Source organism: Nocardiopsis coralli (genome assembly GCF_014892575.1).
GTDB lineage: Bacteria > Actinomycetota > Actinomycetes > Streptosporangiales > Streptosporangiaceae > Nocardiopsis > Nocardiopsis coralli.
In genome coordinates, this window is the sequence record NZ_JADBGI010000003.1 from 57,672 (window position 1) to 287,691 (window position 230,020).

Consider the following 230,020-nt stretch of genomic DNA (forward strand, 5'->3'; position numbering starts at 1 on the left):
TTTTGACACGTCCGTTTTCAGAGTAGAGCGGAGTTCCCGTCGGCGAAAGACCGTTTTTACGTCCACCCGCGCACCAGAGGCCCACGATGTTTAACGCTGGGTATAAATGGCCGAACTCGTTCAGAGAAGTCCGGCTCGTGCCAACACGTACTCCCGCAGGGGCGCGTAGTCCTCGGTCAGATATCCGTCGTCCAGAGGCACGGTGACCAGTAGTTTTCCTTCGTGCTCGCCCAGGAACAGGGCCGGGTCGTTGGAGTCGGCGAAGCCCAGTGTCGGCACTCCGGCCTCACCCGCCGCACCCGCGAAACCGTGATCGGCGATGACCAACTGCGGCCACGCCTCACCCCGCCGCGTGAGGGTCTCGAGGACGGCCCGCATCGCGAACGGATGGTGGCTGTGCCGCGGGAGGTGGCCGTCGGTGACGATGCCGATCCCCTCGTCCCACTCGATGGTGCGCCTCGTCGGCGGGCGCTCGGTGGTCACCTCGTAGGAGTAGCCCCCTGCCGCTGTCACCACCGCACACCCGCGTTCGGCGAGCGCGTCCTTCCAGGCCCGGTAGGTCTCCCGGAGTTTGTTGGGGTGCCCCGTCGCGAACATGACCGACTCCTGCCGCTCGGCCGCCAGGGCCAGGCGGTCGGCGAAGGCCTCGAGGGCGTCCACGGTCAGGTCGGGGTCGATGGTGTCGATGCCCCACGTGTAGTCCGCGTCGCCCACCACCCCGCAGTGCTTGTTCATGAGCGCGAGGACCTCGTCGAAGGTCCACTCGTGCCCGAAGGTCAGCCCGAACTGGTGGTAGGGGTCCTTGTCGACGAGCCGCCGGTAGTGCTTCAGGTTGTTCTGGCGAGGCGTGTCCACGTGACCGGCGATCCCGGTCCTCACCAGGTAGGTGATGAGTTCAGCTCGTGTCGGCGGCGTCACCTGCGTCCCCTTCCGTCGTCTGCGCGGGAGACGTGTGGTTACCGCACGGACACCACCGCGTCGACTCCCGTTCGCCCGTACTCAAACGTCTTCCTACCCGCTTCACGCGCCCGACGCGCGGCCGGGGCGGATTCGCGACGTGTTCCGGGTGAGGGCGACGTCGCGGTCACCTCCACCCTTCACGCCGTGGAACACGTTCTCGTCACAGGGTCGGGTCGATCCCGTGGCTGGGAAAGACCGCCGTGCGGGTGGCGTGGATGGCCCGGTCGATCGGGTTGCCGGGGTCGTAGCCCTCCTCGAAGGGCGTGAACGACACCTCGCGGCCGTCGGTCATGTAGAGCGGCGCGAGGTCGCCGGTGCGCTTGCGGACGAAGTCGCGCCAGCCCTGCGGGGTCTCGGCGTCGGGGTCGACCGGTACGCCCGCGGCCTCGGCGAGCAGGTGGCTCCAGGCGCGGGGCACGACCTGCACGAGGCCGTACCCGCCGCCGCCGAAGAGCAGCCAGCGGCCGCCGGCGGTCTTCTGCGCGAGCTGGTGCAGTTCCTGGTAGGCGCGGCGCTGGCCGTCCACGCTCAGCGTGAGGTTCGCGAGCGGGTCGAGGGCGTGGGTGTCGCAGCCCTGCTGGGTCACGAGGATCTCGGGCTGGAACTCGTGCAGCAGCGGCGGGACCACCGCCTGGAACGCGCGGTGCCACCCGTTGTCGCCGGTGCCGGCGGGCAGCGGCACGTTGACGGCGTAGCCCTCGGCGCCGGGGCCCCCGGTCTCGCTGGACAGCCCGGTGCCGGGGAAGAGCGTGGTCGGCGACTCGTGGAGGCTGATCGTCAGCACCCGCGGGTCGTCGTAGAAGGCGTTCTGGACCCCGTCGCCGTGGTGGACGTCGACGTCGACGTAGGCGATGCGCTTGGCGCCCTGTTCCAGGAGCCAGGCGATGGCCAGGGCGGGGTCGTTGTAGACGCAGAAACCCCAGGCGTGGCCGCGCATCGCGTGGTGGAGCCCCCCGGCGACGTTGGCGGCGTGTGCGCTCTGCCCCGTCCAGACGGCCTCGGCCGCGGCCACGGACGCCCCGGAGATGAGCGCGGCGGCGTCGTGCATGTCGGGGAAGACGGGGTTGTCGGCGGTGCCGAGCATGTGCTCGTCGTTGGGCTCCAGGGTGCGCCCGGCCTCCTTGACCGCCTCGATGTAGGAGCGCGAGTGCACGAGGGAGAGGAGCTCGTCGGAGGCGGGCTCGACGTCCAGGAGCTCCACGCCGGGTGCGTCGAGGACGCCGAGCTCACGGGTGAGCGCCATGGTCAGCTCGACCCGGATCGGCGCCATCGGGTGCTGGGGCCCGAAGTCGTAGGTCGTCAGTCCTTCGTCCCATGCCACCCGAAGCGAGCAGGACGTGCGCCCTCCCATGTGGTGACCCCCGTTTCAGGTGTGCGTGCTCCGAAGCACACAGTACGCAAGCGGGGAGGTCTCGCCGAACCCCGGGGTGGTGGCCGGGCACGCACACGGGCGGCCCCGCCGTGCGGAGCCGCCCGTGCCGTGGGGCTTCGCGCGGGCCGGGCCCTCCCTCCGGAGACCTCGGCCACACGCGCCCCGGTCAGCCGCTGACCAGGAAGAAGCAGTCCTCGTAGGACTCGCCGGCCTCGAACTCCATCGCCTCGCCGTGGAGCACGCCGCCCTCGCCGGGGAACCCGACCACGATGCGGTACTCCCCCGGCTTCAGCTCGGCCTCCAGGGTGTCGATGCCGCTGGTGCAGTCGCCCTCCGGCGGCTCGTCGTAGACCTCGCAGTCCTCGCACGCGTCGGCGGTGACCTCGCCGTGCACGCCGTCGGCGCCGACGTAGAGGAGCTTCATCTCGTGCGGGGAGTCGTTGCCGAAGGCCAGCGTCGCGTTGTCGCCGCCGCCCTCGTCGGTGACCTCCAGTTCGAGGGTCTCCTCCCCGACCGCGATGAGCTCGTCCATCTCCTGTTCGACGTAGCCCGCCCCGACGTGCTGTTCGAGGTCCTCGACGTCGTCGGTGCGGTGGTCGGGGTACTCCTCGGCCAGCACCGTGTGCATGTCGTCGGCGGTGTCGGGGTCGCCGGCCTCGAGGCTGTACCAGCCGCAGCCCAGGGCGGCGTCGGGGCGTTCGGAGTCGATCGCGGTCTCCACGCTCGGAGCCGCGTCCCAGTCGAGCCCGGCGAAGAGGTCGATCTCCTCGAAGGCCATGCACTCGTCGGCGGTCCCGTACGAGGAGGTGCCGTCGCGGTAGAGCTCCATCAGGGCGCCGGGGGCCGCATCGGCGGCGTCGGTGCCCTCGTAGTCCTGCGGGATGATCGCGTAGATCTCCTGCGCGCCCTCGTAGTCCTCGTTCTCCGCGAGGTTCTCCGCGTAGTCGAGGTGGATGTCGGCGATCTCTCCGTCGGTGTCCTCCCAGACCGAGCGGGGCATCTCGAAGTAGGAGGCGTAGTCGTCCAGGCCCTCCTCGAACGCCCCTGCCTCGATGCCCTCCTCGGCGCGCTGGAGCTGGGCGCAGGCCTCCGCCCCCTCGCGGGCACGGTCCATGAGCGAGGACGAGAAGGAGATCTGGAAACCGTTCTCGATCCGTTCGTAGGACTCGACGGCGTCGGTGCACCGGCCCTCGCGGTGGAGGTCGTCGGCGCTGCGCAGCTGCCATTCGCCGGTCTGCCACACACCGGTCAGGGACGCGGTCACGGCCAGGACCAGGCCGACGGCGAGCATCAGGGGGCCGCGGGTGCGCTGGAGGGGTTCGCCCCGAATCAGGGCGCGCCGGTCGCGGTCGCGGCCCACGACGAGCCCGTGCACGGCCGAGGCGGTGAGCCAGGCCAGGAAGATCGGCACCCAGATGAGCAGGCTGTCGGCGGCGCCCATGATCCCGGCGGTGATGAGCAGACCGACGGTGATGATGAGCGCGGCGACGAAGAACGGCCACTGCTTGAGGTAGGCGTAACCGGCGCCCAGGCCGGACGCGTTGAGCAGGGCCGTGCGGCACGCGCTGGGCGAGGAGAACAGGCCGAGCTGCGGCGGTCCCGCACCGCCGGGGCCCTGGGGGCCGCCGGGCCCTGCCGGGCCGCCCGGGCCCATGGGGGCTCCGGGGCCCGTGGGACCACCGGGTGCGCCCGGGCCCGGGGGACCGCCCGGGCCTGTGGGACCGCCCGGGCCGCCGTACGGGGGTGTTCCACCGGGCGGCGGGGTGTTCGGGCCCGAGGGTCCGCCCGGGGGCCGGCTCCAGTGCGGAGGAACCGGGCCACCGGGACCGTGCGGCGGCGGGGTGTTCGGACCCGAGGGCCCGTGGGCGTTGTGCGGGTCCCCTCCCGACGACCAGAACGGTCCGGAAGGGGGATGCTCTTGTGTCATGGGGAGCCTGGGGGTGAAGGAGGGATGGGCACGGGGGCTGACCTGCCCCGCGCTCAAGAATAGCGACGGGGGCGACAAAATGGACGTCCAGTACCCGGTTCTGGCCGTTTGCGGCCCCCGCGGCCCCCTCCTGCCCTCCGGCTCAGCTCTGTGACAGCGCGTTGCTCCGGTCGCGTGCGGCCTCGATCGCGTCGGTGAACGCCGTGCGCACCCCGTGCCGTTCGAGCTCGCGCAGCGCCGCGGCGGTGGTGCCACCGGGCGAGGTGACGTTCTCCCGCAGCACGACGGGGTGCTCGCCGGTCTCGTCGAGCATCGCGGCCGCCCCGCTGATGGTGCGGCCCACCAGGCGCTGGGCGGTCGCGCGCGGCATGCCCATGGCCACGCCCGCCTCGATCATGGTCTCGGCGATGAAGTAGAAGTAGGCCGGTCCGCTGCCGGAGATCGCCGTCACGGTGTCCATGTGGCGTTCCTCGATGCGCAGTACCTCCCCGACCGTGCCCAGCAGCTCCTCGGCGCGGTCCAGGTGCTCCGGGCCGGTGTGGCTGCCGCCGGCGACCGCGGTCATGCCCTCACCGACCAGAGCGGGGGTGTTCGGCATGGCGCGCACGACCGGGACGGAGACCGGAAGGTGGCTCTCCAGCGCCTCGGTGGTCAGCCCGGCGGCGACGGAGACCACGAGCGTGTCCGCGGAGAGGTGGTGCCCGATCTGCTGCAGCAGTGCCGGCATGTCGTGGGGCTTGAGCGCCAGCAGCAGGGTGTCCGCCCGCTTGGCGGCCTCCTCGGCCGGGACGGTATCGACCCCGTAGCGGGAACGCAGCTCCGCGGCGTGCTCCTCGCGGGGCTCGGTCACGAGGACGTCGTGGGGCGCGTGGTCCTTGGCCAGCATGCCGGCGAGGAGCGCTTCGCCCATCTTGCCCGCACCGATGATCGCGATCATGAAGAGTCCTTCCTGCTCTCCCTCCACGCTAGAGGGCACCGCGCACCGGCGTGAACGCCGCGTCCCGATCTGTGGACAACGGTGGGGCGAGCCCGGTCACCCGCGGCCGTCGGTGCCGTCCTCGTCGACGGTCCCGGTGGGGTCGACGGAGAAATGGCGCGGCGGCCCGCTGCGCTTGCGGCGCAGCAGGGTGATGCGCTCGCGGCGGTCGGACGGGGGCGCCGCGGCCTGCGGCGAGGGTGAGAAGTGCAGCCGGGTGAAGGCCAGCGCCTCGGCGAGCTCGCGCATGCGCGCCTGGCGGTCGGGGGCCTTGCGCGTGCTGACCTCGAGCACCAGCTGGCCGCCGTACCCGCCGTTGGCCAGGTGTTCGAGCAGCTCGGCGACGGGTTGGCGCCCGCGGCCGGGGATCAGGTGCTCGTCGATGTTCTGTCCGCCGAAGCCGTCGGCGACGTGGACGTGGGAGAGGCGGTCGCCCAGCTGCCGGGCCATGTCCATCGCGTCGGAGCCGGACATCGCGGTGTGCGAGAGGTCGAGCGTGACGTCGGGGTAGTCGCGGTCGAGCGGGTTCCAGCTGGGTGCGTAGGGCACGACCTCGCGCTCGCGCACACGGACCGGGTACATGTTCTCGACCGAGAAGACCACGTCGGTCTCGTCCTGCATGCGTGCGATGCCGCGTTCGAAGTCGCGGGCGTACTCGCGCTGCCACCGGAAGGCGGGGTGCACGACGATGGTGCTCGCCCCGAGGGCCTCGGCCATCTCCTTGGACCGCACGAGCTTGCCCCAGGGGTCCTTGCCCCACACCCGCTGGGTGAGGACGAGGCAGGGCGAGTGCACGGCGGTCACGGGCATGTGGTGGTAGTCCGACAGACGCCGCAGCAGGTCGATGTCCTGGCTCGCCGGGTCGGAGGAGACGAGGACCTCCACGCCGTCGAACCCCAGCATCGCCGCGATCTCGAAGGCGGCCGGGGTCTTCTCCGGGTAGACCGACGCCGACGACAGGACGACGGGCGCGTCTGGGACCTGGATAGGGCTCACCCGACCCAGACTATGCGCTCCCGGCGGGTCCGCGCTTCCGGAGCTCGGCGTGGCGGTGGGGACACGGGCAGCGCCCCGGCCCGGGCATCGGTGCGGTGATGCTCGTGCCGGGGCGCCGGTCTGCGGGGATCATCGGGGCGGTCTCCGGGCTCAGCCGAGGCGGGCAGCCCCGACGAGGTTGGTGTGGTGGACGTCCCGCTCGCCGACGTCTCCCCCGGAGCTGGGCGCGTCGATCATGCGCCCGCCGCCGAGGTAGATGGCGACGTGGTAGGCGGTGCCCCCGTCGGCCCAGTAGAGGAGGTCGCCCCTCTGCGCGTTGCCGTAGGAGACCTTCTGGCCCTGGTCGACCTGGTCCTGGGCGATACGGGGCAGGTCCACACCGGCCTCGCCGAAGGCCCACTGGACGAGCCCGGAGCAGTCGAAGGAGTCGGGGCCGGTGCCACCCCAGGCGTACGGGGTTCCGGCCTGGCTCTCCGCGGCGCTGATGGCCTGCTCGACGGTGTCGGCGGGGAGGGCCTGGTGCACGCGCTCGGCGGAGGGTGTCGGTGGGGAGGAGGGGGTCTGTGCGGTGTGGGCGGCTGCGGGGGCCGCCCCGGAGGCGAGGGCCGCCGCGGCCACTGCCGCCGCGGTGAGTGCGCGTACCCCGCGCGTGGGGTTCCGGTCGGGACGGGCCTGTCGTTCCGGGGAGCGGCGTCGACAGACCCCGGTTTGCTCGTGATGGCGGCGTTCACACATGACTGGCCTCCAGCAGTGACACGGCGGCCCGCGCCCTCATGACGCAGATCTCTGAACCGCGTGCCCCCTATTCGTCACACACAGAGACGTTGATGTCACGGACAGTAGCCATTCTGTGGCCGGAAGTAGGCAAAGCCTGATTGACCTCGGGGCCCCGAAACGCCCACCCGGGCACAAAAACGGCCGCGCCCTGTTCGGAGCACGGCCGAGTCGTGTTACGGGAACGGATCAGGGCACGGGGACACCGAGGGCGTCACTGACGAACGCGGTCGTGGCCTCCATCCCGGCCCGGTTCGGGTGGACCGGTGCGGCGGCGTTCTCGGGGATCACGCCCTCCACCCAGCGCACGTCGGAGGGCTGGCAGGAGTCGTACCCCCGCTCGAAGACGTCGACGAAGGTCGCCCCGTGTGCCGCGGACTCCTCCTCGAGCATCGCGTTGAGGTCGATCTGTGCCTGGTCCAGGTAGGGGACGTCCCCGCTGGAGATCGGGACGGTGGGCCAGCAGCCGTCACTCTCGGGCAGGATCTGCAGGTACCCCACGAACATCACGGTGGCGTCGGGGCTGCGCTCGGCCACGTCCTCGAAGACACCGGCGATGTCGCCGCGCAGCTCCTCGATGCGCTCGTCGAGCTCGTCGCCGTAGTGGTCGGCGCACGGGCTGCCGTTCGGGCTCGTGATGCTGCGGGTGGCGCACTCGATCATCACGTCGGCGAACCCGAAGTCGTTCCCGCCGATGCCGATGGTGACCAGGTCGGTGTCGGCGGTGAGGGCGTCCAGTTGGGGCGGCTGGTCGTCGAACTGGGCCTCGTAGAGGTCCTCGACGACCGCACCGGAACAGCTCACGTCGACGAGCTCGGTGATGCCGAGCTGCTCGGCGAGCATCTTGGGGTAGTTGGCGTCGGACTGCATGCAGCCCAGCAGCGGGGCCTTCTGCTGGACCACGAGGGGCCCGGCGGTGAAGGAGTCGCCGATCGCCACGTACTCCTCGAACGCCGCGGCCTCGGGGATCTCCTCGGCGGCCTCGGCGGTCTCGGCGGCGACGGGGGAGCCGGCCAGGGACAGGCCCAGGAGCGCGACGGCGGGAAGGGCCGCGCGGGCGGCCCATCTGCGCAGGCGCCCCGGGGTGGGGACGGGGGTGTGGACCGGCGTGTCGTCAGTACGGAACACCGGGTCTCCTCTCCTGTGAGCGGGGGTTGATGGAGCGGGGACACGTGGATCTCACGCGACCCCGAAGGACCCTTGTGATGTCTCTAACATGATTGACATTTCCGGTCCCCTGACTCGTAGGTAACTTTCATGTGTCCCGGGGACCCCGACCGTCTTCCTGTGGACGGCGACCGGAGTGTCCCCGGGGGCCGATACCGTGTCGGCCATGGCCAAAGCAGCGAAGTCGACGTTCCGGTGCACCGAGTGCGGATGGTCCACGCTCAAATGGGTCGGCCGCTGCGGCGAGTGCCAGGCCTGGGGAACCGTCGAGGAGGCCGGGGCGCCCGCACCCGGATCCGTCGCCCCCGCCCCCGTGAGCTCCCGCGCCCGGCCCATCACCGAGATCGGTGTGGAGACCGCCGAGGCCGTGCCCACCGGCGTCGACGAGCTCGACCGTGTGCTGGGCGGCGGCGCCGTACCCGGCGGGGTCGTGCTGCTGGCGGGCGAACCCGGCGTCGGCAAGTCCACGCTCCTGCTCGAGGTCGCCGCCATGCGTGCGCGCCAGGGCCCCGTCCTCTACGTCACCGGCGAGGAGTCGGCCGGGCAGGTGCGCCTGCGCGCCGAACGCCTGGACGCGCTCTCCGACCAGCTCTTCCTCGCCGCGGAGACCTCCATCGCCTCCCTGATCAGCCACGTCGACGCGGTCCAGCCGCGCCTGCTCGTGGTCGACTCGGTGCAGACGATGGTCTCCCCCGAGGTCAGCGGGGTTCCGGGCGGCGTGACCCAGGTCCGCCAGGTCACCGGCGCCCTCATCCAGATCGCGAAGGAGCGCGGCATCGCGACCGTGCTCGTCGGCCACGTCACCAAGGACGGCTCCATCGCCGGCCCGCGCCTGCTGGAGCACCTGGTCGACGTCGTCCTGCAGTTCGAGGGCGAGCGCCACTCACAGCTACGGCTGCTGCGCGCGGTCAAGAACCGGTACGGGCCCACCGACGAGATCGGCTGCTTCGAGCTCACCGAAGGCGGCATCGAGGGCCTGCCGGACCCGAGCGGGCTGTTCCTGACCGAGCGCACCGACCCGGTCTCGGGCACGTGCGTGACCGTGACCCTGGAAGGCCAGCGGCCCCTCATCACCGAGATCCAGGCCCTGGTCGCACCCACCCCGCTGCCGGCCCCGCGCAGGGCCACCTCGGGACTGGACACCGCGCGGGTGAACATGATCCTCGCCGTCCTGGAGAAGCGCACCGGCATGAAGCTGGCCAACATGGACGTGTTCACCTCGACGGTGGGCGGCATGCGGCTGGCCGAACCGGCCGTCGACCTCGCGACGGCGATCGCGGCGGGCAGTTCCTTCAACGGCAAGGTCCTGCCCCCGGGGTTCATCGCCATCGGCGAGGTCGGACTGGCCGGGGACGTGCGAGCGGTGACCGGCGTGCGCCGCCGGGTCGCCGAGGCCCAGCGCCTGGGCTTCACCCTTGCGGTCGTGCCCAAGGGCTTCGGCGAGTCGATCCCCGGCATCCAGGTGCACGAGGTCGAGGAGCTCAGCGAGGCCCTCGACCACGTGGCCAAGTACCCCAAGCCGCGCCTGGTCAAGAAGTGACCGCTGGGCGCGCCCGCCCCCCTAGAAGTCGAAGACCGCGCCCTTGGCCAGCCCGAGCAGGCAGGGGTTGCTGAAGGTCTCCTCGTACTCCTCCCACCCCATGGAGGACGCCCGGACGGGGTTGTACTCCATCGTGCACTGGCCGTCCTCCGCCGGGACGGCCTCGATGGAACCGTGCTCCTCGATCAGGTCGCAGGCCTCCTGGGCCCTGGGGTGGGTGCCCTCCGCAGGGAGGCAGTCGAGGCTGACCTGGCGGTACTCACCGGAGTTCTCGAACTCCACCGACAGGACGTAGTCGGCGTCGGTACGCGCGGCCGAGGCCGGGTTGGTGAGGCCGACCGCGAGGGCGGCGGCTGCGGCACAGGCGAGAGCGGGACCGAGGATGGTGCGCTGCACGATGGCTCCAGTGGCTGTGGGATCAGTAGACAGCACACATGGTAACCAGTGCAGCACTCGGTGTACGTGAATTCGGCACAAGAAAGACCCGGCCCGAACATCGGACCGGGTCGGGGTCGGAGGGGATCAGCCGACGCGGAAGCGCAGGTCGTCGGCGCCTTCGCTGTAGGTCCCGCGGAGTTCGGCGTGGTACCAGCCGCTGCCGGCGGCGGAGGTCTCGTCCCGGCAGTCGGAGAAGGAGCGCTCACGGTCCCAGTCGATGGTGTACCGGTGCGTGCGCCCCTGGTCGAGCTGGCGTTCGTCGGACGTGTCGCCCTCACGGCAGTGCGCCGTGGAGTAGACCGAGTCGTCGCCGGAGGTCACGACCATCTCCAGCTCCTCGGGGCCCACGTCGACGGTGCAGGTCTGCTCGCCGGTGTTGACGACCTCGACGATGAACGAGGGGTCGACACCGGACGGGTACTGCTGCTCCTCGCCCTTCTTGTCCTCGAAGTCGAAGGTGATCACCACGTCCTGGGGGCGGCAGGGGTCCTCGGCGCGTTCAGGGGCAGCGATCTCGGCCTCGTCGTCGGAGCCCTCGTCCCCGTCCGAGCCCTCGTCATCACCGCCCTCGGCGCCCTCGTCGTCCCCGCCCTCCGAGGGGTCCTCGCTCGGGGAGGGCTCCTCGGTGGGTTCGGCGTCGTCCTCTTCGCCGTTCCCGTCCTCCTCGGGCTCCTCCGGTGGGACACTGGGTGAGGCCTCGGTGTCATCACCCCCGGCGCCGGCCTGGTTCTGCTGCCCCTCCTCGCCCGCCGAGGGTGAGCAGGCATAGGCCACGATGGCGACCACCACGAGGAAGGCCGCCAACACGAGGGCGCGCCGCTTCCAGTAGGTCTCGCGACTGACAGCTCCTGGGTGTCCGGTACTTGACGCCATGGGCCGTAGTATTGCGTTTTTGCGCGTCACTCACCTACTCAACCCGCCGAATTCCCATAAAAGATGAGCGACAACCCTTACAGCACAGCGGTTCTGGCGTGGTACGAGACCAACGCCCGAGATCTGCCCTGGCGTTCCATTGACGCTTCTCCCTGGTCGGTCCTGGTCAGCGAGATCATGCTCCAGCAGACACCGGTGGTACGTGTCCTCCCGGCCTGGCAGGCGTGGATGGAACGGTGGCCCACCCCGGCCGACCTGGCGAAAGAGCCCTCGGGTGAGGCCGTGCGCATGTGGAACCGGCTCGGTTACCCGCGGCGCGCGCTGCGCCTGCACGCCTGCGCGGTGGCCATCACCGAGGAGCACGGCGGGGAGGTCCCCAGCGACCACGCGACCCTGCTCTCGCTGCCGGGCGTGGGTTCCTACACCGCGGCGGCCGTGGCGAGCTTCGCTTTCGGACAGCGCCACGCGGTTCTGGACACCAACGTGCGACGGGTCCTCGCCCGTGCCGAAACCGGGATCGAGTATCCGCCGAAAACCCAGACCAAGGGCGAGGTCGCCCTGGCCGAGTCCCTGGTGCCCGAACTGCCGTCGGTGGCGGCGCGCTGGGCCGTGGCGGTCATGGAGCTCGGCGCCCTGGTGTGCACGGCACGTTCGCCCAAGTGCGCGGACTGCCCCATCGCCAACCAGTGCGCGTGGCGCCTGGCGGGCAAGCCGGCCCACGACGGCCCGCCGCGCCGGGGCCAGACCTACGCCGGCACCGACCGCCAGGTGCGGGGGCGGTTGCTGGCGGTGCTGCGCGAGGCCGAGCACCCGGTGCCCAAGGACGCTCTGGACGCCGTGTGGGACGAGAGCATCCAGCGCGAGCGCGCCCTGGACGGCCTGGTCTCGGACGGCCTCGTGGACCCGCTGGACGACGGGCGCTACGCCCTGCCCGGCTGAGCCCGGGCGGCCCCAGGGCACGGCGCGGCCTCAGGGCATGGCCCCCTGCGCGCCCTCGTCCTCCTCGCGCTCGACGCCGAGGTCGGCAGGGGTCTGCTCGGCGTCGAAGTCCTCCTCGGTCCCGTCGAACATCCCGCTGCACGGGGCACCGGGTTCGGGCACGTCGCGGGACTGCACGTACTGGCGCAGGAACGGGCCCAGCCGGGGGTCGTCGGCGTCGTCGAGCCGGATCTGCGTCTCCCAGCCGGAGGCCACCACCGGTGCGGGCAGGCCTTCCATGGGACTGACGATGATGTACTCGCCCGGGGTGTAGAGGTCGTGCAGCTGCTGGACCTGGTCGCGGTCCAGGTGCGGGTCGTGGGTGATCCACACGGCGCCGTGCTCCTGGGAGTGCACCGCGAACTCGGTGCGCAGCGGTTCGTCGTACACGCCGCAGTTCTGCCACGCGTCGTAGTGCTCACCGCCGGCCGGCGGGTACATCTCGTAGTCCGCCCGGGTGTCCATCGGCACGTGGGCCTTGGACAGCCCCTCCCACTCCTGGACACCCTCGACCGCCGAACCACGGGCCCGGTCCCCGGCGCCGAACATCGTGTAGGCGACCACTCCCCCGGCCAACACCAGGGCCAGGGCGAAGAAGGCCCCCACCGCGTACGGGGACGCCGGATCCTGGGTGGGCGGCCCGGCGGCAGGGGCCGAGGGGGCGGATGCGGGCTGCTGGGGTTCGGGCGCGTCAGTCACTCTCCGCAGCCTAGTGGCACCCCTGGGTCCCTGTGGGCCGGTCGGGAAGATCCCCGCCCGGGGTCCGGCCGCGGTTCAGCCGTGCTCCTCCACCAGGTCCTCGATCAGATCCCCGTCCTCCTCGAACTCGGCCTCGGTTCCGGAGTACGCCCCGCTGCAGGGGCCGCCGTGCTCGGGCGTGGTGACGGCGCGGTCGAACTCGCGCAGGAACTCCTCCAGCTCCGGGGCCTCGGGGTCCTCCACGACCACCTGTGCGCCCCAGGCCGAGGCGACCACGGGCGCGGGCAGGTTCTCCATCGGGCTGACCAGGACGAAGTCGCCGGGCCGGTACAGGTCGGCCAGCGTCTCGATCTCGCCGGGTTCCAGGGCGTCCTCGTCGTAGGTGATCCAGACGGCGCCGTGCTCCTGGGAGTGCACACCCAGCTCCGTGCGGATGGGCTCGTCGTAGACGCCGCAGTCCTGCCAGATGACGTAGTGGTCGCCGCCCACGGGCGGGTGCACGCCGTACTCCACTGCGGTGCCGACCTCCACGTGCGAGGCGGTGGGGACACCGAAGTTCTGCACGGTCCCGATCTCGTCGGGGTCCGCGGGCTCGGCCGAACGGCTCACGTCCGCGATGTCGGTGCCGCTGCCGGGCCCCTCGCCCGACGAGCCGAGCAGGACGTTGCATCCGGCCGCTCCCCCGCCGACCACCAGGCCGGTGACGAGGAGGCCGACGGCAAAACCCCACCCGCTGCCGGAGGCCGGCCGGGGCGGGGTGCTTCGGGGGGTGCTGTGTCTTCGCTCCGGAGGACCGGAGGCGTGGGGGGTGGGATCGTCAGTCACGCTCGCACCTTAGCCCGCGCCCGCCCCCTCCACCAGGGCAGTGCACCCCGCACACACGCCGCGGGGGCGCCCCCGTCCAGGGACGCCCCCGCGTCGATACCGGTCGAACCGGTGCGAGCCCTACTCGCCGGTGCCGGCGGCCGATTCCTCGACCTCCGGGGTGTCCGGCACGTTGGACGGCTTCGGAACACCCTTGAAGGTGAACTTGGAGTCGGTGCCCTCGCCCTCGGCGTCGATCACGACGATCTGGCCGGCCTTGATGTCGCCGAAGAGGATCTTCTCGGAGAGCTGGTCCTCGATCTCCCGCTGGATCGTGCGGCGCAGCGGCCGCGCGCCCAGGACGGGGTCGAACCCGCGCTCGGCGAGGATCTTCTTCGCCTTCGGCTTGAGCTCGATCCCCATGTCCTTCTCCTTGAGGCGGGAATCGAGGCCCGTGACCATCAGGTCGACGATCTCGAAGATCTCCTTCTCGGTCAGCTGGTGGAAGACGATGACGTCGTCCACACGGTTGAGGAACTCCGGACGGAAGTTGTTCTTGAGCTCCTCGTTGACCTTGGACTTCATCCGCTCGTAGTTGGTACCGGCGTCGTCCTCCTTGGCGAAGCCCATGGCCACACCCTTGGAGATGTCCCGCGTACCCAGGTTGGTCGTCATGATGATGACCGTGTTCTTGAAGTCGACGTTGCGACCCTGGGCGTCGGTGAGACGACCCTCCTCCAGCACCTGGAGCAGAGAGTTGAAGATGTCGCTGTGGGCCTTCTCGATCTCGTCGAAGAGGACCACGGAGAACGGCTTGCGGCGCACCTTCTCGGTGAGCTGGCCGCCCTCCTCGTAGCCGACGTAGCCGGGCGGGGAACCGAACAGCCGCGAGACCGTGTGCTTCTCCATGAACTCGGACATGTCGAGCTGGATCAGCGATTCCTCGTCCCCGAACAGGAACTCGGCGAGGGTCTTGGACAGCTCGGTCTTACCGACACCGGACGGGCCGGCGAAGATGAACGAACCACCCGGGCGCTTGGGGTCCTTCAGACCGGCGCGGGTACGGCGGATCGCCTGGGAGAGCGCCTTGATGGCGTCCTCCTGGCCGATGACCCGCTTGTGCAGCTCGTCCTCCATGCGCAGCAGCCGGGAGCTCTCCTCCTCGGTGAGCTTGAAGACCGGGATGCCGGTGGAAGCGGCCAGGACCTCGGCGATGAGCTCCTCGTCGACCTCGGCGACGACGTCCATGTCGCCGGCCTTCCACTCCTTCTCCCGCTGAGCCTTCTTGTTCAGCAGCTGCTTCTCGTCGTCACGCAGCGAGGCGGCCTTCTCGAAGTCCTGCGCGTCGATCGCCGACTCCTTGTCGCGGCGCACGTCCGCGATCTTGTCGTCGAACTCGCGCAGGTCCGGCGGAGCGGTCATCCGGCGGATGCGCATCCGCGAACCGGCCTCGTCGATGAGGTCGATGGCCTTGTCCGGCAGGTAGCGGTCGCTGATGTAGCGGTCCGCCATCTGCGCCGCGGCCACCAGGGCCTGGTCGGTGATGGAGACCCGGTGGTGGGCCTCGTACCGGTCGCGCAGACCCTTGAGGATCTCGACGGCGTGCTTGGTGGAGGGCTCGTCCACCTGGATCGGCTGGAAGCGCCGCTCCAGGGCCGCGTCCTTCTCCAGGTACTTGCGGTACTCGTCGAGCGTGGTCGCACCGATGGTCTGCAGCTCACCCCGGGCCAGCATGGGCTTCAGGATGGAGGCGGCGTCTATGGCACCTTCCGCCGCCCCGGCGCCGACCAGCGTGTGCAGCTCGTCGATGAAGAGGATGATGTCGCCGCGCGTGCGGATCTCCTTGAGGACCTTCTTGAGGCGTTCCTCGAAGTCACCGCGGTAGCGGCTGCCCGCGACGAGAGCGCCCAGGTCAAGCGTGTACAGCTGCTTGTCCTTGAGCGTCTCGGGGATCTCACCCTTGGTGATCTTCTGTGCGAGGCCCTCGACGACGGCGGTCTTACCGACACCGGGCTCACCGATGAGCACCGGGTTGTTCTTGGTCCGCCGCGACAGGACCTGCATGACCCGCTCGATCTCCTGGTCCCGACCGATGACCGGGTCGAGCTTGCTCTCCCGGGCGGCCTGGGTCAGGTTGCGACCGAACTGGTCGAGAACGAGGGAGGTGGAAGGGGTGGACTCGGAGGATGCGCCGGTGGCCTGGGCCTCCTTGCCCTGGTACCCGTGCAGGAGCTGGATGACCTGCTGGCGGACGCGGTTGAGGTCCGCGCCGAGCTTGACCAGCACCTGGGCGGCCACGCCCTCGCCCTCACGGATCAGACCCAGCAGTATGTGCTCGGTCCCGATGTAGTTGTGGCCCAGCTGGAGCGCCTCGCGCAGCGACAGCTCCAGGACCTTCTTGGCGCGCGGTGTGAAGGGGATGTGACCCGACGGCGCCTGCTGGCCCTGGCCGATGATCTCCTCGACCTGCTGCCGAACCGCTTCGAGGCTGATGCCGAGGCTCTCCAGGGCCTTGGCGGCGACGCCCTCACCCTCGTGGATGAGGCCGAGCAGGATGTGCTCCGTACCGATGTAGTTGTGGTTGAGCATCCTGGCCTCTTCTTGGGCCAGAACCACCACTCGCCGCGCGCGGTCGGTAAACCTCTCGAACATGTCTCGTCGCTCCTCTACAGAGCGGTCAGGCAGGGACGGTGTTTGCCGACCCAACTCTTCCGCATATCGGCCCCACAGGGATAACCGCCCCGGGGAGCTCTGCCGCACCCGTCCGTGGCCGGACGGCAGGCCCGCCGACCAGACGGACGCCTCCGCAAGGCCGGCCGCAGCCGCCCGTGCCAGAGACTTTCCCCGACGATAGGGCGTTCACCCAACATCCAACTACGAATTGCGCCGCCAGATTTCGGTGTACGCCGAAGGCGAACGGCCCGGGGACTCCCAACCTTCACGGAGTCCCCGGGCCGCACGTGTGCACGCCGAATTCATATGCTGAGAGCGAACAGGCCGAGCTGCTCGAAGACGATAGGAGCCTGACCGGAATCCGGTGGTACCGGCATCCGCAAGCCCCGGGGAGGGCCCGGTGCCCGCGGGAGGCCCGCCGGTCCCGTCATGTCTCGGCACTCGCGTGCCGCGGCGCCTCACTCGCGCCGTGCTCCGCCGCGGAACTCCGGTCGGGGGCCGTGTCACCCCCGCCGCCCGCGGCCCACGAGATATCCCCTGCACCCCCGTGCCACGGGACCGATCGTTCACGGTCCCGGGATGTCCGCGCCCCGCGTCGCCCCTGTGCCCGCCGGAGCCATTCCATCAAGAAGTGACAACATTTCGGCGAACCGGGGCCGTGGGCAAAGCTATCCCTTGACCGCCTCGTATTCGGCGACGATGGCGGCGGGGATACGGCCACGCTCATTCACGGGCTTCCCGGCGGCCTTGGCCCACGCGCGAATCTCGGCGCTGCGCTCACGGCTGGGCGTATTGCGGGTGCCCTTCTTCGGGCCGCGGCCGGGCTTGCTCGGAGCCTTGCGGGCGGCCTCGACGAAGGGACCGAGAGCTTCGCGAAGCTTGGCGGCATTACCCGCACTGAGGTCGATTTCGTACATCGAGCCGTCGAGCCCGAACGTCACCGTCTCCTCGGCCTCGCCGCCGTCGAGGTCGTCGACCAGGAAAACCTGGACCTTCTGTGCCATGGAATCAAACCTTTCAGAAGCGCGGTGTCTCCACACCTGAATATAAAGCTATCTCGGGAGAACGCAGAAGACAATTCCCGGCGTGCCAGAAATCACCGGGATCCGGCCCCGGGTTTCGGTTGAGCACCTGATCGCCGCGCTGCGGAGCCCTCCGGCACAGGTCACCTGTACTCCGGGGCGACCGGGCGGAGTCGACCGGTTACCGTATCAACGCCCGTCGGATTCCGCGCGTTCCCCGTCATCAGCATTCGCTGCCCCGTTCGCCGCGGAGGTCTCTTCCGCACCGGAGGCGCTGTCGCCGCTGCCCGCGGTCTCATCGGATCCCTTGCCGACCAGGCTTCCGTCGGTCCTCCGCGGAGCCATCTCGTTCCGCAGGATCTTGATGATGAAGAAGCAGAAGGTACCACCGACGACCGCCGGCGGGAGCAGCGCCGACAATACATCGATGAGACCAGGCGGAAGCAGTGATGACAAAAAATCACCCATCGAAGCGGCCCACCCTTCCCGGTTGTCACTTATCGCAGCAAATACCCGACCGAGGGTCGGGACACTCCTGGGGGGATGGCGCCCGACGGACCGGGTAAACCGTGGCCCGATGCGCGTGATCCGGGCGTCCCCCGGTTTGTCGGCGGACGTACCGGACTCCACCCCGGGCGAACCCGATCACCGCCAATGTCCGGTCGTGTGGCGCCCGTCCGTTTGGCGGGCGGGGGCGGCCCCGTGATCGGCGTGCCGTGAATACACGGTTCGGCCCTCGGCGGTGAACTCGGGTGCCTGTCGGCCCACCGGCGAACGCAGGTCCACATTACCCGCCCTCTTCCACTCCGATACCACCCGGTGGTGATTGATCGTCCCACCGGAGGATGAGCGGAGTTCGACCGGGGCCCGGACGGTATCGGGAACACGTGCCCCACCCAGTGCCGGAAAACCTTTAGGCACCGACGGTTCCGTACGGCTCGTCGAGGTGTACCAGCATCCGGGTGTTCCCGAGGGTGTTGGGTTTGACTCGCTCGAGGTCGAGGAATTCGGCCACGCCCTCGTCATAGGAACGCAGGAGTTCCTCGTAGACCCGGGCCGGCACAGGGGTACCCCGGATCGGGGAGAACCCGTGTTTGGCGAAGAATCCGGTCTCGAATGTCAGGCAGAACACACGGCGGACACCGAGTTCGCGTGCGGTGTCCAGAAGAGCGGAGACGAGGCGGTGGCCCACGCCGAAACCGCGCAGGGAGGGGTCGACGGCGACGGTGCGGACCTCGGCGAGGTCCTCCCACAGGACGTGGAGGGCGCCGCAGCCGACGACGCGGCGCTCGCCCTCACCACCCGGCACCTCGGGTTCGTCCTCGGCCTCGGCGACCCAGAACTCCTGGATGTCCTCGTAGAGGTTGACGGTGCTCTTGGAGAGCACACGGCGGTCGACGGTGTAGGTGTCGACGAGCCTGCGGACGTGGACCACATCGGCCGTGCGCGCGCGGCGCACCTGAACATGACGAACGGGCATAGCCGGACCAGCCTAAGGGTGGTTCCGGATATGCCCGTGATCGGACCCGGCCGGGGCCGGGTGCCCGTCAGATCAACTGACGCCGTGCGGCCCACACGACCGCTTCGATGGGCGTGTTCACGCCGAGCACGTCGCAGATGTTGCGGATGCGGCGGCGCAGCGTTCGGGCGCTCAGCTCCAGGTGCCGGGCGGCGACCTCGGTGGTCACCCCCGTGGCGATCTCGGCCAGCAGCTCCAGTTCCTCGCGGTTCAGTTCGACCGGGGTGTAGGTGCTGCTCAGCGCGGTCTCGCTCGAGCGGGCCTGGAGGGGCACCACGTTCTCCGGGTGCTCCCGGGTCCGGGGAGCGTTCTGGTCCTCTGCGGCACGTCGTACGAGTGTGGCCTGTTCCACTCCGTCCTCCCTCATCCATGTGAGTGCGGAACAACAACTCGTCACCTGTGTGGATGCCGACGGGCTCGACCCGGTTCTGTGCACCGGGGCCATGATCGCCGGCTCGCTCCCGGGGGCGCCTTCCCTCTGGCACAGGGCAGGCGTTCGGAGGCGGGCACAGCGGAGCCCGCACGCCCCGGATCCGTGAGCTGGGACGGTCAGCTCACCTTCGGGGCGTTCGGCGTGTACGAGTCCGGAAGGGCCTGGGCCCGGCCCGGTGCTCGCCCACCGTCGATCTGTTTCCACTTAGGCAATCGGACGGACCTGAGTCCGCCAATCAGCACGCTAAGCCGCGGAGTTCCGACCGTCAAGGCCCGATAAATGACCATGTGTGATCGCGCAAAGCCAAGGGGTGACCAGGCGCTCGGAGAAAACGATCGGGTCCGACCGTGACCTGCGTAAACAATCTTCATCGACCCAGGCGCCCCGAGTACAGCCCGTGACCGGGAAAAATGTCGACCTGTCCCGGCGGCGACCCTGCCGTGACCAGGGGGCGAGACGATCTGACCGAACGGTGAGACGCCTCCGGGTGGGACCGGACACGTTCACGCGGGGTCACCTCCGAGCACGCACGGAACCCCGGACCACACGGTGCGCCCGTGGTGGCCCGGGGTTCCTCTCGCGGCCGTGTCCCCGGCTCAGTCCCCGGAGGGCTTGACGATCGGGAAGAGCACGGTCTCGCGGATGCCCTTGCCGGTGAAGGCCATGAGCAGGCGGTCGATGCCGACGCCCACACCGCCCGAGGGCGGCATGCCGTACTCCAGGGCCCGCAGGAAGTCCTCGTCCAGCTGCATCGCCTCGGGGTCGCCCTCCGCGGCCATGAGGGACTGCTCGGTGAGGCGGCGGCGCTGCTCGACCGGGTCGACCAGCTCGGAGTAGCCGGTGCCCATCTCCATGCCGAAGCCGATGAGGTCCCACTTCTCGGTGAGCAGCGGGTCCTCGCGGTGCTGGCGGGTGAGCGGGCTGGTCTCGACCGGGAAGTCCCGCACGAACGTGGGCTGCATGATCGTGTGCTCGACCAGCTCCTCGAAGACGTGCTCGACGAGCTTGCCCTGGCCCCAGGCGTGGTCGAACTCCACACCCTTGGCCTCGGCCAGCCGGCGGACCTCCTCGACCGGGGTACGCGGGTCGACGTCGGCGCCCAGCGCCTCGGAGACCGCCCCGTACAGGGTGACCTCCGGCCACTCCCCGCCCAGGTCGTAGGTGACGCCGTCGCGCTCGATCACGGTCGAACCGAAGACGGCGCGTGCCGCCTCCTGGACGATCTCCCGGGTCACGTCCGCCATGACGTTGTAGTCGGCGTAGGCCTGGTAGAACTCCAGCATCGTGAACTCGGGGTTGTGCGTGGAGTCCGCACCCTCGTTCCGGAAGTTCCGGTTGATCTCGTAGACCTTCTCCAGGCCGCCCACGACCAGGCGCTTGAGGGACAGCTCCGGCGCGATGCGCAGGTAGAGGTCCATGTCGTAGGCGTTGATGTGCGTGGTGAACGGGCGCGCCGTGGCGCCGCCGTGCACCCGCATGAGCATGGGGGTCTCGACCTCGATGAAGTCGCGGGTGTTGAGCCCCTCCCGGATCGCGCGGATGGCGGCCGAGCGGCTGCGCACCATCTCCTGCGACTCGGGGTTGACGATGAGGTCGACGTAGCGCTGGCGCACCCGGGCCTCGGGGTCGGTCAGGCCCTTGTGCTTCTCCGGGAGCGGGCGCAGGCACTTGGCCGTGAGCGTCCAGCTGTCGACCATGATGGACAGCTCGCCGCGGCGGGAGGTGATGACCTCGCCCTCCACACCGACGTGGTCGCCCAGGTCGACGTCGGCCTTCCAGGCGTCCAGGCGCTCCTTGCCGACCTTGTCCAGGGACAGCATGACCTGGAGGTCGCCGGTCTCGTCGCGCAGGGTGGCGAAGCAGAGCTTGCCGCCGGCGCGGTAGAGCATGACGCGGCCCGCGATCGCGACACGGTCACCGGTGCCCGTGTCGGGCTCCAGACCCTGGTGTTTGTCACGCACGGTGCCGATCGACGTGTCGCGAGGGAAGGTCACGGGGAAGGGGTCGATGCCCTCCTCCCGCAGACGGTCCAGCTTCTGCCGCCGGACGCGCATCTGTTCGGGCAGGTCGTCGTAGGTGTCGTCGTGCGCGTGATTCACGCGGACGATCCTACCGGCGCCGGGGGCCCCGACTGACCGGGGCCGCACCACACGGTCCCGGCTCAGGCGGCGTTGCGGGCGAAGACCAGCCGCAGCCCGGTGAGCGTCAGCCAGGGTTCGTGCACGTCGACGGTCTCGCACTCGCCCACGACGGTTCCGGCGAGGCCCCCGGTGGCCACGACCGTCACGTCGTCGGGGCTGTCGGTGAGCTCGGCGACCATCCGGTCGACGATCCCGTCCACCTGGCCGGCGAACCCGAAGACGATGCCCGAACGGAGCGCCTCGGTGGTGTTCTTGGCGATCGCGGCACGCGGGCGCACGACCTCGACCATGTGGAGCTGGGCGCCGCGCTGCGACAGTGCGTCGACCGAGATGTCGATGCCCGGGGCGATGGCGCCGCCGACGTACTCGCCCTTGGCGCTCACCGCGTCGAAGGTCGTGGCGGTGCCGAAGTCCACGACCACGGTGGGACCGCCGTAGAGGTGGCTCGCGGCGAGCGCGTTGACGATGCGGTCGCTGCCGACCTCTTTGGGGTTGTCCATCCTGATCGGCACACCGGTGCGCACGCCCGGTTCGACGATGACGGCGGGGACGTCGCCGTAGCTGCGCCGGAACATCTCCCGCATCTCGTGCTGGACGGAGGGCACCGAGCAGCACAGGGCGATGCCGTCGACCCCGTCCGGCCCGGCCACGGCGCTGCCGGACACGAGCCCGTTGAGCACCACGGCCCACTCGTCGGCGGTACGGCGGGTGTCGGTACCCACTCTCCAGTGTTCGACGAGCTCTTCGCCGTCGAAGAGGCCGAGCACCGTCTCGGAATTGCCGACGTCGATCGCGAGCAGCATTCTGTGGACCCTCATCCGTGGTCGAAGTGGCGTGTCATCCAGGAATCCTCTGCCGGCGCGGGCGCTCAGGCCAGGTCGAGGGCGAGGTCAAGGGCGGGGCTGGAGTGGGTGAGGCCGCCGACGGCGAGCAGGTCCACACCCGTGGCGGCGACCTCGGCGGCCGTGTCCAGGGTGAGGCCGCCGGAGGACTCGAGGAGCGCGCGGCCGTCGACCAGTTCCACGGCCTTGCGCAGGTCGGCTGGGACGAAGTTGTCCAGGAGGATCTCCTCGGCCCCGGCCTCCAGGGCCTCCTCGACCTGATCGAGCCGGTCGACCTCGACCTCCAGGGGCAGCTCGGGGAAGCGCTCGCGGATCGCGCGCACGGCGGCGCCGACCCCGCCCGCGGCGACGACGTGGTTGTCCTTGATCAGGCCGGCGTCGCTGAGGCAGTAGCGGTGGTTGGTGCCCCCGCCGCAGCGCACGGCGTACTTGTCCAGGGCGCGCAGGCCGGGGCGGGTCTTGCGGCTGTCGCGCACGCGCGCGCCGGTGCCGGCCACGGCGTCGACCCAGGTGCGGGTGGCGGTGGCGATCCCGGACATGTGGGTGAGGAAGTTGAGGGCGGTGCGCTCGGCGGTGAGGAGGTCGCGGGTGCGGGCGGTGACGGTCATGAGGACGTCGCCGCGGCGGACCCGGTCGCCGTCGGCGGCGCTGCGCTCCACCTCGACGGCGCCCTCGGCCACGAGCCAGAAGACCAGTTCGGCGAGGGCCAGGCCGCTGATGGTGCCGTCGGCGCGGGCGGCCACGTGTGCGGTACGGACCTGGTCGGCGGGGATCGTGGCCACGGTCGTGACGTCGATGCCGGGGCCCGCGGTGAGGTCCTCGCCCAGGGCACGGCGGACCGTGTCCACGTGGGACCGGTGGGGCGCGGTCCAGGGCAGCGTGAACTCGGCGCGGGCGTCCGGGTCGCGTTCGCCCTCGGGGGCGGCCAGGGGGAAGGAGATGCCGTCCAGCTCGGCGCGCAGGGCGGGCGGCAGGGGCGGGACGGTGTCCTCGAGTGCGGTCACGGGGGTGTCGCCTTCCTGTCGGACGATGACGGCGGTGGAGCGCAGGCCGGGGCGGGGGTCGGGGTGGTCGGCACGCTGGTGGGAGCCGCGGCTCTCCGTGCGGCTCAGGGCCGCCGAGGCCACCAGGCGGGCCACGGTCAGCAGGTTGGCCGCCTCCCAGGAGGACGTGCCGGGTGTGGGCGCCCCGTGGGCCGCGAGGGTGCCGAGCTCCCGGGTCAGGGCGGTGAGGCCCTCCCCGGTGCGCAGGACCCCGGCGTGCTGCGACATCAGGGACCGCAGGCGGGGGACGAGGGCGGGGTCGACGGGCGGCAGGGCGGTGGCGGCCGGTTCGAGCGTAGCCGGGTCCGCGGCGGTGCTGGGGCGTTCGGCGGCCAGGCGGACGGCGCTCCGCTCGGCCTGCACGAGGCCCTCCAGCAGCGAGTTGGAGGCCAGCCGGTTGGCGCCGTGCACACCGGTGCGGGAGACCTCGCCGACCGCCCAGAGACCCGGGACCGAGGTGCGCCCGTCCACGTCGACCTCCACCCCGCCGGAGGCGTAGTGGGCGGCGGGCGCGACCGGAAGCGGCTGTTCCAGCGGGTCGATTCCGTGCTCGCGGCAGGAGGCCAGGATCGTGGGGAAGCGGCGTTCCCAGGTCCGGCGGCCGAAGTGGCGGGTCTCCAGGTACACGTGGTCGGTGCCCTGCTCGGCCATGACCCGGGCGATGGTGCGGGCCACGACGTCGCGTGGGGCCAGGTCGGCGAGCTCGTGCACCCCGTCCATGATCCCGCGGCCCCCGGCGTCGACGAGGTGGGCGCCTTCACCGCGCAGCGCCTCCGAGACGAGGGGTTGGCGGCCGCGCGCGTCCGGGCCGAGCCACAGGACGGTGGGGTGGAACTGGACGAACTCCAGGTCGCGCAGGCGGGCACCCGCACGGGCGGCCAGGGCGAGGCCGTCGCCGGTGGACACGGGCGGGTTGGTCGTGGACGCGAAGACCTGTCCCAGGCCGCCGCTGGCCAGCACCACCGCCGGGGCGTGCACCGCGCCCACGCCGTCGCGTTCGCCCTCGCCCATGACGTGCAGGGTCACACCGCCCACGGCCTGCGTCGCGGGGTCGCGCAGGACGTCGAGGGCCACGGCGTGCTCGATGGTCTCGATGCGTTCCTCCGCCCGGACCGCCTCGACGAGGGCGCGCTGGATCTCGGCCCCGGTCGCGTCTCCCCCGGCGTGGGCGATGCGGTCGGCACGGTGGCCGCCCTCCCGGGTCAGGGCCAGGTCACCGGTGCTCGAACGGTCGAACTCGGCGCCCAGGGCGATGAGCCGGCGCAGCGCCTCCGGGCCCTCGGTGGCGAGCACGTGCACCGCGAGCGGGTCGCACAGTCCGGCGCCGGCGAGGTGGGTGTCGACCATGTGCGCGACGGGGCGGTCGCCCGGGTCCATCGCGGCGGCGATCCCGCCCTGTGCGTAGGCCGTGGACCCGTGGGAGAGCAGCTCCTTGGTCACGAGCACGACCCGGCCGCCGGGGCGGTGCCGGGTGTGGGCCAGGGCTGTGCTCAGCCCCGCGATGCCCGAACCGACCACGACGGTGTCGGCACCGACGGACCACCCGGGGGCGGGGGCGTCGAGCCGGGTGGGGCGGGGCGGCGTCGGTGCGCTCATCTGTCTCTCTCGGGAAGGGGGGGCCTGCGGTGCGTTCAGAGGGGCACCGAGGTGTTGTCGATGAGTCTGGTCGTGCCCACGCGGGCGGCTACGGCCAGGACGGCGGTGCCGGTGTGGTCGGCCGGCGCCTCCTCGAAGGTGGCCGGGTCGACCAGGGCGAGGTAGTCGAGCTGGACCGGCGGGGTCGCGTCGGCGGCCTCGTCCAGGACCTTGCGGGCGGCCGCGCGCACGGCGTCGGCGCCCCCTGGCGCGGCCTCGCGTCCGGCCTGCAGGGCACGCGGGAGGGACAGGGCGCTCGTGCGTTCGGCCTCCGACAGGTAGCCGTTGCGGCTGGAGGAGGCCAGGCCGTCGGCGTCGCGCTGCAGGGGCGCCCCGACGATCTCCACGGGCAGGTCGAGGTCGGCGACCATACGGCGCACGAGGGCGATCTGCTGGGCGTCCTTCTCCCCGAAGACGGCGAGGTCGGGGCGCACGAGGTGGAAGAGCTTGGCCACGACGGTGAGCACCCCGGTGAAGTGGCCCGGGCGGGAGGCGCCCTCCAGGCGTTCGCCCATGGTTCCGGCGTCGACCGTGACCATCTGCGGGGCCGGGTACATGGTCTCCGTCGCGGGCGCGAAGACCACGTCGGCCTTCTCCTCGGCCAGCACCCGGACGTCGGCGTCCAGGTCGCGGGGGTAACGCCCGTAGTCCTCGTCGGGGCCGAACTGGAGCGGGTTGACGAAGACGCTCACGACCACCGTGTCTGCGTGCTCGCGGGCCAGGCGCACGAGGCTGCGGTGCCCGCCGTGCAGGGCACCCATCGTGGGGACCAGCCCGACGCGGCCGGCGCCGGCGAGGGCGGAACGCAGTTCCCCGGGGGTGCGGGCGACGACGGGGCCGTGCGGGGCGGATGCGGTCATGGGCGCTTCCTCGGTCGTGCCCGGGCGGGGGTGGGTCCCGGTCCCGGGCTGGGGCGGTGGTCGGGTCAGCGGCGCAGCACGTCGAGGAGGCGTTCGGCGTCCTCGGGTTTGAGCATGCCCGCCGTGATGGCGCGGTCGGCGGTGAGACGGGCGAGCTCGATGTAGCTGGCCACGCTCTCGGGGGCGTTCTCCCGGAGCTGTTCGATGTGGCCAGCCACGGTGCCGGAGTCACCGCGCAGGACCGGTCCGCTGAGGCCGTGGATGCCCAGGCGCAGGGCGTTGTCGAGGGACGCGCTGAGCATGGGAGCGAGCAGGCGGCCGGGGTCGGGCACCCCCGCCGACTCCAGGAGCCCGGCGCTCTCGGCGACCAGGGTGACCAGGTGGTTCGCGCCGCCGGCCAGGGCCGCGTGGTAGAGCGTGCGCTTGTCCTCGGCGATCCACACCGGTTCCGCGCCCATCTCGACGACGAGGGCCTCGGCGATGGGGCGGAGCTGGTCGGGTGCGGTGACGCCGAACGCGCAGTCGGCCAGGCGTGCGATGTCCTCGTCGCGGCCGGTGAAGGTCATGGCGGGGTGCAGCGCCAGCGGCAGTGCTCCGACGACGGTGGCGGGGGCGAGCACCCCGTACCCGTGGGCTCCGCTGGCGTGCACGAGGATGGTTCCGCGCAGGTCGGCCCCGGTGCCCGCGAGCCCTTCGGCCACGTCGGCGAGAGCGTCGTCGGGGACGGTGAGCAGGACGAGGTCGCCGGCGGCGACGACGTCGGCGGGTTCCATGATGCGGGCGCCCGGCAGCCGCTCCTCCACGTACCCGCGGGAGCGTTCGGAGACCGCCGCGGCCGCGACGACCTCGTGCCCGGCCCGGCCGAGCGCCTGGGCGAGGACCGATCCGACCCGGCCGGGACCGATGACCCCGACCCGCAGCCGTGCGGGACGCCCCTGCGTCGACTCCATCGTGCGTGCCCCCTCGGTGATCAGGTGTGTCCGGCCCGTTCTCCGGTCCGTGACGCCTGAGCACACGATAGCGGCCCCGCGGACACGTGCGGGGGCGGGCACCGCGGCGCCCGCCCCCTGTATGTTCCTGCCGGTCCCCGCCCGGTCAGTCCTGGATGATCACGCCCGTGTTGAAGCACGAGGACTGCGTCTGGCCGAGCACGGCGTTGCCGTTGCCGCAGCCTTCGTTCTCGTTCTCGACCCCGTTGATGTAGGCGAGGTTGCCGCTCACGTCGGAGCCGTGGGGGTGCGTCCAGGCACCGGCGTGCGCGGCGGCCGGTGCGGCGAGGAGGACCCCGGCGGAGGCCAGGGCGACGGCACCGGTGGCAAGCGTCTTCTTGAGCACTAGGCGTTCTCCTTCTGGGTCCGGTCGGGGGGACCGCCGGACCGCGTGTGTTTCCCGAGGGCACCTTCTGGGGGGCGCCGACTGGGAACCTACCGACAGCACGCCCCGCAGTAACCCCCTTGAGCTGGGATGATCACGAAAGAGTCGGTGGGCCTGACTTTGTGTAGCGGCAGGGCGGGGTGCCGATCGGGATGTAGGTGCATACGTCCGCCGATGTTCTGTGGCGCTGCGTGACCGGCCCGGAGGATTCTCGCCGGACCCGAACGGGGGTAACGGTCCGGCCGGGCGGGTCGGGCTGAGCGGGGCACGGACACACGGAAGGGGTGCCGCCCCTGGGAGGGACGGCACCCCGTGGCTGTACCCGGCTCGGGGCCCTACGGTGGCGCCCCCGTACGGCCCGGCCGGAAGCGCCTACTTGACGGTGGCGCCGGACCCGGCGCAGTTGGCGCTGGAGATGCCCAGGAGGCCGATGGAGTTGCCGCAGGCGTTGACCGGCACGTCGAGGTCGGCGACGAGCTGGTTGCCCGAGACGATGCCGCCGTTGCCGGAGGTCGCGACGTCGCCGGCCATGGCGGGGGCGCCGGTGAACAGCACACCCCCGGCAGCGGCAGCGATGGCACTGGCGGCGAGAGCCTTCTTCAGCATGTGTCTCTCCTGATGGCCCGGCCCGTGTGGGGCGGAACCGAGCTTTGACTGTCAGTGGAAAATCGAGCACTCACGGTGCTCATGTGCCATTCAGTCACAGGTACCGACTGTTCGTGATCGGAACCGTTGAATGTAACTCGGCTGTGACCTGTGAAAATGACGAAGAGTGTCGTTTCGTGCCGTATTTGTCAGCACATGGTGGCTGGGGTTTCGGCCTCCGCGAGGTTGGCCTTCGAGTCGACCGAAGCACCCCCGGACACAGCAGAGGCGCCACCCCACGACACGGGATGGCGCCCACACACTCACGCTCGCCGACCGGACGCCCGTCAGGGCCCCTCGGGGCGGGCCGGTCAGGCAGGAGCGCGTTCACTCACGGAACTACCAGTTCTTGACGGTGGAGCCGGAGTCGATGCAGTTGGCGCCGGAGACACCCAGGATCGCGATGGAGTTGCCGCAGACGTTGACGGGCACGTCGGCGTCCACCACGGCCTGGTTGCCGGAGAGGACGCCGCCGTTGCCGGAGGTGGCAACGTCGCTGTTGGCCATGGCGGGGGCACCGGTGAACAGCACACCGCCGGCGGCGGCGACGATGGCACTGGCGGCGAAAGCCTTCTTCAGCATGTTTTCTCCTATGGACCGGCTCCCGTGGGGGAACCAACCGTCCGGAAGTCGACGATTTGTATGACTGCGAACACTCCCCGTGTTCAGGAACCATTGAGCCACATCCACCGCCGCTGTGGGCCCGGATTCCGCGAATTTTTTCCGGCTGTGACCTGGCGTTATGACCCGAAGTGACGTCGCATGTCGGACATGGAGTCGCCGACGGGCAGAAAATCAGTCCCCATATGTGTCATAGCTCACATGCCCCGCAGGCCACACATGCGACCCACACACGACGAAGCGCCGCCCCGCCGAAAACGGGACGGCGCCTGGCGCAGCTACCTGGCGAGCGGTGCCCTAGTGCTTGACCGACGCACCGGAGTCGGTGCAGTTGGCGCCGGAGACACCGAGCACGGCGACCGAGTTGCCGCAGACGTTGATCGGGACGTCGAGGTCGGCGACGAGCTGGTTGCCGGAGAGGACGCTGCCGTTGCCGGAGGTCACGACGTCGTCGGCGGCCATGGCGGGGGCGCCGGTGAACAGCACGCCACCGGCGGCGGCAACGATCCCACTGGCGGCGAGAACCTTCTTCAGCATGTCTTTCTCCTGAATGTCGGAGCTGAGGCGCCGACGGTTGCTTACCTTTTGCAGTAATGCGAACACTCTTTGTGTTCGCTGTTATTCAGCCACACCACGGAGCAGGTGTGGCGATCACCGTCGGCGTGTCGCGGGACCGTGTCCGAAAACCCTCAGGGACTGCGGGGATCGTGCCGACCGCGGGTCAGCGTCGCGCGGGTCGCCCAGCGTTCCGTGCCCGCGTCGGGGTTCCGCGCCCGGCGCCCGTGTGCGACGAGGGCGTCCAGGACGGACCGCGCGTGGCCGGACTCCAGCCCGTACGCGCGGCCGTCCGCGGGCCCGGGCGGGGTGTCCGCGCCCACGGTCAGGCGCCCCGTGAACCGGGTCAGCGGGCCCTCGGCCAGGCGCAGGGCCTGCACACGTTCCACCGGGACCACGTCCGTCACGCGGCAGAAGAGCCCATGGGTGGTGACGAAGAGGTGCTCGTCGGCGCCGGCGTCGCTGTGGTGCAGGCCGCCACCCGACGCCAACGGCACGGACACCGCGTCGCTGTCCGGGAAGACCTCGTTGACCAGGGCGAACGCGCGGCTGCGGGGCGCCACCGGGAGCAGGGTCGCCGAGTCGCCCTGGCGTGCGCCCGCGTAACCGGCGACGTTGGCCTCCACACGAGCGACACCGAGGGCCCGCCACAGGAGCGGTTCCACGACCCTCACGGCCTGGACGCGGCCGGGCGGCACCGTCTGCATCCGGCGCTGGAACATGCCGTAGCGCAGCCGGAGCCCGTCGCCGGACGTCGAGGCGTAGAAGTCGGTGTAGCGGGTGAGCGGGCCCCAGAAGTGGCCGAGCAGGCCGAGTACGAGCGGGACGACCGCGCCGAAGACCCCCGGTTCCCCGAAGACCACACCGGCGGTCAGCAGCATCAACAGCGCCACGAACGCCAGCAGGACCGGGACGCGGAAGAGCAGCGCGCCCAACAGCAGCGGGAACGGCAGGCGGTAGAACGGCCACTCGGGGGCCTCGGGGGCACGCCCCGGCAGGCCCGCGGCGTGTGCCAGGACCGCGACGCGCAGGCGTTCGGCGAGGTCGTGGCGGAGACAGCGCAGACGGACGACGCTGCCGTCGCCCCCGGCCAGTTCCACACGGAGTTCGGCCAGCCCGAAGACCTGCATGAGCAGCGGCCGCACCACGTCGACGGCCTGGAGCCGGCTGAGCGGTATCTCCCGGGATCCGCGCAGGACGAGGCCGCTGTGCACCACGAGGTGGTCGCCGCGCAGCCCGAACGTGGCGTACCACCAGGCGGGCAGGCAGTAGGCGAGCGATCCGAAGACGACCCCGACCGTCATCATGAGGACCCAGTCGAACCCGAACAGGCCCAGGATCGGCCCGGCGAGCGCGGCGAACACGATGGTGACCGCGATGACCTGGAACGGGACGACGAACCAGTGGGCGCGGAAGACACCCGTGGTGACGTCCTGGAGCGTGCGGGGCATCGGTGCGGCGTGCCACTGACCCTGGGGCGCGGGTGGCGCGGTGGGCGGCGGGGCCCACTGTGCGGCGTGCGGTCCGTGCGCGGAGGTGGGCCCGTGCGGGTACTGCGGCGGCCCCTGCCCCGGCGGCGGTGGCGGCGGCCCCTGGGGCGGGTACGCCCATCCGCCGGGCGGCGGTCCTGGCGGTGGCGGCGGGGGCGGCGGAGGCCCGGGCGGCGGCCCTTGGGGCGGGCCGGGCGGTGGGCCTCCTCCGGGTACGGCCCATCCCCCGCCGGGCCGGGGCGTCCCCCCGTGCCCGCGGTCGGCGTCCCCGTGTTCCGGCTGTGCTGGTCCGTGCACCTACAACCCCGTCGAGAAGCTCTCGCTGCGCGCCGCGAGGCGGCCCCGCAGCTGGACGGCCTGCTCCAGCGGCAGGCCCAGGACCCTTGTGTCGGCGGTGCTGGCCGCCGTGCGGATGCGGACCGTGGCGATGCCGAGCGCCTGTTCCAGGATGTCGGCGGTCATGTCGACGACCTGCATGCGCCCGTACGGGACCACGACGAGCTGGCGGAGCAGGACCCCGTAGGTCAGGTACAGCTCCGACGGTCCTTCCACGAACCCCCAGGAACGCCGGAACGACCCCGCCACGAACCAGCTGACGACGAACGCGGCCACGACGGCCGCGCCCCAGCCCAGTGCCCAGGCCCAACCGGCCCAGACCAGGGCCATGACGCCGCCCAGGACACCTACCAGCAGGCAGACCCCCGCGGCGACCACGCGGCGGTACCACGCCAAGGCCCCGGGTACCCGGTTCCACTCTGTGCCCTCGGGCGGGTCGAAGGGCCCCGGGGGCCGCGCGGGCCCGGGGGTCACGTCCGGCGGGGTCGGCTCGCTGCTCTCCACGAGGCCAGTCAACCATCCGTACGCAAGCCCCCGGAGGACCCTCCCGGGCCGCGTGCCCGAGCAGCCCCGTCAGGCGGCCGCGTCGTCGTCGCGTTCGTCGTCGGGAACCCGGCAGGACTGTTCCAGGTACAGCGCGGCGCCCAGCAGCAGCGCGGCGGAGGCCGAGGTGCCGAGGGCGTTGAGGAAGACCTCGCGGTGCACGGGCAGCGCGAGGGTCTCCACCAGCGGCAGGGCCAGCCCGACGAAGAAACCCGCGACGAGCGCGGCGAGCACCGCACTGGCCTTGGCCAGCGCCAACAGGCGTGCGGCGCTCAGCGGCTCCATGGGTTCGGTGCCCGGTGCACGGCGGATGCGGCGCCGGGTCCGGGACGCCGTGAACAGCTCGGCCAGTGCCAGGAGGAGCAGGGTCGGGATCGCCGACCACGGCACCATCGGGGTCCCCGCGACGAGCTGGTTGGCCAGGAGCCCCACCAGCACCCCGCACACCGCGAGCAGCGCCGGCAGGCGCCACCCCGTGGGAGCGAGCCGGTTCTGCGGGTCCTGGTCCTCGTCGGCCATCACGTCCCCCGCGGCAGGGACAGCGCCAGGTCGTCCCGGCGCTCCAGTTCCTGGTCCTCGCCCAGGCCACCGAGCAGGTCGGCGACGCTCCCCCGGCCGGGCAGCTCGGCCACGGGGTCGGCCTCCAACCACGGGCGCAGAACAAAGGCCCGCTCGTGCGCGCGCGGGTGGGGCAGGGTCAGCACCGGGTCGTCGGAACGTGTCTCACCGAAGGCGATGACGTCCACGTCCAGCGTGCGCGGGCCCCAGCGCACCTCGCGGACCCGGTCGAATTCCTGCTCCACGGCCTGGGCCCGGGCCAGCAGCGCGCGGGGGTCCTCGCCGGCCTCCACGACCAGCACCGCGTTGAGGAACGCGCCCTGCTCGGGCCCGCCCACCGGCGCGGTCTCGAACACCGGCGACAGGGCCACCGCACGCGGCGCGTCCGGGCCCGAGAGCAGCGCGTCGACCGCGCCCTGAAGCGTCGCCCACCGGTCGCCCAGGTTGGAACCCAGGGACAGTACCGCCGTGGTCACCGTTCCTCCTCGCGCCGCCGGTCGACGGTCACCGCCACGTCCGCAAACTCGTGCTCGATCGGTGCGGACGGTTTGTGCACGGTCAGCTCCACGCGTTCCACGAGCGGTTCGGCAAGGCACACCCGGGCAAGGCGTTCGGCGAGCGTCTCGATGAGGTCGACGGGTTCGCCCGTGACGACCTCCACGAGGCGGTCGGCGAGCACCCCGTAGTGCACGGTGTCCTCGACGTCGTCGGAGGCCGCGGCCGGGGCGGCGTCCACGTGCAGGACCGCGTCCACGACGAACTCCTGGCCCTGGCGGCGTTCGAAGTCGAACACCCCGTGGTGGCCGACCGCCCGCAGCCCGCGCAGGGTGATGCGGTCACGCATCCGGGGTGCCCTCCCCCTCCTCGTCCTCCTCCATGAGGACCGGCGACGCGTGGTGCGACCACAGACGCCACCCCTGCTCGGTGTCGACGAACAGGTTGGTGGTGACCACCTGGCCGCCGGCGACGAACCCGGGGCTGTCGTCCTCGGCCGTGAGCACGTTCTCCTCGCAGGTGACCATCGCGATGTCGCCGGCCACGCCGATGTGCGTCTCGGTGAGCACGTACTGGATGTAGGTCACGTTGGCCATGATCAGCGACCACGCCCGCATGATCTCGGTGCGCCCGCGCAACAGGGGCCAGCCGGGGTTGACGCACACCACGTCCGGGGCGTCGTGTTCCTCGGCCCAGACCGCCTGCATCAGGTCGATGTCGCCGTTCTCGATGGCGCTGTAGAACTGCGCGTTGGCGTCGGCAACGCGCTCCATGACCTCCTGCCGCGAATTCACAGGCCGCCCCGGGCGGTGGGGCTCTCGCGGCCCTCGGTCAGGCGGGCACCGCCGTCGGACCAGGCGGAGGCCACCCGGACGGCGTCGGCGTTGGGGCGCACGTCGTGCACCCGCACCGCCCAGGCACCCCGGTCGGCCGACAGGGTCGTGACGGCGGCGGTCGCGGCGTCGCACTCGGTGAAGGGCCGGTCCTCGCCCTTGGGGGCACCGAGGAGCCGGCTCAGGAAACGTTTGCGGGACCCGGCCACCAGTACGGGGCGGCCGAGTTCGTGGAACCGTTCGAGCTGGTGGAGCAGCGCCCAGTTGTGCGCCGGCTCGGGGCGTTTGGAAAAGCCCAGTCCCGGGTCCAGAACGATCTGGTCGGGAGCGACACCTGCAGCGATCATGGCCTCCATACGGTCACGGAGCTCATCGAGGACCTCCTGCACGACATCCGTGTACACGGCACGGCTCTGCATGTCATGACTATGCCCACGCCAGTGCATCAACACGTACGCCACACCGGAAGAGGCGACCAGACGTGCCATGTCGGGGTCGGCCAGCCCGCCGCTCACGTCGTTGACCAGTACGGCGCCGGCCTCGACGGAACGCTCCGCGACCCGGGCCCGCATGGTGTCGACGCTGACGGCCACGCCGCTCGCGGAGAGCTCGCGGACCACCGGGACGACCCGGCGCAGTTCCTCCTCGGCCGACACCCGTTGGGCGCCGGGCCGGGTGGACTCACCGCCCACGTCGATGATGTCGGCGCCCTCCTCGACGAGGCGCAGACCGTGGTCGACCGCACGGCCGTGGTCGAACCACGCTCCGCCGTCGGAGAAGGAATCGGGGGTCACGTTGACGACCCCCATGACCTGGCACCGCCCCTGTTCGGGCAGGCCCGGAACTGTGTAATTCGGCCCCATGGGGATCACCCTACGCGCATGCGGAGGGGCCGGGAGCAGCTGCCCCCGGCCCCTCCGGTCGTACGTTCGCGGCGGCTCAGCGCCGGTCCAGGATGAGGCTCATCGCCTCGGCCCGCGTGCGGTCGCTGGCGCGGAACGCACCCCGGACCGCGGAGGTCACCGTCTTGGCCCCGGGCTTGCGGATGCCGCGCATCGACATGCACAGGTGCTCGGCCTCGACGACCACGATCACACCGCGGGGGTCGAGGGAGTCCATGATGGCGTCGGCGACCTGCCCGGTGAGGCGCTCCTGCACCTGGGGGCGGCGAGCGTAGACGTCCACGAGGCGGGCCAGCTTGCTCAGTCCGGTGATGCGCCCGTCGGCGCCGGGGATGTACCCCACGTGCGCGACCCCGTAGAAGGGCACGAGGTGGTGCTCGCAGGTGGAGTAGAGCTCGATGTCCTTGACCAGGACCATCTCTTCGTGGTCGGCCTCGAAGGACGTGGTGAGCACGTCCCCGGGCTTCTGGTCCAGGCCGGCGAACTGCTCCTCGTAGGCCCGGGCGACCCGCGCCGGGGTCTGCTGGAGCCCGTCGCGGTCGGGGTCCTCGCCGATCGCGAGCAGGATCTCGCGGACGGCCTTCTCGATACGGGCGTGGTCGACGGATCTGGGAGGAATGTCCTCGATCTCGCTCACGTGTCCCCTCCCTCGGTCTCTGCGGACGAGCCGGTGAGCTGTCCGTTGGGCGACGTTCCCTGGACCTCGGTGCCGTTGAGGCGCGCGAGCTCCTTGTCCGACCGCACGGGCGGCCGGTCCGACGGCTGGCGCTTCCCGTACCCGGTGAAGGAGCCGCGCGAGGGGCGCTTCTCCACGGTGGCGAAGACCTCCAGCACCTGCGACTTGGTGAGCGTCTCCTTCTCGAGGAGCTGCAGCACGAGCTCGTCGAGCACGTCGCGGTACTCCACGAGCACCTCGTAGGCCTCGTCGTGCGCGGACTCGATGAGGCGGCGGACCTCCTCGTCGATGACCGAGGCGATCTCGTCGGAGTACTCGGGGGCGTGCGACATCTCCCGGCCCAGGAACGGTTCGGAGCCGGAGGTGCCGAACTTGCGCGCACCCAGCCGCTCGCTCATGCCGTACTCGGTGACCATGTTGCGGGCCAGGCTCGTGGCCTTGTCGATGTCGTTGTTGGCGCCCGTCGTGGGCTCGTGGAAGACGAGCTCCTCGGACGCGCGCCCGCCCAGCATCATCGCGAGCTGGTCCATCATCTGCGAACGCGTGGTGAGGAACTTGTCCTCGGTCGGCAGCGACATGGTGTAACCGAGGGCGCTGCCGCGCGGCAGGATCGTGATCTTGTGGACCGGGTCGGAGTTGGGCAGCGCGTGGCCGACGAGCGCGTGGCCGCCCTCGTGGTAGGCGATGACCTTCTTCTCGTGGTCCGACATCACCCGGGTCTTGCGTTCGGGGCCGGCCATCACCCGTTCGATGGCCTCTTCCAGGACGGAGTGGGTGATGACGTCCTCGCCGCCGCGGGCCGACAGCAGGGCGCCCTCGTTGATGACGTTGGACAGGTCCGCACCGGTCATGCCGGCGGTCTGGCGCGCGATGACGTCGAAGTCGACGTCCTCGGCCATCGGCTTGCCCTGCGAGTGCACCTTGAGGATGTCGCGGCGGCCGTCCATGTCGGGGCGGTCCACGACGACCTGGCGGTCGAAGCGGCCCGGGCGCAGCAGCGCGGGGTCGAGGATGTCGGGACGGTTGGTGGCGGCGATGAGGATGACGCCGCCCTTGACGTCGAAACCGTCCATCTCGACGAGCATCTGGTTCAGCGTCTGCTCGCGCTCGTCGTGGCCGCCGCCCATGCCGGCGCCGCGGTGGCGCCCGACGGCGTCGATCTCGTCGATGAAGATGATCGCGGGGGCGTTGGCCTTGGCCTGCTCGAACAGGTCGCGCACGCGCGAGGCGCCCACACCGACGAACATCTCCACGAAGTCCGAACCGGAGATGGAGTAGAACGGCACCCCGGCCTCACCCGCGACGGCGCGCGCCAGCAGGGTCTTACCGGTGCCGGGCGGACCCATGAGCAGCACGCCCTTGGGGATCTTGGCGCCCATGGACTGGAACTTCTCGGGGCTCTGCAGGAACTCCTTGATCTCGTGGAGCTCCTCGATCGCCTCGTCCGCGCCGGCGACGTCGGAGAAGGTGTTCTTCGGGGTGTCCTTGGTGATGAGCTTGGCCTTGGACTTGCCGAAGTTCATCACGCGGGAGCCGCCGCCCTGCATCTGACTGAAGATGAACCAGAAGATCAGGATGAGGATGACCAGGGGCAGGAGGCTGAACAGCGCGGTCGTCCACACGGGGGTCGTGGCCACCGACACCTGGTAGGAGTCGACGTTGCCGTCCTCGCTGTCGGCCGACGCCTGGAGCATCTCCGCGAGCTGAATGCCCTGGTTCTCGACCCAGTAGGCCTCGAGAACCTCGTCGTCCGTGGTCGTGAGCACGATGCGCTGGTCCCGGTCGACGATCTCGGCACTGACCACGTCGTTGTTCTCGACGAGCTGGTAGATCTCCGAGATGTCGGCCTCGCGCGTCTCGGGCCCGCCGCCGATGTCGAACACGCGGAAGCCGATGACGAGGACGACGAGTACGGCCAGGATCCAGATCCACGGGCCGCGGAAAATACGCTTCAGATTCATGTGAGCGGTCCCCTGACGGGTCCGTCCCTTCTGACCAGGCAGCAGCCCGCACCGGAGGAGTTTCCGAAGCAGGACCTATCGGACACGTGCTCCCCGCGAAGTCGCCGGGATCATCGACGGTACACCTCACGTCGCCGGGCAGGCACACCACTCTTGGGCAGCGGTGTCCCGCGCGGTCGAGGGGCGTGGGGCCGTCGAATGAACCAACGACGGCACCCCGCCGAGTTGTTCCCCGGACGGGCGCAGGGACCGGGGTGAGAAGCGCTACGCGGCCGCCCGCGCCGCCTAGGCGTCGTCCTCGTAGACGTGCGGCGCCAGCGTGCCGATGAAGGGCAGGTTGCGGTAGCGCTCGGCGTAGTCGAGGCCGTAACCGACGATGAACTCGTTGGGCAGGTCGAAGCCGACGTAGCGCACGTCGAGGTCGACGTCGAAGGCCATCGGCTTGCGGACCATCGTGCAGATCTCCACCGACTTGGGACCGCGCGACTTGAGGTTGCCGACCAGCCAGGACAGCGTGAGCCCGGAGTCGATGACGTCCTCGACGATGAGGACGTCGCGGTCCTTGATGTCGGTCTCGAGGTCCTTGAGGATGCGCACCACCCCGGAGGAGCTGGTGCCCGCCCCGTAGGAGGAGACGGCCATCCAGTCCATCGCGGCCGGCGAGTGCAGGGCCCGTGCGAGGTCGGCCATGACCATGACGGCTCCCTTGAGCACGCCCACGATCAAGAGGTCACGGCCCGCGTAGTCCGCGTCGATCTGCGCGCCCATCTCCTGCAGGCGCGTGGTGATCTGCTCTTCTGTGACCAGGACCTTCTCGAGGTCCTGACCCATGTCCTTGGCGTCCACGCTCGTGTTCCTCGCTGCTGGGTTCCCCGTGTGCGGCACCAAGGATAAACGCGGAGCGAACCGGCACCGTGCGCCGGTCACCTCCCGATGGTGATCCGGCCGTCGCGGCGGCGCCCACGCAGGCCGCCGGGCAGGTCGATGTGGGACTGGCCACGCCATTCGGTCACCAGGCGGTCGAGTTCGCGCACGTGTCGGGCGTTGAGGTCCCCGGCGGGGCATCCGGCGTCGAGGGCGGCGCGGTGGAGGACCCGGGTCCGCAGGGCGGACGGGGCGGCCTCGAGTTCGGCGACGGAGAGCCCCTCGGCGGGGTCGTCGCCGGCGCGGCAACGCAGGTCGGCCGCGAGACCGTCGAGGGTGTCGGCGTCCGAGCGCAGCATCCCGGCGGTGCGGGCGAGCGCCCGTGCGATCCCCGGGCCGAGGGTCTTCTCCAGGGCGGGGAGGGCGTCGTGGCGGACCCGGGAACGTGCGAAACGCGGGTCGTGGTTGTGCGGGTCCTCCCACGGCGACAGGTCCATGCACAGGCAGGCGCGGCGCACGGTCTCGCGGTCCAGGTCGAGGAAGGGACGCAGGTAGGCGCCGGCACGCGGCGGCATCCCGGCGAGCGAGCGCGCGCCCGAGCCGCGGGCCAGCCCGAGCAGCACCGTCTCGGCCTGGTCGTCGAGGGTGTGGCCGAGCAGCACCGCGGCAGGGGCGTGGTCGGAGACGACGGTGTCGAGCGCGGTGTACCGGGCGGTGCGGGCGGCCGCCTCGGGACCGCCCCGGCCGGCCACCCGGACGGTGCGGACCAGCGCGGGGTCCAGGCCCAGGTCCGCCATGACCCCGGCGACAGCGCGGGCCCGTTCGGCCGAGCCGTCCTGCAGCCCGTGGTCGACGGTCACGCCCCCGGCACGGCGGCCGCGGCGGGGCGCCTCGAAGGCCAGGGCCCCGGCCAGCGCCAGGGAGTCGGGGCCACCGCTGCACGCCGCGAACACGGTGGTGTCCCGGGGCAGGGCGAGCAGAACCCGCCGCACCGCCGAACGTACGGCGGCCACGGCGGGGTCGGGACCGGTCATTCCGCGATGGCGGCGGGGCGCACCACGCGGTCGATCCACGCGTTCGGGTCGCGGATCTCCGCCATCGTCGGCAGGGTCTCGCGGGAGGTCCACACCTTGTTGAACTCGGCCATGCCCACCTGGGCGACGACGGTGCGCACGAAGGCGGCGCCCTCCTCGTACTGCTTCATCTTCATGTCCATGCCGAGGAGCTGGCGCATGATGCGGTCGAGCGGGTTGGCGGCCGCCCGGCGCTTCTGGAACCGGGCGCGGATGCGCTCCACGCTCGGCACGACCTCGGGCCCGACGGCGTCCATGACGTAGTCGCCGTGCCCCTCGGCCAGGCTCATGACCGCGCTGACACGGTCCATGATCTCCTGCTGCTCCTGGCTCTGGAAGGCGGTGAGCAGCCCGCCTGCCTCACCGTCGCCGCGGACCGCCCCGGCCACGGCCTCGCCCGCAGCGCGCAGGCGGTCGGCGAAGACGGCGGCGTCCAGCTCCGAGGACAGCAGGAGTTCCTGCATGAGGTCCTGGACGTACCCGCGCAGCCACGGCGTGGACGTGAACTGCATCCGGTGGGTCTCCTCGTGCAGGCAGACCCAGAGGCGGAAGTCGTGCGGGTCGACGTCCATCTCACGTTCGGTGTTGACGATGTTGGGCGCGACCAGGGTCAGGCGCCCGGTCGGCATGTTCCCGTCGGGGTCGGGCGGGAGGAAGAGTTCGTACTGGCCCAGGACCTTCCCGGCCAGGTAGGAGAGCACCGCGCCGAGCTGCATCCCGGTCACACGGGACCCGACGGCGCCCGCCAGGTTCGCGCCGGGGGTCTCGGAGCGTTCGCTGCTCATCTGTTCGAGGGCGGGTTCGAGCACGACCCGGAACCCGTCGACGTTGGCGCGGATCCAGCCGGGGCGGTCGACGATCGCCGCGGGGCCGGTCGGTACGAGAGGGTTCAAGCCGGTGAAGTCGCGCACGTGTCCGGCGGCCTCGGTGGAGAGTTCGCGCAACTGCGCGACGGCCTGCCGCGCGTCGGACAGTTCCACCTGCGGCCCCGGGCGCACGAGGCGGACACCGGTGCTGACGGCTACGTCCCAGTCGATCACAGTCACATCCGTCAGCCTACCCACGGGTCAGGCGCGGGCACCGGGATCGGAGTGGGAAATCAGGGCCCTGCGGGGGGTTCCCCCGATACCGGCGACCGGGCCGGGCGGCGTCGTTCCCGGTCAGGAACAGCCGCAGGCACTGAGCGCCGCGGCGATGGTGTCCAGCTGCGGCCCAGTGGCGCCGTCGACGTTGGCCACGAAGGCGTAGACGAAGACGTTGCCCTCCTGGTCGTGCACGGTCCCGGCCAGTGAGCTCACGCCGTCCAGGGTTCCGGTCTTGCCGCGCACCAGGCCCGCACCGTCGTGGGAGTCGGAGTGTTCGGAGTAGCGGCCGGACAGGGTCCCGGTGGCGTTGGCGGTGGGCAGCCCGGTCACGGTCGCGTCGAGGTCCGGGTGCTCGGGGTCCCCGGCGATCTGCACCATCTCCACGAGCGCGCGGGGTGTGATGCTGTTCTCCGGGCTCAGGCCGCTGTTGTCGGACAGCTCCACACCCTCGATGCCGAGGTCGTCCAGGACGCTGTGGGTGGCCGCGGCGGCTCCGTCGAAGTCCGGCTCCTCCCCCAGTTCGAGGGCGGCGACCCGGCCCAGTGACTCGGCCATGTTGTTGTCGCTGGCCAGCATCATGAACTCGACCAGGTCGGAGACGGGGCCCGACTCGACCTCGGCCAGGACCTCGCCGGAGGCCTCTTCCTCGGACGGGTCGCCGTCGACCTCGATGCCGGCGTCCTCCAGCTGTGTGGCGAAGGCGTCGGCGGCGGCGCGCGGCGGGTCGTCCTCGCGGGTGGAAACGTCCGGTTCGACCCGGCCGCCGTCGAGCAGGAGGGCATGGACGGCGGCGGTGCTGCCCTCGGTGATGTAGTTGGGTTTCCACCCGGGGCCGGTGTCGGAGCCGGTGAAGTGCGAGTCGTCGTAGCCGAGCGAGACCGAGGACACACCCTGCTCCTCGAGGGCCTCGGCGGTGCTCTCGGCCAGCTCCTCCAAGGTCGCCGCCTGCGGGTAAGCTGCCGTGTCGGCCGTCGCGGTCAAGGTCGCGTCGCCCGTCCCGCGCAGCACCAGGCTGTCGTCGTCCGGGTCCAGGTGGACCTCGGTGGTGAGCCTGTGGTCGGGGCCGGCGGCGGACAGCACCGCGATGGCCGTCGCGATCTTCGTGGTCGAGGCGGGTACCGCAGAGGTGTCGGCGTCGTGCTCGAAGAGTGTCTCGCCGGAGACGCCGTCCACGACGAAACCGGAGAGGCCCTCCTCGAGCCCGGAAGCCGACATGGGATCATCGAGAACGTCCGCGATCCGTTCCGGGTCGGCCGGAGTCGAGGCCGCGGGATCCACCGACGCCGCGCCCTCGGCGTCCGTGACCGGGTTGGGTGCCGCCGGGAGCGGTCTGGCCTCGATCATGTCGAGGGTGACGAAACCGGCGATCAGCACGAATATGTTGAGAAGGGCCAGCGTGACGAACGCTTCGCCTCGTACCCGTCGCACCCGGGGCACCTGCCCTTCCTTCGGTGTCGCGGCCTGACGTTGTAGTTATACGGCGACATTAGTCGCATTGGGAGCCGAGATCAGCATGGAATTCGACGTTACGATCGAGATCCCCAAGGGGGAGCGCAACAAGTACGAGGTGGACCACGAGACCGGCCGCATCCGTCTCGACCGCATGCTGTTCACCTCCACCACCTACCCCGCCGACTACGGCTTCGTCGAGGGGACGCTCGGCGAGGACGGCGACCCCTTGGACGCGCTGGTCCTGCTCAAGGCCCCGACGTTCCCCGGCTGCCTCATCCGCGCCCGTGCGATCGGTATGTTCCGCATGCGCGACGAGGCCGGCGGCGACGACAAGCTGCTGTGCGTCCCGTCGACCGACCCGCGCCAGGAACACCTGCGTGACATTCACCACGTGAACGAGTTCGAGCGCCTCGAGATCGAGCACTTCTTCCGCGTGTACAAGGACCTCGAGCCCGGCAAGTCCACCGAGGGCTCGACCTGGGTCGGCCGCCATGAGGCCGAGCAGGAGATCCTGGCGTCGATCAAGCGCGCCGAGGAGCACGGTTCCCACGGCGACGCGTCGCACATCACCACGGGTGACGAGTAGACGGTTCCCGTACCCGGGCCCCGTCACCGCTGGCTCTGCGGCGTGACGGTGCCCGGGACCGGCCCGAACGCGGTGTCGTTGGAGAGCACGACACCTGCGAGGGTCAACAGCAGCAGGGCGCCCAGCAGCGCCAACCCCACCGGCAGCAGCGGGAACAGCCCCCGCAGAGGCGCCGGTTCCCCCGGACGGCGCGGAAAGCCGTCCCTGCGGAAGTCGTCGGTACGCGCGGCCACGTGCGCGCGGTACCCGTCCAGCTCCGGGCCCGTGGCCGCGTTGAGCACACGGCGGCGCACCATCCCCGTGCACTCCGGCAGGCCCGCCGGAAGGGCCTCACCCGTGGCCGCCCGGTGCCGGGCGCACTCCGCCTCCGCCATCGCACGCAACCAGTCCCCGAGGTCGTCGGGGTCGCGCACCTTGTCGATGTGTGCGCGGGCGGCGATGAGCACGTCCCTCAGCACGACGTGGGCCGCGTCGCGGTCGGCCAGCTCGAGGATGCAGCACCGGTAGAGCTCGTCGCCGTAGGTGTCGAGGAGTTCGGTGTAGGCCTCGTGCGGAGGGATGCGACTGGAGCTCAGGGTCAGGAGCAGGTCCCGGTCGGTCATAGACCAAGAATCTACGCCGGGTACGGCGCCCGCCCCCGCCATTCAGCGAAAGTCGGTCGGGTCGGGGGCCTCCCCGGCGTCCTCCCCGTGGCCAGGGAGGAAGGGCCACGCTCCCCCGACGAAGCGGGAGCGCAGCCACAACAGCACGTAGGTGAGCACGGTCAGCGCCGCCACCAGCACCGCCGCCCCCGCGCCGAGGAAACCCAGGGCCATGACCCCGGCGGCCGCGACGACGAGTGCACGCACGAGCAGGCGCGCCCACAGGCCCTGTGCCTGGGGCGTCAAGTGGGCCCACCGAGGGATGCCATCTCGGCCACTCCTGTCACTACCGCGGGGGATGCTGCCCGTGTCGGCGGTGGGGCCGCCGTCGGGGTGCACATGTCACCACCACGGGACTCCCGCCGCAACACACCCGGGGCAGGCACCGGACGCACGTGTGTCCCGGACCGGCTTGACTACCCCCGTCGATGCTGGTGTCCTTGCAACCATGGATCCGCACACCCGCACCGCCGTCCCGGCTCGCACGGCCCCTTGGGCCCCCTGCCGCCTGGCCTGTGCGGCGTGTCCGTGTTGTCGTCCCTGAGCCACCGCCACGGCCGCTGTCACTGACCGGCCCGGTGTCTCCCACCGTCCGAACGCGCACTCGCGACGACGGTGGCCTGCTCTTTCCACCGCGGGAGACCTGTGTCCGCGGCGCCGTTCGGCGCCCGCCGCTCCCCGGTTTCCTCGGACGACCCACGCGCCCCGCCATGGTGCCGGGCGCGCACACGTGAAGGATAGTGCCCCGATGTCCCGTCAGGTCTCGCCCACCGCCCCTGCCGCGCCCGAAGCCGGACCCTCCCGTGTCTCGTTGGAGGGGATCGGCGACGTCGTCGACGCCGGAGCGAGGTCCGGTTACGCCCACCTCGGTGAGCGCCGCGCCCCGACCCTGGGCCAGCTGTGCTCGGCCGCCCGGGAGGCCGCCGCGGCGCTGGTCCGGCCGTCGCTGTGGCCCGTGCGCCGCGGCCGTTGGCAGCCCGCGCCCCGCAGCGCCCGGCGCCACGCGGTCGGAAGGCTGCGGGTGAGCGTGGTGGCGCTGGAGCCGAACAGTTTTGTCGCGGGCCCGCAGTCGCCGGCGCACCGCCGCAGCCCCATGGAGGTCCTGCACCTGGTGGGTGGGCGCGCGCACCTCATCGACTCCGGCGCGGACGGGTGGATGCGGTCGGCGGCCGAGCTGGCACCGGGCCGCAGCAGGGTCGTGGGGACCCCGGCCGCGGGTGGTCCGCGCGGGCACCAGTTCCTCGTCAACACCGGCGACGAGGTGGCGGTCGTGCTGCGGGTGACCGCCTGAGCGGGGAGGCTCAGGTGTCATCGGCCCGCCCGGCGGCGGCCTCGCGCAGGGCCGCGTCGACCGCCTCGATCGAACGCAGCAGTGCCGCCGTGCGCTGCCCCTCGGCCAGGTAGGCGTTCATGACCTGGTCCAGCGCGTGCGGCGGCAGGTGGTCGCGCAGGTCGACGCGTGCGGTGCGGTAGCCCTCCCGCGCGGCCTCCAGTGCGGCGGTGACGTACTGGAGGGCCAGGCGGGACAGGGCGACGGGATGGCGGCGCAGGACACCGTGCAGGCGGTAGTCGGCGGGCACGTGGTCGAACAGCCACACCAGGGCCGTCTGCTCGAAGGAGTCCGACCCGGGTGGGTGCACACTCGCGGGCCAGTCGGGTGTCAGCGACTGATCGGGCATGACCCCAGCATACCCCGGCCTTCGTAAACCTGTTCGATCGGCGTTCGATCAGCTCTCGGTTCCACCCCCGGAGGTGGTTCCGGAACCGCCCTCGGCCTCGGCGGCCCGTTTCTCCAGTTCCACGTTGAGGGCGTGCTCGGCGGCGTCGATCGCGGCGCGTGCGGTGATGGCGTTCGTGTGCGCCCGATCGACCTCGTCCAGGAGGATGCAGTCGAAGGAGACCCTGGCGTCGTGGATCGCGGCTTCCAACTGGCGTGATGCCTCTTGCAGACTCATGCCCCTCCCTTCCCCGCAAAAGTGGCACCGCACACACGTTCCCGGGGCCCCTCCCGCCCCAGGAGGCCCGCGCCCACGGGAGAATCGTTGCGGCCGTGCACCGGCGACCCCGGGCACGGCAGAGGCCCCGCACTCCCGGCGGGGCCGACGACGTCCGAAGGGGAGACCATGCTCCGTATCGTCCTGGTGCTGCTCGCGATCTGGCTCGTCCTGGGGATCCTGGGTGCGGTCCTGCGGGGCCTGTTCTGGCTCACGGCGATCGCGGCCGTGCTGTTCGTGGCGACCGCCGCCTGGGGGTGGTTCACCGGCTCGAAGAAGAGCTGACCCCGGGGCCGCGGGCCCGCCCCTAACCGGAGGCGGGGTCGCCGGCGGCCCCGGGCTCACCGAGGTCTGCCACGATGCGGCGGGCGCGTGCGTGGTCGGCGCGCAGGCGGTCGGCGACCATACGCACGGCCTCCTCGCGGCGCCCGTCGGCGATCAGGGCCAGCGCCCGGTGGCGCACGGTGTCCGGCAGCTGGTCGTGCGAGCGTGCCGCGGGGACGTACCCGCCCACCTGCGCCTCGGCCGGGCGGCCGGCGGTCCGGGGCGGGCGGGGCCCCTGCTCGAGCCGCGCCACGACCCGGCGCAGGGCGTAGGAGCCGCCGCCCAGGACCACGACCGCCCCCAGCAGCGCGATCATCATCAGCATCAGACTCATGGCGCGAGCCTACACAGTGTCATGACAAGAACACGCAAAGCTGACAAAAGGTTTGGCAGTGGAGGTCGCGGGCGATCACGGGGCGACCAGGACACCGCCCGGCTCGGGCCCCTCCGAGGGGCCGTCGGCGAGCTCGCAGTCCTCGGCCTTGACCACGGCCCCGGGAAGCTCGGCGACCGCCACTCCCCCGTTGCCGGTGACCGTGCAGCCGCGCATCGACAGCCTCGCGCCGTCGCCCAGGGCGATGCCGGCGAGCCCGTTGCCGCACACGGCGGTGTCGGTCATCTCGACCGTGCCGCCGTCCGGCACCGACAGCCCCTCACCGGCGTTGCCGCACAGCGAGCCCGACCGGAGCACGAGCGCGCCGTCCTCCACGAGCACACCCCCGGTGGCGTCGCCGCACCGCAGACCGGAGACCTCCGCCTCGGCTCCGTCCTCCAGAACCAGGCCCCGTTCGCCGGTGCCGTGCAGGGTCAGCCCGGAGGCGTAGAGGCGTGCGCCGCGCACGGTGAGACCGCCGCGGCCCCCGGTGTCGACGATCCACAGGTCGCTCAGGACCGGCGCGGTCCCCCTCCGTGAACCGGTGACCATGACGGCGATCCGGTCCTGGGCGCCCCGGCCGGTGATGCGGCAGTCGCGCACGTGCGGTGCGGCGTCCTCGATCCAGAGCAGCGGGCCCGGGCCGGGGACGGGGCCGCTGCTGTCCACGCGCAGACCCTCGACCTCGACGTGGCCGCGGCCCGAGACGCGGAGCGCGCCCTCCTCGACACGGCAGCCGCGCACGTGTCCGTTCGAGCCGTCGAGCCGGAGCCCGCCGCCGCGGAACACGCAGTCCTCGACCGCGACGTCGGCCTCCTCCACGAAGACCCGGGACGGGCTCAGGAACGTGCATCCCCGGGCGGTGAACCGGGTGCCCTCCTGCAGCAGGACGGGCGGGCAGTCGTCGGCGGTGTTGTGGACCGTGACCCCGTGGAGCTCCAGGTGCCCGTGGCGCACCGCGAACACGTTGCCCCCGCCGCCCTCCAGGGCGACGGTCCCGGGGCCCTGGGTGGGGACCACGGCCACGTCCCCGTCGATCTCCTGGGACACCGTGTAGACGCCCGGGTCGACGAGGAGGCGCACGGGGTGCCCGTCGCCGCCCGCGTGCGCGAGGGCCTCGCGGATGCCGGGGTGTGCGGAGCGGTCGGCCCAGGAGACCCGGAGCTCCCGCGGCTCCCGGGGCAGGGGTTCGGGCTCCTCGGGGGTGGCGGGCTCGGCAGTGGCGGCCGGCTCATCGGGCTCGGGCTGCTCGGACCCGGGCGCTTCGGAACCGTGGCCGGTCGGCTCGGCGGGGGCGTCGGCGTCCTCTCCGGGGAGATCGACGGCCTCGACCACCACCGTCGACCCGGGGTGCTCGACGATCCGGCCGCCGGTGTTCCCCTCGACCGTGCCGCCCCGCACGGCCAGGAACGCGTTCGGGGCCACGTCGATCCCGGCCCCGCCGTTGCCCGTCACGACGGTGTCGATGAGGTCGACGGTGCTGCCCCGCCCCACGTCCGCGCCCGCGCCCGCGTTGCCCTCCAGCAGGCCCGCCGTGGCCACGAAGGAACCGCCCCGCACGTGCACACCGTGTTCGGGCAGGTTGACGGCCTCGAACCGCTCCGCCCACACCTCGGCGCCGCCCGTCACGGACAGGCCCGCGCGGTCGCCCTGCTCCGTGTCGGCCACGGCCGCCGCCAACCCGGTCACGCGCACCTCCCGCAGCGTCGCCCGGGCCCCCTCGCCGGCGCGGATGCCCGCCGGACCCCCGGAGACGGTGGCGCCGATCAACGTCGCGTGGGTGTCCACGAGGGACACCGCGGTTCCCGGCGAGCCCTCGACCGCGAGCCCGCGCACGCGCAAGGTGGAACGGACCGCCTCCAGGGCGCCCACCCCGTCGGCGATCCCCCACTGCGCCGCACGGGAGACCTCCGGGACGTCGATCAGTTCCGAGTCGGCGAGGTCGAGCGTGCTGTCCAGACACACCACCGCCCAGCCGGCGTAGGCCAGGCAGCGCAGGCGTTCGAGCGTGACCGTCGCGCCCTCGCGAACGGACATCCCGCGGTCGCCCGCGCCGCGCAGGGTCAGCCCGGCGGCCTCGACCGTGCCGCCCTCCACCAGGATCCCGTCGGACCCGCGGGTGTCGACCACCGTGCTGTCGCGGATCACCGCGTCGGCCGACCCGACGAAGCCGACCTCGCCACCGTGCGAACCCCTGCCGCCCTCGACGTGCAGGCGCGTGAACTCGCTGCGGGTGTTGCCCCTGCACCAGAGCGCGGGGCCGTCGCTGCCCAGCACCGACAGGTCGGTGAAGACGGGCGCCGCGTGGCCCCGCTCCCCGACGACCCGCACCGCGGCGGTGCCCTGCTGGTGGCCGCCGCCGACGACACGGCAGTCGCTCACCCGGGGCGAGGCGCCGTCGATCTCCAGGTTGGCGAACCCGGCGGCCGCCCCGTCGAACCGGAGCCCGTGGAGTTCGAGGTCGCCGCCGGTGCTCTCCCCCACGGCCGCGAGCATCGCGGCGCTGAAGGTGCACCCCCGGACGTACCCCCGGCTCTCGCCCAGGGCGAGGCCCCCGGCGTCGAACCGGCAGTCGTCGATCTCCACCAGGGCACCCTCGGCACACACGGGCACGGCGGACTCGACGGTGCAGTTCCGCGCGGTCACCCGGCTGCCCGGGGCCGCGTACAGCGGCGGGTACTCGGTGCAGGTGGAGCGGACCGTGATCCCGCGCAGGTCGACGAGGTGGCCGCGCGCGTTGAACACGTTGTCCTCGTCGCTCTCGAACACGACCGTGCCCGGTCCCTCCGCAGCGACGACGCGCACGGGGCCGTCGCTCGGCAGAGGGGTGCCGCCGATCGCATAGGTGCCCGGTGCGACCACGAGGGAGACGCCGTGCCCCTCGGCCTCCGGGGCCATGAGCGCCTCACGCGGGCCGGGCCAGGCGTCGGGGTCGGACCGTGACACGTGCAGGGTCACCGTGCCGAGGTCGGGGTCGAGCTCGTTGTCGGCGATCGTGCAGTCCTCGACCGTCACCGACGCCTCGGGGTCCTCCTCGAACGCCCGCCCCTGGTGCCCGGTCAGAGTGCACCGGCGCAGGACCGCCTCGGCCCCGTGTTCGGCGACGACCGCGTGGCCGCCGCCGTCCTGGAGCACGGTGTCCTCGGCCGCCACGGATCCGCCGGTACCGACGAGGAAGCCCGTTCCGGTCAGCCCGCGGAACCGGCTCGAGCGCACCCGGATGTGTCCGCCCGCAGCCTGGCACCCCGTGCCTTCGACACCCTCGGCCAGCACGTTCTCGGCCGCGATCTCACTGTTCTTCTCGGCACGCAGGAGGAACGGCAGGGCCTGTGGTGTCTCCTCCACGGGAAGGGTGATCCGCCTGAACGCGGCCCCGACCAGATCCACGTGCGCACCCTGGTGCGCATACACACCGCGGGTGGCACCGGAGACGGCCAGCCCGTGCACGCTCACGCGGGAGTCCTCGGCCTCCACGGCGTGGTCGGGCGAGCCTTCGACGGTCAGGGACCGGGCCGTCAACGCCGAGTTCAGGGCGATCACGGAGCCCCTGCCCCGTTGCCCGTCCCGCGTCGGCCCCTGCCCGCGCACCAGGAGGGTGTCGGTGAGGTCGGCCTCGGCGGCATGGAGCAGGACCCCGTTCAAGCGGTAGTCGCGGCAGCGCAGGCCCTCGCTGTGAACCTGGGCACCGTCCTCTGCGATCACCCCGGTGTCACCGGCGCGCTCCACGGTCAGGCCGTTCAGGAGCAGTGTGCCGCCCTTGGCCCAGAGCCCGCAGACGCCCTCGGCGCCGAGGATCTCCCCGTCCCGGATCACGGTGTCGGCTTCCACGAGGGCCACGACCCCGTTCGCGAGCCCGTCCCCGCCGCGCACCGACAGAGCGGAGAACTCGGCCCGCGAGCCCTCGCGACAGAGGATCGCCTGTGCCCGGCTGTCGACGACCGACAACCCGGTGAAGACGGGGGCGGCCCTCCCGACCACGACCACGGCCGCCGTCCCGTCGTCATCACCGCCGCCCGTGACGGTGCAGTCGGTGACACGGGGCGAAGCGGCACTGATCCGGATACTGGGGCCGCCCAGGTGGTCGGCCCCCTCGAAACGCAGCCCTTCGAGGTCGGGGCCGTCGCCCCCGAGGACGAAGGCACTGGCGTACTCGAAGGAGCACCCGCGCACGGCCCCGGACGCGGAAGCGAGCCTCAGCCCTCCGCCCCGGAAGAGGCAGTCCTCGAGGTCGGCATCGGCCCGGTCGACGACCACCCTGGTGTTGGAGACGAACACGCTGTCCCTGGCCCACCAATGCGTGCCGACACCCACCCGGACCGGTGCGTGTTCCCGGCCCCGGTTGCGCACGGTGATCCCGCGCATCCCGAGCCGGCCGGCGCCCGCGACATCGAACACCACGCTCTGCCCGGTCGCGAAGGTGACCGTGCCCGGGCCCTCCGCGGCGGTGAGCTCGACGGTCCGCTGGACCGCGATCGGCTCGTGGACCGGATAGGTGCCCGGGTCGACCGCGACGAGGAGGTCCCCGCCCCCGAGCCCGGTGTCCTCCAGCAGTGCGCGCAGGTTCGTGTAGGCGTCGGGGTCGGTCTGCGAGAGGCGCACGTGCACCGGTTCCGGCCCCACGGCGGGCGCCTGCGGCTCGGGCGGCGGTGCGTCCGGGTCGGCCGCGTCTCCGGGTCCCTGCTCCGGTTCCCCGTTGTCGGCGACCTCGCAGTCCTTCACGGAGATCGCGGTGTCGGGGTGCTCGACCAGGCCCGGCCCCGCATGGCCGGTGACGGTGCACCGGTGCAGGACCACGTCGCTCTCGGGCTCGGCGATCACCACCCCGGAGGAGGCCCCGTCCGCGAACACGGTGTCCTCGGCCTCGACCGTGCCGCCGCCCAGCGCGTGCACCCCGTGACCGGCCAGGCGCTCGAACCGGCTCGACCGGAGCACGACCGCTCCCCCTTCGACCCGGACGCCACACGCCTGCGCGCCGCGTGCCTCGACCCGGTCCGCGGTGATCCGGCCGCCCTCCACCCCCAGGAGCAGGGGGCCGGGGGTGCCGTCCCCGCCCCGTTCGGGTGAGCGCACGTCCGCACCGAAGCGCACCCCGTCGACGATCGCGTGGCCGGAGCCCGCGGCGCGCACGCCCGCACTCTCACCGGAGACGTCCAGGCCGCTCACCCGGGCCTCGCCCTCACCCACGAGCAGGGCCGGCCCCGGGACGCCGCCGACCACGACCCCGCGGGCCTCCAGGGCCGCACCGACGACGGCCACGGCCCCGGCGCGCTCGGGCCTGCCCTCGTCACGAGAGAGCTCCGGGACATCGCTCAGCTCGGCGTCGGAGAGCCTCACGTCGGCGCCTTCCTGCAGCCGGATCCCCCACTGGCCGAACCCGGTGCACCGCACACCGTCGATCTCGGCCTCACCCTTGCCGTACACGAAGAGGGAGTTCTGGCCGGCCCGGTCCAGCACGAGACCGGAGGCGCGCAGCACGCCGCCGTTGACCAGGATCCCGGACAGGCCGCGGATGTCGCGGAACTCCCCCTCCCGGATCCGTACCGATCCGAGCAGGTACGCCGCGCTTCCCTCGGGCGCGCCCCCGCCCCTGACCAGCAGGCGGGTGAACTCCGCGGCGCTCCCTCGCGTGCAGGAGAGCGCGGAGGTGACGCTGTCGACCACCTCCAGCCCGGTGATGCGGGGCGCCGTCTCGGCCGTGCCCTTGCTGTGCACGAGCACGGCGGACTTCTTCTCCGACCCGGCCGCCTCGACCCGGCAGTCGCCGATGCGGGGTGAGGCGTCGATGACCACCAGGGCCGGACCCTGGATCCCCGGGCCCGCGAACCGGAGCCCGTCGAGCGCGGCCTCGCCCCCGTCGCAGAGCCACAGGTCGGAGCGCTCGAAGGAGCACCGCCGCACACGCGCCTGCACCCCGACCATCAGCAGGTGTGCGTCCTGGAACCCGCAGTTCTCGATGTCGGCGTGCGAGCCCGATGCCATCCCGATCGCGCCGGAGGCCAGGGTGCTGTCGCGCGCGGTGAGAGCCGCCCCGTCCCGCACGACCACGGTCTGGGACTCGGGGTCGGGTCCGCGCAGGGTGACCCCGTGCAGTTCGAGGCGCCCGGCGGCCACGTCGAAGATCCGCCCACCGGGCGACTGGAGGAACACGGTCCCGGGCCCGTGGGTGGGCACGACCATGATGTGCCGGCCCACCGTCACGTGCTCGGGGAACACGTAGGTGCCGGGCTCGACGTGGAAGTAGACGTCCTGTCCGGTGATCCGCGGGTCCGCCAGGGCATGGTCGATCCCGGAGAAGAGGCGGGGATCGGACTGCGAGATACGGACCGTGAACATACGTCGGCTCCCGGGGGACACGAGGGGCGTACGGGGGTGGGGATGCCACGTACGGTATCGGCCCCCGCCGACAAGCCCGGTGTCAGGGGAACGACGAAGGCCCGCCCGGGTGGACCGGACGGGCCTTCGATGTGTCGGAGCCGCCTATCGGAATCGAACCGATGACCTATTCATTACGAGTGAATCGCTCTGCCGACTGAGCTAAGGCGGCACCGCGCCGCACGTTCCGTGCGGCGAAGCAGGCACCAGTCTAGCGCCTTCCCGGAGTGCTGGGTACACCGTTTCCGGTGCGGTCAGGCACACGCCTCGCCGTCCTCGGGCACGTCGAGATCCACGAGGTAGTCGTCGACGACGGCGTCGATGCACTCGTCACCCATGCGGTAACCGGTGTGGCCGTCGCCGTCGCGGGTGAGCAGGAACCCGGGGTCGAGCTGCTCGGCCAGCGCCTTCGACCACGCGTAGGGCGTCGCGGAGTCACGGGTGGTCCCGAGCACCATGATCGGGTCGGCGCCCTCGGCGGTGAGCACGCCCCCGTCGGCGACGGCTTCCTCCGGCCAGTACGCGCAGGTCAGTGCACCCCAGGCGAGGCCGGGACCGAAGAGCGGCGACTCCTCGCCCGCCGCCTGCGCGGCCTGCTCGTAGGCGTCGACCTCGCGCGGCCCGGGGGCATCGGTGCAGTTCACGGCGGTCAGCATCGCCGTGGAGTTCTCGTAGGCGGCCGGGTCGCCGCGGCTGTACAGGTCGTCGCCGAGCTGCACGAGCACGGTCCCGTCGCCGTCCTCCATGCCGTCGGTCAGGCCCTGGCGCACCCGTTCCCAGAGCTCCTCGCTGTAGAGGGCGGACATCACACCGAGTTCGGCGCGGGCCCGGTTGACCTCACGTCCGTCCTCGGTGTTGTCGAGGGGCTGCTCGGCGGTGCCCTCCAGGAACTCGGTGAGGGTCTGAACGCCGTCCTCGACGTCGTCTCCGGCCTCTCCCAGCGGGCAGCCCCCGCGGCCCAGGCAGTCCTCGACGAAGGCACGCAGCGCGGTCTCGAACCCGGTCGCCTGCGCCACGCTCGCCTCGAGCGGCGCCTGGCTCGGGTCGACCGCGCCGTCGAGCAGGAGCGCGCGCACCCGGTCGGGGAACTGGTCGGCGTATTGGGCGCCGATGTGGGTCCCGTAGGAGGCGCCCATGTAGGTGAGCCGGTCGTCGCCGAGCAGGGCGCGGAGCACGTCCATGTCGCGGGCCACGTCCGCGGTGCCCACGTTCCGCATGAGGTCGGGGTCCTCCTGCTCGCAGGCCTCCACGAACTCGCGGCTGCTCTGCTCGATCTCCTGCACACCCTGTTCGGTGAGGTCGGCGGGGTCGCCGCTGCCGTCGGCGGTGTCGTACTCCGCACCGAGGAACTCGTCGACGCCTTCGGAGTCCAGGCAGGTCAACGGGGTGCTGCGGCCGACACCGCGCGGGTCGAACCCGACCACGTCGAAGTTCGCGCGCACCTCGTCGCTGGTGACGAAGGGGGCCGCGTCGGCGAAGTCGTACCCGGAGCCGCCCGGCCCGCCGGGGTTGACCACGAGGGACCCGGCGGGGTCACCGGACTCCGACGGGAAACGCTTCACGGCGATCTCGATGCGCTCGCCCTCGGGTTCGTCGTAGTCCAGCGGCACCTCGAACGTGGCGCACTCGGTTCCGGAGGCGCCCTCCTCACAGGCGCCCCAGTCGAGGCCCTGCTCGGTGAACTCCTCGGGCGCGGCCTCGGAGGTGGCCGGGCCGTCCTCGGACCCGTCGGTCTCCTGGCCCGTGCACCCGGTGACGGCCAGCACCGCCCCGGCGACCAGGCCGGCCACCGCGTTCCTCACCCTCGTGCTCACCCGTCACCCTCCCGTCACGGCCGCACCGCGGGGGTCGCGGCGCCCGCCCATTGTGCCCGACGGCCCGGGAAGCGGGGTCAGCCGGCCAGGAGGGCCGAGGTCATGGCCTCCATGGCGATCTGCGGGTGCACGTTGGCGGCGATGCGTTCGCGGCACGACATGATCGCGTCGATGCGGCGCAGGGTGTTCTCGGGCGACCCGGACCGGGCCAGGCGCTGCAGGTCACCGGAACGCTCGGCCGTGGAGAGCTCGACCTGCGCGCCGAGCTGCAGGGTGAGCACGTCGCGGTAGAAGGCGGCCAGGTCGAGCAGGGCTCGGTCGTAGGAGTCGCGTTTGATGCGGGTGGCGCGGCGCTTCTGGCGTTCCTCGAGCTCCTTGAGGGCGCCCGCACCGCCCCGGATCGCCTTGGCCACGCCCTTGCCCTTGGACCCCTCGCCGAAGGCGGCCTTGAGCTCCTCGCGCTCCTTCTCGTCGAGCGCTCCGGTGAGCGCCTTGGCCTCCTGCTCGGCGATCTCGTAGAGGCGGGAGGCCGCGGTCACGCACGCGCCCAGGCCGTCGAGGCGCGCGGGGATGGACAGGACCTCCTCGCGGCGGCCGCGGGCCTCGGCGTCAGTGGCCAGCTGGCGGGCACGGTCGATGCGCCCGGCCGAGGCGCGGGCGGCCTGTTCGGCGGTGGAGCGGTCGATGCCGTCGCGTTCGGTGAGAGCGGTGACGAGCTCGGAGGTGGCGGGGCTGGTGAGTGTGACGAGCCGGCAGCGCGAGCGGATGGTGACGAGCAGGTCCTCGGGGGTGGGCGTGCACAGCAGCCACACGGTGCGCGGGGAGGGCTCCTCCACGGCCTTGAGGAGCGCGTTGGAAGCGGCCTCGGTGGCGCGGTCGGCGTCCTCGAACAGCACGATGCGGAACCGGCCGCCGGAGGGCTTGGACCCGGCGCGCAGGACGAGGTCGCGGGTGGCGGCCACACCGAAGCTGAGGCCGCTCGGGCGCACGTAGAGCACGTCGGGGTGGGTTCCGGACAGCGTCTGGTGGCAGGCGTCGCAGTGCCCGCAGCCGCCGTCGGAGCACTGCAGGGCGGCCGCGAAGGCGCGGGCGGCCTCCTCGCGGCCGGACCCGGGGGGACCGGTGAAGAGCCAGGCGTGGGTCATGCCGGTGCCCGGGCCGCCGGAGACCAGGTCGTCGGCCCCGGTGACGGCACGGCCGAGCTGGGCGACGGCCGTCCGCTGGCCGACGAGGTCGTCGAAGACCGTCACGCGTACCCCCGGGGAGAGTGTGCCTTGCAGGTGCGCTCCCCAGGATAGGAGCGCCCGGCGACGTTCGGGCCGGTCCCGGTAACGTTGGCCCGTTCGGCGGACGTCCTTCCCGTCCGCGGCGCCCCGAAGAGATCCCGGAGCCACCGCATGCAGAATCCCCCGCCCCATGACCCCAACGGCGTCCCCCACCCCGGCGGGAACCCGACGGGAGGCCAGGGGCCGTACCCGCAAGGGCCGCCTCCCCAGGGTCCGCCGCAGGGCCACCCGGCCGGCCCGTACCAGCCGGGACCGCCGCCCCCTCCGCCCGGGCAGCCCCCGTACGGGCACCCGCAGGGCGGCCACCCCTACGGTCCCGGTTTCCCGCCGCACGGCCAGGGACAGCCGCCGTACGGGCCCGGGCAGCCTCCCTACGGTCCGGGGCAGCCCCCGTACGGCCCGGTACCGCCCCAGGGCGCCGGCGGCGGGATGTCGAAGGGCGCCAAGATCGCCCTCGTCGGCGGCGCCGGGGTGCTGGTCCTCGTGCTGGTCGCCGGCACCGTCGTCGCTCTCTCCCTGGGACAGGGCAGCGACGAGACCGTCGCGTCGGCCGCCGACGACGAGGACCGGGACGAGGACGACGCACAGGGGGACGACGACGCCGGCGGCGAGAACGACGGCGCCCCTTCCGCCCCCTCCGACGGCGAGAGCGAGGTGTTCGAGGGCAGCGGGGACGAACTCGTCGAACTCGACCCACCGCACGCCGACCCCCAGATCCTCACCGTCGAGGGCAACGGCGACGGCATGGTCTCGGTCACCGTGGTCTCCGAGGACGGCGACGAGGTGGGCCACGCCAGCAGCCTGCGCGGGGAGGAAGGCGGCACCCGCACCATCTACAACCACCGCGGGTACGACCACGAGATCACCGGACTCGACGTGCGCACCAGCAACGACTCCTGGACCCTCACCATCGAGCCCCTCGACTCCCTCGACCCCTGGACCGACCCGGACGAACCCCTGGAGGGCAGCGGCCGCGACGTCGTGCTCATCGACTGGGACACCTCCGGCGTCGAACTGGAGATGGAGCACGACGGGACGTCCAACTTCATCGTCTGGGGCGGGAACCCCGACGACGGGGTGACCGACCTGCTCGCCAACGAGATCGGCGAGGTCGACATGGGAGAACAGCTCTCCGACGGCACGACCCTGCTCGAGATCGACGCCGACGGGGACTGGACCCTCACCCCCGCCTAGGCCCCTCGGGGATCTTGCTACTGGAGCCGGTTTCAGCGCTGACATTTACTCCAGTAGCAAGATCCCCGCCGAACAGGTCGTGGACCCGCACACACAGGAGGCCCCGGCACGCGCGTGCCGGGGCCTCCTCGTGGTTCCGGGGGTCAGTCCTCGTCGCGGATGATCGGGATCATGCCGGTGACCGCCTCGGAGCTGCTCGGCACCGGGTCCGGGAGCAGGCTGCGCACCCGCTTCTGGATCTGCCGGGTGATCTTCTCCCGCGGCTCGCTCGCGTCCACGACCAGGTAACGGTCGGGGTCGGCGTCGGCCAGGGTCCGGAACTCGCGCCGCACCCGCTCGTGGAAGTCCACCGACTCCGACTCGATGCGGTCGGCGGGCCCGCCCAGGCGGCCCAGGCCGTCCTGGGGCCGCACGTCCAGCAGCACCGTCAGGTCGGGGACGAGGTTCTGCGTGGCCCAGCGGTTGACCTCGCGCAGGTCGTCGATCTCCAGCTCACGGCCGGCCCCTTGGTAGGCGAGGGTGGAGTCGACGTAGCGGTCGCTGATGACCACGGCGCCGCGGCGCAGTGCGGGCAGGATCTCCTGCTCCACGTGGTCGGCCTTGTCCGCGGCGTAGAGCATCGCCTCTGCGCGCGGGGTGATGTGCGAGTTCTCCCGGTCCAGCAGGATCCCGCGCAGGCGCATGCCGAGCTTGGTCGCGCCCGGCTGGCGGGTCCCGACGACCTCGAAGCCCTGGTCGCGCAGCCACACGGTGAGCTCGCGGACCTGCGTGGACTTGCCGGCGCCCTCGCCGCCCTCGACGACCACGAACGCGCCGGGGGTGCGCACCTCGCCGTCGCCGTCGTCGGCGTTGGGGTCGATGCCGCGCAGGGCGGCGAACAGCTCCGGCAGCAGGCCCGGACCGGCCTCCGGGTCGTCCCGGTTGACCAGGCGGTGCGCCACCGCGCTGAGTACGAGCGCGACCAGGCCGACCGCGGTGAGCACGATGCCGGTGCCCCACAGGTCGTACTCCAGCTGCGCGCCGATCGGCACGGTGTGGTCACCCGCCAGCCCGGCGAGCACCGGGGCGAGCACGGCCGCGACCAGGAAGGTCAGGCGTGCGGCACCGTGCACGAACGCGAACGCGCGCTCGCGGTGGACCGACTCCTCGGACGTGGTGCCGGCGGTCGAGGCGGCGGCGGTACCCAGCAGGCGCAGACCGGTTCCGGCGGCCACACCCGAACCGAACCCGAGCACCAGCACGAGCACGGCCGAGAGCACCATGTCCCAGACCAGGCCGGTGAACAGCAGCGCGATCGAGGCGAGCACGAGCACGAGCCCGAACAGGCGACGGCGGCTGAACTTCTTGAGCAGGCGCGGACCGGAGACCATGCCCAGGGCGACGCCGCCGAAGACCGCGGCGAAGAGCACACCGAACCCGCCGTTGCCGGCCCCGAGCGCCTCCACGTGGGCGCGGCCCACACCGATGACGGCGGCACCCGCGGCGACCGCGGTGAGCAGACCGACGACCAGGCCGCGGCCAAGCGCGGTGGCGCCGACGTGGCGGGGACCGGTCAGTACCGAGGAGAGGACGGCACCGTCCCGGTTGGGGCTCGCCGCGGAGAGGCCGGGGTTGTGCTTGGGGATCGGCAGCGTCGCCACGACGATCGCGGCGACGAAGAACGTGAGGCCGTTGAGGTAGAGCGCGATGTCGGCCTCGGGGTTGGCCAACGACGGAACGAGCGCGCCCAGGATGTTGCTGATCGAGGCCAGGGCGGCGAAGAGGAGCGCGGCCACCGGCGCGGTCATGTACGCGGCCAGCAGGGTGAGGCGGTTGGCCTCGGCGAGTTGGCGGCGCGGCACGAGGCTGGGGACGGTGGAGTCCTTGGCCGGGGTCCACAGCAGGGCGACGACCTCGGCGAGCAGGCTCGCGATGAACAGCCACTGCAGCGCGAACGCCGGCCACAGCAGGCCCACGACCGGGATGGACACGTAGAGCAGGCCGCGCACGACGTCGGCGCCGACCATGGTCCAGCGGCGGTCGAGCTTCTCGGCCAGTGCACCGGCCAGCGGGCTGAACAGGATCGACGGTGCGAGCTTGATGGCCACGACCGCGGCCACGGCGAGGTGGCCCGCAAGTGGCGCGGCGTCGGCGGTGAAGATCACCGCGAGCGACATCAGCGCCAGGAGGCTCAGCCAGTCACCCAGGCTGGAGAGGGAAAGCGAGATCCACAGCCTCCGGAAGGATGTGATCGCCAGGACGTTGCGCGCCTCGGACGGCGCTCCCAAGGGTGCAGATCTGCTCATAGCGCTCACGATTATCGATGAGGGGAGAGGGAAGTGCGGGCCGATCGACCCGCACGAAGTATTTCGGTGGGCGTTGACAGGGTTCGCTTACGTTTCAGCTTCCCCGTCCGCCTCACCCAGACTAGTACGGCGCGGCAACACGGCACAGTTCACGATCGTCACGAGGGGATCTCGGACACGGCACGGCCCGCCCCCGTGGAGGGCGGACCGTGCATGTGCGTACCGGTGACCGGGTCAGGCCTCGTCGGACCCCGTCGAGGTGCTCTTGGGCTCCCCGGTCTTCTTCGCGGCCGGCTTCTTGGCCGTCGACTTCTTGGTGGTCGAGGCCTTCTTGGTGGTGGTGCTCTTCTTCGCCGCGGTCTTCTTGGCCGGCGCCTTCTTCTTGGCGGGGGCCTTCGCGCGGCGCTCGGCGAGCAGTTCGGCGGCGCGCAGGTCGCTCAGGGACTCGACCTCGTCGCCCTTGCGCAGGGAGGCGTTGATCTCCCCGTCGGTGACGTAGGGCCCGAACCGGCCGTCCTTGACGACCATCTTCACGCCGGAGGCCGGGTCCTCGCCCAGCTCGCGCAGCGGCGGGGCGGCGGCGCGGCGTCCGCGCTGCTTGGGCTTGTCGAAGAGCTCCTTGGCCTGCTCCGGGGTGACCGTGAAGATCTGGTCCTCGGTCTCCAGGGAACGGCTGTCGGTGCCCTTCTTCAGGTAGGGACCGAAGCGGCCGTTCTGCGCGGTGACCTCCTCGCCGTCGACCTCGCCGACCAGGCGGGGCAGCGACAGCAGGCGCAGCGCGTCCTCGAGGGTGACGGTGTCCAGGTCCATGCCCTTGAACAGGGAGCTCGTGCGCGGCTTGACCTTGGCCTTGCTCTTGGGCTTGCTCTCGCCCTCGGCCGGCTCCTCCAGCACCTCGGTGACGTAGGGGCCGAAGCGGCCGGTCTTGGCCAGGATCGCGCGCCCGGTCTCGGGGTCGGTGCCGAGCTCGCGGTCGCCGCTGGGCTGGGCGAACAGCTCCTCGGCCTTCTCCTGGGTGAGCTCGTCGGGCGCCAGGTCCTCGGGCACGTTGACGCGCTCGCCGTCGCGGTCCAGGTAGGGCCCGTAACGCCCGACCCGCAGGAGGATGTCGGTGCCCGGAACGGGCACGGAGCTGATCTCCTTGGGGTCGATGTCGGCGAGCTGGTCCCCCACGAGGTCCTTCAGCCCGACCTCGGACTCGCCCTCGGGGGTCTCGCCGCCGAAGTAGAAACGGCGCAGCCACGGAAGGCTCTGAGCGTCACCCCGGGCGATGTCGTCGAGCACGTCCTCCAGGCGGGCGGTGAACTCGTAGTCCACCAGGTTGCCGAAGTGGCGCTCCAGCAGCTGCACGACGGCGAAGGCCAGGAAGGACGGCACCAGGGCCGTGCCCTTCTTGAACACGTACCCGCGGTCGAGGATCGTGCCGATGATCGAGGCGTAGGTGGAGGGGCGGCCGATCTCCCGCTCCTCCAGCTCCTTGACCAGGGTCGCCTCGGTGTAGCGCGCCGGCGGGCGGGTGGAGTGGCCCTCCGCCTCCAGGCTCTCGGCCTTGAGCGGGGCGCCCTCCTCCATCGAGGGCAGGCGGCGCTCGCGGTCGTCGAGGTCTGCGGCCGGGTCGTCGGAGCCCTCCACGTAGGCCTTGAGGAAGCCGTGGAAGGTGATGACCTTGCCCGTCGCGGTGAACTCGGCGGTCTCACCGGCGCTGGAGGTGCCCTCGATGCGGACGGTGACGGACTCACCGACGGCGTCCTTCATCTGGGAGGCGACGGTGCGCTTCCAGATGAGCTCGTACAGGCGCCCTTCGGGGCCGTTGAGGCCGACCTCGGCGGGCGTACGGAACGTGTCGCCGGCCGGGCGGATGGCCTCGTGCGCCTCCTGGGCGTTCTTGACCTTCTTCGCGTACACCCGGGGCTTGTCCGGCAGGTAGTCGCCGCCGTAGAGGCGCCGCACCTGGTCGCGGGCGGCCTTGACGGCGCTCTCCGACAGCGTGGTGCTGTCGGTACGCATGTAGGTGATGTAACCGTTCTCGTACAGGCGCTGCGCGACCTGCATCGTCTGTTTGGAGGACAGCCCGAGCTTGCGGGAGGCCTCCTGCTGCAGCGTCGTGGTGCGGAACGGCGCGTAGGGCGAGCGGCGGTAGGGCTTGCGCTCGACCGAACTGACCGCGAACCCGGCCCCGTCCAGTCGGGACGCGAGCCCGCGGGCGGCCTGCTCGTCCAGGTGGTGCACGTCGCGGTCGGAGCGCAGGGCACCCTGCGGGCTGAAGTCGCGGCCCACGGCCACTCGGCGGCCGTCCACCGACATCAGGGTGGCGGGGAAGGTCGCGGGGCCGTCGGAGGCGCCGGAACCGGTGGCGTCGAAGACCGCCTTGAGGTCCCAGTACTCAGCGGAGGTGAAGGCGATGCGCTCGCGCTCGCGCTCGACCACCAGGCGGGTGGCCACCGACTGCACACGGCCCGCCGAGAGCTTCGGCATGACCTTCTTCCACAGCACCGGCGAGACCTCGTAGCCGTAGAGGCGGTCGAGGATGCGCCGGGTCTCCTGTGCGCTGACCAGGCGGGTGTTGAGCTCGCGGGTGTTGTCGGCGGCGCGCTGGATCGCGTCCTTGGTGATCTCGTTGAAGACCATGCGGCGGACGGGGATCTTCGGCTTGAGTTCCTCGCGCAGGTGCCAGGCGATCGCCTCGCCCTCGCGGTCCTCATCTGTCGCGAGCAGGAGCTCGTCGGCGTCGGCCATGAGCTCCTTGAGCTTCTTGACGTGCGCCTTCTTGTCGGTGTTGACGACGTAGAGCGGCTCGAAGTCGCCGTCGACGTCCACGCCGAGGCGCGCCCAGGCCTGGCCCTTGTACTTGGCCGGGATCTCTGCGGCCTTGGTCGGCAGGTCACGGATGTGACCGATGCTGGACTCCACGACGTAGCCGCGCCCCAGATAGCCGGCGATGGTCTTCGCCTTGGCGGGGGACTCGACGATGACGAGCGCGGTGCCCTCGCCCTGACGTCCGCTGTCCTTGGAGCCGTTCTTGCCGGCGCTGCCCTTCGTGGCTGGCACGCTGTTCCCCTACGTCTAGCCTTACCTGATCTGTTCGGCTGTGGTCCGTCGGTGTTCCGTGGGAACCGACAGTAACCGAATACCGGGCCCTCCCCCGTCGGTGGGACTCCGGGGCGTGCCCTGTGCGCACGGGAGACGTGTCACCACTGCCGCCCGGACCCCACCGGCACCCGCAGAATAAGCGTTCGAGGCACCGGTACCGGCCCGTAACCCCGAACAGCGCGGACGGCGGCGAGGGCCTCAGCCCTTCCACCGCCTCTGTCGAGCACCCGGAACGCCACATCAGGGTGACTTCGATCACACTTGTCGGCGCTCGCTCTGCCCGCTACCGAAATGCGGCGAGTCCTCCCGGAAATTCCCGGGAGGACTCGACTGTGTTCCACGCCTGTTCTCGAGTGGAGGTCACCCCGCTCCCCCGCGGTCCACCGCGACATCTGCGAGCAGGGGTGCGGAGGCGACCACCCTCGGTGGGGCCGTTCCCGTGGTGGGGCGCCTCAGGTCTCCCGCGGTCCACCGCGACCTCTGCGACCAACAGAGGCGGGACACCTTCGGCTCCCCTGGCCCCGGCCTGCACGCCGGGACCCGCCACGCTCACGGCCCCGAGTGGGGCGCGTTCGGCTCGGGCCTTACAGGCCCAGGCCCGCGGCGCCCAGCAGGGCGTCGACCGGGTTCCCCTGGTCGCCCATCGGGGCCTCGGGCAGCTCGGCACCCTCGAGAGCCTCGGGGGCCTCCTCCAGCGGCGCCTCCTCGACGGGCGCCTCCTCGACCGGAGCCTCCTCGGCGGGCGCCTCCTCGACGGGGGCTTCCTCGACCGGAGCCTCCTCGGCGGGGGCCTCCTCCAGCGGGGCCTCCTCCGCGGGGGCCTCCTCGGCCGCCGGCTCCTGCGTCTCCTGCAGGTCGTAGTCGACCGGCAGCTGCTCGGAGACCGGGACCTCGGGCAGCTGGTCCACGACCGGCAGGCCCTCCAGCGCGGACTGCTCCTCGGTCGCGCTCTGGTGCTCGACCTCGGCCTCGGTGTCGGGCGCGTTCGCGCCGGCCACACCCAGGACGCCGATGCCGTTGCCCGCGGCGTTCACCGGAACGTCCAGGTCGCCCACCAGCTGGTTGCCGCCCAGCACCGAACCGTTGCCGGAGGAGCGCACGTCCTGGTGCTGCCCCTCGACCTCGGCCTCGGTGTCGGTCGCGTTCGCGCCGGCCACACCCAGGACGCCGATGCCGTTGCCCGTGGCGTTCACCGGAACGTCCAGGTCGCCCACCAGCTGGTTGCCGCCCAGCACCGAACCGTTGCCGGAGGAGCGCACGTCCTGGTGCTGCCCCTCGACCTCGGCCTCGGTGTCCGTGGCGTTCGCGCCGGAGACACCCAGGGCGCTGCTCGCGTTGCCGGACAGGGTCACCGGGACGTCGCCGTCGACGACGGCCTGGTTGCCGCCCAGGAGCGAACCGTTGCCGGAGGCGCGCACGTCCTGGTGCTGCTCCTCGACCTCGGCCTCGGTGTCCGTGGCGTTCGCGCCGGAGACACCCAGGGCGCTGATCGCGTTGCCGGACAGGTTCACCGGGACGTCGCCGTCGACCACGGCCTGGTTGCCGCCCAGGAGCGAACCGTTCCCGGACGTGGCGATCGAGTCGTCGTCGTGCTTGATCGGCGCGGCCTGCTGGAGCACGCCGGCGTCCACCCCGGAGGTGTCCGCGGCGGGCAGCAGCTGCGCGTTCTCGGCGGCCTCACCGAGCACGTCCGTGGCGGAGACGTCGCTCGGCGCGGACTGGTGCTCGACCTCGGCCTCGGTGTCCGTGGCGTTGGCGCCCGCGACGCCGCCCAGGGCACCGACCGCGTTGCCGGTCGCGTTCACCGGCACGTCGGCGTCGACGCCCAGCTGGTTGCCGCCCAGCACCGAACCGTTGCCGGAGGAGTGGGTGTCGTGGTGGCCGTGGTCCTCGACCTCGGCGCTGGTGTCGGGCGCGTTGGCACCGGCGATCCCGCCGACCGCGCCGACCGCGTTGCCGGTCGCGTTCACCGGCACGTCGGCGTCGACGCCCAGCTGGTTGCCGCCCAGCACCGAACCGTTGCCGGAGGAGTGGATGTCGTGGTCGCCGTGGTCCTCGACCTCGGCGCTGGTGTCGGTCGCGTTGGCACCGGCGATCCCGCCGACCGCGCCGACCGCGTTGCCGGACAGGTTCACCGGGACGTCGCCGTTGACGACGGCCTGGTTGCCGCCCAGGAGCGAACCGTTCCCCGAGGTCGCGGCGCCGGTGTCGGCGAAGGCGACCCCGCTGCCCAGGGCGACGAAGCCCGCCGCCAGGAGCAGGGACTTGGCGGATGTGCTGGCCCACTGACGCATGTGGGACTTCCTTTCGAGAGTTCGGGAAAAGCGTTCTGCTGTTGCTGAGAAGGTTGTGCCGCCGGATCCGGGCCGTCCGTTGCCCCTGGCTGGGGAACGGCGCCCCGGTCCGACCGGGGAGCATCCGGTCGGCCGCGCACCTGGACGGTGCGTGTCTGCCGGGTCGAGGAGCGCGCCGCCACCGGTGACCACTGGAGGTGGCCCGGCGCCCGCGCCCTGTCCGATCAACCCCGCCCCTTCCGGGACGGCGGCTGACGTGAACCCCGCGAACATGGCCTCTGACCCGTGCTGCGGGACTCGCGTCAACCCCCGGGCCGCACGGCGGCGGCCCGGGAGGCCGATCAGGCTCCTGCGCGGCGGCGCAGCCCGAAGACCAGGCCGGCGCCGACGGCCACAGCGCCCACGGCGGCGGCGATCAGACCGACCAGCGGGCCGCGCTCGGTGCCGGTGTCGGCGAGCTCCGCACTGGCCGGGGAGGCGTCGGTGACCGGGTCGGCCTCACGCAGCTCCTCGGTCGCGGGGGCCTGCTGCTCCTCGGTGGTCTCACCGGGGACGCGCATCTGGTCCTCGGTCTCGGCGGGCTCCTCACCGGTGTCGGTGCCGCCCTCGCCCGGGTTCTCACCGCCGTCGCCGGGGTCGCCGGGCGTCTCGCCCTCATCGTCCGGGCCGGGGTCGACGCCCGGGTCCTCCTCGCCCGGCTCGGGCTCCTCGGGCGGCTGCGGGGCGTCGGTGCTGGAGGCGTCCTCGTCCTCCTCGCGGTCGTCCGTCCCTTCGTCCTCGGAGCCGTCCTCGACGGAGGCCTCGGAGTCGGTGCAGTTCGCGCCGGCCACACCGAGCAGGCCGACCGCGTTGCCGCAGAGGTTGACGGGGGCGTCGACGTCGGCGCCCACCTGGTTGCCGCCACCGATCGATCCGTTTCCGCTGGTGGCGGTGTCGGCGAACGCGGCACCCCCGGAGGTCATCAGGAAGCCGGCGGCCACCAGGGCGGCGATGCGGGCGTGGGTTTCGTGGGTCATCGCATGTCCTTCGGTCAGCGAGAGAAGAGTTGACTGGAGCCACTCGTTCGACCGCGGACGGGCGTGACCCGGGCGCTGGGGCCGGGACTGGGGGCGCTACCCGCCGGAGAGGGCGGGGCGACTGTGCGCAGGCGCACTGACCGGCCGCGGTCGAGGAAGAACGCGGCTAGTCAGGGGAGTACGACGGGTCGTCGGCAGCGTCGCGGACCACGATGTCGGGGTCCCCGGGCATGACGACCCGCAGCGCCCGGGGAGCCAGGTGATCGGCCCGGGCGGTGAGGAACCCGGCGGCGCCGGGCGCGGGGAAGCTCGGCGCGGAGGCGCCGGTGGAGTCCGTCCCCGCAGAATGCTGGCCACCACCAGCGATGAGGCGGATGCGCTCCGCCTCGTCGTCCTCGTCGGAGGAGGCGTGGTCGGCGGCCTCTGCGGCCGCGGCCCGCCACGCGGGGTCCTCGGTGGTGGTGATGGCCGACGCGGCGTTCTCCGACGCGGGGGCCTTCTCGTCCCGGTCGTCGTCGCCGCGCCCGTTGCTCTCGGGTCCCGTGGAGAGTTCGCCGTCGTCGTCGGTGGTGCGTGCCTCGTCGGCGGTGATGTCACTGCCGTCGACGGACACACCGACGGAGCGGGCCGACTCGGTCAGCCCCTCGGTGACGGTGTCGACCAGGGCGGTCTCGCCCCGCAGAGAGCTGTCGGTGGAGTCCACGACGCCCTGTCCGGTGCGGGCCAGTCCGGTGACCAGCTCACCCGCGCCGCGGGCGGTGCCGTCGACGGCCTGGGAGGTCTCGTCGACGACCCGGCCGGCCTCGGCGTTGGTGTCCTCGAGGGTTCCCGAGACGCTGGAGCCCTCCAGGGACCCGGCCACCTCCGCGGTGCCCTCGAGGGACTCGGCGACGCCGGTCTCCTCCAGGGTGTCCGCAGGAAGGGAGACCGCCCGGGAGGCGGTCTCCTCGGTGACCTGACCGGTGGTCTCGGCGACCTGGCCGGTGGTCTCGGCGACCTGGCCGGTGGTCTCCGCGGCCTGCGAGGCCGTGTCGGAGATCCGGGAGTCCCGGACCTCGCCCTCGGCCTCCTGCCCTGCCTGCTCGGCGGTGTCGTCGAGCTCCAGGACGTTGTCGACGAGCCCTTCGGACTCGGAGGCGGTGTCACTGTGGGCGACACCGATGCCCCCGGCCAGCCACGCGACGGCGACGATGCCGGACAGGAGCAGCAGCCGGGCCAGGGCGTGGGAGCTGTGGGCAGCGCGACCGGTCGTGACCGGCCACCCCCGACCCACGAGCACCATGGATGCCCCTTTCCTCGCTGCTGCTGGACGGTCCCGCGCGGCGGCACCGACGCGGTCGCACGGCGGGGTCGGGCCGTCCGCACACACCTGTTCCGGTGGTGAGGAGGAGCTCCAACCCCTCGAACTCGATGCAACCGTAGCATCACGTTCCGTGACTACGCACGGGATTACCAGGCCGGACCGAGAAGATCTCGGCCCGGCCGGAGGGCGTCTCGGGGCAAGCCCTCCCGAGGCGGACGACTCAGCTCATGCCGACGAATCGGTCGAGTACACGCACACCGAACTGGAGACCGTCCACGGGCACCCGCTCGTCGACGCCGTGGAACATCCCGGCGAAGTCGAGCTCGGGTGGGAGCTTCAGCGGGGAGAAGCCGTAGTTGCGGATCCCCAGGCGGTGGAAGCTCTTGGAGTCGGTGCCGCCCGAGAGGCAGTACGGCACGGCCTTGGCTCCCGGGTCCTCGGCGAGCAGCGACTCCGACATCGCGTTGACCAGGCCGCCGTCGAAGGAGGTCTCCACGGCGGGCAGGTGCTGGATGAACTCGCGGCTCACCTTCGGGCCGAGGAGCTCGTCGATCTTGGCGAAGTACTGCTCCTCGGTGCCCGGCAGGAACCGGCCGTCCAACTGGGCGGTCGCCTCACCCGGGATGACGTTGGCCTTGTAACCGCCGCCCAGAACCGTCGGGTTGATCGTGTTGCGCAGCGTCGCGCCGATCATCTTCGCGATCGGACCCAGGCGCGCGACCGTGCCCTCGACGTCGCGCTCGTCGAAGGGGATGCCGAACTCCTCGCACACCTCCTCCAGGAACGTGCGCACGGTCGGCGTCAGGTGCACCGGGAACTCGTGCTCGCCCAGCCGCGCGACCGCCGCCGCGAGCTCGGTCACCGCGTTGTCCTTGTTGGTCATCGACCCGTGGCCCGCCGTGCCGCGCGCGGTGAGCTTCATCCACGCGATGCCCTTCTCGGCGGTCTCCACCAGGTACAGGCGGCGGTTCTCCTCCATCGTCACGGAGAACCCGCCGACCTCGCTGATGGCGGAGTCGCAGTCGGCGAAGAGTTCCGGGTGCTCGTTGACCAGGTACTGGGCGCCCCAGGTGCCGCCGGCCTCCTCGTCGGCCACGAACGCGAGCACGATGTCGCGCGGGGGACGGCGGCCCTCGCGCAGGCGCTGGCGCAGCGTCGCCAGGACCATCGCGTTCATGTTCTTCATGTCGACCGCGCCGCGGCCCCACACGCACCCGTCGGCGACCTCGCCGGCGAAGGGGTGGTGGGTCCAGTCGTCGGCGGCCGCAGGGACCACGTCGAGGTGGCCCTGGATCAGCAGCGGCGGACGGCTGGGGTCCTCACCCGTGATGCGTGCCACGAGGTTGCTGCGCCCGGGGTGCTTCTCGTAGATCTGCGACTCCACGCCGACCTCGTCGAGACGGCCCGCGACGTACTCGGCGGCCTTGCGCTCGCCGGGCCCCGAATGGTCGCCGTAGTTGGAGGTGTCGATCTCGATGAGCTCCCGGCAGAGGTCGGTGACCTCGGCCTCCGCCGCGCTCAGGTCCTTGCCGGGTTCGGCCATCTCTGCACTCCGTCCGTCCGCACCTTGTGCCCTGCTTTCCCACAGAACACTGCCACGCGGACCCCCGCCCGGAAAACATGGTTCGGGCACCCTCACGGCTTTGCTATGGTTGAGGTGTCCGGAGCGAGAGCCCCGGAACAACCCACGTCCGGGTGGCGGAATAGGTAGACGCGCTAGCTTGAGGTGCTAGTGCCCGTTAAGGGCATGGGGGTTCAAGTCCCCCCTCGGACACAGCGAAGGAAGGCCCCGCACAGCGGGGCCTTTTTTGTGCGCGGGCACCTGCCGCTGGGCACCGGTTCAGGCAGGTGTCCTCGCGCGCAGCGGGACGCCCGCCCGGTGCATGTGCGTGAGGGCCTCGACATACGAACGCACGAAACCCGTCTCGTGGTACGCCACCCCGATCTCCGCGCAGTGGTCGCGCACGGTCGGTTGCGCCTTCGCCAGGTGCGGGCTGGTCACGAGCGGCCACCCGGTCCCGCCGGTGGCCCCCTCCGGAATCGAACGGTGGACGTACGAGACGGCGTCGTTGCCCGAGGCGGACGACGGCGGCCCGCTCCGCATCGTCGCGGGCGACTTCAACGCCACCCTCGACCACGCCGCCCTCCGCGACCTCCTCGCGTCCGGCTACGTCGACGCCGCCGCCGAGACCGGCAACGGCCTCGAACCCACCTGGCCGAACGGCCGCCCCTCCCCGCCCCTGACCATCGACCACGTCCTGGTCGACGGAACCGCGAGCGTCGATGCCACGAGCGTGCACGACGCCCCCGGTTCCGACCACCGCGCGGTCCTCGCCACGCTGACCCTGCCCGCCGGGTGACGGCCCGGGGGCCGGGCCCTTCGCAGGGAGGGTCTCAGGGCCCGGGAACGTGGCGGCCGAGGGCGAACCACAGCCGCATGCGCTGTTCGGCATCGGACAGGTCCACGTCCAGGTCCCGCTCGATCCGGCCGATCCGGTAGCGGACGCTGTTGCGGTGGATCCCCAGGTCGGCCGCGGCGCGGTCCCAGTTTCCGTGGCGGGCGAGCCACGTGCGCAGGGTCTCCCGCAGGGTCCGGGCCGCCTCCGTGGGTTCGGCCAGCCGGCCCAGGAGCTCGCGGCTGAGCTCGGCCGCGACGTCGGGGCCCATCATGGTCTCGAACGGGTCGGTGCCCTCCGCCCAGAGCAGCGGGGTCTCCGCCGCCCGGGCGCGCTGCAACAGGGTGGCCGCCTTACGGTCGGCCCCCGGAAGACCGTCCGGGGCGGCGGGCGGGCTGAGCGCGGCGATCCAACCGTGGGAGCGCAGCAGGTCGAGGTGCTCCCGGTGGGCGCTCTCGCCCCGGTCGGCGAGGATCGCACGCACGTGCGGCCCACGTCCCCCTCCGGTCTCCGGGCCGCGGTCCACCAGGTGGGTCTCGAGCGGCAGACCGCCCGGTGCGGTGTGCGGACCGCGCGGGAGCGGTTCGGCCCGCAGGACCCGGTAGGCCGCGCCCGCGTCGGCCGCCGGCCCACCGGTCGCGCGGCGGGCGGCGTCGGACCGTGTGTCGGTGAGTTCGGCGAGCCCGGCCGCCCCCTCTGTGCCGAGGCCGCCGTCCAGGAGCAGCCCGGTCAGGACCAGCCCCGGAACGGGCGGCTCGTCACCGGACGAACGTGACAGCAGGTCGAGCAGGGCGGTGGCGGTGCGCAGGACCGCCCGGTCGGTGATGGCCAGCGGTTCGGGCCGCCCGACCAGCACCACACCCCGTGCCTCCGGCGGGGTGCCCACCGTGTGCAGGAAGACCTCGCCCGACCCGCCGGCCGCCTTGGCGCTGTGGGGCCCCGAGGGCGCGGTGAGCTTGGCGCACAGGGAACGCAGCTCCGGGTCGAGGGAGGCCGGGGCACCCGGCGTGCTGTGCGCCGGCAGGGCGGGGTCGGCCGGGGCGAGCACGGCCCACCCGCCCAGCGCGTCTGCCAGCACCGACAGCAACCGTTCCACCGGCGCGGGTGCGCTCACCGCACGGGCCAGTTCCTGGTGGGCCTCCCCGAGACGGCGCACGTCCCGCAGATGGCGTTCCTCCAGCTCTTCCCCGACCGCGCGGCTGACCGCGGCGAAGGGTGTGGACGCGGGCACCTCCAGCAGGGGCAGCCCCTGCGCGTGGCACTGCTCGACCAGGCGTGCGGGCACCGACCGGTGGACCGGCGCGACCCCGAAACCGACGGCACCCACCCCCACCTGCACCAGCGAGGCCACGTAATCGCGCACGCGGGCGGTGGTCCCCGGCAGGTTGACCCCGGCGGTGAGCAGGAGTTCGCCGCCGCGCAGGTAGGCGGCGGGTTCGACCAGCTCACTGGCGACCGCCCAGGTGATGGAGGGTTCACCCGCGTCGACGACGGTGTTGAGGCCGAGGTCGCGGCGGGCCGCGATCACACGCAGGGGGACGTCGTGGCTCTCGGCCGGTGCCCTGTGGTCGGCCATGGTTCCCCCGTCCTCGCCCGCCGCAGCCCGGGTTCCGGTCCCGGCGCCCCGGTGCGGCCGTGTATCTCCAGGACGTTGCCTACACGATCCCGTCACCCACACGAGGTGGATGGTTCATCCAAAGTCTGCCCCGGATTCGTCCGGTTCGGCCACTGGAACGGGGGCCGACCGCTTCTTACGCTGACCGGAACATTGTGACCTGCGTCAAACGCGCCGCGGCCTCTGTGCTTTCTGTCCCCTTCTCCGAGGAGCATCGTGACCATCGACCTGGCGGTGATCGCCGCTTACCTCCTGGGCATGGTCGGCCTGGGCTGGTGGGGCATGCGCCGCGCCAAGAGCCGTTCCGACTACCTCGTGGCCGGCCGCAGCCTGGGCCCCGTCATGTACTCCGGCACCATGGCCGCCATCGTGCTCGGCGGTGCCTCCACCGTCGGGGGCATCGGCCTGGGCTACAGCCACGGCATCTCCGGCGCCTGGCTGGTCGTGGCGATCGGCGTGGGCATCCTGACCCTCCACGTCTTCTTCGCCGAACGCATCTCCCGGCTGCGTGTCTACAGCGTCGCCGAGATGATCGACCTGCGCTACGGCGGCAACTCCCGGGTGGTGTCCGGCCTGGTCATGTGGGGTTACACCTTCATGCTCACGGTGCCGTCCACCCTGGCCTTCTCCACCATCTTCAGCGGCATGTTCGAGCTGCCCCGCGCGGCCGCGATCGTGCTCGGCGGCTCCATCGTGGTGCTCTACTCGACCATGGGCGGGATGTGGTCGGTGACCATGACCGACATGGCCCAGTTCGTCATCAAGACGTTCGGCCTCCTGCTCGTCCTCACCCCGATCGCCGTATGGAGCGCCGGCGGGTTCTCCGGGATGCGCGAGTCCCTGGACCCCTCCTACTTCGACCCCACCGCCATCGGCGGGCAGACGATCCTGACCTACTTCGTCGTCTACTCCCTGGGCCTGCTCATCGGCCAGGACATCTGGCAACGCGTCTTCACCGGGCGCAGCGCCCGCGTCGCTCGGGCCGGAGGCATCGGCGCGGGTGTGTACTGCCTGATCTACGGCGTGTGCGGCGCCCTCATCGGGACCGCTGCGGCCGTGCTCTTCCCGAACCTGGCCAACCCCGACGACTCCTTCACCCGCATGGTCGACGCGACCCTGCCGGTCGGTATCGCCGGGCTCGTGATCGCCGCCGCCCTCTCCGCGGTGATGTCGACCGCGAGCGGCGCGCTCATCGCCTGCTCCACGGTGACCTCCAACGACCTGTGGCCCGAGGTCAAGAAGGTCTTCGGCCGCGGATCCGGCCCCGGGGAAGGCGCCACGGAGCGCGACGAGGTCTCCGCCAACCGCATCTTCACGCTCGTGCTGGGCGTGGCCACCATCGCCGTGGCGCTGGCCGTGGACGACGTCGTCGCGGCGCTGACCGTCGCCTACAACATCCTGGTCGGCGGCCTGCTCGTGGCGATCCTCGGCGGGCTGGTGTGGAAGCGCGGAACCCGTGCGGGCGCGCTCTCCTCGATGTTCGCCGGCGCGATCGCGGTCGTGGTCACCATGATCGTGACCGACCTGATGGCCAACGAACCCATCTACGTGGGCCTGGGTACCGCCCTGGTGGTCTACGTCGTGGTGAGCCTGCTGACCCCGCCGACCGACCCCGCCGTCCTGGACGTCTGGCGGCGCCGCCTGCGCGGGGAGGACACCGACGGAACTGCGGCGACCGCGGGGAGCGCCGGCGGGCCGTCCGCCCCGGAGACCGGGCCCCGCCCGTCCACGTCCGACTGACCGAACCGACCAACGACCGACCACGCCGACACACGACAGGAGGACCGACCACATGAGCACACCGATCGGCCCCACGGACTCCAGCATCGTCCCGCGCTTCGCAGGTCCGGCGACCTTCGCCAGGCTGCCCCGCATCGACCAGGTGGACCGCGCCGACCTCGCCGTCGTCGGTGTCCCCTTCGACACGGGGGTCTCCTACCGGCCGGGCGCCCGCTTCGGCCCGTCCGCGATCCGCGAGGCCAGCCGCCTGCTGCGCCCGTACCACCCGGCGCTGGACGTGTCCCCGTTCGAGCAGTTCCAGGTGGTCGACGGCGGTGACATCCCGGTCAACCCCTACTCCGTGGGGGACGCGGTCGAAACGCTGGACCAGGGCGCCTCGGAGTTCGTCGACGCCGGGACCCGCCTGGTGACGCTGGGCGGCGACCACACCATCGCCCTTCCGCTGCTGCGCTCGCTGTACCGCAAGCACGGCCCGATCGCGCTGCTGCACTTCGACGCCCACCTGGACACCTGGGACACCTACTTCGGCGAGGCCTACACCCACGGCACCCCGTTCCGGCGGGCCGTGCAGGAGGGCATCCTCGACACCGAGGCCATCGCCCACGTGGGCACGCGCGGCCCGCTGTACGGCAAGCGCGACCTGGAGGACGACCGCCGCTTCGGGTTCGGCATCGTCACCGCCGCCGACGTCCTGCGCAAGGGCGTGGACGAGGTCTCCGACGCCCTGCGTCAGCGCATCGGGAACCGGCCGCTGTACGTGTCGGTCGACATCGACGTCCTCGACCCGGCACACGCGCCGGGCACCGGGACCCCGGAGGCCGGGGGGCTGACCAGCCGGGAGCTCCTGGAGATCCTGCGCGGGCTGGCCGACCTGAACCTGGTGGGCGCCGACGTCGTCGAGGTCGCCCCCGCCTACGACCACGCGCAGATCACCTCCACGGCCGCCTCGCACGTGGCTTACGACCTGGTCGGCCTGCTGGCCCTGAACCACCGGACGAGGACGGGGAACTGAAGACATGAGTGGGAGTGCACCGCGCAACGGCGGCGACCTGGTGACCGAGACGCTGACCGCGTTGGGGGCCGGGGTCGTGTTCGGTATCCCCGGCCAGCACGCGCTCGGGCTGTTCGACGCGCTGCGCCGGGCGCCGCAGCTGCGGTTCGTGTCGAGCCGGGTGGAGAACAACGCGGCCTTCGCGGCGGACGGCCGGGCCCGCCTGACCGGGGAGGTCACCCCGCTCCTGGTCTCCACGGGCCCCGGTGCGCTGCTCACCCTGGCCTCGTTGCAGGAGTCCAAGGCGGCCAGTGCCCCGGTGCTGGTGATCAGCAGCCAGGTCCCGCGCGCGGGGCTCGGCGGGGGCCGCCGCGGTTTCCTGCACGAGCTGCCGGAGCAGTCCACGAGTTTCGCCAACGTCACGAAGTCGGCGTACACGGTGCGGCACGCGTCGCAGATCCCGTCGGCGCTCACCGAGGCGTGGCGGACCGCCGCGTCGGCGCCGTCGGGTCCGGTCCTGGTCGAGATCCCGCAGGACGTTCTGCTGGAGGCGACCGTCGTGCCGCCGGTCGTGGACGTGGACCCCGAACCCGAGCCGTTGGCCCCGAGGGCGGAGGTCGTGGCCGAGGCCGCCCGCCTCCTGGACGGGGCGCGGCGCCCGGCGGTGTTGGCCGGGGGCGGGGTGAGCCGTGCGGGCGGCCAGGCGGCGTTGCTGGAGCTTGCCGAGGCGCTCCGGGCCCCGGTGGCCACGACCTTCGGCGGCAAGGACGCCTTCCCGTGGGAGCACCCGCTCTCGCTCCGGTCGTGGATCGAGGACCGCCACAACACCGACCACTTGGAGCGCGCCGACGTGCTCCTGGTCGTCGGCTCGGGCCTGGGTGAGCTGTCCAGCAATTACCACACGCTCGAACCGTCGGGGCGTGTGGTGCAGATCGAGGCCGACCTCGGCAAGCTGGAGTCCAACCTCCCGGGCTTGGGGGTGCACGGCGACGCCGCGCTGACCCTGGAGGCGCTCGCCCGGCAGGTGGAACGCCGCCCCGAGGACCCCGCCGTGGTGGCCGAGGTCGCCGGGGTGCGGGCCAGGATCGCCGACCGGATCGCCGCGCAGGACCTGGAGACCGAACAGGGGGTCCTCGCCTCGGTGCGCGAGGCCCTGCCGGACGGCGCCGCGAGCTTCTGGGACATGACGGTGCTGGCCTACTGGGCGTGGTCGGCGTGGGACCCGCGCGAGGGCCAGGCGCACTCGGCGCAGGGGTCCGGGGGCCTGGGTTACGGCTTCCCGGCGGCGTTGGGCGCGGCCACGACCGGCCGGGGTCCGGTGCTCGCGGTCTCCGGCGACGGCGGTGCGATGTACTCGATCGCCGAGCTGGCCACGGCGCACCAGCACGGCGCGGACGTGACATGGCTGATCGTCGACGACGGCGGTTACGGGATCCTGCGCGAGTACATGGAGGGCGCGTTCGGCGAGGCCACCCACACCGAGCTCTCCCGCCCGGACTTCGTGGCGCTGGCCGAGTCCTTCGGGGTCCCGGCGGTGGCCACCACCGTCGACCGGGTGGGCGAGGACCTGGCCGCCGAACTGGCACGGCCGGGGCCGAGCGTGGTCGTGCTGCCGATGCACGTGAACCTGTTCGCGCCCACGCACCTGGACGGCTGAGGGGCGAGGGTGGTCCAGCGGGACCGGCGGGACCTGTCGCTGACAGGAACCGCCGGTCCTGAACCTTGGGCGCGGCAAGGCCCGGGAAGCGAGGGATCGCTACCAGGGCACGGAACGCTACGAGGCCCCTCGGGAGGGGCCTCGATCCAGCGGTGCGACCAGTCGACGACCGTCGCGTTGAAGTTCTACACCCAGGACGGGGACTTCGACATCGTCGGCAACAACACTCCGGTGTTCTTCGTACGGGACCCCATGAAGTTCCCGGACTTCATCCACTCCCAGAAGCGCCTCCCTGATTCCGGGTTGCGCGACAACACGATGCAGTGGGACTTCTGGACGCTGTCCCCCGAGGGCGCCCACCAGGTCGCCTACCTCATGGGTGACCGCGGACTTCCCAAGTCGTGGTCACCGGCTCTTTCTCTGCGCCGGCCCGGTGGTCAGGAGGGAACGGCCGAGAGCGCCACCGGCGGCCCGAGACCGTTCCCGCGCCGGCTCGATTCTTCGAGGAGCCGGGCCAGGGCGCGCAGGGCCGGGGTGGTGCGGTCCGTGCGCCAGAAGAGCCCGAGTCGGCTGGAGGCTTCGAGACCGCGCACCGGAAGGTAGCGCAGGTCGGTACGCGAGTTGTGCTCCGCCAGCGGGCGGCAGGCGAGCATGGCGTGACGGCCCGACGCCACCAGGGACAGCCCCTCCTGGATGGTGGTGATGCCGGCGGTGGACACGATCGGCTCACCGGAGGGCGTGACCGGCGGGGTGCGTGCGGCCATCCAGTAGTCGGGGGCGTCGCCGACGCGGTGCACCAGGTCGAGTCCGGCCAGGTCCTCCTGGTCGACGGCCTCCCGGTCGGCCAGGGGGTGTCCGCTGCCGACGGCGACGAACTGGTCCTGGGCCGGGAACCGGAGACCGACGGTGAGCTCCGGTTCGTGGACCGGAAGTTCGGCGATGGCCGCGTCGACCTCGCCGTCGAGCACCGCGGCGAAGGGTGACCCGAGCGGCAGGTCGTGGGTGTGCACAGCCACCCCGTGTCCGTCGTGGAGGGCCCGGAAGGTGGCCGTGACCTCCTCGTAGACCATCCCGGTGAAACCGATGCGCAGCTCCTCCACGGATCCGCGCATCGCCCGCTCCCTGGCCCGGTCGAAGGTCCGCAGGAGGGCGCGGTGGGCGGGGCGGACCTCCTGGACGAACTGTTCGCCGACCCGCGTCAGGGCGACCCGGCGGCTGGTACGGGCGACCAGCCGCGCCCCGACCCCGGATTCCAGGGCGGCGACGAGCTGGCTGACCCTCGACTGCGAACAGCCCAGGCGTTCGGCCGTGCGGCCGAAGTGCAGCTCCTCGGCGAGCGTCAGCAGGCAGTCGATCTGCTGCAGGTGCGCCTGGTGCATCGTGGCGAGGCCGTTGCTCATGGAACCGAAGCTAGCAGGCGATCGATGAGCCCCGCTGATCGATCGATGAGAAGATCGGCGTTGTTCCCGGGCCCTCCCGGCGATGGACTGGCGGACATGAGATCTTCCGTCCCGCGCTCCGACGCGGTCCCCGACCAGCGCACGGCCCTGCCCCGGTGGGTCGCCGTCGGTGTGCTCACACTGGCGACGTTCCTCGTGGTGACCTCCGAGATGCTGCCGGTGGGCGTACTCACCCCCATGGCCGACAGCCTGTCCATCTCACCGGGGGCCGCCGGGGCGAGTCTGACGATCACCGGCCTCGTCTCAGCGGTCACGGCCCCCGTGGTGCCCCGCCTGTTGGGGGACCTGGACCGGCGCGTGGTTCTGGCCGCGGCCATGGTGGTGCTGGCGGTCGGCAACGCACTGACCACGGTCTCGGACGGGTTCGGGACCCTCGCCGTCTCCCGTGTCGTCCTCGGCATCGGCATGGGAACCGTGTGGGGCATGGCCGCGGCGGTCGCGACCCGGCTGGTCGCACCCCGCGACGTCGCCCTGGCGGTGTCCTTCGCCGTGAGCGGCGTGGCCTCGGCCTCCGTGCTCGGGGTGCCCCTGGGGACGTTGGTGGGCAACGCGTTCGGCTGGCGGGCCGCGTTCGGTTCCCTGTCGGTGATCGCGGTGGCGGTCGCCCTGGCGCTGCTGTTCGCGCTGCCGACCCTTCGGAGCCCGGAGACGGCCGGACCCGAGGGGGACGACGGCGGGCGCCGCTCCCTCGTGCGCCCGACCGTCGTCACCGGGCTCCTCGTGATGGTCCTGCTGGTGACCGCGCACTTCGCGGCCTACACGTACGTGCGCCCGGCGCTCGAGGAGCTCCCGCGACTGTCCGCCGACACGATCGCACTGCTGTTGCTGCTCTACGGGGTCTTCGGCCTGGTCGGGAACTTCGCCGCCGGGGCCGCCGCCGGACGCCGCCCCCGCCCGACCGTCCTGCTCCTGGCCGCGGGAATCTCTGTCGCCATCGCCGTCCTCGCCGGGTTCGGGGACCTCGCACCCGCCGCCATGGCGGCGATCGCCCTGTGGGGCCTGGCCTACGGCGGGCTGTCCGTCGGCGGGCAACTGTGGATGACCAGCGCGGCCCCGGACCGCGTGGAGCACGTCACCGGCCTCTACGTCGGGGTGTTCACCGCCTCCATCGCCCTCGGCGCTCTTGTCGGCGGCCTGGTCGTCGAAGGCACGGGGATCCTGCCGCTGCTGTGGAGCACGGCTGCCCTGGCCGCCGTCTCCCTGGCCGTCGGGCTCCTCGGCCCGAGGCGGTCACGAGACCGGGAGCCGTGAGGAACGGCGGAGACCCGCGTCCGCGCCGGGCCCACCACCGGACGTCAGTGCTGCGTTCTCCCTGTGCCGGAGACGGACTGCACACGTACCAGCACCCGCCACGTGCGCGCCTCCCCCGGTTCGCCTGCAGCACTCCGGTCGATCGCGCGCTGCACTGCGCGCTGGATCTCCTCGACGATCACACGAACGGGCGCGCCCGGTCCCAGCCCCACCTCGGCCGTGACGGTCCGGGACTCCGGGTCGATCACGACGCCGTAGCGGGCGCGCCCCCGCTCACCGCGCAGGCGCGCGTCGAGGGTGCGCAGGGACGAGGCGATGCCCGCCTCGATCCCGCGCACACCCGGCACCGCGCACACCACCTCGACCAGGTCGGCTGCTGAGGTCTCAGTCGTCATGAAGGTCCTCGATGTGGATGTCGACACGGAGATCGGTCAGAGCCAGGTGCTCCCTCAACTCAGCGAGCACGGCGGCACGGACGGCGTCGGCGACCCCCGTCAAGTGACGGGCGTCCACTGATACGGAGATCCGGCAACGGACCCGATGAGGCACACCGCGCACGCGGTGGCCGCCCTCCGGAAGGCCGTGGTCGAAGGCGGTGCGTAGGGCGATCACCCCGGGCACCGAGTCCACGGCGTCGCGGACGACCGTGCGCAGTGCCATCTCGGAGAGCGTGTACGGGCCCGCCGCCGTGGGAGGCATCTCGACATGCGCCCCGTGGCGGAAATCGGCCCGGACGGCCTCCTTGATGGTGGACAGCGCGGTCGCGGACAGCTGCACCGAGCTGTCCCCCTCGGCCTCGAGCGTCGTCCACTCGTCATGGACCGACCGGATCAGGTCGAGGTAGCGCTGCGTGGCCTCGTCGTCCGGCTCACGGTCCGGGGGTTCCGGAACATGCTCCCCCTCGCCGGTGCCTCGGCGGTCGTGCTCGTCAGGGTGCTCCACGTCGATCACCTCCAATCCTTCATTCGGTCGAGGATCTGACTGCGGGCGCGTGCGATCCGGCCCCGCACCGTGGACTCGCTCGCGCCCACCAGCTGCGCGATCTCGCGGTAGCTCATGCCGTCGATCTCGCGCAGCACCCAGCACGTGCGCTGTTTCTCCTCGGTGGACTGGAGGATGGCGGCGAGCGCCTCCATCTGGGCACCAGCGACGGCAGCGTGCTCCGGCTGCCCGTCGTTGCGTCCGGTGGCACCTCCCAGAACTGCTTCGGGACCGGCGTCCTCGAGCGCCTTGTGGTCGACGCCCTCCGTGCTGCGGCGCGCCGCCTTACGCACCACATCGGTGGCGGCACGGCTCACGATCTGGGCCACCCAGGCGCGGAAGGCGCTGGGCTCCTCGAGCAGATGCAGCCGCTTCCAGGACGACACGAGCGCTTCCTGGACCACGTCCTCGGCGTCCATGCGATTGTGCAGTACCAGATACGCGATGCGGAACAGTCGCCCTTGGTGCAGATCGACGAGCACTTCGAAAGCGGCAACGTCACCGTCCTGGGCACGCAGTACGAGCGCGCGTTCGTCCGTCGTGGTCAGGTCGGGCATTACGCGGTCGCCGCCTCGGTGGTGCGCGCGTCGGACCCACGCAGCTGCGCGGTGTGCGGGGCCCGCACGGAACGCAACCGGAGGAGGAGGTCCACACGGACCGGCGCCGTGCCCAGGACCACGGAGACGTCGTCGATCAGGCGCTCGCGCACCGATTCGGCGACCCAACCGGCCTCCGCCTCCTGCGCGACGGTGACCGTGGCCCGGATCCAGGGCGCGCCGACACCGCCCCCCAGACGGACGGACGCATCGGTGACACCGGAGACGCTCTTCATCGCGTCGACCAGGGCCCGCTCGAGCACCCCCGGGTTCACCGACCCCAGGACCCGGTCATCACCGCCGGTGATTCTGAGGGGGTTGCGCTGCGGAGCCCTGGGCAACTGCGCGGCCAGCAGGAGGAAGCCGGCCACGGTGACCACCACCGCCACAGCAGCAGCGGCCGGCAGGAGCAGGTCTCCCTGGGCGGCGAGCGCCTCACCCAGGAGGGAGTCTCCGTGAGGGAGGTGCGGAGCGGCCTCGGGCCATCGGTCCACCAGGGGTGTGGCCGCGGACGCGATCCAGAGGGCGGCGACGAGCATCGACCCCCCGCCCAGGATCAGGGCAGTGCGGTTTCGGCGCCCGGAGACGGTACGCATGACGTGGTCCTCTCAGCTCGACGCGTCGGATCAACGGGTGCGTGCGACACGCACCCGGGGCCGCAGTGGCGTGACGGGGCGCAGCTGCTCGACGGCCGTCTCCACGGAGGCGCGGCTGCGCCGCAGTACGGCCCCGGTGTCCTCCACGGGGGTGCGCACCACCACGTCCACGCGCTTGCGCCGAACCGACACACGGGCACCCTGGACCCCGTCGACGTGTTCGACACTGCGGCGGACCCGCAGGGCCAGGTCGCGGCGTGACACCGCGGCCTGCCCCGGCGTTCCGTCGGCCAGGATCTCCCGGAGAACCGGGTCACCGGGCACGATCGCGCAGATCACCAGGGCGAGGCCGAACAGACCGAGGGCGCCGGCTCCGATGAGTATCGGCAGCGCGTCCAGGCGCATCCCGGCCAGCGCGGAGACGAGGCCGGCAACCGGGGCAGGCCACGCGGCGTCGATGGCGTAGGCCCCGAGCAGCCAGGCGGCCGCAGCCCCGGCGGTGATCGCCGTGACCGCCAACAGCAAGGCGGGCAAGGAGCGGGCAGGGCGGCGGGTCAGCGGGCCGGGGTTCGCGCTCACAGCAGCACCCTCACTCCGGCCCCGGCGGCGTGGAGCCACGACACCTCGACGTCCATGCGGCCCACCGACAGCCCCGTAAGATGCTGGACACGGTGCGTGACATGCGCGCGGAGCTGTTCGAGGACCGGGGCGATGGCAACGGGGAAGGCGACCCCCACGTTCAGGCGCAGTACAGCGGTGGCGCCGTAGAGGTCGGCCTCCACCGAGGGGCGGGCCCCGAAGTCGCGCCGTGCCCCGAAACCGAGCAGCCCGCCCGCATCCGAGCCGACGCCGTGCACCTCGGTCGCCGCCTGCTCGGCGACGCGGGCGACCACCTTCGCCGGGAACGACGTGGTTCCGCGCTCCTCCGCCGGGGCGGTGGGAGCGCCGCGGGCAAGCGGCACCGGGGTCTGTTCCGGGGATGCGGCAGACATGCTCAATTCCTCCAGCGGTCGGTCAGGCCACGGACCTCGATGCGGCCCTCGAGGGTCAGGCCCACGCCCCATCCCAGAGCCCCGAACACCAGGACCAGGAAGAACTGGCTGAAGGTACCGAAAGCGGCGACCGTTCCCAGGAGCAGTCCGACCAGCAGAGCGACGTGCGATGTCTTCATCATGAGAACCCCTCTGTCGGCGGTCCAGGGCGGCGGCGGACGCGTGTCCCGCCCCGGACCGTTCGGTCACTGAAGGTCGATCTCGCGCTTGGGCTGCGAAGGGTTCTCGTCCTCCTGGGGGAGATGGACGTCCACGACGTTGACGTTGACCTCGATGACCTCGAGACCTGTGGTGCCTTCGACCTGATCGATGATGTTGCGGCGAATCGCGTTGCCGACGTCGACGATCGAGGCGCCGTACTCCACGACCACCGTCACGTCGATCGCGGTCTGGACCTCGCCCTTCTCGACGCTGATGCCCCCGGCGACGTTGGTCTGCGAATTCGGGATCCGGTCGGTGACCGCCGAGAAAGCGCGGCGCGCGGCGTTGCCCATGTCGTGGACCCCGGGCACGTCGCGTGCGGCCACACCCGCGATCTTGGCGACCACGGTGTCCTCGAGCGTGGTGATGCCCTGCTCGGTCTGCAGGGGGCCGCGCAGCACGCGTTGCTCGTGCTCGTTCTGCGGGTTCTCCTCGCGGCTCTTCTTCGGGGCGGTCTGGGGATTCGAAGCGTTGGACATGCACAACCCCTTCTGCGGTGCGCCGATCGCGTCGGCGCCGTCTTCTGCGGACACCAGGAGGACGTCATGACCCCGCGCTCCCTCACGCCCACCATCGAGTGACCTGGATCACCGTAGCTTGCGAGGGTGCCGTGCATCCCTCGAACACGAAGAAGAAGGCCCCGCACAGCGGAGCCTTCTTCGTGCACGGATCCGGATCACTCCTGGTGTGCGCTCCACTCGTCCTGGAGCCCGCGCAGGAACTCCTCCTCGCCCGTCGTGCCGGCGAGCACGCCCTGCACGCCCGGGACCAGTTCGTCGGCCATGCCCGGGGAGGCCCAGTCCGGGAACGGCAGCAGCCCTTCGGCGTCGATGACCTGGGTGAACTCGTCGTTGACCTCGCCGAGCACACCCTCCCCCTCGGTGGGCGCGTCCGGGTCCGCGGGCAGGAAGCCGGTCTCCAACTGGATCTGTGCCGCCTCGGGAGAGCGCAGGTAGTCGAGGAAGGCCGCCGCCACGTCCGGGTGCTCGCTCTGCGAGGAGACGGCGAAGGAGACGCTCGCCCCGGAGGCCACCGGCGGCTTGCCCTCCGTTGCGCCCGGCGCCAGGAAGAACCCGACGTCGTCGCCCATCTCCTCCGACAGCTCGGCCGCGGCCCAGTTCCCGGAGACGAGGAAGGCGCTCTCTCCCCCGGCGAAGGCGACCTGCGCGTCGTTGTCGGAGGTGGCGTTGGCGCCCTCGGGCAGGTACCCGGCCTCGGCCCACTCCTGCACGGTCCGCGTGGCCTCCGCGGCGTGATCGGTCTCGATGGAGGATCCGGGAGAACCGTAGACCCAGTCGCGGTAGGCCTCGTCGTCCCAGGTCCCGTTGAGCACGGCGTTCCAGAGGTGGACCCCGCCGGTCTCCAGCCCGCCGACGCTCAGGGGCATGGTGCCGTCGTCCTGCACCTGCGCCAGGGCGTCCTCGAACTCGTCCAGGGTCTCGGGCGGCCCGTCGACGCCGGCGTCGGCCAGGAGCTCCTTGTTGTAGAAGACCCCGAGGATGGAGAGCGCACCCGGGACGGCGTAGAGGTTGCCGGTCGCGAACTCCGTGGCGTCCTGGTTGGTGCGCAGCGACTCCAGGCTCGTCGGCGCGAAGGTGTCCTCCCACCCGTAGGCGCTGCTGTGCTCCTCCAGGTCGAGGATCTGCCCGGCGGGGATGAGGGAGCCCATCGCCCCGGGGTTGTACTGGGCGATGTCGGGCGGGTTCTCGGAGGACATCGAGAGCCGGATGGTCATCACGTAGTCGGTGAACTCGGTCTGCCGGGGTTCGATGGTGACGTTGGGGTACTGCTCGTGGAACCCCTCCACCAACGCCTCCGTCGGGGGATCGTCGGTGTAGGCGAGGGTGAGCGTGACGGGCTCGTCGGTGATGTCGGTGGAAACGCCGTCGGGGGTGTCGTCCTCGCGGATGCTCGTGGACAGGACGGCGCACGAGGCGAGGACGAGCACCGGCGCCGTGCCCGCGGCGGCCACGGCGATCGGGCGCCACGTGCCTCTTCTGGTGGACATGGGTCCTCCCTGAGCCGGGGCTGACAGGCTACGTCTCGAATTCGTTCCCAACGGGAAGGAAGGCAGCCACAAGAGCGAGGTGATCCACCATGAGGCCGACACTGTCAGCAGATCTGCACACCCCCTACCACCTGCCGCCGACGGCCGTCGAGGACTTCCGCCGGGACGGTTTCGTCAGAGTCCCGCGTGCCCTCGAACCCGCCGACCTGGAGGGCCTGGAACCCGACATCACCGACAAGGTCCGCAGGTACGACACCACCTCGGACGTGCCCTTCGAGGAGCGCGACACCCTGCAGAAGGCTTTCCTCCAGGTAGGAAACCTGTGGCGGGGAAGTCAGGGTGCCCGCGACATCGTCTTCTCGCAGCGGCTGGCACGCATCGCGGCCGAACTGCTCGGCGCCGACAGCGTGCGCCTCTTCGCCGACCAGGCCCTGTACAAGGAACCCGGCGGTGCGATCACCCCCTGGCACGCCGACCAGTACTACTGGCCGCTGGACACCGACCGGGTGTGCACGGTGTGGGTCCCGTTGCAGGAGACACCCCTGGAGATGGGGCCGCTGTCCTTCGCGCGCGGCAGCCACCGGTACGAGTTCGGCCGGGACCTCCCCATCAGCGAGGAGTCCGAGGGCCTCCTCCGCGAAGAGCTCGACCGGATGCAGTTCGAGACCGTGCAGGAACCCTTCGCGCTCGGCGACGTCAGCTTCCACCTGGGATGGACGTTCCACCGCGCGGGCCAGAACCAGAGCGACATCCCCCGACGGGTCATGACGGTGGTCTACATGGACTCCGAGACCCGCGTGACACCGCAGATCGCCGAGCACGAACAGGCGCAGCTGGACATCCTCATGCCCGGGACCCGGCCGGGCGAGCGGCCGGACGGCCCGGCCAACCCGCTCCTGCACCCTCTGTGAAAGCACTGATCGTCACGGTGATCGCACTCACAGTGCTATTGTCACGGGCCCGGCTCCCCTCGAGCCGACCGGTCCGTGACCCCAGACGGAGGAGTGCGAACACATGCCCACCTCGGAATTCGACTCCCGCAGCTACTGGGACAAACGCCTCAAACGCAACTGGACCCTGCACGGCGTGGGGATGCTCCGCCTCGCGCACAACTACAACATCTGGCTGTACCACGTCCGGAACCGCGTGTTCCGCCGCACCGTGCGCGCCGCCCGCATCGACGTGCCCCGCGCCGACGTCCTCGACATCGGCCCCGGCACCGGTTTCTACGTCGAGCGCTGGCGATCCCTCGGCGCGCGCAGTGTGAGCGGTGTCGACATCGCAGACAGCGCGGTCGCCCAGCTCCGCGAGAAGTTCCCCGACGTCACCTTCGAGCGCGCCGACATCTCCGACGGCACACCCTTCGCCGACGGCACGTTCGGTGCGGTGTCCGCGTTCGACGTGCTCTTCCACATCGTCGACGACGACCGTTACGAGGCCGCCCTGGCCGAGGTCGCACGCGTGCTCGCGCCCGACGGCCGTTTCGTGTTCTCGGAGAACTTCGCGCCGAAGCGCCGCGAGGGACGCAAGCACTACGTCAGCCGCTCCCGCGAGGAGATCGAGGAACTGCTGCACAGCGCCGGCCTGGAGATCGTGCGCCGCAAGCCGATGTTCGTGCTGATGTCGCCGCCGGTCGCGTCCAACAGCAAGATCCTGTGGACCCTGTGGTCCAAGGTCGTCGCGCCGCAGGCCCAGCGGGAGCTGCGCGGCAAGTGGGTGGGCGCGGCCCAGTACCCGTTCGAGGTCGTGCTCACCAAGATCCTGCGCAAGAGCCCCGTCATGGAGATCCTCGTGTGCCGTAAGCGCGCCGACGCCTGACCCGATGCAGGTCGGCGGGGTATGGGGGTGGGATGGGCCGACGCAGTGAACACCACCGGGAACCCGACGCCGTCCAGGTGCGCGGCGCACGCGTGCACAACCTGAAGGACGTCGACGTCGACGTGCCCCTGCGCGAGCTGGTCGCCGTCGCCGGTGTCTCCGGTTCCGGCAAGTCCTCGCTCGCCATGGGGGTGCTCTACGGGGAGGGCGCCCGGCGGTACATCGAGGCGCTCTCCACCTACACCCGCCGGCGCATGACACAGGCCGCGCGGGCCGACGCCGACCGGGTCAGCCACGTGCCGGCCGCGCTCGCGCTGCGCCAGCGGCCGGGTGTGCCCGGGGTCAGGTCGACCTTCGGCACGTCGACGGAGCTGCTCAACGTGGTCCGGCTGATGTTCTCCCGGCTGGGCCGCCACCTGTGCCCCAACGGCCACCGGCAGGAACCGTCCCTGCACGTGGCCGCCGAGGAACCCATGGTGTGCCCGGTGTGCGGCGCCGAGGTGCATCCGCCCGGGGCGGAGGCGCTGGCGTTCAACTCCGAGGGCGCCTGCCCCACCTGCCAGGGGATCGGGACCGTGCGCGAGGTCGACGACAGCACGCTGATCAAGGACCCCTCGCTGAGCATCGACGACGGCACGGTGATCCCCTGGCAGGTGTACGGGTTCAAGGTCCAGCCGCAGATCGTGCGCGAGTTCGGTGTGCGCACCGACGTTCCCTGGCGGGACCTCACCGAGTGGGAGCGCGGCATCGTGCTCGACGGTCCCGAGGAGAAGAAACACATCACCGTCACCACGCAGAACGGGGTCCACGAGCTGGACTTCACGTTCCGCAACGCACGCCTGACGGTGACCGCGGAGCTCAGGCGCGCGGAGGACGAGAAGCGGCTGGCGCGGGTGGGACGGTTCCTGGTCGAGCGCACGTGCCCCACGTGTCACGGGACCCGGCTCTCCGAGGCCGCGCGCACGCCGTTGATCGGTGAACAGAACCTGGCCGACGTCACCGCGCTCACCCTTGAGGACGTGCTCGAGTGGGCCCCGGGTGTGGTCGAAACGGTTCCCGGCGAGATGCGGCCGATGGCCCGCGGCCTGGTCGACACCCTGCTCGGGATGGCACGCCGGCTGGTGGAGCTCGGGCTGAGCTACCTCTCGCTGGACCGCCCCGGGTCGACCCTGTCCACCGGGGAACGCCAGCGTGTGCAGCTGGCCCGCGCCGTGCGCAACGAGACCACCGGCGTGCTCTACGTGCTGGACGAACCGTCGATCGGTCTGCACCCCTCGAACGTGCACGGGTTGCAGGGCGTGGTGGACGACCTGCTGGACGCGGGCAACTCGGTGGTGATGGTCGACCACGACGTGCAGGTGCTGCGCGAGGCCGGCCACCTGATCGAGATCGGCCCGGGATCCGGGCACCGAGGTGGCACGGTCATCGCCGAGGGTTCGGTGTCGGAGGTGGGGCGGAACCCGGACTCGCTGATCGGCGGGTTCCTGACCGGGCGCGAACGGGTGGTCGTGCGCGAACGGGCGGCCGCGGACCGGGTGTTCGAGCTCGGCACGCTGGGCCTGCGCACGGGGCCTGTGCACACGGTCCACGCGCTCGACGTGGAGATCCCCCTCGGCCGGCTGACCGGGATCACGGGGGTGTCCGGCTCCGGCAAGACCACCCTGGTGTTGGAGAGCCTCGTGCCGGCACTGCGGGCGCTGCGCCCCGGGAGCCGGGAGCGGCGGCCCGAGCACGTGGAGGGTCTGGAGCCCGGCGGGATCGAGAAGGTCAACATGGTGGACGCGACCCCGATCGGGGTGAACGTGCGCTCCACGGTGTCCACCTACGTCGGGGTGCTGGACGACCTGCGGCGGGCGTACGCGCGGCTGGACTCCGCCCGCGCCGACGGGCTCGGGGCGGGCGACTTCTCGTACAACACCGGATCGCTGCGGTGCCCGCGGTGCGAGGGGACCGGGGAGATCTCCCTGGACGTGCAGTTCCTGCCGGACGTGGACATCGTCTGCCCCCTGTGCGAGGGGTGCCGCTACGCCGCGGACGCCGAGCGCTACACCCGGGGTCCGGACGCGCTGTCGCTGCCGGCGCTGTTGTCGATGACCGCGGCGGAGGCGGTCGAGCACGTGCACGGGTTGAAGAAGGCCCGCACGCGGCTCGAGGCGCTCATCGACGTCGGGCTCGGATACCTGACGCTCAACGAGGCCACCCCGGCGCTGTCCGGGGGTGAGGCGCAGCGGTTGAAGCTGGTGTCGGAGCTCGACCGGCGGCAGGGGCGGACACTGTTCGTCTTCGACGAGCCGACCGTGGGGCTGCACCCGCTGGACGTGCGGGTGCTGATCGACGTGCTGCAGCGGCTGGTCGACCAGGGCGGGACGGTGATCGTGATCGAGCACGACCTCGACCTGATAGCCAACGCCGACCACATCATCGACATGGGGCCGGGCGGCGGCACCTACGGCGGGCGGATCGTGGCGACCGGGTCCCCCGACGAGGTGGCGGGGGACCCGGAGAGCGTCACCGGCCGGTACCTGCGCGATCACCTGAAGGGGCGCTGAACGGCGGGTTCTCCGGGGGCTCGGGAGACGGGAGGGGCGCGTGTTGCGGAGGAGGTCCACCCGGCGGAACCGGCGGGCTCGGGCGCGGCTCCCCCGGCGGATTTCCCGGCGCTTCCCCGTGGTGTTCCTCCGTCCCCCGGGAGATGCTCGGGTTCCGAGGACGGATCTCACGGGCGGAGGATGCCATGGCACGTCGGGTGATGCGCTGGGCCGGAGCGGTCGCGGCCGCGGTGGTGGTGGGGCCCGCGGTGAGCGCGGTGCCTGCTTCGGGTTCCGGTGCCGGGCGGGACGGCGGGGCCGGGGACGGCGCGATGGGCTCCGGTTGGCAGCTGGTGCACGAAGAGGGCTTCGAGCGGGTCGCGCCGGCCTCGGACACGGGATGGTTCCCCGACCGGGACGGGCCGGGCAGCCCCTACGACGTCGACGGTTACGACAACGACGGCGAGTACTTCAGCACCATCGGCGGGCCGGACTTCGACGAACACCTGGACGGCATCGACCTGTTCCGGCGCTCGTTCTCCTTCGGTGACCAGGGCTGGCTGACCGCCGAGCTCGCCCAGCGCGGTGCCCCGGACGGTGACGGGCCCGCGTTCACCAGCGACGAGGTCCCCGGTTCCGGGCCGGCCGGGCTGTTCGAGAGCCCCTCGCACGACGGGGGTGTGATCCTGCGTTCCACCGACGAGCTCCCCGAGGAGTACCGGGTCGAGGTCACACTGCGCACGATCGACTTCGGCGGGCAGCGGGACGGAGAGTGGGACTACGACGGCAAGGTCAACGGCTACGAACCGTCCGACTGCAAGACCAACTTCCCGTGGGGCGCGACGGGCGACTTCAGCCTGCCCGAGTGCGAGTGGCACGACGTGACGACCGACGCCAACGGTTTCTACTTCCTGTCGATCGTCGACCACGAGCGGCCGGCGCCGCGCAACAACGTCTTCATCCACAACCACCGGAAGGTCGTCATGGACGGCTACAACCGGTACGAGCTCACCGGCGACGGGCTGCGCTACTGCGACGCGGACTCGGGTGAGCTGGAGCCCTACGAGTGGGGCAGCGGCAACGGCGTGAACATGCTCTTCATGACCGACGAGCGGCGGTACGACGACCAGCCCGGAACCGAGTACGTCATGGACAGCGAGTGCGGCACCGAGGTCGGCGGCGGCATCGTCAGCCAGGCCGACCTGGTGCCCGAGGCGATGCCCGAGCGGGACTACGTCTTCGCCGTGGAGCGCCGTGACGGGCACTACGCGATGGAGGTGTCCGGGGAGTTCCGGCACATCGGCGAGCGCACCCTGCGCTACGAGCGCCCCTTCGACGACGGCGAGCACCCGATCTGGCACTACAACCGGACACCGGAGGAGTACGGCGGCGAGCACAACGCCGACTGGTCCTACCCCTCCCCCAACGGCACCTACGTCGACGAGGACGTCTGGCCGGAGGGGTCGGCCTACCCGGACCACTTCCTCATCGGCCAGCCGCACATGAACTTCTACGAGGGCAGCGCGCACATCGACGACCTGCGACTGTACGTGCCCGAGGCCTGATCGGGGGTCAGGCCTCGCAGTGGAGCGGGCCGCCGGCGTAGGCGAGGGTGTCGGCGAAGGCATCGGCCATGTCCATCGGGACACCCTCGTGGTCGGCGCGCACGCGGTGGAGGTTGAGCACGATGCGTTCGGCGTCGGGGCGGTTAGCGTAACGGCCCAGGTCGCAGGTGCGGGCCGCCTCCAGGGGCGAGAGGCCGTGCGCGCGTGCGTGCGCGTCGACCTCCTCGACCAGGGCGAAGTAACCGTCGAGGTCGTCCAGGCAGGCCCGGATCTCGTCGGCCCCGGACAGCAGGGCGCCGTGGCCGGGTACGAGGTGCTCGGCGCCGAACTCGGCGAGCCACGCGAGGCTGCGCCGGGATCCCGCGAGGTCGCCCATGAAGATGAGGGGCGCCCCCTGGTTGAAGACGAGGTCGCCGGCGAAAAGGACCCGTTCCTCGGGCAACCACGCGACGGCGTCGCCTGCGGTGTGCGCGGCCTCGCCCGGGTGGTGGAGCTCGACCCGGCGTCCGCCCAGGTGCACCACGGCGCGGTCGCCGAAGGTCACCTCGGGAACCCGCAGGACGGCGTCGCTCCAGTCCGGCATCGGCTCCCAGATGCGGGGCGGTTCGGTGAAGATCGTGTCGGCGAGAATCCCGTCGCGCGCCCGCTCCTGCGACAGGATCACGGTGGTCTCGGGGAGCAGGTGGTTGCCGTAGGTGTGGTCGCCGTGCTGGTGGGTGTTGAGGGCCATGCGCACCCGTGCGCCGCCCGTGGCCCGGTCGGCCTCGTCGAGGAAGCGCCAGGTGCGCTCGGAGGAGACGCAGGTGTCGATCACCATCGCCTCGCGCGAGTCCTCGTCGGTGACGAACCCGGCGTTGTTGACCCACCATCCGCCCTCGGGCTGCATCCAGGCGTACACACCGGGGACGATCTCCTGCAACGACGCGTCTTCGACCTGCACGGCGGTCCTCTCTTCCGTGGTGTTCGGGGGGCGGGGGTTCCGGGGCCGGGGGCCGGGGGCCGGGGGGTTTCCCGCCCCTGGAACCACTGTCGCCCAAGGGGTTCCGGAACGCGACCCCTTCCGCAAGATCTGTGGAGGGGAGGGTGCGCCCGTACGGACGGACACGGGGGACATGGCCTGGGTGTCCGAGTTGAGGATCGTGTGTTCCGGAACAGGGTGAGGTTGTCGGGGTTGAGAGGGAGGTTGCCGGAACGGGGTGAGGATTGTGGGTTCCGGGTGTGGGGTGTTCTGTGGTGTTGCCTCGGGGGTGGTGGTTCGTCGGGGCCGGGATCATAGCCCGGCCGGGCCCTCACGCAACCCTCATCGGCGCCACCCCCTGACCCTTTCTCTGGGCGGTGATGGTGGCGGGTGGGGTGGTGGGTTGGCCGCGGCGCCTCGGGGTGTGCGTTCCGGCCCTGTTCGCCGGGCTGACCCGACCCGCATCGACGAACCACCCGCTCCCCCGAGGACCCGCCCGCAGCCAAAAGAACGGTGGTCACTGCTATCCCCCTTGGGTGTTTCATTGCGACCAACGCTTCCGGCGTGGGCATGGTGGCTCGCTCCTGCGGAAGCACAAGCCGCCCCGCGCACTCCCGGCCGAGCATTGAGTCTCAGGGGTGGCACGTGTGCGGGTGGGCTCCTGGGCCCCGCGCGCTCCCGGCAGGGCATTGAGTGTCGGGGGTGGCCCGTGTGTGGGTGGGCCCGGGCGGGCCTGTTCTGGGCGGTCCACCCCTGGTTGCTGGTGGCGCTGGTGGGTCCGGTGGGGCAGGTGTTCGGTTCTGTGTCGTTGATAGTGCTCGAAAAAGCACGGACAACGTTTTCAGGTGCTCATAAGAGCACTATCAACCGCTGGGAACGGCCGCTCGGGCCAGGAGCAGGCCCACGTGCGATCGGGTCCGGTGGAGCCAGAGCTGGCCATGGGTGGGCCTGCGCTGGCATGCGGTCTGAGGTGTGGTCGCGTGCGAGGGGTATGCGGTGGGGATTCCGTGGAGATTCTCCAGAGGGCTGAAGCCTGGGGCCTGGGACCTGGGCTTGGTGGGCGGTGGGCCTCGACGTGGCCAGTTGCGGCAGCCACCGGCCCAGCGTGCACCACTGCACCACTGGACCCGGGTCTGGGGATGCTTCGTTGGCCCCGGTGGGGCGCGGTGGGGCCCGGTTGGGATCGGCCCACAACAAGCCCACGGAGGGGCCCTGCTGGTCTAGCCGGTGCTGACGTTGTCGTTGTCGGGTTCGGGTTCGGTGGCCTCGGTACCCGAGCCGCCGTGGGCGCCGCCTTCGGCACCGCCGGTGGGGTTCTTGCCGTTCGAGCGGCGGTACTTGGCGCGGTTGTGCGTGGAGCACAGCGGCTGCAGGTTGGTGGCCTTGGTTTCGCCGCCGTGGGAGAACTCGGTGATGTGGTCGGCCTCGCACTGCGAGACCGGCACGTCGCACCCACCGGACCAGGCGCAGGTGGTGTGCCCGGCGAAGGCGGCGGTGCGCAGGTAACCGGGGGCCAGGCGGTGGGCGCGGCCCAGGTCCAGGGGCAGGCCGGTGCGGTCGTCGAAGATCAACCGGCGGATCTGGGCGGTGGACGCCATCGCGCGCACCGCGGACAGGGCCAGGACGTTGCCGTCCTCGGTCACCGCCACACCGGCAGGGCCCGGGAAGCCGGGCACGGTAGAGGGCGGGCCGGTGTTGGTGTTGGTGGTGGTGCCACCTGCGGTGGCGGTGGTGGTACCGCTACCGGTGCCGCCGCCGGGGTCGGGGCCCGGTTCGGCGCCCGGCTCGGGGCCGGGGGCGGCACTCGCCCCGGTGTTCCCGGTTGCCCCGGTGGTGTNCCACCTGCGGTGTCGGTGGCGGTGTTGGTGACGCCGCCACCGGTGCCGCCGCCGGGGTCGGGGCCCGCCCCGGAACCAGAGCCGGGGCCCGATTCGGGCTCGGGGCCCGGAGTAGAGGCGGGCGCGGTGATTGCCCCCGTCTGCCCGGCCGCTGCGGTAGCAGCGCCTGCGGTGCCCGTGCCGCCGGTGCCGTTGGCGCCGTCGGAGTTGTTGGTGTCGGTCTCGTTCTGGTCCTTGAAGGCGAAGCCGAAGNGCGCGGCCCCGGCGGCGCCGGGGTAGGCGACGCCGTTGGCGTCGTTGCCGTTGTCGGTCTCGTTCTGGTCCTTGAAGGCGAAGCCGAAGCCGAGCAGTGCCGACAGGGGCACGGTGATGTTGATGACGGCCTTGGTGCCGGGCGGCTGCGAGCAGCCACCACCGGCGGTGGCGCCAGTGGCAGTGGCAGAGCCGCCAGGGCCAGAGCCGCCGGAGCCAGCCCCGNTACCGGGCGGCTGCGAGCAACCACCACCGGCGGTGGCGCCACCAGTGACAGCGGCAGCGGGGCCATCGGCAGAGCCGCCAGGGCCAGAGCCGCCGGAGCCAGCCCCGGCGCCAGCGCCGTCGGCGTGGCCGACGGGGCCGGTGCCAGCGTCGGCGGCACCTGCGGTGCCGTTGCCGTTGGTGGTGTCGCCAGCGGCGCCACCCGCGTTGGCGTTGGCGTTGGTGTCGGTGGTGGTAGCGCCGTGGCCGTGGTGGCCGTGTGCGAACCCGGCCGCGGAGATCAGGGCGTCGTAGGTGCGCGCGTAGCGCGAGGTCACCGACTCACCCGCAGGGATCAGGCCGAGGTCGGCCCCGTTGGTGCCGGTGCCGCCCGAGGCGGCGGCGCCCTCGGCGCCACCAGCGTCGGTGCCCACGCCGTTGGTGTCGGTGGTCTTGTCGGTGGTGCCGTAGGGGGCGGTGAACGAGGCCAGTGCGGCCTTGAGGCGCTCACCGTCGGAAGCAGGGCCCCAGGCCTGGAACGTGAAACCGGCGAACGAGGTCTGCAGGCGCGCCCCGCGCTCAGCGAAAGCGGCCTCTTCGTTCTTCTCCGCCCGGTTGGGGTTGTAGGTCAGCCCCAGGGCGTGGGCGGTGCGGTCCAGGGTCTGCACCGAGGTGGCCGGCTTGACCCGCTTGAGGTTGGCCAACCCGTGGTCGAGCTTGGCCCGGTACAGCTCCTCATCCGGGTTCTCACCCACATCGCGGTTTTCGACCTGGCGCTTGACCCCCGAAGCGATCGAGGCCGCCTCGCCCACGGTCAGAGCGCCGTCCNGTTCTTCTCCGCCCGGTTGGGGTTGTAGGTCAGCCCCAGGGCGTGGGCGGTGCGGTCCAGGGTCTGCACCGAGGTGGCCGGCCGCACCCGCTTGAGGTTGGCCAACCCGTGGTCGAGCTTGGCCCGGTACAGCTCCTCATCCGGGTTCTCACCCACATCGCGGTTTTCGACCTGGCGCTTGACCCCCGAAGCGATCGAGGCCGCCTCGCCCACGGTCAGAGCGCCGTCCCCGATCGCGGAGGCGGTCTCGGGCAGGCTCTCGTTGTGCAGGCTCTGCGCCAATTCCATCAACCGCTTCGCCTCGTTGGAGCCAATCCCCCAGGCGTGGGTCAGGTAGGCCTTCAACGACTTCTGCCCACCCGCCTCCAGCAATTCGCCCGAGGCCTCCATCTGCGCGAGCGGGACCAGCATCGCGAAAGTGAGCTGGTCCATCTGCTCGCGCACGGCCTTGATGCGCTCCAGCGCCGTTTCGGCGGCGCCGAAAGGCACGCCACCGGCCAAAGTCGCGATGAAGGTCTGCACCGCTGCCACCAGCGCGGCCACGGCCGGATCCGGGGCGGTGCCCGGGCCCGTGTTCGCGTGGTCAGCGGTGTTGTTCTCCATGATTCAACAATACGCACCAGGCCCAGAAATGGGTAGTCACCCAAAGGGAACAGAACCCTTACCCATTACGGTCGTCCGACCACCGTTCACCCCCATTTACGGGCACCCCTATTCACTCACAAAATAGTCCTGTGGATAACTCCACGAGCACCCTTTTCTCGGATATCCTGGAGCGGGGGAAGGAGCGCTTGAAAACCCGGACGGCCCTCGGAGGACCTCCAACCCGGCCACCGCACACGTGTTACCCCTGACACTCAATGCTCGGCCGGGAGCGCGCGGGGCCGGGAGGACACCCGCACACGTGTCACCCCTGACACTCAATGCCCTGCCGGGAGTGCGCGGGGCCCAGGAGGCCACCCGCACACCCGCCACTCCCCGACACTCAATGCTTCGCTGGGAGTGCGCGGGGCCTGCCTGTGCCGTTGCCGTTGCCGTTGCTTGTGCCGTCGCAGGAGCGAGCCACCGCCCCCACACCTGAACCGTTGGTCGCAATGAAACACCCAAGGGGGATAGCAGTGACCACCGTTCTTTTGGCTGCTGGCGGGGGCCTCGGGGGTGAGGGTGGTTCCTCGATGCGGGTCGGGTCAGCCCGGCGAACAGGGCCGGAACGCACACCCCGAGGCGCCGCGACCAACCACGCAGCACGCCGACGCATCCGCGCCAAGTTCAGGGATCGGGGGTGGCGCCGATGAGGGTTGCGTGAGGGCCCGGCCGGGCTACGATCCCGACCCCGACGAACCACCACCCCCGAGGCAACACCACAGAACACCCCACCCCTACAACACCCGCCATCGCTCCACATGGTGTCTTCCGGATCCGAACGCCTTCCGGATCGGAGCAGGGATTCCGAGCCCCTCCCGCTCCCCACGCCCCGCTCTCACCCCCCGCTCTCCCCGCCGGAGCGTAGAGACCGACACGGCGCTGTAAGGTCCGCTTCGACAGCACCTCACCCCGACCCTCCGCCCGATTCGCCTCCCGGCCACGGACACGGAACACGCTGGTGTGTATGGTCAAGCTCCCCTTCCGCGTCGCTACCCTCACCGCGGCGCTCACCTTTCCCCTCGCCGCCCTCCACGCCCCCACCCATGCGGACACGGGCCCCGACGAGGACCGCGACTTCGACCTCCAGGCCCACCGCGGCGGCATGGGGCTCGTCGTCGAGAGCACGCTCCCGGCGTTCGAGAACGCGCTCCAGCTGGGCGTCAGCACCCTCGAACTCGACATCCAGATCACCCGGGACGGCGAGGCGGTCGTCACCCACGACCGCCAGGTCGGCGACCACAACTGCCAGGACACCGGACCCGCGTTCCCCGGCGACCCGCAGTACCCGTACGTCGGCTCCTACATCAAGGACCTCGACCTGGAACAGGTGCGCACCCTGGACTGCGGCTCCCTGCAGCACCCCGACTTCCCCGAACAGCAGGTCGTGCCGGGCGAGCCGATGGCGCTGCTCAGCGAGGCCTTCGACCTGGTCCACCGGTACGGCGCCCACGACGTCGCCCTGAACATCGAGACCAAGGTCGAGGCGGGCGCCCCGGAGGAGACCGCACCGAGGGAAGAGTTCGTCGACGTCCTGCTCGAGGAGATCGACCGGGCGCACATACTCCCCCAGGTCACGGTCCAGAGCTTCGACTGGGGCTCGCTGATGCTCGTGCGCGAACGTGAGCCGCGCCTGCCGATCGTGGCGCTGGACAACCACGAGTTCCTGGAGATCGGCGAACCCGGCGCCTCACCGTGGCTGGGCGGGATCGACATCGACGACTTCGACGGAGACCCGGTGCTCGCGGTCGACTCGTTCGGCGCCGACGCCTTCTCCCCGGTGCACGGTTTCCCGCAGGACGGTGAGGTCGGGGACCCCGACTACGAGCCCTACGTCACCGAGGACATGGTGGACCGGGCGCACGACCTTGGCATCGGCGTGATCCCGTGGACGGTCGACGACACCGTGACGATGCAGTCCCTCATCGACACGGGCATCGACGGGCTGATCACCGACCGCCCGGACCGGCTGCGGGAGGTCATGGCCGACAACGGGTTCCGGCTCCCCGAGCGCTACCCGGAGCCCGGAACCGGCTGAGCCCCGGGGCCGGCTCGTGCGTCCGGCCCCTGGGCCCTGGGCTCACACCGTGGCCGAGCGGTCGCGGGCGGCGCGCGCGGCGAGGTCGCGCCCGACCTGGTAGCCGAAGACCATGGCCGGACCGATGTTGGCGCCGTAACCCGGGTACCCGCCGCCGAACACGCTCACCGCGGCGGTCCCCACGGCGTACAGCCCTTTGACCGGTGTGCCGTCGGCGGTGAGCACCTCGCTGTCGGTGTTGACGGACAGCCCCGCGTAGGTGCCCAGGTCACCCATCTGGATCCGCACGGCGTAGAAGGGGCCGCGCTCGAGCGGGGCGAGGTTCGGGTTGGGCCGATGTTCCATGTCGCCCTTGAAGTGGTGGAACCAGTTGGATCCGCGGTCGAACCGGGTGTCCACACCCTTCTCCGCGTCGGCGTTGAACTCGTCGAGGGTCGCGCGCAGGGCCTCCGCGGGCACCCCGATGCGGGCGGCCAGGTCCTCGGGGGTGCGGCCGCGCACGAGGAAACCGATGCGCCGGTAGTACCAGGTCGGCAGCGGCCACGGCTTCGCGTAACCGATCCCGTACCGGCGCACGGCGCGGCTGTCGGCGATGATCCACCCGAAGGTGTCCTTCTCGCCCCGGTTGTCCTCCAGCATCTCGACGCCGAAGTCGTGGTAGGAGTACGACTCGTTCGCGAAGCGCCGTCCGTGCCGGTTGACGGCGAGCAGACCCGGGAGCCCGAAGGCGCGCAGGTGCGGGAAGACCCGGTCCTGGCCGCGCAGGTTCCGCCACACGGTGACCGGCCCCCAGGCGGCGGGCTGGTGCGGCCGCGTGTCGAGGACCCCGCCGTGGTCGCGGGCGAGCCGGTATCCGTCGCCCTGGTGTCCGACGGTCGGGGTGACGTGGTTGCCGCCGCCGCGGTCGTGCTCGAAGACCTGCGAGCGCAGTTCCGCGTCACCGGAGAACCCGCCCGCCGCGATGACGACCCCGTAGCGGGCGCGGACGGTTCCGGTGTGCTCGCCGGACAGTTCCACGCCGTCGGCGGTGCCCTCGCCGTTCTTCAGGATCCGGGTGACCCGGGTCCCCGTCCACATCGGGACGCCGAGGTCTCCGGCGGTGGCGATGAGCCGCGTCATGAGGGCGTTGCCGTTGGTGCGGGTGAACGCGCGCCGGCGCAGCAGCCCCTGGGCCCAGGTGCGCAGCATGATGCCGCCGACCTGGGCGAAGGCGCGCACGGAGGTGTTGACCTTGAGGAAGGTCGCGATCTCCTTGCCGATCTCCGGCATGTACCCGAACACCGTGTAGGTGTACAGGTAGGGCTGCACCCTCAGCCGGTCGCGGCCGAGCATGCGGCCGTCGGCCCGTTTGACGGTGAGGGCGCGGCCGGAGCGGCGGGCGCCGGGGGTGTCCATCTGGTAGTCGGGGGCGGTCTCCGGGTACTGGAACTCGATCCGGGTGTCCTTCTCGAAGAAGTCCAGCGCCTCGGGCACCAGGTCGAGGAAGGTGCGGACGGCCTCCGGGTCGTGCGAGTCGCCGGCCAGGGCGCGGATGTAGGTCTCGGCCTCCTCGCGGGTGTCACCCTCGGCCACGCCCTGCTTGTTGCCGGGGACCCACAGCCATCCGCCGGAGATCGCGGTGGTGCCGCCCAGGTGCTTCTCCTTGTCGACGACCAGGACGTCGAGCCCCTGCCTCTTGGCCTTGACCGCCGCGGAGATGCCCGCGGCCCCGGATCCGATGACGACGACGTCGTAGGTGCTGCTGTCACTCATGTGTGCTCCCAACTGGGTGCGTTCGCAGGTCAGGTGCGGTGTATCCGCCATCGGCTCAGTGCGCGGTGTAGCCGCCGTCGACCACCAGCTCGGTGCCGGTGGTGAAGGAGGACTCGTCCGAGGCCAGGTACAGGACGGCGTGGGCGATCTCGTCGGGTTCGCCCTGCCTGGCGAGCGGGTTTCCGGACACGAGCTGCCGGTAGTACTCCTGCGGCCCGAGCGGGCTGCGTTCGGCGGCGGAGCGGCTCATCGCGGTGCGCATGGAACCGGGGTGGACCGAGTTCACCCTGATCCCGTGCGGTCCGTAGACGTTGGCGTCGGACTTGCTCATGAGCCGCACCGCGCCCTTGGTGGCGTGGTACAGCGGCACGTTCGCCCCGCCGGTGAGGCCGTGGATCGAGGAGAAGTTGACGATGCTGCCGCGGCCGAGCGCGATCATGTGCGGAACGGTGTACTTGGTGGCCAGCCAGGTTCCCTTGACGTTGACGCCGAAGAGCGCGTCGAACTCGTCCTCGGTGGCCTCGTGGGCGGGGGCGGGCCGGCCGATGATGCCGGCGGCGTTGACGAGCACGTCGGGTGCGCCGTGGTGTGCGACGACGCGGGCGACGGTGCTCTCGACGTCGGCCGCGTCGGTCAGGTCCACGGTCCAGTCGCTGACCGCGGCACGGCCCCACGGCCTGTGCGGTGCGACGCGGTCGAGGTTGGCGACGGCGGCCCCGTGGTCGGCGAGCATGCGGACCACGGCGGCCCCGAGGTCGCCGCTGCCGCCGGTGACCAGGGCGGTCTTGCCGGCGACGCGTCCGTTCCCGGGGGCAGGGGGCACGGTCGGTGCTTCGGTGCTGGAGGGTGGTGCGTTCATGGGCCTCAGCCTGCGAGCCGCCGGGGCCGAGCCACCAGAACGCTTCCATTCAATGGGAAGGTTTTGCGCCCCGGGTGCGGATCGTGTTGCCGCCCGGGACCCGCGCCCCCATGGCGCGGGAGACGCCGCGGGAGGCGGCGACCAGGGCGGGTGCGTGCATGTGCGGGCTGCCGCGGCCGTCGGCGGGGACGACCACGGACAGGGCGGCGACCACCCGGTTGTCCCGGTCGCGCACGGGTGCGGCGAGGCCGACCGCACCGAGGGTGATCATCTGGGGAGCGATCACGTACCCGTCGGCACGCACGGCGGCGAGCCGGCGCCGGAGCTGTCCGGGGTCGGTGACGGTGTGTGCGGTGTAGCGGCGCAGCGGTTGTTGCAGGACCTCCTCCTGGAACTCGGGTGAGCTGTGCGCGAGGAGCACCAGCCCGCTGGAGGTGGCGTGGATCGGCAGGCGTCCTGCGATCTCGGCGACGTTGCGTCCCGCGCCGCGGTCGGAGAGGCGTTCGAGGTAGAGCACGTCGGTGCCTTCGAGGACACCGATCTGGGTGTGTTCGCGCACGACCGCCTGGAGGTCCTCCATGTAGGGCAGGGCGGTGCGGCTGAGGTCGCGGGCGGGTGAGGAGCGCGAGGCGGTCTCCCACAGCTGGTAGCCGATGCGCACACGTTTGTCGGACTCGCGTTCCAGGGCTCCGAGGTCGACGAGTTCGCCGACGAGGCGGTGTGCGGTGGCGATCGGGAGATCGGCCCGGCGGGCGATCTCGGAGACGGAGAGGGTGGTGGGGGTGGTGTTGAAGGTGCGGAGGATTCTCATGGTGCGGGTGAGCACGGATTCCCCCGAGGTCGACCTGGCCATGTCCGAACCTTCCCGGGCGCGGTGCGGTCGTTCGCATGACGCCCATGTGTCCTTGATCTGAACATCGCTGCCGAGAAGTTTTCCATTGGGCGGAGTGCGCGTATCGGCCGGGGTGTGACTCGGAACACGATCGTTGCGCCGGGGTCCGCACGGGACGCGCCCCGACCTCGGCAGCGACCCCTCGGAGGAACCATGGCCCTGGACGCCCGCTCGGATCCGGCGCCGCCACCGCGCCCCGAACGCACACCGCCCGGCAACAACAACGGCAGGAAGGCCGCGGCGGCGGCGTTCCTCGGCAGCACGCTCGAGTACTACGACTTCTTCATCTACGGCACGGCCGCAGCGCTCGTGTTCCCGCTGCTCTTCTTCCCGCAGGGGGACCCGCTGGTCGGCACGATCTCGGCGCTCGCCACCTTCGGCGTGGCCTACGTGGCCCGCCCCCTCGGCGGGCTGCTCCTCGGCCACTTCGGCGACCGGGTCGGACGCAAGAAGGTCATGGTCTTCACCCTCCTGCTCATGGGTGTCTCCAGCACCGCGGTCGGGCTGCTGCCCACGTACGCGCAGATCGGGGCGCTCGCGCCGGCGCTGCTCGTGCTGTGCCGACTGGGCCAGGGCATCTCCGCCGGCGGCGAGGTCGCCGGGGCCAGCACCCTCACACTCGAACACGCACCCGCCGGCCGCCGCGGGTTCTTCACCAGCTTCACCATGTCCGGGTGCATGGCCGGCATCGTGCTCGCGAACCTGGTCTTCATCCCGGTGGCCGCCCTGCCCGAGGAGCAGCTCCTGACCTGGGGATGGCGGGTCCCGTTCCTGGTCAGTGTGGTGATCTTCGTGCTCGCCCACCTGGTGCGCACCCGCCTGGACGAGCCCGAGCCGCTGGCCAAGGAGAAGGCCGAGCAGAACGAGGCCCGCCTCCCGGTCGCCGAGCTGCTGCGCACCCAGCCCGCGGACGTGCTGCGCATCGCCGGGGCGTCGCTGTTCGCGATGTTCCAGACGATCTTCATGGTCTTCGGGCTGAGCTACGCGACCTCCGACGCCGTGGGGATCCCCGAGTCCACGATGCTGTGGGTGTCGGTGACGGCGAACCTGGTCGCGATCGGGTTCGTCCCGCTGGCCGCACGGATCTCGGATGCGGTGGGCCGCCGCCCGGTCTGGATCGCCTCGGCGGCCGGGTCGTCGGTGCTGGCGTGGGCGTACTTCTGGGCGATCTCGACGGGCGACGTCCCACTGGTCTTCGCGGTGGGAATCCTGTTCGGCGGCGTGGCCTACTCGGGTGTGAACGGCCTGTGGCCCGCGTTCTTCTCCGAGACCTTCGCGACGCGGGTGCGCTACACGGGGTTCGCCGTCTCCAGCCAGGTCGGGTTCCTGCTCGCGGGGTTCGCCCCCGCCATCGGGTTCGCGATCATGGGCGAAGGAACCAACGGGTGGATCCCGGTCGCCGTCTTCTCCGCCGCGTGCGGCCTGGTCTCGGCGCTGGCTGTGCTCAGCGCCCGGGAGACCCACGACGTACCCCTGGACCGGCTCGGGCGGCCCCGGTCGGCGGACCGGGATGGCGGAACGGCGGTCTACGCGGTGCTGTACACCTACGCCCCCGACAGCTCCGCGGCACGCGACCTGCACCGCCCCGCGCACAAGCGCTACCTGGACGGCCTGGCGGCGGAGGGCGTGAACCTGTGCTCGGGACCCTTCGGACCGCAGGAGACACCCGGTGCCCTGTTGCTCCTGCGCGCCCGCTCGGCCGAGGAGGCGGTGGCCCGCACCGACGGCGATCCGTTCCGCACCGAAGGGCTGGTCTCGGAGGTCTCCGCGCGGGAGTGGACCCCCGTGCTGGGCCGTCTTGCCCGCCGCATGTGAGCGCCCGGGCACACCGGGCGCAGCAGAGACCCGGCGGGCGGCCGTGACGGCCGGCCCGCCGGGCCCGGGTACGGGGTCACTCGCAGTTGGACGGTGCGTCCTTGCCGTCGAAGCGGTCCTGGACCCATTGCATGGCGTCCGAGGACGCGGCGTCCATCATCCCGTCGTGGTCGCCGGGGTACTCCTGGTACTGGACGGCGGTGTCGTGGGAGCACTGTTCCTGGGCCGCCTCCTCGATGAGGCGGGCCGGAACGGCGGTGTCCTCCGAACCGGTCGCGGCGAACAGCGGGGCACCCAGCTGCTGGTCGCTGTAGATGTTGTCCTCCTGGAAGCGCTGGACCACCGGGTTCTCGTCCCAGCCGTCCCGGAAGTACTCGCTGGGTGTGGCCTCGCCGGAGATCTCGACCGCGAGCGCCAAGCAGGCCTCCTGGGTGATCTCGTCGTAGTGCTCGAGTGCGGCGTCGCTGAGCACGTCGCCCGGCTCGATCTCGTCCGGGTACTGCAGGTTCAGTGAGTAGGCGACGTAGGGCGCGTAGGCGCCGGACCCGGGTGCGTCGTCGACCTCCCGGATGCTGTCGATGATGGGGGCGGCGGGTGCGTAGGCCACCGCGCCGACCATCTCCCCCACCGGATCGTCGGCCTGCTGGCGGGCCGCGCCCCAGGCGGCCTGGCCGCCCTGGGAGTGGCCCATGGAGACCCAGCGTTCACTCAGGCCGTCCACGGCCTCACGCGCCGCCGACACCGAGTACCGGACGTCGTTGGCGTTGGGTGTCATGGTGTCGTACTCGTGGGCCTCACCCGCGCCGAGGCCGGAGTAGTCGGTGGCCACGACCGCGTAGTTGCGGTCGACGAGGGCCTGCACGAGGTCCCCGTAGTAGAGGTCCTTCATGAGGCTGGGCGCGCAGTCGGGCGAGACCCCGCTGGTGCCGTGCGCCCACGCCACGACCGGCCATCCGCCCTCGGGCGGCGTGCCGTCCGGGGTGACCACGGCGGCCGAGGCCACGGACGGTTCCCCGTTGGAGTCGAGCGACCGGTACACCATGCGGTTGCCGACGGCGTTGTCGCCCAGGGCCTCCCAACCGTCGAAGGCCTCGGAGCGCGCGAGGGTCCCGGGGTCCCCGGCCTCGACGTCGCCGGTGTAGAACTCGTCCCGCGGGAGGGCGTTGGCCTCCTGTGCCTCGCGGGCCTCCTGCACGGCGTCCTCGTTCTGCGCCGGTGCGGCGCCGGTTCCCATGTTCGCCCCCTGCACACCCGCGCACGCGGGGATCGTCACGAGCAGGCCCGACAGGACCGCTGCGCTCGTGATGGTCCGGCGTCGGCGATGACCCTTGCGCCAGCCCATACGACCTCTCCTTCCGCTGGGTTCCCACCCTGTGGTCGGATTCCTCCACAAGGACACACGAAAAGCGGTAAATAGTGACAAACCGGTCTGGAAGTTCCCGGTAAGGATCGGGTGCCACGACCGCCGGCCCTCCCGGTGGACGGGACCGGAGCCGCGCCCGCCGTCGGCGGCGGCATACGTTCGCGCCGGACGAGCACCGCTCCGGCGAGAGGACCCCCATGGCCGAGTTCCCCACCGACCTGCACGACCGCACCGTCCTGATCACCGGAGCAGCCCGCGGGCAGGGCGCCGAGCACGCACGGCTCGCATCCGCGGCAGGCGCCCGGGTGGTCCTGGCCGACCTGGAGGAGACCGAGGTGCGGCCCGTCGCCGAGAGCCTGGACGGCCCCGCACTCCCGGTGGGGCTGGACGTGCGCTCGGGTTCCTCCTGGGACGCCGCCCTGGCCCGGACGGAGGAGTCGTTCGGCGGCCTCGACGGGCTGGTCAACAACGCCGGCGTCTACGTGCGCACCGACCTGGCCGAGACCGGCGAGCAGACCGTGCGCGACATCGTCGACGTCAACCTCGTCGGAGCGGTGCTGGGGATGCAGCGGGCCCTGCCACTGTTGCGCGCCCGCGGCGGCGCGGTCGTCAACATCGCCTCCACCGCGGGCATACGGGGGTTCCCCGGCATGGTCGCCTACAGCGCGTCCAAGTGGGGCGTGCGAGGGGCGACCCGGTCGGCCGCGCGGGAGTTCGGGCCGGCCTGCGTGCGGGTCAACTGCGTGTGCCCGGGCGCGATCGACACCCGGATGGTGCCGGAGGAACTGCGTGCCGGCGGCGGGCCGATCGCCGACCTCCCGGTGCCCCGGGTGGGGCGCCCGGACGAGGTCTCACCGCTGGTGGTGTTCCTGCTCGGCCCCGGCGCCTCCTACATCACGGGGCAGGAGTTCGTCGTCGACGGTGGACAGACCGCCTGACGCCCGGGCCCCTGCCCCGCGACACACCCGCCGCCCACCGCCCCGGTCATCCCGCGCGCGAGGTCAGCACCAGACCCGGATACCCCTCGTCGCGTACCTGGTCGCAGACCCGGGTGTAGGTTCCCAGTCCGCCGGCGTACAGCATGAACGTGCGCTTCTTGCCCTCCACGTTCGCGCCGACGTACCAGGAATCGGCCTGCGGGAAGAGGGTCCGGTCGGCCAGCTCCGCGACGTGCTCGTTCCACGCGCGCGCCGCGTCCGCCCGCGCCTCCACCTGCGTGGCCCCGCGCTCGCGCACGCCCGCGACGAGGTCGACGACCCAGTCCACCTGCTGCTCCGAGGTCAGGACCATGTTGGCCAGCACCGCCGGCGACCCGGGGCCGTTGAGCAGGAACAGGTTCGGCAGCCCCGGCACGTGCATGCCCAGGTAGGTCAGCGGGCCGTCGGACCACGCATCGGCGAGCGTGGCGCCGCCCGGACCACGCACGTCCATACGGCCCAGGGTTCCGGTGAGGGCGTCGAACCCGGTCGCGAACACCAGCACGTCCAGGTCGTAGTGCGCGCGGTCGGTGGCGACACCGTCGGGGGTGACACGCGTGAGGGGTTCCCTGCGCAGGTTCACCAGGTGCACGTGGTCCCGGTTGAAGGCGGCGTAGTACCCGGAGTCGGTGCAGATGCGTTTGGCACCGATGGGGTGGTCCTTCGGGGTGAGGTCGTCGAGGGTCCGCGGGTCCTCGACGACCCCGGCGAGCTTGGCCTCGAAGAACCGGCGCGCGTACCCGTTGGCCTCCAGGTCGCTCATCTGGTCGGGGAAGGTCTTGCTGAACAGGACCCCGCCGGTGCGCCAGGTGCGTTCGAAGGCCTCCTGCCGCTCGGCCTCGGAGACCTCCGCGGTACGCCGCGGGTGTGCCTCGTGGGGGGATCCTCCGCCGCTGCGGCGCGCGACGGCCCGGCGTTCGGGGTACTCGGCCCGGATGCGTTCCTGGTCCTCGGCGGTCAGGGGCCGGTTGAACGCCGGGACGCTGTAGTTGGCGGTGCGCTGGAACACGGTGAGCTCAGCGGCGCGCTCGGCCAGTTCGGGCACGGCCTGGATGCCCGAGGACCCGGTGCCGATGACGCCGATGCGCTTGCCGTGCAGGTCGGGCTCCTCTGCCGGCCACTGCGCGGTGTGCAGCACGGTCCCGGCGAAGTCGTGCACGCCGGGCAGGTCGGGTGTGACGGGGTCGGACAGCGCCCCGGTGGCGAGGACGACGTACTGGGCGCGGTGCGCCTCACCCCCGGAGGTGCGCACGGTCCACTCGGAGGCGGCCTCGTCGAAGCGGGCGGACTCGACCCGGGTGCCGAGCTCGATGTCGCGGTGCAGGTCGAAGCGGTCGGCGACGTGCTCGATGTAGGCGAGGATCTCGGGCTGGGTCGCGTAGCGCTCGCTCCACTCCCACTCGTCCTGCAGGCCGGGGTCGAAGGAGTAGGAGTAGTCGATGCTCTCCACGTCGCAGCGGCAGCCCGGGTAGCGGTTGTGGTACCAGGTTCCGCCGATACCGTCGGCCGCCTCCAGGCAGCGCACGCTCAACCCGGCGGTGCGTGCGGCGTGCAGGGCGTACAGGCCGGCGAATCCGGCGCCGACCACGAGGAGGTCCACACCAGGTCGGGGGGTCATGCTCGGGCCTTCCCTTCGTCGGAGGAGATGGAGGGGTCGGGGGCGAGGCGTTCGCCCAGGTCGTGCCAGAGGAGCGCACGCGCCGAGGCGGCCGCGCCGAGCGGGGCGATGGTGGCGAACCCGTGGAACAGGCCGGGGTAGCGCCGGTGCACGACGGGCACCCCGGCCCCGGCCAGCGCCGACGCGTACGCCCCGCCCTCGTCGCTGAGGGGGTCGCGGTCGGCCGTGACCACGACGGCCGGGGGCAGGCCGCGCAGGGACGGCGCACGCAACGGTGCGGTGTGGTGCGCGGGGATCGCTGGGTCACCCCCGTCGTCCGCTCCCCCGTGCAGGTACTGGCGCCAGTACCACCGCATCGCCGCGCGGGTGTTGAAGTGCCCGGTCGCGTACCGGTGGTGGCTGGGGGTGTCGCACGCCGGGTCGATCACCGGGTAGAGCAGCGCCTGCGCCGCCACCCGGGGACCGCTGCGTTCCCGAGCCAGGAGGCAGGCGACCGCGGCGAGGTTGCCGCCGGCGCTGTCCCCGGCCACGGCCACACGTGCGGGGTCCGCGTGCAGCTCACGCGCGTGCTCGACGGCCCAGCACAGCGCGGCGTAGAAGTCCTCGGCCGCCGCCGGCGCGGGGTGTTCCGGGGCGAGCCGGTATCCCACCGAGACCACGACGGCCCCGGTGCTCGCCGCGGCCTCACGGCAGAACCCGTCGTGGCTGTCGACGGAGCAGAAGACGAACCCGCCCCCGTGCGCGAACACCATCAGCGGACGGGGATCGCCGCCCGGCGCGTCACCGTGCGGGGTGTACACACGCACGGGCAGGTCGCCGCCGGGGCCGGCGATGGTGCGGTCCTGCGCCGCGTGCACCTCCCCGTGGTCGGCCGGGGGCGCCTGCCGGGCGTCGACGGCCGCCCTCGCCTCCGGCCCGGTCATCTCGTGCACCGCCGGGAACCCCGCGTCCAGGGTCTTTAGCAAGGTCCTGACCTCGTGGTCGATCACCGTCGGCCTCCGTTCTGTGGTCGGTCCCGGCTCACATGCTGTCCGGGAGGAACGTCGCGATCTCTGGGAAGAGGATGAGCAGCACGCACACCAGCACCACGGTCGGCAGGAACAGTGCGACCCCGCGGAAGGTGTCGCCGAGGCGGATGTCCCGGCCGAGGCCGACCTCCGGGCGCTCGACGATGTTCTGCACGATGAAGGTCAGTACGCCCACCGGCGGGGTGACGATCGCGAGCTCGGCCAGGACCACCACGAACACGCCGAACCACAGCGGGGAGATCCCGAGCTCCCCGAGGGCGGGCACGAGCAGCGGGACGGTCACGAGCATCATCGACAGCGGGTCCATGAACATGCCCATGACCAGGAACGCCGCCATCACCAGCAACAGGAACCCGACGCGTCCCAGCCCCATGCCGGTGACCCACGCGCTGAACCCGGGGCCGATACCGGAGACCGCGAGCACCTGGGCCATCGCCATCGCGCCCACGAACAGGAAGAAGATCGTGCCCATGGCCTTGAGCGCGTCCACGGCAGCGAGGCCCACGGTGGCCAGTGGGCGGTCGCCCCGTTTGCACCACAGGGCGATGAGCACCGCCCCGAGCGCCCCGACCGCGCCGGCCTCGGTCACCGTGACCACACCCGTGTACATGGAGCCGAGCACGACCCCGATGAGCAGCGGGAGCGGCCACAGCAGGCGGAGCGCTGCGCGGGTGGCGGGCGCGAAGACATCGCCCGGCCTTCCGCGGCGCCCGCCCATCGAGGGACGCACCGTGCACAGCACCACGACGGTCCCGGCCATGCACAGCGCGAGCAGCACACCGGGGGCGATACCGGCGATGAGCTGCGGCCCGACCGGGACCTGCGCGAGACCTGCGTAGATGACGAGGAAGATGCTCGGCGGGATGACCTGGCCGGGGAGCCCCGCGGCCACCACCGATCCGACCGCGAGCCGTTTGTCGTACCCGGCGCGCAGCATCTCGGGCACGCCGATGCGGGCGAGGGCGTGCACGGTGCCGACGGTGGAACCGCTGACGGAGGCGAGCCCGGCGCCGGCGGCGTTGGTGACGACCGCGAGGCCGCCCGGCATCCACCCGACGAGGCCGCGCAGGGCGGTGTAGAGCTGTTCGGTGACCCCGGCCTTCCACAGCAGCAGCCCCATGAACACGAACATGGGGATGACGCTGAACTCCCAACTCGCGACCGTGTCGAACGGCAGCCGGGCCAGGACGTTGACCACCGCGGGGGCGCCGTAGAGGCCGTAGAGGCCGGCGATCCCGGGCACCGCGAGGGCCGCGCCGAGGGGGACCTTGGCCAGCACCAGCACGAGCATGAGCGCGACCGAGGCACCGCCGACGGTTCCGGGCGTGAAGGGGCCCAGGATCAGGACTGCGCACACCGCGATCGCGGCGAGGGGCACGACGCGGGCGGGCCAACGGCGGCGGGCGGTCCCGGTCGGGGCGGTCGGCGTTCCAGGGGCTCGGGTGTCCGCCGGTTCACTGCGCGGCATCGGCACGCCCCCGTTCCCCGGTCCGGTCGGGGGTGCGGTCAGGGCGGGGGTCCCCGTCGCGAGCGCGGCGCACCGCCAGGGCGGCCTCGGTCACCGTCTGGAGCGCGAGCACCGCGTAGGCGGCGGGCACGGCGAAGGTCACCGGCCACATGGTCACCTCGGTGACGCCGCCGGTGAGCCGCAGATCGAAGTTGCGCAGGGCCTCCAGCAACCCGAACCACGCAAAACCCGCGCACAGCAGTCCGGTCAGGGCCAGACCCGCGACGTGGAGCTCGACCCGGTTGGCGCGGGGCAACCGGTCGAAGGCCACCCGGGCCTCGGTGTGCCCACCGTCGTGCTGGGCGGCCACGAACCCGAACAGCGCGACCAGCGGCATGTACCAGTAGGTGACGATCTCGTTGGTCCCGGTCAGGGGCGACCCTGCGAAAGCGCGCAGTCCGGCGTTCACGCAGATGTGCGCCATCATCGCGACGATGCCGAGTGCGCCCGCGGCGAGCAGGACGCGGTTGGCGGTGGGGAGGACCCCGCGGCTGCGGCGGCGTTCCATGGCTGGTCCGTTCTCTCGCGGCCTACTCCGGACGATGGCGGTCGAGGACCTCGGCGACGAGGCGGTCGACGAAGGGATCGGTGTCCACCTGGGCTCCCTGCTGCTCGTACCAGTCGGGGAACTCGTCCTCGGCGACCTCGGCGTAACCCAGCTCGTCGACGACGATGCCGCGCCAGCGGTCCAGGGCTGCTTCGACCTCCTCGGTGAGGGCGGCGTCGACCCCGCTCTCGGCGCGGGCCTCCTCCCGCAGTTGTGCGTTGATCTCCTCGAGGGCCTCCCGGGCGTCGGGGGCGAGCTCGGCGACCTCTCCCCCGGTCCCGGGTTCCTGTTCGGCGGCCAGGGCCATGCCGCCCCAGATGGCCTGCTCGTACATCTCGCCGATGTAGACGTCGAGACGGTCGTACACCAGCTGCTGGGCGACCAGGGGAAGCTCCTCCCACTGGGCGAGACCGAACCCGACGCCGTAGTGGAGGCGGGCGAACCCGGTGTCGGCGTGCACGGTGTAGTTGGGCGCGAGCGGCACGAGCCCGAGGGAGACCGCGGCCCAGCGGGACTGCAGGACGCAGTCGAGGGTTCCGCGCTGCAGGCCCTGGTAGATCTCGGAGTAGGGCATGGACACCGGGGTCATGCCCAGCGCCTCGGCCTGGCGGGCGAAGGCACTGCCGCCCACACGGACCTGGGCCCCTCGGAGGTCGTCGAGGCCGGTGAGGGGACGGTTGCACAGCAGGCCGCTGCTGCTGGCGGGTGCCCAGGGAAGAAGGAGCTTATAACCCTCCTCCTCGGTCTCCGTCATGAACTCGGTGTCGTCCATGAGGACCTCGAGGTAACCGCCCGCGGCCTGGAGGCTGCCGGCGACCGGGTCCTGTTGCCCGAGGAACCCGGTGGCCGCCAGGGCCGCACCGTTGGCGGGGTAACGCGAGGGTTCGTAGACGGGGTAGACCATGTCGAGGTCCAGACGCCCGTCGGAGAGCGCGAGCGGGGCGTCGTCGGGGTCGGCGACGGCGTTGCCCCAGGCGATGTCGAGCGTGATGGTGCCGCCGGACCACTCGTGCAGGGCCTCGGCGTACTCGACGAGGTGGAGGGTGTTGAGGTCCCCCGGGCTGGAGGGGATCTGGGTGGTCAGGTGGATGGGGGCGACGTCCTCGAACGCGTCGATGTATTCGGCCTTGGACGCACCCGCCGGGACACCCGGGCCTCCCCCGCCGGGGATACCGTCGTCGGGGGGACGCTCGGCCAGGCAGCCGGTCACCGCCAGGAGGGAGGCCGCCGCCATGAGGGCGCCCGACCGTGTGCGGCGCGTGCTGTGCATGGCGTCCCCTCCGTCTCGTGCGAACGTGGGTCGACCCTGCGGCCCGCGCGGGGGCCGGTCAACGGAAGGTCCCGGTCTCCGGGACAAAAAAACCTCACGTGGCCACGACAGAAACCCCGAAGACGCACAGCCAGTATTTATCAGCCACAAAAATTGAAACCGCATACCCCTTTGACATGCAGTTTCACGGTGCTAGTGTTGCTGACAGTTGCAGTTGTGGTTTCCCAAGACTTCGGCGCACTCAGGGGCTTACCCCCGGGTGCGCTTCGTGCGATTCGGTATTTCCGGACGGGCAATCATTGCGGCAGCGCCGAGGACGCGAAGTGTGACCTCGGTTACCGCCCCGAAGGAGATGTATTTTGACGACTGGCACCGTGAAGTGGTTCAACTCGGAAAAGGGTTTCGGCTTCATCGAGCAGGAGGACGGCGGCGCTGACGTGTTCGCCCACTACTCGAACATCGCCGGCTCCGGTTTCCGTGAGCTGCTCGAAGGCCAGAAGGTGAGCTTCGACGTCACGCAGGGCCAGAAGGGCCTGCAGGCGGAGAACATCGTCGCCCAGTAGGGCAGACGACCCCACGCAGAGCTGTGGCCCGCGCCCCCGGGTGCGGGCCACAGTTTTTTGTGTGCCCACCATCTCCCATCTCCCCAGCCCGTTACGAGAAAGGCCGTACATGAACCGAACCACGTCCGACCGGAAGAACCGGAACCCCCGCTCGTCGACCGGACGACGCAACCGCGGACACAACGAGCGGCGCCCGCGCCCTGCGGCGCAGAGCTCGGAGTTCGCCCTCCCCGAAACCATCACCCCGCCTCTGCCGGCCGTCGACACCTTCGCCGACATGGACCTCGCAGGCGGGCTGAACGGCAAACTCGCCGAACTCGGGATGGAGTCCCCCTTCCCGATCCAGGCGGCGACGCTCCCCAACTCCCTCGCCGGACGCGACGTGCTGGGGCGCGGGCGTACCGGATCGGGCAAGACGCTGGCCTTCGGGCTGGCCGTGCTCTCCCGCCTGTCCGGCAGGACCGCCGCACCGCACCGGCCCCTGGCCGTGGTGCTGGTCCCCACCCGTGAACTCGCGCAGCAGGTCACCGGGGCGCTCACCCCCTACGCCCGCGCGGCGCGCCTGCGGATCTCCACGGTGGTCGGCGGGATGCCCATCGGCCGCCAGGCCGGGGCCCTTCGACGCGGCACCGAGGTCGTCGTCGCCACACCCGGCCGCCTCACCGACCTGCTCGAACGCGGCGACTGCCACCTGGACCAGGTCGAGATCTCCGTCCTCGACGAGGCCGACCAGATGACCGACATGGGGTTCATGCCGCAGGTGACCCACCTGCTCGACCGGACCCTCCCGCACGGACAGCGGATGCTGTTCTCCGCGACGCTGGACCGCAACGTCGACCGCCTGGTGCGGCGTTACCTCCATGACCCCGTGGTGCACTCGGTCGACCCCTCCGCCGGGGCCGTGACGACGATGGAACACCACGTCCTCCACATCGGTGAGGACGACAAGCGCGCGACCGCGACCAGGATCGCCGCCCGTGAGGACCGGGTCATCATGTTCCTCGACACCAAACGTGCGGTCGACAAGCTGGTCTCGCACCTGCTCGCCAACGGGGTTCCGGCCGGCGGACTGCACGGCGGGAAGTCCCAGGGGCAGCGCAACCGGACCCTGGAGCAGTTCAAGGACGGCCGGGTCACCACGCTGGTCGCCACCAACGTTGCCGCCCGGGGCATCGACATCGCCGACCTCGACCTCGTGGTCAACGTCGACCCGCCCCAGGACCACAAGGACTACCTGCACCGCGGCGGGCGCACCGCCCGCGCGGGGGCGACGGGCAGCGTGGTGAGCCTGATCCTGCCGCGCCAACGGCGTTCGATGTCACGCCTGCTGAGCACGGCGGGGATCGACGCGAACACCCAGAGCGTGCACTCCGAGGGGGCGGAGCTCGTCCAGGTGACCGGCGCGAGGACACCGTCCGGGGTCCCCGTCACGATCCCGGAACCCGTGGGTCGCCGGACCGGGGGTGCACGGAACGGCGGTGCCCGGAACGGACGGCGCCGACGCCCGGGCAACCGGGGGAACGCTCAGCGCAGGGCGGCCTGAACGCCGCCCGTTACGCGTCGTTCTCGGCCCGGATCTCGGCGTTGATGCGCTGGGCCTCCTCGAGCTGGTCCTCGAGGATGATGATCCGGCAGGCTGCGTCCAGGGACGTGCCGTCGTCGACCAGCTCTCGGACGCGGGCCGCGATGCGCAGCTGGTATCGGGAGTAACGGCGGTGCCCTCCCGATGACCGCAGGGGCGTGATGACCTCCGTGCGGTCCAGGCTCCTCAGGAACCCGGGCGTCGTGCCCAGCATCTCGGCAGCCCGTCCCATGCTGTAGGCCGGGTAGTCCTCGTCATCGAACTTGCTGTCGAGGTCTTGCGCTTCGGGGCTCTCTGGACTCACTGCATCCTCTACGGTTCGAGGCTCTCGACACGGAGATCCGGGGGACCCGCGGGGCGGACCGCCTCCCGTGTCACCCCGGCACCTCACATCTGCCGTGTCCCCAGAATACTCAACGGCCCTGGCGGACGCCGTCCCCTCCTGCTCGTGCGGGACAGGGGGCCGGACGGCCCGTGCGCTGTGCCGCGCCGTCCCGTCGTGGTGCTTCGGTGCGCGGCGCCCCCGGTGTGGACTTGGGGCGTCAGGCACGAGGGGTTCGGGAGGTCCCATGATCCGTGGGGCGAGGATGGCCGGCCGTTTCGCGGGCGAGGAGGCCCGGGACGACTGCGACTGACCGCCGCACGCCCGCAGGACACGCGCAGCGCGTGTGGGGCGGGTTCCGGGCCAGGCGTGACGAGGCGCAGAGCGCCACGCCTGCTCCGCACGCATGCGGGGCCAGTGAACAACTGACGCCCGGGGCCGAGGCCGGGTGTGCTCCGCACGCACATGGGCCCACGCCCCAGGCACGCGCGGGGCGCGGGACGGCTGCCGGCCACGCCGATCGGGGTACCGACGTGCTCCGCACGGCTGTGCTCAATGCACATCGCACGTGATGGTCCGGGTGCCTGGGGATCAGACCTGGTGCGGGTTCCAGGCGCGGCGGATCTCGGCGAGCACCGCCTCCACCTCGGGGCCCCGGTGGCGCCGCGGGTGGCTCAGGATCCGCACGTCGCAGGCGGGCAGATCCGGGCCGTCCAGGACCGCCAGGTCACCGGCGTCCCCCTCGCCCCCGACCGTGAGCGCGGGCAGCACCGTCCATCCCAGGCCGACCGCGACACAGCGCTTGATCGCCTCGACACTGCCGAACCGGGAACGCCGTCCGGCGGTCTCGTCCGTCGCGGCCAGGCGCAATACGACGTCGTCGCTGTAGCTGCACCCCTCCTCCACGAGCAGGGCGTCGCGCCGGGCCAGGTCCGCCCAGGTCGCGGCAGGTCCGGGGGATTCGGCGTTGTCGAGCACGACCAGGGGTTCGCGCCCGAGGTGTTCCTGGGCCAGGTCGGTCACGGGTTCCCGAGACTCCATGACCAGAGCGAGGTCGGCGGTCCCGCGCCGCACGGCCTCGAGCCCCGTGCGGACCCCGCCGGGGGTGATCCACACGCGCACCCCCGGCTCGGCCGCCTGCACCGCACGCACGATCCCCGGCAGGCGGTAGGTGCACAGCGACTCCGGCGCCGTCACCCGGACGGTCCCCGAGGGGCGGGACGCACCGCCGCGCAGGGAGCCGTGGAGGCGGTCCTCGGCGGCCAGCACCTGCTCGGCGTGCGGCACGAGGCGGGAACCGGCCTCGGTGGCCACCACACCGCTCGGCAACCGGTCGAGCAGACGGGTTCCGAGCTGCCGCTCGAGTTTCTGCACGTGGCCGGTGACCGTCGACTGCGTGAACCCGAGTTCGTCGGCGGCGCCGGTGAAGCTCTGCCGCTGCGCCACCGTGAGGAAGCTGCGCAGGAGTCCGGTGTCCATGGCGTTCCTATCGAGGTTCGTGATGACTTGTATCAGAGATCATCGTTGGACAGAATACCCCGCCCCGCGTGAGCCTGAAAGAGGCCGGAACACACAGTCGGGAACGGGGGTGCCGGACATGGCGCCGTGCAGGGAGGGCGTCCAGGGAACGGGGACGCCGGTGCAGGCCGCGCGCGGGATGCCGGTGCTGCTGACCGTCACGTTCCTGGCGTTCGCGAACTACGCCGCGCTGCTCTCCGTCGTGCCCCTGTGGGCTGCCGCGGGCGGGGCCGGCGGGATCGGCGTGGGCGCCACGACCGGGACCATGATGGCCGCCACCGTCGCGGCCGAGCTCGCGATGCCGTGGCTGTTCCGGGTCATGGACCTGCGCACCATGATGGCGCTGGGCGCACTGCTGCTCGGCGCCCCGACCCCGCTGTACGTGCTGTCCTCCGACCTCACCGCGGTCCTGCTGGTCACGGTGGTGCGCGGCACCGGTTTTGCGCTCCTGGTCACCTCGGGGGCCACGCTCGTCGCCGACCTGGCCCGCTCGGGGCGCCTGGCGCGGTCGGCGTCGCTGTACGGGGCGGCCGCGGCGCTGCCCAACCTCGGCGCGTTGGCCGGGGGTGTGTGGGCCGCGCAGGTGTGGGGGTTCGACGCGGTGTTCTGGATCGGAGGTGCGGCCTCGGTGGCGGCTGCCCTGCTGGCCCTGGCACTGCCTCGCGGCCACCGGGGCACGTTCTCGCTGGGCCGCCCCGGCGACCTGCGGGCGATCGCCGGCCCGGTCTCGCTGTTCCTGCTGACCGCGGGGGCCTTCGGCGCTCTGACCTCGTTCCTTCCGGTGGCCGGGCCCTCCGCCGGTGAGGCCGCCCTGGCCCTGTTCGCGGCGTCCGTCGCACTGGTGGCGGCCCGCCTGGGCGCGGGTTCGTTCGCCGACCGGCACGGTTTCGGACGGCTGCTGTTCTGGGCGGTGCTCGCGTGCGCGTCCGGGTTCGGGCTCCTCGCGCTCGCCCTGACCGGGCCGCCGTGGCTGCTCGTCGCCGGTGCGGCGCTGCTCGGCGGCGGGTTCGGCGCGGCGCAGAACGACTCCTTCGTCATGACCGTGCAGCGTCTGGGCACCGAGCGCGCCGGGACCGCCGGGACCCTGTGGAACATCGTCTACGACGGCGGCCTGGGCGTCGGCGCGGTCGCGTTGGGGCTGGTCGTGGGGCCCGCCGGGTACGCGGGTGCGTTCCTCGCCGCAGGCGCCGCCGTCGCCGCCGCCGGTACCGCGCTCGCCCTGGTGTCCCGCCCCGGGGCCGACCGTGCCGGGCTCGCGCACTGAGCCGGCGCCGCCGGTCCGCACCCGTTCCCCCGGGGGACACGAACGGTGAGCGGGGCCGCGCGACTCCCCTTGGCCGGGGTGTGACGGCCGTGTTCCTATGGTGACCGGGGTCACCCACGAACCCAGGGAGGCATGATGCGTGCCGTACGCGTGCACCAGTACGACAGCCCGCCCACGATCGACGAGGTCCCGGACCCGCGGGTCGAGGGGCCGCTGGACGTCCTGGTGGAGGTCAACGCGGCCGGGGTGTGCCGCACCGACCTGCACATCGTCGAGGGCCAGTGGGCCGACAAGAGCGGGGTCCGGCTCCCGTACACCATCGGGCACGAGAACGCCGGAACGGTCGTGGAGACCGGATCGGCGGTGACCAACGTGCGCGCCGGCGACCGGGTGATCCTGCACCCGCTGGTCACGTGCGGGCTCTGCCGGGCCTGCCGCGCCGGCGACGACGTGCACTGCGAGAACTCGGCCTTCCCCGGGATCGACACCGACGGCGGCATGGCCTCGTTCCTGCGCACCAACGCCCGTGCCTGCGTGGTGCTCGACGAGGGCCTCGTGCCGTCCGAGGTCGCGGCGATGGCGGACGCGGGCCTGACCGCCTACCACGCCGTGCGCAAGGCGGTCCCGCTCCTGCACCCGGGCGCGCACGTCGTGATCATCGGCGCCGGCGGGCTCGGCCACATCGGGATCCAGTGCATGCTCGCGATGAGCCCGGCCGACCTCACCGTGGTCGACCGGTCAGAGGAAGCGCTCGCGGTCGCCGCGGGGCTCGGTGCGCGCGACACGGTCCTGGCCGACGGCGACCATGTGGAACGGGTCCTCGACCTCACCGGCGGGCAGGGCGCCCACGTGGTACTCGACTTCGTCGGCGAGGGCGGCACCGAGCAGGAGGGCATCGCGATGACCCGCGACGCCGGGAGCTACTTCGTCATCGGCTACGGCGGAGCCCTCGGCGTGGCCACCATCGACGTGATCTCGCGGGAGATCAACGTGGTCGGCAACCTGGTCGGCACCTACAACGACCTGCAGGACCTCATGGCGCTGGCCGCACGCGGCAGGGTGCGCCAACGCACGCGCACGTACCCGTTCGACCGGGCGCTGGAGGCCCTGGAGGACCTGGAGCACGGGCGCCTGCCGGGCATGCGCGCGGTGCTCGAACCCGTCCCGCTCTGACCCCGGGCCGCGCCCGGTACGCCGCCGCGTTCACCCGGGTTCCGGTGCTGGCCCTGCTACGCGGCCGCGTTCACCCCGGTTCCCGCACCGAGCGCAGCAGCCGTTCGCCGAAGGCCCGCACCCGGTCGCGCAGTTCGGGGGGTTCGACGACCTCGAAGTCGAACCCCTCCGGGATCCAGCTCAGCCCGTAGAACAGCTGCTGCACGTGGTCGGCGCTGACCGGCCACAGCGTCGTGGTCGCCGACTCCTCCCAGGCCTCGTGCGCCCACGGACCGGCGGCCTCCCGCAGCTCGGCCAGCGGCGCGTGCACCCGCAGCAGGCCGACGTGGCTGCGGCCGAACGTCGTCGCCTCGGCGTAGGCGATCTCCTCGGCGCGTTCGGCCTCGGCCTCCTCCGGGGTGAAGCGGGACCCGGTCGCGGTGAAGGAGTCCATCCGGGCGACCCGGAACGCCGTCCACCCGTTGGGCCCTCCGGGTGCGTGCGCGACCAGGTACCACCCCTCGTCGGCGGAGACCAGACGGTGCGGCTCGACCAGGTAGCGGTTCCAGGTTCCGTCCGCGCCCGTGTAACCGAACCGCACCCGCTCGCCGTCGCTGCAGGCCAGGGCCAGGCGTGCCACGAGACCGGTGACGGGGGCGGAGGCTTCGCCCGGCCCGTGGGGCACGGTGTGGGACTGCAGGGCCAGGACCCGCCTGCGCAGGTGCGAGGGGATGACACGCTCCAGCTTGGCCAGCGCCGACACCGCGGTCTCACCGGTGTCCTCGACGCCGCCGACCGTGACCGCGCGAAGGCCGACGGCGAGCACCACCAGTTCGTCGTCGTCGAGCACCAGGGGCGGCAGGGTACTTCCGGGCTCGAGCGTGTACCCGCCCTCGGGCCCGCGTTCGGCGCTGACCCCGTAACCCAGCTCGCGGAGGCGGTCGACGTCGCGTCGCAGGGTCCGGGCGCTCACCCCGAGGCGGTCGGCGAGCTCACCGCCCGACCAGAACCGGCGCGCCTGCAACAGCGCCAGCAGCCGCAGCACCCGGGTGACCGTGTCCGTACCCGTGCTCATCGTGTGCCCCTCCCCGTCGCCGACAGGCATGCGTGCAGTCAAGGACGAACCGCCCCAGAGGAAAATTGTGACTCAAGCCATGCACTGACCAAATGATTATTTTGTTCAGTTTGTTCTACGGTGGGGGCACGACTTCCACACCGAAGGGACTCACGTGATGACGAACACGACACACACCCCGCGTGCTCTGGTGGTGGGGCTGGGGATCGCCGGTGCCGCTACCGCACTGCGGCTGCGCCAGGTGGGTTGGGAACCGGTTGTCGTCGAACGCGCCCCGGGACGCCGGCTGGGCGGCTATTTCGTCGGGGTCTTCGGAACCGGCCAAGCTTCTGCCAGTCGACTCGGGGTCATGGAGGACATCCCGGACCGGAGCCCGGCAGGTGCTTCGGCCTTCGAGGTCACCCGTGGAGGCAAGCGTTGGAAGGGCATGGGCTACAACGAACTTCCCGGCCACCCGCTCTCGGCCCTGCGGGGCGACATCGAGGCCGCTCTGTTCGACAACCTGCCCGAAGGTCTGGAGATCCGCTACAGCACGGTACCGACCTCCATCGACCAGAGCCACGGGCACCCGCGTGTGACGCTGCGCAATACTACGACCAACACCGAGACAGTGGAGGGGTTCGACCTGGTGGTGGGCGCCGACGGGCTGCGTTCGACGGTGCGGCGCCTCGTGTTCGGCCCCGATGCCAACCACATGCACTCGCTGGACTACATGATCGCGGTGTGCCTCATGGACGAGCCGGTACAGGGATTCGACCCCTCCCAGACGGTCATCCTTGCCGAGCCGGGCCGCTCGGCATGGGCGTTCTCCTTCAAGGACCGCAATCCCTCGGTGATGTTCTCCTGGGCCAGCAGCGACATCGATGCCGAGTTCACCCGAACCCCGATCGAGTCGGTGCGCCGCGCCTTCGGCCCGGAATCACCTGGACCGGTGTTGAGGCAACTGCAGGACCAGTTCGAACGGGCCGGGGACTTCCTGTTCGACTCGGTGCACCAGGTACGAATGAAGCAGTGGCACCACAACCGGGTCGCCCTCGTGGGGGACGCAGCCTGGTGCATGTCGCTTTACTCGGGCATGGGCGCCTCGATGGGCATGGCTGGGGCCGAGCTTCTGGGTACGATGCTCCAGCGCCATGGCAACGATGTGGACCACGCGCTTCATGCCTGGCAGAAGCAGTTGGGACCTTTCATCGAGAAGCAGCAGGAGGCTGCGGTGGAGGCGCGAACGTTCTTCACCCCTCAGACCCGTGCTCAGCAGATGCAGCGCGTGGCGATGCTGCGGCTGCAGAAGGCACCCGTGGTGGGGCCATTTTTGCAAAAACAAATGCAGAAAAACCCGGTTTTCGCGATGAAATCGTTCGATATTGCTGTCCCGCCAGCGGCCTGAGGGGCTGAGGCGCGTGGAGAGGAAACAGGCTATGGTGAGCCCGATACAGGCAAACGAACCGACCAAGGCCAGGCGGATCTTGGATGCCACCCGCGAGCTGGTGCTCGAGCACGGCATCCGCAAAGTCACCATTGCCGACATCGCTCGTCAGGCCGGAGTGGGCAAGGGCACCCTGTATCTGTACTGGTCCAACAAGGAAGAGCTCCTGCTCGGGCTCTTCGGGCGCGAGCTGATCGCCGAACTGGGCCGGGTGGCCAAGGCGCTCGACGCCGAGCCCGACTTGGTGCGTCCGCGCCGCCTGGCGCCGCTGATGATACGCACCGCCATCGACCGGCCACTGCCGCGCCATCTTCATGCCGGGGACGTGGACACGTTGCGACTCCTGGCCCACAACGGCGCCACCAGCGAGGTCTTCGCCCGGGCCGCCCCCAGCGCGTTGGCCGCTGCGGTGTTGGGCGTACTGCGCCGACACGGGTTGGTGCGTACCGATCGGCCTGAAGCCGATCAGGCCTTGGCCCTGCATGCGCTGCTCATCGGGTTTCTGGACACCCGAACCGACGCCCGGGCGGCGTTTGCCATCGCCAGCGATATCGACCCCGAAGAGGTGATGGCCGATGCGGTCGGGCTGCTGTTGGAACCCGCCCGGCCCGCCACCGAAGCCTCAGTTCACACGGCGGCTGCCGAAGTCCTCTCAACCTTCGACCAGGTCCGCGCCAACATCGCCGAACACCTGGCCTCGTTGGAGAACGCACCGGTCGACCCCTGAACAGATTCATGGTGGCGGATACGTCCACCAACCCGCCCCCGCGGGGGGGGGGAGGGAGGACCCGAACCCGGGCGCGGACGGGTTCGGGAGACGGTGGAAGGTGAGGCTCTCGTGGTCGGCGAGCTCACCGCCCGACCAGAACCGGCGCGCCTGCAGCAGTGCCAGCAGCCGCAGCACCCGGGTGACCGTGTCCGTGCCCGTGCTCATCGTGTGCCCCTCCCCCGTCGCCGGCGTTCATCATGCCGGTGGATGCGGACAGGATCCGACCTCTTCCTTCCTTAACGTTCCCCACCATGAACACACGAGCGATCGACGCGCGGGGGCTGGCCAGGACCTTCACCCCGCGCACCGGAGAGGTCAGGGCGGTGCGCGGCCTCGATCTGACCGTCGAGGACGGCGAACTCGTCGCGTTCCTCGGCCCCAACGGCGCGGGCAAGAGCACGAGCATGCGCCTGCTGACCACCCTGCTGGAACCCACCGGCGGCACGGCGACGGTCTGCGGGCACGACATCCGCACCGCGTCCGCGGCCGTGCGCCGCAGCATCGGCTACGTCGGGCAGGGCGCCAGCGCCGGGCACCACCAGCGGGTCCGGGACGAGCTGGTCGTCCAGGCGCGCTTCCACGGGGTACCCCGGCGGGAGGCGGCCGACCGGGCCGAACGCCTGCTGGCCGACTTCGCGCTGGAAGGCTGTGCCGGACGCACCGTCTCCACACTCAGCGGGGGCCAGCGGCGGCGGCTGGACGTGGCGATGGGGATGGTGCACGGGCCCCGGCTGCTGTTCCTCGACGAGCCGTCCACCGGCCTGGACCCGCAGAGCCGGGCCGACCTGTGGCAGCACGTGCTGAGGATGCGGCGTGAGCACGGCACCACGGTGTTCGCGTCCACGCACTACCTGGAGGAGGCCGACGTCTTCGCCGAGCGGGTCCTGGTCATGGACCACGGCCGGGTCATCGCCGACGACACCCCCGCCGGGCTCAAGGCGGGCCTCGCCGGGGAGAACGGCGGTTCCGGCCCGCCGCCGACCCTCGACGACGTCTTCCTCCACCTGACCGGGCGGTCGCTGCGGGAGAGCACCGTCGCCGCCCCCGAGCCCACGACCGAAGGGACCCTCCCGTGACGACGGCGACCGACCTCAGTACACCGGCGTCCCGCGGGGCCGACCGGTATCCGAACGGACCCCTGGCGGACGTGTGGCTGGTGTGCCTGCGCGAGCTCCGCCCGGTGCTGCGCGACCCGGCCTCGATCGTGTTCGGCCTGGTACAGCCGCTGGTCTTCGTGGCGCTGTTCGTGCCGCTGCTGGACGGCATGAGCGGGGGCGCGCTCGACCTCCAGTGGTTCGTGCCCGGGGTCCTGGTGATGGTGGCGCTGTTCTCGACGGCGGCGACCGGGTCCAACCTCCAGTTCGAGATGCACACGGGCGCGCACGAACGCACGCTGGTGGCCCCGGTCCGGCGGTGGGCCCTGGTCGTGGGGCGGGCGTTGAAGGAGATGGTGCCGCTGACCGTGCAGGCGTGTGTGCTGGTGGCGGTCTCGCTCCCGTTCGGGTTCGTGCCCCATCTGCTGGGTGCGGTGGCCGGCCTCGGCGTGCTGGCGGTCTTCGGCGTCGGGTTCGGGGCGTTGAGTTACGCGCTGGCCTTGGCGGTACGTGAGCAGGACTGGCTGTTCTGGACGATCCAGCAGGCGGTGGTCTTCCCGCTGATGATCCTGTCCGGGATGCTGCTCCCCCTGGACGAGGGGCCCGGGTGGATGCAGGCCCTGGGTGCGGCCAACCCGCTCAGCCACGTGGTCGACGCGCAGCGCGCCCTGTTCTCCGGGGTCTTCGACGGCGACGCGGTGCGCGGGCTGCTGGCCGCGTCGGCGGTGGCCGTGGTGGGTCTGGCGGTGGCGGTGCGGGCGATGCGCCGGGGGTGACGGGCCCTCGAACCCGCCCGAACCCCTCCGACGTTGAACGGGGCCGGCCGCGGCACCATCGGCGCGGCCGGCCCCGGGTCGGGGGTGCACCCCGGTCAGGGGGACAGCTCCTCCAGGGACCGGTTGTTGGTCTCGACGGCGAACACGGCGGCCGCTGCGCCGGTCAGACCGACGATGCCGAGCACGGCGAAGACGGTGCCCATGCTCGCGCCGGCGCCGACGAGGCCGCCGACCACGAGCGGGCCGATGATGACACCGATCCGGTTCCAGGCCCCGCCGAGCGCGGTGCCCATGGCGCGGTTGCGGGTGGGGAACAGCTCGGGGGTGTACAGGTACAGGCTCATGTTGCACAGGAACACGAACATCGTCGCGAGCGTGGCCAGCACCATCACCTGGCCGGTGGTCCCGGCGCCCAGCCACCCGAGCAGGAGCAGGGTGCTGCCGCTGAGCAGCAGCCCACCGCCCAGGCAGAGCTTGCGTCCGATCCGGTCGATGAGCAGGGCCGCGCCCAGGCATCCGACGAAACCGGCGACGTTGCTCAGCAGGCTCAGCTGCAGCGAGCGGTCCAGCGGGATGCCGTACACGGACGTGTAGATGGTGGGCAACCACGAAGTCAGTGCGTAGTTGATGAAGTACCCGGTGAACCACAGGATCGAGATGACGATGGTCCTGCGCAGGTAGATGCCGGTGACGAGCTCGCGCGGGGAGGGCCGCGCGGTCGCGTTCACGCTCACCTGGAGCGGTTGCGGTTCGGGGAGTTCCTCACCCTTGCGGGCCTTGCGGACCTCGGCCTCGATGCGGGTCATCTGCCTGTCGGCCTCGTCGGAGCGCCCGCGTGAGGCCAGCCAGCGGGGCGATTCGGGCACGTGCCGCAGGATGAACGGGATGAGCACCAGCGGCAGGGCGCCGATGACGAAGAGCCAGCGCCAGCCCATGTGCGGCACGACCCACGCGGAGACCACCGCGGCGGCCATGAGGCCCGCGGGGAAGACGAGCTCGTACAGCAGCACGAACCGCCCGCGCTTGTGGCTCTTGGCGATCTCCCCGATGTAGGTGGCCGCGATGGGCACCTCACCGCCGATGCCGAGCCCCTGGATGAACCGGAGCGCGATGAAGACCTCCGGGCCGGGCGCGACGGCCAGGGCGAGGCTGGCCGTGGCGGTGATGAACACACACAGGCAGACCATGCGCACCCGGCCGATGCGGTCCGAGAGCCACCCGGAGACCAGGGCGCCGGCGAGCATGCCGACCGACCCTCCGGTGATGAGCATGGTGGTCTGCCCGGGGGTGAGCGCCCACTCCTCGGTCAGGACCGGGAGTGTGTAGGCCACGAGCATCTGGTCGAAACCCTCGAAGAAGGTGACGATGCCGATGAGGATGCGCACCTTGAGGTGCCAGAGGCTGGTGGGGAGCCGTTCGAGGCGGGAGGCGATGCCTTCGGCCGAGGACCGGTCGGGTGGTGCTGGTGCTGCCATGGGTGGGTGTGCCCTTCGGGGTGCTGCCGACCGCGCGGGGGTGGGGCTCGTCGCGGTTCCGGGGGTACGGGTTCCCCGGACCGGGGGAAGGGCGTCGGAGCGGGAGCGGGTCGGCGTTCGTGCGGCTGTCGGGAAGGAACGGGGCTGCGGGGCGGGGCAGGGGTTCGGGGGTCGCGGTCGTGGTGCGGGCGCAGGGTGACGGAGGCTGCGGGGGTTCGGAACGTCGCGCGGGCTCGGCCGGGCTCGGGTCAGCCGGGCAGGAACTCCATGGACGAGGGCGGGGCCCCGGCGACCTGCGCCTCGGTGAAGGCCTCCGCCAGCGACCAGGCGCGGCGTTCGGCCTCGGGGTCGTGGCGCTCGCGGCCCAGGCGGTAGAACCCGTGCGCGACGGGGCCGACCGACTCGGTCTGTGCCAACGGAACCCCGGTCACCGCCTCGTCCAGCGCCGGATCGCCGTCGGGGGCGATGCCGAGCCAAGGGGTCAGGCGCTGCGCGACCAGCTCCGACAGCCGCGGGAGCCCTGGCCAGGGGGCCTGCTCGACACCGCCCGGGGAGACGGCGACGGCGGCGCCCAGAGCGTGCCGGCCCGCGGCCCAGGTGGCCAGGTATCCGCCCATGCTGAACCCGGTGGCGGTGCAGCGCGCGGCGTCGAGGCCGCAGCGGCGCACGAGGTGGTCGACGGCGCCGTCGATGTCGGCACCCAGGTCGTCGGGGGCCAGGCTCTCCATCGCGGCGCGGGCGGTGGAGAGCTGTTCGGGGCGGAAGTCGCGGCCGCCGTACTCGTAGTACAGGTACGGGGCCACGGCCAGCCACCCCTCGGCGGCCAGGCGCCGGCAGTACTCCTCGACGTAGTCGCTGACCCCGAACACGTCGTGCAGGACGATCGCGCCGCCGCGCGGGGGACCGTCCGGTTCGCGCACGAACAGCGGTGCCGCAGTCTTGAGGACACGGCGGCCGCGGTTGGCGGGGCCGTGTGCGTGGGTGTGGCTGTGCTCGTGCTCAGACATAGCGGGCGATCCCTCCCCCGACGTCGACGGTGGCGCCGGTGACGTAGGAGGCGCGCGGGGACAGCAGGGACACCACGGGGTGGGCGACCTCCTCGGCGGTGCCCAGGCGGCCCAGCGGGATGCCGCGGTCGGCGGCCAGGTCCGCGCACCAGTCCTCGTAACTGAGTTCCGTGCCGGAGTCCTCGTACCGGCGGCGCCACTGCCCGGTGTCGACCAGGCCCAGCGCCACGGAGTTCACGCGCACGCCGCGCGGCCCGTAGTCGGTGGCCATGGTGCGGGTGAGGTTGAGCAGGGCGGCGCGGGCGGCGGAGGTGGCGGCGAGGCGGCTCTCCGGTTGGCGGGCCAGGATCGCGTTGACGACCACGATCGAGGCGCCGGTCGAGAGTTCCAGCCACTCGAGGGCGGGCCGGACGGTGTTGAGCACGCCGAACAGCTTGAGGTCGAACTCCTCGCGGAGCTGGTCGTCGCCGGTCTCGTCGAGGGCTGCCATGAGCGAGCGCCCGGCGTTGGCCACGACCCCGTCGAGGCGGCCGAAGGCGCGGGCGGCGCCGTCGGTGAAGGCACGCATCTGCTCGGCGTCGCGCACGTCGGCGGAGGCCAGGAACATGCGCTCCTCCGGCGCCGCGTCGGCGAGGCGTTCGCGCAGGCGCTCGGGGTCGCGGGCACAGGCGGCCACCGATGCGCCCTCGGCCAGGAGGGCGCGGGCGGTGGCCAGCCCCACCCCGGAGCTGGCGCCGGTGACGAGGTAACCCCGGCCGGCCAGGTGCAGGTCCACGGTCGTTCGTTCCTTTCTCGCTGCTGGTACTGGGTACCCGCTCAGTTCATGACGAAGCCGCCGTCGACGGCGAGGGTCTGGCCGGTGACGTAGGAGGCCGCGCCGGAGAGCAGGAACACCACCGCACCGCTGACGTCCTCGGGTGTCTGGTCGCGTTCGAGGGCGCGGTGCGTGCGGTAGAGCTCGTAACGCTCCTCGGGGACCCCCTGGGTGGCCTCGACCTCGGTGAGGCCGGGGGCGACGGCGTTGACGGTGATGCCGTGGCGTCCGGCGTCGCGGGCCATGGCGCGGGTCAGGGCGATGACCGCGCCCTTGGAGGCGACGTAGTGGGCCAGGCGCGGCGACCCGTACAGAGCGGCGTCGGAGGCGAGGTTGACCACGGCGCCCCTCCCCTCCTCGGCCAGGAGCGGGTAGAGCGCCCGGGTGACCAGCCAGGTGCCGCGCAGGTTGACGTCCATGAGGCCGTCCCACTCCTCGACGCCGATCTCGTCGAAGTAGCGGCCGCCCACCCCGTCGGCGCGGGCGGCGTTGTTGACCAGGCCGCGCAGGGGGCCGTGTTCGGCGCGCAGGGCCCGGACCCGCTCGGCGAGGGCTGCCGCGGAGTCCGGGTCGGACACGTCGGTGTCGACGCGCGTGACCGAGGCGCCCTGTTCCTTCAGGTGGCGCACACCTTCCGCGGCACGCGCCGGGTCGGCCTCGGCCACGACGACGTGCGCGCCCGTGGCGGCGACGGCCCCGGCGATGGTCCGGCCCAGGCCGCGCCCGGACCCGGTCACCACGACCACGCCGTGCTCTGTTCCGGTCATGGTGTGCCTCCCGTGGGATGGTCGTCTGCCAGGAAACGGGTGACCTCGGCGTCGAAGGCGTCGGGGCGTTCCTGGTTGGCGGCGTGCCCGGCGCCGGCCAGTTCGGTGTAGCGGGCCCCGGGCACGTGTTCGGCCAGGACCTTCGACTCGGCCGGCCCGGTGACGGTGTCCTCGGCGCCCACGAGCACGAGCGTGCGCGCGCGGACCCGCGCTAGGTCGTGCTCGGTGTGCCGGGTGGTGGCCATCGCCTCGGCCGCAGCGGCGTAGCCGTCCGGGCGGAGCGAGGAGGCCATGCGCTCGGTGATCTCGGCGTGCAGGGCGGGGTCGGCCCCGGGGGCGAGCAGGCGCCCGGCCCGGTCGGCGGCGAACGCGGCGGCCCCGTCCCGGCGCAGGGAGGCCGCGCGGCCGCGCATCGCCTCCGCCTTGCCGGGCACACCCGAACCCCGGGTGGAGCCGGCCAGGATCAGCGAACGCACCCGGCCCGGGGCGGTCAGGGCCATGCGCGTGGCGGTGACCCCGCCCCACGAGACCCCGAGCACGTGCGCGGAGCCCGCACCCAGGTGGTCGAGCACGGCGACCGCCTCGGCCGTGAACGTGTCGGTTCCGGGATCGCCGTGCAGGTCGCGGGAGCCCCCATAACCCGGCGCGTCCCAGGCGACCACCCGGTGGGGACCGGCCAGTGAACGCAACTGTGGCAGGAAGGACCGTGCGTCCCCGCCGATGCCGTGCAGGCACAGGAGGGTCCCGCCGGGCGCGTCCTCCGGCCCGGCGGCGAGCAGGCGCACACCGCCGGCGTCGAGCACGTGCACACCCTCGGGCAGGGCGGCGGGGGCGGCGCTCACACGAACACCCCCGTCGCTCCGGTGCGGCCGGCGACGGCGCGCAGGACGGCGTGCGGCACGACCCCGCTGGTCGTGGGCGTCAGCTCCGAGGGGTGGTTGCGGATCTCGAAGCGGTACTCCCCCGCGGCGCCGCGCGCGGTGATCACGTGCGAGGTCAGACCGGCTTCCGGGTCGGCGACCACCGCGGCGCTCACCACGTCCCAGTCGCCGGCAGCGAGCGCCACGGACGCCGCCACGTTCGCCGACTTCGGGAACGACGACGCGACCTTCCGGGCCGGGCCGTTCATGAGCTCGCGGCGCTGCTCTGTGGTGCGCAGCTCGGCCGCCTCGTCCTCGCCCATCCAGTCCTGGACCAGGGAGGACGCGCGCTTGGTCGTCTCGATGTGCACGTGCTCCAGGGGCCCCATCGCTGCGGCCGCGCGCAGCAGGTCGAGGCCGCCGACCGCGCCGGTGCACAGCAGCAGCCTTCCGGGGCCGCCGTCGAGGGAGTCCCACAGGCCCGGATCGGTGAGCGCTCCGACCGAGGCCACCAGCAGGTCGCGCCCGCGTGCGACCACCTTCGGGCCCAGCACGGCCAGGGCGCGCTGGCCGGCGCACTCCACGACGAGCTCGGCCCGCTCGATCGCCTCGTCGGCGCCGAGCACGGGCAGTCCGGGCGGGTCCTCCGGGTCGGCGTGCACCACACCGACCAGCCGGGCCCCGGGCACCTCACCCGCGTGCAGGGCCCGGGCCACGACACCGCCGATCGCACCCGCGCCGAGCACGGCGACGGGAACCGGATCGGGAGCGGCGCTCATACGCTCACCCGTCCCGGGGCCTTGCGTCCGCGCCCCTTCTCGGCCGGGCGCGTGCGCTCGGCGGCCTCCGCGATCTGGCGCTCGGCCTCGCCGCGCAGCATGCGGCGCAGCCGGACCAGCGCGAGGTCATGCTGGTACAGGCCCTCACCCTGGTGGGCGTCCTCGGGCATGTCCTCGAGCATCACGCGGTCCTGCTCCAGCACCTGCCAGTGGCGGGCCTCCAGGCGGGTCCGGTACAGGAACCGCCACGTGTCACGCTCCCACCCCGACACCTTGCGGCAGCGCCAGAAGAACGCCGCGTGCCGGTCGGCGGAGATGGGCGTGACGGTGCAGGCGATCGTGAACGGCCCGCCCGGGCCCGCGGTGGGCGGGTACGGGATCTCCAGGCCGACCCACGGGAACCCGGTGTCGACCCACTCCGACCAGTCGAAGTTGACGCCCTTCTGGTCGGTCTTCTCGAACAGGAACCCGCGGTCGGTCTCGCGCACCTGGAAGGCGGCCTCGCGCTTGCCCTCCGCCATGCTGTGCGAGGCCCGGTGCAGGAACGCGCCGTGCATCGGGTCCATGAGGTTGTCGAGCGAGTACGCGTAGGGGGCGTCCCACTCGACGTAACAGAGGAAGGACTCCCACTCCTCGCCGGTGATGGGCTCCGGCGTGGTCAGCGGTGCGGGCTCGGCCTCGGGGTCCGCCCCGAACCAGGCCACGATCGCGCCGCCGAACTCCTCCGCGGGGTAGGTGCGCAGGGCACGTCGGCCCTCGAGCGCGCACCCGGGGCTGCCGGGCACGGACACGACCACACCCTCGGGGTCGACCTGGACACCGTGGTAGTTGCAGGCCACACGGTCACCCATGTGCACGCCCTGGCTCAGGGGCGCGGAACGGTGGGGGCAGCGGTCGTCCTGCACGTGGATGCGGCCGTCGCCGTCGCGCCACAGCAGCAGGCGCTCGCCGGCGCGGTCGAGGCGCACCAGCTCGCCCGGGCTGACCTGCGAGGAGGGGCACAGGGCGTACCAGCGGTCGCGGACGCCGACCCGGAGGAGCTCGTCGGCGGTCATCGTCTCCGGCCGGATCATCGCGGGCCGTCCTCTCCGAGCGCGCCCAGGCGCGCCATCTCCGTGGTGAAGGTGTCCTCGGTCCAGTCGCCCCCGTGTGCGGGGCGCACGCCGGTCTCGTTGAGCGCGGCCACGACCCCGGGCAGGTCGTGGGTGCCGCGCCCGAAGACGCGCTCCAGCTCGTCGGAGAGGGCGTTCTCGTAGCTGGTGGGGGCACGGCCGGCGCTCTGCAGCGCCCCCGTCCTCGGCTCGCTCATGGCGGCCGCCTCCTCGTTCTCTCTCAGGTGGGGATCCGGGTCCGGCCGGTGCGGGCCGGCCGGTGGTTCGGTTCGGGGTCAGAGGTCCAGGACGAGCTCGCCGCCGCTGCTGCGCGAGACGCACACGAGCATGCGGTCGGCGCGTTCGCCGTCGGACAGAAGGAAGTCGCGGTGGTCGACCTCGCCGGAGACCACACGGGTCTCGCAGGTGCCGCAGATGCCCTCCTGGCAGGAGCTGGGCACGTCGAGGCCCGCGTCGCCGAGCGCCTCCAGCACCGACTCGTCGGGGCCGACGTCGACGCGGGTCCCGCTGCGGTCACAGATGACGGCGAAACCCTCGGCGGGGGTGCTGCTCGCCGGGGCCTCGGGGGCGCGGAAGCGTTCGACGCGCACCCGGTCGGGGTCGGCGGCACCGTCCTGGACGGCGTCGATGAGGGGCGCGGGGCCGCAGCAGTAGACCAGGCCGTCGGTGCCGAAGCCCTTGAGCACGCCGGGGATGTCGGGCAGCTGCCCCTCCTCGTCGTCGGCGTGCACGGTGAGCCGGTCGCCGAGCAGTTCCGCGAGATCGTCGAGGAAGGCCATGGACGCGCGCGAGCGGCCGCAGTACAGGAGCCGGACGTCGGCGCCGGTGCGGTCGAGCTCGGCGGCCATGGCACGGATCGGGGTGATGCCGATGCCGCCGGCGACGAGCAGGTACTCGGGCGCCGGTTCCAGGGCGAAGTTGCTGCGCGGACCGGAGACCTCGAACCGGGTGCCGACGGGGAGACCGCGGTGCACGTGGCTGCTGCCGCCGCGGGAGGACGGTTCGTCCAGAACCGCGACGCTGTACGTGTGGCGGTCGCGGGGGTCGCCGCAGAGGGAGTACTCGCGGTCGAGCCCGTTGGGCAGGTGCAGGAGCAGGTGGTCCCCGGGGCTCCACTCGGGGAGCTCCGCCCCGGCGGGGTCGGTCAGGTCGAGCTGAACGACCCCCTCGGCCCGCCACGTGGACCGGTGGAGCCGGAGAGTGCGGGTCATGTCGTCCACCCACCTTTATCTTTTCGCTAAGATTCTTTGCTCTAGCTTTTTAACAGCGTGAGAGGCATCGCACAAGGGGTCGGCCCCCAAATCTGCGAACTGGCCTAAGATGAGCGGGCGAAGCTGCCTGTGACGCCGGGGCATGACCCGGAAGGAAGCGCACAGGGAACCGCAAACCCCCCAGGATTGGTTCAGCGCTCATATACCTGACCGGCCGGGACACCCCAGAGAGGATCACGTCACGATGAGCAGACGCTCGTTCACCCAGCCCGACGCCGTGGAGCTGGTGCAGCGGCAGTGGCGCCGCGAACGGCCGGACATGGACACCTCCGCCATGGACGTCTTCGGACGCCTGCACCGGTGCTTCGTGCAGTACCAGAGCGAGATCTCGTCGATCTTCGAGGCGCACGGGATCAACACCTCCTCCTTCGACGTGCTCGCGGCGCTGCGGCGCAGCGGCGAACCGTTCCAGCTCACCGCCGGGGAACTGGCCACGACCACCCTCGTGACCTCCGGCGGGATCACCCTGCGCATCGACAAGTGCGTCAAGGCGGGGCTCGTCGAACGGATCCGCGACACCGAGGACCGGCGTGTGGTCTACGCGCGGCTGACCGACGAGGGCCTCGCGCTGGTGGACGAGGTCAGCTCGGTGCACTTCGAGAACGAGAAGGACATGCTCGGCGGTCTGACGTCGGGCGAGCGGAAGCAGCTCGGGAAGCTGTTGCACCTGTTGGAGCGGTCGTTGGACCAGCACACGACGGCGTCGAGGGTGGCGGCGGAGGATTCCTGAGGGTCCGAGGGCGGTGGTTCACGCAGGTGGGCCCGGGCCTCGGACACCGCACCGGCTCTACGGGTTCGTCGGTCCAGGTCCCCTACGCGCACGGCGGCAGTCCCCCACCGGAGACCAGGTACAACGCCTGTGCTCTGTCTTGGGGGACCGCCGCCGTGCGTTCCTTGGGCGCAGGCCTTCTTGAAGTGGCGCCGGCGCGCATGGGTGCCAAGCCCATCCCACGTGTGTTTTCGGGTTGCCGAGCCCGATCCACCTGACGCGTGAGGGGCCAGGCCCGAGCCAGGTGGGCCCGGGTTCCCGAGCCCGATCCACCTGACGCGTGAGGTGCCGAGCCCGGCCCAGGTGGGCCCGGGATGCCAAACCTGACCCACACGACGCGTGGGGCGCCGACCCCAGGTCACATGTGTTTTCGGTTGCCGAACCAGAACCACGCGGGTACGGGGCGCCGGCCCGGGTTCCGGCCACGGGCGCTCCACGCACGGATGGGGCCGGGCCCAGCGGGTAGGTGCCGGGCCCGGGCTCCCGCGCGGGTGCGCGTCAGGTGAGGGCGTCGCCGGCCCAGGGCAGCGGGTTCTCGTCCAGCCCCAGGTAGACCGACTTCTGGCGGGTGTAAGCCAGCAGACCCGAGCGGCCCTTCTCCCGGCCGAGACCGCTCAGCTTCGTCCCGCCGAACGGCGTCGAGACGCTCAGCTGCTTGTAGGTGTTCACCCAGACCGTTCCGGCGTGGATACGGCGCGCGACCCGCCACGCACGCCGGTAGTCCGCGGTCCACAGCCCGCACGCGAGCCCGTAGACGCTGTCGTTGGCCTGCTCCACCAGGTCCTTCTCCGACCCGAACGGGAGCACCACGGCGACGGGGCCGAAGATCTCCTCCTGGCAGATCCGGGCGCTGTTGGCCACCCCGTCGATCACGGTCGGCGGGTAGTAGGCGCCCTGGGCGAGCGGACCCTCGGCCGGCACCGCTCCCCCGGTCCGCACCCGCGCGCCCTCGGCGACCGCGGCGTCGACCATGGACGCCACGTGGTCGCGGTGGGCGAAGCTCACCATCGGGGCGACCTGGGTGGCGGGGTCCGACCCGGGGCCGATGCGCAGCCGCTCGGCCGCCGCGCACAGGCGCTCCACGAACGTGTCGTGGATGCTCTCGTGCACGAACACACGGGACCCGGCCACGCAGCTCTGCCCCGACGAGGAGAAGACCCCGTACAGCACCCCCGCGAGCGCCTGTTCGATGTCGGCGTCCTCGAAGACGACCGTGGGCGACTTGCCGCCGAGCTCCATCGAGACCGGCATGACCTTCTGCGCGGCGACCTCACCGATGCGCTGCCCGGTCGTGGTGCCCCCGGTCAGGGCGACCTTGCCGACGAGGGGGTGCCGCACCAGGGCGTCGCCGACCACCGATCCGCTCCCGGGCACCACCGAGACCAGTTCCGGCGGCACCCCGGCGTCGTTCACGGCCCGGGCGAGCTCGAGCGCGGTCAGGGGCGCGACCTCGGCGGGTTTGAGCACCACGGCGTTGCCCGCGGCCAGGGCGGGCGCCACCTTCTGCGCGTCACTGGCGATCGGCGAGTTCCAGGGCGTGATCGCACCGACGACGCCGATCGGTTCGTGCACGCTCATCGACAGGTACGGCCCGCGCGCGGGGGTGAGCAGGCCTTCTTCGGTCTCCAGCACCGCGGCGAAGTAACGGAAGGTCCCGGCGGCGCTGGCCACCAGGGCGCGGCTCTCGCCGAGGGTCTTGCCGGTGTCGGAGCTCTGGAGCGCGGCGATGGTCTCGGCGCGCTCCTCCAGCAGGTCGGCGACGCGGGACAGGTGGCGTGCGCGCTGGTGCGGGAGCAGGTCCCGCCACCCGGGGTCCTCGACGCGTTCGAGCCCGGCGCGCACCGACCGGTCGACCTGCTCGACCGACGCGGAGTGGAACTCGGCCACCGTGCTGCCGTCCGAGGGGTCGACCGACCGGATGAGCCGGCCCTCGCCCCGCTCCCATCCGCCGGCCACGGGGATGAGGCCGTCCTCGCCCGCCCGACCTTTCGGGGTGATGTCGTTCATGCCCGTACCTCCAGGGGATCGTGGAGCCACCGACTTTATCTTAGAACCAAGATATTATTAAGTAAGTCTTCGACCCCACGTGAGAGATGGTTCGGGCGAGCGAGGAACGTCGCTGCTCAGAGACTCAGCAGCGCATGGATCTCCGTCCTGTTCAGGACGCTGCCGGGGTGAAGCGCACCGGCACCGACGCCGGACCGCGGGTGAACAGCCCCTCCTCCGAGGTGTCGGCACCCTCGTCGAAGCGCAGGTCGGGCATCGAGTCCAGCAGTTGGTCCACCGCGACCTCCACCTCGGTACGGGCCAGCAGCGCACCCACGCAGAAGTGCCGCCCCAGGGCGAAGGACAGGTGGCGCGCCGCCGCCGAGAACGCCGTGTCCGTGGGCAGGTCGGGGCGGTCGATGTCGAAGGTGTGCGGGTCGGAGAACCGGCGCGGGTCCCGGTTGGCCGCCCCGATCAGGGCCGTGACCGTGGACCCGGCCGGCACCGTGCCCGTCGACAGTTCCACGTCCTCCTGCGGCTGGCGCATGATCATGTGCACCGGCGGCGAGAACCGGAGCGTCTCGGCGAAGGCGCGGTCCACGAGCGAACGGTCCGCGCGCACGCGGGCGAGTTGGTCGGGGTTCTCGATCAGGTTGGTGAACAGCGCCGCGAGCGCCTTGTCGGTGGTCTCCCCGCCGGCGGCCAGCAGCAGGCTCACGAACGCCTTGATGTCCTGGTCGCTCAGGGTGGTCCCGTCGACCTCGGCGGTGCACAGCTCCGAGAGCAGGTCCGTGCCCGGGTCCGCCCGGCGTTCGCGGATGATCGGGATCATGTACTCCTCGAGCTCGTCGCGCGTACGCAGCCCGTCCTCGGCGACCTGCGGGTCCTGCGAGAGGTTGCCAAGGAACCCGATGATCGAGGTGTACCAGCGCTGGAACCGTTCGTGGTCGCCCCGGTCCAGCCCGAGCATGTCGACGATGACGTTGACCGGGAACCGCCGCGCGAAGTCGTGCGCGAGGTCGGCTCGCCCGGTGTGGCGGAACCCGTCGATGAGCTCGCGGGCGTTGCGTTCGATGACGGGGCGGAAGCGTTCCTGCAGTTCCTTGCCGCGGAACGCCGGGGCCACCAGCGCCCGCATGGTCGAGTGCTCGCGCCCGCTCATCTGCAGGATCGTGCGGCCGTGCACCGGTTCGAGCTGCCAGGCATAGTTCTCGGTAGTGAAAATGGGTTCCTTGAACACCCGCGCGACGTCGTCGTAGCGGGAGACGACGTAGCTGCCGGTCGCCTCGTGCCACAGCAGCGGCGCCTCTTCGAGCATGGCCCGGTAGGCGGAGTAGGGATCTGCGGCGAACTCCGGCGACAGCAGGTCGGGGAACCCCTGTGCGGTGGACATACGACTCCTCCGGATCGTGGGGGCAGTGACGCGCACGATTCTGGACCTGCGCGTATCAATCGCCCGTTAGGACCGGGGATCGGTGCCGATGCCCCCGCCGGCGCCGGGGGCGAGCGCGCCCAGGAGGAAGTGCACGGTCCTCTCCCGCACGGACGCCAGCGCGGCAGGGTCGGCGGCGACCTCGTGCACGGCGGCGGCCAGGGTTCCGGAGACCAGGCGGGTGGTCAGCCCCGGGTCCCCGCCGACGCCGAAGTGGCCGTGCTGCGTTCCGTCCTCGACGATCGCGGTGAGATCGGCGAAGACGCTCGCGAACGGGGCCCCGGCCCGGCGTCCGACGTCGTGGGGCAGGGCACCGGTGAGGCTCTGCAGGAGCAGGTGCCGGTGGGTGCCGGAGACGAAGAGGGACAGCAGGGCGTCCACCGTCGCCGAGAGCCGCTCGGGCGCCGTCCCCGGCCCGCGGGCGATCCCGGAGATCCGCGGGGCGAGGTCGTTCCCGGCCCGTTCCGCGGCGGCCGCGAGCAGGTCCTGCTTGTCGCGTGCGTAGTTGTAGATGGTGTTGCGGGCGATCCCGGCCTCGGCCGCGACCCGGGCCAGGGTGAAGGAGTCGGGCCCCTCGGCCGCGAGCAGGCGGTCCAACGCATCGAGCAGGGACGTCCAGACCAGGTCGTGGTGTTCGGACAGACTGCCCGCCTGAATCCTCGGCATTCCCCCAGTATCGCGCCTTGCGGCAGGGAGGTTCACGGCACGTCCGATTTTCACGACCCGACGTCGCGAAACCCGGGTACGGTTTTTCACGACGCCCGTTCGCAAACCTGAAACGACAGCCCGAGGAGCCCCACGTGAGCACCGACGCCCCACTGACCGCCAACAGCACCATCGGCACCTGGCTCGACGACCCGCAGGGATACCGCGCCCTCGAAGGGATCCTGTCCGCGGCCGGGGTCGAGCCGGACCGCCTCGCGCCCGTGCGCTCCATGCCGCTCGCCCAGCTGGTCGACCTCAGCCAGGGTGCGCTGACCCGCGAGACCGTCGACGAACTGGTGCGCTCGGTCAACGGGGGCGAGATCCCCGACGACGAGCCCAGTTCGGTCTGGCGCGAGCGTGTGGTCCCCGGCCGCTTCGAGGGCCGCACCGTCGTCGTCACCGGCGCCGCCTCCGGTATCGGGCGCGCCACCGCCTCGCGCATCGCACGCGAGAGAGGCCGTGTCATCGCCGTCGACCTGGCCGCCCAGGGTCTCGAGCAGCTCGCGAACGGTCTGCCCGACGCCGACATCGTGCCCGTGACCGCCGACCTCACCCGCCCCGAGTCGATCGACGGGGTACTCGAGGCCGCCGGTCCGCGTGTCGACGCGCTCGCCAACGTCGCCGGGATCGTCGACGACTTCTCGCCGCTGCACGAGGTCACCGACGAGGCCTGGGCGAAGATCTTCGCGATCAACGTCGACGGGCTCTTCCGCCTGAGCCGCGCGGTGATCCCGCTGATGCTGGAGGCCGGCCGCGGGTCGATCGTCAACGTCGCCTCGGAGGCCGCGCTCAAGGCCTCCACCTCGGGCACCGCCTACACCGCGACCAAGCACGCCGTCGTCGGCATCACGCAGAGCAGCGCGTTCATGTACGGGCCGCAGGGTCTGCGCGTCAACGCGGTCGCGCCCGGCCCGGTGGCCACGGGGATCTCCGGCGGGATGAGCATGTCCGAGTTCGGCCGCGAACGCACCGGCGGGTTCCTGCAGCTCATGCCGCCGGTCTCGACCCCCGAGCAGCTGGCCGCCTCGATCACGTTCCTGCTCAGCGACGACGGCGTCAACGTCAACGGCGCGGTCCTGCCGTCGGACGGCGGGTGGGCTGTGCAGTAATGACCGCCCCCTGACGGTCCCGCCCCGGGGCACAGGGCCTGCGGTGGCCCCGGGGCGTGCCTATCCTGTGCTGCATGGCCCACTCACGCCGTCGGCCGCCGTTGAGCAGCGATCTCGCCCAGCGTGTGGTCGACCTGATCGCACCGACGATCAGCCACAACATCAACGTGATGGACGAGCACGGCACGATCATCGCGTGCCTGGACCCGGAGCGGCTCGGCTCGCTGCACCGGGGCGCCCAGCGGGTGATGGCCGAAGGACGCACGATCCGCGTCGAGGCGCCCGAACCGGGGATCTCCGACCGGCCCGGGGTGAACGAACCGCTCGTCGTCGACGGCGAACTGCGCGGTGTCGTCGGTGTGACCGGCGCCCCGCACGAGGTCGCGGCCCTGGCCCGGGTCGTGGCCCTGACCGTGCAGCTGCTCATCGCCCAGGAACACGAGCAGGACGCGGCGACCCGGCGCCACACCGACGCACGCGACCTCATCGCCGCCCTGAGCTCGGGCACCACCCGGCCCGACGCCGCACGGGTACGGCTGGCCGCCACCGGGCTGTCCCCTCCGTGGTCCATCGCCCTGTGGACCGCCGACCGGCCCCGTGAGGACGCCGCCGCGGCACCGCCGGCCTCCGCCGCGACCGCCGTCACCCGCATCAACACCGACTCCGGGCGCCGTGCCGCCGTCCTGCACGGCGCGCTCTGGCTGGTGAGCTCCGGGCCTCCGCCCAGACCCGACGCGGTCGGGCTCCCCGGCAGCAGCCGGCACACCCGCACCGAACCCACCGACGACGTCGAGGTCCTGCTCGCGCACGCCGAGGAGTCCCGGGCGCTGTGCCGTTACGGGGCCCTGATCCCGCCGATCGGCTGCGGACAGCCGTGGTCGCGGGAGATGGCGGTCGCCGTCGCCCACCTGCCCCGCCGCACCCTGGAGCGCATGGCCCTGCGCGCGTCCTCCCTCAGCCCCGCCCACCGCGCGACCGTCACCGCGGTCGGGTCGACGATCTCCATGCAGGCCGCGGCCGACTCCATGTACGTGCACCGCAACACGCTCCTGCAGCGTGTGGAGCGCATCCGTTCCCTCACCGGACTGGACATCCGGCGGGGCGACGACCGGTCCTCGCTCGACCTCGCCCTCTACGCACTGACCGCCCTGGGCGAATCGCACATACGCCCCACGTGAACGTGCAGGAACCCTGGGCGCTACAACGTCGAACCGCACTGTGCGTGTGCTTAGACTTTCCGACATGTCAAAAGTGGTTCACACGCGTGACGAGGACTCCCCCGTCCGTGTCGCCGTCCTCCCCGACTCCTTCAAGGGGAGCGCCCACGCCACCGACGTGGCCGGGGCGATGGCGCACGGTGCCGAACGCGCCCTGAGCGGCCGACCGGGCGGTGTGCACATCGACACCCTGCCCTTCGCCGACGGGGGCGAAGGCACCCTCGACGCCCTCCTCGGCGCCTGGGGGACCCCCGTCCTGACCGTGGAGACCACCGACGCCATCGGGCGCCCGGTCACCGCCCGCTACGGCCTCTCCCCCGACCGCACCCGCGGCGTCGTGGAGGCCGCCGAGGCCAACGGGCTGCCGACCGTCTCCGACGTGCCCCTGCGCCCGCGCACCGCCACCACCCGCGGCATCGGACCGCTCGTGGAGGCCCTGCTCGACGCCGGGGTCGAGGAGATCCTGCTGTGCATCGGCGGTTCGGCGACCACCGACGGAGGCACCGGACTACTCACCGCCCTGGGCGCCCGCTTCCTCGACGCCGACGGGGCCGAACTCCCCGACGGCGGCGGCAGCCTCACAGATCTGCACAGCATCGACCTGGACGGGCTGGACCCGCGCGCCCGCTCCGTCCGGTGGCGCATCGCCTGCGACGTCACCAACCCGCTCGTGGGCGAACGCGGCGCCGCTGCGGTCTTCGGACCGCAGAAGGGCGCGGGCGACGAGGACGTGCGCGTGCTCGACGCCGGCCTGGACCGGCTCGCCGACGTGCTCCGCCACACCACCGGGACCGACGTCCGGGGCCACGAGGGCATGGGGGCGGCCGGGGGCCTGCCCGCACCGCTGACCGCGGTTCTGGACGCCGAACTCGTCCCCGGGTCCCGCCTGGTCGCCGAGACCCTGGACGCCGAACGGCTGTTGGCCGAGGCCGACCTCGTCATCACCGGCGAGGGCCGCTTCGACCACCAGTCGCTCGACGGGAAGGTCGTGGACGCGGTCCGGCGCATGACGCCCGACCACGTGCCCGTCCTCGTGGTCGCGGGCAGCGTGGCCGTCGGTCCCGAGGAGCTCGAAAGCTCCGGGGTCACCGCGGCGCTGTCCATCGCGGAGGGACCCAGCACCCTCGAGGGGTTGCAGGGGGACGCGCTCCCCGCCATCATCCGGACCACCTACAACGGCTGCCGTCTCCTCGACCACAGCCTCGCACCGTCCCGTTCGAAGGAACCAAGCCCGTGACCGCGCTCCTCGTACTCATCGTCCTCGTGGCGGGCATCGTGCTCGTCACCGCCCGCTGGAAGGTCAGCCCCTTCCTCGCGCTCATGGGCGCGGCCCTCCTCGGGGGTTTCGCCTTCGGCCTGCCTGCGACGGAGATCGTCGAGACCGTCACCGAGGCCTTCGGCAGCACCCTCGGCAACATCGGTCTGGTCATCCTGTTCGGCACCATGATCGGCGTGATCCTGGAGCGCTCCGGGGCCGCGATCGCCATGGCCGAGGCGCTCATCCGGGTGCTCGGGACCCGGTTCCCGAACCTGACGATGTCGCTGATCGGCTACATCGTCTCCATCCCGGTCTTCTGCGACTCCGGGTACGTCATCCTCAACTCGCTGCGCAAGGCCATCACCCTGCGCACGGGGGTGTCGGCGCTGGCGACGTCCATGGCCCTGATGACGGGTCTGTACGCCACGCACACGCTCGTGCCGCCCACGCCGGGCCCGCTCGCCGCCGCCGAGAACATCGGCATCACCCACAACCTCGGGCTGATCATCGCGATCGGCGTGCCCGTGGCGCTCGTCGCAGCGCTGGCCGGCCTGGCCTACGCGAGCTCCTTCAGCCGCAAGGAGTTCACGCCGCTGCCCGCCGAGGACGGCGACGACCTGGCCGTGGAACAGTCCTGGGACGAACTGCGCGAGAGCTACGGCAGGCTCCCCAACGCGTTCCTGGCCTTCTTCCCGATCCTGCTGCCGCTGGTGCTGATCTGCATCGGTTCGGTGGCCGAGCTGCCCAGCGCCCCGTTCGGCGAGGGCACGCTCTTCGGTGCGGTGGCCTTCCTCGGGACCCCGGTGATCGCGCTGATCCTGGGCCTGGGCGCGGCGACCCTGCTGCTGCGCGGGCACGGCAAGCTCGCCCGCTTCAACGAGCAGATGGCGGACTCGGTGCGCGTGGCCGCCCCGATCCTGCTCATCACCGGTGCCGGTGCCGCCTTCGGTGCGGTGCTCGAGGCCTCCCCGATCACCGGCTTCCTCGAGGACAACCTCAGCGACCTGGGTCTGGGCCTGGCGGTTCCGTTCCTGATCGCCGCCGCGCTCAAGACCGCACAGGGTTCGTCGACCGTGGCCCTGGTGAGCACCTCGGCGCTGGTCGCGCCGATGCTGCCCGCGCTCGGTCTGGGTTCGCCCGAGGGGATGGCGCTGAGTGTGCTCGCGGTCGGCGCCGGCGCCATGGTCGTCTCGCACGCGAACGACTCCTACTTCTGGGTCGTCTCGCAGCTGAGCCGGATCCCGGTCGGTACCGCCTACCGCACCCTGAGCGTGGCCACCGCGATCGAGGGCACCGCGGCCTTCGCCACGATCTGGATCATCGGGCAGTTCCTGCTGTGACGCACTGACCGCGCACACGACGGCGCCCCGGGCGAGGGATCGATCCCGCCCGGGGCGCCGTCATCGTTCGTGGCTCGGGGTCAGCCCATGAGGGTGCGCAGCAGCGCCGCGAAGTCCTCGTCGGAGGTGTACAGGCCGACCTCGCCGCTGTTGTCGTCGACCTCGACGGCGACCTGCGCCAGGCGCGGCGGGGCGCCCTCCTCGGCGGCCGGGCGCCACCAGTACAGGTTCTCGGTGATCGGCTTGTCGGCGTCGGCGTAGAACCGGGCGCCGAGCTGCTGGAGCGTGCGCATCGCCGCGATGGGGTCGCTCTCGCCGAGCACGTGCGCCATGACCACCGGCGGGGACGGGAACAGCACGAGCGCGCCGTGCGGGGCGTCGCCGAGGTGGCGGCCGAGGTCGTGCAGCTGCGCGCCCGTGTAGGTGTGCTCGCCGCCGATGTGGACGACGGTGGTGCCCAGGGCGTCCATGCTGTCGGACTGCACGGATTCCTCGAGGGACCCGGCGACCGCGTTTGTGAAGGCCTGCTGCTCGGTCAGCCCGAAACCGTCGAGCTGGTTGCGGGGCAGCGGCTGGATGCGGTCGGGGAAGTCCAGCACGACGACCTCGTGGACCCCGTCGACGAAGGGCCGCGCCACGAGCAGCTCCAGGGCGCCCTCGGGGAGCGCGGAGTCGGCGTAGAGGCGCACCCGCAGCTGCCCCTGGGCGCTGCCGGCCGGCTGGTGCTGGGCGAGGTCTGCGGCGGCCTCGGCGGCGAACGCGCGGGCGCGGTCCATTGCCTGTTCCTCGTCCAGCCCGTCGAGGGAGGACAGCAGCTCGGTGGGGTCGGTGCGCATGAGGCGACCGTCCTCCAGCGGCAGCAGGAGGCTGTCGGGGAAGTCGAAGCGGGCGTTGATGCCGCGCTCGTCGAAGGCGCTCAGCACCACGTAGCGCGCCTGGTCGTCGGACCGCGGCGGGTAGTGCGTGCCGAAGGCGATGCCGCGCTCGCGCATCTGCCGCATCATGCCCAGGGCGAGCTGCTCGGCGAGCTCGGGGTGGGCCTCGGGCGGAAAGTCGGCGGCCTGGTCGGCGGCGTCGGCGAAGTCGCTGGTGAAGCCCTCGTGTTCGGGGACCTCGATGCGCACACTGGTCGGCGCGACGAACTCGGCCTCGATCCCGAACTTGCGGAAGGCCGGGACGAGGATCTCGACGAAGGCGCGCCGGCGATCGGTGTCGGTCATACTCTCGCGGGTCCCATCCGGTGGGGGCTGGTGCTCACTGTGACGAGCGGGGTCGGCCCCACGGTACCGGCGACGTGCGACATCAGGACCGCCGCCTGCGGCCCGCGGCCGCCGGGACGACCACGATCGCCGCCGCGGAGAAGACCGCCGCCACCCCGAACACCGCGGGCAGCCCCGCGACGGTGATGACCGCGGCCATCAGGACCGGGGTGAGGGTGGTGCTGATCGCCTGCAGCCAGTTCTGCACGGCCAGGGCACGGCCGGCCCAGGAGGTTCCGGCGAGTTCGGCCACGGAGGTGAAGGTCAGCCCGTTGTGCCACATGGTCAGCACCAGGCAGAGCAGCACCAGGGGGACGGCCGCGGTGGACCACAGGCCCGGCAGCAGGGTCAGCAGCACCAGGAAGACACCCGACACGGCCGCGAGCCACCGCACCGGGCGCAGGCGGTCGCCGGTGCGGTCCGACCACACCCCGAGGAGGAGGCGGCCCACCGCGCCCGGAACCTGGGCGAGGGCGACGACCACGCCCGCGGCCGGGGCCGACCACCCCTGCTCCTGCACGAGGTAGACCAGCGCGTAGGTCATCATCGCGACCTGGGGGACGCCCAGCAGCATGCTCACGCCGTGCACGCGCCACAGGGTCCAGGTGCGGTAGGGCGACCCGGTGGGCCCGGACGCGGCGCGCGCGTCGGTGTCCGGACGCTCGGAACGGTCTCGGCCACCGGCCGCCCCGGTCGCGGGCTCGGGCGGCGCGGAGGCCACGGTGAGCACCAGCGGGGCGGCCACCAGCGCGAGCACGGCGGGGAGGCTCATCGCCGCCGCGAACCCCCACGCGTCGGCCGCGCCGGGCAGCACGAGGGAGGACACACCCACGCCCAGCGGCAGGGCCGACTGGCGGATCCCCATCGCGAGTCCGCGCTCGGACGGAGCGAACCACACCAGGATCAGGCGCCCGCTGGCCGCGTTCACGGGGCCGCCGACCGCGCCGACCAGGAGGAGGACGGCCGCCGCGGTCCACAGTTCCGAGACCGTCCACAGGAGCCCGAGGGCGGAGGCGGTGAGGACCATGCTCAGCGTCATGGTGACGCGCTCGCCGGCCCGGTCGATGACCACGCCCCACAGGAGCAGGGTCAGGAGCAGGCCGAAGGACGGCAGCCCGGTGAGCATGCCCGCCTGCGCGGTCGTGACCCCGAACGCCTCCCGGAGCTGGGGGAGGACGAAGGGGACACCGAACATGGCCGACACACTGGCGACCTGGGCCACCATGCTGACGGTCAGGACCGACCACCGGTTGCGCACGAGCATCCGACCACCCTAGGGACCGGCCGGAACGCCGTTCACGACGGCCCTGCTCCAGGGCCGGGTGCAGGGCGGAGCCCTGCGGGGCACACACGATCGCCCTCGCCCGAGCCGGCGGTTCGGGCCGGGGAACCACGGCCGGCTCCGACAAAGAACCGGATGTGCACACTGCAGCCGCACGCGTGCGCGGGCACTGGGCCATCCACGTCCCCGGGGCCGGTGCGTCAGACGGCGCCTGCGGCGCTCGGCCCGCGGGAGGTCCGCGGCGACGCGGTGTCCCCGTCCGCGGGCGTGAGCTCCAGGCCGATCCCGCGTGCCCACAGCACCGTCGCGGTCTCCAGGGCGTTGTCGGCGTCGTGCTCCTGACCGTGCAGGAACCACACGCGTGCGAAGTGCTCCACCATCCCGCCGAGCATGCTCGCCGCGGTGTCGGCGTCCAGTGCGGGGTCGGCCGCGCCCTCCTTCTGCAGCCGGCGGATGCCCGAGGCGATGCGGTCCACGAACAGGCCCCGGATCTCCAGGTAGACGTGGGCGAACCGGGGGTTGCGCGGCGAGACCTGTTCGATCACGTGCATCATGCGGGCGTTGTCGCGGTACACCCGCAGGAACCGTTCGGTGGAGGCCCGGATCCGGTCGACGGGGCCGGCGTCGGCCGGTTCGCCGGAGCGGGACGCCTCGAACATCTCCGCGGTGAGGCCCTTGGCGACCTCGTGCAGCACGTCGTCCTTGGAGTCGAAGTAGGTGTAGAAGGTGCCGTGGGCCAGGCGGGCCCGGGCCGCGACCTCGGCGACCCGGGTCTCCTCGAACCCCTTCTCCTCGAAGACCTCGCGCGCGGCCTCCACGAGCGCGTTGCGGGTGCGGCGCCCGCGGGTGGTGAGCGGTCGCTCGCCGAGCCGGCGTTCCCTCATGTTGTCGGCCTCCTCGGGTGGCGCGCGGGCGCGGGGGATGCGCCCGGGGTCAGCGCAGGGGCAGGAACTTGGTGATGACCTCGTTCATGATCTCGTACGTTCCGCCACCGATGCTGAAGATCCGGGCGTCGCGGTAATGCCGCTCGACCTCGCTGTCGCGTACGAACCCGGCCCCGCCGTGGATCTGGACGGCGTTGTCGACGACGTGGTCGAGGGCCTCGGTGGCGGTGTTCTTGGCGATCGCGACCTCGGGGATGAGCTCCTCGCCGTCCTGGAGGCGTTCGGCGACGTGGCGGACGTAGGTCCGGGCGACCACGGTGCGCCGGTGCATCTCGGCGAGGCGGTGGCGCAGGACCTGGCGTTTGGCGAGCGGTCCACCGAAGGCCTCGCGTTCGCGCAGGTAACGCGCGGACAGGTCGACGCAGCGCTGGGCGATGGCCACGGCCTGCACCGAGAGCCCGATCCGTTCGCCGGCGAACTGCCGCATGATCTGCAGGAAACCCTGGTCGACCTCGCCGACGAGGTTGGCGGCCGGCACCCGCACGCCGTCGAAGGACAGCTCGGCGGTGTCGGAGGACAGCCAGCCCATCTTGTCGAGCTTGCGGGAGACCGTGAACCCCGGGGTACCGGCGTCGACCACGAACAGGGAGATGCCCTCGTGTCCGGTGCCGGAGGTGCGGGCGGCGACGGTGACGAAGTCGGCGCGGTGGCCGGAGGTGATGAACATCTTCGACCCGTCGATGACCCACTCGTCGCCGTCGCGGACCGCGCGGGTGCGCAGGTGGGCGACGTCGGAGCCGCCGTCGGGTTCGGTGATGGCGAGGGAGCACACCCGTTCGCCGGCGAGGGTGGGCCGGACGTAGTCGCGGGCCAGGTCCTCGCGTTCGCTCGCCACGAGCGCGGGCAGGGCGATGGAGTGGGTGAACAGCGAGGCCAGGACCCCGCTGGGCACACCCGCGTGCAGGAGCTCCTCGGAGACCACGAGCTGGTCGATCATCTCGCCGTCGCCGCCCACCCGTTCGGGCAGGCCGAGACCGAGGAGGCCCAGGTCGGCGGCGGCCCGGTGCAGGGAGCGGGGGAGCTCGCCCTCGCGCTCCCAGCGGTCGGCGTTGGGGAGGATCTCCTTCTCGGCGAAGGAGCGCACGGTGGCGCGGAGCTCCGTGCGTTCGGGGGTGTTCCAGGGGTCCGTCCGGGGGGTGGCGCTCATCGGTTCACGCTCGCATCCGTCGTCGCTGTGGGTGTCGCCGACCGGCCCACCGGCCGCGCCCACCCGTGTGAGGCCGATCACTCATGCGCTATTGTTCGCCGAACATGACAAGTCCGTCAACATCGGACGGTGCCGCCCCACCCCCTGGGAGGAACGATCCCCGTGGTCGACGCACACGCCCTGATCGACGACCTGCGAGCCGAACAGGAAGAGCTCGCCGGCCTGCTGACCGGCCTGGAGCCCGCCGCCTGGTCCCGCGCCACCCCCGCGCCCGGGTGGACCGTCGCCGACCAGATCGCCCACCTGGCCTACTTCGACCGGGCCGCGCACACCGCACTCACCGACCCGGTGGGTTTCGACGCGCTGCTGCACAAGGCCATGGAGGACCCGGAGGGGTTCACCAAGCCCGCCCCCGTCCCGCCCGAGGAACTGCTCCCGGAGTGGCGGGAGGCCGCCGGGGAACTGCGGGCCGCGCTGGTCGAGGCGCCGCCCGGGACCCGCGTCCCCTGGTTCGGGCCGCCGATGAGCGTGCCCTCGAAGACGACCGCACGCCTGATGGAGACGTGGGCGCACGGCCAGGACGTGGTCGACGCCCTGGGTGTGCGCCGCCGCCCGACCGCGCGGCTGCGGCACGTCGCACACCTCGCGGTGCGCGCCCGGCCGTTCAGTTACCTGACCCGTGAACTGCCGGTGCCCGAGGAACCGGTGCGGGTGGAGCTGGAGGCGCCCGACGGTTCCACGTGGCTCCTGGGCCCGGACGAGGCCGCACAGAAGGTGACCGGGAACGCCGAGGAGTTCTGCCTCGTCCTCACCCGCCGGCGCCACGCCGACGACACCTCCCTGCGGGCGCACGGCGCGCTCGCACAGGAATGGCTCGAGATCGGGCAGGCCTTCGCCGGGCCGCCCGGGGATGGCCGGCGGCCCGGGCAGTTCGACGACCGGAGTTGACGAGTCGGTCAACTCTGTCCCGTGCCCGGGCCCCGGAGGTCAGCCGAACGAACCCTCGACGTTCTTGACCCGGCCGTGCTCGTCGAAGGAGACCGTGAGCGCCAGGCCCTCCGCGGACAGGGTCAACCGGGCGCCGTCGTCGACGAACGCGGGGTTCAGGCCGCGCAGGTGGCCGTAGGTGTAGACCGCGCGCCGGTGGTCGGTGAGCGGCAGCCCGGAGACCGCCTGTTGCAGCAGGCCCACGGTCTGCACGGGGTCGGGGGCGGGGAGCCGGAACGAGGGGTGCTCAACCAGGAACGAGGCGCGGGTGCCGCCGCCGACCTCGCCGTTGTAGGAGGTCCACCGGCCGGTGAGCACCTTGGCCGCCTCGGTGAGCGGTCCGACGACCTTGTGCGGCGATTCCGGTGCGCCGGGCAGGTCGGTGAACGGCACCTCCGCGGAGGTGAGCTCGGCGACCCCGTGGCGCTCGCCGAGGTCGCGCACGGAACCGGCCAGGGCGGTCAGCTCCGGCGGGAACCCGGAGGGGTTGGCCCACGACCACATCCAGGAGCCCGGGCCGGGTGCTGCACTGCCCAGGAAGTGGAAGTTCTCGCAGACCAGGCTCTCGCCCGAGGGGAACGTGAACTCGAAGACAGGGGCGTTCATGTCGACCCGCCAGTTGTGCTCACCGAGCACGTCCTGCAGGTGGAACTGGTGTTCCAGCGACAGGATCGCGGCGTCGTCCATGAGGGTGCTGAGGGGAAGTTGTGCATTCACGTTCCGCACTCTAGACACCTTCCGCGACATTTCGGGGAAGAACACTGCAATTCCACCCTCGGGCCATCCCCGGGGGCGGTCCGGGCACCGTCGGTGCCGGGAGCATACTGGGAGCCCCGTCCCCCGACGCTGGGAGCACCATGCCCGGTATCAGCCGCCGCACGCTCGTCCGCGGAGGCGGGGCCCTGCTCGGCGGCGGGGTCCTGCTGTCCGCCGCGGGGTGCTCGGGGTTCGGCACCCCGGACTGGGACGTCGCCGTCATCGGTGCGGGGATCACGGGACTGTCCGCAGCGCGCAACCTCGTCGACCACGGGATGTCCGCAGTGGTCCTGGAGGCCCGCGGCCGCATCGGCGGCCAGGTGCACACCGACCACTCCTTCACCTCCGTCCCCGTGGAACTGGGCGCCGGCCTGATCCACGGCAGCGACGCCTACACCTGGGAGCTCGTGGACGAGAGCGGCGCCGACACCGTGCGGGTGCGCGGCGGTTCCGGCGGAGGCTCCCCCATCGAGACCGACAGCGCTCCCCTCGACACCGAGGACGCCGCCTCCTACCTGCGGCGCATGGACGTGCCCGAGTCCGACTGGCCGCCGGTCTCCATCGACAACGAACCCCTTGACCGGTGGAGCGCGACCTGGATGCACCGGTACGACCTGTTCGACTGGTGGTCGGCCTCACGCGAGAACCACCGTGTGGTCGACGGTTACGACCGGGTCCTGGAACCCCTCGCCGACGGGCTCGACGTGCGCCTGTCCACCCCGGTACGGGAGGTCCGCCGGATCCGCTCCGGGGTGGAGCTGGCCGCCGGGCCCGACGGGGAACAGATCTTCCGCGCCGCCCGCTGCATCATCGCCCTGCCCTTGGGGGTGCTCCAGACCGGCGACGTGCGCTTCGATCCGCCGCTGCCCACCTCGCACCTGGACGCGGTCCGGTCCCTGGACACCACCGACGCCCTCAAGCTGGTCTACGAGTTCGACCGTCCGGTCTTCCCCGAGGAACCCGACGCCCTCGGCTGGGAGCAGGGCGCCGACTTCGTGTTCTGGCGCATCTCCACGGGCGACGCCGATTCCGGGTCCCCCGAGGTGGTCGCGGCCTGGGCGGCCGGCGCCGGCGCCCGCGATCTGCTCGCGATGGACGAGGACGCACGCTTCGACGCGGGGCTCGCCGCCCTCGCCGACGTGCTCGGCGAGGAGCTACCCGCCCCCGTCGCCCGCACCACACACGACTGGGCCGCGGACCGCTACAGCCGCGGCGCGTACCTGTACGTGCCGCCGGGCGCGCACGACGCCCCCGCGGCCCTGGCCGAGCCCGTCGACGGGGTGCTGCACTTCGCCGGTGAGCCCACGACCGGCGAGAACACCGTCGAGGGCGGCTACGTCAACGGCTACGACGTCACCGACCAGCTCATCGCCGGGCTCTGACCACGCGTCAGCCGTCCGTGAGCACCCTCCTGACCCCGTAGGCACCCCAGTACCCTTCGGTGTACTCGGTGATCTCGACGTCCTTACCTGTCTGCGGCGCGTGGACCACCTTCCCGTCACCGATGTACATCCCGACGTGCCCGTCGTGGGGGAAGACCAGGTCTCCGGGCTGCACATCACCGGGGGAAACACCTTGGCCCACGTTGATCTGGTCGAAGGTCACCCTGGGGAGTTCCACCCCGATCTTCGCGTAGGCCTGCTGCATGAGACTCGAACAGTCGCACTGGTTGCGCATGTCGTCACCGGTCCATCCACCTTCGGGGCTCCCCTGCGTCTCCTGTTGGGGATTCATGCAGGACCCCCCGTAGACGTACGGGGTCCCCTCCTGTGCGACGGCCCACTGGATCGCCCCTGCCACGTCACCGTCGGCGTCGATCTCGACGCCAGGGTCCGCGAGGCCCTCACCGCTCGTGTCGGTGAACTCCTCGGACTTGTCCATGATGATCTCGACGTAGTTCTGGGTCTCCTCGTACGGAGGGATCCCGCCGTGCTGTTCCACGGCTCCCCAACCGGCGTTGTAACCGGCCAGGGCCAGTGATACAGCGTCATCGTCGTAACCGCTGTCCGCAGCCTGCCCCATGAGGCTGCACATGAAGTCGCCCTGGGCCATGATGGCGTCGGGTGCATCGAAGGGGGAGGCCTCGCCGTTGTCGTCGGCGTCCACCGCCCAGGTCGGCCAGGTGTAGGACATGAACTGGGCGATGCCCTGCGCATGGTGGACCCCCGCCCGTTCCGGGACCTCCACCGGCGGCCCCACGGCATCAGGGTCGAAGCGGCTCTCCTGGTAGAGCTGAGCCGCCAACACGGGCGCCGACAAGGCTTCGTGTTCACACTCCTCGGCTGCCTTCTCGATCCAGGGTGCGAACTCCTCGGGAACGGCATCGGCGTCCAAGGACCCCCCGGTCGTCTCCCAATCGGCGTCGGTGTCGACAGTGACGACCATCAGGATGAGGACGAGCAGGCAGAACATCGCCAACACGGGGCCCACCAGGCAACCGCACGCGAGCAGCTTGCCTCCGGATCCACCTTCCATGGAGTATCTCCAGTCGCGTTCGGTCGGCTACTGCTGGACGAAGCGGTCGACACGCCAGTCGGCGTCGGCCTCACCGGTGTTGCTCAGGAGCATGGTGCGGAACGACTCACGTGAGTCGACCTCCTCGCCCCCGTCGGCATCGGTCAGGTGCCCCTCGACGGTCATCACGACCTGCTGGTCGCTCTCCTGGGCCTGCTGCGGGACCTCGACACTCTCGACCTCCGCTGTGCGCAGCCGTCCGCTGTCACGGAAGGCCGTCAGGTTCTGTGGCGGGACGGGGATGCCCTCGGCCTCGTGCGCGTCGAGGAAGCCGTCGGTGACGAACGGCCGATAGCGGTCGACATAGCTCTCGTCCGTGTCGGCCTCACCGTCGTAGGACTCCCACGCGACCCAGAAGGAGGCTGCCACCGACTCCGCGTCGGCGAAGTCGGCCTCGGGCACCTCGACCCGCGATTCGTCCGACACCGGCGGCGCAGCCGTTTCCAGGGGGTTCGGCGACTCCTCCCCCGGACCCGGGTCCGGCCCTTCCCCCTGGGTCCCGCAACCTGCGAGTGCGAGTGAAGCCGCGAGTGTCCCGGCGATCATCCGACGCCACGTGTGTGCGACCGCTGCTGTGTTCCTGTGCACCCCGTGCTCCTGCTCAGATCCGTGCTCGTGGGGGATGGTCATCGCCGGGCACCTGCCGCTCTCCGTGATGCCTCAGCTTCGGGGCGGTGGGCCCTCTGTCGTGCCGCGTAGGCACGGACGCCGTTGCCCTCCGTTGCTCGGGGTACCGCGCCGGCCTCACCCCGCACGCTCCGCAGCTGCGCGGGTGCGAGGTGGGAAGGGGCCTCTCGTTCACGATCCGTGTGGGGGGCCTCGACCCCCTCGGGTCCGTACGACCGCTCCGCGGGGTCGTCGGCTCTCGGAGGCCGTTGTTCCTCGGCGATGCGCTCTTCGGGGTCGGGCGCCGATCCGTCGGAGAGGTCCGCGCTCTCGCCCCGCCCGGGCTCGTAGGGGGAACCGTCCCAACGCTGCTCTTCCAGGGAACGGTCGCCGTCCGGGGCCACTGAGCGGGCGTCCGTACGCTCTCGGTCTGCGCGCTCGCGTTGCACCCGTTCGCGCTCCGCCTCTTCGTGCCGCACACGGTCGCCCGCGACCCGCTCTCTCTCGTCACGGTCCCAGTCGGTGCGGCGCCGTTCCTCCTCCACTCGTGTCCGATCGATGTCCTCCTCGACCCGTTCAGGGGCGCCACGTCCGGTCCGGGACGCCACTCTCGCGTACTCCAACCACCCGGGGTCCCCGTGGGAACGTTCGTGCGGCGCTCGCGATGCCGGTGCCGGTCTCATGCCTGTTGTCCTCCGTCCTCGGGCCTGGATGGGTCAGGCATCTGGCCGCCGTGGTGTTCCTCCTCGTGGGTTCTCCGGCCCTCAGCAACCTCGAGAAGCCAGCGCCCCGCGTCGACCGTTCGTGTCACCTGCTCCTCCAGTGCAGTCCGAAGTGCGCGGACACCGCTGTCACCGATCTCGGGACCCGCGGCTTCAGAGGCCGTGTCGGTCAACAGTCCGAGGAAGGCGTCATCACGGCGCTCGTTCTCCTCGCACTGGCGCAGTTCATGGTGTGTGATCACCGCGGCGTCGGCTCGCCGCGCGTACTCCTCGAACCTCCGGATGCGTTCCTCCACTGCTTCTCTCGCGGTCCTGAGGGCTCGGCGCTGTGGTTCGAGCGCTCGCGCGACCCGTTCGGAGACGGCCTCCCCGGACCTGTCGCGGAGGTCGAGGTCGAGGTCACTGCAACGGGCCAGGGAACGGGCGACCGACCACTCCTGTTCGGCCAGCCAGCGCTCTTCGCGACCAGGGCCGACATCCTCGCCGAGAACTGCAGCGGACCTCCGCACCCGGTCGATCGCCCCCTGGAGCCGCCGGAGCAGCTCCGCATCGGCCGTCTCGAAGTCCTCGGAGAGCAAGTAGGAGCCGTGGTGGCGGACCCCCGCCGAAGGTGTCACCTTGGTTGCGAGGGCCAGCGCGGCCACCGGCCCCGCAGCCCAGAAAAAAGCAGCTCCGCCGGTCAATGCCGTGCCTGGAGCAGCGCCCCAGACGAGGAAGAGCGGCCCCCACGTCAGTAGGAGTGCCAACACCGCACCGATACGGCCCGCCTGACGTGCACCCCACACGACGAGGGCCGCCAGCCCCAGAGTGCTGAGGACCCGGACGACCAGGTCGGTGATGTCCGGTGCCTCGGTCGCGAGGTGGGCCGCGGCCCATGAGGCCGCGACCAACCCGGCCGAAGCGAGGTAGCCGGCGTTCCGTCTCCGCCGGATCCGACGGCCGGGCGGCCTTCTCATCGGGTGCAGCTCGGCCGTGCGGCTGCGCAACCGCCTCAAGGTCCGCGTGGACAGGTCGGGATCGAAGACCGCTCTCGGACGGCCGGGGGGTGTTCCGTCGGCCTGCACGAGGCCTCCTCCTGCTCGTGGTGGACAGCCTCTAGTTCTCGGGACCGCGCCGTGAGAAGAAGCGGCGCCGGCGTGCGGGCCGGTCGTCGGAGCCGTTGCTGTGCTGGGGGTTCACGGTGGCCACCGCCCGTGCCCCGACGGAACGGTTGTGCTCGTCGATGGCTTCGCCCCACCACTGGGCCGCTCGCGCCCTGGCATCGTCAGTCGCTGCCGCGGGGGTCGGAACGTGCCCGCCGCCACCTGCGAACCGCTGCTGACCGGGCTGACCGGGGGGCGTGTGCTGTACCGATCGGTCCGGGGGCAGCACAGGCTGGGCCGTGTCTTCAGGCGATCGGAGGGCGGGAGCACTGCCCGGTACAGCCTCGTGTGGGAGGAAACGGGGATCCTCCGCGGCGCCGCTCGGCGCTTCGGGCACCGCGGGTGCCGGCCGGGGCTCGGGCTCCACGGGCACCGGACCGGGCTCGGCCGCTTCGGGCCCCGTTTCGGCCTCCGGCTCGGGCGCCGCAACCGGCTCCGGCACGGTCGCGAGATCAGGCACCGCCTCTGGCTCGGACACCACCTCCGGCTCGGGCACCGCCACCTCGGGGGCGACGGGCTCGGCGACCCGGCCGTTCGTACTTTCGGTAGTACCGGGGCCACCACTCGGGTCGGCGCCCGCCCTGGGCTTGCGGCTCTTGGCCTTGCGCCCCTTCTTCGGCGCGGGAGCGGAGGAATCCTCCTCGACCGTGCCGTCGGGGTGGACGACGAGGGGCCACTCCCCGTCGACGCCGGATGTGGCGACCTTGACCGGACGCCCGAGTTTGCCTGCGACGTCGGTGATGATCTCGGTGACGCGGGTTCTGACCTCGGGCGCGGTTTCGGCCGAGACCGTCTGCGCACGCCCGTTGATCGACACGTCACCGGTGCCGTCGCTGTGGGTGGTCACGGTGATCCTCGGGAACACCGGAACTTCGTCATGCTCCATGGCTGCCCGACCTCGTCTCTGACGACCGTCGCGAGCAGCGCCTTCCCCGGGGTGGAGCGAACGACGGACCCCCAATCGTACACCCACCTTTCCCTTTTCGACAGCTCTGCCCCACGCACTACATGGAACCCAGTCCCGTTCCAAAAAAACTTCAGAAGCATGTGAACCAGCGCCCGAGATGCCGCATCAGAGCCGATGCGTCCGAAAGAAGAAGGTCCGGATAAGCCAGGAGCAAACAATGCGAGTGCCCTTCCCCGGGGTGACGTCGGAACCGAGACCCACCTTTCTTCTCGCGTACGCGGAAATGCAGAAACACCAACACGAGAAACAGCAGACGAACGGGCAGGACCGGTGATGGGCGAGAGCGTGAACCCCTGGGTCACGAGGTCTCCGATCGAGGAGAGCCCGGGCCAGAACCCGACCGTCGAGGACGACACCCCGACAACCACGGGCCCCCAGTCCCCCCAGGGGGGAATCCCCCTTCCGAGCGACGCAGACCGCCTTCCACGGCGCCGGGTCTCCGTGACCTCAGGCATCTGGTTCCTCGGCGTGCACGGCGGAGCGGGTGAGACCACGCTCTCCGGGCTGGTGCCCGGAACCAGGCCGGCGGGCCACGCATGGCCGGAGACGGCCGGCTCCCCCGGGCACGCCCCCGCCAGGGTCGTACTGGTCGCCCGTACCCATGCATCCGGGCTGCGTTCGGCCCAGCTCGCGGCCACAGAATGGGCATCAGGATCGGTCACTGGGATCGAATTGATCGGTCTTGCACTCGTGGCCGACGCGCCAGGAAAACTCCCCCGTCAACTGAAAGACACGGCCAAGGTCATCAAAGGCGGGGTCCCTCGCTCATGGGATGTCCCGTGGATCGAGGCGTGGCGCTTGAACGAACACGTGGACGTGCAGAGATGCCCCAAGCCAGTGCGGTCCATGATCGCCGATCTGGGCGCACTCTCACACTGAGAAACCTCCTTGTTCCGAGTTCACAGAAAGGACATCTATGTTCCTCGAAACGGCATCAGAGTTCGCCGTCCACCTGGCCGCAGTTCCCGACCCCGGATCCGGGGAAGCGCCCCCCGGTGCTGAGGGATTCGTATCGATCCTCGGCTGGGCCAAGTGGGTTGCCCTGGGCGTCTGCGTCCTCGGCCTCATCATCGCCGGAGCGACCATGGCGATCCAGTCCCGCCGAGGCGAGGGCGGAGAGCACATGGGCAAGATCGGGATGGTTCTCGCGGGGGTCATCATCATCTCCGCCGCCACGTCACTCGTCGGATTCCTCGTATAGAGAACGATCGAGGGTTGCACCGCCATGACCAACTTCGGTGAGCAGGTGGACGAGTCACCTTTCGCGGCCCGAGGGTTCCTCCTCTCCGCGATGTTCCTCGGCGTGATCGCGCTCGTCGGCCTTCTTGTGATCACGATCAGTTTTATCGGCGGGGACGACGAGGACGAGGAGGCCTCGGCCCCCGTTGCCCCCACGGCGTCCCCCACGGACGAGGATTCACCCGCGGACGGCGAGTCCAGCGTGTGCGGGCTGACCGAGGTCGAATTGGCGGGCGGTTTGGACGAGCCGCCCGGGGGTGCCGAGTGGGAGCTCGTCGGCACGATCGCCGCACCGGAGGTCGAGGGCCACGGTCCGGGCCGGATCGATGACGACGGATACCGCTCCTGCTTCGCACGTACGCCCCTGGGCGCCGTCCTCGCCGCGGCCAACTGGTCCGCCATGGGGTCCGACCCGGAGCTCGCGGAGATGTTCATGGAGCAGGCCCTCGCCGAGGGTCCCGGGCGGGAAGCAGCCCTGGAGAACGCAGGATCCTCCGCGGCACAGGACGACGACGGAGCCAGCATCCAGATCGCCGCCTTCAGGGTCGTCTCCTACGACGGAGAGGAGGCCGCGGTCCAGATCGTCTACACCTCGTCCTACGGGCTGGACATGGTCTTCCCGTTCGACCTCCGCTGGGAGGACGGCGACTGGAAGTACGTCGTGGCCGACGACGGCGAGCCGGTCAATCCTCCCTACCCGGTGGAGAGCCTCTCCTCTTTCGTCCGGTGGCAGGGCGCCTGACCAGCACTGCCATCGATGGACGCCCCCAGAAGCGAACGGTGAATCACCCACGACCGCTAGGCGAGTACCCCCATGTGCGACTTGACCGACATCGGCTGTCACTTCAGAGAAGGTGCGGCGGCCTTCGCGGAAACAGCCTTCGACACCATCCTCGAGTGGATGTCCGACGCCGTCGTCGATGCACTCGGCCAGATCATCGAGTCCCTGGGCACCTTGTGGGTGCATGTGAGCCCTCCCCCGCTGACCGGAGCCACCGGTGATTCCGCCTCGGTCAGTGCCGGAGAGACCGGGGACGAATCCGAAAGCATCACGACACTGCTCGAGTACGGGGTGTGGATCGCCCTCGGGATCTGTGTCCTGTCCCTGATGGCTCTCGGTGCCCGCATGGCCATCGCGCGCCGACAGGGCGAAGGGGGTGAACACCTGGGCAAGGTCGGCATGGTGCTCGCCGCCGTGGTGCTCATCTCCGCCGCTTCCGGAATCGTCCTGGCCCTCATGCCCTCGGGCGCCGCTCCGAGCGGTTCGGGCCCGACGGTCTACCTCCAGAACAGCCTGTGGTGGTACACGTGCGCCGCAGCGGTGATGTCGGTCGTGGTCGCCGGCATGAAGATGGCCTGGGAACAGAGGGCCGAACCCGGCAAGGACCTCATCAAGTCCCTGATCACCCTCGTCATCGTGTCCGCCGGCGGCGTGACCATGGCCAATCTGGCCATCACGGCCTCGGAGGAGTTCTCCACATGGATCCTCCAGAACGCGACCGACGAGACCGACTTCGCCGAGAACGTCGCCGTCATGCTCGTGATGTCCCAGGCCGCCGGGGTGATCTCACCGATCATTCCTCTCACGGTGATCCTGCTCGGCCTCTTCGCGATCATCGCGACCATGATGCAGATCGTCCTCATGGTCGTCCGCATCGGGATGCTCGTGATCCTGGCCGGGGTCCTGCCTCTCGCAGCGTCGTTCACGAACACGGAGATGGGCAAGTCCTGGTTCAAGAAGCTCATCGGTTGGCTCGTCGCTTTCATCCTCTACAAGCCTGCGGCGGCGATCATCTACGCCGCAGCGTTCCAGCTGGTGGGCGCTGACATGTTCGAGGACGAGCACGGCCTCCTCCAGGTCCTTTCGGGTCTGACGCTCATGGTCGTGGCTCTGATCGCCATGCCTGCCCTCATCCGCTTCGCAGTCCCCATGGTCGGCGGGATGGCCGGAGGAGCAGCGGCGGGGGCAGCGGTCAGCGGGGCTGTGGCCGATCTGCCCTCCGGCGCTGCCAAGACCGCCAATGACGCCGGTGGCGGCGGCGGTGGTGGCGGAGGAGGCGGCGGTGGCGGTGGCAGCCCCACCGGCTCCGCCAACACCAGCGGCGCCGCACAAGGCGGCGCTGCGCAGGGCGGCGGCCAGATGGCCGGAGGCGCAGCCAAGGGCGGAGCAGCCGCAGGCGCGGGTGCGGCCACCGCAGGGGTCGCCACCGCTGCCATGGCCGCTGCCGATGCCGCCAAGAAGGTCGGCGACACCGTCGCACAGACCGCCAAGGATGCAACTGAGGGCAGCGAGTCCGGAGAGGGGGGCGGCCCCAGTGGCAGCCGCTGACACCGAGGTCCGTGGGCCTCGCACCTACGGGAACTGGCGCAAACCGGCAACCGCAGGGCTCATGGGGCTGGGTTCCCTGGGCACAGGTCTCCTGCTCGGCGGCCTCATCTTCGTGGTCTTCCTCGTGATGATCGGCGGGATGCTCGCCGGTTTCGTCGGAGGGCTCCTCGTCGGCGCAACCCTGCTGGCGGTACTCAGCAAGGACAAACACGACCGCAACCTGATCACAAGGATGACCGTACGCATGGCCTGGTGGAACACACGCTCGAAGAAGGCCCACCTGTACCGCTCCGGCCCGTTGGGCCGGACCCCGTGGGGCACGTTCCAGCTGCCCGGGCTGGCGGCACCCTCGCGCCTGTCCGAGCACACCGACTCCTATGGCCGCCCCTTCGCCCTGCTCTACGTGCCGGCCACCGGTCACTACACGGTCGTGATCGGGACCGAGCCCGACGGTGCCGCACTGGTGGACGAGGACCAGGTGGACGTGTGGGTTGCCGGTTGGGGTCACTGGCTGGCCAACCTCGGCGACGAACCCGGGATCGAAGCGGCCTCGGTGACGATCGAGACCGCCCCGGACACGGGAACGAGGCTGCGCCGGGAGGTCATGAGCAGCATCGATCCGGACTCACCCGAGTTCGCGCGAGCCATGCTCCACGAGGCCGTCGAGCGGTATCCGACCGGTTCATCCGTGGTGAAGGCCTACGTCGCCGTGACCTTCTCTGCCGCGTCCCGGGCCGGTGGCAAGAAACGCAAGCCGGACGAAATGGGTCCCGAATTGGCCGCGCGGGTCCCCAACCTGACCCAGCAGCTGAGCGCGACCGGGGGCGGGGCCGCCCACCCCTTGTCCGCCCAGGAGCTCTGCGAGACGATCCGGATCGCCTACGACCCGGCCTCAGCGGTCCTCATCGACGAAGCGCACGCCAACGGGGAGGACCCCGAACTCACCTGGCCCGACGTCGGCCCCACCGCCCACCAGACGATGTGGGACTCCTACGTCCACGACGGTGCTCTGTCGATGACCTGGTCCATGACCGCGGCGCCCCGCGGCAACGTCCAGGCCAACATCCTCTCGCGCCTGCTGGCCCCCCACTCCGACATCGCCCGCAAGCGGGTCACTCTCCTCTACCGCCCGATGGATGCCGCGCGCGCCGCCAGTGTGGTCGAGGCCGACCTGCGGGCCGCGGAGTTCCGACAGACCTCGGCCGACAAACCCTCTGCCCGGGACATGGTCGCTACGCGAGCGGCGCGCGCGACAGCTGCGGAGGAGGCCTCTGGCGCCGGCCTGGTCAACTTCGGTCTGGTCGTGACAGCGACCGTGACCGACCCGGCACTCAAACCCGAGGCCGTGGCGACGGTGGACAACCTGTCCGCGACCGCCCGCCTCCGCTTGAGGCTGGTCCACGGGTCTCAGGATTCGGCATTCGCCGGAGCTCTTCCGCTCGGCCTGGTCCTGCCCAAGCACTTGAAGGTCCCCGCTGAACTGAGGGAGCAGCTGTGATCGGCGGACGCAAGCGCGCCAAGAGCGCGAACATCAAGCAGCAGCGGCAAGCGCAGATCAAGCGCCAGAAACAGAACGGGGGGAAGGAGGAGCAGGCTCCCCGTAAACGCCCCGGTATGCGCGGATGGGTCGGTCCCGGACGCGGCGAGGCGGGCGTCGTCCAGATGGCCGAGGAATGGCGCGGCACGACCGTCCAGGCCTGCGGTCTGTGGCCGTTCTCCGTGGGTACCGGCACACCGATGGTGGGGGTCCCCATCGGGCGCAATCTGAGCTCGGGGGCGACCCTGTGCTGTGACCCGATCTCCTGGTTCCAACGCGCGAAATTGATCTCCAACCCCTCCGCCTTCGTCCTCGGGAAGCCGGGTCTGGGGAAGAGCACCATCATCCGGCGCATGGCCACAGGGATCGCCGGATACGGGGGGCAGCCCCTGGTCCTGGGGGATCTCAAGCCGGACTACGTCGACCTCATCGAGGCGCTCGGAGGCCAGGTCATCACCCTGGGGCGGGGGCGCGGCCACCTCAACATCCTCGATCCCGGGGAGTCCAGGGCCGCTGCCCGCCGACTGACCGGCAAGGCTCGCAGCCGGGTCCTCGCGGACGCCCACGGCCGCCGGCTCAACATGGTCTCGGCGTTGCTGACCATCATGCGGTCGTCGCCTCCGACGGACCGTGAGGAAACGATCCTGGACCGGTCCCTGAAGGTACTCGACGACCGGCTCGACGAGGTCCCGGTCCTCCCCGACCTGCTCCAGGTCATCCAGGAGGCCCCCGACGACGTCCGCCAGGTCGCTCTCGACCGCGGTTCCATGGATCGGTACCGGGAGATCACCGACGGGTTGGAAGCCTCGCTCATCGGCCTCTGCGGTGGTGGGCGATTGGGAGAGACGTTCTCGAAACCGACGACCAACGCGATGGTCCGCGACCGCCCCGTGGTCTTCGACGTCTCCTCCATCGACGACTCGGAGATGGACCTGCAGGCCGCCGTCCTGCTCGCCTGCTGGTCCGCCGGGTTCGGCACGGTCAACGTCGCCAACGCACTGGCCGACGCCGGTCTCGAGCCGCGGCGCCACTACTTCGTGATCCTCGACGAGCTGTGGCGCGCGCTCCGCGCGGGCCGCGGGATGGTCGACAGGGTCGACGCCCTCACCCGGCTCAACCGGCAGCGCGGTGTGGGCATGGCGATGTGCTCGCACACGATGAGCGACCTCATGTCCCTGGCGAACGAAGAGGACCGGATGAAGGCCCGCGGTTTCGTCGAACGTTCGGGCATGGTCATCTGCGGCGGTCTCCCCGCCGCAGAGATGCCCATGCTTCAATCGGCGATCCCGTTCTCCCAGGCCGAGCAGAACATGCTGATGGGTTGGCAGGACCCCCCGGCCTGGGACCCGGCGACCAACAGGGAGGCGGAGCCTCCTGGCCGCGGCAAGTTCCTCGTCAAGGTCGGGGGACGGCCGGGAATCCCGGTGAACCTCCAGCTCACATCCGTCGAATCGGAGATCAACGACACCAACAAGCTGTGGCACCAGACCTCACGGGTCGGCACCACCGAAGCGGAGCCGCCCGAGCCCGCGGACACCGTTGCGGAGAGCGACGCACAGGACACCACGGACGGCGCCGAGTCCCGACCGCAGAGCGACGCCGCTGCACACAGCTGAAGGGAAGACACTCATGGGCAAGCAACGGGGCGGCAGAGCACCTGTCGATCCCTCCCAATTCTGGCTCATCGGCCTCATCATCGGTGGTGCGGTTCTGCTTGCAGCCCTGTGGCTCGGCGGGACCATCGGTGCGTACTTCGGTGGGGCCGGTTGGAACCCGCCCCCCTTCGGGTTCGACACGTTCTTCGCGGTGCTGAGCGGGGAACAGGTGTGGCAGAGTGCATCGACCACCGCTGTCGTGACCGGCATGGTCGCTACGGTCGGGTTTCTGATCATCCTCACTGTGCTGGTCGCCCTGTTGCTGGCCGGCGGTGGCAACGACCGAGGCGGTCTGGCCACGGCGAAGCAGGCCGGCGACCTCGCACCGAAGGCAGCGGTGGAGAAGGCCAAACGCCTGAGGCGTTCCCTCCGGGACCGCAAGAAGGTCGACCCTGCCGATGCGGGGCTGCTCCTGGGGGACCTCCATCCGTCCGGTCCAGAACTGCGTGCCTCCTGGGAGGACGTGGCTGTGGTCTTCATGGGACCCAGGTCGGGAAAGACCTCGGCGCTCGCGGTCCCGAACGTCCTCCAGGCCCCCGGCCCCTGCGTGGTGACCTCCAACAAGTCCGACATCTACGCCATCACCTGCGGGGAACGCGCTCGCCGCGGCAGGGTCTGGCTGTTCGATCCTCAGTCGATCGCGCACGCCGACCGCGAGATGTGGTGGGACATGCTCTCCATGGCCCGCACCATCGAAGGCGCCGACCGCTTGGCGATGCACCTGGTCTCGGCCACCAGCGGCGCCGAGGAGGGTGAGGACTTCTGGGCCAAGGCCGGACGCAACCTGCTGCGCATCGTCCTGCACGCCGCATCGATCGATGGCAGGAACCTGAGGGAGGTCCTCGACTGGTTGGCCGACCCGGGCGACCAGGCTCCCCTCATCATCCTGCGCAACCACGGGCTGACCGCCCTCTCGGAGAACCTCGACGGGACCGTGAGAGGGGCCCCGGAGACGAGGGACGGCATCTACGAACACGCCCGCCAGGCGGTCGCCTGCCTCTTGGATCCGGAGGTCCTGGCCTGGGTGACCCCCGATGGCGACGTGCCGCAGTTCGAACCCGGGGATTTCGTGCGCTCCACCGACGCCCTCTACCTGCTGTCGAAGGACGGCGGCGGGGGTGCGGCCGGCGTGATCGCGGCGCTGACCGATGCGTGCCTGCGCGCCGCCGTGGCGGTGGCCGAAGCCAGCCCCGGAGGCCGCCTGGACCCGCCGATGGAGGCGATCCTCGACGAGGCCTGCAACGTCTGCAAGATCCAGGACCTGCCGGATCTGTACTCGCACCTGGGATCGCGCGGGGTACTGCCGGTGACGGTCATGCAGTCCTACGAACAGGGTGTGCGGGTATGGGGCAAGAGCGGGATGGACTCGTTGTGGTCGGCCGCCACCATCAAGCTCCTGGGTTCCGGGCTGGACGACCAGGCGTTCGCCGACCGGATCTCCTCCCTCGTGGGTGAGACCTACGTCGACGAATCGTCGGCTTCGGAGAGCAAGGACGGCCGCAGTCTCCAGCGCTCACAGCGCCGCGAACGCATCCTCGACGTGTCCGACGTGCGAGAGATCGAGAAGGGAACCGCGCTCCTGCTCGCGACCTCCACCCGACCGGCTCGGCTGAGGCTGCGGCCCTGGTTCAAGGAGAAGAACGCGTCGGCCGTCTCGGCGGACCAGGACGCGTCGGAGAAGGCCATCGCCGGACGAGCGGCCAAACGCCTCACCCTGTGACCCGCCCACGACCGAGAACCGCACTGGAGCGACCTTGAACACTGCCCACGAAGGGCAACAGCAGCCGCCCTTCATCTTTGCGCTGACCCCGGACGAGTACATGGTCGAACTCGCCCAACTGACGACCTGGGTCAACGGCTTCCTCGTCCCGGTCTACGTCACGTCCCGCATCCCCAGCTCCCGTTCCCCGTGGTGTGCGCGCTGGTGGGAACACCCCGAGGCCATCGGTCGGCTCCACGCGCTCTGGCTCGCCTACCAGGCGATGTCGGACACCGACGGGGCCGGGATCACCGCGCCGCACGAATGGCACCGGGACCACCTGGACCCCGCGTTGGCCTCCCTCCGTGCCCCGGACGGCCCCTTCTCCGGATGCATGACCAAGCCCCACCAGGACACACACAACCCCCCGCCCGAGGTCACCGTCGTCGACCACACTGGGGTCTGACCCGACCAGGAGGAGACAAGAATGCCGTATTCGGAGGACGACGACCGGAGCATCGAAGAGCTCCGGGCCGAGCAGGAAGCCCTGATCGCCCTGGGCGAGAGGGCGCCCGCCGGCAGCGCCCTGCGCCGGATCGCGGAACAGACCGCGGCCGGGGGCCTGTGGCCCGAGAACCCGAAGGGCACACCGATCGTCCTCGACACCGACATCGGCGGCGACCCCGACGACGCGATCGCCGTCGCAGCAGCGGGCCGGACCCTCCCCGAACTCGCGTTGGTGCTGACCAACGACGAAACCGGGGGCGACCTCGTCCACGGGGAGCGTGCCCGGTTGGCCCGGCACTTGTTGGACCTGTTGGGACGCGGGGACGTGGGCACTGTGGCCGGCCACGGCGAGGGTTCCACCAAGTACTTCTGTGCGCAAGGACTGGTCCCCAGGCAACTCCCCTATCAGCCCTCCGACGTCATCGGTGCGGTGCGCAGCCTCCTGGCACGTACCGACGGCCGGATCCGCTGGGTCGGTTTGGGAGCACTGAGCAACCTGGCGCACGTGCTGGAGGAGATCCCGGAAGCCGCCGACAGGCTCGTCGTGACACAGATGGGGGGAGGCCTCGAGTACCGCGACCCCGCACGGGCCGAGCACAACATCCGGATGGACGTTCCGTCGGCCCACGACGTGTTCGCCGGGATCGCAGCGGGGCGCCTCGAAGACGTCCAGGTGGTCACGTCCGACATCACCTTCCGCCCCGAGATCGAGATCGTCCCCGGGGGCCCGGTGCACCGGCGCCTGTCGGAGGCTCCGGAGGGCGGCTGGCAGCGCCTGTTGCACCGTCACCTGGACGCATGGTTCGCCGCATTCCACCCCGGCAGCATGCAACACGATGCCCTGGCCCTCTCCGCCGCGATCGGCAAGCCCTTCGTCAATTTCGGTCTGAGACACGTCTGCCTGGACCGCATCGGGCGCATGCTCCGCGACGAACAGGGGGCGGAGGTCTGGCTGAGCCTGGCGGCGAAGTACGACCCGTTCAACACGTGGTTGCAACGGGCTCTGTTCGACTGAGTCCCACTACCCCCGGACCTCACATGGACTCCGAATACATACAGAACGAATACGGGCTCACACCGGACGAGTTGAGCGCCGTCCAGGACGCTTACACGACCTTCCGCAACAGCACGGCACCGTTCATGGTCTCCATCGCGGCCGACATGCTGGACGACCTCAAGGAGGATGTGCGAACCAAGGGCGAGGACCACAGGGTCGCCTTTCTCGGGCGTGACGGCACCTCCCTGAGCCTGGCAGTGCGCGAGCTGGATCCGGAATTCCACGACCGGTACTGCGCCGATGTCACCCTGTCCAGGGCCGTGGCCGAAGCGGCCCTCCAGGACAGGGAGACCAACGAGGGTCGTTCCTTCCCCGACATCGAGACCTTCCGGGGGGCCAGGAACAAGGTGGGCCCGGAGAGCATTGATTTCGCGCACCAACAGACGCAGAGGATGTTCCAGCGCTCCGGTGTTCCCATGGGGGAACCGAACAGTTCGGTGACACTGGTGGACACCAGTTTCAAGGGAACGGTCCAGGAACTCCTCACGGAGGCGTATCCGGAGACCGAACTCACCGGAAGGTACGCGTTCCTCAGCAAGACGCCGGACGATCCCCGCCCGGAAGCGAAACTCGGGTACGTCTTCCACCAGGAGGCAGGCGAGAAGTGGAAGGGGTTCCCCAGCCGGTCGTTGTCCGAGGACCCGGCGGAGACGTTCGGCAACCAGGACGCGCTGGGCACCATCGAGGAGACCCTGCACGGCCCGTTGGACAGCCCTCGGGGCATCGGACCGGAAGGCCCCGTCCAGCGCCCCCAGCGCGAGCAGACCGACCCGACCGAGGGGATCAATCCCAACCTGGTCTCGGAGGTGTACAAGTCACCCCGGGTGAGGGAGGCGGTCAAGGTGGTCGCGCTCGATGCCGTCGCCGACGCGGCCAGGGACAGCGCCCGAAAACGTGATTCGGGTCAGGACTGGCGCGCGGAGCTCTCCGAAGCACGCCGGTCCTACACCTCCGAGACCCGCGCTTGGGTCGCCGGCCGTCCCACCCAGGACGCACACCTCACCCCGCTGTTCGACAGTTTCGTCCGCCGGGCGGACAAGGGGCTCGTGAAGGACCTGTCCCGGTCGCTCGAAGGCCGGGACCTGTCGCCGGAGGCTCACCACCGCACATGGGATGCCTTCGGCCGTGCGGGAACCCTCGAATCCAAGAAGGCGTACGTGGACAACGTCGGCGCCGCACTCGCCAAGGGCGGAAGGAACACCGCGGGCCAGAGTTCCGAGGCCGCCTCGACAACCGGAAACGCCACCTCCGACTCGGCGTCCCGGGCCGCACCGTCGTTCCTTCAGAGGAGCAAGACCAGGGGCGATCAACACGGCCGCGGAACCGGCCCTTCGAAGAAGTGATCCAGCACCCGGACACCGCGGCCCCCGTCCAGACCGAACAACCCCGAGGAAGACCCGTGTACGAGACCGAACGTCATCTCGTCGCCCCCCTGACCCTGGTCGGCCTGTTGGTGCTGACCGCTTGCGGCAGCGACGACACCCCGCCGACCGAGGCCCCCGGCTCCGAGGCATCCCCGGAGGAGACCGTGGAGATCCCTCCGGAGGACCTGTCGGGCCTGCTCATCTTCAACTGGTCCAACGAGGACACGTTCGTGACCTTCCACGACGTCGAGGACGGAAGCCTGAACAGCCGTCTGAGCCTCCACGAACTCAATGAGGCGGACGAGGAGAGGCACCAGACGGACTGGAGCCAGTTCGTCTTCTCCCCGGACTTCAGGAACGCCCTCATCGAGACCGACCAGGGCTTGATCCTGGGCACCCTCGACGACGAGACCCGCTCGTACACACCTGGAGCGACCATCGCGCCCGCTGAGGAGGCGAGTTTCAGCGGCGGCGAGATCACCTATGCAGCACCCCAGTTCAGCCCGGACGGGACTCAGATCTGGTTCGAGGAGCGCAGCGAGCACGGTGAGGACGATTCGCGGATCCTCGCGGTCGACGTCGACGACCCCGAGTCGGAGCCCGACCACGTCGGTGACGTGCCCCGTGTGACCCAGGCGCCGGACACCGTCGAGGAGGTCCAGGTTCACGGGCAAGGACTCCAGGTCGGCCTGCCCGAGACGGTCTACACGATCTCCGAGGACCTCGACGTGGAGGTCCTGGACCTCGTGGAGAGCGAGCCGCCCGGGCAGGACAGCGCCCCCGAGGATGCCCTCGAGTTCCTCATGAACGAGGACGGGACGGACATCGTCCCCTCGAATTTCGTGCGCGGCCCCGAAGAGACGTTCATCGGCCCCCTCGAGAGCGCACCGCAGGAGGACTCCCACACCCAGCTCTCCCAATTCTCCCTGGACGAAGAAGGGGCAGTCACCGATGAGGAGGTGCTCCTGGAGACCGAGGGCAACCCCATCAACCGGTACTGGTACGACTCCCAGGGCGATCGTCTCCTCCTGCAGACGAGCGACGCCTATTACCTCCACACGATCGGTGAGGACGGCGAACCGGAGCGCGCCTTCGAGGCACTGGATTTCGGAGACGACACGGACGTGGCCGGGGAGTCGGACTCGCTGGGCGTTTTCCAGCCGCACGAGGACTGACCGGCGGTCACAGCCGCAGCGCACTCCACAGAGATGAGAGTTGAGACGAGATGGGCTCCGACGAGGCCGTGAGGGCCGAGTACCGGCGGATCTACTCTGCCGCCGCACGCATGTACTGGTTGCAGCAGGGCGAGGTGGGGGCCCACCCCGCGTGGTCCCAGGAGCGGAAGGACTCCTGGCTGGCACTGGGGCGGGTCCTGCGTGAACACGCCGCCCCCGCCGTGGAACTGGCCGGCCCCAGCGACCCCACCCGCCACCTGATCGGTCGGCGTACGCCCGACGACCGCCCGGTGTCCCTGGGACGGGCCGCCCACGACTGGCAGGAACGCCTCGACACATCCCCCACGGTCAGGTATCCGCGTCTGGATCCGGACCCCGACAGCACGGGCGAGGACGCGTACTCCTTCGAGCCCTTCGCCCCGGGCAGCTGCGTCCTCGTCCCCTCCACATGGCTCTCCTCGGCGGCCGCGTCGGTGGGCGAGTTGTCCCGGCGCCTGGCCCCCGGGAGGCCCCCGCACACCGTCGGCCCCGAGGCCGCGCACCTGTCCCAGACCTTCCACGCGCTCGCCGAGCAGCTCAGACACGCCTTACCCGGTATCGAGCCCCGGCCCCATCCAGCGACGGCCGAATGGATCGCCGGCATACCCACACCGCACATCGGCAGCACGGACCCCGCCGATCTGGACGAACTCCGCGCGGCCGCCCACGACGCGGCGCACAGCACGCCCACCAAGGAACAGGCGGTCGCCGCCAAGGACTCCTCCAGCTCGATCGAGGTCATCGAGGCCGGTGAGGTCCTGCGCGGCGTCCTGGCCGGTTCGGAGAAGGAACCCTGGCGTGAGCGGCAGGAGGGCGTCGACCCCGCTCGTTCCCTGCTCGTGTCGGCCGAGCACACCTTCGAGAGCTGGGACGCCCGGCTGAGGACCAAGGCACTCGAACGCGAGCCCTCGCCCCGAGTGCCGGCGGAGGCGGAGAACCCCGTCCGGCCCACCGAGAGCCTGCGGATGAAGGCGATCGCCCGCGAGAGCGCCCTCGTTCTCGCCGAGGTCCTCGACGAGAACGCCGCCCGCCTCCATCCGGGGCGCCGCACCGAGATGGTCGGGTTCGATGCCTATCCCCTCTCCCGATTCCTGGGCGCCTTCACCACGCACCTCCTTTCCCTCTGAACAGAAATGACCACTCATGTCGCGATATCTGTTCATCACGAATTCCGGAAAGGTTGAAGACGGCGGGCACGTGCTCAACCATGAGCTGACCACGTCGCTCGCGAGACAGGGGCACGAGGTCCACCTACTCATGCTCGGTGCCTCGGAGATAGAACGGCCGGGGGTGGTCGCACACGACGTGCGGGACCCCGGGCTCCCGGCCCAGGAGGAGAGCCGGATCGAGGCGGCGCTGGGACGCTGCCGGTTCCCGGTCGACAGGGTCTCGGTCGAACTGGCCGAACGCTTCCCCCTGCTGGACCGGACCGCCAAGGGCCTTCCCACCGACCCCTCCGCGTTCACGGCCGTGGTCGGTTTCGGGGACGTGACCGGACCGGCGGCACTCGACATCAGGTCGCGGTTCTACCCGGGCGCCGTCGCGGTCAACGGCATCACGATGGACCCGGAAGGGCTCTTCAAGGCCATCGATGCCCCGGAGCTCGGTGCCAGCAGGATCGCCGCGCACCGGGCGACCTTCGCCGGCTCCGACCTCCTCTTCGCACACGGGATCAAGTCCGAACGCGACGCGCTGAGGCTGACCGCGTCCCACCCGGGCACCGAGACGTCCACACCCGTGTACAGCTTCCTCCCGGGGACCCGGATCTCCGACAGCCCCACGTGGAACGGCGAGGGCACCATGAACGTCCTCATGCTGGGCAGGATGGGAGACCCGAACAAGGGGGCCGTGGACACCGCGATGGCCGTCGGAGAACTGCGGAGCTTCGAGGGCAGAGACATCACGCTCACCCTCAGGGGTGTCTCCAGTGGGGACATGGACCCTCTGTCCGACACCATGGAACAACACGTGGGTCCGGAGTGGAGGACCTTCGTGAAGGTGGAGCCGTTCACGGACTCGGCCGAGGAGAAGGCGCGTTCCATCCACGAGTCCCACGCCATGGTCATGGCCACCGAGAGCGAGGCCTACGGTCTCGCGGCCAATGAGTACCTGGCCCACGGCAAGCCCCTGCTCGTCGCGGAGGGCAACGGCAACGGTTACGCCGAGGTGCTGAAGTCCTGGGAAGGAATGCCCGAGACGGCGAGGCGACTCGTCATCGACGACAGCAACACGACCAACGTCCGGGGCAGCGCGATCGCACCGTCCGACCCCGCCGCTCCTCCGGTCACGGGTCGCCACGAAGCGATCAAGAACGCCATCTCCGACCTCCACGACCACTACGACGAGTACGCGCACGCTGCCCGTGCCGCACGCGAGGAGCTCCGGCACTACTCCCCCGACGACATGGCGCGCAGCATCGACAAGGCCGTCACCGAGCGCCACGAGGGCGTGGTGCGCCACACCCGCCAGACACCGGACGGGGGGCTGCGGCCCACACACGGCCACGAGGTGACCGCCGGTCTGCCGGAGCATCTGAAAGGCATCGCGCTCGACCCGGCACCCTCCGAGCAACGGGCCGCGGCCGACACCGGTGGTTCAGGACCTCCGTCGGCCGACCGCGCGCCGACGAGCGCCCAGCCGCAGGCGCCTTCGTTCCTCGGGAAGAGCACGGCGACGTCCTCCACCGGGAAGGCCGACGCCGGTGGGGAACCGCCGCGCAGACCCCCGCAACATTCCTCCCCCGGTTCAGTCCCCCAGGAGAAGAGGAGCAACAGCGTGAGCCGCTGACGAGCGGAGCCGACTCGACCGGGGAATCGGAGGGCGGCCGTTGGGGTTGTACCTCCACCGACCGGCAGTGACCCCCGCTACAGGCGAGGCCCGCCGTGGACATCCGGACCGGGCGTTGTGGTGCAATAAGTACGGGTTCGTGAACCCGTGGAGGGCTTCCGAGACCGGCAACAGCACCGAGATTCAAGAGGAGGTTGGCACTCCATGACCAACCGCGCGTACGTGATCGCAGGGTCGGAGGCCACCGGGGGCGCCGGCATCCAGGCCGACCTCAAGGCCTTCCAGGAACTCGGCGTCTACGGGATGGGCACGATCACCTGCGTCGTCTCCTTCGACCCGAAGAACGACTGGGCGCACCGCTTCGTGCCGATGGCCCCCGGCGTCATCGCCGACCAGATCGAGGCGGCCACGAGCTGCCACGACCTCGACGTCGTCAAGATCGGCATGCTCGGTACGCCCGACACCATCGACGTGGTCGAGCAGGGGCTCAGGGCCAAGGAGTGGCGCCACGTCGTGCTGGACCCGGTGCTGATCTGCAAGGGCCAGGAGCCCGGTGCGGCGCTGGACACCGACAAGGCCCTGACCGCGCAGATCCTGCCGCTGGCCACGGTCATCACGCCCAACCACTTCGAGGCCCGCACCCTGGCCGGCATGGAGAGCATCGACACCGTCGACGACCTCGTCGAGGCCGCACGCCGCATCCACGAGCTGGGCCCGGACCACGTCATCGCCAAGGGCGGTACCGAGCTGCCCGGCCCCGACGCCGTGGACGTGCACTTCGACGGCGAGAACGTCACCGTGCTGAGCGCGCCGAAGATCGGTGAGGAGCGCGTCAGCGGCGCGGGCTGCACCTTCGCCGCCGCCATCACCGCTGAGCTCGCCAAGGGCGCGGACGTGGGCAGCGCCGCCGAGGCCGCCAAGGCCATGGTCCGCGAGGGCATCACGGAGCGCCTGGCCACGCACGCGCCGTTCTCCTCGGTGGTGCCGATCGCGCCGTGAGGCCGTGAGCCGTGAACGCCGCCCGCCGGCCCCGTCGCACACCGCGGCGGGGCCGGTGCCGTGTCCGGGGACTTGGTTCCTGTGCTGGACCGGCGTTGCTGTGCAGGGACACGCGGTCGGTACAGTGTTCCGACTGTGAGGAAAGATCCCGGTATCAGCGCGTTCACCCCGAAGTGGCAGACCCTTCCGGCGCCACTGCGTGTCCTGGCGATCATCCACAACGTCACGTCCGCGACCCGAATGATGGACGTCCTTCCCGCCCTCGAGGACGACCCCCGGGTGCAGACCGTTCTCACCTGGACCCGCTCGTCACCGTTCCGGCACGGGGTCGAAGAATTCCTCCGCGGCACCGGATACCTCGTCATGGACTGGGAAGAGGCCCTCGAGCACGAGTTCGACCTCGCCATCGGCACCAGCCTCGGCGGAGACATCCACAAGATTTCCGCACCTTTCCTGCGCCTACCCCACGGAATGGGATACAATAAATACTTGAAGCCGGAAAGCCGGAAAGCCGGAAAGCCGGAAAGCCGGAAAGCCGGAAAGCCGGAAAGCCGGTCTTCGGTCTCTCCCGGGAATGGCTCCTCCACGACGGCGAACCCATCCCCTCCGCGCTCGCCCTCTCCCACGACGAACAGGCCGCCCGCCTCGCAGCCGACTGCCCTGAGGCCCTCCCCCGCGCCTTCGTGGCCGGCGACCCCTGCTACGACCGCATCCTCGCCGGGCTCCCCCTCCGCGCCCGCTACCGGCGCAGCCTCGGTGTACAGCCACACCAGCAACTCGTGCTCGTCAGCTCCACCTGGGGCACACGCTCCCTCTTCGGGCGCCACCCCGAACTCCCCGCGCGGCTGCTCGGATCCCTTTCCCGGGACGAATACCGGGTCGCTCTCGCCCTGCATCCGAACATCTGGCACGGGCACGGCCCGGGCCAGATCAACGCGTGGATCGCCCGGGCCCGCCGCGCCGGACTCATCGTGCTGCCCCCGAACGAAGGGTGGCGTGCAGCGGTCGTCGCCTCCGACACGGTCTTCGGCGACCACGGTTCGGTGAGCTACTACGCAGCGGCCACAGGGCGGCCCGTCGTGCTCGACACCGCGGGCCACGAGTCCGTGGCGCCCGACTCACCCATCGCCCGCCTCCTGGAGACCGCGACCGCGTACACACCCCAGGTCCCAGTCGGAGAGCTCCTCGCCCGCGCTCGCAGCACCGAAGCCTCCACGACCGGCGTCGCCGAGCACTGGGTCTCATCGCGCCCCCGGAGGTCGATGCAGATCATCCGGCAACAGATGTACACGCTCATGGGCGCGGAGGAGCCCGAGTCCCCCGCCACCACCCGGTCCGTGCCTGCCCCGGTTCCCGAGCCCGGGCCCGCTCACCCGGCGCAATGGGTACGGATCACGCGCCTGCCCGACGACGTTCTGCAGGTACGCCGGGTCCCCGCTGCCGCCTACGACCAACGCACGCCCGGGAACGAGGACCCCGGTCACCTCGCCGTCTGGGACGAGGAGACCGACGAGCAGCTCAACGGCCTCTCCGACCTGGTGCTCTGCCACGAGGACGACCTACCCGAGGACGGCACCGACTGGGCGCGCGGAGTTCTCACCCATCGCCTCACACCAGCGGCGGCCGCCCATTACGGGGCGGACGGCTGCGTTCTCCACCACACGGACGGGACCGCCACCCGTGTCCGGGTCACCAAGGCCACTCGCGGGATCGACCCGTCGTTCCTCCCGCTGCTGGTCCACCACGCCGACAGCGATCCCCGGCTGGGGGCCCAGGTGCGGTCCGGGACGCTACGGGTGAGCGTCCGGGCCGGAAGCACCTGGGAGGTCGACGCCGTGGTGACCCGAGGGCCCCGGGACGCCTGAGCGGGCGGGGGTCACTCGCCGGTCCCGTCCCGTTCGGCCTCCACACGCTCGGCCGCTGCGACGTCGCCGACGTCCCGGTGGAGGCCGGCTGCTGCCGTCAGGTACTCGTCCCTGGCCCGAGCGTCCTGTGCCGCGTCGGCCAACGCCTCGAGCGTTCGCGCCCGCTGCAGGGGGATGTCGAGCTCGGCGAAGCGGTTCAGGGCCTCACGGAGTTCTGCTTCGGCTTCCTCCCGCTCGCCCAGGCCCAGAAGCGCACGCCCGCGTTCCATGCGTACCTTGGCGACGTTGACGGCGTCCGGCGCCCGGTGTTGCCCGGGTTCGGAGAAGACGGGGAGCGCGGACTCCAAGCGGTCCCGTGCCTCGCCGCAGCGTCCCAGTTCGATGAGCGACCGGGCGATGAGCAGATCGGTGACGGCGAGCGCCTGGGGCCGGTCGAGCCCCTCCTTGAGTTCCCGGACGCGGAGCAGGCCTTCCACGGCCCGCGTGTGGTCGCCCCGGCGCTGGGACACGAGCCCGAGGACCTCGTGGGCGGCCGCGCGTTCCATGGGGTCCCCGGCGGGTTCGGCCAGCTCCAGGGAACGGACGACCAGGGCTTCGGCCTCGTCGAACGCCCCGCGGTCCATGTGAGCGAGGCCGAGGAGGTTACCGAACCGGATGCGCGCGCGGACGTCGTCGGCGGCGGTTGCGGCCTCGAGCCCGCCGGCGAGGAGGGCCACACGTTCAGCGTTCCGACCGGACTCGGCCAGGTACACCGAAGCCGCTTCCGCTGTGGCGATCACCGTCGTGTGGTCTCCCGCGTCCGCGCTCCGACGGACGACGGCGGTGAGGACCTCCACGGCTGTGCTGAGCCAGTCCCTGGCCTGCGCGACGGTCCGTTCGTCCGCGCGTGCATCGTCGTCGAGCTCCGGTGAAGCGCCCAACAACGGACGCCTGGTCAGGAGCGAGGCCGCTCGCACAGCCGTGTCTCGGTAGTGGCGCCGCAGGACCTCGATCTGGGCAGAGCGCTCACCACCGGCGCTCCCGGCCCGCTCCAGGGCGACGTCACCCACGAGGCTGCCGACCGTGAACCACACGGAGTTCCTGGCGTTCTTGTGGAGCAAGGACAACTGAGCCAACTTGTTGAGGTCCTGACGGACGTACGGATCGTTCCCCAGCGCGGCCTCGACGGCCCGTTGGTCGACCGTCAGGCCGAGCGCCGTGTGCGCACCGATCGTCCGGAAGACTCGGAGTTCCTGCTCCGACAACGCCGAGACGTAGGCGGCGACCCGGTCCCGTGGTCCGCCTTCCCCGCCCGCCTCCAGGTGAGCGATCAGATCCTCGGTCGTGGCGAACGGGTTGTGTTCGAGGTACCCGAGCGCGATGTGGGCCAGGGCCGGCAGCCCGTGGCACAAGTTCACCAGGCGGTGGAGAGCGTCCTCGGGCAGATCCCCCGCTTCTGCTTCGGCCATGCCCCTGAGGAGGATCTCCGTGACCGCCTCGTTCTCCATGTCGCCGACGTGCACGGGCAGCTCCTTCTCCACGTTTCCGACTCGGGGCAATGCGTTGGGCGAGGTCGCCAACAGGAGGCATCTGGACCGGGCCGGCAGCAGCGCGCGGATCTGGCCCGCGCTGACCGCGTTGTCCAGGACGAGGACGAAGGCCTTGCCATCGGTGAGCCGCACGAAGAGATCACGCTTGGCCGCAGGGGACGCGGGGATCTGGTCCGAGCGGACATCGCACAACAGCAGCAGCCGGTCGAGCAACGCTTCCGCGGGAACGGCCCGATCGGGCTCGGGGCCCCCGAGGTCGATCCCCATCTGTGCGTCCCGGTAGTGGTCGGCGAGCTCGAAGGCCAGGTACCGCGCGAGTTCTGACGTGCCGACGCCCGGAGCGCCGTGCAGCTTGACCAGGGTGACCCCGTCGCGGTTGTTGCTCTGGTGGACGAGTCGGCGCACGCGTGCCCGCGCGTACTCCCGGTCGGTGAACAGGCGGTTCGCCGGTGGGAGGTTGCTGTGCATGCGGCGTTCGGGAGGTTCGGCGACGGTCACGTTCCCGTGGAGGTTCTGGACCTGGACGACCCGCGCTTGCCCGCCGATGTTGCCCGCGTTGTTTCCTTCTGTGCTCACGCCAGACGATTCTGGTGCAGCACCGGACGCAGCACCAGGGGTCGGGGCGATCGACCGGAACCGGTCACGCCGCCGCCTTCAGGGCGCAGCCATTCATGCTGCCCGGACCCGCGTGGTTCGGGCGGGGCACGTGCGGCGGCGGGGACGGGTGCGGCGGCGGGGGTCGGATCGGCCGATGGCGGCCATCGAGCGGGGGTGGCTGGGAGCGATTCCATGGAGAATGGTTCCGGGACCACGAGGAAAGGGCGGGCAGATATGGGAGTCAGGTTCGGATTACTGGGCACGGGGTTCTGGGCCACCGAGACACACGCCCCGGCCCTGGCCGCCCACCCCGACGTCGAGCTGGTCGGTGTGTGGGGCCGGGACCCCGACAAGGCGGCGGAAGTGGCCGGACGCCACGGGGCACAGGCCCACGAGGACGTCGACACGCTCCTGAAGGAGGTCGACGCCGTGGCCATCGCCCTGCCACCGGACGTGCAGGCGGAACTGGCCCTGCGGGCGGCGCGGGCGGGGCGCCACCTGCTGTTGGACAAACCGGTCGCGCTGTCGGCCTCGATGGCCGACCAGCTGACGGTGGAGGTGGAGAGCCGGGAACTGGCGTCGGTCGTCTTCTTCACCGCACGCTTTTCCGACGAGGTCGAGCGCTTCCTGGCGGAGGCGGAGGGGCAGGGCTGGCACGGCGCCCGTGCTCACCTGTTCGCGTCGATCTTCGAGCCGGGGAACCCGTACGGTGCTTCCCCGTGGCGACGGGCGAAGGGCGGGTTGTGGGATCTGGGCCCGCACGCGCTCGCGCTGACGTTGCCGGTGTTGGGCCCGGCGCGACGGGTCTCGGCGATGGCGGGGCCGCGGGACACGGTGCACCTGATGACCGAGCACGCCGGTGGTGCGGTGGGTTCGTTCGCGCTGACCGTGGACGCCCCCGCCGCGGCGCGGACGTTCGAGGTGCACCTCCACGGTGATCCGGGGTGGCGTCAGGTGCCGACCGGTTCGCGGGACCCGGTGTCGGCGTTCGGGGTCGCGATCGACCGGCTCACGGCGCAGATCACCGGGGAGAAGGCGGATCCCTGCGGCGTCCGGTTCGGCCGGGACGTCGTGGCCGTGTTGGAGGCGGCGGAGTGGTCGCTGTCGTCGGGGCGCACCGAACGCGTGACGCCGGCCCCCGGTTGGTGACCGGGGGCCGGCGTGTGGGATCGGGGTGGCGGGCCTGGCGCCGGAGCGGCGGGCCCGGCTCATCCGTTACTCATCCGGCGTTCTTGGCGTACAACCCGTCGGCGAGGTAGACGATCACCGCGGCGACCAGGACCTGCACGAGCAGTACCCAGAGGAAGGCCGTGGAGAAGATGGCCGCCAACCAGCCTCCGACGAACGCGGCCACGATGCCGAGCAGGAGTGTGAGCCAGATGGGCAGGTGCTGCTTGCCCGGGATGATGAGGCGACCGAGCGCCCCGATGATCAACCCGACGATGATCGCGCTGAAGATTCCGGTGATCTCCACGGGTGTACCTCCCTGGTCGGCGATCGCTGATCGGCGCTCTTGCGCTCCCCTTCCGTTCCCTCATGGGGCACGGGGACACTGGAGCACGCCTGCCCTGTATGAACCTTTTGTCAGACTTTGGCGCCACAGAGTTGCTGCACGTGCACGGGCATGTGAAGTTTCGACCGTTTTGACTACAGGGGCGCGAATTCGGGCATGACCTCTCCACCCCTGTCGACGTCGAGAGACCCCCCATGCCGCTCCCCCACGACAGCGACCACGGCGACGACCACGGCGACCGGAACCGGGACCGGGACCGGGGCCGGAACCGGGTGGCCGCCGGGCAGGTCTCCGGCACGGTCGTCCAGATCGGGTCCGTGCACGGCGCCGTGGAGGTCGGCGCCCCGGCCCCCGCACCGCACCAGCTGCCCGCGAGTCCGCGCCTGTTCACCGACCGCAACGACGAGACGCGCCGCCTCCACGCCCTCCATGACACCGGGTCCGGGACCGGGAGCGGCACCGGAACCCGCACCGGCTCCGACACCGGCACCGCGACCGGCACGGGGCACGTCGTCGTGTTGCACGGGACCGGGGGCGTGGGCAAGACGGCGCTCGCCACGCACTTCCTCTCGACGGTCGCCGACACCCTGCCCGACGGGGTGCTCCACTGCGATCTGCTCGGGTTCAGCGGCGACGGCCCGGCCGACCCGGGCGACGTGCTGGACCGGTTCCTGCGTGATCTCGGGACGGCGCCGGAGCACATCCCGCACGACCTGGCCGGGCGGGCGGCGGCCTTCCGTTCGTGTACCCACGGTCGGCGTATCGGCCTACTGCTGGACAACGCCGTCTCCGCCGCACAGGTGCGTCCGCTGTTACCGGGGGACGGAGGGCACCTGGTGCTCGTCACCACGCGGTTGCACCTGAGCGGGCTCCGCCTGGACGGGGCGGAGTTCCTGGAGCTCGGCCCGCTCGACGGTTCCGGTTCGGCCGAACTCGTCGAACGCATCCTGTCCGACGGCCGGGCCCGCGCGGAACCCGACGCCGTCAGCCGGCTCACGGACCTCTGCGGCGGTCTGCCGCTCGCCGTGTGTGCTGCGGTCAGCGGGTTGACCGTGCGGCGCCACCAACCGCTGAGCCGGCTGGTGGATCGGCTCTCGCGGGCGCGCCACCGGTTGAGTGCGTTGAGCGCGCTGGGTGCGCTGAGCGCGGGGCCGGAGATGTCGGTGGAGGCCGCGCTCACCGACTCGTACCGGTGGTTGGGGCCGGGGGCGCAGCGCATGTACCGGCTCCTGGGCCTGGCACCAGGAAGGGACCTGACGCCGGAGGCCGCGGCGGCGCTCGCCGGTCTCCCCCTGGAGGAGGCGGAGGAGCTGCTCACCGAGTTGCTCACCGCGAGTCTGTTGGAGGAGGGCGCGGGCGGGAGGTTGCGCCAGCACGACCTGACGCGCCTGCACGCCCGGGCGCGTGCGGAGGCGGACGAGTCGGAGGGTGAGCGCGAGCAGACCCTCGACCGCATCCTGGAGCATTACCTCGTCACCGCCGCCTCGGCGGACCGGGTACTCAACCCGCACAGGTGGACTCTCGGCCCTGTGTACGACCGCCTCGACGGCCCCGCCTTCCCCTCGCATGACCAGGCACTGAGCTGGTTGGAGGAGGAACTCCCCGTGCTCAGGGCCTGTGTCCGCACTGCCCACGACACGGGAAGACACCGAACCTGCTGGCAGTTGTGCGAGGCCCTGCGGAGCCTGTTCACCCTCCGCAAGCATTTCGAGGCCTGGGCAGAGACCCACTTGCTCGGCGATGCGTCGGCCCGAACTCTGGACCACAATGCCGCCCAAGGGCGTATGGCACTGGCCCTCGCCGCCGCGCAACGCAGCCTTGGAGACCTCGAAACCGCTCACAGCACGTATCTGCGGTCCCTCGACCTCTGGCAACGGACCGACCATGAGTTGGGTATCGCCAGCAGCTTGGAAGGGTGTGGGATGAGCGAGGTGGTCCGCGGCCGCCCCGTCTCTGCTGTCCCCTACTTTCGCCGCGCTTACGACGTCTACGAGAGGATCGGTGACGCCCGGGGCAGGGCGCTCATCTCTCGGAGACTCGGCAGAGCGTTCAGGGACGCTGGGAGGCACGGCCTGGCGTTGGCCCACTTCTCACGGGCACTGGACGGATTCCCAGCCGAGTACGACGCCTACCAGCGTGCGCGCACACTCGGGGAGACAGCCGCCATCCACCTCGCCAGAGCCGACCACCGTGCTGCCCGTGTTCTGTTGGAGGAGGCGTTCGCTCTGGCCGAGAGTGTGGGCGCAATCGTCGCTGCGGCAGGCCACCTCGTCATGCGGGCCGAGGCGGCCCAGCTCGCCGGCCACCTCGACGACGCACGCGATGACCTCACTCGAGCACTGTCCACGTACACAGCGCACGGAGATCCGGCTGCGCAAAGGACACGACAGCTTCTCGAGGACCTCGACAGCTGACCCTGAACCCGTCGAGGATCGCCTCCGGCAGGTCGGAACCTTGTCCCGAGATCAACGATGCGTGGTGCACAGCCCCCAAGAACAATGGCGATGCGCTGCCCTCGAGCGGCAACGCTGGAGCGCCTCGCCGGATCACACGCGGAACCCGGTCTTGGCAGATCAACACGAGACAGCCCGGCAGAGCCTTGAACAAGTGCTCTGCCGGTACGAGCCCGTCCGTCTCGACCACGATCACGTCCGCCAACCGCGCACGGATCGGCACATCCGTACCCAGGAACCGCCCGTGCAGGTGATCGTGGGCGTGGTGCCCGATGCGCACTCGCACTCGGACCAAGCCCGACGTGGAGAGTCCGGCCACGGAGATCACCACTCTTCGACGAACCGGGGGACGGGAAGGCAGTGCGTCGGAGCCGGATGGCTCGGTTCCGGGAGCTCCAGCAACCGGTAGATGAGCGCGCGGAGCAGCTCAGCGGACCTGCCGGGCTCAGAGGTCAACAACCCTGCGTAGAGTTCCGCCTTCTCCGGCAAGCGTTCGTCGGCGGCGCGGTCGAGCTGCCGGACAATGGATCCCTCTGGTCCACACCACCGTTCGTTTTCGAGCATCACACGAGCCTGGGATCGGGGGTCTGTGTTGGGGGACGAGCCGCCCGCGAGCACAACGGGTTTCCCGAGAGCCGCTGCGGTGAACGTGGTCGTGCCGTGATCGCCCAGCACCGCGTCCGCAGCGACCAGCAGCGAGGGCCAGGAGGCCCTCCGCTCGAGGATTCGAAGGCCCCGCGCCCGGGCACTGGCCAGCCAGGCCTGTATCTGCCGCGCACCGTGCGCTGACCAAACACCGGGGTGGACCAGGAGAGCAGCCTTGTGGTCACGAGGCAGCTCCTCCATAAGTCTCTGCACGACATGGAACCCCGAGCCCACCAAGGAGTTGGGACCCCACGTGCTCGACAACACCACCAGGCGTTGCCCGTCCTCCACTCCGGCCGCCCTGCGGAAGTCTTCCCGGAGCGAAGCCGACGCCACCGCTCGGTCGTAAGCCGTGCTGCCCACGACGTGGCAGATCGGTTCTGCTTCGGGCACGACCCGTGTGACGAGCTCCTTGTGGTTCCGGTGCGCTACGCCCAGCGCCGCAGGTGTCACGCGCCCGTATCTGACCAAGGTCGAGTAGACGGCATCGACCGTCGGCGGGGTCGCCAGCGGCGGACCGAACCCCGGACCGGGAGGGACCGATCCGCTGAATCCCATGCCGTGTGGCAGAACGAGCATGGGCGCACTGATCCGTTCCAAATGGCTGTTGTGCCCATTGTGCGCGGCGACCCCGAGGTCGAACCTGTGGCGAAGCGCCTCGTTCCAAGGGAGCACGAGACCGCCGCTGGATTCGAGCGCAGTGCGCCCGCTCGGAGCGAACCGGGAGCCCTCACCTGCTATCTGGACCGTCTGGATCCTCAGGTCGTTCTCGAACAGCGGGAGGAGGTCCCGCAGGCGATCATCGGCCGCACCGCTCTCCACGACCAGGGCGACCGTCCGCTGTGTACGCACAGTGACGGGGGCCACGGGGCCCGCGTTGTCGCGCCTCCAGTGTTGTTCATGTGGCATGCTCCGGTCCTCTCGGTCGGGGAAGTCGGACCGGTTCCCACACTCGGTGCCGGGGCTTGCACGACCCTGACCGGCGCCTGCGGGCCGCTTGCGGGACCTTGCACAGCGCTGGCACCACGCTTGCCGCCGGCCGTGCCGCCGATCGCCCGGGCCTCGTGCCCTCGCCGCCGGGGCAAGGGGATTCCGGGAGGGTCGGGGGAAGGCTTCGGCACCCTGGTCCCAGCATGTTGCCCCGACACACAAAAACCCCGCCGGTCTTCAAGGCCGACGGGGGTCTTGCTCGGTCAATCTGTGCGGTCGTCCCGGGCGGTGTCAGCAGCCACGGCGATGCGGGGCAGGTGAACAGGGGGCTGTTCGTGACGATGCATGCGCCATTGCATGAGGCAGTCACTTTCAGTGATTCGGGGGTACAAACGTTCATCAGAAACGCTAGCCCCACCAGCCCCGACCCTGCAGGCAAATCGGGAGACTGCTCAGGAAAACTGATCAGCCGCTCAAGCCCGACATACCGTCGAGCGTCACTTCCACCTTGAGCCTGACCCGGGCCGCATGCGGGTTCGGCACCTTGCCCAGGACCTCGGCCGCACGCTGCCAGTGCGCGAGGGCTTCGGGCTCCTCCCCTTCACCGTCGCTCAGATCGCCGAGCCGCTCACAGGCCTGCCCCTCTTCGGTGGTGGAGCCTTCTGCTTGCGCCGCCCGCATCGCGGAGATGTAACACCACCGCGCTCCGTGGATGCGGCCTTCTTCCTCATGCACGTCTCCCAGGGCCCGCAGAATCCGGGCTCTCGGCAGCACTGCCTCGCCCTGCGACACGTGTTCGAGCCCGGACTCCAAAGTATCGCGGGCCTCACGAACTCTGCCCAGACCGAGCAGGGCCGTCCCGACATCCGCGGTGCACTGAGCCACCTTCCCTTCCTCACCGGTGGTGCGGAAGTACCAGAGCGCGGCCTCCATGTTGGCCAGTGCGCTCTCGTATCCATGGCGGTAGAGGGCGGTCACCCCCAAGTTCATGTGCGCCAGTGCAACGCCCGAGATGTCGCTGTGCGCCTGATACACACGTCGGGAGCGCTCGAACATCCTCTCCGCGTCCCTGTAGAGCCCATGGTCGTAGAGCACACCCGCATGCCCGGTGACGACGCTCGCTTCTCTCTGGACATCTCCGAGCGCCCTGTACAGGTGCGCAGCTGTCCCGTAATCCACGCGTGCGAGGTCGTACCGGCCGACACTCTGCTCGGCGAACGCCCGTTGATGGTGGACCTTGGCCGTCCCCCGAACGTCACCAAGCCTCCGGAATTCGTTGAGCGCCGTTCTGAATTCGATCCGCGCGAAGCGAAGGTCTCCTCGCTCGTGCCGCAACCAGGCCAGCCAGGTGCGGGCGTGCGGGACCTGCTGCACAGCATCGTGATCCAGCCAGAGGTCGAACGCGCTGCGCAACAAAGCTTCCGCACCCACCATGTCGCCGCGCTGCCGCCGGACCAGGCCGAGCTCGTACAACGCGTCCGCCTGACCCACCGCGCACCCCAGTTTTCCCCAGGCCTCGTGCGACCAACGGAGGTACTCCTCCGCACGGTCGAGGGGGCCGGTGCTCTCCAGGAGTCCGGCCATAACGAGCGGAAAACGTGCCACGTAGTGGTCGGCGGCCTGTTCACGGGCACGCTGGAGCAGCGCGTCGATGACGGGATACGTGTCGGCGAACCACTCCCGGGCGACCCGCACGTCGGCGAACACGGGCGTCGACGGCCCCGGGACGAGTGGCGGACCCATCCGTCGCCGCCCAGGGCGCGCCTTGCGGTCTGCGGCGTCGAGCGCGGCCAGGTAGTGGTCGGAGTAGCGCCGCTGAACGCTCTCTCGCTCCCCCGCCGGCATGTTGCGCTCTGCGTACCACTGCGCGAAGTCCCGCACGTGGTCGTGGAGTCGATACCGTCCCGGGCCGACCTCCTCCACGAAGTTCGTGTCGAGGAGTTCGTCCATCGACCGCTCCACGTCTTCCCGGCTCCCCACCCCCTCGGCGAGCACGTCCTCGGTGACGGTGGCCGTGGGGTGCAGTCCCGCGCAGAGGAAGGTCCGCTGTTCCATCGGCGAGAGGAGCCCGAGGGAGTCGGAGAACACGGGGTAGGCCCAACCACCGCTCCGTTCCCTCTGGCGATGCAGCCGTTCCGCCAGGTCGTCCAGGCTCCATGTGGGGTGCCGTCTCAGGTGGCCCGCACCGAAGTGGAGTTCGATCGGGAGGTGGCGCAGGAGCTCGGTGACCCGCGCGACGCCCTCGTCGGGCTCCCGGCCGGTGGCGAGGGAGAACAGGCGCTCGGAGTCCTCGGGTTCGAGCGCCTCGATTCGGTGTGTGGTCACCAGGGTGTTCGCCATGGCACGCCGTGCCGTGGCGAACACGACGCATTCGGGGTTGCCCGGGGTGATGCGCTGGAGGGCCTCCTCCTGCACGACGTTGTCGAGCAGCAGAAGCACCCTGCGGTCCGCGACGCGGTCGCGCCACAGGGCCATCCGGGTGTCCGGGTCGGACGGGATGGAGCTCTCGGGGACACCGACCATGGCGAGTAGGCGGCCGAGCACAACGTCGATGCGGTTGTCGCCGACCTCGACGTCCAGACGCAGGTCGTAGTCCTCCCGCACCAGGTGAGCGACGTGTACGGCGAGTGCGGTCTTGCCGGTGCCGCCGAGCCCGGTGATGAGCTGGACACAGGGCGCGGAGCGCGGCTGCCGCACCCTCTCGAGCAGGGCCTCGACCTCTTCCTCCCGGCCGACAAAACCGGCGATGTCGGCGCGCAAGGTATCGACGGTCTCGAAAACATCAGGGCCGGTCGACCGGCCGGTGAGGGGCACGGGCTGATCCCCGTCCGCCTCCCCCAACGCCCGTTCGAAGAGGCGGCGCGTGCGGGGGTTGGGCTCGGTCCCCTGCTCCTCCCTCATGCGTTCGCGCAGGCGTCCGTAACACTCGATCGCGTCTGCGTGCCGCCCCTCTGCCATCAGGGCGCTCATGTGCGCGAAGGTCAACACGTCGGTGTCCTCGTGCCCGGCGAGCCGCTCGTTCACCTGCGGCGCCAGCCCGAGGGCGAGCGCCGCGTCTGCCCATCGGGCGAGCAGGTCGGTGCGCAGCCGGGAGCACTCCTCCCGCACCTTCTCCGCCCAGGCCCCGCCGAGTTCGCAGAGGGGATCTTCGGACCAGTGCCCGAGAGCGCGGTCGTACAGGTCGGCCGCCTCCCGGTACTCCCCTCGGCGCACACACTCGCGGGCGCGCTTGTCGAGCCCGCCCACGCGCAGCAGGTCGACCGTGTCCCCCGGCACGTCGAGGACGTAACCGCCGTTGCGATGGTGGATCGGGGCCGGGTGTCCGGCCTTGACAAGGCTCTTGCGGAGGCGGCTGACCTGGGAATGCAGCGTATTGTCGACGCTGGGAGGCGGGTCCTGGCCCCACAGATACCGGACCAGGTCCGACTTCGGCACCGGGCGCCCCACCGAGTGGGCGAGCACGGCGAGGAGCAGCTGTGCTTTCTGCGGCCCCGCGGGCACGGGCCGGTTCTCGACCAGTACGCGGGGGCCTCGGGCGAGGAGCTGTATCTCCAACTGGTCACCACCCAACACCCGCATAATCGCACCGCGGGTTATGGAATGCCAGACCTTTAAATATGGACGGTACACAACCGAGACCAAGGCCAAGACCCTGACCTGGTGCGATACCAAGGGTCACACTTTTATCGCCCGGAGCTCCCAATTATCTGTGCACATTCCGGACCGCCCCGGATAATCTCCCGGAGGATCAGGGGAAAGGGAAACGGGAAACGCACACCCATTTGCAGGGGACCTTGCACGGGCCTTTCGCACGTGCAATCCACGCAAGGCCCGGTCAGCGCCCGGCCGGCGCCCGGCGAGCGCCGACGACCGGCAGGTCAGAGCTTCTGCCTCCACCTCTGCCCACTCCCCTGCCCCTGCCCGCCCTGACCGGAGCACGGCACCGGGACAACACGTACCCGAGCCGCGGACACGCCCCGCTCCTCGCCCTGCTGCGTGCGGACCCTGAGTACATGGCCAGGAGCGCCGGGACGCGCGCGCCCGTAGCCGATCACCTGCGCGACAGCGGAGCGGCGCCCGCCGGCATCCCTGACGGGGGCGACCCACGAACCGAGGGGGTAGTTGCGGTGCGTCTCCCGCCAGAGCGTTTCGAGCCGGGCGCGGTCGAGCTGAACCATCAGGTGGCCGATCTCGTCACCGGTCAGCTCACGCCCGCCGTCGAGCACGGCGTCGGCGATCACGATGACGTCGCGCTGGTCGCCCAGGGGGTATCGGGACTGGTCCATCATGCGCCCACCACCCGGCGGGCTCCGGAGGTCCACGCGGTGGCCACGCGGGAGACGGCCGGGCCGGTCGGGCCGGTCGGGCCTACGGATCCGGCCGAGCCGATCGACCCGGCTGCACCCGCTGCGAACAGGTAGCGGCGGACACGGGCGGCGTTGCGTGGACGTCGGCGTTGCAGCCGCTCGGCGGCCAGGTCACGGACGGCGGCGAGCGCCGAGGGGCTCAGGTAGCGCGGCATTGCGCAGCCTCCTGTCGTGGTGCCGCTGGACGGGGCGGCCCGGTTGAGTACCCCTCAATGATTAACTTCGGAATATAATATTTGCAAGACCTAAGCAGGAATCCGTTAATTAGATTCCGAAATATGCCTGCTTGAGAAGGTCTGCTCTACGATCGGCAGCACGACCCCCCAAGGAGAGGCGCATGAGCAGGAGACACAGCCCCACCGTCCGAAGGCGCCGCCTGTCCGCCGTGCTCCGCCAGCTCAGACGAGACCACGGCTCCACCCTGGAGACCGTCACCGCTGACCTCGAATGGTCACGGGGCCGCTTGGCCCACATGGAAGGCAATAAGTGGACGCGCCCCGACGTGGGCAACATCCGTCAGTTGCTGGACCACTACGGGGTCGAGGGCGGCGAGCGGGAAGCGATCCTCTCCCTGGCCCGTCAGGCACGGGAGAAGGGGTGGTGGACCCGGTTCAAGGACGTGTTCGGTTCCGATCCCCTGGTGGGCTTCGAGTCCGAGGCATCGATGATCTCGACCTACCAGCCCATCGTCGTCCCCGGGCTGCTCCAGACCGAGGGGTATGCGGCCGCGATCGCGCGGGCTACCCCAACAGAGCCGGCCGTGGGGGTCGACCGGCGCGTGGAGGCCCGGATGGCCCGTAATGAGGTGCTCATCGGTGAGGGAGCGCCGACGGTGCGGGCCGTCATCGACGAGTCCGCGCTCCACCGCATCCCTGTCGAGGGCGGGGTTGCGGAAGGGCAGATCCGGCACCTGATCGAACAGGCGGAGGATGCGGACGCCGACGTCACCGTCCAGGTCCTGCCGTTCTCCGCAGGACTGCACCCCGGGATCGCCGGCTCGTTCGTCGTGCTGGATTTCCCGGATGCACTGGACGCCCCGGTCGTGTACCTGGAGCCCCGCACCGATGGCCTGTTCCTGGAGGGACCGCAGGAGGTCGCCGCGTACCGGTCGGTGTTCGACGGGCTGCAGGAGCTGGCCTTGTCGCAGGCCGAGTCCGTGCGCAGGATGAAGAGCATCCACGACGGCCTCTAGAACGGCCCTCGGATGTGTCGGCCCACCGAGCCCGGAGGACTGCGTTTCAGGCCCCGGGGAGCGAGTGGCGAGCGCTGCTGAAGACACTGCATCACGGGTAAGTCCAGTACAGGCACGACCCCAGCCACCTCCCACTGAAGGGTCCCGACCATGCCCGCCACCGAAGACCCGCAGCTCGCCTTCCGCAAGAGCAGCTACAGCAACCCGTCGAACTGCGTCGAGTTCGCCGACGCACCCGGCGGCAACGCCGCCGTCCGCGACTCCCAGAACCCCGAGCTCGGCCACCTCGATGTCCCGGGGAGCGAGTGGCGAGCGCTGCTGGGCGCGGTCCGGCAGAGCTGAGCTCGCGCTCACCGCTCGCCGCTCACAACAACGGAACCCCGACGGAGGTCGTCTCCGTCGAGGCTCTGCTACGTCGGCGCAGCGGTCGCCCGGCGTCAGGCGTCGGGTGACCGCCCTTCCCAGCGGCGGTTCTGGGCGACCCTTTCCTCGGTCCGCAGCGCGGCATAAACAACAGTGGCCGGCCCGGTCAGCACCAGGACGAACAGCAACAAGCCGATGTCGAGGTCGGTGCGGGTCCAGAACCCGATCGCCATCCAGAAAACCGCCAGCACCACCAGCAACGCCAGCGCCGTCCACGGAACACGGTGCCCACCGAGGATCCGCGACAGGTACCGCCCCAGGGTTGCCAGAGGCGCGGCCACGACCCAGATCACGAACGGCGCCCCGGCGGCGAGCACCAGTACGTAGAGGAACAGGTCCCCTGCGACAACCGTGTCATCGACAGAGGCCGAGACCACCGCGAGGAAGACCAGCGACAACACCGCCGCGCACACCGCGTAGGCCAGCAGCGCCGCCGGGATCGACCTCGTGTACCAGGGCCCCCGTTCCCGCCGGCCGCTCAACCCGTCGAACCCGTACATGCGCACCCCCAGGAAGCTGACGTGGGGAGACTACCCGGAGCACGTTAACGATCACGGAGTGGACACGGTTCCGGCCGGGTGGGACCGCGGAACCGGGTGGGGCCGGGCGCCGACCCGCACGCCTCCCCTTCTGCCGTCGGCAGAAGCCGGCCCACTCCCCCTGCCCACGCTCCGCCCCGGCGCATAGGCTCGAAGGACGACGTCCGCGCCGAGACCGCCGACGGTGCCGAACACGCCGCCACGGCCACAGTGGCCACCACGGTCTCCACGGCCACCGCCGCCACCGGGAGGAACCGATGTCCGACAGCGTCCTGCGCGATCTGGACCAGGCCCGTCGCGGCCCGCGCGCACAGCAGCCCGAGACCCGGCAACCCGAGGGCGGGCAGCCCGCGACCAGGCAACCAGGGAACGGGCGCCCCGAGCCGCAGCGGCCCGAAACCCCGCGGTCCGACGACCCGCTCATGCGCGACCTCATCGGCGAACTCCTGCGCCGCGCCCGCACCGAGCAGCGCCGCACCCTGCGCGAGGTCGCCGAGGACGCCCAGGTCTCGCTCCCCTACCTCTCGGAGATCGAGCGCGGACGCAAGGAGGCCTCCTCCGAGGTGCTCGCCGCCGTCTACCGCTCCCTGGGCCTGTCGCTGACCGACGTGCTCGCCGAGCTCTACCACCGCGCGGCCCCGATCCGCCTCGCGCGCACCGGCAGCTACCAGGTCGCACCGATGCCGCAGCAGACACCAACGACCCAGCCGGCCCGGCAGGCGCAGGTGCTCTCGCTCGCCGCCTGACCCCGGACGCCCGATGCGGCCCGGCCCTCCGCGGTCCGGGCCGCACGTGTTCCGCCCCCGTCGGGCCACCTGTCCCCCGAGGATCTTGCTACCAGAGCCGACTTCAGCGCCGATATTGGCTCCAGTAGCAAGATCCCCGGGCATTGGCACCGTGCTCCCCACGTGCCCCCGTCAGGCCGCGGCGGGTTCCGGGGTGATCTCCGGGACCGAGACGATGCCGTCGACGATCCCGTACGCCTCGGCCTCCTCGGCGGTGAAGAACCGGTCCCGGTCGGTGTCGGCCCGCAGGCGCTCGGTCGACTGCCCCGTGTGCCGCGCCAGGATCCCCTCGACCTGCGCCCGGATCCGCAGCACCTCCTCCGCCTGGATCTCCAGGTCGGCGGCCACGCCCTGCCCCTCCGCGGAGGGCTGGTGCAGCAGGACCCTCGCGTGCTCCAGCGCCATCCGCTTGCCGGGCGCACCGGCCGCGAGCAGCACCGCCGCGGCCGAGGCCGCCTGGCCCATGCACACGGTCGACACGTCGGCGCGCACGAACCGCATCGTGTCGTAGATGGCGGTCAGCGCGGTGTTCGAGCCGCCGGGCGAGTTGATGTAGAGCTGGATGTCGGTGTCGCTGCTCTCGTGGTCCAGGTGCAGCAGCTGCGCCATGACCACGTTCGCGACGTCGTCGTCGATGGGCGTTCCCAGGAAGATGATGCGTTCCGACAGCAGTCGGCTGAACACGTCGTAGGAACGCTCCCCCTTGGGCGTGCTCTCCACGACGGTCGGGATGGTGTAACGGCCGCTCATCGGGTTCCTCCCCGTCCGGTGCTGAAGCCGGGCGCGTGCGCGCCCAGGCGCGGTCCGACCCCGCCGAGTTCGCCGACGCCGCTCACGACCTCGTCCACGAACCCGTACTCGCGGGCCTGCTCGGCGGTGAACCACGCGTCGCGGTGCTGGTCGGCGGCGATGCGTTCCTCGGTCTGTCCGGTGTGCTCGGCGATGAGGCCGACCATGGTCTGCCTGGTGTGCGCGAGGTTGTCGGCCTGGATGGCGATGTCGGCGGCGGTCCCGCTGATGCCGCCGGAGGGCTGGTGCATCATCACGCGGGAGTTCGGCAGCGCGAACCGCTTGCCGGGTGTGCCGGTGCAGAGCAGGAACTGCCCCATGCTGGCGGCCACGCCCATACCGACGGTGGAGACGTCGTTGGGCACGAAGTTCATCGTGTCGTAAATGGCCATCCCCGCGGTGATCACGCCCCCGGGGCTGTTGATCGCCAGAGTGATGTCCCGGTGCGGGTCCTCGTCGGCGAGCAGCATGAGCTGTGCACACACACGGTTGGCGCTGGCCTCGTCGACCTGGGTCCCCAGGAACACGATGCGGCTGCGCATGAGGCGCGCGGCGAGCTGGTCGTCGAAGGCGCCTTCCGTCCCCTCGGCCGAGGCGACGGGGGTCGATGCGGTGATCACGGTGGTCTCCTTCCCCCGGCCGCGGTTCCGGGCCGGTTCCCCTCCAGCCTGCGTCCGGGAGGACCACTGGGGCCACGGTTTCGGCCTGGGGCAGATCTGCCCACGGCAGAGCCACAATTCGGCGCTACGGCCGCCTGTTCAGGTCGGACCGAATCGGTGAACCGTGCGCGGGAAGAAAGGGACCCTTGATGCGGTTGTCAATGTGGGGTAACGAAGGCGCCAAGGGGAAGACTCATGTCTCTCGGCGGGTCGGTCCGGCGCAACCGAACCGGCGGCTCAGGTCTCGTCGAGGGCCTCGCGGAGGTCGTGGAGGAGCGTGATCACCATCGGGCGCATCGCCGGCCGTATGGCGTCGAAGACCCGGCGCTGTTTTGCCTCCATGTCACCGCGTGCGAGGGCGAGCACCCGCTCGCCGTCCTCGGTGATGGTGACCACGGTGCTGCGTTCGTCCCGCTCCGACCTGCGGCGCGCCATCAGGCCGCGGCGCTCGAGCTGTTGGATCATGCGCGTGGCCGACGGGGACGACACCCCCACCATCTGGGCGACGGCCCCGACGCTGGGTCCGTCCATGCCCCGGACCGCCTCCATGAGGAGGGCCTGGGTGAGGGTGAGCTCCTCGCCGCCGCGGTGTCCGTGCCCGCTACGGGATCGTGCGTGTATGGCCGCATTGATCAGTTCGGTCCACGCACGCTGGAACTCTTCGAGTTCACGGTTGTGCTGCTCCGCACTGGATTCGTGGGCTTCGTCGGGCACGGGACGGTCCTCGCAGGCAGAAGGTCCGGCGGACCCCGGGTCCGCGCGGCGGTTTGACGCTTGTATAGTCTAGCTATTAAATAGCTTGCGCACGCAAGTTCAGGAAGACACACGCCCCCGCAAGCCGCAGTGACGCCCCGTCCACCTCTCCGGTTGTGGTCGTAACGGTCTGCTGCAGGGGCAGTGGACGTCCGCCCGGAACTCGGGTGGGCCCGGACCGGTCCGGGAGGGGCGCATTGACAACAGTGCTAGTGGCGCATTTCATCGCTGCGGCGGTCGCGCCCTTACTGGTGCGCCGGTGGGGCCGTAACGCCTTCCTCGCGCTCGCGGTGGTCCCCGGACTCTCCACCGTCTGGGCCTTCTTCCAACTCCCGACCGTCCTCGACGGCGGTGAGCTGACCACGTCCTACGCATGGGCACCGGAGTTCTCGTTCCGGCTCGGCATGCACATGGACGCGCTCGGCCTGCTGATGACCCTCATCGCGGCCGGCGTCGGAACGCTCATCCTCATCTACTGCGCGCGGTACTTCAGCGACTCCGAACCCGGCCTCGGCCGCTTCGCGGGTGTGTTCGTCGCGTTCGCGGGCGCCATGCTCGGGCTCGTCCTCGCCGACGACCTCATCCAGCTCTTCATCTACTGGGAGCTGACCACGGTCTTCTCCTACCTGCTGGTCGGGCACAGCACCGAGCTGAAGGAGAGCCGCCGCGCCGCCATGACGGCGCTGACAGTCACCACCCTCGGCGGGCTCGCGATGCTCGTCGGCATGATCATGCTCGGCGAGACCGCCGGGACCTACGTGATCGCCGAGATCGTCGAGGCGCCGCCCAGCGGACCGCTCATCAACGCCGCGCTCGTGCTGATCATGATCGGCGCGATGTCGAAGTCGGCGCTGTTCCCGTTCAGCCTCTGGTTGCCCGCCGCCATGCGCGCCCCCACGCCGGTCTCGGGTTACCTGCACGCCGCGGCGATGGTCAAGGCCGGTGTCTACCTGGTCGCCCGCCTCACCCCCGCCTTCGAGGGCGTGGCCGTGTGGCAGACCATGGCGGTCTTCTTCGGTGTCCTGACCATGGTGCTCGGCGGTTGGAAGGCCCTGCGCCAGACCGACCTCAAGCTCGTCCTGGCCTCCGGCACCATCAGCCAGCTGGGCTTCCTCATCGCCCTGCTCGGCACCGGGAACCAGTACGCCGCCCTCGCCGGCATCTCCATGCTGCTGGCGCACACGCTGTTCAAGGCGCCGCTGTTCCTCGTGGTCGGCATCATCGACCACAGCACCGGGACACGCGACATCCGCAAGCTCTCCGGGCTGCGCAGCTCCATGCCGGGCACCTTCTGGGTCTCGGTCGTGGCGGCCGCGTCCATGGCCGGGCTCCCGCCCACCCTGGGCTTCGCCGCCAAGGAGCTGGCCTTCGGCGCCTACGTCGGCGGCGGGTTCCTCGACACGGTGGTGCTGGCCGGCCTCGTCCTGGGCTCCACGTTCACCGTGGCCTACAGCCTCCGGTTCCTGTGGGGCGCCTTCTCCACCAAGGAGAACGTGCCCGAGACCCACGTGCACGCGCCCGGGCCGCTCTTCCTGGCCCCGGCCGTGGTGCTGGCCGCGCTCAGCCTCATCGGCGGACTGGTCTCCTCCCAGATGGACCCGTTCTTCGCCCTGTACGCCGACACCGTCGAGCCCCTGGGCCCCGGCGGGTACGAGGCGCACCTGGCGCTCTGGCACGGGTGGGAGCTGCCGCTGCTCATGTCGGCGATCGCGCTCGCCGGCGGTGGGCTGCTGTTCTGGTTCAGCGACGCCGTGGAACGCGTCAACCGCGCCATGGCCCTCGTCGACGCCGACCGCGTCTACCGCCGGATGCTCGCCGGGCTGGACAACCTCGCCCTGCAGGCGACCGGCGCCACCCAGCGCGGTTCGCTGCCGGTCTACCTCGGCACGATCCTGGTCGTGCTGGTCGTCGGTGCGGTGTGGCCGATCATCACCGGCCGCATCTGGGAGCTGCCCACGCCGGAACTGCGCCTGTGGGACACCCCGGTGCAGGTCATCCCGGCGGTCATCATGATCGTCACCGCCCTGGCCGCGGTGTTCGTCCGCCGCCGCCTCTACTCGGTGATCCTGGTCGGTATCAGCGGTTACGGCTGCGCCGCCCTGTTCTACCTGCAGGCCGCGCCCGACATCGCGCTCACCCAGTTCCTGGTCGAGACCGTCAGCCTGGTCGTGTTCGTGCTGGTGCTGCGGCGCCTGCCCACGAACTTCTCGGCGCCCGCCCTGCGCGGCCGCCGCGTGTGGAACCTGACGATCGGTGCCGCCACCGGCCTGCTCGCCTCGTTCCTGACCTACTACTCGCTGGCCGCCCGCCAGGAGGAGTCGGTCGCGGTCGGGTACCCGGACGCCGCACGCGACGCCGGGGGCGAGAACCTCATCTCGGTGCTGCTGGTCGACGTCCGCGCCTGGGACACCATGGGCGAGATCTCCGTGCTGGCGGCCGCCGCTGCCGGTGTGGCCAGCCTGATGTTCCTGCGCCGCCGTCCGCAGCCGCGGAAGGTCCCCGGCGGTGTGATGGCCCTGTCGGTCACCTCCCCGCCGGAGCAGCCCAACGGCCACGGCAGCACGGACCTGGGCAGGATCTCGTTCGCCCCGACGTCCATGCACGTCAAGCCGCAGTGGAACCGCACGTGGCTGCCGGGCGCCGACACCCTGCCGACCGAGCGCCGGTCGATCATCTTCGAGGTCGTCTCGCGCTTCCTCTTCCCGGTGATCATGGTGATCTCGGTGTACCTGCTGCTCACCGGCCACACGGCCGTCGGCGGCGGTTTCGCCGGAGGCATCGTGGCGGGCCTGGCGTTCATCGTGCGTTACCTCGCAGGCGGCCGCTACGAGCTGTACTCCACCGCATGGGTGCAGCCCGGCGCGCTCATCGGTGCCGGTCTGGCCGTGGCCACCGGTACGGGGCTCGCAGGCGCGTTCTTCGGCGACGCCATCCTCGCCGGGGCCCACGGGTACCTGGACTTCTGGATCCTGGGCGAGGCGCACGTCACCGTGTCCCTGTTCTTCGACATCGGCGTCTACCTGCTGGTGATCGGCCTGATCCTGGACATCCTCCGGAGCCTGGGCGCCCGCATCGACGAACAGATCGAACGGGACGCTGCGGAGGCCGACGAGGCGTCGCGGGCCGAGGCCACCAAGCGAGCCGAGGAGGTCACCTCGTGAGCGACTCACCGAGCCTGACCCTCGTCATCGTCATCGGCGTCCTGGTCGCCGTGGGTGTGGTGCTGCTCCTCGAGCGCAGCCTCACCCGCGTCCTCCTCGGCTTCGTCGTGATGAGCAACGGGGTCAACCTGATGATCCTGGCCGCCGGCGGCCAGAAGGGCGGTCCCCCCGTCCTCTGGTTCGGCGACGAGACCAGGATGACCGACCCCTTGCCTCAGGCGATGATCCTGACCGCGATCGTCATCACCCTGGGTCTGACCGCGTTCCTGCTGGCCATGGCCTACCGGAACTGGCAGCTCGAGGGCAACGACGAGGTCCAGGACGACGCCGAGGACCTCCGGATCGCGCACGGCGAGGGCCGGCGTGCGGTGCGGCGCCGCTTCCAGCAGGAGCGCCGCCGCCTGCGGGCCGACATCCGCCGCCAGCGGGCCGAACTCCAGGCCACCATCGCCGCGGCCGACGCCCAGGAGCTGGCCGAGCAGGCCCGCATCAAGGCGGAGATCGCCGCGGCGCAGGCCGAGCTCGCCCGCCACGAGGTCGAGGCCGAGGACGGTGAGGCCGACGAGCGCTCGCAGGAGACCATGCGTCGCCTCAGCGACCGCACGGAGAGCATGACCGCCCAGGTCAACGAGTTGCGCGGACGTATCCGGCTCGGGCGCCGCCGCCTGCGGGAACACCGCAAGGCCGACCGTGCTGCCGAGCGGGAACTGTGGCGCGAGCTGCGCCGCAGGATCCGCGCACAGCGGCGCGAGGCGCGCCGGTCGATGCGTTCCGAGCGTGAACGCCTCGCTCGCGCCGAGGACAGCGATCTGCAAGGGAGCGAGTGACGATGGCAGAGTCATTCTTCGCCGACATTCTGCACCTGCTCGTTCCGCTGCCGGTGATCCTGCCGCTGTTCGCGGCGGGTGTGAAGTTGGCCCTCGGGACGCGCTGGACCAAGCTCCAGCAGTGGTTGAGCGTGGGCACGCTCAGTGCGGTCCTGGTCGTCGGTTTCCTGCTGATGATCGGATCGCACCAGCTCGGCCCACAGGCCGTGCAGGTCGGCGGGTGGGACGCACCGATCGGCATCACGTTGGTGGCCGACCAGCTCGCCGCCCTGATGGTGACGGTCTCGGCCGCCATCACCCTGGCGGTGCTGATCTACTCGATCGGCCAGGGCATGGCGCCCAAGGCCGAGGTCGCGCCGTTGTCGGTGTACCAGCCGACCTACCTGATCCTGGTCGCCGGTGTCTCCAACGCCTTCCTCGCGGGTGACCTGTTCAACCTGTACGTGGGCTTCGAGATCCTGCTGACCGCCAGCTACGTGCTCCTGACACTGGGCGGGACCCAGTCGCGGATGCGTGCGGGCGCCATCTACGTGGTGGTGTCGCTGGTGTCGTCGGTGCTGTTCCTGGTGGCGATCGCGCTGATCTTCGGCGCGACCGGCACCGTGAACATGGCTCAGCTGGGCGAGCGCCTGCCCGAGATCAACGAGGAACTCCGGCTCGTGCTGGAGGTCGTGCTGGTCATCGCGTTCGCCATCAAGGCGGCGGTGTTCCCGTTGGCGGCCTGGCTGCCGGACTCCTACCCGACCGCGCCGGTACCCGTCACCGCGGTGTTCGCGGGCCTGTTGACCAAGGTCGGCGTGTACTCGATCATCCGGGTCGAGACGCTCATGTTCCCCGGCACGCAGCTCAACACCCTGTTGATGTGGGTGGCGCTGGCGACGATGATCATGGGCATCCTCGGCGCGGTCGCGCAGAACGACATCAAACGATTGCTGTCGTTCACGCTGGTCAGCCATATCGGCTACATGATCTTCGGTGTGGCGCTCGGCAGTGAGCTGGGCATGGCCGGCGCGGTGTTCTACATCGCCCACCACATCACCGTGCAGACGACGCTGTTCCTCATCACGGGACTGATCGAACGCAGAGGCGGGTCCACACAGCTGGACAAGCTCGGCGGGTTGGTGCGGATCGCGCCGATCCTGGCGATCCTGTTCTTCATCCCGGCGATGAACCTGGGCGGGATCCCGCCGCTGTCGGGCTTCCTCGGCAAGATCGGCCTGATGCAGGCCGGCGTGGAGGCCGGGACGCCGCTGGCCTACACGCTGGTGGGCGTGTCGGTGCTGACGAGCCTGCTGACCCTGTACGTCATCGCGCGGGTCTGGAACTACGCGTTCTGGCGCACGCCCTCCGAGGGCATGGTCGCCGAGCCCGGCACCGTCCTGGAGGACACCGAGGCCGACTCCTCCTCGACGGCGGCGCTGGGCCCGTCGGACGAGGCCGTGGGGCCGTCCTCGCGGTTCGGCGACACGGCGGTGTCCGCCCCGGTGGTCACGTCGGTGGTGCTGCCCAAGAGCATGGTCGGCTCCACCATGGCGCTGGTCGCCTTCGGTCTGGCGCTGACGGTCTTCGCCGGCCCGCTCATCGGCTACGCGTCCGACGCGGCCGTGGAGCTCATGGCCCAGACGCCCTACATCGACGCGGTCCTCGGAGGTGAGTGATGACCGACCCGACCTCACCGAAGCGCCTCGGCGCCCTGGGGCTGCGGCGGCGTCTCGGTAAAGTCCAGATCCCCGTCGCGCTCGGCATGACGGTGGTGTGGATGCTGCTGTTCGACGGCTTCCAGCTGCGGCCGGAGTCGTTGGGGCTGCTCCTGCTGGGCTTCCTGGTGTCCGTGGCGATCATGGTGGTGTTCCCGCTGCCGCCGATCAAACCCGGGTTCCGGCTGTGGCCGTTCCAGGCGGTGCGGATGCTCGTCTACATCGCGCTGAAGATGTTCGTGGCGAGTTTCCAGGTGACCGCGCAGGTCATCCGCCCGGGCACGGTGCGGAGTTCGGTGATCGCGGTGAAGCTGCGCACGGGCTCCGACCTGATGCTGGTGTCCACGGCGATCGTCACCTCGGTGATCCCGGGCAGTGTCATCGTCGAGGTCGGCCAGACCGAGCGCGAGCTGTTCGTGCACGTGCTGGGCGCCGACGACGACGAGGGTGTGCGCGCGGCCGAGAGGGACGTGCTCAACCTCGAGGAGCGCATCGTGCGGGCCCTGGGTACCCGGGCCGACATCGCCGAGCTGGAGGAAGCCCTGGTTTCCGGAGGGGAGCGCGTGTGACCGCCCTGTGGATCGTGATCTCGGTGGCGCTGGGCGTCGCGGCGCTGCTGGGGACCGTGCGCCTGTTCCTGGGCCCCAGCATCCTCGACCGGGCGCTGTCGGTGGACGTGCTCGTGGCCTCGGCCATGACGGGCCTGGGCGCCTACGCGGCGTTCAACCAGGACCCGACGATCCTGCCGACGCTGCTGGTGCTGGCGCTCGTGGGTTTCACGTCGTCGATCAGCATCTCGAAGTTCGTGGCCCGTCGGCCCGAGGAGTACGTGCCTCCCCAGAGCACCACCGATGAGACCGGTACCGGGGCGCGGCAGAGCGCGCCGGCGAACGGTTCCGACGGGTCGGACGGTTCCGGCGGTTCGGACGGGTCGAACGGTTCGGACGCACCGGAGAAGGAGGAGTCGTGAGCGACGAGTTCGTGCAGGTCCTCGACTGGATCGCGATGCTGTGCCTCCTCGCGGGGGCGCTGCTGACGCTCGTCGCGGGCATCGGCCTGATCCGGTTCCCCGACCTGCTGTCGCGGATGCACACCGCGGCCAAGCCGCAGGTGCTGGGGCTGCTGCTGGTGCTGGTGGGGCTGGGGATCCGGTTGATCCCCGCCGAGACCAACGTGTTCAACATCGGGACGCTGGTCCTGGTGGGCCTGTTCCAGGTCGTGACGATCCCCGTGGCCGGGCACATCGCCGCCCGCGTGGGGTACCGGTCGGGGCGGATCCGGCACGACCTGCTGGTCAAGGACGCGCTCGCCGAGCGGCTCGCGGAGAAGGAGCGGACGCAGGAGGCCGAGCGCGCCGAGTAGCGCGGGCAGAGCGCACGGCGTCAGACGTCACGAGGGGCCGGTACCGGGTTCGGTGCCGGTCCCTCGTGTGCGTGGCCCAGGTTCACGCATCCGCGCTGCCGGAGGGCCCGTCGCCCGGCCGGGACGGCAGGCGGCTCACGGCACGGTAGAAGGCGCGCACACCGCGGTGGGTGACTCCGGGCTCGACCCGGTCGGGCAGGTTCTCCCGGCCGCTGTCCACGCTCGACTGCTCGTTGGGCCGAAGGCCGTCTCCACACCCGGAACCCGGCGGAAGGTCACCTCGCGCGCGTTCACGGACGCGTTGATCTCCACGTCGGGCGGGTTCTCGTCCGGCTCCGGGCGGCTGTCCGGGCCGTCGGAGGGTGTCTCCTCGCTTCGCACGGGATCAGTCCGGGTTCCGCACGGCCCTGACCACACGGGAGGCCGCACCGCCGACCTCGCGGCCGACCTGCTTGGCGCCCGAGCCGATCCCCTTGAGGAACCTCTTGCGGGACGCGCGGCGGATCTGCTTGGCCTCGTTCCGGATCCTGGACCAGCGCTCGGACCCATTCTCGACGTGGTGCTCGCCGCCGCCCTCGCCGCCGCCCTCGCCGCCGGGGTGGCCGTCGTCCTCGGTCTCACCGGTAGCCTCGGAACTCTCCGGAGCCTCGGGGGCCTCGGGTTCCCCCGTCGTCTCGGGTCCCTCCGGCTCCCCGGTGTCACCTGCATCCTCGGAAACTTGCGGTTCTTCCACCCCCTCGGTATCTGCGGGCTCACCGGAACCTCCGTGTCCTGCCGCTTCTCCCCCGCGCTCCGGCTCTTCCTGTTCGTCGGCTGACGCAGGTTCGCCGGTCCTTTCGGAGGCCTCGGTCCCCCCTGTGTTCTCGGCGTCCTCGCCGGCCTCGGGTTCCCCGTGTTCCTCGGTACCCACAGGCTCGGCGCCGGCTTCCTCTTCGGAGTCGCTCTCGTCCACCGGTGCGGTGTCCTCGCCGCCCGAGGCAGTGCTCGCGGCCCTGGGTTCCGGCACGTCCGTCCCCCCCGCGCAGGTCCGGCAGCGGGACGGCGGCGGCGCTGTCGTTGTTCCCGCCCGGGGCCCGGACCGTCCCGCTCGCGGTGTCCGCGGCACCCTCGGCGGCCCCTTCCGCCGCGGAGGGGAGAGCGCGGGCCGACGCCTCGACGATCTGCGGGTTCTCGTCGATGCTGCGGAGGACACGCTCGATGATCGCCTCGACGTTCTCGAGCCGGACCTTCAACGCGGCCTCGGCCTCGACACCCTTGATGTCGAGCTCCACGCCGTCGAGGTCCACGTCGGCGCCCACATCGAGGCTGAGCACGTCCGCCACCTTTGCCTGCATGGCGACCCGTGCCCGGAGCCGTTCCACGTGCAGGTGGATCTCGTCGACGCTCATCCGGGAGACATCGAGGTGGACGTCGGGGTCCTCGTCCGCGTGCGGGGGCCTGGCGCGGGGAACGGGTTCCGCCTCCGCCGTCGGTCCCTGTCGGCTGCGGAGGACCTTCGCCCCGCCCTCGACCTGGCGCGGAACGCCGGGTGCGTACTGCTCGTCGGCGTACGGTTCGTGTTGCTGCGGCTCACCCATGTCCTGCCTCCCCTGTGCCCCGAGGCACGCTGGAGAGTCGGCCGGGACGCCCCCGTACAGGCTCGGAAAGCGACCGGGCCCCGCGTCGCCCCTCCTCCGAGAGCCCGGCAACGAGGACTTCTGACCTGCACCTTCAATGCTCGACCCGTGGTCAGAAGCCTGTCAATGCGGGGCGGCCGGGCGGTGCAGGGCCCGGCCGCCCGTACGGTCAGAGGCGCTCGGCCTCCTCATCCGACATCAGGCGGGACCGGATGAGGAACCGGCGCCCGGTCGGGGCCTCCAGCGAGAACCCCGACCCGCGCCCGTCGACCACGTCGATGGTCAGGTGGGTGTGGCTCCACAGTTCGAACTGCGAACGCGACATCCACACCGGCACCGACCCGGCCTCCCCGATGTCGAGGTCGCCGAGGTGGACGTCGGCGCCCCCGACCCGGAATTCCCCGTCCGGGTAACACATCGGGGAGCTGCCGTCGCAGCAGCCGCCCGACTGGTGGAACATGAGCGGTCCGTGGGTCTCGCGCAGCTCCCGGAGCAGGGCCGCCGCCTCGTCGGTGACGGCGACCCGTTCCACCTCCGGCTGTGTGCGACCTGTGTCCGGGGCGGTCATCAGAAGAGTCCCATGGCCTGATCGGAGTAGCTCACCAACAGGTTCTTGGTCTGCTGGTAGTGGTCGAGCATCATCTTGTGGTTCTCGCGCCCGACCCCGGACTGCTTGTAGCCGCCGAAGGCCGCGTGCGCCGGGTAGGCGTGGTAGTTGTTCACCCACACGCGCCCGGCCTGGATGTCGCGGCCCGCACGGTAGACGGTGTTGTTGTCGCGCGACCAGAGCCCCGCACCCAGTCCGTAGAGGGTGTCGTTCGCGGTCTTGATCGCGTCGTCGTAGTCGGAGAAGCGGGTCACCGACACCACCGGCCCGAAGATCTCCTCCTGGAAGATCCGCATGGCGTTGTTGCCCTCGAACACCGTCGGGGCCACGTAGTACCCGCCGGAGAGCTCTCCGCCCAGGTCCAGGCGTTCGCCACCGGCCAGGACCTTCGCGCCCTCCTGCTTACCGATGTCGATGTAGGACAGGATCTTCTCCAGCTGGTCGTTGCTGGCCTGCGCACCGAGCATGGTCTCGGTGTCCAGGGGGTTGCCCTGCTTGATCTTTCCGACCCGCTCCAGGGCGTCACCGAGGAACGAGTCGTAGACCGAGTCCTGGATGAGGGCGCGGGACGGACACGTGCACACCTCCCCCTGGTTGAGGGCGAACATCGCAAAGCCCTCGAGTGACTTGTCGTAGAAGGCGTCCTGGGCGGCAGCGACGTCGGAGAAGAAGATGTTCGGGCTCTTGCCGCCCAGCTCCAGCGTGACCGGGATGAGGTTCTCGGACGCGTACTGCATGATGAGGCGCCCGGTGGTGGTCTCACCGGTGAAGGCGACCTTGCGCACGCGCGGGTTGGCGGCCAGAGGCTTGCCGGCCTCCACGCCGAACCCGTTGACGACGTTGAGCACGCCGGCCGGAAGCAGGTCGGCGATGATGTCGACCAGCACCAGGATCGAGGCGGGTGTCTGCTCGGCGGGCTTGAGCACGACGGCGTTGCCGGCGGCGAGGGCGGGCGCGAGCTTCCACGTGGCCATGAGCAGCGGGAAGTTCCACGGGATGATCTGACCGACCACGCCCAGGGGCTCCTGGAAGTGGTAGGCGACCGTGTCCCCGTCGATCTCCGAGCTGTGGCCCTCCTGTGCGCGGATGACGGCGGCGAAGTACCGGAAGTGGTCGATGGCCAGCGGGATGTCCGCGGCCAGGGCCTCGCGCACCGGCTTGCCGTTCTCCCAGGCCTCGGCGACCGCGAGCTTCTCCAGGTTGGCTTCCATGCGGTCGGCGATGCGGTTGAGCACCTGGGAGCGCTCGGCGGCGGTGGTACGTCCCCACGCGGGTGCGGCGCCCCAGGCGGCGTCGAGGGCGAGTTCGACGTCGTCGGACGTGCTCTGGGCGACCTCGGTGAAGGTCTGCCCGGTGACGGGGGTCGGGTTCTCGAAGTAGCGGCCCTTGGCCGGGCGGACCCAGTCGCCGCCGATCCAGTTCTCGTAACGCGGGGCGTACTCGACGACGCTCCCCGGCTGTCCGGGTGCGGAGTAGACGGCCATGACTGCCTCCTTGCGTCACGGGCCGCGACGTGCCGCCGCGGCCCACTCGGGGTGATGGGCGAGACGCTAGTCACATTGACGTTGCGATCACGTTGCGAGCGGTCGCACGGCCGTCACCCGTCGAGGTTGCAGGGGTCCCTCACCGGCCGAGCCAGGCGAGGCGGCCGGCGAGGGCGCGGCAGCGCGGGGATCCGGGGTCCAGGGCCGCGACCGCCGCTGCGACGGCCCGCGGGTCCTCACGCCAGGCGGGGTGCTCGGCCCACTCCACGAGTGTCTCGGGGTCGTCGGCCGCCTCCAGGACGGAGCACAGTTCCGCCTGCAGCTCAGCGCGGTCCTCCACCACCCCGGGCGCCGTGGACGCGGGCAGCAGGTGCCCGGTGTAGGCCCTGATCGCCCCCGCGAGGGCACCGTCGGCCAGCAGCGCGCGCACGCGGTCAGCATCGGTGCGCACCGGCGCACACAGGCGGTAGGGGCGGGAGGCGACGAGGTCCTCGCCGAGCAGCCGCCGCAGCCGGGCCACCTCCGCCCGCACGGTCACGGGCGAGGCCCCGCGGTCGGCGAGCAGTGCGCCGAGATCGCCGCCGGTGAGGCCCTCGGGGTGCCGGGCCAGGAGGTGGAGGATCTCCGAGTGGCGCAGACTCAACTGCCGGGTCCTCCCGCCCGCACGGAGCTCCGCGCCCTGGCGCCCGAGCACGAGCAGGTGCACGGCCTCCTGCCGGGTGGCGGCCGCGGGGACCGTCCTGCCGGAACCAGTGCGGGGTTCGGGCACGGACGGCCGCGTTGTCGGCAGACGACCGGCGGCGTACAGGGCGCGCAGCTCGGAGTCGGCCGCGGAGGCCGCCGCGCGCACGAGCGCCATCGCCGCCGGGGAGGCCGCGTGGTCGGTCCCCGTCAGGTCGAGGACCCCGAGCACCCGTCCGGTCTCCGGGTCGTGCAGGGGCGCGGCGGAGCAGCTCCAGGCGTGGACCCCCCGCGCGAAATGTTCCACCGCGAAGATCTGGACCTCGTGGTCGACGGTGAGGGCGAGCCCGGGGGCGTTGGTCCCGGCGTACCTCTCGTTCCAGTTCGCACCTGCGACGAAGTGCATGTCCTCGGCGCGCGTCCGCAGGCGGTGGTCGCCCTCGACCCACAACAGGCGCCCGCCCGCGTCGCCCACGGCGACGATCTGCGGTTCGGGGGCGGTCTCGACGAGGATGTGGCGCAGCAGGGGCATGACGGAGGCGAGCGGGTGCGCCTGTCTGTGGTCGCGCAGGTCGTGTGTGTCGAGTTCGACCCGGGGTCCGTCGCTCTCGGGGTCCACGCCGTGGCGTGCGCTGCGCAGCCACGACTCGCCCACGATCGACCGCACGCGGGCGTCGACACGGCCGGAGTCGGTGAAGTGCTCGTGGGCGTGCTCCACGTCCCGGCGCACGGTGTCGGGGTCGGCCATCCATGGCCACGCGTTCGCTGAGTCGGACATCGTGTGCCCCTCCGTCGCGGTGGCGGTCCTCCCTGCGGGATAGTGCCCCGGACCACTGATTGAATCCCCGTGAACGGCAGTTGACAAGGGGATCCGGAGAATCCGTCCTCGGTCCCCGGACACGGGACAGGGAGCAGCAGTGCCGGCGTTCTCGTCCGCGAGCCGGTGTGCGTGCCGCAGCTCGCGCCCGAGACCGATGGCGAAAGTGCTGCGGGGGCCGACACGGCGAAGGGCGCCCGCCGAACTCTGGTCGAGCTCGGCGGGCGCCCTCACGATGTGCCCTGAAGGGCCGCGCGGTCCGCGCTAGACGGAGGCGCTCTCCTTCGCGCCTGCCGCGCCCTGAGCCGCCTTCTTCTGGCGTCGCCGCAGGACGACGAGGCCGAAGAAGAGGGCCGCGACCATGGTGACCGTCATGATCGCCAGGAAGCCCCAGGCCCCGACCAGCGGGCTGACGATCAGCGGGATGGCGGCTGCGGTGACCAGACCGCCGCCGAAGAACGGCTCGAAGACGAGCTGCTTGTACCCGAACGCCGGGTACGCGGGCGTCTTGACCTCGGGGTCGACGACGCGCATGAGGACCATGCCTGTGGCGGTCACGCCGAGGGACTGGCCGAACTCGCCGATGCCGCGCTCGAACCAGTAGTTCGGCATCATGCGCGGGGCCAGGAACAGGAACGCGAACAGGCACCAGAGGATGCCGGAGATCGACAGGATCGCGAAGACGCCGATGTTGTCGGCGAGCGCCTGGAGCGACAGCGTGGCCATCGCGGCGATGATGAGCACGTCCAGCGACAGGCCCTGGATACGCTCGATGGAGCGCTCGTCCACCAGGTGGTTCTTGTCGAACCGGTCGATGATCATCTGGACGATGATGCCGCCGATCATGGCGAGCGGGAACAGCGGCACGTACGCCATGACCTCGATGGTCTCGGCCCACATGACCTGCTCGAGCCACTGGAGGCCGGACAGGATCAGCTGACCGATGATGACCGCGACCGCGATGAGGCCGAAGTGCAGGGTGAGCGGGTCCATGGACGAGGGGTGGATCGTCATGGTCGAACCGGCGGTGCGGTTCTCACGCTCGATGAGGCCGGCCTGCTCCTTGTCCGTGCCCTTGTTGTCGGCGTCGATGACCTGGGTCCGCTTGGTGCGGGCGCCCCAGTTGATGAGGATGATGCCGATGATGACGCCGGACAGCAGTCCGACCGTGGCCAGGCCCAGTGCGAGGTCCTGACCCTCGGCCCAGCCGACCTGCTCGAAGGTGTTGCCGAGGCCGGCGGCGGTGCCGTGTCCGCCGAGGAAGCCGATCTCGATGAGCGCACCGGAGAAGACCGGCACGTTGAAGAACGGCACGAGGATGAAGATCGCCAGGAGCAGGCCGATGACGTACTGGCCGCTGGCGACGGTCACACCGAAGGCCAGGTTCGGGCCGGCGAGGTCGACGGTCTCCTTGAGCTTCGGGAGCCGCTTGCCGAGGAAGAGGCTGGCGAAGACGACGGAGATCAGCAGGCCGGGCAGGGTCGCCCAGACCGACATGATGTCCTCACCGAAGAGGCCGCCCTCCTGGACGCGCTCGGCGAAGCCCTCGGCGATGCCGCGGTCCCCGAGGAGACCGGCGAACCATCCGAGGATGTCGGGGCCGAGAAGCAGCGCGATACCGCCACCAATGATCGAACTCGGCAGGTAGAGCTTCTGCGAGAGCTTCCACTTGACCCGGACGAGTTTGGAGACCAGCAGCAGACCCCCCAACAGGAGGAGTGCGAGACCCACGGTTTCAGCCGACATTTCTACCTCTCAATGCGGTCCCGTAGCGGGTGGTTCAGGGCAACATTCAGCCCCTGAACACCCACCCGGTCGCGTTGGCTCAGGACGCGTCGGGCGCACGGGTGCCGCAGGGGCGGTGGCTGGGAGGTAGCTCGCTCACGGGAGTGATCCACGTGACGCGATCGCTTGGGCGATCCTATACAGGTCTTGTCGGTGCTCCACACACAGCGGGACGAACCTTCAAGGCCAGGTCAGGTCTGGATAAGCCGTGCCACAGCACATGGAAGGTTACCCACGGGTCACATAGTCCTGAGAGTGACAAAGCTCTCCGCTGACCTGCGTGAACCCGGCTTCCGAGACCGGACCCGGGAACGTTGCCCGTCTCCGGCACAGCAGGGGCTCCGGGGAGGGCGACCACCGTCACCCGCGCCCGGGACCGAGAGATGTCGCGCCGCCACCGGACCGTGACCGAGCCGCAACGCGTGAAGGCACGGGGCCGCCCCTGCCCGCCCCGTGCCGGTCGTGCTCAGCGGGGCAGGTCGAGCGGCCCGGAGGGCACGGGCGCGAAGAAGCGCTCCACGTCCGTCACCGCCTCCAGCGTCGACGGGTCCCACTGCGGGTCGCGGTCCTTGTCGACGACCTGCGCGCGGATCCCCTCGGCGAGGTCGGAACCGGTGAGGAACCCGCAGGAGACCCGGTACTCCTGCTCCAGGACGGCGGGCAGGTCGGGCAGGTCGCGGGCGCGGCGCAGGGCCTCCAGGGTCACCTTCACCGACGTCGGGGACTTGCCGAGCACGGTCTCGGCCGCCTCCTTGGCCTCGGGCGCCCCGTGGGCGCGCAGGCGCGCGACGATCTCCTCGGCGGTGCCGGCGGAGTAACAGGCGTCGACCCACGAGCGCGCCGCCGACAGCGGGGCGTCGGGGGCGGGTTCGGCGAAGCGCTCCACCACGGTGTTCACCTGGTCGGCCGAGGTGACCTCGAGCAGGGCCGCGGTGAGGTCGGTCAGGCGCTCGGAGGGCACGTAGGTGTCAGCGAGGCCGAGGGCGATCGCGTCGCCGGCGCCGACCGAGCCCGCGGTCAGGGCCAGGTGGGTGCCGAGCTCACCGGGGGCGCGGGACAGCAGGAAGGTGCCGCCCACATCGGGCGTGAACCCGATGGTGGCCTCGGGCATGCCGACCTTGGAGCGTTCGGTGACCACCCGCACCGACCCGTGCGCGGACACCCCGACGCCGCCGCCCATGACGACCCCGTCCATGAGGGCGACGTAGGGCTTGGGGAAGCGCGCGATGTGCGCGTTGAGCACGTACTCGTCGTGCCAGAAGGCCGCCGCCTCGGTGCCGTCGTCCAGGGCGCTGTCCCGCATCATGCGGACGTCCCCGCCGGCGCACAGGCCGCGGTCCCCGGCGCCGTCGACGACGACCGCGACGACGGTGTCGTCCTGTTCCCAGGCGTCCAGGGTCTCGTCGATGCGGCGGACCATGGGGTGGTTCAGGGCGTTGATGGCGCGGGGCCGGTTCAGGGTCAGGTGCCCGACCCGACCCCGGACCTCGGCCAGGACCTCGTCCGACCCGCCGGCGTGGCCTTCCCCGGCCCCCTGCCCGGCGCTCACGGGGTGCCCCCGGCGGTCACGGCGGTGTTGCTGGTGCTCACGGCGCTCTCCTTCCTCGGCGCGGGTACGGCCGCTGCGATCCTCTCAACCGCGCCCGTGCGCAGGCGCGAGCGGGGCCGGATCGACGGTGCTCTGCTTGGTGGGGAACGCCCCGGCCGAGTAAGCTCTGCGACCCGTGACGGACCAATCCCCCCGAACCAGCCGGAGCCCGGACGAGGCGCCCACCCGGCCCCTCGCCCTCACCCGCGACTGGCGCACCGCACGCACCGACCTCGACGTGCTCCTCGTCGTGCACAGCCTCACCGCCGCCACCCGCATCGCCGACGTGCTCCCCGCGCTCCACGACCCGCGCGTGCAACTCCACTGCGTCCGAACCACCGGGGTCTTCGAAGCCGGCATCGACGACTTCGTGCACCACCACGGCCTCCACGAACTCACCTGGGACCAGGCCGAGACCGGCCGCTTCGACCTCGCCGTCACCGCCAGCCTCGGCGACGACCTGCACACGATCTCCGCACCGATCCTGCGCCTCCCCCACGGCAACGGGTACAATAAGTATTGGAACCAGGAACCAGGAACCAGGAACCAGGAACCAGGAACCAGGAACCAGGAACCAGGAACCAGGAACCAGGAACCAGGAACCAGCGCGCGGGCGTTCGGGCTCTCCGACGCCACCCTCCGCCACGACGGACACCTCGTCCCCACCGCGATCGCGCTCTCCCACCACGAACAGTTCACGCGCCTCCGCGAAGGCGCGCCCGCAGCCCTCCCCCACGCCTTCCTCGCCGGCGACCCCTGCCACGACCGCCTCCTCGCCAGCGAACCCCACCGGCTCCGCTACCGGCAGGCCCTCGGCGTGCGCCCCCACCAAGAACTCGTCACCGTCAACTCCACCTGGCGCGAGGACTCCCTCCACGGCGTCGACCCCGGCCTCACCGCCCGGCTCCTCGCCGAACTCCCCCACGACCACTACCGCGTCGCCCTCGTCCTCCACCCCAACGTGTGGTCCGCACACTCCCCCCACCAGATCCGCGCCTGGCTCGACGCACCCCTGCGCGCAGGCCTCCACCTCGTCCCACCCCACGAAGGCTGGCGCGCCGCCGTCGTCGCCGCCGACCACGTGCTCTCCGACCACGGATCCGTGGGCATGTACGCCGCAGCCCTCGGGAAGCCGGTCCTGCTCGACCACCACGGACAGGAGACCCTCGACCCCCGCAGCGGGCTCGGGCGGGTCCACGAGGCCGCCCACCGGCTCGACCCCCACGCGCCGCTCGTCCCGCAGCTGCACCTGGCCGGGAAGCTCCGCCCGCACACGCACCGCATCGCCGCCGACCTCGTGAGCTCCGCGCCCTGGTACTCGCTCGAACTCGTGCGCGCCGAGGCCTACCGCATCATGGGCGCCGAGCCGCCGGACGCCCCGCCGGCGCTGCTCGCGGTGCCGGTCCCGGACCCCGACGACGTGGGCACACCCCCGGCCTCACTGTGGACCGCGGTCGACACCCACCACGAGCCGGACGGCACCCTCACCCTGTCCGTGCACCGGGCCCCGGCCTCCGTCGTCCCGCAGGGGGTTCCGGGGGCCGTGCTCGTCTGCGACCACCGCGAACGCGACCACCGCATCGCCGCCCAGGCCGACGCCGTCACCGCGCCCCGCGACACCCTGCCCGCCGACGAAGGACTGTGGGCGCAGAGCGTGTTCCAGCACCGGCCGGGCGCCCAGTACACACTCGCGCACGCGCCCGAGCGGATCACCGTGCGCCCGCGGGGGTCCGAACCCGTGCACCTGGTTCTCGACCCCGCACAGCCCATGGACCACGGGCTCGTCGCCGCGGTGGTCGCCGAACGCCACCTCGACGGCGCTGCGGGCGGGGTCCGGGCCCTGCGCGACGGGACGGCCCCGCTCCGGATCCGCACCGGGCCGGAGCACACCGTCACCGTGGGCCTGACCACGGAGCAGTAGATCGTCGTCAGCCCCTCGGGGATCTTGCTACCAGAGCCGGGTTCAGCGCCGATATTGGCTCCAGTAGCAAGATCCCCGCTACGCGCCCTCAGCCGATGCGCGCCCGCACCCGCTCGGCCTCGGCGACCCGGCCCACGAGCTCGTAGACCTCGGCCGCGGCCGCCCAGGCCCGGGCACGCTCCTGCCCGTCGAGCAGCTCGCCCAGCCCCTCCAGGACCTTGCCGACCTGGTGGGCGCGGTCGGCGGCCACGAACGCCCGGAGCGCCTCCTCCAGCAGCGTCCGCTTCTGCGCGGGGTCCTGCACGAGGCGCGCCTGCGCCAGGAGCACCTTGCCCTCGTTGGCACGGTCGGGGCCCTCCAGCCGGGCGTGGGAGCGGAACCGCTCCATCGACGTCCGGTACCACTCCAGGGCAGCGTCCGTGTCACCGCGCATCGCGGCCACATCGCCCAGGTGCATGTCGCTCAGGGCGAGCGGGCGTTCGCGTGTGTGGTCGAGGAAGGGCCGGGACTCCTGCAACAGCCGTTCGGCCTCCACCGCGTCGCCCGACCGGCGTGCGTGCAGCCCGATCCACTCCAGGGCCGCGCCCCGGCCGCGCGGGTCGGCGCTGGGCGTCTCGGCGGTGGAGAGGGATGCGCGAGCGTGCTCCAGCGCCTTGTCGAGGTGGCCGGCGCCGAGGGCGGCCTCCGCGAGCTGGGCGTACATTCTGGCGATCGCGTCGGCGTTCCCGCACTCGAGCGCGTCTTCGAGCCCGGCCGCGAGCATCAGCGCACGCAGGTCGTTGCGGCCGTTCGCGGTGAAATAGCCGTTGGTGGCCTCGGCCAGCTGCCAGGCGTCCCCGGGTTCGCCGCCGCGGGCCAGCTCGAGCAGGGTCTCCACGGCCCCCTCGAACCACTGGTCCGGGGTGGGCGGTGTGTCCTCGTCCCGGTGGACGTCGGGGTTGTCCGGGTTGCGGCGCTTCTCCAGCCACGGGCCGAGCTCGGTCTCGCCCTCAGCCGGACCGGTGAAGGCCGGCAGGGGAAAGGGCGCCTCGGCCCCGTAGAGCGGGCCCACACGCCAGCGGTGGGTGCGGACGGTGTCGGCGGCCACCGCGGCGTACAGGTAGTACTCGCGGATGCGGGCCCGGATCCGGCGGCGCTCGCCGTCGGTCCCGTGCCGTTGCGCCGCCAGCCGGGCGTGCTCGTAGGTCAGGTCGTCCATGACGTAGCGGCCCGAGCCCGGGTCCCACGTGAGCAGGCGCCGCCGGCAGAGTTCGCCCAGAGCCCGTTCCCACGGCTCCCCGGTGTGCCGCGGGTCGCCGCCCTCGTTCGGGGCGTCGCGCAGCAGGGAGCCGGCCAGCCACCGGTCGACGTCGCGCACCGGGTGCAGGCCCAGCGCGCGGTAGAGGGCGCGGGCGTTGGAACCCAGCTCGGCGTAGGACACCTCGAAGACCGCGGCCGGGTCGGGACCGTCCTCCACGGAAGCGACCAGGTGCGTGAGGCGTCCCTCCGCCTCCATGCGTTCCACCACGCCGCCCACGGTGAGGTCGGCCCGGTCGTGCAGGAGCGCCGCGGTGGTCCCGGCCAGGAGCGGGCTGCCGCCGCACAGGGCGATGAGCCGGGCGAAGGCCTCCGGTTCCGCGTCGAGGCGTTCGGGGTGCCGGCGGCGGAGCACGTCCCGGAACAGCGCGGCCACGTCGCCGTCGGGCAGCGGTTGGAGGTCGAAGATCTCCGGCAGGGAATCGGCCACGCCCTTGACCGGCAGTCGGCTGGTGGTGATGACGACGAGGTTCGGGGTGTTGGACAGGAACGGGCGCACCTGCGCTGCGGTGCGCACGTCGTCCAACAGCAGCACGGTGGGGCGGTCCTGTTCCTCGATCATCGCGCGGAACATCGCGATCTTGCCCTCGTCGGTGTCGAACCCGGGACGGTCGGTGTCGATGCCGCGCCGGGAGAAGTAGCGGTCGCAGATCTCGACGATCCCCCGTCCGTGGCCCTCACCGAGATCGCCGCCGCAGGCCATCGCGATCTGGGCGTGGCTGAAGTGGTCCCGCTTCCGGTTGATCCAGTTCATGGCCAGAGCGGTCTTGCCGATACCGGGAGGGCCGGTCAGGCACCAGAGCCGGCTCCGGCCCTGTTCCACCTGTTCGAGGAGGGCGTCGAACTCCGACAGCTGCGCCTGCCGGTTCTGGAACGCGCTCGTCGTGCCGTGGACGAGGCGCACGGGGCGCGGCTCGGATCCACCACCCGCGAAGTCCCCGTTCATGGTCCCGATCTGCAGGACCGTGCTCGCGCTGTCACCGGAATACGTGTTGTGTGTGCCACTCACGCCGACCATCGTGGCGGAGTCGGGCCGGACGCACCAGCCCTCCAGGTCAACCGCGGTGGCCGGTCCCGGACACCCGCGTGCGACCGGTACCGGAGATCCCGGAACCCTTACGCTGTCGGTGGTTCCGTGACCCCCGCGCGGGTGCGCCCGTCCGCGCCACGGGACCGGCGGGAGGCGAGCACCGTGTCCGACACCGAACCCGGCCTCCGGACGAAGGCACCTCTGGGCGGCCGGTTCTGGGCCTTCTGGTCGGCGTCGCTGGCCTCCAACACCAGTGACGGCGTCGCGATGATCGCCGTGCCGTGGCTGGCGTCCTCCCTCACCGCGAACCCGCTGCTGGTGACGGCCGTGGCCACGGCGGGGCGCCTTCCGTGGCTGCTGGCCCTGCCGGCGGGGGCGCTCGTGGACCGGGTCCCGCGCTTCACGCTCATGGTGTGCGCCAACGCCGCCCGGGCACTGCTGTGGACGCTCCTGGCGGTGGCGGTGGTGACCGGGTGGATCTCCGTCCCGCTCCTGGCTCTCTTCGCGTTCTGTTTCGGCGCCCTGGAGGTCTGCCACGACACCGCGGCGGAGACCACGGTCCCCACGCTGGTGCCGAGGCCGGAGCTGGAGCGCGCCAACGGCCACCTGCGGTCCGCGTCGCTGATCGCGCAGGAGTTCGGCGGCCGCCCGATCGGCGGGTTCCTGCTCGCGGTGGGGTTGTTCGCCCCCTTCGTGGTCAACATCGCGGCCCTGCTGGTGTCGGTGGGCGCGCTGTCGTGGGTGCGTGCGCGGGTCCCGGGGACGCCCGGGGCACAGGGGCAGGGGCGCGGCCCGCGCGGGCTGTTCCGGGACGTGGCCGAGGGGGTGCGGGCCGTGTGGGAGCAGCCGCTGCTCCGGTTGGTCACCGGCATCGCGATCGTCGTCAACGCCTCGTACGCCACCGCGCTGTCCACGCAGGTGCTGTTCGTGCGCGACACCCTGGGCCTCGGGTCGGTCGGCTTCGGCCTGCTCATGGCGTTCGCCGCGGTCGGAGGGCTCGCGGGGAGCCAGTCGGTGGCGTGGCTGCGCCGTACCCTGCCCGCTGGCACGCTCCCGACGGTGTGCCTGGGCATGGTGGGAGCGGTGTACCTGGTGGTGGCCGCGGTGCCGACGGTGCCGGTGGTGGCCGCGGGTTACTTCCTGGCGAGCGGCCTCGTCATCGGTTACTCGGTGTCCCTGGTGTCGGTACGCCAGCGCATCACCCCCGACCGGGTGCTGGGCCGGGTGAACGCGGCCATGAACACCGTGAGCTGGGGTGTGAGCGCCGTGGGCATGGCACTCGGGGGCGCGCTGGTGGCCGCCCTCGTCCCGTGGTCGGGTCAGAGCGACGCCCTGCGCGCCCCGTACGCGCTGATCGGCACGGTGAGCGTGCTGGTGGTGCTGTTCCTGGGCCGGAGGCTGACGCGGTTGGTACGAACCCACGACGGCCCCGGTCTCAGGTGTTGAGACCCTCGAGGATGCGGTGGGCCTCGTCGAGGCGCTCCGGATAGACCTCCGGCGACTGGGACAGGCGCATCGCCGAGAGCTCGCACGCCATTGCCAGGTGGGCGGCCAGCACGGCGACGGGCTCCTGGGCCCCGGCCTCGGTGAGCGCGGAGGCCAGGTGCGCCGACCGCTGGTGCCGGGTGAGCAGGTACCGCGAGCGCAGTTCGGTGGACTCGCGCAGCAGGCGGGCGAGGATGGCCGAGTGCGCCGGCGAGAGCGAGGGCTGGGACCGGGTGGCCTCCTGCGCCTCGCGGATCGCGTCGACGCAGGCGCGCACGTTGCCGCCGAGGGGGCGGGGGGCCTTCTCGCGCACGTGGGCGCAGATGCGGTCCACCTCGGCGGTGTCGTCGGCGAACAACACCTGTTGTTTGTCGCCGAAGTAGCGGAAGAACGTGGTGCGGCCCACCTCGGCGCGTTCGGCGATCGCGGTGACGGTCACGTTGTCGAAACCGTGTTCGGCGAACAGTTGGAAGGCGGCCGACACGATCGTGGCCCTGGCCTTGCGGCGCTTGCGAGCGTGAAGCGTGTCAGGGGGGTGATGCATGAGCGACCCTATCGAGTGAGGACTCGGCGCTTCCTTCGATGGGGGACGCATTGGGACGGTAGTCCCGAATCGGGGAAGGTCACCGAGGTAGCGGGAAATCGACGTGGCCTGTCGGGGTTCTGGTCGGCGCGACGGATGGGCACAGGCCGGGGTCCACACGCGCGCACCGTTGGCCCGGGATCCTATTGCACGGACCTTCTGCTCTGACAACCGCCTTCCCTTGTCGCCTTCTGATGCCCGGCGAATAGGTTCCCCTCTCAGGGGCATTATGCACGGACCGGGCCGCATTTTTTCGCCTCGCAGGAAATTGCACTCCGAGAAAACAGTTCCCCTGCCGCTCCGGGTCCGTGCACATCGACACCCCTCCTCCTGAACCTCTCGGACAGGAACGCCCCCGCACGCGGAGGTCACGGCCGGTGCACGCGCCGGAACGGGACGGCCCGCAGGTGGGTCAGGCTCCGCCACACCCATTCGGCCGGCCCGACCCGGAAGGCCCGCTGCCACAGGTACGCGAAGAGCAGCGCAACACCCAGGAAGGTGGTCACGATCCCGTACTGGGCGAGCAACGGGACCTCGGCCTCGAACGGCTTCATCGTGAGCAGGAACACGGCCGTGCTCGCGAGGTACACGGTGAGTGTGATGCGGCCGAGCGGGGCCAGACCCTGCAGCAGACGCGCGGCGGTCCGGTCGCGGCGCAGCAGCCACCACGCCAGGCCGAGGAAGAACAGGGCGCCGCCCAGGCCGGAGAACGTCTCGGAGAGCGAGACCATCATCTGCGAACCCGCGGGCACGTCGATCATCCCGTCGGCGGTGAGGTTCACGGGCACACCGTCGGCGTCGAGCTCCAGGGGGAACAGCAGGTCGCGGACGTAGAGGGCGGCCATGCCCAGGACCTGTGCGGCCACGCCGGTCCAGATGAAGACCGCCGGGAGACGGGTGGGCACGTCCGTCGCGGCCCGCGGGTCGAGCTCCGGGCGCCGGGCCAGCCAGACACCCACGCAGAAGAACGCGAGCGTCTGCGGCAGCGGAGCGACCTGCATGGTCCAGACGCCGAGGTCCAGGACGATCTCGGCCACGGGGGCGAGCGCGAAGAGCACGGCCGCCGCCACGAGCGGACGTGCGCGCGACCCTGCGAGCAACAAGGGAAGGAGCGGCGCCAGGGCGAGTGCGGTGAGCGCGTAGTGGGTGAGGATGTCACCGCTGAAGACCGCCAGGTGAGGGAGGCCGAAGAGCAGGCCCAGCACCACGTAGCGGCGCACCATGACCACGGCCGGACGCCCGCCGCGGTCGCGGGCCGAGCGCCAGGCCAGGACCGCTCCGGCGCCGAGCAGCACCATGAGGAGGGCGCGGGCCTTGCCGGAGAGCAGGAGGTTGAGGCCGCCGTCGACGACCGAGGCGAGGGTGCTGCTCGCCGCGTCGCCGGCGTGCTCGGCCGCCATGACCACGGTGGTCGCGTTCATGAGGACCACACCGATGATGGCCAGGGCCCGGGCGACGTCCAGGAGCGGGATCCGCCGCCGCGCTGCAGGGGCGTCCTGCGGACGTGCCGCGCCCGCCGTGGGCGCGGCGGCCGCGGTCGGCATGACGGTCGACGGTGCCGCACTCGCGGCGCCCGCGGCGGGTACAGGGCCTGGCGCCCGGGTCAGGTCGAGTGGGGCTGTTGCGGCCCGGGTGGGGTCGGGGATGTGTTCCACGGTGTCGTGTCCTTCCTCGAACGGTCGCCACCGAGCATCCGCCGCGCACCGGCCCCGGCACATCGCCCCGCAGGCCGACACCGCCGACACCGCCGTTCGTCCTTTCGGCCGATGGCCCCCCCGACAGGAGCCGCCATAACCTGTCTCCATGCCCCGCTTCTCCGCCCTGGTCAGGCGTGTCACCGACCCCGCGACCCGGCCCCACGCCCTCGCCGTCACCGCCGCAACGGCCGTGTCCGTGCTGCTGGGCCTGCTGTGGTCCTTCGACCTGAAGAGCGGCCTCGCCATCTCCACGTACGAGGACTGGCCCGGCCCGCCGACCGGCCCGATGGACCTGGGGCCGACCGTCTCCGGCGGGATCGGTGTGCTGCTGCTGGTGTCGGTCGTGCGCCCGCGGGCGAGCGCGTCGGCGACCTTCGCGGCGGCGGTGGTCGCCCCGATCGTGGTCACGACGCTCTCAGCGCTCGTGTGGCCGCTGCCGCGGGGGATGTTCGGTTACCCCATCGCCGCGTCGGAGATGGCCGCGGTGGTGGCGCTCCTGGCCCTGACGGCTCTGCGCTGCAACGTCCCGCAGATCGTCACCGTGTCGTTCCTGGTGTTCGTGGCCACCTACTCCGACGTGCTGCGCGACCCCTTCACGCTCGACCCCACCAACGCCCTGCTGATGGTCGTGCTCGCGCTCGCCCCCGGCCTGTACCTGCGGTGGCAGGGGAACGAGCGGCGGGCACGCGAGGAGCGGACCCGCCAGGCCGAACGCCTGGACATCGCCCGCGACCTGCACGACGTGGTCGCACACGAGGTCACCGGGATCGTCGTTCAGGCGCAGGCGCTGCGGCACGTGGCCGAACGCGATCCGTCCGCGGTGCACGACGCCCTCCCGCGGATCGAGGAGGCCGGCACACGCGCCCTGGAGTCCATGCGGGGGCTGGTCTCCGGGCTGCGCGAACCCGGGGCGGCACCGCTCGCCCCGGGCGCCGCCGGTGAGGGCCTGCGCGCGCTCGACGCGTCGGCCGCGCCCGGACGCCCCGGCGTGCGGGTGGAGCTCTCCGGCCCGGTCGACTCGCTCCCGGCCGACGTGGGCACCGCACTGCTGCGGGTGGCGCAGGAATCGGTCACCAACGCCCTGCGGCACGCCCGCAGCGCCGGACGGGTGAACGTGCACGTCACGGTGGGCAACGGCTCCGTGGAGATCGAGGTCGCCGACGACGGGCACGGCAGCCCGCGGCGCGGGGGCGGCGGCCACGGCCTGGTCGGGATGGCCGAGCGTGTGCGCATGCTGGGCGGGCAATTGGACGCGGGACCCGCCGGGGAGCGGCAGGGTTGGACCGTGCGGGCGAACATCCCCGTACCCGAACGAGACAGAGACGAGGCGCGGTGACGATCCGTGTACTGCTGGCCGACGACCAGCCGATGGTGCGGACGGGGTTCCGCTACATGCTCGACGCCGAGGACGGGATCGAGGTGGTCGGCGAGGCCGGGGACGGGATCGAGGCGGTGCGCCTGGCCGGCGAACTGCGCCCGGACGTGGTGCTCATGGACGTGCGCATGCCCGGCATCGACGGTCTGGAGGCCACCAGGCGGCTCGCGGGCCCGGGCGTCGAGGACCCGCTGCGTGTGGTCGTGGTGACCACGTTCGACCTCGACGAATACGTGCACGCGGCGCTGACCGGCGGCGCGGTCGGGTTCCTGCTCAAGGACGCCGGCCCCGCGCTGCTGATGGAGGCGGTGCGTGCGGCCGACCGGGGCGACGCGCTGGTGTCCCCGCGCATCACCGTGCGGCTGCTGCGGCACTTCGCGACGGCGCACGCGGCCGGGGCGGGACCGGGCGGGGTCGCGCCGGAGAACGGGCTGACCGAGCGCGAACGCGACATCGTGCAGGCCGTGGCGCGCGGTGCGACCAACACCGAGGTCGCCGAGCAGCTGTACGTGACCGTGAGCACCGTCAAGACACACCTGGGGCGTGTGCAGGAGAAACTGGGCGCGCGCAACCGCGTGGAGGTCGCCGCGTGGGCGTACCGGAACGGGCTCGCGGCCTGAGGGAGCCGCGGCCGGCGCGCGCCCGTCAGCGGCCGGGAGCGCGCCGCTCGCAGGGCCTCACCACTGGGCGGGGCGGTAGTCCTTGAGGAAACACCCGTAGAGGTCCTCGCCGGCCTCCCCGCGCACCACCGGGTCGTAGACGCGCGCGGCGCCGTCGGTGAGGTCGAGCGGGGCGTGGAACCCGGCCGCGGCGAGGCGTTCCTTGTCGGGGTGCGGGCGCTCGTCGGTGATCCAGCCCGTGTCGACGCTGGTCATGAGCGTCCCGTCGCTCTCGAACATCTCCTGCGCGCTGGTGCGGGTGAGCATGTTGAGCGCGGCCTTGGCCATGTTCGTGTGCGGGTGTCCGGAGCCCTTGTACCCGCGGCCGAAGACGCCTTCCATGGCGGAGACGTTGACGACGTAGGTGCGTCGGGCCGGTGACGCGGCCAGGGCTGGGCGCAGGCGGTCGACCAGCATGAACGGCGCGCTGACGTTGCACAGCTGCACCTCGAGCATCTCCACGGGGTCGACCCCGCCGACGTTCTGGGTCCAGCTGTTGACGGGCGCCAGGTCGGGCACGAGACCGCCGGCGTCGATGGCGGTGCCGGAGCGGACCCGGTCCATGGAGGCCGCGCCGGTGGTCAGCGCCAGGGACGTCAGCATCTCTGGGGTGAAGGTGTGCCGGGCCTGGGTGAGCGCGCCCTCGGCCGCTCCCCCGGTGAGTTCCTGGACGCGTGGGCGCAGGCCGCCGAGCACCAGGGGCCGGGGCAGGCCGGACCCGGTCGCCGGTTCGGCCTCGGCCTCCAGGAGCGGGGCGTAGGAGGCCGGCGAGCGCCGCACGGTCTGGGCCGCGTTGTTGATGAGCACGTCGAGGTGTCCGCGGGAGGCGACGGTGTCGGCGAGCTCCATGACCTGGGAGGGGTCGCGGAGGTCGATGCCCACGACCTCCAGGCGGTGCAGCCACTCGTGGCTGTCCTCCATGGCGGCGAAGCGGCGCACGGCGTCGTTGGGGAACCGTGTGGTGATGGTCGTGTGGGCGCCGTCGCGCAGCAGCCGCAGGGCGATGTACATACCGATCTTGGCGCGGCCGCCGGTGAGGAGGGCCCGGCGCCCGGTCAGGTCGGTGCGGGCGTTGCGCCGCTGCCGGTTCTCGGCCGCGCAGGCCGGGCAGAGCTGGTGGTAGAACGCGTCGACCTCGCGGAACTTCTCCTTGCAGATGTAGCAGGGGCGGGCCTTGTGCAGCACCCCGGCGAGGGGGCCGTCGCTGCCGCTGGTGAGGGCGCGTCCGCTGGTCTCGTCGTCGATGCGGTCGGGGGCGGCGGTGGCCGTGGCGGCCAGGACCGCGGAGTCGTGTGCCTTGGCGCGGGCGCGGCGGTCGGCGCGGCGCTGTTCCTTGACCGCCTTGAACAGCCCGGCGGTGGCCCGCTGCACGGCGATCGAGTCGGGGTGGTCGATGGGCAGCTCACCCGCCTCGGCGATGACGTCCAGCGCCTCGCGCAGGCGGTCGGGGGAGAGCCCCTCGGTCGTGCTCCGTTCCGTCGTCTCCGTCACTTCCACCACTGCTCCGTCGGCTCCACGAGGCCCCGGGCGGGGCCGTCAGGAAGCTTATGCGCACACGGGCACCGCCTCAGCTCGCGGGCCCGCGCAGGGCGATCTCCCCGGATCCGGCCCTAGAACCCCGCTCCACCGGCGATCATGGAGGGGTACGCAGGACGGCGGTCGGGGCGCGCCCCCGGGCAGGAGGACCAGTGGACCGACTCACACGTGAACTCGTGGTGCTGCTCGACGAGGACCACCGGCACGTCGGGGTCGCCGACAAGGCCACCGTGCACACCGAGCAGACCCCGCTCCACCTGGCCTTCTCCTGCCACGTGCTGGACGCGCGCGGCCGCGTACTGGTGACCCGGCGGGCGCTGGGCAAGCGCACGTGGCCGGGGGTGTGGACCAACAGCTGCTGCGGCCACCCGGGACCGGACGAGACCCCGGAGGCGGCGGTGCGTCGGCGGGTGCGCCAGGAGCTCGGCCTCGACCTGACCGATGTGTGGCCGGCCCTGCCCGACTTCCGCTACCGGGCGGTCTCGGCCGAGGGGATCGTGGAGAACGAGGTCTGCCCGGTCTTCTGGGCCCGCACCGACGGCGAACCCGATCCGGACCCGGAGGAGGTCGCCGAGTACGCCTGGGTGGAGTGGAACGACCTGGTCGCGGCCGCCGAGCACGCCCCGTGGGCGCTCAGCCCGTGGTCGGTGCTGCAGATCCCGGCGATGCCCCGGCCGTGAGGGAGGGGGCACCTACCGTGAGGGCCCCGGGCCCGGAGGGAGAACCGGGCCGAGGCGGAGGGGGGACACGGGTCACTTCCCGGTGAGCTCCTTGGAGACCTCCGGGACCTCCCAGGTGGCGTCGTACTCGGAATGGTTGGCGTAGACCGCGGCCAGGTACTTCACGGCCATGCGCCAGGCGAACAGTTCGGACCACGGGTCTCCCCCGTGGACGGACGCCGACGGGTCGACGGTGCGCATGCTCGCGTCGTGCGCATCCGCGTAGCCGCGCACGATCCTGCGTTTCGCCGCGACCTCGGCCAGCGCCCGTTCCCTGCCGCGGGACCCTTCCGGGACCGCTTTCGACGCGCGTTCGTCCTCGTCCAACCGCGCGTTCAGGAACTCGACGATGGTCAACGGACAGCTCCTCATCTGCTACCCACGAATGCCCTACATATGGGCCAGTATCCGCCATTTGACCGTTTCAGGCCACCCCGGCCGGAACCGGCCCCGGAAGGTTGGCGGCACCTCCGCCACACGGGTACGCGAGCCGCAGGTCAGCTGCATCCCTCGAACTGCGGGACGCTCTTGACGAGCTCCAGATCGGTGCTGCCGAACCACTCCTCCAACAGCTCCCCCGCGGTCCCGTCCTGGTACATCTCGTTGATCGCCTTGTTGACCGCCTCGCAGGCCTCCACGTCGCCGTGCGGCAGCCCCACACCGTACTTCTCGTCGGTGAAGGGGTTGTTCACGAACCGGTAGGCGGAGGGGTCCTCGGCCAGGAACCCGGCGAGGATCAGGTCGTCGGTCGAGACCGCGTCGACACGTTCGTCGCTGAGCCAGTCGATGCACTGGCTGTAACTGGGGGCGTCGGCGACGGTCGCGCCGATGCCCAGACCGTCGGTGATGCGCGAGGCGGAGTTGGAGCCCTCGCCCTGGCACACGTCGTGGCCCTCCAGGTCGCGCACGGTCTCGATACCGGTCTCGTCGGCGCGCACGAGGATGTCCTGTTTGGCGACGTAGTAGGGGCCGCCGAAGGTCACCTCGGTCTTGCGTTCGGGGGTGATGGAGTAGGTGGCCACGACCATGTCGACCTCGCCGCCGATGATCTTGTCCTCCCGTTCGGCGGAGGTCACCCCGGCCAGTTCCACGTCCTCTCGCTCGAACCCCATGCCCTCGGCGAGGTAGTGGGCCACGTCGACGTCGAAGCCGGAGAACCCCCCGTTCTCGGACAGCCCCAGGCCGGGCTGGTCGAACTTGACGCCGATCGTGATGGTGTCGCCCTCCAGGACGGAGGGCTCCTCGCCGGGCGCGGAGCACGCGGCCAGGGTCAGGACCCCCGCGGCGGCAGCGGCGAGGAGGGGTGTGGTGGTGCGGTGCCGGTTCCTCATCGGCCTCGTCCTCGTCTCTCGGGGGTCATCGGTACTCGGCCAGCCGCGGGCGCACACCGGCGGCGATCAGGACCAGGACCAGCACGGTCCCGGCGGGCAGCAGCCACGTCCACACCGACAGCGACCTCTCACCGCTCTCGATGCCGGCCTCGAACTGGGCCCCGTGCAGGTCGATGAGCCGGTCGAGCGCGTAGGTGTACTCGGTGAACGCGCCGTCCTCGTGGTGGGCGATGTCCATGCGGGCGTCGATCGCTCCGGAGCGGTCACCGTCCGCGTCGAGCCCGCGCATGTCCCGGTCCGCGTCCTGCAGGGTGTCGTAGGCGGTCAGGACCTCGCCGAGCGTCTCGCGTTCGGCCGGGAGCAGGGCCTGGCGTGCGTCCTCGCCCAGGTAACCGAGGGTGCCGGGGTCGGCGTCCTCGTCCCCGTCGGCCTGCTCCCCCGATCCGGGCAGGTCCGGGTAGTCCTCGGCGACCTCCGCGACCTGCTCGTAGTACTCCTCCAGGTCCGATGCCGGCCGGAACAGCACCGCCTGCGCGCGTTCGAGGTAGACCTGCTGGTGGTGGTCGGCGTGCTCGGGATCGAGCAGGAACCGGCTCTGGTCGGCCTGCATGTCGGTGGCCACGGCCGTGGCGCGCGACAGCGCCATGGCGGCGTCCAGGCCCTCCTCCTTGGCGCGGCTCTGGTCGTTGCCGCTGCCGTTGAGCGCCACGATGACCCCGACCGTCAGCACCGCGGTGGCGGCCGTCGCGGCGATCAGGGGCGCGTTGAGGCGGCGGCGGAACCGGCCGCGCAGGTAGAGCTGGAACCCCGCGAGCACACCGACGGCGATCACCCCCGAGCCGCCCACCCAGGCCAGGCCGAGCGCGACCGCCTCCTGGCCGTCCTCGTGGTTGGCGCGCACGATCGCCGAGGAGTCGAGCCCGAGGTTGAAGGCCTTCGGCATGAGGTCGGTGTGCATGAGGTGGCTGCCCTCGCGGTACCGCTCCAGGGCGTCCCCGTCGACCTCGCCCGGCGCCGCCCCGGCCTCGTCGTTGAGCAGCAGCGCCTCCCCCGCGGCGCGTTCGTACTCGCCGATACCGTCCAGCACCGCCTGGACGTTGACCTCCTCGACGGTGTCACCCTCGGTGAGCGAGGCGGCCTGCAGCAGGGCCTCGTTGGCGCGGGCGCGGCTCTCCTCGTAACGTTCCTCGGCCGCCTCGCGCCCCGACCCGAGCTCGTGGTCGGTACCCATGAGCAGCACGTCGGCGGTCTGGGCGTCCATGTCGGCCAGCGCCAGGTACAGCTCCGTGGTGGCCATGGCCTGCGGCCCGGCGTCGTGGCCGAGCACCTCCATGCCGTCCCGGGCCTGCCCGAGGGTGGAGCCCGCCGAGACCGCCAGCCCGCCCACCGCGACGACCGCGGCCGCGGTCAGCAGCCACAGGCGCGCGGGCGTGGTGCGCAGGCGCGCGCGCAGGCCCGACCGGGGCCGCTCATCCCCGCTGGAGGACGATGACGGTCCACGCACCGACGTAGATGCGGTCGTTGTCATTGAGGGGGACCTCCACGTTGGGGGTGATGGGGTTCGCGGTCCCGTTGACCGTGGTTCCGTTGGTCGACCCGGGGTCCAGGAGCGCCCACGTGTCACCCTCGCGTGCGACGAGGACCGCGTGAACGTGGGAGATCGCGGGGTCCCCGCCGGGGCCGCCCAGGTCGATCTCGGGGGTGAAACCGCGGGAGGCGCTGCGCCGGCCGATGTGGACCCGGTCGCTGTCCAGGGTGACCCTGCGGGGCCGGTGGCCGGTGGGGAAGGCGATGCGCGCGGGGTCGAGCATGCCCTGGTCGACCATGTACTGGTAGTAGGCCGGGTCGGCGGCCACGACGGCGCGCCAGATGGCGCCGAGGGGGCTGGCACCGGGGTGGCGGCGCTGGTGTGCTCCGGACCGGGACGCGAAGTCGTACCCGCACTCCTCGCAGAAGCGCCCGGCGCGGGAGGTCCCGCACTCGGGGCAGGGACCTCCGCGGGGTTCTCCGGCGGGCGGACGCGGCGCGGGGACGGGCGGTGTGGTCGGGGGCGCGTGGGTGCGGGGGTCGGGGGCGGCGAGCGGGGCGAGGGTCTGCAGGCGGAGCCCGCACACGTCGCAGAAGTCGTCGGATGTGGAGTCGTGCCCGGACGGGCAACTCGGCATGGGGTCCCTCCTACCCGGTCAGGGGGTGCCGTCCGGCCCCGGGGGTTCGCGGCGCGCCCGCGTGCGGACGGTCCGGGTCGAGTTGGTGTCCAGCGTCATCTCGTCGACCTTGTCGACCTGGGAGCGCAGCCGCACGGTCCCGGTCCCGGCGTCGACCACGTCCACGACCCTGGAGAGCAGCCGGGTGGTCTCCTCGTCCCCGGACTCGTGCGCCAGGGCCACGGCGCGTCCCAGCCGGGTGGTGGCTGTGTCCTCGTCGCCGTCGCGGCGGGCGGCCAGGCCCTCCTGGATGGCCTCGGCGAGCTCGGCCTGCCCGGTGTAGTGGGCGACCCTCGGATCGATCCCGGTGGAGCGCTCCTCGTCGGCGGTCCACTCGGCGAGGATGTTCCCGGAGGCCAGGACCCGGTCCTCGGCCCCGTCGCCGCCGGGCAGCACCACACGGACCCACCCCGCGCGCATCTGGCGGCCCGGGTCGCCGGGCGGCACCTCCACGCACACGTGGTAGTCGCGGCTCTCGGCGCCCCAGGAACCGGTGGGGTAGTCCCCGGCCTGTGGAACCCGTTCGACCGCGCGGGCGGTGAGCTCCTGCACGGTGGGTGCGACCTGTTTGACGTAGCGCACCACGGCGTTCTGCGGGGTCCACAGCCGCAGGGCGACGTCGGCCACGGACTTGCCCATCGAGGTGCGGGCCATGGCGCGGAAGTCCTCGACCAGGTCGTCCGGGTCGGCGATCAGCCCCGGACCGCCGCCGAGCAGGGCCTCGTCGATGAGGCGCAGGTCTTCGACGCGCCAGTCGGTGCCCACGCCCCGGCAGTCGCACACGAAGGTTCCGGCCAGGGACTCGAGGGTCTCGGTGAACTCCGCGCGGGACTCGTTGTTCTGCCCGTCGGTGAGCAGGATCGTGTGCCTGGGCCCGTCGGCGCCCTCGAACAGCGACGCCGCACGCTTCAACCACGCGCCCATGCGGGTGCCGCCGTCGGCCCGCAGCCGCCCGATCGCCTCGTACGCCTCCGCGCGCGTGCGGTCGTCGACCTCCACGAGTGCGGGACGCGAGGGGTAGATCATCTGCGCCTCGCGGTGCCCGGCCACGACCGCGAACCGCACCCCGTCGCGCAGGGTCTCGACGGCGGCGCGGGCGGCGCGCTTGGCGGCGTTGATCTTCTGGCCGTACATCGACCCGGAGGTGTCGACGACCACGACCTGGTTGGCGCGGACGGCGTCGCCGGCCGCGACGGGGGTCTCGGAGGTGACACCGACGACGGCATGGACCTCGCGTGCGCCGAGGGGCAGATGGGGGTTCTGGTCGATCTCGACCCGGAAGGCCGGGCCGGGCGCGGACTCAGACGGGTGCGGCACGGGGACCCCCTCGGGAGACGGGGACGGGGACGACGACCACGGTGATGTTGTCCTTGCCGCCGGCTCTCAGCGCCAGGCCGACGTAGTCGCGCGCGGCCGCCAGGGGGTCGGCGTCCGCTCTCGGTACGGCGCCGGCCATCTCCCCGGGTTCGGCGTAGTAGTTCCACAGCCCGTCGCTGCACAGCACCACCGCGCCGGGCCCGGTCGGGGTGACGGTCGAGACGTGGGCGTCGATCTCGCCGGAGTCGGCGCCCATCCACGCGATGAGGGCGTGGGCGTGCGTCGAGCGCATCGCCTCCTCGCGGGTGAGCGCCCCGGCCTGGACCATCGCCTCGGCCCAGGAGTCGTCGCGGGTCAGCAGTGCGGGTGCGTCGGCGCCCTCGGTGTCGGAGACCCAGTAGGCGCGGCTGTCCCCGACCCAGCCGACCGTCACCGACCCGGTGCCGGCGTCGACCACGGCCGAGACGAACGTGCACGCCGGGGCGGAGCTGGGCGAGTCGGCGATGGCCGCGACGGCCTCGGCTGCCCGGGTCATGGCCTCCCCGGTGGCCTTGCGGGGGTCGTCACCCTCCGCGACCCGTTCGGCCAGGACCGCCGCTCCGGTCTCGGCGGTGATGCGGGAGGCCTCGTCGGAACGGGGCGAACTGGAGACGCCGTCGCAGACGACCGCGCACACCGTCCCCGCCCCGTACCCGGCGCCGTCCGGCACGAGGCGGACGGCCATGGCGTCCTCGTTGCGGCGGTGGCGGAGGCCGATGTCGCTGACCCCGGAGGCCGACACGGTCCGCACCACCACGTGGTCGCGGCCAGTGGGCTGCAGGTATCCGCAGTCGTCGCAGTAGCCGTCGGTGACCCGGCCCGGGCACCAGGCGCAGGCCTGCGGGTCGGGGTCGGCCCCCTCCCCGGACGGGCGGGCCCACGGGGACACGGCGCCCGCGGGCTGCACGGTGCGCTCCGCGGAGTTCACGGCGTCGCGGCGTACCGGCTGGGTGGCGAGCGCGTCGATCTGGTCCCACTCGGAGTCCACCGCGAGGCTGTCGGTCAGGGAGGTCCCGCCCGTGTGCACGTGTTCGCCGTGGTCCGAGGGCCGGTCCCAGCGCGCACCGCTCGGGGTGGTCCAGTCGCCCTCCTCGGGGCGCCCGCGGGCGGTCACCGAGGACAGGGTCGTGTCCCCGTCCTCCCGGGACGCCCCCAGGGGGATCCCGTTGCGGCCGAGGCCCTCCGGTTCCGGAGTGGCCCGGCGCACCTCGTCCGGCAGGGTGCGGCCGCAGCCCTCACAGAAGGCGTCTCCTGCGTTCACCCTGTCGGCGCATCCGGGGCAGGTCCGCACCTTTGTCATCGCCGTTCCTTCGTTGCTCACAGCAGCGTCTTCGGACGTAGGGAGTTGGCCCGGTCGACCAGCGCGTACCGGTCGGCGGGCGACCGGGCCCAGTGCGCCAGGGCCCGGTAGCGCCGTTCCAGGTCGGTGCGCACGCCCTCCTCGGTGAGGGGTGCGCCCAGCAGTCGGGCGGAGGGGTCGGCGCGGCCTCCGCGGCCGAGCCAGTCCAGGGCGCCCTCCAGGACCCGCACGGCGAGGCGGTCGCCGCGCTCGCTGTCGAGCCCCAGGCGCCCGAGCCGTTCGCCGGCCCGCAGGAAGTCATCGGCGGCGTGGGGGTCCTCGCCGGTGACGAGCAGGGCGACCAGCACCGTCTGGGCGTGCACGTGGAGGCTGGACAGTTCCGGGACGGTGTCCAGGACCTCGATGGCGCGGGACCGCTGCCCCTGGGCACGGCGGATGCGGGCCAGCCCGAAAGCGGCGCTGACGTAGGAGTGGTCGGTGTTCCAGACCGTCCGGTACAGCCCGGCGGCGGTCTCCAGACCCCCGGTGCGCTCGGCGGCCAGGGCCAGGCCGAGCTTGGGGGCGATCTCGCCCGGCAGGTGGGAGTAGAGCTCGTCGAAGTGGGCGTGCGCGTCCTCGAACTCGCCGTCGCCCAGCTCCATCACGGCCATGTACCACATGGTCCGCCAGTCGCCCGGCATCGTCTGGTTGAAGGCGTGCAGGGTCTCGGTGGCCTCGAGCTTGCGGCCCTCGGTGATGAGCGCGCGCACGAGCATGAGCCGGGTCTCGGGGGTGGGCGCGGGTGCGGAGCGCAGGGTCGGCACGAGTTCGGCCGGGGAGAGCGAGGAGAACCCGCGCAGGAGCTGGGCTGCCGGGTCTCCCGGGTCGATGAGCGGGGCCGGGAGCAGCGCGGCGGCCCGGGTGGGCGAGGGCGGTTCCAACAGGGTGTCGGAGTCGTGGGGGCCCACGTCGGCGGCGCTGAAGCTCTCCGGGCCGAACAGGGACGAGGACGCCGGGTGCGGGGACTCGTCCAGGTCGGCGAGGACCTCGCGCAGCACCCCGGTGAGCTGCTCGGCCATGTCGGCGGCGTCGTGGAACCGCCGTTCCGGTTCGTTGTGGGTGGACCGGCGCAGCAGGCGGTCGTAGGACTCGTAGCGGCGCAGCAACGGCACCGACTCGCGCGGCGGCAGGCTGTGGGGATGACGCCTCCGGAAACTGAACCGGAAGCTCAGCACGGCCAGGGCCCGGCCCACGGCGTACAGGTCGGAGCTGACCGAGGGCCCCGACCGGATGATCTCCTCCTCGGGCACCCGGTAGCCGGGGGTGGTGTAGACGGGGCTGGCGGTGTCGTCGATGCGCCGCACGCCGCCCAGGTCGATGAGCTTGATCTGCTCCTCGCTCTGGATGACGTTGTCGGGCTTGAAGTCGCAGTACAGCAGGTTCTTGGCGTGCAGGTAACCGAGGGCGCGCAGGCACTCCAGCCCGTAGGCGATGACCTGGGCCAGGGGCAGTGCCTGGTCCTCCTCGCCCTCGCCCCGGCGGTCCAGCAGCAGTTCGCGCAGGGACTTGCCGCCCACGTACTCCATGACGATGTGCCCGCCCGGGATCCCGGTCTCGGGGTCGGGGTGCTGGGCGAAGTTGATGATCTTGACGATGTTGGGGTGCTCGACCTGCGACAGGTACTCGCGTTCGGCCGCGGCGGCCTTGTGCGCCTCGGCGTCGCCGGCGTTGAGCAGGCCCTTGAGCACGACCCAGCGGTCGTTGACGTTGCGGTCGCGGGCGAGGTAGATCCAGCCGAGCCCGCCGTGGGCCAGGCAGCCGAGCACCTCGTACTGGCCGCCGACCATGTCGCCCTCGACGAGCTTGGGCACGAAGGAGAACTGGGTCCCGCAGCGGCGGCAGAAACCCTGGGTGCGGCCGGGCTGCCCTCCCCGGCTGCGGCCGACCTTCTCGTTGCAGTGGCCGCAGTAGCGGTTCTTCTCCGCGACGACGGGGTCGGTCATGACCGCCTCGGACGGGTCGCGGTAGGGCACGACCGGCACCTGCACCAGGCCCATGCCGAGCATGCCCCGCGAGGTGGGGCGGCTGGTGCGGCCGGAGGAGCTGCCGCTCAGCGGGGTTCCGGTGCTCCCTGCCGTGTTGCCGGGGCCGCTGCGTCCGGACAGGCGCACGTTCCCGGACACCGGGTGGGAACCGGAGTCGTCACCGCTGCCGGGGTCGCTGCCGGGGCGCCCGGGCCACTCCTCGGGGGGCGCGGCACCCGGGCGGGGGACCGGGGGGAACGGCCCCGGGGGTCGGGGGGCGGATCGGTCCTGGTCGGGGGTTCGCACGTCTGGGGGGGCCAGGCCGCACACGCCGCAGAATCCGTCCTCGATACGGCCGGTGCAACCGGGAGCCGTGCATTGGGTCATCTGTTGTGCACCACCATCACTCTCGCCCTTCTGACGCTCCCGCGCCCGGTGTGGTTCTGTTCGATCCGCAACCGGATCCGGCCACCTGTCTCAGGGCGTCGCGGTAGGCGGCGAGGGCCGCGGTGGCCTCGCGCAGGTCACCCGGGGCGCGCCACAGGGCCCGTTGTGCGCGGCGGTCCTCGGTGAGCAGGCGTTCGTCCTCGGCCAGACCGAGGCGCACCGCGCGGGCCCGGTACCCGTCCAGGCGCCCGCGGAGTTCACCGCGGCGATCGAGGAGGCCCTGGAGGTTCTCCTCGCGTTCGGTGAGGTCGTCGACGGTCTCGTGCACGGCCTGCTGGAGCCTGCCGTGGAGGGTGCCGAGCTCGCGCCAGCGGCCGCGGTCCCGCAGCGCGGCCATCTGCGCCAGGCCCGAGCGCAGGGGCGGGACGGCGTCGGGGACCTCGATCGGGGCGGGGACAGCGACGGCCTCGGCCACACGTCTGCGGAGCGCGGCGGTGCGGCCCGCCTTCACCTCGGCGTCGTCGATGGCCCACGCGAGGCGTTCGGCGCTCTCGTCGTAGGAATCGCGCATCCGCAGGGCGTCCCGGAGCTCACCGGCGGTGCGTTCGAACCGCACGCGGGCCCGTTCGAGGCCGGAGGTGTCGACCGTGTCGTCCTCGGCGACCAGGGAGAGGGGGTCGCGCCGTATGGTCTCCCCGAGCGCGGCGAGCTCGGTGCGCAGGGGTTCGTGGTCGTCCTCGTCCCCGCCGACCATCCCGGCCAGCGAACCGATCTCCTGCCACAGGGCCTCGAGGTCGCCGAGCCGGGGGTGGAGCACCTCCCAGGCGGACTCTGCCTCGGCGACGACCCGCGCTGCCTCGTCGTAGTCGGCGGACATGCGGGCGACCGCCTCGGCGAGCGAGAGGTGTTCGGTGTCGTCGTCGAGGAGCCCCCGGCGTTCCAGCGGCCGGGGTTCGAGCGGGAGCGCGACCGCGGGCCCGGTCAGGACGCGGGAGAGGGACTCGCGGACGGAGCCGTCCTCACCCCCGGAACCGCGGAGGGCGCAGGCCTGGTCGACGACGTTCTCGAAGGCCCCGTACACCGTCCACAGCCTGTGGATACTTCGCTCGGCCCGCACCCACCGCTCCCGGGTGCGGCCCACGGGGTCTGCGCCCTGGAGCATGCGCTGGGCGACGTTGCGGTCCAGGTCGGCCAACTGGAGGGAGATGCGTGTACGTTCGCCCCGCACACGGTTGAGCGCCTCCTCGATGCCCTCCCAACTCATGGACGGGTTCTGGGCCCCCGACGCGCTCGCCACCGTCCCTACCACTCCCCGCGTCCGGCCCCCGCGCCGTGCGCGGAGCAGCCGGTGTCTCGATGCCGGGGCGCGCCCGGCCGCCGCCCCTCACACGAGTCTGACCCCCTCCCGCCCCCATCACAAGGGAATGCGGGACTTACGCAGCTCGATGCACGGTTCGTGGCGGCAGGGGCCCCGGAGGTCATGGGGCCGGGTGGGACGTCCGGACACGCTCCAGCACGAAGGCGGCACGGTCGGCGACGGGCACGAGGGGGAGTTCGACCGTCTCGTAACCGAACGCTGGATAGGCCTCCACCATCGCGTCGTGGGTGCGCACGGCCTCGTCCCAGGACTGGTGGCGTTCGGTGTCGGCCCCGAAGATCTCCGCCCACGGGGGCGCCACGAACACGGTGCGGTGATACCGGAACCGGCGTGCGGCCTCGGCGACGTGTCCAGGCACCTGCTCGCCCCGCAGCAGGTGCCTGCCGACCAGGTCGGGCACACCGCGGTCACAGAAGACCGGGCCGGGCAGGGCGGCGGCCTCGCGGTGCGAACGGAGCTCCCACTGGAGCATGAGCTCGCCGAAGAGGCGGGGGTCGTCCCGGTCGAGGCCGGGGCCGCCGATCTCGCGCTGGTCGCGGATGATCGCCCGCCCGGCCTCCGGGGTGCGGGCGTACCCGAGCCCGGCGAGGTGGTCGAGGAGGGTGGTCTTGCCCGCCCCGGGGCCGCCGGTGACGACGACGAGGTGGTCCATGTACGTTCCTTCCGTGGTCCTGCCGGGAGGTGCCCGGCCGTGGTGAGGAGGGAGGGGCTCCGCTGTGCCGAACCCCGTGTCCCTGGTGATCTCGGTGCGCGCCCGGCCGGGGTGCCGCGAGGCCTTCCTGGAGGGCATCGCCCGCAACGCACGGGCGTCGGTGCGCGACGAGCCGGGCTGCCTGCGCTTCGACGTGACGGCGGACGCCGCGGACCCGGACCTGTTCTGGGTGCACGAGGTCTTCCGCGATCAGGGGGCGTTGGAGGAGCACCGCCGCAGCCCGCACTTCTTGGCGTGGCAACAGGAGAAGACCCAGGTGGTCGTGGCGGGGAGCCAGCAGGGCCACCTGGGCCGACTGGTCGTGGACGAGGGGGCTGCGCCGCCCCGCCCGTGACAGGACGCTACGGGGTGCCCGGCCAACACCGACCACCTGCTGCGCGGAAGGCGTCCACCGAACAAGCCCTAGTCGTCGTGCTTGGGTGCGCGGTGCCGGCCGCCGCGGCGCGGACGCTCGTCCCCGTCCTCCGGGGCCTGCGCACCCTCGTCCTCGGGCTCCTCGTCGCCGACCGGTCCGGTGGAGAAAGCACGGGTCGCGCCGGGGCTCTCGGGCGCTTCGTCGCCCGGGCGGCGCGGGTGCTCGAAGCGTTCCCCGGGTTCGAAGGTCTCGGTGGGCGCGGCCCCTCCGGCGTCCGGGTCGAGCAGGTCCTCACCGTACCCGGGGCCCCCGCCGGCCCGGAACTCCTCCTCGGGCACGGGCTCCGGGTCCTCCCCCGACACGTACTCGGGTTCGGCCCCCGCGGCACCGGCGCCGTACTCGGCACCCTCGTCCGGGCCGGCGTCCTCCTCGCCCTCCTCGCCCCAGTCGAACAGGCCCTGGGCGCTGCGCAGCCGGAACCCGGCCACGGCGAGCACGACACCGAAGATGATCGCGTAGATCCCGATGACGAACACGATCGCCTCGGCGCCCTGCAGCGGCCAGAACCACAGCAGCAGACCGAAGATGACCGAGAGCGCGCCGACGAAGATCAGCAGCCACTCCGAGCTGATCTGGGCACGCAACCGGATCGCGGTGACGATCTCGCCGATGCCGGTGACGATCGCCCACGCACCGATGATGAACACGAGCGCGATCACCGCGGCCAGCGGCCACAGCAGCGCGATCAGACCCATGACGAGCGTCAGGACCGCCTGCACGACCAGAGGAGCGCGGGTCCCTCTCTCGGCCCGGTAGGCGGTGTAGCCGACCGCACCGGCGTCCACGAGCGCGTAGACACCGAAGATCACGGCCAGGGCGACCAGGGTGAGCCCCGGCCACACCAGGGCCAGGAGTCCGAACAGTACGGCGGCCACACCCCGAAGGACCACCAGCCACCAGTTGCGACTCAGGTACCCGAGCAGTCCCTCGGGCAATGCGTACCCGACCATCGCAGCCTCCCTCCTCGGCGAGGGGCCCCGCACGGGCGGGGCCGCACCCTGGCACTTCCCGCAATGCCGCCCTCCGACGACTCCTCGCTCGCAAAATGCCGGGAAAACGGGGGCTGTGGCCGGGGCCGGACACACGAACGCCCGCCCCCGCCACCGGTCGGCCTCGGGGGCCGGCGGGTGGCGCGGACGGGCGTGTGGTGTTCGCCCGGGCTCCGAGACCCGGGGAACGGGCTGCTGCTAGCCCTGGCCGGGGTAGCGGCGCTCGTTCGCACCGATGTAGTGCTGGCGCGGGCGCGCGATCCGGAAGGCCGGGTCGTGCAGCTGCTCGCGGTAGTGCGCGATCCACCCGGGCAGGCGGCCCAGGGCGAAGAGCACGGTGAACATGTTGGTCGGGAAGCCCATGGCCCGGTAGATGACGCCGGTGTAGAAGTCGACGTTCGGGTAGAGCTTGCGCTCGGTGAAGTAGGAGTCGGCGAGCGCGGCGGCCTCGAGCTTGAGCGCGAGCTCGAACAGCTCGTCCGGGTTGTCGTCCCGGTCGAGGATCTGGGTGGCCAGACCCTTGATCTCCTTGCTGCGCGGGTCGAAGTTCTTGTAGACCCGGTGCCCGAAGCCCATGAGGCGGACCTCGCGGTTCTTCACGCGCTCCAGGAAGTCCTCGATGCTGACACCCGAGTCGCGGATCTCGTCCAGCATCTCCAGGACGGCCTGGTTGGCGCCGCCGTGCGACGGGCCGGAGAGCGCGTTCACGCCGGAGGCGATGCTCGCGAAGATGTCGGCCTGCGAGGAGCCGACGACCCGCACGGTGGCGGTGGAGCAGTTGAGCTCGTGGTCGGCGTGCAGGATCAGCAGCAGGTCGACGGCCTTGCCGAAGAGTTCGCCCAGCTCACCGTCGGGACGCGCGTCGCCGAAGGTCATGCGGGTGAAGTTCTCGACGTAGTCGAGCGAGGGGTCCGGCGCGATCGGCTGCTCGCCGATGGAGTTGCGGTAGATGCGGGCCGCGATCGTCGGCAGCTTGGCCATCAGCCGGATCGTGGCGAGCTCGACCTGGTTCTCGTCGTCCGGGTCGACGCTGTCGTCGTAGTAGGCGGCCAGGGTGTTGACCGCGCTGGCGACCAGCGACATCGGGTGCCCGTTGCGGGGCATCGCGTCGATGAACGTGCCCATGTCGTCGGGGATGTCGGCGTTCTCGCGCAGCTTGTCGGAGAACTCCTTGAGCTGGCCGGGCTCGGGCAGCTCGCCGTAGATCACCAGGTAGGCGACCTCGAGGAAGCTGCTGCCGACGGCCAGGTCCTGGATGGGGTACCCGCGGTAGCGCAGGATCCCGGCGGCGCCGTCGATGTAGGTGATCTTCGAGCTACAGGAGGCCGTGTTGCCGAACCCCGGGTCGAGGGTGGTCATACCCGTGGACCCCAGCAGGGTCTTCAGCTCGATGGTGCGCTCGCCCTCGGTGCCGGTGAACACCGGAAGTGTCAGCGTGCCGCCCTCGTAGTGGAGCTCCACCGTGCGCTCTTTCTCGTCATCGCTCATGCCCGAGGTCAACCTTTCCAGGCGGGGGATCCGTGAGGTCCGTGGGACGCGGGGCGGTCAGCCTCCACGTTCTTTTGATTCACTCGTTATTGTTCTGTTTTGTTAAACGACCGTTAAGCAAAATCATATAAGTTTCACCGATTCAGGAACAGGTGACATGCAACACACACATGCGACCGCTCAGAATTACCGTCCGGTGAAGATCTACAGACTTTGCCGCATCGTGTTAACTTCCGTGATCGCCCTGAGACACCACGTACGGCACCGGGGATCACCCGGCGTCGCCATCGGTCTCCAGTTGGGTCCCCTGAGCACCTCGTCGCACGGTGCTCCGCGTCCGCTTCCCATGCCCCTTCACAGATAGGGACAAACCGGAACGTCCATCGGAACGACCGCGCCGCCGATCGTGCCCTAGCGGCCTCTTCACAGAGTACCTTCGCGCTGATCACGGGCGCTGAGGCGGGGTGGTCTCCGGTCGGTGATCTTGGCCTCTGCGCACGCCACGGGTACCGCGGCCGCCCGGCCGGGACCGCGCTGAGAGGGGCCGGCGTGTGCTCCGGGCGTGCTCCCGGAACGGGGGTTCACACAGGTCTAGGCCAATGGGACCGGGAAACAATGCCGTGCCGCCGGCATCGCACACGGTGAATATTTCCGTTCGGGTGAGAAAGCGCCGCCGACGTGCGAGAACGAACGGGGCCAACTTGCGGGGATCTTGCTACCAGCGCCGGGTTCAGCGCCGAAACCGGCTCCAGTAGCAAGATCCCCGGGCCACGCGCTACGCGTTCTCCTCGACGCCGCCCGCGAGCAGCGCCTCCATGAAGAGTTCCGGGTGGTCGCGCTCGATGACCCGCAGGCGCCACTTGTTGTTGACCAGCACCAGGAGTTCCCCGTCGGAACGGCGCCGCAGCACCTCCGCGCCGGAGAGCGAGTGCAGGCCGGGCGCGGAGTCCTCGTCCGTGCGCCGCGCCACCGAGTACTCCAGCGGCGAGGCCTCGATCGGCGAGCGGAACTCCTCGGCCATGCGGTGGCGCACCACGTCGAACTGGAGCGGCCCCACCGCCGCAAGCACCGGCGCCTGCTCACCGCGCACGTCCGAGGTCAGCACCTGGACCACACCCTCGGCGTCCAGCTGGGCGATCCCCCGCTGGAACTGCTTGTACTTGCCGGCGTCGACCGCACGCGCGACCGCGAAGTGTTCCGGGGCGAAGCTCGGGATCGGCGGGAACACGACCTTCGGACCGTCGTAGAGGGTGTCGCCGACCGACAGCGCCTGCGCGTTGACCAGGGCGATCACGTCACCGGGGAAGGCCTCCTCGATGGTGGTCCGGTCGGAACCGAAGACCGCCTGGGTGTACTTGGTCGCGAACGGGCGCCCCGTCTCCGCGTGGGTGAGCACCATGCCGCGCTCGAACCGGCCCGAGCTGACGCGCACGAACGCCATGCGGTCGCGGTGGTTCTTGTCCATGTTGGCCTGCATCTTGAAGACCTGGCCGGAGAAGGGCTTGCCGACCTCGCGGGGCTTGCCCTCGACGTCCTCCTTGGCCGCGGGCGCCGGGGCCAGGTTCACGACCGCCTCGAGGAGCTGGCCCACGCCGAAGTTGGAGAGCGCGGCGCCGAACAGCACCGGCGAGGACTCCCCCGCCAGGAAGGACTCGACGTCGAAGTCTGCACCGAGCGCTTCCAGCAGCTCGATCTCCTCCTGCGACTGGGTCCAGGCCTCCTGCTCGGTCTCGGCGGCCTCCTCGGCCGACATGGGCTCCTCGAGCGCCTTCTTCGCCCCGCCCGGGGTACGGGTCAGCTTCGTGTACTGCCCGTCGGAGCGGCGGTCGATGAGGCCGCGGAAGTCGCCGGCGATACCCACCGGCCAGTTGAGCGGGGTCGGGCGCAGGCCGATGCGCTGCTCGATCTCGTCGAGGAGCTCCAGGGGCTCGCGGCCGGGGCGGTCCCACTTGTTGACGAACGTGATGACCGGCATCTTGCGGGCGCGGCACACGTCGAAGAGCTTGAGGGTCTGCGGCTCCAGGCCCTTGGCCGAGTCCAGCAGCATGATCGCGCAGTCGACCGCCGAGAGCACGCGGTAGGTGTCCTCGGAGAAGTCGGCGTGGCCCGGGGTGTCCAGGAGGTTGAGGACACGGCCCTCGTAGTCGATGCGCAGGGCGGCCGAGGTGATGGAGATGCCGCGGTCCTGCTCCATGGCCATCCAGTCGGAGGTGACGCCGCGGCGGTCGCCCTTGCCGTGCACCGCGCCGGCGGACGAGATCGCCTGGGAGTGCAGCGCGAGCGCCTCGGTCAGGGTCGACTTACCGGCGTCGGGGTGGGAGATCACCGCAAAGGTGCGCCGCCTGGCGGCCTCCTGTGCCGCGCCGGAACCCTGCCGCGGCGCATCCGCCGTGTCCACGCTCATCGCCGTTCGCCCGTCCCGCTCGTGTCGCTGTCGGTTTTCGGCCCCGTCCAGCCTACGTGCGACGACGAACCCGCCCGACCATCGGCGAAAGCGGGCGATCGGGGTCAGGAACCGCCTGGTTCGAGGGCCGCACCGATCCGGCGCAGCACCTCGTCGTTGCCGGCACCGCTGGGGTAGACGGCGACCAGGACCCGATCGGGTTCGGGTCCGCCCTGGGGGTCGAGCAGGGGACGCGCGGCGGTGCTGACGTAGGCCATCGCCTCGTCGAAGCGCACCCACACCGTCTCCTCGTCCTCGCCGGACCCTCGCAGCCAGGAGCGCAGCACGTGGTTGTGCGCGGCGATGACGGACGCGGCGACCACGCCCGAGGCCAGGGAGAACG

General features: G+C 71.4%; 201 protein-coding genes, 2 tRNA genes and 1 pseudogene (1 of these 204 running past the window's edge). 67 read left to right on the forward strand and 137 right to left on the reverse strand.

Annotated features, from left to right (window positions below):
• Positions 1-120: 120 nt before the first annotated feature.
• From IDM40_RS03705 to IDM40_RS03735, 7 genes are all read right to left on the reverse strand, one after another.
• Positions 121-918: a phosphatase gene (locus IDM40_RS03705; RefSeq protein ID WP_193120480.1), complete on the reverse strand. Its 798-nt coding sequence runs from the start codon at positions 916-918 to the stop codon at positions 121-123.
• A gap of 202 nt (positions 919-1,120) precedes the next feature.
• Positions 1,121-2,281, reverse strand: coding sequence for an acetoin utilization protein AcuC (locus tag IDM40_RS03710; protein ID WP_193120481.1), 1,161 nt, complete (start codon positions 2,279-2,281; stop codon positions 1,121-1,123).
• Between the two features lie 217 nt (positions 2,282-2,498).
• On the reverse strand, positions 2,499-3,986 hold the full coding sequence (locus IDM40_RS03715; RefSeq protein WP_193120716.1) for a YbbN family protein: 1,488 nt from the start codon (positions 3,984-3,986) through the stop codon (positions 2,499-2,501).
• Between the two features lie 415 nt (positions 3,987-4,401).
• Positions 4,402-5,223: a pyrroline-5-carboxylate reductase gene (gene proC, locus IDM40_RS03720; protein ID WP_328806926.1), complete on the reverse strand. Its 822-nt coding sequence runs from the start codon at positions 5,221-5,223 to the stop codon at positions 4,402-4,404.
• A 69-nt stretch (positions 5,224-5,292) separates the two neighbouring features.
• Complete coding sequence (locus IDM40_RS03725; protein WP_193120483.1) at positions 5,293-6,231, reverse strand: sugar phosphate isomerase/epimerase family protein; 939 nt, start codon at positions 6,229-6,231, stop codon at positions 5,293-5,295.
• 150 nt (positions 6,232-6,381) lie between these two features.
• Entirely contained in the window at positions 6,382-6,966 is a 585-nt protein-coding gene (locus tag IDM40_RS03730) for a C40 family peptidase (protein WP_193120484.1), read from the reverse strand.
• Between the two features lie 228 nt (positions 6,967-7,194).
• Positions 7,195-8,133: an SGNH/GDSL hydrolase family protein gene (locus IDM40_RS03735; protein WP_193120485.1), complete on the reverse strand. Its 939-nt coding sequence runs from the start codon at positions 8,131-8,133 to the stop codon at positions 7,195-7,197.
• A gap of 205 nt (positions 8,134-8,338) precedes the next feature.
• Here IDM40_RS03735 and radA point away from each other — a divergent pair, with 205 nt between their 5' ends.
• Positions 8,339-9,712 carry a DNA repair protein RadA gene (gene radA, locus IDM40_RS03740; RefSeq protein ID WP_193120486.1) on the forward strand — a complete coding sequence of 458 codons (1,374 nt, stop codon included), beginning with the start codon at positions 8,339-8,341 and terminating at the stop codon, positions 9,710-9,712.
• A gap of 21 nt (positions 9,713-9,733) precedes the next feature.
• Here the strand turns inward: radA and IDM40_RS03745 are convergent, their stop codons facing one another.
• Both IDM40_RS03745 and IDM40_RS03750 read right to left on the reverse strand, forming a co-directional pair.
• Positions 9,734-10,108 (reverse strand): SSI family serine proteinase inhibitor, encoded by a 375-nt coding sequence (locus tag IDM40_RS03745; RefSeq protein WP_193120487.1) that lies wholly within the window; start codon positions 10,106-10,108, stop codon positions 9,734-9,736.
• 126 nt (positions 10,109-10,234) lie between these two features.
• The gene (locus tag IDM40_RS03750; protein WP_193120717.1) at positions 10,235-10,957 is read right to left on the reverse strand and encodes a hypothetical protein; all 723 of its coding nucleotides are present in this window, start codon (positions 10,955-10,957) and stop codon (positions 10,235-10,237) included.
• Between the two features lie 129 nt (positions 10,958-11,086).
• Here IDM40_RS03750 and IDM40_RS03755 point away from each other — a divergent pair, with 129 nt between their 5' ends.
• Entirely contained in the window at positions 11,087-11,962 is an 876-nt protein-coding gene (locus tag IDM40_RS03755; protein WP_193120488.1) for an HhH-GPD family protein, read from the forward strand.
• A gap of 30 nt (positions 11,963-11,992) precedes the next feature.
• Here IDM40_RS03755 and IDM40_RS03760 read toward each other — a convergent pair whose 3' ends face one another.
• From IDM40_RS03760 to dacB, 29 genes are all read right to left on the reverse strand, one after another.
• Positions 11,993-12,550 (reverse strand): DUF3105 domain-containing protein, encoded by a 558-nt coding sequence (locus IDM40_RS03760; protein WP_216630338.1) that lies wholly within the window; start codon positions 12,548-12,550, stop codon positions 11,993-11,995.
• Positions 12,551-12,775: 225 nt separating this feature from the next.
• The gene (locus IDM40_RS03765) at positions 12,776-13,525 is read right to left on the reverse strand and encodes a DUF3105 domain-containing protein (RefSeq protein WP_328806928.1); all 750 of its coding nucleotides are present in this window, start codon (positions 13,523-13,525) and stop codon (positions 12,776-12,778) included.
• Positions 13,526-13,645: 120 nt separating this feature from the next.
• Positions 13,646-16,156 (reverse strand): ATP-dependent Clp protease ATP-binding subunit, encoded by a 2,511-nt coding sequence (locus tag IDM40_RS03770; protein WP_193120489.1) that lies wholly within the window; start codon positions 16,154-16,156, stop codon positions 13,646-13,648.
• A 689-nt stretch (positions 16,157-16,845) separates the two neighbouring features.
• Complete coding sequence (locus IDM40_RS03775) at positions 16,846-17,181, reverse strand: histone-like nucleoid-structuring protein Lsr2 (RefSeq protein WP_193120490.1); 336 nt, start codon at positions 17,179-17,181, stop codon at positions 16,846-16,848.
• Between the two features lie 207 nt (positions 17,182-17,388).
• Complete coding sequence (locus IDM40_RS03780; RefSeq protein WP_193120491.1) at positions 17,389-17,667, reverse strand: hypothetical protein; 279 nt, start codon at positions 17,665-17,667, stop codon at positions 17,389-17,391.
• A gap of 445 nt (positions 17,668-18,112) precedes the next feature.
• Positions 18,113-18,679 (reverse strand): amino-acid N-acetyltransferase, encoded by a 567-nt coding sequence (locus IDM40_RS03785; RefSeq protein ID WP_193120492.1) that lies wholly within the window; start codon positions 18,677-18,679, stop codon positions 18,113-18,115.
• Positions 18,680-18,746: 67 nt separating this feature from the next.
• A complete protein-coding gene (locus IDM40_RS03790; RefSeq protein ID WP_193120720.1) occupies positions 18,747-19,070 on the reverse strand; it encodes a LuxR C-terminal-related transcriptional regulator in 324 nt (107 codons plus the stop codon).
• A 677-nt stretch (positions 19,071-19,747) separates the two neighbouring features.
• Positions 19,748-21,250, reverse strand: coding sequence for a bifunctional lysylphosphatidylglycerol synthetase/lysine--tRNA ligase LysX (lysX, locus tag IDM40_RS03795; RefSeq protein ID WP_193120493.1), 1,503 nt, complete (start codon positions 21,248-21,250; stop codon positions 19,748-19,750).
• Positions 21,251-21,312: 62 nt separating this feature from the next.
• On the reverse strand, positions 21,313-22,095 hold the full coding sequence (locus tag IDM40_RS03800) for a type III pantothenate kinase (protein WP_193120721.1): 783 nt from the start codon (positions 22,093-22,095) through the stop codon (positions 21,313-21,315).
• A 65-nt stretch (positions 22,096-22,160) separates the two neighbouring features.
• Complete coding sequence (locus IDM40_RS03805) at positions 22,161-24,773, reverse strand: L-aspartate oxidase (RefSeq protein ID WP_193120494.1); 2,613 nt, start codon at positions 24,771-24,773, stop codon at positions 22,161-22,163.
• A 35-nt stretch (positions 24,774-24,808) separates the two neighbouring features.
• Entirely contained in the window at positions 24,809-25,672 is an 864-nt protein-coding gene (panC, locus tag IDM40_RS03810; RefSeq protein WP_193120495.1) for a pantoate--beta-alanine ligase, read from the reverse strand.
• A 65-nt stretch (positions 25,673-25,737) separates the two neighbouring features.
• Positions 25,738-26,622: a Rossmann-like and DUF2520 domain-containing protein gene (locus IDM40_RS03815; protein WP_193120496.1), complete on the reverse strand. Its 885-nt coding sequence runs from the start codon at positions 26,620-26,622 to the stop codon at positions 25,738-25,740.
• Positions 26,623-26,767: 145 nt separating this feature from the next.
• The gene (locus tag IDM40_RS03820; RefSeq protein ID WP_193120497.1) at positions 26,768-27,007 is read right to left on the reverse strand and encodes a hypothetical protein; all 240 of its coding nucleotides are present in this window, start codon (positions 27,005-27,007) and stop codon (positions 26,768-26,770) included.
• A gap of 411 nt (positions 27,008-27,418) precedes the next feature.
• Positions 27,419-27,652: a chaplin family protein gene (locus IDM40_RS03825; RefSeq protein ID WP_193120498.1), complete on the reverse strand. Its 234-nt coding sequence runs from the start codon at positions 27,650-27,652 to the stop codon at positions 27,419-27,421.
• Positions 27,653-28,030: 378 nt separating this feature from the next.
• A complete protein-coding gene (locus IDM40_RS03830) occupies positions 28,031-28,273 on the reverse strand; it encodes a chaplin (RefSeq protein WP_193120499.1) in 243 nt (80 codons plus the stop codon).
• Between the two features lie 336 nt (positions 28,274-28,609).
• On the reverse strand, positions 28,610-28,849 hold the full coding sequence (locus IDM40_RS03835) for a chaplin family protein (protein ID WP_193120500.1): 240 nt from the start codon (positions 28,847-28,849) through the stop codon (positions 28,610-28,612).
• Positions 28,850-29,001: 152 nt separating this feature from the next.
• Positions 29,002-30,318 carry a PH domain-containing protein gene (locus tag IDM40_RS03840; protein WP_193120501.1) on the reverse strand — a complete coding sequence of 439 codons (1,317 nt, stop codon included), beginning with the start codon at positions 30,316-30,318 and terminating at the stop codon, positions 29,002-29,004.
• A gap of 336 nt (positions 30,319-30,654) precedes the next feature.
• Positions 30,655-31,197: a PH domain-containing protein gene (locus IDM40_RS03845; protein ID WP_407939928.1), complete on the reverse strand. Its 543-nt coding sequence runs from the start codon at positions 31,195-31,197 to the stop codon at positions 30,655-30,657.
• A gap of 69 nt (positions 31,198-31,266) precedes the next feature.
• The gene (locus IDM40_RS03850; protein ID WP_193120502.1) at positions 31,267-31,755 is read right to left on the reverse strand and encodes a DUF3180 family protein; all 489 of its coding nucleotides are present in this window, start codon (positions 31,753-31,755) and stop codon (positions 31,267-31,269) included.
• A complete protein-coding gene (folK, locus tag IDM40_RS03855) occupies positions 31,755-32,270 on the reverse strand; it encodes a 2-amino-4-hydroxy-6-hydroxymethyldihydropteridine diphosphokinase (RefSeq protein WP_193120503.1) in 516 nt (171 codons plus the stop codon). Before folK ends, IDM40_RS03850 begins: the two co-directional genes overlap by 1 nt.
• Positions 32,267-32,638, reverse strand: coding sequence for a dihydroneopterin aldolase (gene folB, locus IDM40_RS03860; RefSeq protein ID WP_193120504.1), 372 nt, complete (start codon positions 32,636-32,638; stop codon positions 32,267-32,269). Before folB ends, folK begins: the two co-directional genes overlap by 4 nt.
• Positions 32,631-33,083, reverse strand: a complete 453-nt coding sequence (locus tag IDM40_RS03865) for a nuclear transport factor 2 family protein (protein WP_193120505.1) — start codon at positions 33,081-33,083, stop codon at positions 32,631-32,633. Before IDM40_RS03865 ends, folB begins: the two co-directional genes overlap by 8 nt.
• Complete coding sequence (gene folP / locus IDM40_RS03870) at positions 33,080-33,985, reverse strand: dihydropteroate synthase (protein ID WP_235997296.1); 906 nt, start codon at positions 33,983-33,985, stop codon at positions 33,080-33,082. The genes IDM40_RS03865 and folP overlap by 4 nt, the downstream gene beginning before the upstream one ends.
• A 76-nt stretch (positions 33,986-34,061) precedes the next feature.
• A complete protein-coding gene (gene folE, locus IDM40_RS03875; protein WP_017613821.1) occupies positions 34,062-34,661 on the reverse strand; it encodes a GTP cyclohydrolase I FolE in 600 nt (199 codons plus the stop codon).
• Positions 34,658-36,661 (reverse strand): ATP-dependent zinc metalloprotease FtsH, encoded by a 2,004-nt coding sequence (gene ftsH, locus IDM40_RS03880; RefSeq protein WP_193120506.1) that lies wholly within the window; start codon positions 36,659-36,661, stop codon positions 34,658-34,660. Before ftsH ends, folE begins: the two co-directional genes overlap by 4 nt.
• Positions 36,662-36,946: 285 nt before the next feature.
• Complete coding sequence (gene hpt, locus IDM40_RS03885) at positions 36,947-37,507, reverse strand: hypoxanthine phosphoribosyltransferase (protein WP_193120507.1); 561 nt, start codon at positions 37,505-37,507, stop codon at positions 36,947-36,949.
• Between the two features lie 77 nt (positions 37,508-37,584).
• Positions 37,585-38,559: a tRNA lysidine(34) synthetase TilS gene (gene tilS, locus IDM40_RS03890; protein ID WP_193120508.1), complete on the reverse strand. Its 975-nt coding sequence runs from the start codon at positions 38,557-38,559 to the stop codon at positions 37,585-37,587.
• Positions 38,556-39,638 (reverse strand): zinc-dependent metalloprotease, encoded by a 1,083-nt coding sequence (locus IDM40_RS03895; protein WP_193120724.1) that lies wholly within the window; start codon positions 39,636-39,638, stop codon positions 38,556-38,558. The genes tilS and IDM40_RS03895 overlap by 4 nt, the downstream gene beginning before the upstream one ends.
• A gap of 120 nt (positions 39,639-39,758) precedes the next feature.
• On the reverse strand, positions 39,759-41,120 hold the full coding sequence (gene dacB, locus IDM40_RS03900) for a D-alanyl-D-alanine carboxypeptidase/D-alanyl-D-alanine endopeptidase (protein WP_193120509.1): 1,362 nt from the start codon (positions 41,118-41,120) through the stop codon (positions 39,759-39,761).
• A 76-nt stretch (positions 41,121-41,196) separates the two neighbouring features.
• Between dacB and IDM40_RS03905 the strand changes: the two genes are divergently transcribed.
• Complete coding sequence (locus IDM40_RS03905; RefSeq protein ID WP_193120510.1) at positions 41,197-41,721, forward strand: inorganic diphosphatase; 525 nt, start codon at positions 41,197-41,199, stop codon at positions 41,719-41,721.
• Positions 41,722-41,744: 23 nt separating this feature from the next.
• Here IDM40_RS03905 and IDM40_RS03910 read toward each other — a convergent pair whose 3' ends face one another.
• Together IDM40_RS03910 and IDM40_RS03915 are read right to left on the reverse strand one after the other, a co-directional pair.
• On the reverse strand, positions 41,745-42,323 hold the full coding sequence (locus IDM40_RS03910; RefSeq protein WP_193120511.1) for a sigma-70 family RNA polymerase sigma factor: 579 nt from the start codon (positions 42,321-42,323) through the stop codon (positions 41,745-41,747).
• 42 nt (positions 42,324-42,365) lie between these two features.
• A complete protein-coding gene (locus IDM40_RS03915) occupies positions 42,366-42,608 on the reverse strand; it encodes a hypothetical protein (protein WP_193120512.1) in 243 nt (80 codons plus the stop codon).
• Between the two features lie 502 nt (positions 42,609-43,110).
• On the opposite strand from IDM40_RS03915, the gene IDM40_RS03920 reads away from it, so the two are divergent.
• The gene (locus IDM40_RS03920; RefSeq protein WP_193120513.1) at positions 43,111-43,653 is read left to right on the forward strand and encodes a hypothetical protein; all 543 of its coding nucleotides are present in this window, start codon (positions 43,111-43,113) and stop codon (positions 43,651-43,653) included.
• A 10-nt stretch (positions 43,654-43,663) separates the two neighbouring features.
• Here the strand turns inward: IDM40_RS03920 and IDM40_RS03925 are convergent, their stop codons facing one another.
• Both IDM40_RS03925 and IDM40_RS03930 read right to left on the reverse strand, forming a co-directional pair.
• The gene (locus IDM40_RS03925) at positions 43,664-44,041 is read right to left on the reverse strand and encodes a hypothetical protein (RefSeq protein ID WP_193120514.1); all 378 of its coding nucleotides are present in this window, start codon (positions 44,039-44,041) and stop codon (positions 43,664-43,666) included.
• A 48-nt stretch (positions 44,042-44,089) separates the two neighbouring features.
• A complete protein-coding gene (locus tag IDM40_RS03930) occupies positions 44,090-44,317 on the reverse strand; it encodes a hypothetical protein (RefSeq protein ID WP_193120515.1) in 228 nt (75 codons plus the stop codon).
• Between the two features lie 168 nt (positions 44,318-44,485).
• Between IDM40_RS03930 and IDM40_RS03935 the strand changes: the two genes are divergently transcribed.
• Complete coding sequence (locus IDM40_RS03935; protein ID WP_193120516.1) at positions 44,486-44,641, forward strand: DUF7554 family protein; 156 nt, start codon at positions 44,486-44,488, stop codon at positions 44,639-44,641.
• A 22-nt stretch (positions 44,642-44,663) separates the two neighbouring features.
• Here IDM40_RS03935 and IDM40_RS03940 read toward each other — a convergent pair whose 3' ends face one another.
• From IDM40_RS03940 to IDM40_RS03960, 5 genes are all read right to left on the reverse strand, one after another.
• Complete coding sequence (locus tag IDM40_RS03940) at positions 44,664-45,014, reverse strand: hypothetical protein (RefSeq protein ID WP_193120517.1); 351 nt, start codon at positions 45,012-45,014, stop codon at positions 44,664-44,666.
• 75 nt (positions 45,015-45,089) lie between these two features.
• Positions 45,090-51,386: a right-handed parallel beta-helix repeat-containing protein gene (locus tag IDM40_RS03945; RefSeq protein WP_193120518.1), complete on the reverse strand. Its 6,297-nt coding sequence runs from the start codon at positions 51,384-51,386 to the stop codon at positions 45,090-45,092.
• A 138-nt stretch (positions 51,387-51,524) separates the two neighbouring features.
• Positions 51,525-51,597: transfer RNA gene (locus IDM40_RS03950), tRNA-Thr, on the reverse strand.
• Positions 51,598-51,679: 82 nt separating this feature from the next.
• Complete coding sequence (locus tag IDM40_RS03955; RefSeq protein WP_328806929.1) at positions 51,680-53,239, reverse strand: alpha/beta hydrolase; 1,560 nt, start codon at positions 53,237-53,239, stop codon at positions 51,680-51,682.
• A gap of 77 nt (positions 53,240-53,316) precedes the next feature.
• Positions 53,317-54,489 (reverse strand): DNA polymerase III subunit delta', encoded by a 1,173-nt coding sequence (locus IDM40_RS03960; protein ID WP_193120519.1) that lies wholly within the window; start codon positions 54,487-54,489, stop codon positions 53,317-53,319.
• A 465-nt stretch (positions 54,490-54,954) separates the two neighbouring features.
• Between IDM40_RS03960 and IDM40_RS03965 the strand changes: the two genes are divergently transcribed.
• The gene (locus IDM40_RS03965; RefSeq protein WP_193120520.1) at positions 54,955-55,719 is read left to right on the forward strand and encodes a hypothetical protein; all 765 of its coding nucleotides are present in this window, start codon (positions 54,955-54,957) and stop codon (positions 55,717-55,719) included.
• Between the two features lie 143 nt (positions 55,720-55,862).
• On the opposite strand, the gene tmk is transcribed toward IDM40_RS03965, so the two are convergent.
• From tmk to IDM40_RS03995, 6 genes are all read right to left on the reverse strand, one after another.
• The gene (tmk, locus tag IDM40_RS03970) at positions 55,863-58,004 is read right to left on the reverse strand and encodes a dTMP kinase (protein ID WP_193120521.1); all 2,142 of its coding nucleotides are present in this window, start codon (positions 58,002-58,004) and stop codon (positions 55,863-55,865) included.
• A 234-nt stretch (positions 58,005-58,238) separates the two neighbouring features.
• Positions 58,239-61,052: a type I DNA topoisomerase gene (topA, locus tag IDM40_RS03975; RefSeq protein ID WP_193120522.1), complete on the reverse strand. Its 2,814-nt coding sequence runs from the start codon at positions 61,050-61,052 to the stop codon at positions 58,239-58,241.
• A 626-nt stretch (positions 61,053-61,678) separates the two neighbouring features.
• Positions 61,679-63,388 (reverse strand): hypothetical protein, encoded by a 1,710-nt coding sequence (locus IDM40_RS03980; protein ID WP_193120523.1) that lies wholly within the window; start codon positions 63,386-63,388, stop codon positions 61,679-61,681.
• A 341-nt stretch (positions 63,389-63,729) separates the two neighbouring features.
• Positions 63,730-64,404 carry a chaplin family protein gene (locus IDM40_RS03985; protein WP_193120524.1) on the reverse strand — a complete coding sequence of 225 codons (675 nt, stop codon included), beginning with the start codon at positions 64,402-64,404 and terminating at the stop codon, positions 63,730-63,732.
• A 166-nt stretch (positions 64,405-64,570) separates the two neighbouring features.
• Positions 64,571-65,686, reverse strand: a complete 1,116-nt coding sequence (locus IDM40_RS03990) for a putative sodium/potassium/calcium exchanger (protein ID WP_193120525.1) — start codon at positions 65,684-65,686, stop codon at positions 64,571-64,573.
• Positions 65,687-65,927: 241 nt separating this feature from the next.
• Positions 65,928-67,250, reverse strand: a complete 1,323-nt coding sequence (locus IDM40_RS03995) for a M20/M25/M40 family metallo-hydrolase (RefSeq protein ID WP_193120526.1) — start codon at positions 67,248-67,250, stop codon at positions 65,928-65,930.
• A 146-nt stretch (positions 67,251-67,396) separates the two neighbouring features.
• On the opposite strand from IDM40_RS03995, the gene IDM40_RS04000 reads away from it, so the two are divergent.
• Both IDM40_RS04000 and IDM40_RS04010 read left to right on the forward strand, forming a co-directional pair.
• Positions 67,397-67,481, forward strand: a tRNA-Leu gene (locus tag IDM40_RS04000).
• A 109-nt stretch (positions 67,482-67,590) separates the two neighbouring features.
• Positions 67,591-68,067, forward strand: a complete 477-nt coding sequence (locus IDM40_RS04010; RefSeq protein ID WP_235997297.1) for an endonuclease/exonuclease/phosphatase family protein — start codon at positions 67,591-67,593, stop codon at positions 68,065-68,067.
• 34 nt (positions 68,068-68,101) lie between these two features.
• On the opposite strand, the gene IDM40_RS04015 is transcribed toward IDM40_RS04010, so the two are convergent.
• On the reverse strand, positions 68,102-69,679 hold the full coding sequence (locus IDM40_RS04015; protein ID WP_193120527.1) for a PucR family transcriptional regulator: 1,578 nt from the start codon (positions 69,677-69,679) through the stop codon (positions 68,102-68,104).
• A gap of 255 nt (positions 69,680-69,934) precedes the next feature.
• Between IDM40_RS04015 and IDM40_RS04020 the strand changes: the two genes are divergently transcribed.
• The 4 genes and pseudogenes from IDM40_RS04020 to IDM40_RS04035 form a co-directional block, all read left to right on the forward strand.
• On the forward strand, positions 69,935-71,458 hold the full coding sequence (locus IDM40_RS04020) for a sodium:solute symporter (protein WP_193120528.1): 1,524 nt from the start codon (positions 69,935-69,937) through the stop codon (positions 71,456-71,458).
• 52 nt (positions 71,459-71,510) lie between these two features.
• Positions 71,511-72,470 (forward strand): agmatinase, encoded by a 960-nt coding sequence (speB, locus tag IDM40_RS04025; protein ID WP_193120529.1) that lies wholly within the window; start codon positions 71,511-71,513, stop codon positions 72,468-72,470.
• Between the two features lie 4 nt (positions 72,471-72,474).
• Complete coding sequence (locus IDM40_RS04030; RefSeq protein WP_193120530.1) at positions 72,475-74,106, forward strand: thiamine pyrophosphate-binding protein; 1,632 nt, start codon at positions 72,475-72,477, stop codon at positions 74,104-74,106.
• Positions 74,107-74,277: 171 nt separating this feature from the next.
• Positions 74,278-74,511, forward strand: a pseudogene (locus IDM40_RS04035) (catalase); the annotation flags it as partial.
• Between the two features lie 32 nt (positions 74,512-74,543).
• Here the strand turns inward: IDM40_RS04035 and IDM40_RS04040 are convergent.
• A complete protein-coding gene (locus IDM40_RS04040) occupies positions 74,544-75,506 on the reverse strand; it encodes a LysR family transcriptional regulator (RefSeq protein WP_235997298.1) in 963 nt (320 codons plus the stop codon).
• A gap of 96 nt (positions 75,507-75,602) precedes the next feature.
• On the opposite strand from IDM40_RS04040, the gene IDM40_RS04045 reads away from it, so the two are divergent.
• The gene (locus tag IDM40_RS04045; RefSeq protein ID WP_193120531.1) at positions 75,603-76,817 is read left to right on the forward strand and encodes an MFS transporter; all 1,215 of its coding nucleotides are present in this window, start codon (positions 75,603-75,605) and stop codon (positions 76,815-76,817) included.
• A gap of 44 nt (positions 76,818-76,861) precedes the next feature.
• Here IDM40_RS04045 and IDM40_RS04050 read toward each other — a convergent pair whose 3' ends face one another.
• From IDM40_RS04050 to IDM40_RS04090, 9 genes are all read right to left on the reverse strand, one after another.
• Positions 76,862-77,212 (reverse strand): hypothetical protein, encoded by a 351-nt coding sequence (locus IDM40_RS04050; RefSeq protein ID WP_193120532.1) that lies wholly within the window; start codon positions 77,210-77,212, stop codon positions 76,862-76,864.
• Complete coding sequence (locus tag IDM40_RS04055) at positions 77,202-77,768, reverse strand: Asp23/Gls24 family envelope stress response protein (RefSeq protein WP_193120533.1); 567 nt, start codon at positions 77,766-77,768, stop codon at positions 77,202-77,204. The genes IDM40_RS04050 and IDM40_RS04055 overlap by 11 nt, the downstream gene beginning before the upstream one ends.
• Entirely contained in the window at positions 77,765-78,355 is a 591-nt protein-coding gene (locus IDM40_RS04060; RefSeq protein ID WP_193120534.1) for an RNA polymerase sigma factor, read from the reverse strand. Before IDM40_RS04060 ends, IDM40_RS04055 begins: the two co-directional genes overlap by 4 nt.
• Complete coding sequence (locus IDM40_RS04065; RefSeq protein ID WP_193120535.1) at positions 78,355-78,990, reverse strand: hypothetical protein; 636 nt, start codon at positions 78,988-78,990, stop codon at positions 78,355-78,357. The genes IDM40_RS04060 and IDM40_RS04065 overlap by 1 nt, the downstream gene beginning before the upstream one ends.
• Before the next feature lie 30 nt (positions 78,991-79,020).
• Positions 79,021-79,569 (reverse strand): DUF6286 domain-containing protein, encoded by a 549-nt coding sequence (locus IDM40_RS04070; RefSeq protein ID WP_193120536.1) that lies wholly within the window; start codon positions 79,567-79,569, stop codon positions 79,021-79,023.
• Positions 79,566-79,982: an Asp23/Gls24 family envelope stress response protein gene (locus tag IDM40_RS04075; protein ID WP_193120537.1), complete on the reverse strand. Its 417-nt coding sequence runs from the start codon at positions 79,980-79,982 to the stop codon at positions 79,566-79,568. The genes IDM40_RS04070 and IDM40_RS04075 overlap by 4 nt, the downstream gene beginning before the upstream one ends.
• A 2-nt stretch (positions 79,983-79,984) precedes the next feature.
• Positions 79,985-80,164, reverse strand: a complete 180-nt coding sequence (locus tag IDM40_RS04080) for a hypothetical protein (protein ID WP_193120749.1) — start codon at positions 80,162-80,164, stop codon at positions 79,985-79,987.
• 63 nt (positions 80,165-80,227) lie between these two features.
• Entirely contained in the window at positions 80,228-80,722 is a 495-nt protein-coding gene (locus tag IDM40_RS04085) for an Asp23/Gls24 family envelope stress response protein (protein WP_193120538.1), read from the reverse strand.
• 197 nt (positions 80,723-80,919) lie between these two features.
• Entirely contained in the window at positions 80,920-82,251 is a 1,332-nt protein-coding gene (locus IDM40_RS04090; protein WP_193120539.1) for an ABC transporter substrate-binding protein, read from the reverse strand.
• A gap of 89 nt (positions 82,252-82,340) precedes the next feature.
• Between IDM40_RS04090 and IDM40_RS04095 the strand changes: the two genes are divergently transcribed.
• The 4 genes from IDM40_RS04095 (at position 82,341) to IDM40_RS04110 (ending at position 88,162) form a co-directional block, all read left to right on the forward strand.
• The gene (locus tag IDM40_RS04095) at positions 82,341-83,162 is read left to right on the forward strand and encodes a phytanoyl-CoA dioxygenase family protein (RefSeq protein WP_193120540.1); all 822 of its coding nucleotides are present in this window, start codon (positions 82,341-82,343) and stop codon (positions 83,160-83,162) included.
• A 103-nt stretch (positions 83,163-83,265) separates the two neighbouring features.
• Positions 83,266-84,069, forward strand: a complete 804-nt coding sequence (locus IDM40_RS04100) for a class I SAM-dependent methyltransferase (protein WP_193120541.1) — start codon at positions 83,266-83,268, stop codon at positions 84,067-84,069.
• A 32-nt stretch (positions 84,070-84,101) separates the two neighbouring features.
• A complete protein-coding gene (locus tag IDM40_RS04105; RefSeq protein WP_193120542.1) occupies positions 84,102-86,618 on the forward strand; it encodes an excinuclease ABC subunit UvrA in 2,517 nt (838 codons plus the stop codon).
• Between the two features lie 185 nt (positions 86,619-86,803).
• A complete protein-coding gene (locus tag IDM40_RS04110) occupies positions 86,804-88,162 on the forward strand; it encodes a hypothetical protein (RefSeq protein WP_193120543.1) in 1,359 nt (452 codons plus the stop codon).
• 7 nt (positions 88,163-88,169) lie between these two features.
• Here IDM40_RS04110 and IDM40_RS04115 read toward each other — a convergent pair whose 3' ends face one another.
• The 3 genes from IDM40_RS04115 to IDM40_RS04125 form a co-directional block, all read right to left on the reverse strand.
• The gene (locus tag IDM40_RS04115) at positions 88,170-89,102 is read right to left on the reverse strand and encodes an MBL fold metallo-hydrolase (protein ID WP_328806930.1); all 933 of its coding nucleotides are present in this window, start codon (positions 89,100-89,102) and stop codon (positions 88,170-88,172) included.
• Between the two features lie 1,238 nt (positions 89,103-90,340).
• On the reverse strand, positions 90,341-90,763 hold the full coding sequence (locus IDM40_RS27970; RefSeq protein ID WP_235997345.1) for an HNH endonuclease signature motif containing protein: 423 nt from the start codon (positions 90,761-90,763) through the stop codon (positions 90,341-90,343).
• A gap of 1,465 nt (positions 90,764-92,228) precedes the next feature.
• Complete coding sequence (locus tag IDM40_RS04125; RefSeq protein ID WP_193120544.1) at positions 92,229-92,846, reverse strand: DUF222 domain-containing protein; 618 nt, start codon at positions 92,844-92,846, stop codon at positions 92,229-92,231.
• A gap of 1,006 nt (positions 92,847-93,852) precedes the next feature.
• Here IDM40_RS04125 and IDM40_RS04130 point away from each other — a divergent pair.
• Positions 93,853-94,923, forward strand: a complete 1,071-nt coding sequence (locus IDM40_RS04130; protein ID WP_193120545.1) for a glycerophosphodiester phosphodiesterase family protein — start codon at positions 93,853-93,855, stop codon at positions 94,921-94,923.
• Positions 94,924-94,965: 42 nt separating this feature from the next.
• Here IDM40_RS04130 and IDM40_RS04135 read toward each other — a convergent pair whose 3' ends face one another.
• The 3 genes from IDM40_RS04135 to IDM40_RS04145 are packed head-to-tail and all read right to left on the reverse strand — an operon-like array spanning position 94,966 to position 98,387.
• Positions 94,966-96,675, reverse strand: a complete 1,710-nt coding sequence (locus IDM40_RS04135) for an FAD-dependent oxidoreductase (RefSeq protein ID WP_193120546.1) — start codon at positions 96,673-96,675, stop codon at positions 94,966-94,968.
• Positions 96,676-96,730: 55 nt separating this feature from the next.
• Entirely contained in the window at positions 96,731-97,534 is an 804-nt protein-coding gene (locus IDM40_RS04140) for an SDR family NAD(P)-dependent oxidoreductase (protein ID WP_193120547.1), read from the reverse strand.
• Between the two features lie 49 nt (positions 97,535-97,583).
• Positions 97,584-98,387, reverse strand: a complete 804-nt coding sequence (locus IDM40_RS04145) for an IclR family transcriptional regulator (protein WP_193120548.1) — start codon at positions 98,385-98,387, stop codon at positions 97,584-97,586.
• Between the two features lie 192 nt (positions 98,388-98,579).
• Here IDM40_RS04145 and IDM40_RS04150 point away from each other — a divergent pair, with 192 nt between their 5' ends.
• On the forward strand, positions 98,580-100,241 hold the full coding sequence (locus IDM40_RS04150) for an MFS transporter (protein WP_193120549.1): 1,662 nt from the start codon (positions 98,580-98,582) through the stop codon (positions 100,239-100,241).
• Positions 100,242-100,317: 76 nt separating this feature from the next.
• Here the strand turns inward: IDM40_RS04150 and IDM40_RS04155 are convergent, their stop codons facing one another.
• The gene (locus IDM40_RS04155; RefSeq protein WP_193120550.1) at positions 100,318-101,583 is read right to left on the reverse strand and encodes a lipase family protein; all 1,266 of its coding nucleotides are present in this window, start codon (positions 101,581-101,583) and stop codon (positions 100,318-100,320) included.
• Between the two features lie 218 nt (positions 101,584-101,801).
• Between IDM40_RS04155 and IDM40_RS04160 the strand changes: the two genes are divergently transcribed.
• Positions 101,802-102,542, forward strand: a complete 741-nt coding sequence (locus IDM40_RS04160; RefSeq protein WP_193120551.1) for an SDR family NAD(P)-dependent oxidoreductase — start codon at positions 101,802-101,804, stop codon at positions 102,540-102,542.
• A gap of 46 nt (positions 102,543-102,588) precedes the next feature.
• On the opposite strand, the gene IDM40_RS04165 is transcribed toward IDM40_RS04160, so the two are convergent.
• Genes IDM40_RS04165 through IDM40_RS04185 form a run of 5 tightly spaced genes read right to left on the reverse strand, consistent with a single transcriptional unit; the run spans position 102,589 to position 108,551 of the window.
• Complete coding sequence (locus IDM40_RS04165) at positions 102,589-104,199, reverse strand: flavin-containing monooxygenase (RefSeq protein ID WP_193120552.1); 1,611 nt, start codon at positions 104,197-104,199, stop codon at positions 102,589-102,591.
• A complete protein-coding gene (locus IDM40_RS04170) occupies positions 104,196-105,188 on the reverse strand; it encodes an alpha/beta hydrolase (RefSeq protein WP_328806932.1) in 993 nt (330 codons plus the stop codon). Before IDM40_RS04170 ends, IDM40_RS04165 begins: the two co-directional genes overlap by 4 nt.
• Positions 105,189-105,219: 31 nt before the next feature.
• Positions 105,220-106,695 (reverse strand): TRAP transporter large permease, encoded by a 1,476-nt coding sequence (locus IDM40_RS04175; RefSeq protein WP_235997324.1) that lies wholly within the window; start codon positions 106,693-106,695, stop codon positions 105,220-105,222.
• Positions 106,682-107,242 carry a TRAP transporter small permease gene (locus tag IDM40_RS04180; protein ID WP_193120554.1) on the reverse strand — a complete coding sequence of 187 codons (561 nt, stop codon included), beginning with the start codon at positions 107,240-107,242 and terminating at the stop codon, positions 106,682-106,684. The genes IDM40_RS04175 and IDM40_RS04180 overlap by 14 nt, the downstream gene beginning before the upstream one ends.
• A 22-nt stretch (positions 107,243-107,264) precedes the next feature.
• Complete coding sequence (locus IDM40_RS04185) at positions 107,265-108,551, reverse strand: type 2 periplasmic-binding domain-containing protein (protein ID WP_193120555.1); 1,287 nt, start codon at positions 108,549-108,551, stop codon at positions 107,265-107,267.
• 359 nt (positions 108,552-108,910) lie between these two features.
• Here IDM40_RS04185 and IDM40_RS04190 point away from each other — a divergent pair, with 359 nt between their 5' ends.
• Together IDM40_RS04190 and IDM40_RS04195 are read left to right on the forward strand one after the other, a co-directional pair.
• Positions 108,911-109,114 carry a cold-shock protein gene (locus tag IDM40_RS04190; protein ID WP_193120556.1) on the forward strand — a complete coding sequence of 68 codons (204 nt, stop codon included), beginning with the start codon at positions 108,911-108,913 and terminating at the stop codon, positions 109,112-109,114.
• A 109-nt stretch (positions 109,115-109,223) separates the two neighbouring features.
• Positions 109,224-110,657, forward strand: coding sequence for a DEAD/DEAH box helicase (locus tag IDM40_RS04195; RefSeq protein WP_193120557.1), 1,434 nt, complete (start codon positions 109,224-109,226; stop codon positions 110,655-110,657).
• Positions 110,658-110,667: 10 nt separating this feature from the next.
• On the opposite strand, the gene IDM40_RS04200 is transcribed toward IDM40_RS04195, so the two are convergent.
• Together IDM40_RS04200 and IDM40_RS04205 are read right to left on the reverse strand one after the other, a co-directional pair.
• Positions 110,668-110,928: a MerR family transcriptional regulator gene (locus IDM40_RS04200; RefSeq protein ID WP_216630351.1), complete on the reverse strand. Its 261-nt coding sequence runs from the start codon at positions 110,926-110,928 to the stop codon at positions 110,668-110,670.
• Between the two features lie 681 nt (positions 110,929-111,609).
• Entirely contained in the window at positions 111,610-112,497 is an 888-nt protein-coding gene (locus tag IDM40_RS04205; RefSeq protein ID WP_193120559.1) for a LysR family transcriptional regulator, read from the reverse strand.
• 118 nt (positions 112,498-112,615) lie between these two features.
• Between IDM40_RS04205 and IDM40_RS04210 the strand changes: the two genes are divergently transcribed.
• Together IDM40_RS04210 and IDM40_RS04215 are read left to right on the forward strand one after the other, a co-directional pair.
• Positions 112,616-113,800, forward strand: coding sequence for an MFS transporter (locus IDM40_RS04210; protein ID WP_193120560.1), 1,185 nt, complete (start codon positions 112,616-112,618; stop codon positions 113,798-113,800).
• A 135-nt stretch (positions 113,801-113,935) separates the two neighbouring features.
• A complete protein-coding gene (locus IDM40_RS04215) occupies positions 113,936-114,973 on the forward strand; it encodes an NAD(P)-dependent alcohol dehydrogenase (RefSeq protein ID WP_193120561.1) in 1,038 nt (345 codons plus the stop codon).
• A 70-nt stretch (positions 114,974-115,043) separates the two neighbouring features.
• Here IDM40_RS04215 and IDM40_RS04220 read toward each other — a convergent pair whose 3' ends face one another.
• Positions 115,044-116,027 carry a helix-turn-helix transcriptional regulator gene (locus IDM40_RS04220; RefSeq protein WP_193120562.1) on the reverse strand — a complete coding sequence of 328 codons (984 nt, stop codon included), beginning with the start codon at positions 116,025-116,027 and terminating at the stop codon, positions 115,044-115,046.
• Positions 116,028-116,184: 157 nt separating this feature from the next.
• Here IDM40_RS04220 and IDM40_RS04225 point away from each other — a divergent pair, with 157 nt between their 5' ends.
• Both IDM40_RS04225 and IDM40_RS04230 read left to right on the forward strand, forming a co-directional pair.
• Positions 116,185-117,414, forward strand: coding sequence for an FAD-dependent monooxygenase (locus IDM40_RS04225; RefSeq protein ID WP_193120563.1), 1,230 nt, complete (start codon positions 116,185-116,187; stop codon positions 117,412-117,414).
• A gap of 31 nt (positions 117,415-117,445) precedes the next feature.
• A complete protein-coding gene (locus IDM40_RS04230) occupies positions 117,446-118,180 on the forward strand; it encodes a TetR/AcrR family transcriptional regulator (protein ID WP_193120564.1) in 735 nt (244 codons plus the stop codon).
• 6 nt (positions 118,181-118,186) lie between these two features.
• On the opposite strand, the gene IDM40_RS04235 is transcribed toward IDM40_RS04230, so the two are convergent.
• On the reverse strand, positions 118,187-118,387 hold the full coding sequence (locus IDM40_RS04235; protein WP_193120565.1) for a hypothetical protein: 201 nt from the start codon (positions 118,385-118,387) through the stop codon (positions 118,187-118,189).
• An 86-nt stretch (positions 118,388-118,473) separates the two neighbouring features.
• Between IDM40_RS04235 and IDM40_RS04240 the strand changes: the two genes are divergently transcribed.
• Positions 118,474-119,298, forward strand: a complete 825-nt coding sequence (locus IDM40_RS04240) for an ABC transporter ATP-binding protein (protein ID WP_193120566.1) — start codon at positions 118,474-118,476, stop codon at positions 119,296-119,298.
• Positions 119,295-120,092: an ABC transporter permease gene (locus tag IDM40_RS04245; RefSeq protein WP_193120567.1), complete on the forward strand. Its 798-nt coding sequence runs from the start codon at positions 119,295-119,297 to the stop codon at positions 120,090-120,092. The genes IDM40_RS04240 and IDM40_RS04245 overlap by 4 nt, the downstream gene beginning before the upstream one ends.
• Positions 120,093-120,187: 95 nt before the next feature.
• On the opposite strand, the gene IDM40_RS04250 is transcribed toward IDM40_RS04245, so the two are convergent.
• From IDM40_RS04250 to IDM40_RS04290, 9 genes are all read right to left on the reverse strand, one after another.
• Positions 120,188-121,567, reverse strand: a complete 1,380-nt coding sequence (locus tag IDM40_RS04250; RefSeq protein WP_193120568.1) for an MFS transporter — start codon at positions 121,565-121,567, stop codon at positions 120,188-120,190.
• Positions 121,568-121,815: 248 nt separating this feature from the next.
• Positions 121,816-122,574 carry a dienelactone hydrolase family protein gene (locus IDM40_RS04255; protein WP_193120569.1) on the reverse strand — a complete coding sequence of 253 codons (759 nt, stop codon included), beginning with the start codon at positions 122,572-122,574 and terminating at the stop codon, positions 121,816-121,818.
• Complete coding sequence (locus IDM40_RS04260) at positions 122,567-123,349, reverse strand: SDR family oxidoreductase (RefSeq protein ID WP_193120570.1); 783 nt, start codon at positions 123,347-123,349, stop codon at positions 122,567-122,569. The genes IDM40_RS04255 and IDM40_RS04260 overlap by 8 nt, the downstream gene beginning before the upstream one ends.
• Before the next feature lie 41 nt (positions 123,350-123,390).
• Positions 123,391-124,155, reverse strand: coding sequence for an SDR family oxidoreductase (locus IDM40_RS04265; RefSeq protein ID WP_193120571.1), 765 nt, complete (start codon positions 124,153-124,155; stop codon positions 123,391-123,393).
• Positions 124,152-124,997 carry an alpha/beta fold hydrolase gene (locus tag IDM40_RS04270; RefSeq protein ID WP_328806933.1) on the reverse strand — a complete coding sequence of 282 codons (846 nt, stop codon included), beginning with the start codon at positions 124,995-124,997 and terminating at the stop codon, positions 124,152-124,154. Before IDM40_RS04270 ends, IDM40_RS04265 begins: the two co-directional genes overlap by 4 nt.
• A complete protein-coding gene (locus IDM40_RS04275; RefSeq protein ID WP_193120572.1) occupies positions 124,994-125,794 on the reverse strand; it encodes an aspartate dehydrogenase domain-containing protein in 801 nt (266 codons plus the stop codon). The genes IDM40_RS04270 and IDM40_RS04275 overlap by 4 nt, the downstream gene beginning before the upstream one ends.
• A complete protein-coding gene (locus IDM40_RS04280; protein ID WP_193120573.1) occupies positions 125,791-126,867 on the reverse strand; it encodes an aromatic ring-hydroxylating oxygenase subunit alpha in 1,077 nt (358 codons plus the stop codon). Before IDM40_RS04280 ends, IDM40_RS04275 begins: the two co-directional genes overlap by 4 nt.
• The gene (locus IDM40_RS04285) at positions 126,864-127,130 is read right to left on the reverse strand and encodes a recombinase-like helix-turn-helix domain-containing protein (protein ID WP_328806943.1); all 267 of its coding nucleotides are present in this window, start codon (positions 127,128-127,130) and stop codon (positions 126,864-126,866) included. Before IDM40_RS04285 ends, IDM40_RS04280 begins: the two co-directional genes overlap by 4 nt.
• A 51-nt stretch (positions 127,131-127,181) precedes the next feature.
• The gene (locus IDM40_RS04290; RefSeq protein ID WP_193120575.1) at positions 127,182-128,117 is read right to left on the reverse strand and encodes a PDR/VanB family oxidoreductase; all 936 of its coding nucleotides are present in this window, start codon (positions 128,115-128,117) and stop codon (positions 127,182-127,184) included.
• A gap of 244 nt (positions 128,118-128,361) precedes the next feature.
• On the opposite strand from IDM40_RS04290, the gene IDM40_RS04295 reads away from it, so the two are divergent.
• On the forward strand, positions 128,362-128,907 hold the full coding sequence (locus IDM40_RS04295) for a MarR family winged helix-turn-helix transcriptional regulator (RefSeq protein WP_193120576.1): 546 nt from the start codon (positions 128,362-128,364) through the stop codon (positions 128,905-128,907).
• Positions 128,908-129,444: 537 nt separating this feature from the next.
• On the opposite strand, the gene IDM40_RS04300 is transcribed toward IDM40_RS04295, so the two are convergent.
• The 3 genes from IDM40_RS04300 to IDM40_RS04310 all read right to left on the reverse strand — a co-directional run bounded on the left by IDM40_RS04300 (position 129,445) and on the right by IDM40_RS04310 (position 133,030).
• Entirely contained in the window at positions 129,445-130,953 is a 1,509-nt protein-coding gene (locus tag IDM40_RS04300; protein WP_193120577.1) for an aldehyde dehydrogenase, read from the reverse strand.
• A 151-nt stretch (positions 130,954-131,104) separates the two neighbouring features.
• Positions 131,105-132,325, reverse strand: coding sequence for a cytochrome P450 (locus IDM40_RS04305; protein ID WP_193120578.1), 1,221 nt, complete (start codon positions 132,323-132,325; stop codon positions 131,105-131,107).
• 66 nt (positions 132,326-132,391) lie between these two features.
• On the reverse strand, positions 132,392-133,030 hold the full coding sequence (locus tag IDM40_RS04310) for a TetR/AcrR family transcriptional regulator (protein ID WP_193120579.1): 639 nt from the start codon (positions 133,028-133,030) through the stop codon (positions 132,392-132,394).
• 134 nt (positions 133,031-133,164) lie between these two features.
• Between IDM40_RS04310 and IDM40_RS04315 the strand changes: the two genes are divergently transcribed.
• From IDM40_RS04315 to IDM40_RS04330, 4 genes are all read left to right on the forward strand, one after another.
• On the forward strand, positions 133,165-134,178 hold the full coding sequence (locus IDM40_RS04315; RefSeq protein ID WP_193120580.1) for an SDR family NAD(P)-dependent oxidoreductase: 1,014 nt from the start codon (positions 133,165-133,167) through the stop codon (positions 134,176-134,178).
• Between the two features lie 74 nt (positions 134,179-134,252).
• Positions 134,253-135,356 carry a CdaR family transcriptional regulator gene (locus IDM40_RS04320; RefSeq protein ID WP_193120581.1) on the forward strand — a complete coding sequence of 368 codons (1,104 nt, stop codon included), beginning with the start codon at positions 134,253-134,255 and terminating at the stop codon, positions 135,354-135,356.
• A gap of 64 nt (positions 135,357-135,420) precedes the next feature.
• Positions 135,421-136,632, forward strand: coding sequence for a glycerate kinase (locus IDM40_RS04325; RefSeq protein ID WP_216630314.1), 1,212 nt, complete (start codon positions 135,421-135,423; stop codon positions 136,630-136,632).
• Positions 136,629-137,993 carry a GntP family permease gene (locus IDM40_RS04330; RefSeq protein ID WP_193120582.1) on the forward strand — a complete coding sequence of 455 codons (1,365 nt, stop codon included), beginning with the start codon at positions 136,629-136,631 and terminating at the stop codon, positions 137,991-137,993. The genes IDM40_RS04325 and IDM40_RS04330 overlap by 4 nt, the downstream gene beginning before the upstream one ends.
• A gap of 80 nt (positions 137,994-138,073) precedes the next feature.
• On the opposite strand, the gene IDM40_RS04335 is transcribed toward IDM40_RS04330, so the two are convergent.
• The 4 genes from IDM40_RS04335 to IDM40_RS04350 all read right to left on the reverse strand — a co-directional run bounded on the left by IDM40_RS04335 (position 138,074) and on the right by IDM40_RS04350 (position 142,625).
• The gene (locus IDM40_RS04335) at positions 138,074-139,213 is read right to left on the reverse strand and encodes a hypothetical protein (RefSeq protein WP_193120583.1); all 1,140 of its coding nucleotides are present in this window, start codon (positions 139,211-139,213) and stop codon (positions 138,074-138,076) included.
• Positions 139,214-139,295: 82 nt separating this feature from the next.
• Positions 139,296-140,516, reverse strand: a complete 1,221-nt coding sequence (locus IDM40_RS04340; protein WP_193120584.1) for an MFS transporter — start codon at positions 140,514-140,516, stop codon at positions 139,296-139,298.
• 218 nt (positions 140,517-140,734) lie between these two features.
• The gene (locus IDM40_RS04345; RefSeq protein WP_193120585.1) at positions 140,735-141,418 is read right to left on the reverse strand and encodes a TetR/AcrR family transcriptional regulator; all 684 of its coding nucleotides are present in this window, start codon (positions 141,416-141,418) and stop codon (positions 140,735-140,737) included.
• 49 nt (positions 141,419-141,467) lie between these two features.
• Positions 141,468-142,625: an acyl-CoA dehydrogenase family protein gene (locus IDM40_RS04350; RefSeq protein ID WP_193120733.1), complete on the reverse strand. Its 1,158-nt coding sequence runs from the start codon at positions 142,623-142,625 to the stop codon at positions 141,468-141,470.
• Between the two features lie 162 nt (positions 142,626-142,787).
• Here IDM40_RS04350 and IDM40_RS04355 point away from each other — a divergent pair, with 162 nt between their 5' ends.
• Complete coding sequence (locus IDM40_RS04355) at positions 142,788-143,573, forward strand: TIGR03084 family metal-binding protein (protein WP_193120586.1); 786 nt, start codon at positions 142,788-142,790, stop codon at positions 143,571-143,573.
• A gap of 39 nt (positions 143,574-143,612) precedes the next feature.
• Here IDM40_RS04355 and IDM40_RS04360 read toward each other — a convergent pair whose 3' ends face one another.
• Complete coding sequence (locus tag IDM40_RS04360) at positions 143,613-144,299, reverse strand: DUF6882 domain-containing protein (RefSeq protein WP_193120734.1); 687 nt, start codon at positions 144,297-144,299, stop codon at positions 143,613-143,615.
• A gap of 170 nt (positions 144,300-144,469) precedes the next feature.
• On the opposite strand from IDM40_RS04360, the gene IDM40_RS04365 reads away from it, so the two are divergent.
• Entirely contained in the window at positions 144,470-145,750 is a 1,281-nt protein-coding gene (locus IDM40_RS04365) for a flavin monoamine oxidase family protein (protein WP_193120587.1), read from the forward strand.
• Positions 145,751-145,757: 7 nt separating this feature from the next.
• On the opposite strand, the gene IDM40_RS28765 is transcribed toward IDM40_RS04365, so the two are convergent.
• From IDM40_RS28765 to IDM40_RS04385, 4 genes are all read right to left on the reverse strand, one after another.
• Entirely contained in the window at positions 145,758-146,843 is a 1,086-nt protein-coding gene (locus tag IDM40_RS28765; protein WP_193120588.1) for a C40 family peptidase, read from the reverse strand.
• Positions 146,844-146,870: 27 nt separating this feature from the next.
• Positions 146,871-147,308, reverse strand: a complete 438-nt coding sequence (locus tag IDM40_RS04375) for a hypothetical protein (RefSeq protein ID WP_193120589.1) — start codon at positions 147,306-147,308, stop codon at positions 146,871-146,873.
• Between the two features lie 859 nt (positions 147,309-148,167).
• Positions 148,168-149,166, reverse strand: coding sequence for a hypothetical protein (locus tag IDM40_RS04380; RefSeq protein ID WP_235997299.1), 999 nt, complete (start codon positions 149,164-149,166; stop codon positions 148,168-148,170).
• A 139-nt stretch (positions 149,167-149,305) separates the two neighbouring features.
• On the reverse strand, positions 149,306-150,199 hold the full coding sequence (locus tag IDM40_RS04385; protein ID WP_193120591.1) for a hypothetical protein: 894 nt from the start codon (positions 150,197-150,199) through the stop codon (positions 149,306-149,308).
• A gap of 393 nt (positions 150,200-150,592) precedes the next feature.
• Here IDM40_RS04385 and IDM40_RS28770 point away from each other — a divergent pair, with 393 nt between their 5' ends.
• The 14 genes from IDM40_RS28770 to thiD all read left to right on the forward strand — a co-directional run bounded on the left by IDM40_RS28770 (position 150,593) and on the right by thiD (position 166,706).
• Positions 150,593-151,198, forward strand: a complete 606-nt coding sequence (locus IDM40_RS28770) for a DUF6668 family protein (protein ID WP_328806934.1) — start codon at positions 150,593-150,595, stop codon at positions 151,196-151,198.
• Between the two features lie 37 nt (positions 151,199-151,235).
• Positions 151,236-151,520: a hypothetical protein gene (locus tag IDM40_RS04390; RefSeq protein ID WP_193120592.1), complete on the forward strand. Its 285-nt coding sequence runs from the start codon at positions 151,236-151,238 to the stop codon at positions 151,518-151,520.
• Between the two features lie 24 nt (positions 151,521-151,544).
• Positions 151,545-152,300 (forward strand): hypothetical protein, encoded by a 756-nt coding sequence (locus IDM40_RS04395; RefSeq protein ID WP_193120593.1) that lies wholly within the window; start codon positions 151,545-151,547, stop codon positions 152,298-152,300.
• Positions 152,301-152,372: 72 nt separating this feature from the next.
• Positions 152,373-153,887 carry a hypothetical protein gene (locus IDM40_RS04400; RefSeq protein ID WP_193120594.1) on the forward strand — a complete coding sequence of 505 codons (1,515 nt, stop codon included), beginning with the start codon at positions 152,373-152,375 and terminating at the stop codon, positions 153,885-153,887.
• The gene (locus IDM40_RS04405) at positions 153,874-155,385 is read left to right on the forward strand and encodes an SCO6880 family protein (RefSeq protein ID WP_328806935.1); all 1,512 of its coding nucleotides are present in this window, start codon (positions 153,874-153,876) and stop codon (positions 155,383-155,385) included. Before IDM40_RS04400 ends, IDM40_RS04405 begins: the two co-directional genes overlap by 14 nt.
• A complete protein-coding gene (locus tag IDM40_RS04410; protein ID WP_328806936.1) occupies positions 155,382-157,040 on the forward strand; it encodes an ATP/GTP-binding protein in 1,659 nt (552 codons plus the stop codon). Before IDM40_RS04405 ends, IDM40_RS04410 begins: the two co-directional genes overlap by 4 nt.
• Before the next feature lie 13 nt (positions 157,041-157,053).
• A complete protein-coding gene (locus IDM40_RS04415) occupies positions 157,054-158,799 on the forward strand; it encodes a type IV secretory system conjugative DNA transfer family protein (RefSeq protein ID WP_193120595.1) in 1,746 nt (581 codons plus the stop codon).
• A gap of 34 nt (positions 158,800-158,833) precedes the next feature.
• Positions 158,834-159,244, forward strand: a complete 411-nt coding sequence (locus IDM40_RS04420) for a DUF4913 domain-containing protein (protein ID WP_235997300.1) — start codon at positions 158,834-158,836, stop codon at positions 159,242-159,244.
• A 21-nt stretch (positions 159,245-159,265) separates the two neighbouring features.
• Positions 159,266-160,300 (forward strand): nucleoside hydrolase, encoded by a 1,035-nt coding sequence (locus tag IDM40_RS04425; protein ID WP_193120596.1) that lies wholly within the window; start codon positions 159,266-159,268, stop codon positions 160,298-160,300.
• A 23-nt stretch (positions 160,301-160,323) separates the two neighbouring features.
• Positions 160,324-161,685, forward strand: a complete 1,362-nt coding sequence (locus IDM40_RS04430) for an ABC transporter permease (RefSeq protein ID WP_193120597.1) — start codon at positions 160,324-160,326, stop codon at positions 161,683-161,685.
• A 56-nt stretch (positions 161,686-161,741) separates the two neighbouring features.
• On the forward strand, positions 161,742-162,881 hold the full coding sequence (locus IDM40_RS04435) for a hypothetical protein (protein ID WP_193120598.1): 1,140 nt from the start codon (positions 161,742-161,744) through the stop codon (positions 162,879-162,881).
• Between the two features lie 50 nt (positions 162,882-162,931).
• Positions 162,932-164,047, forward strand: a complete 1,116-nt coding sequence (locus IDM40_RS04440; RefSeq protein ID WP_193120599.1) for a hypothetical protein — start codon at positions 162,932-162,934, stop codon at positions 164,045-164,047.
• A 16-nt stretch (positions 164,048-164,063) separates the two neighbouring features.
• Positions 164,064-165,707 (forward strand): glycosyltransferase, encoded by a 1,644-nt coding sequence (locus tag IDM40_RS04445; protein WP_193120600.1) that lies wholly within the window; start codon positions 164,064-164,066, stop codon positions 165,705-165,707.
• 204 nt (positions 165,708-165,911) lie between these two features.
• On the forward strand, positions 165,912-166,706 hold the full coding sequence (gene thiD, locus IDM40_RS04450) for a bifunctional hydroxymethylpyrimidine kinase/phosphomethylpyrimidine kinase (RefSeq protein ID WP_193120601.1): 795 nt from the start codon (positions 165,912-165,914) through the stop codon (positions 166,704-166,706).
• Between the two features lie 309 nt (positions 166,707-167,015).
• On the opposite strand, the gene IDM40_RS28560 is transcribed toward thiD, so the two are convergent.
• Positions 167,016-167,141 carry a hypothetical protein gene (locus IDM40_RS28560; protein WP_268959300.1) on the reverse strand — a complete coding sequence of 42 codons (126 nt, stop codon included), beginning with the start codon at positions 167,139-167,141 and terminating at the stop codon, positions 167,016-167,018.
• Between the two features lie 248 nt (positions 167,142-167,389).
• On the opposite strand from IDM40_RS28560, the gene IDM40_RS04455 reads away from it, so the two are divergent.
• On the forward strand, positions 167,390-168,571 hold the full coding sequence (locus tag IDM40_RS04455) for a hypothetical protein (protein WP_193120602.1): 1,182 nt from the start codon (positions 167,390-167,392) through the stop codon (positions 168,569-168,571).
• A gap of 11 nt (positions 168,572-168,582) precedes the next feature.
• Here the strand turns inward: IDM40_RS04455 and IDM40_RS04460 are convergent, their stop codons facing one another.
• The gene (locus IDM40_RS04460) at positions 168,583-170,676 is read right to left on the reverse strand and encodes a tetratricopeptide repeat protein (protein ID WP_193120603.1); all 2,094 of its coding nucleotides are present in this window, start codon (positions 170,674-170,676) and stop codon (positions 168,583-168,585) included.
• A gap of 255 nt (positions 170,677-170,931) precedes the next feature.
• On the opposite strand from IDM40_RS04460, the gene IDM40_RS04465 reads away from it, so the two are divergent.
• The gene (locus IDM40_RS04465; RefSeq protein WP_193120604.1) at positions 170,932-171,846 is read left to right on the forward strand and encodes a Gfo/Idh/MocA family protein; all 915 of its coding nucleotides are present in this window, start codon (positions 170,932-170,934) and stop codon (positions 171,844-171,846) included.
• A gap of 70 nt (positions 171,847-171,916) precedes the next feature.
• Here IDM40_RS04465 and IDM40_RS04470 read toward each other — a convergent pair whose 3' ends face one another.
• Positions 171,917-172,171, reverse strand: a complete 255-nt coding sequence (locus IDM40_RS04470) for a GlsB/YeaQ/YmgE family stress response membrane protein (protein ID WP_193120605.1) — start codon at positions 172,169-172,171, stop codon at positions 171,917-171,919.
• Between the two features lie 233 nt (positions 172,172-172,404).
• Between IDM40_RS04470 and IDM40_RS04475 the strand changes: the two genes are divergently transcribed.
• The gene (locus IDM40_RS04475; protein WP_193120606.1) at positions 172,405-174,624 is read left to right on the forward strand and encodes a tetratricopeptide repeat protein; all 2,220 of its coding nucleotides are present in this window, start codon (positions 172,405-172,407) and stop codon (positions 174,622-174,624) included.
• A gap of 363 nt (positions 174,625-174,987) precedes the next feature.
• Here the strand turns inward: IDM40_RS04475 and IDM40_RS04480 are convergent, their stop codons facing one another.
• The 4 genes from IDM40_RS04480 to IDM40_RS04495 all read right to left on the reverse strand — a co-directional run bounded on the left by IDM40_RS04480 (position 174,988) and on the right by IDM40_RS04495 (position 180,760).
• A complete protein-coding gene (locus tag IDM40_RS04480) occupies positions 174,988-176,217 on the reverse strand; it encodes a hypothetical protein (protein ID WP_193120607.1) in 1,230 nt (409 codons plus the stop codon).
• A gap of 486 nt (positions 176,218-176,703) precedes the next feature.
• Positions 176,704-179,793: an AfsR/SARP family transcriptional regulator gene (locus IDM40_RS04485; RefSeq protein ID WP_193120608.1), complete on the reverse strand. Its 3,090-nt coding sequence runs from the start codon at positions 179,791-179,793 to the stop codon at positions 176,704-176,706.
• 323 nt (positions 179,794-180,116) lie between these two features.
• Entirely contained in the window at positions 180,117-180,524 is a 408-nt protein-coding gene (locus IDM40_RS04490) for a hypothetical protein (protein ID WP_193120609.1), read from the reverse strand.
• On the reverse strand, positions 180,524-180,760 hold the full coding sequence (locus IDM40_RS04495; protein WP_193120610.1) for a hypothetical protein: 237 nt from the start codon (positions 180,758-180,760) through the stop codon (positions 180,524-180,526). The genes IDM40_RS04490 and IDM40_RS04495 overlap by 1 nt, the downstream gene beginning before the upstream one ends.
• 182 nt (positions 180,761-180,942) lie before the next feature.
• Between IDM40_RS04495 and IDM40_RS04500 the strand changes: the two genes are divergently transcribed.
• Together IDM40_RS04500 and IDM40_RS04505 are read left to right on the forward strand one after the other, a co-directional pair.
• Positions 180,943-181,797, forward strand: a complete 855-nt coding sequence (locus IDM40_RS04500) for a helix-turn-helix domain-containing protein (protein WP_193120611.1) — start codon at positions 180,943-180,945, stop codon at positions 181,795-181,797.
• Between the two features lie 150 nt (positions 181,798-181,947).
• Positions 181,948-182,139, forward strand: a complete 192-nt coding sequence (locus IDM40_RS04505; protein WP_193120612.1) for a DUF397 domain-containing protein — start codon at positions 181,948-181,950, stop codon at positions 182,137-182,139.
• 95 nt (positions 182,140-182,234) lie between these two features.
• On the opposite strand, the gene IDM40_RS04510 is transcribed toward IDM40_RS04505, so the two are convergent.
• Positions 182,235-182,720 (reverse strand): hypothetical protein, encoded by a 486-nt coding sequence (locus tag IDM40_RS04510; protein WP_193120613.1) that lies wholly within the window; start codon positions 182,718-182,720, stop codon positions 182,235-182,237.
• A 296-nt stretch (positions 182,721-183,016) separates the two neighbouring features.
• Between IDM40_RS04510 and IDM40_RS04515 the strand changes: the two genes are divergently transcribed.
• On the forward strand, positions 183,017-183,505 hold the full coding sequence (locus tag IDM40_RS04515) for a helix-turn-helix domain-containing protein (RefSeq protein ID WP_193120614.1): 489 nt from the start codon (positions 183,017-183,019) through the stop codon (positions 183,503-183,505).
• Between the two features lie 171 nt (positions 183,506-183,676).
• On the opposite strand, the gene IDM40_RS04520 is transcribed toward IDM40_RS04515, so the two are convergent.
• The 3 genes from IDM40_RS04520 to IDM40_RS04530 all read right to left on the reverse strand — a co-directional run bounded on the left by IDM40_RS04520 (position 183,677) and on the right by IDM40_RS04530 (position 185,706).
• Positions 183,677-184,294: an ATP-dependent Clp protease proteolytic subunit gene (locus IDM40_RS04520; protein ID WP_193120615.1), complete on the reverse strand. Its 618-nt coding sequence runs from the start codon at positions 184,292-184,294 to the stop codon at positions 183,677-183,679.
• A complete protein-coding gene (locus IDM40_RS04525; protein ID WP_193120616.1) occupies positions 184,291-184,953 on the reverse strand; it encodes a ClpP family protease in 663 nt (220 codons plus the stop codon). The genes IDM40_RS04520 and IDM40_RS04525 overlap by 4 nt, the downstream gene beginning before the upstream one ends.
• A 276-nt stretch (positions 184,954-185,229) precedes the next feature.
• Complete coding sequence (locus tag IDM40_RS04530) at positions 185,230-185,706, reverse strand: MarR family winged helix-turn-helix transcriptional regulator (RefSeq protein ID WP_193120617.1); 477 nt, start codon at positions 185,704-185,706, stop codon at positions 185,230-185,232.
• 245 nt (positions 185,707-185,951) lie between these two features.
• Here IDM40_RS04530 and IDM40_RS04535 point away from each other — a divergent pair, with 245 nt between their 5' ends.
• The 6 genes from IDM40_RS04535 to mnhG are packed head-to-tail and all read left to right on the forward strand — an operon-like array spanning position 185,952 to position 192,792.
• A complete protein-coding gene (locus tag IDM40_RS04535; protein ID WP_193120737.1) occupies positions 185,952-188,906 on the forward strand; it encodes a Na+/H+ antiporter subunit A in 2,955 nt (984 codons plus the stop codon).
• Positions 188,903-189,733 carry a Na(+)/H(+) antiporter subunit C gene (locus IDM40_RS04540; protein WP_193120618.1) on the forward strand — a complete coding sequence of 277 codons (831 nt, stop codon included), beginning with the start codon at positions 188,903-188,905 and terminating at the stop codon, positions 189,731-189,733. The genes IDM40_RS04535 and IDM40_RS04540 overlap by 4 nt, the downstream gene beginning before the upstream one ends.
• 2 nt (positions 189,734-189,735) lie before the next feature.
• Positions 189,736-191,391, forward strand: coding sequence for a Na+/H+ antiporter subunit D (locus IDM40_RS04545; RefSeq protein ID WP_193120619.1), 1,656 nt, complete (start codon positions 189,736-189,738; stop codon positions 191,389-191,391).
• Complete coding sequence (locus IDM40_RS04550; RefSeq protein ID WP_193120620.1) at positions 191,391-191,999, forward strand: Na+/H+ antiporter subunit E; 609 nt, start codon at positions 191,391-191,393, stop codon at positions 191,997-191,999. Before IDM40_RS04545 ends, IDM40_RS04550 begins: the two co-directional genes overlap by 1 nt.
• Positions 191,996-192,400 (forward strand): monovalent cation/H+ antiporter complex subunit F, encoded by a 405-nt coding sequence (locus tag IDM40_RS04555; RefSeq protein ID WP_328806937.1) that lies wholly within the window; start codon positions 191,996-191,998, stop codon positions 192,398-192,400. The genes IDM40_RS04550 and IDM40_RS04555 overlap by 4 nt, the downstream gene beginning before the upstream one ends.
• On the forward strand, positions 192,397-192,792 hold the full coding sequence (gene mnhG, locus IDM40_RS04560) for a monovalent cation/H(+) antiporter subunit G (protein WP_193120621.1): 396 nt from the start codon (positions 192,397-192,399) through the stop codon (positions 192,790-192,792). Before IDM40_RS04555 ends, mnhG begins: the two co-directional genes overlap by 4 nt.
• Before the next feature lie 82 nt (positions 192,793-192,874).
• Here the strand turns inward: mnhG and IDM40_RS27840 are convergent, their stop codons facing one another.
• The 8 genes from IDM40_RS27840 to IDM40_RS04600 all read right to left on the reverse strand — a co-directional run bounded on the left by IDM40_RS27840 (position 192,875) and on the right by IDM40_RS04600 (position 201,331).
• A complete protein-coding gene (locus IDM40_RS27840) occupies positions 192,875-193,012 on the reverse strand; it encodes a hypothetical protein (RefSeq protein WP_216630316.1) in 138 nt (45 codons plus the stop codon).
• A 165-nt stretch (positions 193,013-193,177) separates the two neighbouring features.
• Positions 193,178-193,525 carry a hypothetical protein gene (locus IDM40_RS04570; RefSeq protein WP_193120622.1) on the reverse strand — a complete coding sequence of 116 codons (348 nt, stop codon included), beginning with the start codon at positions 193,523-193,525 and terminating at the stop codon, positions 193,178-193,180.
• Positions 193,526-193,544: 19 nt separating this feature from the next.
• Positions 193,545-194,369, reverse strand: a complete 825-nt coding sequence (locus IDM40_RS04575; RefSeq protein WP_193120623.1) for a hypothetical protein — start codon at positions 194,367-194,369, stop codon at positions 193,545-193,547.
• A 208-nt stretch (positions 194,370-194,577) separates the two neighbouring features.
• Positions 194,578-194,976, reverse strand: coding sequence for a DUF779 domain-containing protein (locus IDM40_RS04580; protein ID WP_193120624.1), 399 nt, complete (start codon positions 194,974-194,976; stop codon positions 194,578-194,580).
• Entirely contained in the window at positions 194,976-196,499 is a 1,524-nt protein-coding gene (exaC, locus tag IDM40_RS04585; RefSeq protein WP_193120625.1) for an acetaldehyde dehydrogenase ExaC, read from the reverse strand. Before exaC ends, IDM40_RS04580 begins: the two co-directional genes overlap by 1 nt.
• Positions 196,500-196,638: 139 nt before the next feature.
• Entirely contained in the window at positions 196,639-197,958 is a 1,320-nt protein-coding gene (locus IDM40_RS04590) for a helix-turn-helix domain-containing protein (protein WP_193120626.1), read from the reverse strand.
• Between the two features lie 303 nt (positions 197,959-198,261).
• Positions 198,262-199,743, reverse strand: a complete 1,482-nt coding sequence (locus IDM40_RS04595) for a sodium/glutamate symporter (protein WP_193120627.1) — start codon at positions 199,741-199,743, stop codon at positions 198,262-198,264.
• Between the two features lie 505 nt (positions 199,744-200,248).
• Positions 200,249-201,331 carry an enoyl-CoA hydratase/isomerase family protein gene (locus tag IDM40_RS04600; protein WP_193120628.1) on the reverse strand — a complete coding sequence of 361 codons (1,083 nt, stop codon included), beginning with the start codon at positions 201,329-201,331 and terminating at the stop codon, positions 200,249-200,251.
• Positions 201,332-201,506: 175 nt separating this feature from the next.
• Here IDM40_RS04600 and IDM40_RS04605 point away from each other — a divergent pair, with 175 nt between their 5' ends.
• Positions 201,507-203,291: a hypothetical protein gene (locus IDM40_RS04605; RefSeq protein WP_193120629.1), complete on the forward strand. Its 1,785-nt coding sequence runs from the start codon at positions 201,507-201,509 to the stop codon at positions 203,289-203,291.
• An 88-nt stretch (positions 203,292-203,379) separates the two neighbouring features.
• Here the strand turns inward: IDM40_RS04605 and IDM40_RS04610 are convergent, their stop codons facing one another.
• Positions 203,380-205,596 carry a hypothetical protein gene (locus IDM40_RS04610; RefSeq protein WP_193120630.1) on the reverse strand — a complete coding sequence of 739 codons (2,217 nt, stop codon included), beginning with the start codon at positions 205,594-205,596 and terminating at the stop codon, positions 203,380-203,382.
• 183 nt (positions 205,597-205,779) lie between these two features.
• Here IDM40_RS04610 and IDM40_RS04615 point away from each other — a divergent pair, with 183 nt between their 5' ends.
• Positions 205,780-207,063: an MFS transporter gene (locus tag IDM40_RS04615; RefSeq protein WP_193120631.1), complete on the forward strand. Its 1,284-nt coding sequence runs from the start codon at positions 205,780-205,782 to the stop codon at positions 207,061-207,063.
• On the opposite strand, the gene IDM40_RS04620 is transcribed toward IDM40_RS04615, so the two are convergent.
• The gene (locus IDM40_RS04620; RefSeq protein WP_193120632.1) at positions 207,053-207,646 is read right to left on the reverse strand and encodes a TetR/AcrR family transcriptional regulator; all 594 of its coding nucleotides are present in this window, start codon (positions 207,644-207,646) and stop codon (positions 207,053-207,055) included. The two genes, IDM40_RS04615 and IDM40_RS04620, sit on opposite strands and share 11 nt — an antisense overlap.
• A gap of 407 nt (positions 207,647-208,053) precedes the next feature.
• Complete coding sequence (locus IDM40_RS04625) at positions 208,054-209,229, reverse strand: DUF418 domain-containing protein (RefSeq protein ID WP_235997301.1); 1,176 nt, start codon at positions 209,227-209,229, stop codon at positions 208,054-208,056.
• 259 nt (positions 209,230-209,488) lie between these two features.
• On the opposite strand from IDM40_RS04625, the gene IDM40_RS04630 reads away from it, so the two are divergent.
• Together IDM40_RS04630 and IDM40_RS04635 are read left to right on the forward strand one after the other, a co-directional pair.
• Positions 209,489-210,718 carry a sensor histidine kinase gene (locus IDM40_RS04630; protein ID WP_193120633.1) on the forward strand — a complete coding sequence of 410 codons (1,230 nt, stop codon included), beginning with the start codon at positions 209,489-209,491 and terminating at the stop codon, positions 210,716-210,718.
• Complete coding sequence (locus IDM40_RS04635; RefSeq protein WP_193120634.1) at positions 210,715-211,377, forward strand: response regulator; 663 nt, start codon at positions 210,715-210,717, stop codon at positions 211,375-211,377. The genes IDM40_RS04630 and IDM40_RS04635 overlap by 4 nt, the downstream gene beginning before the upstream one ends.
• A 57-nt stretch (positions 211,378-211,434) precedes the next feature.
• Here the strand turns inward: IDM40_RS04635 and IDM40_RS04640 are convergent, their stop codons facing one another.
• Positions 211,435-212,916 carry an SDR family NAD(P)-dependent oxidoreductase gene (locus tag IDM40_RS04640; protein WP_193120635.1) on the reverse strand — a complete coding sequence of 494 codons (1,482 nt, stop codon included), beginning with the start codon at positions 212,914-212,916 and terminating at the stop codon, positions 211,435-211,437.
• A 188-nt stretch (positions 212,917-213,104) separates the two neighbouring features.
• Between IDM40_RS04640 and idi the strand changes: the two genes are divergently transcribed.
• Positions 213,105-213,632 carry an isopentenyl-diphosphate Delta-isomerase gene (gene idi / locus IDM40_RS04645; protein ID WP_193120636.1) on the forward strand — a complete coding sequence of 176 codons (528 nt, stop codon included), beginning with the start codon at positions 213,105-213,107 and terminating at the stop codon, positions 213,630-213,632.
• Between the two features lie 72 nt (positions 213,633-213,704).
• On the opposite strand, the gene IDM40_RS04650 is transcribed toward idi, so the two are convergent.
• The 9 genes from IDM40_RS04650 to IDM40_RS04690 form a co-directional block, all read right to left on the reverse strand.
• A complete protein-coding gene (locus tag IDM40_RS04650) occupies positions 213,705-214,028 on the reverse strand; it encodes a DUF6221 family protein (protein ID WP_193120637.1) in 324 nt (107 codons plus the stop codon).
• A 140-nt stretch (positions 214,029-214,168) separates the two neighbouring features.
• A complete protein-coding gene (locus IDM40_RS04655; protein WP_193120638.1) occupies positions 214,169-215,002 on the reverse strand; it encodes a glutamate ABC transporter substrate-binding protein in 834 nt (277 codons plus the stop codon).
• A gap of 25 nt (positions 215,003-215,027) precedes the next feature.
• On the reverse strand, positions 215,028-216,443 hold the full coding sequence (locus tag IDM40_RS04660) for a hypothetical protein (protein ID WP_216630368.1): 1,416 nt from the start codon (positions 216,441-216,443) through the stop codon (positions 215,028-215,030).
• Positions 216,444-216,471: 28 nt separating this feature from the next.
• A complete protein-coding gene (locus IDM40_RS04665; RefSeq protein ID WP_193120639.1) occupies positions 216,472-217,167 on the reverse strand; it encodes an FHA domain-containing protein in 696 nt (231 codons plus the stop codon).
• A gap of 18 nt (positions 217,168-217,185) precedes the next feature.
• A complete protein-coding gene (locus IDM40_RS04670; protein ID WP_193120640.1) occupies positions 217,186-218,523 on the reverse strand; it encodes a vWA domain-containing protein in 1,338 nt (445 codons plus the stop codon).
• Entirely contained in the window at positions 218,507-219,862 is a 1,356-nt protein-coding gene (locus tag IDM40_RS04675) for a PP2C family protein-serine/threonine phosphatase (protein WP_193120641.1), read from the reverse strand. The genes IDM40_RS04670 and IDM40_RS04675 overlap by 17 nt, the downstream gene beginning before the upstream one ends.
• A 17-nt stretch (positions 219,863-219,879) precedes the next feature.
• Entirely contained in the window at positions 219,880-222,252 is a 2,373-nt protein-coding gene (locus tag IDM40_RS04680) for a serine/threonine-protein kinase (protein ID WP_193120642.1), read from the reverse strand.
• 16 nt (positions 222,253-222,268) lie between these two features.
• Positions 222,269-223,516, reverse strand: coding sequence for a hypothetical protein (locus tag IDM40_RS04685; protein ID WP_193120643.1), 1,248 nt, complete (start codon positions 223,514-223,516; stop codon positions 222,269-222,271).
• Positions 223,517-223,730: 214 nt separating this feature from the next.
• Positions 223,731-224,282 (reverse strand): AAA family ATPase, encoded by a 552-nt coding sequence (locus tag IDM40_RS04690; RefSeq protein WP_193120644.1) that lies wholly within the window; start codon positions 224,280-224,282, stop codon positions 223,731-223,733.
• Positions 224,283-224,346: 64 nt separating this feature from the next.
• On the opposite strand from IDM40_RS04690, the gene IDM40_RS04695 reads away from it, so the two are divergent.
• Positions 224,347-224,676 carry a putative quinol monooxygenase gene (locus IDM40_RS04695; RefSeq protein WP_193120645.1) on the forward strand — a complete coding sequence of 110 codons (330 nt, stop codon included), beginning with the start codon at positions 224,347-224,349 and terminating at the stop codon, positions 224,674-224,676.
• Positions 224,677-224,744: 68 nt separating this feature from the next.
• On the opposite strand, the gene IDM40_RS04700 is transcribed toward IDM40_RS04695, so the two are convergent.
• The 4 genes from IDM40_RS04700 to IDM40_RS04715 form a co-directional block, all read right to left on the reverse strand.
• On the reverse strand, positions 224,745-225,707 hold the full coding sequence (locus tag IDM40_RS04700; RefSeq protein ID WP_193120646.1) for an HdeD family acid-resistance protein: 963 nt from the start codon (positions 225,705-225,707) through the stop codon (positions 224,745-224,747).
• 237 nt (positions 225,708-225,944) lie between these two features.
• The gene (locus IDM40_RS04705; RefSeq protein WP_193120647.1) at positions 225,945-227,234 is read right to left on the reverse strand and encodes a citrate synthase; all 1,290 of its coding nucleotides are present in this window, start codon (positions 227,232-227,234) and stop codon (positions 225,945-225,947) included.
• 775 nt (positions 227,235-228,009) lie between these two features.
• Positions 228,010-229,638 (reverse strand): peptide chain release factor 3, encoded by a 1,629-nt coding sequence (locus tag IDM40_RS04710; RefSeq protein ID WP_193120648.1) that lies wholly within the window; start codon positions 229,636-229,638, stop codon positions 228,010-228,012.
• Positions 229,639-229,742: 104 nt separating this feature from the next.
• Positions 229,743-230,020: the final stretch of a TetR/AcrR family transcriptional regulator gene (locus tag IDM40_RS04715; protein ID WP_328806938.1), read on the reverse strand. Its footprint extends 427 nt past the window's final position; only the last 278 of its 705 coding nucleotides appear in the window; its start codon lies beyond the right edge, outside the window; the stop codon is at positions 229,743-229,745.

What these genes read in the sequence shown, in the direction of transcription:
- IDM40_RS04480 (WP_193120607.1), bottom strand. Translation starts at nt 176,217, where the DNA reads ATGCCACATGAACAACACTGGAGGCGCGACAACGCGGGCCCCGTGGCC.
- IDM40_RS04210 (WP_193120560.1), top strand. Translation starts at nt 112,616, where the DNA reads ATGGCGCCGTGCAGGGAGGGCGTCCAGGGAACGGGGACGCCGGTGCAG.
- radA (WP_193120486.1), top strand. Translation starts at nt 8,339, where the DNA reads ATGGCCAAAGCAGCGAAGTCGACGTTCCGGTGCACCGAGTGCGGATGG.
- IDM40_RS04360 (WP_193120734.1), bottom strand. Translation starts at nt 144,299, where the DNA reads ATGGACGACGCCGCGATCCTGTCGCTGGAACACCAGTTCCACCTGCAG.
- IDM40_RS04200 (WP_216630351.1), bottom strand. Translation starts at nt 110,928, where the DNA reads ATGGGACGGGCTGCCGAGATGCTGGGCACGACGCCCGGGTTCCTGAGG.
- IDM40_RS04010 (WP_235997297.1), top strand. Translation starts at nt 67,591, where the DNA reads ATGTGCGTGAGGGCCTCGACATACGAACGCACGAAACCCGTCTCGTGG.
- IDM40_RS04520 (WP_193120615.1), bottom strand. Translation starts at nt 184,294, where the DNA reads ATGAGCGGCCGTTACACCATCCCGACCGTCGTGGAGAGCACGCCCAAG.
- IDM40_RS04505 (WP_193120612.1), top strand. Translation starts at nt 181,948, where the DNA reads ATGCCCGCCACCGAAGACCCGCAGCTCGCCTTCCGCAAGAGCAGCTAC.
- IDM40_RS04465 (WP_193120604.1), top strand. Translation starts at nt 170,932, where the DNA reads ATGGGAGTCAGGTTCGGATTACTGGGCACGGGGTTCTGGGCCACCGAG.
- IDM40_RS03800 (WP_193120721.1), bottom strand. Translation starts at nt 22,095, where the DNA reads ATGCTGCTCGCGATCGACGTCGGCAATTCCGAGACGGTGCTCGGCCTC.
- IDM40_RS03920 (WP_193120513.1), top strand. Translation starts at nt 43,111, where the DNA reads ATGTCCCGTCAGGTCTCGCCCACCGCCCCTGCCGCGCCCGAAGCCGGA.
- IDM40_RS04590 (WP_193120626.1), bottom strand. Translation starts at nt 197,958, where the DNA reads ATGTCCGACTCAGCGAACGCGTGGCCATGGATGGCCGACCCCGACACC.
- IDM40_RS04340 (WP_193120584.1), bottom strand. Translation starts at nt 140,516, where the DNA reads ATGCTCGTGCGCAACCGGTGGTCGGTCCTGACCGTCAGCATGGTGGCC.
- IDM40_RS03945 (WP_193120518.1), bottom strand. Translation starts at nt 51,386, where the DNA reads ATGTTCACGGTCCGTATCTCGCAGTCCGATCCCCGCCTCTTCTCCGGG.
- IDM40_RS04180 (WP_193120554.1), bottom strand. Translation starts at nt 107,242, where the DNA reads ATGGAACGCCGCCGCAGCCGCGGGGTCCTCCCCACCGCCAACCGCGTC.
- IDM40_RS04365 (WP_193120587.1), top strand. Translation starts at nt 144,470, where the DNA reads ATGCCCGGTATCAGCCGCCGCACGCTCGTCCGCGGAGGCGGGGCCCTG.
- IDM40_RS04100 (WP_193120541.1), top strand. Translation starts at nt 83,266, where the DNA reads ATGCCCACCTCGGAATTCGACTCCCGCAGCTACTGGGACAAACGCCTC.
- speB (WP_193120529.1), top strand. Translation starts at nt 71,511, where the DNA reads ATGAGCACACCGATCGGCCCCACGGACTCCAGCATCGTCCCGCGCTTC.
- IDM40_RS04655 (WP_193120638.1), bottom strand. Translation starts at nt 215,002, where the DNA reads ATGAGGAACCGGCACCGCACCACCACACCCCTCCTCGCCGCTGCCGCC.
- tmk (WP_193120521.1), bottom strand. Translation starts at nt 58,004, where the DNA reads ATGAGCAGATCTGCACCCTTGGGAGCGCCGTCCGAGGCGCGCAACGTC.
- IDM40_RS04710 (WP_193120648.1), bottom strand. Translation starts at nt 229,638, where the DNA reads ATGAGCGTGGACACGGCGGATGCGCCGCGGCAGGGTTCCGGCGCGGCA.
- IDM40_RS03935 (WP_193120516.1), top strand. Translation starts at nt 44,486, where the DNA reads ATGCTCCGTATCGTCCTGGTGCTGCTCGCGATCTGGCTCGTCCTGGGG.
- IDM40_RS04335 (WP_193120583.1), bottom strand. Translation starts at nt 139,213, where the DNA reads ATGACCGACACCGATCGCCGGCGCGCCTTCGTCGAGATCCTCGTCCCG.
- IDM40_RS03830 (WP_193120499.1), bottom strand. Translation starts at nt 28,273, where the DNA reads ATGCTGAAGAAGGCTTTCGCCGCCAGTGCCATCGTCGCCGCCGCCGGC.
- IDM40_RS04275 (WP_193120572.1), bottom strand. Translation starts at nt 125,794, where the DNA reads ATGAGCGCCGCTCCCGATCCGGTTCCCGTCGCCGTGCTCGGCGCGGGT.
- IDM40_RS03910 (WP_193120511.1), bottom strand. Translation starts at nt 42,323, where the DNA reads ATGACCGACCGGGACCTGCTCCTGACCCTGAGCTCCAGTCGCATCCCT.
- IDM40_RS03995 (WP_193120526.1), bottom strand. Translation starts at nt 67,250, where the DNA reads ATGGCCGAACCCGGCAAGGACCTGAGCGCGGCGGAGGCCGAGGTCACC.
- IDM40_RS03770 (WP_193120489.1), bottom strand. Translation starts at nt 16,156, where the DNA reads ATGTTCGAGAGGTTTACCGACCGCGCGCGGCGAGTGGTGGTTCTGGCC.
- IDM40_RS04280 (WP_193120573.1), bottom strand. Translation starts at nt 126,867, where the DNA reads ATGATCCGGCCGGAGACGATGACCGCCGACGAGCTCCTCCGGGTCGGC.
- IDM40_RS04230 (WP_193120564.1), top strand. Translation starts at nt 117,446, where the DNA reads ATGGTGAGCCCGATACAGGCAAACGAACCGACCAAGGCCAGGCGGATC.
- IDM40_RS04675 (WP_193120641.1), bottom strand. Translation starts at nt 219,862, where the DNA reads ATGACAAAGGTGCGGACCTGCCCCGGATGCGCCGACAGGGTGAACGCA.
- IDM40_RS04575 (WP_193120623.1), bottom strand. Translation starts at nt 194,369, where the DNA reads ATGGGTGAGCCGCAGCAACACGAACCGTACGCCGACGAGCAGTACGCA.
- IDM40_RS04475 (WP_193120606.1), top strand. Translation starts at nt 172,405, where the DNA reads ATGCCGCTCCCCCACGACAGCGACCACGGCGACGACCACGGCGACCGG.
- folB (WP_193120504.1), bottom strand. Translation starts at nt 32,638, where the DNA reads ATGCGTGACCGCATCACCCTGCGCGGGCTGCGGGCGGTCGGCCACCAC.
- IDM40_RS04595 (WP_193120627.1), bottom strand. Translation starts at nt 199,743, where the DNA reads ATGTCGGCTGAAACCGTGGGTCTCGCACTCCTCCTGTTGGGGGGTCTG.
- IDM40_RS04185 (WP_193120555.1), bottom strand. Translation starts at nt 108,551, where the DNA reads ATGCACAGCACGCGCCGCACACGGTCGGGCGCCCTCATGGCGGCGGCC.
- IDM40_RS04350 (WP_193120733.1), bottom strand. Translation starts at nt 142,625, where the DNA reads ATGAGCGCCACCCCCCGGACGGACCCCTGGAACACCCCCGAACGCACG.
- panC (WP_193120495.1), bottom strand. Translation starts at nt 25,672, where the DNA reads ATGACCGCATCCGCCCCGCACGGCCCCGTCGTCGCCCGCACCCCCGGG.
- IDM40_RS04310 (WP_193120579.1), bottom strand. Translation starts at nt 133,030, where the DNA reads ATGCCGAGGATTCAGGCGGGCAGTCTGTCCGAACACCACGACCTGGTC.
- IDM40_RS03990 (WP_193120525.1), bottom strand. Translation starts at nt 65,686, where the DNA reads ATGGTGCTCGTGGGTCGGGGGTGGCCGGTCACGACCGGTCGCGCTGCC.
- IDM40_RS04220 (WP_193120562.1), bottom strand. Translation starts at nt 116,027, where the DNA reads ATGAGCACGGGTACGGACACGGTCACCCGGGTGCTGCGGCTGCTGGCG.
- IDM40_RS04700 (WP_193120646.1), bottom strand. Translation starts at nt 225,707, where the DNA reads ATGGTCGGGTACGCATTGCCCGAGGGACTGCTCGGGTACCTGAGTCGC.
- IDM40_RS04255 (WP_193120569.1), bottom strand. Translation starts at nt 122,574, where the DNA reads ATGTCTGAGCACGAGCACAGCCACACCCACGCACACGGCCCCGCCAAC.
- IDM40_RS04325 (WP_216630314.1), top strand. Translation starts at nt 135,421, where the DNA reads ATGTCAAAAGTGGTTCACACGCGTGACGAGGACTCCCCCGTCCGTGTC.
- IDM40_RS04490 (WP_193120609.1), bottom strand. Translation starts at nt 180,524, where the DNA reads ATGGACCAGTCCCGATACCCCCTGGGCGACCAGCGCGACGTCATCGTG.
- IDM40_RS04500 (WP_193120611.1), top strand. Translation starts at nt 180,943, where the DNA reads ATGAGCAGGAGACACAGCCCCACCGTCCGAAGGCGCCGCCTGTCCGCC.
- IDM40_RS04395 (WP_193120593.1), top strand. Translation starts at nt 151,545, where the DNA reads ATGACCAACTTCGGTGAGCAGGTGGACGAGTCACCTTTCGCGGCCCGA.
- IDM40_RS28770 (WP_328806934.1), top strand. Translation starts at nt 150,593, where the DNA reads ATGGGCGAGAGCGTGAACCCCTGGGTCACGAGGTCTCCGATCGAGGAG.
- IDM40_RS04080 (WP_193120749.1), bottom strand. Translation starts at nt 80,164, where the DNA reads ATGATGAAGACATCGCACGTCGCTCTGCTGGTCGGACTGCTCCTGGGA.
- IDM40_RS04380 (WP_235997299.1), bottom strand. Translation starts at nt 149,166, where the DNA reads ATGAGAAGGCCGCCCGGCCGTCGGATCCGGCGGAGACGGAACGCCGGC.
- IDM40_RS04545 (WP_193120619.1), top strand. Translation starts at nt 189,736, where the DNA reads ATGGCAGAGTCATTCTTCGCCGACATTCTGCACCTGCTCGTTCCGCTG.
- IDM40_RS03755 (WP_193120488.1), top strand. Translation starts at nt 11,087, where the DNA reads ATGAGCGACAACCCTTACAGCACAGCGGTTCTGGCGTGGTACGAGACC.
- IDM40_RS04290 (WP_193120575.1), bottom strand. Translation starts at nt 128,117, where the DNA reads ATGACCCGCACTCTCCGGCTCCACCGGTCCACGTGGCGGGCCGAGGGG.
- IDM40_RS03965 (WP_193120520.1), top strand. Translation starts at nt 54,955, where the DNA reads ATGTCGAAGGGCGCCAAGATCGCCCTCGTCGGCGGCGCCGGGGTGCTG.
- IDM40_RS04130 (WP_193120545.1), top strand. Translation starts at nt 93,853, where the DNA reads ATGGTCAAGCTCCCCTTCCGCGTCGCTACCCTCACCGCGGCGCTCACC.
- IDM40_RS04110 (WP_193120543.1), top strand. Translation starts at nt 86,804, where the DNA reads ATGGCACGTCGGGTGATGCGCTGGGCCGGAGCGGTCGCGGCCGCGGTG.
- exaC (WP_193120625.1), bottom strand. Translation starts at nt 196,499, where the DNA reads ATGGCCGTCTACTCCGCACCCGGACAGCCGGGGAGCGTCGTCGAGTAC.
- IDM40_RS04680 (WP_193120642.1), bottom strand. Translation starts at nt 222,252, where the DNA reads ATGACCCAATGCACGGCTCCCGGTTGCACCGGCCGTATCGAGGACGGA.
- IDM40_RS04440 (WP_193120599.1), top strand. Translation starts at nt 162,932, where the DNA reads ATGGGCTCCGACGAGGCCGTGAGGGCCGAGTACCGGCGGATCTACTCT.
- IDM40_RS03805 (WP_193120494.1), bottom strand. Translation starts at nt 24,773, where the DNA reads ATGAGCGCACCGACGCCGCCCCGCCCCACCCGGCTCGACGCCCCCGCC.
- IDM40_RS04515 (WP_193120614.1), top strand. Translation starts at nt 183,017, where the DNA reads ATGTCCGACAGCGTCCTGCGCGATCTGGACCAGGCCCGTCGCGGCCCG.
- IDM40_RS04160 (WP_193120551.1), top strand. Translation starts at nt 101,802, where the DNA reads ATGGCCGAGTTCCCCACCGACCTGCACGACCGCACCGTCCTGATCACC.
- IDM40_RS04205 (WP_193120559.1), bottom strand. Translation starts at nt 112,497, where the DNA reads ATGGACACCGGACTCCTGCGCAGCTTCCTCACGGTGGCGCAGCGGCAG.
- IDM40_RS04620 (WP_193120632.1), bottom strand. Translation starts at nt 207,646, where the DNA reads ATGCATCACCCCCCTGACACGCTTCACGCTCGCAAGCGCCGCAAGGCC.
- IDM40_RS04265 (WP_193120571.1), bottom strand. Translation starts at nt 124,155, where the DNA reads ATGACCGGAACAGAGCACGGCGTGGTCGTGGTGACCGGGTCCGGGCGC.
- IDM40_RS04550 (WP_193120620.1), top strand. Translation starts at nt 191,391, where the DNA reads ATGACCGACCCGACCTCACCGAAGCGCCTCGGCGCCCTGGGGCTGCGG.
- IDM40_RS03785 (WP_193120492.1), bottom strand. Translation starts at nt 18,679, where the DNA reads ATGCCCGTTCGTCATGTTCAGGTGCGCCGCGCGCGCACGGCCGATGTG.
- IDM40_RS04140 (WP_193120547.1), bottom strand. Translation starts at nt 97,534, where the DNA reads ATGAACGCACCACCCTCCAGCACCGAAGCACCGACCGTGCCCCCTGCC.
- IDM40_RS04215 (WP_193120561.1), top strand. Translation starts at nt 113,936, where the DNA reads ATGCGTGCCGTACGCGTGCACCAGTACGACAGCCCGCCCACGATCGAC.
- IDM40_RS04150 (WP_193120549.1), top strand. Translation starts at nt 98,580, where the DNA reads ATGGCCCTGGACGCCCGCTCGGATCCGGCGCCGCCACCGCGCCCCGAA.
- IDM40_RS04295 (WP_193120576.1), top strand. Translation starts at nt 128,362, where the DNA reads ATGAGCAGACGCTCGTTCACCCAGCCCGACGCCGTGGAGCTGGTGCAG.
- IDM40_RS04240 (WP_193120566.1), top strand. Translation starts at nt 118,474, where the DNA reads ATGAACACACGAGCGATCGACGCGCGGGGGCTGGCCAGGACCTTCACC.
- thiD (WP_193120601.1), top strand. Translation starts at nt 165,912, where the DNA reads ATGACCAACCGCGCGTACGTGATCGCAGGGTCGGAGGCCACCGGGGGC.
- IDM40_RS28765 (WP_193120588.1), bottom strand. Translation starts at nt 146,843, where the DNA reads ATGGAAGGTGGATCCGGAGGCAAGCTGCTCGCGTGCGGTTGCCTGGTG.
- tilS (WP_193120508.1), bottom strand. Translation starts at nt 38,559, where the DNA reads ATGACCGGTCCCGACCCCGCCGTGGCCGCCGTACGTTCGGCGGTGCGG.
- IDM40_RS04050 (WP_193120532.1), bottom strand. Translation starts at nt 77,212, where the DNA reads ATGACGACTGAGACCTCAGCAGCCGACCTGGTCGAGGTGGTGTGCGCG.
- IDM40_RS04075 (WP_193120537.1), bottom strand. Translation starts at nt 79,982, where the DNA reads ATGTCTGCCGCATCCCCGGAACAGACCCCGGTGCCGCTTGCCCGCGGC.
- IDM40_RS03850 (WP_193120502.1), bottom strand. Translation starts at nt 31,755, where the DNA reads ATGGCCGACGAGGACCAGGACCCGCAGAACCGGCTCGCTCCCACGGGG.
- IDM40_RS04345 (WP_193120585.1), bottom strand. Translation starts at nt 141,418, where the DNA reads ATGAGGGAACGCCGGCTCGGCGAGCGACCGCTCACCACCCGCGGGCGC.
- folP (WP_235997296.1), bottom strand. Translation starts at nt 33,985, where the DNA reads ATGGGGCCGAATTACACAGTTCCGGGCCTGCCCGAACAGGGGCGGTGC.
- IDM40_RS03905 (WP_193120510.1), top strand. Translation starts at nt 41,197, where the DNA reads ATGGAATTCGACGTTACGATCGAGATCCCCAAGGGGGAGCGCAACAAG.
- IDM40_RS04235 (WP_193120565.1), bottom strand. Translation starts at nt 118,387, where the DNA reads ATGAGCACGGGCACGGACACGGTCACCCGGGTGCTGCGGCTGCTGGCA.
- IDM40_RS03775 (WP_193120490.1), bottom strand. Translation starts at nt 17,181, where the DNA reads ATGGCACAGAAGGTCCAGGTTTTCCTGGTCGACGACCTCGACGGCGGC.
- IDM40_RS04625 (WP_235997301.1), bottom strand. Translation starts at nt 209,229, where the DNA reads ATGCCGACCGCGGCCGCCGCGCCCACGGCGGGCGCGGCACGTCCGCAG.
- IDM40_RS03760 (WP_216630338.1), bottom strand. Translation starts at nt 12,550, where the DNA reads ATGTTCGGCGCCGGGGACCGGGCCCGTGGTTCGGCGGTCGAGGGTGTC.
- IDM40_RS04685 (WP_193120643.1), bottom strand. Translation starts at nt 223,516, where the DNA reads ATGAGTTGGGAGGGCATCGAGGAGGCGCTCAACCGTGTGCGGGGCGAA.
- IDM40_RS04510 (WP_193120613.1), bottom strand. Translation starts at nt 182,720, where the DNA reads ATGTACGGGTTCGACGGGTTGAGCGGCCGGCGGGAACGGGGGCCCTGG.
- IDM40_RS04065 (WP_193120535.1), bottom strand. Translation starts at nt 78,990, where the DNA reads ATGCGTACCGTCTCCGGGCGCCGAAACCGCACTGCCCTGATCCTGGGC.
- IDM40_RS04705 (WP_193120647.1), bottom strand. Translation starts at nt 227,234, where the DNA reads ATGAGCGATGACGAGAAAGAGCGCACGGTGGAGCTCCACTACGAGGGC.
- IDM40_RS03985 (WP_193120524.1), bottom strand. Translation starts at nt 64,404, where the DNA reads ATGACCCACGAAACCCACGCCCGCATCGCCGCCCTGGTGGCCGCCGGC.
- IDM40_RS04690 (WP_193120644.1), bottom strand. Translation starts at nt 224,282, where the DNA reads ATGGACCACCTCGTCGTCGTCACCGGCGGCCCCGGGGCGGGCAAGACC.
- IDM40_RS04580 (WP_193120624.1), bottom strand. Translation starts at nt 194,976, where the DNA reads ATGACCGCCCCGGACACAGGTCGCACACAGCCGGAGGTGGAACGGGTC.
- IDM40_RS04320 (WP_193120581.1), top strand. Translation starts at nt 134,253, where the DNA reads ATGGCCCACTCACGCCGTCGGCCGCCGTTGAGCAGCGATCTCGCCCAG.
- IDM40_RS04445 (WP_193120600.1), top strand. Translation starts at nt 164,064, where the DNA reads ATGTCGCGATATCTGTTCATCACGAATTCCGGAAAGGTTGAAGACGGC.
- IDM40_RS04165 (WP_193120552.1), bottom strand. Translation starts at nt 104,199, where the DNA reads ATGACCCCCCGACCTGGTGTGGACCTCCTCGTGGTCGGCGCCGGATTC.
- IDM40_RS04085 (WP_193120538.1), bottom strand. Translation starts at nt 80,722, where the DNA reads ATGTCCAACGCTTCGAATCCCCAGACCGCCCCGAAGAAGAGCCGCGAG.
- IDM40_RS04095 (WP_193120540.1), top strand. Translation starts at nt 82,341, where the DNA reads ATGAGGCCGACACTGTCAGCAGATCTGCACACCCCCTACCACCTGCCG.
- IDM40_RS04015 (WP_193120527.1), bottom strand. Translation starts at nt 69,679, where the DNA reads ATGGCCGACCACAGGGCACCGGCCGAGAGCCACGACGTCCCCCTGCGT.
- IDM40_RS04045 (WP_193120531.1), top strand. Translation starts at nt 75,603, where the DNA reads ATGAGATCTTCCGTCCCGCGCTCCGACGCGGTCCCCGACCAGCGCACG.
- IDM40_RS04305 (WP_193120578.1), bottom strand. Translation starts at nt 132,325, where the DNA reads ATGTCCACCGCACAGGGGTTCCCCGACCTGCTGTCGCCGGAGTTCGCC.
- IDM40_RS04175 (WP_235997324.1), bottom strand. Translation starts at nt 106,695, where the DNA reads ATGCCGCGCAGTGAACCGGCGGACACCCGAGCCCCTGGAACGCCGACC.
- IDM40_RS04430 (WP_193120597.1), top strand. Translation starts at nt 160,324, where the DNA reads ATGGACTCCGAATACATACAGAACGAATACGGGCTCACACCGGACGAG.
- IDM40_RS04155 (WP_193120550.1), bottom strand. Translation starts at nt 101,583, where the DNA reads ATGGGCTGGCGCAAGGGTCATCGCCGACGCCGGACCATCACGAGCGCA.
- IDM40_RS03815 (WP_193120496.1), bottom strand. Translation starts at nt 26,622, where the DNA reads ATGGAGTCGACGCAGGGGCGTCCCGCACGGCTGCGGGTCGGGGTCATC.
- IDM40_RS03825 (WP_193120498.1), bottom strand. Translation starts at nt 27,652, where the DNA reads ATGCTGAAGAAGGCTCTCGCCGCCAGTGCCATCGCTGCCGCTGCCGGG.
- IDM40_RS04105 (WP_193120542.1), top strand. Translation starts at nt 84,102, where the DNA reads ATGGGCCGACGCAGTGAACACCACCGGGAACCCGACGCCGTCCAGGTG.
- IDM40_RS03840 (WP_193120501.1), bottom strand. Translation starts at nt 30,318, where the DNA reads ATGCCCCGCACGCTCCAGGACGTCACCACGGGTGTCTTCCGCGCCCAC.
- IDM40_RS04090 (WP_193120539.1), bottom strand. Translation starts at nt 82,251, where the DNA reads ATGTCCACCAGAAGAGGCACGTGGCGCCCGATCGCCGTGGCCGCCGCG.
- IDM40_RS04145 (WP_193120548.1), bottom strand. Translation starts at nt 98,387, where the DNA reads ATGGCCAGGTCGACCTCGGGGGAATCCGTGCTCACCCGCACCATGAGA.
- IDM40_RS04390 (WP_193120592.1), top strand. Translation starts at nt 151,236, where the DNA reads ATGTTCCTCGAAACGGCATCAGAGTTCGCCGTCCACCTGGCCGCAGTT.
- IDM40_RS03980 (WP_193120523.1), bottom strand. Translation starts at nt 63,388, where the DNA reads ATGCGTCAGTGGGCCAGCACATCCGCCAAGTCCCTGCTCCTGGCGGCG.
- IDM40_RS04030 (WP_193120530.1), top strand. Translation starts at nt 72,475, where the DNA reads ATGAGTGGGAGTGCACCGCGCAACGGCGGCGACCTGGTGACCGAGACG.
- IDM40_RS04135 (WP_193120546.1), bottom strand. Translation starts at nt 96,675, where the DNA reads ATGAGTGACAGCAGCACCTACGACGTCGTCGTCATCGGATCCGGGGCC.
- IDM40_RS04665 (WP_193120639.1), bottom strand. Translation starts at nt 217,167, where the DNA reads ATGCCGAGTTGCCCGTCCGGGCACGACTCCACATCCGACGACTTCTGC.
- IDM40_RS04630 (WP_193120633.1), top strand. Translation starts at nt 209,489, where the DNA reads ATGCCCCGCTTCTCCGCCCTGGTCAGGCGTGTCACCGACCCCGCGACC.
- IDM40_RS04195 (WP_193120557.1), top strand. Translation starts at nt 109,224, where the DNA reads ATGAACCGAACCACGTCCGACCGGAAGAACCGGAACCCCCGCTCGTCG.
- IDM40_RS04300 (WP_193120577.1), bottom strand. Translation starts at nt 130,953, where the DNA reads ATGAACGACATCACCCCGAAAGGTCGGGCGGGCGAGGACGGCCTCATC.
- IDM40_RS04225 (WP_193120563.1), top strand. Translation starts at nt 116,185, where the DNA reads ATGACGAACACGACACACACCCCGCGTGCTCTGGTGGTGGGGCTGGGG.
- IDM40_RS03925 (WP_193120514.1), bottom strand. Translation starts at nt 44,041, where the DNA reads ATGCCCGATCAGTCGCTGACACCCGACTGGCCCGCGAGTGTGCACCCA.
- IDM40_RS04250 (WP_193120568.1), bottom strand. Translation starts at nt 121,567, where the DNA reads ATGGCAGCACCAGCACCACCCGACCGGTCCTCGGCCGAAGGCATCGCC.
- IDM40_RS03940 (WP_193120517.1), bottom strand. Translation starts at nt 45,014, where the DNA reads ATGAGTCTGATGCTGATGATGATCGCGCTGCTGGGGGCGGTCGTGGTC.
- IDM40_RS04415 (WP_193120595.1), top strand. Translation starts at nt 157,054, where the DNA reads ATGGGCAAGCAACGGGGCGGCAGAGCACCTGTCGATCCCTCCCAATTC.
- ftsH (WP_193120506.1), bottom strand. Translation starts at nt 36,661, where the DNA reads ATGAATCTGAAGCGTATTTTCCGCGGCCCGTGGATCTGGATCCTGGCC.
- IDM40_RS03730 (WP_193120484.1), bottom strand. Translation starts at nt 6,966, where the DNA reads ATGTGTGAACGCCGCCATCACGAGCAAACCGGGGTCTGTCGACGCCGC.
- IDM40_RS03835 (WP_193120500.1), bottom strand. Translation starts at nt 28,849, where the DNA reads ATGCTGAAGAAGGTTCTCGCCGCCAGTGGGATCGTTGCCGCCGCCGGT.
- IDM40_RS04060 (WP_193120534.1), bottom strand. Translation starts at nt 78,355, where the DNA reads ATGCCCGACCTGACCACGACGGACGAACGCGCGCTCGTACTGCGTGCC.
- IDM40_RS03930 (WP_193120515.1), bottom strand. Translation starts at nt 44,317, where the DNA reads ATGAGTCTGCAAGAGGCATCACGCCAGTTGGAAGCCGCGATCCACGAC.
- IDM40_RS04040 (WP_235997298.1), bottom strand. Translation starts at nt 75,506, where the DNA reads ATGAGCAACGGCCTCGCCACGATGCACCAGGCGCACCTGCAGCAGATC.
- IDM40_RS03780 (WP_193120491.1), bottom strand. Translation starts at nt 17,667, where the DNA reads ATGGGTGATTTTTTGTCATCACTGCTTCCGCCTGGTCTCATCGATGTA.
- IDM40_RS03715 (WP_193120716.1), bottom strand. Translation starts at nt 3,986, where the DNA reads ATGGGCCCGGGCGGCCCGGCAGGGCCCGGCGGCCCCCAGGGCCCCGGC.
- IDM40_RS04400 (WP_193120594.1), top strand. Translation starts at nt 152,373, where the DNA reads ATGTGCGACTTGACCGACATCGGCTGTCACTTCAGAGAAGGTGCGGCG.
- IDM40_RS04425 (WP_193120596.1), top strand. Translation starts at nt 159,266, where the DNA reads ATGCCGTATTCGGAGGACGACGACCGGAGCATCGAAGAGCTCCGGGCC.
- IDM40_RS04495 (WP_193120610.1), bottom strand. Translation starts at nt 180,760, where the DNA reads ATGCCGCGCTACCTGAGCCCCTCGGCGCTCGCCGCCGTCCGTGACCTG.